Here is a 208,256-nt window from a genome sequence, read left to right as displayed (position 1 = left end):
AAGTGAGACTCTCAGTAATAAGATTCCAGAATTGGAATAGGATGATGAATTTAAGTTTCTCCCTTTCAGGGGATCCCGAAATTCGGGACGAAGGACAGAGGGGTGTTTTTATCCCGGTACAAGAAAAAACAACTAAGGCAAAACTGAGGGCCTCACTTGAAGTGAGACTCTCAGTAATAAGATTCCAGAATTGGAATAGGGTTTAAGAAATTGAAATTCTCCCTTCTTGAGGGGATCCCGAAATTCGGGCCGAAGGACAGAGGGGTGTTTTTATCCCGGTACAAGAAAAAACAACTAAGGCAAAACTTGAGGGCCTCACTTAAAGTGAGACTCTCAGTAATAAGATTCCAGAATTGGAATAGGGTTTAAAAAATTGAAATTCTCCCTTCTTGAAGGGATCCCGAAATTCGGGACGAAGGACAGAGGGGTGTTTTTATCCCGGTACAAGAAAAAACACTAAGGCAAAACTGAGAGTCTCACTTCAAGTGAGACTCTCAGTAATAAGATTCCAGAATTGGAATAGGGTTTAAGAAATTGAAATTCTCCCTTCTTGAGGGACTCCCGAAATTCGGGACGAAGGACAGAGGGGTGTTTTTATCCCGGTACAGAAAAAACAACTAAGGCAAAACTGAGAGCCTCACTTGAAGTGAGACTCTCAGTAATAAGATTCCAGAATTGGAATAGGATGATGAATTTAAGTTTCTCCCTTTCAGGGGATCCCGAAATTCGGGACGAAGGACAGAGGGGTGTTTTTATCCCGGTACAAGAAAAAACACTAAGGTAAAATTGAGGGCTTCACTTTAAGTGAGACTCTCAGTAATATGCAAAGCAAAAACAACAAACAGAACTAAAATAAACAATCATGATCAGCGATTTAAAAGGAACCTTTTCTCAAATCAGCAATAACAACAAACGATCAGCCATTCGTGAGATTTTGAAATTGACACAAAATCCGGAAATTATTTCTTTTGCAGGCGGATTGCCGGCACCGGAATCTTTTCCTGTTGATGCGTTGGACAGCATTGTTTCGAATATGCTGCGTGAAGAAGGAGCCGCCGTATTGCAGTACGATGCTACCGAAGGTGTTACTGAGCTAAGAGAATTGCTTTTAAAGAAATATCAGGATGAAGGCGTAGAATGTTCTTTGGATAATATGATTATTACCACCGGATCGCAGCAAGGACTGGATCTGGTAGGAAAAGTTTTTGTGAACCAAGGCGATGTTGTGATCTGTGGTTTGCCTTCTTACTTGGGCGGGATTGGTGCGTTTCAGGCTTACGGCGCAAAAATGGCAGGTGTGCCAATGGATGAGCACGGCATGAGTGCCGAACTTCTCGAAGCCAAATTGGAAGAACTAAAGCAGCAGGGTATCAAGCCAAAGTTTATTTATGTAATTCCTGATTTCCAAAATCCAACAGGAATTACCATGCCCGAATCGCGCCGTTTGGAGATTATTGCATTGGCTCATCAATACGATGTGCTGATAGTAGAAGATTGTCCGTACCGCGAAGTACGGTTCGAGGGGAAACATCAACGTTTAATGTATGAGTTGGACAATGATGATCATGTATTGACTTTGGGAACATTCTCAAAAATATTTGCACCGGGATTTCGTATTGGATGGGTTTTAGGACCAAAAGATGTGAATGAGAAAATTGTGATTGCCAAGCAATCAGCAGATTTGTGTACACCAACTTTCGTACAGAAAATTGCCATTGGCTACATGAAATCGGGTTTGTTCGAAACCAACCTGCAAAAAACCATCGATCTGTATCATCAGCGCAGGGATGTGATGCTGGAGCAGTTGGAAAAACACATGCCTGAAGGGGTGAAGTGGACGCGTCCGGAAGGTGGCATGTTCCTGTTTATTACTCTTCCTGAGCACATGGAAGCCTTGGATCTGTTTCACAAAGCCATTGAGAAAAAGGTAGCCTTTGTCACCGGAAATGTATTCTATTGCGATGGTGGCGGACACAATACCATGCGCCTAAATTTCTCATACGTGAACAACGAAAAAGCCATTGAAGGTGTAAAACGTTTGGCCGGGATTGTGAAAGCGGAAATGTTGGTTGAGGCCTAATATAATTTGAATGCATTGCTTAGGGACACGACATGTCGTGTCCGTTTTGTTTGTCGATATGATTGGTTTATACGATTGAATTTGAATTAACATGGTCATGACATGTCATGACCCTACGTTTTTCGACAAAATAATAATTGAATTGCCTGAAGGGCATATATAAAATAGCCCGGGGCAACGCCCCGGGATGGTTTTGATAACGGAAATCTGTCGCGACAGATTGGTTGATAAGAGGAAGAATATTGTTCCGCGACGAAAAATATCTGGTTCAATTAGTAGCAATATTTATTTGCATCTGACTCTGTCAGGAGCTTTGCACTCTGACAGGTCTAATTGATACAATGATTTAGTTTTATATTGTATATCTCATTCAAATTTTTTTAAGTAATTTTTCGGCAAATTTAACGATCCACTCTCATGAAGTTAATATCCTCTGCCTGTCCGCGAAATTGTTACAGCACCTGCAGCATAAAAATTCGGGTAGAAAACAATACAGTCACAGACATTGAACCCCATACTGAAAATCGGGCAACACCCGAAGGACCTTGCATTAAAGGTTTGGCTTATGTGGAACGAGCCAATTCCAAAAGCCGGATTTTGTATCCGCAAAAGCGGGTGGCTGAAGGAAAATACGAACGAATTTCCTGGGAGGAAGCTTTGGATACCATTGCTGAAAAACTGACTTATTGCAAAGATAATTTCGGTCCTCATTCCATCCTGTATTTTGCATCAAGCGGTATGTCAGGATTGTTGAATGGGGTTAGTACCAACTTCTGGAAATTATTCGGAGGAGCTACAACCACCTATGGTAATTTGTGCTGGCCTGCGGGACTGGAGGCAACCCGATTGACTATGGGAGCCAACAAACACAATGCTCCCTGGGATCTGGAACATGCCAAGCTGATTGTTTTGTGGGGAAAGAATCCTGCTGAGACGAACATTCAGGAGATGATCCCTATCGAAAAAGCTCAGGAAAAAGGAGCGAAATTCGTAGTTGTTGATCCACGAAGAACACCATCTACCGAACGGGCCAACTCTTTGTTTCAGGTAAAATCGGGAACAGATGCGGCCTTGGCATTGGGATTGGCGCGGGAAATCATCAAAAATGATTGGATCGATCATGAATTTATAGAGAATAATGTATTGGGTTTCGAGCCGTTCAAAAAGCGGGTAGAAGCTTACACCATAGAAAAGGTATCGCAGATTTGCCGGATTTCCGAAGATGCCATTCGCAACTTAGCCAAGCAGATTGGAACGATTAAACCCATGACTCTGATTCCGGGTTATGGCTTGCAGCGATACGAAAACGGTGGCCAGACAACCCGTTGTTTATTGGCCCTTTCGGTGATAACAGGAAACATTGGCAGGAAAGGCGGCTGTTGGCATTATGCCAATTTGCAAAGCTATGTTTTCGATGATCTAAAAGAGCCGGAATCCTACTTTCCGGGTTGTGAACATCCTAGTTTCCGCAGAAAAATATCCGTAGCCAAATTGGGCGAAGACTTACTGAATATCAAGGATCCGGAAGTGAAATTCATTTGGGTGGAGAGAGGGAATCCTCTTTCGCAAAATCCGGATACCAATTCCATTCGCAAGGCTTTTCGCAAAGCGGATTTTCGGGTGGTGGTAGAGCAATTCATGACCGATACGGCTTACGAGGCAGACCTTATTTTACCGGCCAAGAACATGTTCGAACAATCGGATATCATAGGTTCGTATTGGAATCCGTATGTACAGCTGAAACAAAAAGTACTGGAGCCTGCCGGAGAGGTGAAGCCCGAAACAGAAATCTATTACCTGTTGGCCAAGCGTTTGGGAATGGATGAGGCGGCAATCAGCAAAAACATTCCGGAACCAACCGATGAAGCCATTGAAGAATATTTGAATGGATTCTTAACAAATTTTCCGGAATTGAGTTTAGAGGCATTGAAAAAGGGGCCGCAATTGGCCAATTCTTTCGAGGAGATTCCCTTTGCAGATCATCAGTTCCCGACTCCATCGGGTAAAATAGAATTGTACAGCGAACGAGCCAAGGAGCTTTGGGGAATCGATCCACTGCCGGAATATGTACCCTTGCCGGTTCAAAAGGAGTTTCCTTTGCAGTTGATTTCACCCAATTCCAAGAACAGAATTCACTCTCAGTTTGGAAATTTGGAGGTCATCAAACAATTCGAACCGGAAGCTTATTTGTACGTTCATCCGCTGGATGCTGAAGCAAAAGGAATTGCAAACAGGGAGAAGGTTGAGATTTACAATCATCAGGGAAAAGCAGAAGTAAGAGTGCAATTCGATTTGGGTTTGCGACAGGGAAATGTGGTTCTCACCAACGGACATTGGGCCATAAATGGTGCCGCGCCTAACCTATTCACTACGGGGAAAGAAACAGATATTGGGCACGGAACTGCCTTTCACAATACGTGGGTAGATATTAAGAGAATTAAGAATTAGTAATTATGAATCAATTGCGTCCTAAACGTTTTTTGAGAATAAGTATTAATTACTTCTTTTATAAAAATTTACAGCTCGTGATAATCTTAAGGGGTACAATTTAAGTTAGGTATTTGATTGGCATCTTTTTTAAAGAGCTTTCGTTTTAGTTCAAACCTTTAGTAAGACCGGGAAGCTGAGAACTTGTTCGAAGATCGCCCGTACGCACTTAGGTTTGAATTAAATGAGGAAGTTTTTTAAAAAGCAGCCTTGAATTTCTTTGCTTCGTTTCTTGTTTCAAGACAAGAAATGATGTCGGGTTTGGGCGGAAAGCCCAATTGTTAAAATCAATTAGGACAATATTGATTATGAATTAATAAAAAGTTCCTAAAGTTGATAATTGTTTAAAATATCCCAGAGGGATTCAACATGAATAACCATGGGTGAAACCCGTGGTATATAGTAGGTGTAAATCAATCGTCGCAATGGTAAAGCTTAATAATGGATGTGTTGCTGTATGCGACGAAATATAAGGATCTTTTACTATAAAATGGAAGTAAAATAATATGGAAAAGAATGCATTCATATTTAATACGAATAAATGTGTTGGCTGTATGGCTTGTGTTGCCGGTTGCAGTATAGAAAACGGCACCGGTTTACAAGTAAATTGGCGCAAGGTAAACTGCCACAACAATTTGAAGCATCCAAGTCTGCCGGTCTTTCATTTTTCCTTGGCCTGCAATCATTGTGAAGATGCACCCTGCATGAAAAATTGTCCGGCGCTGGCATATACCCGCGATGAAAAAACAGGAGCCATTATTCATCATGTCGAAGCCTGTATTGGCTGTAAATACTGCACCTGGGCTTGTCCGTACGATGCCCCAAAATTTAATGAAAGCACTAAGATTGTTGAGAAATGCAATTTTTGTGTCGATCGAATTTCAGAAGGGAAACGTCCGGCCTGTGTTGAGGCTTGTCCGGTTGGCGCCTTGGAATTCGGACAGAAAGAAATAACTGAAGAAGATTATATCACCCCGGGTTTTGTTAACATTGGTATCAAACCATCCATTCAGATGATTCCCTTGCGCGAAGAGCATACAACACCAGCAATTGAAAATTTAGATGCGGTGGAAATTAGCAGTGAGAAGTTGGAAAGCTATCTGCCAAAAGCGGAATCGAAAGTTTCTCTCGACAAAGAATGGACCTTGGTGCTTTTTACTTTGGCTGTTGCCGGATTGGTAAGTTGGCAGGCGGCTCATTTGTTTGGAAAAGTTGAAATGTCATTGATTCCTTTTGCGATTGTCTCTGTACTGGCAATTGCACTAACATCTCTGCACATTGGTAAAAAGTTACGCATGTGGCGGTTCATTTTAAATCTGAAAGGATCGTGGCTGAGTCGTGAGATATTTTCTTTCTCTGCCTTTTTGGGATTAACAGGATTGCAATTGGTAACAGATAATAGTTATATCGGCTTTGTGGCTTTTGCTTTTGGAATTTTCAGTCTGATCTCGGTAGATATGGTCTACAAATTCATGAAGCGAAGAGATGAATTGGTTTTACATTCGGGAATGGTGAGTTTAACAGCTGTTCTGTTATTCGCTTGGTTACAAGAAGTTTCAATTCTAGTTGAATTAATTATCCTTACAAAAGGAAGTTTATACTTTTGGAGAAAAACTGTATTAAAGAAAAAAGGAATCAAGTATTTTCCGATACTCTCATTGGTGAGAATTCTTTGTTTATTGCTGCCCTATATATTATTGGATCTTGAAATGGTAATGGTTTTACCAATTTCTCTGATCATTATTTTTGCAGGAGAAATAATCGACAGATCGGAATTTTACCACGAATCGGATATTGTAACACCAATGGGTGAGTTAAATGACTTACTTAAGGAGAAAGGAACTGCATAATTGCAATTGTTGAGCGTTCTCCCTTTAAGGGGAGATGTCCGAAGGACAGAGGGGTATTTTAAAGTTTTATTACCCCAAACCCCTACTTTTTGATCTAAGCAAAAAGTAAGAGCCTAACGACTTGAGTGAAAATTTAAATAACATACGTCAAACCACAATACAATGAAGAAAAAAGAAATCAACGCATCGCATACGCCGCTTTACCGCGAAGCTGGCTTTAATCTGCAAAATTCGAAGCGAACCCAAGAAGCTTTTGCCGCTGAATTGAATCATGCGCACGAACCGGATGATTATATCTATTCCCGATATCGTAACCCGACTGTGGTAGCGGTTGAGAAACAGATTATGGAATTGGAAGAATGCAATTGGGCATTGTTGGTGGAAACCGGAATGGCGGCCATTGATGTTGCAGTTTCTGTTTTTCAGAAAGGAGCAGCAACCCGTCCTTGGTTATTTTTTCATGAGATTTACGGCGGAACCAATTCATTTATCGATACGGTGTTGATCAAACGTCGAAATTTGGATGTGCACCGCTTTTATGCAAAAGAGGGTCTGTACGATTTTGTGGAATTGGAGCGCATGCTGGCCGAAATTCAACCAGAGTTTTTGTATTTCGAAGCCGTTTCGAATCCCATGCTGATTGTTGCCGATGTAAAACGTATTATGGAATTGGCGAAGCAATACAGTGCCAAGATAATTGTAGACAATACATTTGGAACGCCTTACTTGTGGAAACCACTTTTAGATGGAGCTGATCTGGTGATTCATTCAGCAACAAAATACCTGAGCGGACATGGAAATATTACCGCCGGGGTTATTTGCGGTAACGATGAGGAGCTGATGAAGGAAGCCATTGAATACCGAAAATGGGCAGGTCATTTCTTAAGTCCGGATGATGCTTACCGGTTGGGAACGCAGGTAAAAAGTTTCGAATTGCGTTTCCGGAAGCATTGCGAAAATGCAATGGAATTGGCTGAATATTTAGAAAATCATCCAAAAATAGGAGAGGTTTTGTATCCAGGACTGGAATCTCATCCAACCCGAAAAGAAGCTGTGGTTTTGTTTGGCGATAAAGGTTTTGGCGGCATGTTAACTTTCGATATCAAAGGAATTTCCGATGAGGACAAAAGAGAGAAATGCAATCGCTTTATCGCAGCTTTGGAAGATACAATTCCATTGGTACCAACATTGGGTGAAGTAGATACTATTTTATTACCTGTAGAACCTGTTTGGGGGGCAAAATATCCCTTGCCTGGCGTTATTCGATTATCGGTAGGAATTGAAAATATCGAAAAGTTAAAAGGCTGGATAGGTGAAGCTTTAGATAATTTATAAGAATCACTATCTTTATCGTACTAAAATTATTTGATGTTTAAATGTAAGAAGGATTTGGTGGGGTAAATAACCTGAGGTTCTCAGCCTGGGGTTATCCTTTTATTTTACTCAGACATAATCATGTCTGAGGTATTTTCATATCTATATAGTAACAAGAGCTTGAAGTTTGGCAAGAGATGTATTATCTTCTTGTCATTACTTTCAGCATAATAAATTTAAACATCATGAGTGACGAAATTAAATCAATTCACGAGTTCGACCTTAATATAATTTGCGAGTATTATTCAGGTTTAGAAAGACAAGGGCCAGGTAGTCCTGAAATTACAACTAAAGCACTAGGTTTTATTGACAATCTTACTGAAGAATCCAATATTGTTGATATTGGTTGCGGAACTGGTGGTCAAACAATGGTTTTGGCTCAGAATGCATCAGGAAATGTAAGAGGAATAGATCTTTTTCCCACTTTTATTGATCTGTTCAATTCGAATGCCAGTAAACTCAATCTTCAGGATCGTGTAAAAGGGATTGTAGCCTCTATGGATGATCTCCCTTTTCAGCAAGAAGAAATGGACTTGATTTGGTCAGAAGGAGCCATTTATAATATCGGTTTTGAACGTGGACTTAGGGAATGGCGTAAATTTTTAAAAAAAGGAGGGTACGTTGCCGTTTCGGAAGCATCATGGTTTACAGATGAACGACCAGCTGAGATAGAAGAATTTTGGGAGGATGCTTATCCTGGAATAGACACCATTCCAAATAAAGTGAAACAAATGCAGGAAGCGGGATATGTTCCAGTAGCTTCATTTATTCTACCTGATGAATGTTGGATCAAACACTTTTACGAATTACAGGACGTAGTTCAGGAAGAGTTCTTGAAAAAGCATGCGGGCAATAAGGCCGCCGAAGGTTTCATCGCAAATCAACGGCATGAAATGCAACTGTATTACAAACACAAAGAATTTTACGGCTATGTATTTTATATAGGAAAGAAAATTTAATTGAATGCGAGGAATGTTCTTTTAGGGGACATTCCTCTTTTAATAACGTCTCTGGAGGAAACAATTCCATTGGGACCAACATTGGGCGAAGTAGATACCATTTTATTACCTGTAGAGCCTGTTTAGGGCGCAAAATATCCCTTGCCGGGAGTTATTCGATTATCAGTGGAAATTGAAAATATCGAAAAATTAAAAGGCTGGATAGGTGAGGCCTTGGGGAAAATGTAATCCGTAGGGACACGCCATGGCGTGTCCCTTTATTTTAGATATCTCTTTAATGGTTTGTGATATGCCAATTTAATTTCAAAAGTATCTTTAAATAAAATAGAATAACATAGCCGGGTTACGTTGCATCTTTTTTTAACGAAGATATAGTTGAAATGAAACATTTTATAAAATCAGTTTTGATGTTAGTTTGGTATTAAATAGTAAGGACTTACAGTTTTTACTATTTAGATCCTAATTGGTATTATTTTGTTTTTATAGTTCCATTTCTATATAAATCTAAAGCGTCATTTAGTAATAATTCAATAAAATTAACAGGCAGGTCTTCATTCGGGTTTACTCTAAAAATTTTCATTCGGGAACGACTTCCTTCTTCTAATTCAGGATGGGTCAAGTGTTTTCCTTCAACCATTAGAATATAAGGCTCATCTGTTTTCTTGTCAGTCCAAAGGTAACAGAACATTCTTTTCTTGTAGCAAAAGCAAGGCATTCCCCATTTCGTTGTCTCTGTAATGTTATCATCTTGTGTAAGAATAATCTTTCTCAAAGCAAGTAAGCAACTTTTGTTCGGTTCTTTCTTGTTTAAATAATAATTATTAGTTTCTCGAATCATATTTTTACAGATGTTATTTTACAGCAATTAAAAAGTCTATTGTTGCGTCATTTGGGTTTTGTGATTTTTCTCCAAACACTTCAAAATCTGCAGTATAAACCCGATCTAAATCCATTCCCCATATTTTTGTCCATTCATTTACAATTAATCCTTTTGTTAAATCTCCTTTGGCTGATATTTTAATATATTTTCCGCCTTCAAATGATTTACCAACCATTCCGTTGGGTATTTTATTTAGATTTTCAACTTTGCAACCTAAAAGTGTTGTGTACGGTCTTGTATGGTCGCTTTCGTATTCTGTATAGATTGAATAAATTGTATTGTCAATTTTGTTCGGTATTTTCTCAAGAATTCCTTCCGTCATAAACTTGTTCCACAACGCTCCAATGTCTGTTGCCGCTTGTTCGTTTTCGTTTGTAGTTCTTACTGAAATACCGATTACTTTAAATGCGTTAACACTTACCTTTTTCATATGATTATAATTTGTTTTTTAATTGTCATATGGAACTTACCGTGCTTAGATAATCATCTCCCTGTGTGTCAAGATTGCTTAGGCATGGACGTTTCATATTCTTATTTTTTATGATTTGTAATGTTACAAAAGTAAATGCAGGCTATGACAAAGGTGTGTCAGGGGGTGTCATGTATTTTTCTCTGCAAATTTCAAAATATTCTTGAAGTGTCATTTTTTGAGGTTCGAAATGCTCATTTTGAACAATTAATTTCTGAATACGGTCAAGTCGAAAAACTCTAAAATCATTTCTTAACTGACAGATAGCAATTAACAGCCAGTTTTCTTGAGTGCTGTATATTGCAAATGGTTCAATTGTTCGTTTTGTAAATTCTCCTTGCAAAGATTTATATTCAATTTTTATAAGATTAGAATTTGTAATTGCTGATTGAATGGTCATTAAATAATCACTTGTTTTCTGACTTTCCGGATTATTCCTGAAAAATATTCTTTCAGATAAAAACTCAATCTTTTCTTTTTGAGAGTATCGTAAAATCGATTTTATTTTAGAAACAGCATTTTGATATTCCTCGGTAAAAGATTTGTCTTTGTTTCTTACTATTAGTTGTTCAGCTGTTATTAAGGCATTTGCTTCTTTTTCTGTAAACATTACAGGGGGAAGATTGAATCCCTGCATTAGGGAATAGCCTTTTCCTTCTTCTGTAATTATTGGGATTCCAGAATTTTCAAGTGTTCTAATATCCCGATATATAGTCCGGATGCTTACGTTATGCTTTTTAGCAATTTCCCGGGCCGTTAAAATCTGTTTTGATTGTAGTTGAGTTAATATAGCAGTTAATCTAGACAGTCTAGGTTTTTCTTCCATTTTGGATGGTTTTTTGCTTGTGTGTGGCACGTTTTATTTTTCTATGTATTTTGTTGCATTTGTTCCCGTTCACAAGAAACAAGAAATGTTAGAGCTATTAAAATTAAAGAAAAATGTAATAGTCCTTTCATGTCTTTTAATTGTTTTATTTATGGGGTGTTTATTACAATCAAACCCCATATTGGGCGAAGCAGATACCATTTTATTACCGGTAGAGCCTGTTTGGGGCGCAAAATATCCACTGCCGGGAGTTATTCGATTATCGGTAGGAATTGAAAATATCGAAAAATTAAAAGGGCAGATAGGTGAGGCCTTGGGGAAAATATAATTTATAGGGTCACGATAGTTGATATTCGGAGTGCTGCAACTGGCTTTGGTATAGTTTGGTAGGTAAAAACGAGAATTTATAATGCCTGTCGGGCAAATTGATATTCCAGATGGATACTTTTATACTCCTGTAGCTCGATTTGAGTCTCCTGTTGGCAAAATGTTGCTCCTGTTGCTCAGTTTAGGTTTCCTGTTGGTAAAAAGACCTTCCTGTTGCAAAACGGGTCAACAGTAATAGGGCGTACAGCATGTTTATCTCTTGTTCATAAATAAAAAAGGGTCACGACCTATCGTGACCCTAGCTAAATATTATTGAAGTTTTTTTATTTCAGCAAAATACCAATTTTAAGACCAGCCGTTATAGTCAGTGGTGTATCCGAATTGGCACCCGAAAAACCATAATGATAGGATTCATCAGAGTTATAGTAATAATCTTCTGCATTACCTTTACTAAATCCATAACCCAAGCCGAAATACATATCCAAAAGGAAGATATCATTAAATACATACTGCTTACCCACAATAATATTTAAGGCAGTAGCCCAATTTGTCGCTCTTTTATTATAGTCGAAATCGTAAGAATACATTGAGAAGGCAATTTCCGGCTTCACATAAGTTCCTTTTAAAACGTGAGCATAACGCATGCCTTTTAAATAGAAATCAGGACTCTTTATAAATTTCATCCCAAACTTCGCAAAAGCACCTCGGGGATTCTCGTCATTATTATCAACGCCTAAACCAATTATTCCCAAACTGACTTCCCAGCTTCTTGAAGGTCGGATTAGTTTTTCATATGATAATGTTGTGTTTCCGGTTAAGGGAGCCAGAAAATCTACTTTAATGGCATGTTTTTTCTGATTTTCATAGGTTTCCTTTCCGTAAAGAGAATGAGAAAAGCTCAGCTCTTTCCCGTTTTCCAATATGATTTTCAGAATGTCGTTTTTATCGATTCCAAACAGAATGTCATTTGAGGTTTCCGGGATGATGTATTTTACCTCATCGGTTAAAACTTCCTTAACCTTACATGCAATGGTATCCTGATTGGTTTTTACAATTCTATCCTGAGCACTAAGCTGAAAAGAAGAAAACAAAAGAATTGGCAAGAGGTATTTTAAATAATTCATACTTGGTTTATTTAGAGTTTAATCTTGGTTCTTAATGCAAAAATTCAAATTTTACGTAAATCAATATGAAAAATAATTTGCGAATTTATCAAAATAAAATTGGATTAATGTTAACAGAAGTTTTTTTTAATATGGATCAATTGCCTATTTGTATTGATTATAATTAGCAGATGAAATAATCCCTGACAGTTCGGATAATCGGTTTTAAGTTTAGCGACACTATACATCCTTCCTGGAACAATAATATTTTGCTGCAAATAAAAAGGTCACGACATGTCGTGACCTTTTTTAGTAATAGGTATGTTTTGTAATTATTCTGCAATTGCTTCCGTATCGTTAATTCTATCGATCAACGATTGAGGCAGTTTCTTTTTTACTTTGGCGCCTAACTCACGAATGTTTTCTGCTCTTCGAATAAGGTTACCACTTCCTTCGGTTAACTTATTCATTGCCGTAGCATAAGTCTTTTTTGAAGTGTCCATTTGTCTGCCTAAATTGATCATATCCTCAACAAAACCAACAAATTTATCGTAAAGCAAACCTCCCTGCTTGGCAATTTCCAATACATTTCGGTTTTGTTGTTCCTGTTTCCAGATCGAAGCAATGGTACGCAAGGTTGCGAGCAATGTCGATGGACTCACAATCACAATTTTGTTGTCCCACGCATAATTAAAAAGCTCCTGATCGTATTGCACCGCCATGGCAAAGGATGATTCAATCGGCATAAACATGAGAACAAAGTCAGGCGAGTTTATTGCTGCAGAGCTTTGGTAATGTTTCTCGGCCAATTCTTTTACATGAGCTTTCATCGAAACAATGTGTTCCTTTTGGAACTTTTCGGCATCCACATCACCAATTGAATTTACATATCGTTCGTAAGCAATCAGCGATACTTTAGAATCAACAATTACGTGTTTCTCTTCCGGCAAATGAATGATCACATCCGGACGAATGGTTTGTCCTTCACTGTTTTGCATCACCACTTCACGGTCGTATTCCTGACCCTTGGTTAAGCCCGACCGCTCTAAAATTCTTTCCAGAACCACTTCACCCCAATTTCCCTGTTTTTTTACATCACCTTTTAAAGCTTTGGTCAGGTTGTTGGCTTCATCACTAATTTTGGAGTTCAGATCGTAAAGCTTTTTCACCTCTTCCTTTAGGCTGATCTTATCACGCAGTTCCCTATCGTAAGTTTCCTCTACTTTTTTCTCAAACGACATCAGTTTTTCCTTAATCGGACTCATGATGTCACTCATGTTTTTTTGATTTGAGGTCGTAAATTCTTTGGTGTTTTCCTTTAGTATTTTTGTGGCAATATTTTCAAATTCGGTAGTGAATTTTTTCTGAAGTTCTTCCAACTCTTGTTTTTGAGTTGTTAAGCGTTCTTCTAAATTTTTTCGCTCGGTGGCAGATATGGAAACAGAGCGGGTGAGGTTCTCATTCTTCTGACGCTCCAGATTCATCGTTTCGTTTACTTCTGTTTTCTCCTTTTGCAGATTATTGGCCCGTTCTTCCAAAACCGACAGTTTGTGCGAAAGTTCACTCTTTTCGTTAATAAAAGCGTTTTCCTGTTTCAGCAATTCTTCCCGATGCAAAGCCGACTGTTGTCCTGCTTTTCTTCGGTAGATAAACCAGGCAATAACCAATCCACAGATTATTCCGATTGCGATGTATACTATTTCCATTTTGTAGTTTTTTGTTTGTAGTAACGCATGCTGCGTTTTTACATTGGTTTTTGAGGTGAAGTGGAGAATGTTATTTTTTTAACCACAAAGTATGTTGTGTTCTTAGTGGTTAATTTTAGGTTTTTCGTATTCCTTAAGCTCCATTTTTTCTCCATCGAATACAGCATAGGTAAAATGAGTTACCCAATCGCCGGTGTTGATGTATCGGCTTTTACCGTTTAAATCGACATTAGATGGCCAGTGCCGGTGTCCAAAAACAAAGTAGTCGAAATGTTCCTTTTTCAGTTCATCTTTGGCAAACAGAATAAGCCATTCTTTATCTATGCCTCTAAAGCTGTCAGCCTCTACTTTTCCATCTCTAAGTCTGCTGTGTCCCGACCATTTGTGGGCCAGCCAAATTGATAAATTGGGATGAATACGGGCAAATGACCATTGCAAAAAACGACTGGTAAATATCTTCTTCAGTAGTTTGTAATTCTTGTCGAAGGGGCCCAATCCATCACCATGTCCAAGGAAAAATTTTTTCCCTTTAATTTCGGTTTTTACAATATCCCGATGTACAATCACACCAATTTCGGTTGGTAAGTAGTCGAACACCCAAATGTCGTGGTTGCCGGTAAAGAAATGTACAGGAATTCCAGAATCAGTAATTTCAGCAATCTTACCCAGTACACGAGTAAAGCCTCTTGGTACGGCGCGTTTGTATTCAAACCAAAAATCAAAAATATCTCCCATCAGATAGATGGTTTCTGCATCATCCTTCACCTGATCGAGCCATCGTACAAACAATTTTTCGCGTTCGCGGTTGTTTCGTAAAGCAGGAGCTCCTAAATGTACATCCGATGCAAAGTATATTTTTTTGTTTTCGATCATTTCTGTCTAAGACAAATGGTTTGTAATTGTCAATTTTTTCTCCCCTTCACCTTTTTTGGAAGGGGTTGGGGAATTAGGTTTTGTGTAAATCTACTTCACGTATTCGGCAATTTTTTCTTCAAGAGCCAAACCAAAAAGATTTTTACCAACAATTTCACCTTTCTGATCCAACAGGTAGTTGGATGGTATTGACTGAATATTGTATAGTCTGGTTGCCATCGCACTTCCGTTTTTTAAATCGCAGACATTAGTCCAGTTTAACTGATCTTCCTGAATGGCTTTGGTCCATAAATTTTTATTCTGATCAACAGAAATCTGATAAATTTCCAATCCTTTTTTGTTGAATTTATTGTATACCTTCTTCAAGGTTGCGTTCTGTTTGCGAGAATTGGCATCTTGAGACGCCCAAAAACTTAAAACAATAAATTTACCTTGTAAAGAGCTAAGGGTAATTTCTTTTCCTTTTGCATTTGGAAGAGTAATATCAGGAAAACTACTTCCTTTTTCTTCAATCAGCTTAGACATTTTAAGGTTGACCATACGTTTTTCAAGATCGGCAAGATTACTTAAAATTGCTTTGGTGTAATCGTGTTCAGGATACAAGGCTTTCATCGATGACGCAACGATTTTAACAAATTTGATGTCGTCGTTCTCGTTTAAGGTAAAAGTCTTGTCATCTAATTTTTGATACAAAGCCATATAGCTCGATAAAGAGGTGGCATTTTTCATGATGAAATTAATTGAAAATTCTCTTTGGCTTTGAAGAGCTTTCACGTAATCTGCCAATAGGTTTTGGGAAATGCTGGAATAGTTCGGATCAGTCTTTTTCTCTTCCAATTCTTTACGAATAGATGCAAGCTGATCCTTTGTCTCATTCAGTTTATCATTTAACTCCTTAACTAATTTAGATCCTTTGGAGCCTTCAACAATGTAATTTTTTCCCATATTTTCACTTTTGCTGTAAACAAGAATGCTCTCGTTGGCTTCAGCTAAAAGGGTAATTAATTTTCCATTCGAAAGGCGCAGCAGATAAAATTCGGGTTGGGTATTTTCTACTTTAAATCTAAACCGACCTTCTTCATCCAGGGTAGTTGAGTCCAAAACTTCAACACCAGTAGTGTTCAGTCTGTCAAAGTACAATACCTTACCTTCGGCATTATCAATTTTACCTTCTACTTTAACTAGGTCTTTTTGACTACAAGCCCAGAATAAAAGGATCGGTAGGGCTAATAATAATTTTTTCATATGATTGGTTTTCTTTGGTTACATTCAACAGTTTTTTCAATTTTTATCCGGATGAATATATGCAGCCGCTTATTTAGTAAGTGATCCTCATAATATTATCACAGAAAAACGAAATGAATTTAATTATTTCATAATTCTATTCGGAAACTAAGCGGGAAATTTACTAATAATTTCCTGTTTAATCATTATTATTCCCTTCCCGGATTTAATTTGTTCCTTGTAAAAAACAGGTCTCATATATGCCTTGCAGACGAATCCTATTATTTCAAACATTCGCATGAAATTTAATTCGCTTACCTTAAGGCTGAGTTTGTTCCTTAAATTTTCATATTTTTGCATCAAGAAATTAAGATGTATTCTCAATTCTATAGCTCGAAAAATCTGGGGAAGTGGAGGAGATGAAAGAGAATTTTTTGATAGAATAATTTTGCCGGCACATGAAAATATATACGGATTTAAAAGATTTTTCCGCAATTAATCCAGTTGTAACTATAGGCACCTTCGATGGGGTGCACCTTGGGCATCGTAAAGTGATTCGTCGCTTGCAGGAATTGGCTCAAAAAGTGAATGGGGAAACTGTAATATTCACTTTTTATCCTCACCCGCGACTTGTTTTAAATACAGAAGACAATGGCTTGCGCTTAATCAATACTTTGGAAGAAAAAAAAGTGTTGCTCGAAGCTGCGGGTATCGATCATTTAGTTGTTTATCCATTTACAAAAGAATTTTCCAAATTAACTTACGTTGAGTTTGTCGAAAAAATTTTGGTAAAGCAATTGGGGATGAAATATCTGGTGGTTGGTTACGATCATCGTTTTGGGCACAACCGGGAAGGGAAATATGAAGATTTAAAGGTTTTTGCCGATCAGTTAAACTTTAAAATAGAGCGTCAGGATGTCTTGAATATGGATGCTATAAATGTTAGCTCTACAAAAATAAGGAATGCCATTGCCGATGGCGATATTCAAATGGCAAATAAATATTTAGGTTATCGGTTTTTTATTAAAGGAGATGTTGTTAACGGGAAAAAATTAGGACATACCATTGGATTTCCAACCGCAAACATTGATCCTCAGGAAAGCTATAAGCTGGTTCCAAAAGACGGCGTTTATGCCGTAAAAGTTGATGTTGACGATAAACGGTATTTGGGAATGCTGAATATTGGTGTTCGCCCAACCGTAAATAATCAGTTAGATAACCGGTCTATCGAAGTTCATATATTGGATTTTAATCAGGATATCTACTTCAAAAATATTACAATTCATTTTTATCAGCGCATTCGTAACGAACAGTTTTTTGCATCGCTTGATGAGTTGAAAGCTCAGTTGGCGAAGGACAAATTGGAAGTGATAAGTTTGTTGGGATAAATAAGTAACACAGCTAAAAAAACAACCCCGAAGAAATTCTCCGGGGTTTTGTATTTCAATGCAATAGCTAGTTACTTGTTTTGCCGGCTACGTCCATTTTTATCTGATTCTGATGATTACTTCCCATTTGTGTTTCCTCATGTTTTGTCTGAGGAGTGGAAGTGTTTACTTCCTTTGCGGGAATTCTCATTCCATAAAATGAACGGTACACAAAGAACAAACCAATTACTAAGAAAACAGCTCCAATGTAAGGGGCGTAATTTATATTTCCTGTTTTATCTGATTGAACAATCAGTTCAATGGCAATTTCGGCTGCCAATAGTCCAAATAAAGTAGAAAACTTGATGATAGGGTTCAAGGCTACCGATGAGGTGTCTTTGTATGGATCACCGACAGTATCACCAATAATTGTTGCATCGTGTAATGGAGTGTTTTTCTCTTTCAAATCAACCTCAACCACTTTTTTAGCATTATCCCACGCACCGCCTGCGTTGGCCATATACATGGCTTGAAACAAACCAAAAATGGCAATGGAAATAAGATAGGCTACAAAGAAGTTCGGACTAAAGAAGGCAAATGCCAGTGTCAGGCATAAAATTACGGCAAAAATGTTCCACATTCCTGTTTGTGCATACTGAGTGCAAATTCTCACAACATTCTTTGAATCTTCAATGTCGGCTTCTGTCTTGTCCAAATCGATATTCCTTTTGATGTATTCAACAGCACGATAAGCTCCGGTAGTAACAGCCTGCATGGATGCACCCGAGAACCAGAAAATTACAGCCCCGCCAGTAATTAAACCAAGAATCACAGATGGATCGGTCAATTGAATTTGCAGCAATGATTCCCCATTCGAGAGAATCGTTCCCTTAAGCAAAAGGATAATTGCAAAAATCATTGTAGTTGCACCAATAACTGCAGTGCCAATTAATACGGGTTTGGCCGTAGCTTTAAAGGTATTTCCGGCAGAGTCATTCTCTTCCAAATTATGTTTGCCACTTACAAAATTAGGTTCAAAACCAAAATCGTTAAGAATTTCCTCTTTAATGTTTGGAATCTTTTCTATCTGAGATAGTTCAAAAACCGATTGAGCATTATCTGTTACCGGACCATAACTGTCAACAGCAATGGTAACGGGTCCCATTCCCAAGAAACCAAAAGCCACCAATCCAAAAGCAAAAATTCCAGGATAATCGCCAAATATGGCAATGTCTTGAACGGTGTAAAATGCAGTTGCCATAAGAGCCATCATTACCATACCTTTCCAAAAAGCAGAGAAATTACCGGCTACCATTCCCGAAAGTATCGTTAAGGATGCACCACCTTCCCGGGAAGCGGTAACCACTTCCTGAACATGACGGGAACCCGAACTGGTAAATGCTTTGGTTAATTCCGGAATAACCGCAGCGGCAAGTGTTCCGCAGGATATTATTGTTGAAAGTTTCCACCACAATCCTTCAGGCAGATCTGATATTAGGATGTCGCTGACGACATAAGTTACAACAATTGAAATAATCGAAGTAATCCAAACCAAAGAAGTCAACGGAGCTTCAAAATTAAAATGATCAGCTTGACTGTATCTTGCTTTTGCAATGGCTTGATTTACCAAATAAGCAAATACTGATGTGAAGATCATCAGGACACGCATAGCGAAAATCCAGACAATAAGAGTTGATGCAAAACCAACGTTTGGCATTAATCCGGTTTCACCAAACATCAAAATAATGAAAGTAATTAATGCAACACCGGTAACACCATAAGTCTCAAACCCATCAGCAGTTGGTCCAACACTATCACCTGCATTATCACCGGTACAATCGGCAATAACTCCAGGATTACGTGGGTCATCTTCACCAATTTTGAATACGATTTTCATTAAATCGGCACCAATGTCGGCAATCTTGGTGAAAATACCACCGGCAATTCGCAGAGCCGAAGCGGCTAATGATTCGCCAATAGCAAAACCCACGAAACAAGCACCGGCACTATCACCAGGTATAAACAGCAAAATAGCGATCATCATAATCAGCTCGATACAAATTAAAAGAAGACCAACACTCATACCTGCCTGCAATGGAATGGACATTACATCGAAGGGCTTTTTCTTAAGCGCTGCAAATGATGTGCGGCTGTTTGCGTAAGTATTTATCCTGATTCCAAACCAGGCAACTCCATACGATCCTAATATTCCCAGTACTGTCCAAAGCAGAATAAGCATAGTTTTTGGAATGGATACGTGAGCTAATCCAATAAAATAATAGGAAATTGCAAAACCAATAATCAGAAAAAGAATAATTAGAAATTTACCTTGCTGCAATAGGTAAGTTTTGCAGGTTTCGTAAATAATATTGGAAACCTTTGCCATTGAATGATGTACAGGAAGATTTTTAATTCTATTAAATTGAATCATTCCGAAGAATAAACCCAAAACGATAACTACAATGCCATAAAATAACAAGTTCCAGCCATTTATGCCACCAAGTCCGCCAAAAACACTCTGTCTTAAATCGGGAACAACCAGGTCTGCTTCGCTGGCAAAACTTGCGAAAGGAGTTAGCAGTACCCCGAACACTAGTAGTAATAATGCTTTTTTCATAGGATAGAGATTAAATTAATTAGGTGAATTTCCTATCAAATTATGCATTATTGTAAAGTGAAACAAGACTTTATGTAATTACTTTTTTAAAAAGTAAACTTTATTATATTTTGATTGTATCCTGAATTTCTTATTTTTAACGTGTGAAAATTAGTTCCTTAGGTTAGGGAACTATTGTTTTGGAATTAATTTAATTGCGGACATTTAATGTGTTTGTACTGGAAGAGTAACTGTTTCGATATTCTTTTAATTTGTGAATCGCAACAGATCCGTTAAAGGGGTAACCATCGCCCAGAATATTAAATTTACTTTTGCAAACAGGACATTTTACAAAAACACCATCAAGTTCGACATGTTCTTCTGAATCCCTATCATTCGTGCAACTTGCGTCAAATACGTCAAATTCATAAGTACTGGTTCTAACTACAATAAATCCATGCCCGTTGTATCCGGTTGATGTGCCTATCTCATCAAAGTAAAGCGCATTGCCAACAGAATTTAACCCGTCATAAAATTCTAAATAAATCTTTCCATTTACATAAACGTATGGGATGATTTCATCAACATTCGTATCTTTACTGCAGGAACAAAAAGTGATGTTTATCAGACAGAAAAGAAAAAAAAGTGGTAAATTTGATTTATTGTGGCTCATTGTAGTTTGTTTTATTCTTTATATAACGTAATGGTTGCCGTTATTAGTGCAGGCATTCGCAAAATTAAGCTTTTAAATTAATTTTAACAGTATCAGTATGGACGATAGTTGGGGGAATATATTATACTATGTTATAGTGGCACTCTTTGTTATTGTTGGTGCTCTCAAAAAAAAGAAGCCGGTAGCTGTTCAGCCTCCCGATGATGAGGAAATTCTTCAACGGTCGGAGCCTGAAATTCAGGGTGGATTCGAATCACTTTTTGAGAGCTTGTTGGGCAACGAAATACCCAAACCTTACGTTCAGCCTGTAGAAAATACAACTTCCGAGCAAAAGGAAACAATGATGGAGGAATATACAAGATTGCAAGAACTGAAGGAAGAGGTTCGCGAAGAGAAAAAAGAACCTGTTTTTGATGATTTAAAATCAATCTATAGTGATAGTAAGCATGAGAATGAGTTAGAAGAAGATCAGGAAGAAGAAATCGATTGGCGCCAAGCCATTATTTACAAAGAGATTTTAGATAGAAGGTACACCTAAAGCAAAAAATAAAGTATACTTTTATTGATTCCTGTTATTTAATGCAGGTAAGGGTTCGTTTATACTAAATTTGTATATTTGCATCCGGAAGAGTTTCGAAAAATCGAAATTCTTTTTGTTTTTTAGATCGTTATCGATCAAATAGATAAGAATTATAAGAATTTAAATAGGAGGGAATTATGTCTGGTTATTCATATGTAACAGCCGAAGGACTAAAAAAACTAAGAGCAGAAGTGGAACATCTAGAGACGATCGAACGTCCTAATATTTCCAAACAAATTGGAGAAGCAATCGATAAAGGAGACTTGTCGGAAAATGCCGAGTACGATGCTGCAAAAGAAGCTCAAGGTTTATTGGAAGCCAAAATTTCACAATTAAGAGGTATTCTGGCTAACAGTCGGGTAATTGATGAGACTAAAATTGATACCTCGAAGGTTCAGATGATGACTAAGGTTACCATTAAGAATCAAAAAAATGGTACTGTAATGGCTTATACTTTAGTGTCGGAAACCGAGGCTGATTTTAAGAAAGGGAAACTATCAATCAATACACCAATTGCCAAAGGTTTAATAGGTAAGGTTATTGGTGATGTTGTTGAAATTCAGGTTCCAAATGGTTTAATTCCATTTGAAATTATTGATATTTCGTTATAATTAAAGCGGGTACAAAATCAGAAACACACGGATATGGCTTCAATTTTCACAAAAATAGTAAATGGCGAAATTCCTTGCCATAAAATAGCTGAAGATGAGAATTTTTTTGCTTTTTTGGATATCAGTCCTTTGGCACTAGGTCACACTTTGGTAATACCAAAGCAGGAGGTTGACTATATTTTTGATTTGGATGATGATGTTTTAACAGGATTAAATCTTTTTGCCAAACGCGTAGCAAAGGCCGTTGAGAAGACCATTGAATGCAAAAGAATTGGAATTGCTGTTATTGGTATAGAGGTTCCGCACACTCACATTCACCTGGTTCCGATAAATAATGTTGGAGATTTAAACTTTGCGAATCCAAAATTGGAAATAGCATCGGATAAGTTGGCCGAAATTGCGGCAAAAATTAGAGAGAATTTTAAATAGAATCAATTCTTCCAATAGAAATATCAGCCACTTTTTAAGTGGCTTTTTTTGTGATCCAATTTAAAATTATTTGACCCTGCCCGGATTCTTTTTTACAAAATCTGCCCAGGATTTTGGTTTACCTGCAGATGCAATGCTATTGGACTGAAAAAAATGACACATTGCGATTGCAATAGCATCCGTTTCATCCGAATTTTGTGGGAATTCCTTCAGATTAAAAAAACGTTGAAGAACGGTTGCCAATTGTTCTTTTGAGGCCAGTCCGGTTCCGGTAATCGCAAGTTTAATTTTTTTTGGTGCGTACTCAAAAATGGGAATATTGCGATGCAATGCTGCTGAAATTGCAACACCCTGAGCCCGTCCTAATTTAAGCATTGATTGAATGTTTTTTCCAAAAAACTGTGACTCAATAGCTAATTCATCGGGTTTGTACTCATCAATTACCTGCAGTGTACGTTGGAAAATTTTCTGAAGTTTAATGTAGGGATCAGAAATCTTTTTGAGATCCAAGACACCGGAAACCAAGATTTGTGGTTTTTTGTCTACAACTCTTATTAGTCCGTAGCCCATTAGATTGGTGCCAGGATCAATTCCCATAATTATTCTGTCGTTACTCAATTGAATTGGTTTTTCGAATAAATTTTTGCAGTACAATACCCAAAATGATAAGTACCAGTCCTGCAAGAGTACTAAGATAGATAGATTCTCCGATAATAAGATGAACAAACAGCAAGGAAACAAACGGACTTAAAAAAACCAGATTGCTTATTTTATCTGTTGAACTTGTCATTTTTAATGCTTTTAACCAGAATACAGCTGCAATTCCACATTCTACGACACCTATATATACAGCAGCTAAAATACTTTTGTTGTCAGGCATGCGAAATTCAGAAAACAGGATGATAGATATCAGTATATAAAGAAAGCCAAAAGCCATGTTCAAAAATAGTTTGCCTTTTTCTTCTCTTAAATCGCGAACATTAAACAACCAGAACAGAGCCCAAAATACAGAGCTGGAAAGAGCTAACAGTACTCCAAAGGTATTTGGGGTTTGAATGGATGTGAATGAACCTTTGTTAGCAATAATCACAACGCCCGAAAAACTTACCAATATGCATGAGATACTCTTCCATCCAATTTTATGTTTTAATAAAGGGATCGAAAGCAGTACCAAGGTAATTGGCCAAATGTAGTTCAGACTCAAAGCAAATTGAGCAGGCAGTATTGAGTAAGCTTTTAAAAGCACCAAATAGTATAGAAATGGATTTAAAAAGCCCAATCCTGCCGATCGAATATAATCCTTTGTGCTTCCTGAAAAAGTTTTTTGTAATTGAGATGTGAATAAAAGTAAACAGCCCAAAAAAAGCACGGCTATTCCCGAAGAGATTAGCAGAAGATGAAGAAAATCCATTCCGTGCAATGCAATTTTAAATGCTGTCGCTACTGTTGACCAGCAAAAGATTGCTGACAGGGCGTAAATGTATGCTTTCTTTTGCGTATCCAAAGTCTTGGAAATTATGCTTCTTCCAGCAAGGATGAAAAACTCATCACCTGGCTTCTGTATTTTGCTTCGAAAACAGCTTTGGCTCTTGGCTCGAAACTACAGTGATACTTAGTGAATAATTCTTTGTTTTTGAACAGAAGTTGAAGTGAATAGGTCAAACCTTCATTTTCTGTAGCAACCATTACTTTGCAAAAATAATTGGCGGAAAAAGTTCCGGTTTCTTTAAGTAAAGGGATAAATTTTGTTTTCATCCATTCACAAAACTCTTTCTCCATAGAATTTTCAATCAAATAGCTGGTATTGTATATAATCATTGATTGCAGTCTTTAGTTTTTGCAAAGGTATTTAAATTTCACTTTCTTAAATCATTTAATTTTTTTCGGGCTTCAACAGAGTATATGCTGTCAGAATATTCAGTCACAATATTTTTGTAGTTCTCCATGGCTTTTTCTGTTTCGTTTAACTTCTGAAGCAGTTCTCCTTGTGTGAACAATGCCTTTGGCGCAAGAGTTTCGTATGGATGTTCTTCTATAATTTTGGACAAGGCCAAAAGTGCTTTTTCTGTTTTATTTGCTTTGATGAAAATTTCATATTTCAGAAAATAAACTTCATCAGTTAGTGAATGTCCCGGATGATTTTTAAGCAATTCATCCAGCTTAAGAAGGGCTAAAGAATCTTTTCGCTGATACATCAGGAATTCTGCTTCAGCATAGATTTTCATAGCTGTGTAGCTTGTATCTAAAGTAGTATTGTCACTAATCAATTGCGATAGGAAAATTGCATCGTTGGCTATTAGTTTCGAAGTACTTCCTTTTAGTGCATCCAGCTGAGCTTTGGCCCATTTTAATTCACCCATAAAGTAAGACACTTTGGCTTTTTTGAATTTTGCTTCGAAGCCTATCGTGTTGTTTTTGTTTGATTTTTCGATTTGTGAATACAGTAGAATTGCATCCCATTTTTCGTTGGTAAATAGCTTGATGTCTGCCAGTTCAAGTTTTAATTCCGATCTGTTTTGTTGGCTAAGTCCTGAACTTGCCAATGCTTTTTCTAATAGTTCGATTGATTCTGCCGATTGATTCAAAAAGAATGAATTGATGTGTGCGTATTGTATTAGAACAGAACTGTTCTGCAATGCAGTATTTTCTTCCGAAAAGAATTTTTTATATCGTCCGGAAAGCTCAATCCAATCAGATTTTGATGTTGAATTTTGTTTTTGAAGCAGAAGATAACGGGTTTCCAAATCACCAACGCGGGCATTTAAATAATTGGGCGATGAAGATCCTTTATCAACAACATGTTGATAACATTCAAGAGCAGTTTTAAAATCATCATTTGTTCTTGCAGTGCTTGCTAAGGATAGCAGACGGGAACCATCCTCTTTTCCAATTAAATCTATCGACCTTGCTTGTGTGAAAGCTGCTTGAAACTGTTTTTTCTGCATAAAATACCATTGTAACAATTCCTTAAAGCTGATGTTTTCAGTTTCAGTTTGTATTTTTTGCAGCAATTGATTTTTTAGAATGGGATCCAAACTTGAATTGATATCCTGAAGGAGTGCGGATTGCAAATGGTTTTCTACAGTTTTTATTTGTGTTGGATCAACTGAAAGTGCCAGCAGGTATTCTGCAACCATCTTTTCAAAATCTCTCTGAGATAGGAAAATAGTTGCCAGTTCCATGTGAAAGAGATGCTCCTGATTCATAATTTTTCTGCCGATATGGTAAGTTTTAACGGCGAATTCATATTCGCGTTTTCTTACGAAAGCGTTAGCAATACTAGTGATTTCACTTCTGACAGGAACCATCTTTTTTAAAACCTGATTGTATTGAGCCAGACTTTGATCACTTTCTCCGGCCATTTGGTAAACGAATCCCAGGTCTATTAAAAAGCTTCGGTCGTCCGGATTTTTTTTAATTTCTTTTTTAATTGATTTCTCTGCTTCCTGATAATCCTCAAGTTGAATTAAGCAATCAATATAGTAGTTGAAATAAGTTCTTGACCGTGTAATTTTATGCAGGTTAAAGAATAGGGAAGATGCCGGTCTGTATTCTTTATCACGAAAGTAGTTAAAAGCCAGTTGACTTTCTGTTTGGATGTTGTTTTGTGAATAGCTGTATTCAGATCCTAAAAAGGAAATCAGAACAAGAAAGCTTACTATGAATTTTTTCAAAACCAGTTTTTTAAAGATGATACTCTAACTCAAAAATATAAAAAAAGCCCGGTTGTTTCGAACCGGGCCATAAAATTAAGTAAATATCTTTTAGTCGATTAGCTCAAATCCAGTGTAAGGAACCAATGCTTTTGGAATTCGGATTCCTTCAGGAGTTTGGTTGTTTTCAAGCAAGGCGGCTACAATTCTGGGCAATGCCAGTGCACTTCCGTTCAAAGTGTGTGCCAGTTCAGGTTTTTTCATATCCTTACCTTTGTATCGTAATTTTAAACGATTCGATTGGTAAGCTTCAAAGTTAGAAACAGAACTTACTTCAAGCCATTTGTCTTGAGCTGCAGAAAATACTTCGAAATCGAAGGTGAGAGCCGCAGTAAAGCTGGTGTCACCACCACATAAGCGAAGCAGGCGGTAAGGAAGTTCCAATTTCAGGATAAGACCCTCAACGTGGGCTACCATTCCTTCAAGGGCTTCGTATGATTTATCAGGATGCTGTAATTGTACAATTTCTACTTTATCGAACTGGTGAAGACGATTTAAGCCACGTACATCTTTTCCGTACGATCCGGCTTCTCTTCTAAAACAAGCAGAATAAGCGGTATTTTTTACCGGGAAATCTTCTTCTTTTAAGATAACATCACGGTAAATATTTGTTACCGGAACTTCAGCTGTAGGTATTAAATACAGGTTATCCTCAGTTACGTGATACATTTGCCCTTCTTTGTCTGGCAATTGTCCGGTTCCGTATCCAGAAGCTTCGTTAACAACTAGCGGAGGAATTACTTCTTCGTAACCGGCTTTGCGGTTTTCGTCCAAAAAGAAATTGATTAAGGCTCTCTGAAGAATTGCACCTTTGCCCCTGTATAAAGGGAAACCAGCACCGGTGATTTTATTTCCCAATTCAAAATCAATAATATTATATTTTTTAGCTAATTCCCAGTGAGGAATTGCATCGGCGTGCAGTTTTGGAATAGTTCCACACGTTTTTTCAACAACATTTTCGTTTTCACCTTTACCTGCAGGAACAGATGAATGCGGTGTATTTGGAATTTGAAGCAACAAATCATTTAATTCCTGAATTGTACTGTTCTGAATCGCAGTTAATTCGGCAATAGAATCCTTCAATTCTCCGGTTTTTTCTTTTGCAGTATTCGCCTCATCAGCTTTTCCACTTTTAAAAAGCATTCCGATTTCTTTCGATAAACCGTTCATTTCTGCCAGTGTAGCATCTAATTTTACTTGGCTTTCTTTTCTTTTTTCGTCAAGAATGATAATTCTTCCGATGATTTCTGTTGCGTCGAAATTCTTGATTTTTAAAGCCTTAATGGCTTCTTCCTTATTTTCCTGTAGGTATTTGAGGCTTAACATCAGTATCTTTTGTTAATGATTATATCTATAACTTTCAGGTTATAAAAATAAAAAAATCTCCTGTCTTTATACGAAATAAAGCAGGAGATTTAAATATTTTAAAGCTAAATAATCTATTCAGCTAAAGGTTCAATAGAAACGTAAGATTTATTATCTCTTTTCTTTTTAAAAACCACTGTTCCAGGAATAAGAGCAAAAAGAGTATGATCTCTGCCAATACCTACATTTTCACCTGGGTTGTGTTTTGTTCCTCTTTGACGAATAAGAATGCTTCCAGCTTTAGCCAATTGCCCGCCAAAAATCTTAACTCCTAATCGCTTACTTTCCGATTCTCTACCGTTTCTAGAACTACCGGCTCCTTTTTTATGTGCCATTTTGTTATATTTTTAAGGATTAAGCAACAATTTCTTCAATTTGAATTTGTGAAAGGTCCTGACGGTGTCCGTTCAGTTTTCTGTATCCTTTTCTTCTTTTCTTTTTGAATACTTTTACCTTGTCACCTCTCATGTGAGATAAAACTTTAGCAGTTACTTTAGCTCCTTCAACAGTTGGAGCACCAACTACTATCTCACCATCGTTATCCACTAAAAGTACTTTAGGGAACTCTACTTGTCCGCCTTCTTCAGCAGATAGTCTGTGAACAAAAATCTTTTGGTCTTTTTCAACTTTAAATTGCTGACCAGCGATTTCTACAATTACGTACATTATTTCTAATTTTACGGTTTGTTCCTGAGGGTGGGTCATTTTAAACATTAAATATACCTCTTGGTGAACCCCCAAAGAATTTTATTTCGGATTGCAAAAATAAAAAAGAATAATTGATAAACAAAGTTTTACTCCTGTAAATGAATCATTTTGATTCTTTTTTTTCGATTTGGATCTAATTTCAATTGATTTCACAAAAATAAAATCAATAAGTTTCCATGGCTGCTTTTGGATTTCTTTGGCTATAATACGTATCTTCATAGATACGATTGAGAAAATCAATATATGGTATATATGTGATTGATGAAAAGGAATTCGAAGTTGCTAATTGATTTTGTAAATAGAAGTAAATCAGCAGGTATTGGTGAAGATGAGAAGTAACCTCAGTTTATTGTTAATAGTCAATTAAAAACAATTCTTATATTTGTTAATTGATTGGTGAAAAAAAGAGGAGTTTTTATGGGGAAGATAAAACTTAACGTTTTAGGATTGTCGTACAGTCAGACTCAAACAGGAGCCTATGCACTTGTTTTGTCTGAAGAAAATGGAGACCGAAGGATTCCTATAATTATAGGTGGTGTAGAGGCTCAGTCAATTGCTATTCAGTTGGAGGAATTAGAGCCTCCACGACCATTAACTCATGATCTTTTTAAAAGTTTTGCTGAAGCCTTTGCGGTGAATGTTGTTGAGGTAAATATTTATCGGCTGGAAGAGGGAATTTTTTACTCAGAGTTAATCTGCGAAAAAGGATTAAGTCGTATTCGGATAGATTCCCGCACATCAGATGCTGTTGCCATTGCTCTGCGTTTTAGGTGTCCAATATTCACAACAGAAGAAATAATTGAGAAAGCAGGAATTGTGTTAAGTCTTGAGGGAGAATCTGAAGATCCGATGATTGCCGGACAAACAGACCCAGAGGTACCTAAGCCTGAGAAGAGGAGTCAATTTACCGAATATTCTATTGCACAGCTTAGAGGGATGCTGGATGATGCAGTTCGTGATGAAGACTACGAACGAGCGTCACTGATTCGTGATGAAATTGATCGTCGGGGAGAATCTGTTTAAAAAAATACAAATTATTATATAATTAAAAACAAAAATGGCAAGTTTTCACTTGCCATTTTTGTTGTATATATTTAGTGGCTAAATTCGGCCAGTTGTTTTGGATCGTGCTTGTGCTTAAACAGAATTGCAAAGAAAATGGCAACAACTAGGGAATAGACTGCAAATGTACTCCAAATCCCTTCCCAATTAAAAAGATCTCCCTCGCCTTTAAAGAATGTATCAATAATGAGACCACTTGACCAACTTCCCAAAATGGCACCAAATCCATTGGTCATCATCATAAATAATCCCTGAGCACTTGCACGCATGCTTGAATCACTCGAGGTTTCAACGAATAGCGAACCTGAAATATTAAAGAAATCAAAAGCCATTCCATATACAATACAAGAAAGAATTATCATCCATAATCCACCTGATGGATCACCAAAAGCAAAGAGTCCGAATCGAAGAACCCATGCGATCATACTTATTAGCATGACTTTTTTTATTCCAAATCTCTTTAGAAAGAAAGGAATGGCAAGAATGAAAAGGGTTTCAGATATCTGAGAAATCGACATGATGATAGCTGGATATTTTACAGCAATTAGTTCTTTGTATGCATCTATTTTTGCAAAATCGTGCAAGAATGTATCTCCGTAGGCATTGGTTAGTTGAAGAGAAGCTCCCAACAGCATCGAGAAAATAAAGAACATTGCCATTTTAGGATTTTTGAATAACCGAAAAGCATTTAGTCCTAACGAATTGACAATGGATTTATCCCGCGGTTCTTTGCAGATATTACACTTTGGTAAAGAAAATGCATAGAAACCAAGACACAGAGAGGCTAGGGCTGCTACGTAGAATTGTAATGCTGAAGTTTCAATTTTAAGCAAACTAACAGTCCACATGGCAATAATAAAACCAACAGTTCCAAAAACTCTTATGGGTGGATATTCCTTAACTACATCCATATTCGATTTGTTTAATGCCGAATAGGCAACTGTAATTGACAAGGAAATAGTTGGCATGTAAAAAAACATATTAATTAGCATCAGCCAAAACATAGACGCAGGAGTGTTTGCTTGGGGTAAAAGAGTAAGTATTATTGCCCCGCAAATGTGGAAGATTCCAAGAAGTTTTTCGGCATTAACCCAACGGTCGGCAATAATTCCCGCAATAGCAGGCATAAACAAGGATGCTATGCCCATTGTTGAGAAAATAGCGCCAAATTCTGTTCCCGACCAGCCTTTGTTTTGAAACCAATAACCACCAATAGTTATTAACCATGCTCCCCAAACAAAAAATTGAAGGAAGTTCATTACTATCAGACGATTTTTTATACCCATAACGATGTTTTTAAAAAATAGGTTAGTATTTGATATGTCTTACTGGTTATTGGTTGTTTTCGTAGTCTTAATTTGAAATTCGCCCGAGGATTCGTTAATAACGATTGGAATCTTTACTCTTTTGAAAATCAGAAGTGTCAAAACTAACTAAAAAAATAGATTCTTAAAACATCGGCATTGTCTTTTTATGACAATTACAAGTGATATGAAAACATTCTAGATAGAGCGGTCTTAATTTTTAGCGAACTAATTTGGTAAATGTATGTGTTGGAGATGACCTATAAATTGATTGAAAAAAGTATTTTTGTACTTCACTCAAGTTGAATATAAATGATTCAGGAAAGTTCAGTTCGTGATAAAACCCTGTCGCCGAAAGCTAAAGTCATTGCAGCTGTCAGGGAATCTATTCCAAAAGCCTATTCTACATCTAAGTGGCTTTTGAGTATCATGATTCCGGTTTCCTTTGGTGTGTTGTTGCTCAACTACACGGGAATATTGGCTTTGGTTTCGGGTTATTTGCAGCCTGTATTCGAGTACATGGGCTTGCCGGGAGAATCGGCATTTGTTTTACTAACCAGTATTTTCACGAATATTTATACGGCGATTGCTGTAATTACCAGTTTGGAGCTGGAGGGTCGGGTGGTTACAATTTTAGCAGCAATGTGTTTGGTGGCACACGGTTTTATAATTGAAACAGCGGTTCTAAAAAAAACAGGATCGTCGATGTTTCGAATGATAATTCTAAGATTGACAGGAAGTTTTGTGCTTGGGTTATTTTTAAATTGGGCTTTGCCGGCAGATTCATTTCATGCTCAGGCTGGCGTTTCTGTACAGCAGGAAACTTTTAATTTAATGTTTGCAGCTTGGTTTTTGTCTTCGTTGGTATTAAGTTTAAAAGTAATAATTCTGATTACCTTGTTGATGATCTTGCAGCGAATTCTGGAAGTTTTTGGTGTTATTAAATGGCTGTCGCGAATGTTGGCTCCTTTTCAGTCAATAATGGGACTGCCCGATTCCACATCCTTTTCATGGATAGTTGCTAATACTTTGGGTTTGGCATATGGTTCAGCCATCATGATAGAACAAGTTGAAAAGGGACAAATGACAAAATCAGAAGCTGATTTATTAAATCATCACATCGCTGTATCCCATTCACAATTAGAAGATCCGCTATTATTTGCAGCTATTGGTGTGCCTTTGGGTTGGTTGATTATTCCTCGTCTATTTTTAGGAATTATTGTGGTGTGGTTATATCGTTTCGAACTATTTATAAGGAAGTCGTTAAATAGTTTTATCTTTAAAAATTAAATTTTGACAATTAGTTATGCAACAATATCTTCACTTATTAGAAAGAGTTCTCGAAGAAGGGAATAAGAAAGAAGACAGAACCGGAACGGGAACCGTAAGTGTTTTTGGTCATCAAATGCGCTTCGATTTATCCAAAGGATTTCCTCTTTTAACTACTAAGAAGCTTCACTTAAAATCAATAATTCACGAATTGCTTTGGTTTTTAGATGGAGACACCAATGTCAAATATCTTCAGGATAATGGTGTTAGAATCTGGAACGAGTGGGCTGATGAAAACGGCGATTTGGGACATGTTTACGGATACCAGTGGAGATCGTGGCCAAAAAGCAATGGAGAATCAATAGATCAGATCACGCAAGTGGTGCATGATATTAAAAATAATCCTGATTCAAGAAGGTTAATTGTAAGTGCATGGAATCCGGCAGATATTGAAAATATGGCTTTGCCTCCCTGTCATGCACTGTTTCAGTTTTATGTAGCCAATGGCAAACTTTCCTGTCAGTTGTACCAGCGCAGTGCTGATATATTTTTGGGTGTTCCGTTTAATATCGCTTCCTATGCTATTTTAACAATGATGATGGCTCAGGTGTGTAATTTGGAACCAGGTGAGTTTATACATACCTTGGGCGATGCGCATATTTACATGAATCATATGGATCAGGTAAAGTTGCAATTGTCGAGAGAACCGAAAGAACTTCCGGTACTTAAAATAAATCCTGAGGTTAAAAGTATATTCGATTTTAAATTTGAGGATTTTAGTTTGGAAAACTACGATCCACATCCTCATATTAAAGGAGCAATTTCCATTTAAAACTAAACATTATGAATGTATCAATTATTGTTGCCGTTTCCCGAAATCAGGTAATCGGAAAAGATAATCAGTTAATCTGGAAGCTGTCTGCCGATTTAAAAAGGTTTAAAGCTTTAACCACAGGTCATACCATTATTATGGGGAGAAAAACTTTCGAATCAATAGGTAAGCCATTGCCAAACAGAACTTCTGTAATTATAACCCGTCAAGCGGATTATGTGGCAGAAGGATGCGTTGTTGTTAATTCGTTAGAGGAGGCTTTGGAAAAATTTTCGGATCAGGAGGAAGTTTTTATTATTGGCGGAGGAACTATTTATCAAGAAGCTTTGGCTAAGGCTAATAAGATATATTACACAAAAGTTCATAAGGATTTTGAAGGAGATACTTTTTTTCCGGTTTTGGATTTAAAAGAATGGAAATCAGTTAACAGAGAGGATTGTTTTCCAGATGAAAAAAACGAAGTTCCTTATTCATTTATCGATTACATTAGAAAATAACAGTATATATGAGGCGTTTTATTTCAGGTTTAGCATTATTTTTTTGCTTTTTATCGGTGAATTCATGTTCAACAGGATCAGATCCTGAAGATATTATTCTTGACGTGTTCTCTGTTCCTGCCGAGCTTACTCTGCAAATAGAAAATGTGTTTAACGATTTAGCCATGGATGTGAATGGTATTGCGATGCATAAATTGGAATTCACAGGTGATTTGATCACAACAAATGTAGCTAAATGCCTGAAGGCTTCAGTTCATCGAAATTCACAGACTTTTGTGCTTGATTCAATTGTATTGGATTATGGAACAGTAACATGTTCTTCGAATGGTGCTGCGTTTAAAGGAAAAGTAATTGTAGATCCTAAAGATGAAGATCTGAAATCTTTTGATATTCGTTTAAAGGATTTCAAATCTTATGGATATTCCATAACCGGAGCAATTGAGTTTCAGATAACCGGAGAAACCGCTGGAAAAGATTTTTCCATGAAAATGGAAAATGCTGAATTTTTAATTAGTGGAACCGGGGAAACGGTTTATACAGTTACTGTAGCAAGTATAAACAATGTTTACACTTTTTTTAAGAGTGAGGAAGGTTTGACTGATTATACTGATGATATTTTTAAATTTACAACGAGTCTTTCGGGGAAAACTCCTGATGGAGCATTGTTTAATTTGGAAAGTAGTAGTGACTTAATCTATGCTTATTCGTGTAAGAATATTATAGGCGGGAAGGCCGATTTCTCATTAAGCGATATTGGTGATGGTATAGTAAATTTTGGAGGAGGAGATCCTGAGTCTGAGTCTGATTGTGATGCTAAGGCCACAGTAAGTGCATTCGGAGCAAATATATCAATAACATTATAAAAAGAAAAAAGCCGGATATTATCCGGCTTTTTCTATGCGACTTTTAAACGCTTGAGGTTTATTTTTTCAAGTTTCTCACTTGCGTACTTTCTGTCAATATCAATTTTCTTCTGACCGCTTGTTGGTAATTCAAACATGGCATCAATCATGATGGCTTCGCAAATGGATCTTAATCCACGGGCTCCAAGTTTAAATTCCAATGCTTTATCTACAATATATTCCAATGCATTGTTTTCAAATGTCAATTCGATATCGTCAATTTTAAATAGCTTGGTGTATTGTTTTAAAATTGCATTTTTAGGCTCTGTCAGAATGTTTCTCAATGCTCTTCTATCCAAAGGTTCTAAGTAGGTAAGAACAGGTAAACGGCCAATAATCTCAGGAATTAAACCAAAAGATTTTAAATCCTGTGGGGCAATATATTGCAATAAATTATCCTGATCAATCTGTTCTTTTTCTTTGTTGGCATTGAATCCAACAATTTGAGTATTTAATCGTTGAGCAATTTTTCTTTGAATACCATCAAATGCACCACCACATATAAATAAAACGTTTTTGGTATTTACCGGTATCATTTTTTGATCAGGATGTTTTCTTCCTCCTTGAGGCGGAACATTAACAACCGATCCTTCCAGTAATTTGAGTAATCCTTGCTGAACACCTTCACCTGACACATCTCGGGTAATGGAAGGATTGTCGCTTTTTCTGGCAATTTTATCTATTTCATCAATAAACACAATTCCTTTTTCAGCAGCAGCAACATCATAATCTGATGCCTGAAGAAGCCTTGTTAAGATCGATTCAATATCCTCACCAACATAACCAGCTTCGGTTAGTACCGTGGCATCAACAATAGTAAACGGCACATGAAGCATCTTGGCAATTGTTCTGGCTAATAAGGTTTTACCTGTTCCAGTTTCTCCAACAAGAATAATATTCGATTTTTCAATCTCAATATCTTCGTCATCTCTTTCCTGCAGTAATCTCTTGTAATGATTATATACCGCAACCGCAAGATATTTTTTTGCATCATCTTGTCCAATTACATACTGGTCAAGAAATGTCTTTATTTCTGTTGGTTTTAATAATTGAATCTCTTTTAGGTTGATATCAGTACGATTCTTCAATTCTTCCTGTACAATAGCATAGGCCTGTTCGATACAGCTATCGCAAATATGACCGCTGATTCCGGCAATTAGAAGATTTGTATCCTTCTTTTCTCTCCCACAAAACGAGCATTTATCCATGTTTCTTATTTGTTATACTAAAAATGCAAAGTTAAGAATTTTATGCTTAACTCTGCATTTTGTTATTCTGATTTCTATTTAGTTAGCTTATTGCTCACGGATAAGCACTTCGTCAATCATCCCGTACTCCTTTGCTTCCGCGGCTGTCATCCAATAATCACGATCAGAGTTTTTCTCAACTTTTTCGTAAGTATTTCCAGAATGATCAGCAATAATAGTATAAAGTTCTTTTTTCAGTTTTAAAATTTCGCGCGCAGTAATTTCGATATCCGAAGCTTGTCCCTGAGCACCACCCATTGGCTGGTGAATCATTACTCTTGAGTGTTTAAGAGCAGACCGTTTTCCTTTTGTTCCTGCAGTTAATAAAACAGCACCCATCGAAGCGGCCATTCCCGTACAGATAGTTGCAACATCACACTTGATGTACTGCATGGTATCGTAAATTCCTAAACCCGCATGCACTGAACCTCCGGGAGTGTTGAAATAGATTTGGATATCCTTTGAAGGCTCTGTTGATTCTAAAAACAGCAATTGTGCCATGATAATATTGGCTACATAATCATCAATTGGAATACCAAGGAAGATAATCCGATCCATCATAAGACGGGAGAACACATCCATTGACGCAACATTTAGCTGTCTTTCCTCAATAATAGTGGGAGAGATGTAGCTGTTGTGGATTGAAGTGTATCTATCTAAGTTTAGGCTGCTTATGCCTATGTGCTTTGTAGCAAATTTATTGAATTCATCTTTTGGTATCATAGCGAAGTGATTTTATATTTCGTAGACCTAAATTAGTTAAATTTTCCCCATTTGAAAAGAATGGCTTAACAAAATCTGTATTTTATAAGACAAAAAGAAAACCACGCTTTTTGAAAGCGTGGTTTAATGTCTTATTAAGGTGTACCGACTTATTCAAACAGCTTGTTGAAATCTTCAGTAGAAATCTCTTTTTCGTCCAGTTTAACGGTTCCTTTGATGTATTCAACAACTTTATCATCAGCTTTACGCTCATAAATTTTTCTTTGCTCGTCTTGATTTTGCATCATTTGCTGAGCGTAGTTGTTTAAGTACTCTTCAGGTACATCCATCATTCCGTATTGCTGAAATTGCATTAATGCTTGTTTTTTAGCAAATTCCATAACTTCTTCATGGCTAACTTTCAGATCATTCTCTTGAATTAATCTGTTTTTGATCAATTGCCATTTGAATTCGTCAGCATAATTTGCAAAATCAGTATCAACCTGCTCTGCGGTCATATCCTTGTTTGTAGAAACAATCCAACGTTTCAAGAATACTTCAGGAAGTTCAATTTTTGCTTTTTTCACCAATTTGGCTTTGGCATCGATCAGGAATTTGTAGTCACTGTCGTTAACCAATTGTTTTTCGATATCTTCTTTAATTTTATTCTTGAATTCTTCCTCTGAAGATACAGTTCCTTCGCCAAATACTTTATCGAATAATTCCTGATTCAATTCAGCATTAACAAATTTGGTGATTTCGGTAATTGTAAATTGGAAATCAGAGTCTAATGTTTCAGCTTCTTCTTTCGAAATGTTTAGCATAGAAGCGATGTCTGATTTGTTTTCAAAAGCTTTAGCAGGATTGAAAACTACTACATCATCTTTTTTAGCTCCAATGAATTTCTTTTTAGCGTCTTCGTCTTTCATGTATTCTAAAGACATGGCAACATTTTCGCTAACAATTCCTTCTTCAATTAGTTTTCCGTCAGCATCAACCTGAGCGTAGTTACCTTTCAAAAGTTCTTTTTCTTCAACAACTTCAGCAGCATTGTTTGATCCGAAACGACGGGAGTGCATATCAACACCGCTCTGAATCATTTTCTCGTCAACAATAATTTTGAAGAAGTCGATTTTATCTTTCTTGCTTAGGTTAAGTGTATATTCAGGAGTTAAAGCAATATCAAAAGAGAATTCGAATTCAGTGTCTTTTTCCCAATTGATTTCCTTTTGTTCAGTTTCATTTGGAAGAGGTTCGCCCATGATATTTAAATCATTTTCACGAATATACTTCATTAGCTCCTCGCTAAGAATTTTGTTAATTTCATCAGCTAAAACAGGAGTTCCGTACATTTTTTTAATCACACCCATAGGTACTTTACCTGCACGGAAACCATTGATATTTGCTTTTTTACGATAGTCTTTCAACACATTGTTTACTCGGGTTTCGTAATCTTCTTGAACAATCTGTAATTTGATTACAGCATTTAAATCATCAATATTGGTTTTTGTAATGTTCATTTTTTAGCTATTATAGATAAAACCTCTTTAATTGAAAAAAAACCGCCTCACGATCGATACATATCAGTATCGGAAGTACGGGCGGTTTAAGGTTATTCTTTTTATTGTGCGGATGAAGGGACTCGAACCCCCACGCCTCTCGGCACTAGATCCTAAGTCTAGCGCGGCTACCAATTACGCCACATCCGCGGGTTAATTGCGGTGCAAATATAGAGCTGTTTTTTATAATTTGCAATACCTGCCAGAAAAAAAAATGAAGTTTTTTTTGAGTAATATAGTAAGTCTGAATTTTGATCGAATACTGAATCAATTCAATTCTCTTGAAAATGAGCTATTTTGCAGCTCTTCGAAGCTCAAAGTTCTTCCCTAAATAAACTCTTCTTACATCTTCATCTGCTGCAAGTTCTTCAGCAGTTCCTGATTTAAGGATATTACCTTCGAATAGAAGATAGGCTCTTTCAGTAATGGAAAGAGTTTCCTGTACGTTGTGATCGGTAATTAGAATTCCAATGTTTTTATCTTTTAAATGTCGGACAATGTCTTGGATATCTTCAACCGCTATTGGGTCGACACCTGCAAACGGCTCATCTAAAAGAATAAACTTTGGTTTGATCGATAAAGCTCTTGCAATTTCGGTTCTTCTTCTTTCGCCACCCGATAGTTGAATACCAAGACTTTTTCTGATTTTCTGCAGACTAAACTCGTTCAGCATTTCTTCCAATCGTTCTTTCTGGTATTCTTTTGAGAAATCAGACATTTCAAGTACAGCTCTGATATTGTCCTCCACACTTAGCTTTCGAAACACAGAGGCTTCCTGAGCTAAATATCCAACACCTAATTGCGCTCTTTTATAAACAGGTTCATTTGTAATTTCGCGGTCGTCTAAAAAGATTCTTCCACCGTTTGGCTGAATCAGCCCAACAATCATGTAAAATGAAGTGGTTTTTCCAGCACCATTAGGTCCAAGTAAGCCAACAATTTCACCTTGTTTAACTTCAACAGAAACACCTTTAACTACAGTTCTGGTCTTGTATCTTTTTATTAAATTTTCAGCTCTTAAAATCATCGTTGTTCAATATATTTAAGGATCGGAATGGTGCAAATATAGAAAAGATCTGTGAGAATTAAACTTTGTATGTAAGTTCAAAGCCGGTCAGTAATTTCTTCTGATTATTAAAAAGTAAATTGGAACATCGCCCGGATACCAAAATTTTCAAAATCCTGATATGGATTGTCTTCCAAATGATTTAACCGCCACATAGCATCAATTCGTATAAACTTAAATATGTTTTCAATTCCTACACTTGCTTCAAAGTAAGGTTTGCTTACATCCGAAAGTCCATTTGGGAAAATCATTTCAGCTTCAGTATTGTTTAATGAGCCATTGTTCTTGTCACTTAAGCTGCCAATTAATCCTTTTCCCGATACAACAGTTCTCCATTTTAATTTCCTGAATAATGGGATTCTGTTTAAAATGAGTCCGTTAAAGTGATGTTCAACAAATAAACTAACGTATTGGTCACTTGTGAATTCGTAATAGTTCATCATGTTAAATGCATACGGATCAAAAGCGTAAGTCTCGTTTCCTTCGTGCAGATGAAGGAGTGGGTAAGGAACTTTTCCGAATAATTTCCCTGCAGTAACTAAATAGTATAGATTTCCCAAGGGAGGTAATTCTATGGTGTGTTCAATGCTTAAATCAATTTTTTGATAATTGTGATCGGCACCCAAAACATCTTTCATGCCCATAGTAAGGTAAAGATTAAATATTGGGAATGGTCCACCCAGATGAACTCTTTCGAATTCACCCATTATTACTCTTTCATTTTTGGTAAATCTGGTTCTTAGCTCAATTTCCGAAGATGTTATTCCAGGAACAGGTATTCCTCCGCTTGCATCAGGAGCATTAAATGGAACATATTGGGTTGGGGTAATGTCACGATAGCGAAATTTTAAAGTGTTCGAAAATCCCTGAAACCATTCTTTCTCGTAATGAGTTTCAAGTTGATTAACCATCGTGAGTTTATTGTTTGGGTTTCGTTTCAAAATAGAGGATAGAATATTCCCTTCGGTAAATGCATTTGGACTTTTTCCTAATTGCTGAATATCATGTTTGTATTGTACTCCGAAAGTTTCTCTTGGGAGCTTATTGATCATGTAAAGAAATCCCAATCCATATTTGAATTTATTGTCTTTATCACCGTAGGCTAAATGACCGTTAAACATTATCTTGGTGCTGAATTGGTTCGAAGTTCTCCCGCCAAACATGAATCTGTTTCCTTCAATTTCGTTGAAGCTGTAAAGTTTATAATACGGGCCGTATTCAAAGTTCCCTTTCACGTAATAGCCTGTAACAAATGTTTGGATAATATCAATTATATTTTTGTATAAGGGTACGTTTTGAATCGAATCAACCATAGCGTAAATGCCCGATTCTCTTTCTGATAATTTATACGGACGGGCATTGTCCCAATACTCTTTGGGTTGTTTTAAGGCGGTTTCTTCAACAATAACATTATTGTCGAGCTTAATTATTTCCTCTTTTATTGGTTCATTTAGTTTAATGTTTTTGTAGGAAATTGATTTTCTTCCAAAAAAGCCCATTTGTTTGGTCGAATCTTTTTCTGTTATCATAAAATCAACAAAAAGATTTTGCTTTTTTAAGAACCAGGTACTGTCGTTTAGTTTCTGAAATTCATTATTGCTAACCAAATCTTTAACCCAGTTAAGGTTCACATCTTTTGCGATACGCATTTGCATGTTTTGTATGGCAAAGGTGGTGTCGGCTACCCAAAAATCTCCTACAAAAGTTGGTTCCTGCTTTCTTTTAGGCTTAAATGACATGTGATAGCACCAGCTGCCTTCCCTGAATGCGCTGTCAGTTAAGTAGTATTTGTAATAGCGAAGACCGCCATCTGCAATAGGACTTACAAAACCCATATTGAAAAGATCAATAAAGTTGTCGTAAATATTCACATTTTGATGAAGCTGTCCTGTAAATTGTGCCAGACTTGCGTTGTCGTTTATGCCAGACATTTGCGACGCTTTTATAATCTCTCTTTCCACTCTTGGCTTTTTCTGAAAATGATAGTCTGAAAGAGATTCGGTAATAAAAACAGGTAAATATGGTTTTCCGGTTATTACAGAGGTGTCAATGTAATCAAAGACAAACTGGAATTGTCGCATGATTTTTTTATTCTTAAAACTATCTTTGATATTGTTCAAATCCATTTCCATTTTGGTGTAGGATTCGTATTGATATGAATCGAACCGGGAAGGATTATTGTCTTCTTTTTTTGCTATAATTTTGCGGAGAAGTACATGTGCAGGATTCTCTCCGGGAGTAACAACAATTTCTGCCAAGTCGAACGTTTCTGATTTTAATTCGATATTGATAGTTTGAAAGCTGGCTTTTTGAATTTCAAATACCTGTTCTTTATAACCTACAAAAGAGATGTACAATAAATCTGATGGTGTTCTTGTTTCAAGAAAATACTGTCCATCAAAATCCGAAGTTGTACCAATGGTAGTTCCCTTGAATGCAATATTTACAAACGGAAGCGGTTCTTTAGTTTCCGAATCAATTATTCGGCCTCTTATTTTTGTAGTTTGTGCAAAACTAGAGCAAATTAAGCCTGAAATAACAAGAATAGTAAAGAGTAAAAATCCTTTTTTTAGAATCTGATTCATAAATATACTATAGTGATAGTCCGGATAAAAAGTAACCCAGACTTTAGTCATGTGAAAATACAAATAAACTGTGTAATTGTTTAACCCAAATTTGCTTGTTGGTTTTTTTGAACCTGCTTCGAGATTTTAATACCTATTTCGTAAAGCAACATCAATGGTAAACAAACCAGTATCTGACTAAAGATATCCGGAGGAGTGATGATTGCTGAAAGAATAAGAATTAAAACCACAGAGTGTTTTCTGTATTTTTTTAAAAACTCAGGGGATACCAAACCTATTTTACTTAAAAAGAAAATAAGAACGGGCAGTTCAAATATCACACCACTTGCCAAAACAATTGAAGTAATAGATGAGATGTAGGATGTTAGGTTTATTTGATTCAGAACCTGATTACTTATACTGTAAGATCCTAGAAAATGGACTGATAGCGGGGTTATAAGGTAGTAGCCAAAAAGAACTCCAAGAGCGAATAAAAATGAAGTGTAAAAAATAGATCCTCTTGCATGCTTCTTTTCATTGTCGTATAAAGCTGGTTTTAAAAAGCTCCAGAATTCGTAAAATATGTATGGGAAACTGGCAATTATGCCGATCACTAAGGAAACACTTATGTGTGTTGCAAATTGCCCGGCCATGTTAATATTTATAACCTGAAACGGATGGATGTTAATTTTCAGAGATTCAACTCCTGTGTATTCGGATAGTTTGAAAAACATTCTGTTTGTAAAGAATTCCGGGTTTTTTGGCGCAAGAATCAATACATTAAATATGAAATCATAAAAGATAAAAGCAGCTATTGCAAAAACCATAACGGCAATAACCGATCTCATTAAGTGCCATCTTAGTTCTTCCAGATGTTCAAGAAAACTCATCTGGTTTTCTTCATTTGTTGCTTCTTTATCCGACATGCGTGTTGATTTACAAATTGCGACAAGTTATACAATTCCTTCTTTTAAGATGTCATGCAGATGAACCATTCCAACATATTTTTCATTTTCGACAACTGCAAGCTGAGTGATGTTGTTGTCTTCCATTAGTTGGAAAGCATTAATTGCAAGTGAATGCGGATCAATAGTCTTCGGTTTTGGAGACATGATATCGCGGGCAGTTAATTTGCTTACATCTTCATTTTGTTCAAGCATTCTACGAAGGTCACCGTCAGTGATTATTCCAACAAGTTTATTCTCTTTATCAACAACGGCAGTAGCTCCCATTCTTTTTGAGGAAATTTCAAGGATAATCGGACGAATATTTTCTTTTTCGGATACTTTGGGAGCCAGATTAATTTTGTAAAGATCACTAACCCGTAAATATAATTTTTTCCCAAGAGCTCCTCCCGGGTGATATTTTGCAAAATCCTGACTGGTGAATTGTCTGCATTCCAATAAGGAAACTGCTAAAGCATCTCCAATAACAAGTTGAGCAGTAGTCGAATTTGTTGGTGCTAAATTGTTCGGATCGGCTTCTTTTTCGACAACGGCTTTTAAAACATAGTCCGATTCTTTTGCAAGAAAAGAATCCAATCCGGAAACCATTGCAATTAATGTATTTCCCATATTTTTGATGAGTGGCACTAAAACTTTGATTTCCGGTGTGCTTCCACTTTTCGAAATACAAATAATAATATCATCAGGAAGGATCATTCCTAAATCCCCATGAATAGCGTCGGCCGCATGCATGAATAAGGCTGGGGTACCTGTTGAATTAAGGGTTGCCACAATTTTGTTGGCAATGTTGGCACTTTTACCAATTCCCGTAATTACAACCCGACCTTTACTTTTTAAGATCAATTCAACAGTATTAACAAAATCTTCGTCAATATACTCTTTTAGTTGACTAACGGTTTTTTCTTCTTCTGCAATTGTTTTTATTGCAATTTGCTTAATATCGTATGTAGGCTTCAAATCTTCTTGTTTTTATTTTATGTACAAAGCTAATTAAACTCAGATAAATGAAACTTTAATAATTAGTTAAAATCTGTTAATTGCAGTTTTTGTTTTGAATTGTACAAGTGTTTATCTAAATTTAAAATACAAAAGTATCGAAATTTGCAATACGGGAATGAATGGTGATGTGAAAATTACCATTTAAAAATTTTAGGTTGCTAAGTAAAATGTTAATTTAGCCAACCGCATATATTTTTGGGAAAAAAGCATATCAATAGGAAACATGGGAAAGAACTTTGAATTATCAACTAATTTAAAGAAGTATTTTGGATTCGAGAATTTTAAGGGAAATCAAGAACCGGTAATTCAAAATATCTTAAGTGGTAACGACACATTTGTGTTGATGCCCACAGGTGGGGGAAAGTCATTGTGTTATCAATTGCCTTCGCTAATGTTGGAGGGTACAGCAATTGTTATATCCCCATTAATCGCTCTGATGAAAAATCAGGTTGATGCAATGAGAAATTTTGGTGAAGATGATGGCGTAGCTCATTTTTTGAATTCCTCTCTCTCCAAATCAGCTACCTTAAAAGTAAAAGAAGATGTTCTGGAAGGCAGAACCAAGCTTTTATATGTAGCTCCGGAATCGTTAACAAAAGAAAGTAATATTGAGTTTCTTAAGCAGGTGAAAATTTCTTTTTACGCTGTTGATGAAGCGCATTGTATTTCTGAATGGGGGCACGATTTCAGGCCTGAATACAGGAAGATTCGTTCAATAGTTAATGAAATTGGTTCGGCTCCGATAATTGCACTTACTGCAACGGCAACACCTAAAGTACAACATGATATTCAAAAGAATTTGGGAATGTTGGATGCATTGGTTTTTAAATCATCATTTAACCGGCCTAATTTATATTATGAAGTTCTTCCAAAAGTAAATGCGACCAAAGAGATCATTAAGTTTATTAGGGCAAATACAGGAAAATCAGGAATTATATATTGTTTGAGCCGAAAAAAGGTTGAGGAATTGGCCGAAACACTTCAGGTTAATGGAATTAAAGCTGTTCCTTATCATGCAGGAATGGATTCGTCAACACGTTCGGGGAATCAGGATAAATTTCTGATGGAGGATGTGGATGTTGTGGTTGCAACAATTGCTTTTGGAATGGGTATTGATAAGCCGGATGTTCGGTTTGTAATTCATTACGATATACCAAAGAGTTTAGAAGGCTATTATCAGGAAACAGGAAGAGCTGGTCGGGATGGCGGAGAAGGGCGATGCCTGACTTTTTACAGCTATAAGGATATTCAAAAGCTTGAGAAGTTCATGCAGGGAAAACCTGTGGCAGAGCAGGAAATTGGCAGACAGCTTTTGTTGGAAACAGTTTCGTTTGCAGAATCGGCTATTTGTCGCCGAACAATTTTACTTCATTATTTTGGGGAGAATTATATTGATGCAAATTGTGGCAATTGTGATAATTGTTTGCATCCTAAGAAAGAATTTCAGGGAGAAGAATTTGTTATTAAAGCATTGAAACTGGTTAAGCTGGTTAAGGAGCGCTTTAAAATCGATCATTTGGTTAATATACTTACCGGGGAAATGAATTCTTCGATTAAATCATATAAGCATGATGAGTTGGAGATGTTTGGTTGCGGTAAGGATAGGGATCAGCATTTTTGGAATATGGTTTTTCGAAGAGCGTTGGTTCATTCTTTAATTGAAAAGGATATTGAGCAGTATGGGGTGATTAAATTTAAACCCGAAGGGCGTAAATTCCTGAAAAATCCGGTGCCTTTTATGCTTACCGATGATCATGATTTTGAAGGTGTTGATTTGGAAGCAACAAAAGCGGCCAGCACGGCAACTGTCGATACTGCTTTGTTGTCAATGTTGAAAGATTTAAGAAGGCAGGTTGCTAAGAAAAAAGAGGTGCCTCCATATGTGGTTTTTCAGGATCCTTCTCTGGAAGAAATGGCCATTCATTATCCAGTAAACATTGAAGAACTGTCTCATATACAAGGGGTAGGGGCTGGTAAGGCAAAACGGTTTGGAAAGGAGTTTGTTAGTTTAATAGGCAAGCATGTTGAGGAGAATGATATCGAAAGACCGCAAGATATGGTTGTTCGCTCTGTAGTTGACAAATCTAAATTTAAGGTTTATATTATTCAGAGCGTAGACCGGAAAATGGATTTGGAAGATATTGCTGAAGCCAAAGGAATGGCATTTTCTGATCTGCTTAGTGAGATGGAGGCTATTGTTTATTCAGGAACGAAACTGAGTCTGAATTATTATGTGGATGAGACGATTGATGAGGATCGTCAGGAGGAAATCTTGGAGTATTTTGACGAAGCCGAGACTGATAGTATTGAAGCAGCTCTTGAAGAGTTGGGAGAAGAAGATTTTTCGGAAGATGATATTCGCTTAATGCGGATATTGTATCATTCCGAAAATGGATTGTAAATTATTTAGGTAAAATACAGCAAAAGCTGCTCAAAGTCGAGCAGCTTTTTTATTTTATAATTACGGACCGTTTAAATTCTTTTGTTTCATCGAACAACTTTCGGTAAGTATAATGAGTTTTGTAGACTTTTGCTCCAATGTGATCCATCAAATGGCTCATTCTTGGATTGAAATCACCTATCCAATTCATTTCCAAATTTAAAAATGGAAAACTTGAATCAAAACCCGATTTGGAGAATTCGTAAATCATTGCGGCCTCGATACCACGCTTTTGAAACTCAGGAACCACTCCGAATATTAGGCCCAATGCATTTTTGTTTTTTTGCAGGTGTTTGTAGTAGATGAAGCGAAGTTTTGCATAAAGGTTCATTTTACCATTTATATGCTGCAGAAGTTCATTTAAGTCCGGAATCATTATGAAAAAGCCAATGGGTTCTTTTTTGTGATAGGCAAACCACATCAATTTTTCATGCATGATTGGTTTTAAGGTCTTGAACAGGTCTTGAGTTTGTTGTTCGGAAATACCTTCAATGCCTGGTATTTCCTTCACCCAGGCTTCGTTGTAGACGTGTACAAAATCCTTTATCAGTTTGTCTGAGTTTTTTTTGTTGAAATGGATTATCTGGTATTCGTTGTTGTTTAGAAGTCTTTTAGCTTTCCATTTTATAATTTCACTCAAGCTTTCGACTGCAAACTTAGTTCGGTAAGTATATTGTTTAAAGTAGACTTGGAATCCGTAAGAGTCGAAAAAATCCTGATAGTATTTAAAATGGTAAGGCATACAATAAACAGGTTTGTGATCTCCGTCAACATGAAGTCCCCACCATTGATGCCTTTCTCCAAAATTAATTGGTCCATCCATGGCTTCAATTTGTTTGTCTTTCAGCCAATTTTTGCAAGTGTCAAATAGAGCGAAGGCTGCGTCTTTATTGTTAATACATTCGAAAAAGCCCAGCCCTCCAGTTGGCTGATCGTTTAGATCTTTTGTTTTATGGTCTATAAAAGCTGCGATTCTGCCTATTGTTTGTTTATTTTGATCCTGAAGAATCCAGCGTATGCATTCTCCATGAGTAAACATTTTGTTTTGTTTCGGATCAAAAACCTTCTCAATGTCCGAATCCAGAGGCCGAATCCAGTTTTTCATTTTCTGATAAAGTCGTACCGGAAGTTCAATGAATTCTCTTTTTGAATTAAGATCGTTAACTTCAATAATGGTAAAATCGATTCTCATCTCAAATTTTGGACTTTATTAATTTCACTTGCTTTCGGTTTGCTATTGGAAGAGCAATTACTGAGGCTGCACCTAGTATGATAATCATAGCTGTTTGTGCACCGTGCACAACAAGAGCAAAGCTTTTCGACATGGTTTCGATGTTGGCAACTTCAGGAAGGTAAATCAGGAGAGTTCCGATCACCATAAAATGCCAGGCACCAATTCCTCCTTGAACGGGAGCAACCATTCCAAAACTACCCATTACAAAAACGGTCAGTCCGGCAATCGCGGGAAGATTTGATGTAAATCCGAAACTGAAGAAACAGATATATGTCATCAAATAATACATAATCCAAATAAAGACAGTATGGAAGACAAACGACCATTTGTTATCGAGTTTCTTAATGGCGCGAAAGCCAGCCATAAAATTGGAAAGAGTTTGATCAATCTTCTTAAAAACAACTGTGTTTTTAAATTTTTTTCTTAAAATCCAGATTAGGATTGATACAGCAACAATTACATATAGAGTATTTGCGGATGCAAATACATTTGATAGCTTGCTGCTGACTTCAGGATTATTTGAGAAGAAATGAGAGATAACCGAAAATTGTGTTGATAATGCTATTAACAGAAAAATGATTAGCATGATTATATCCAGTACTCTTTCAAGAACTACTGTGCCGATCAATTTGGAAAAAGAAATATTTTCATACTTGCTGATTAAACCACATCTTGAAATTTCGCCCATTCTTGGGAGTGCAAGATTCGCAAAGTAACCGACCATAACCGCAAGAAAAGTATTGATTGTTCTGGGTTTTTTTCCTAAGGATTCAATGAGCATATTCCATCGAATGGTTCTGCTGATGTGACTCAGCAGACCAAAAAACAGCGAAAGAAGAATCCAGTAATAATTGACTTCATTTTTTAAAGTGAAAATTAGCTCAGAAGTATTTTGACCTCGGTAAACGTACCAAAATAAGAAACAACTAATTGAAAAGAAGATTAGAAATTTTATGATATGTATGAGATTTTTCTTCAAAATTGATAATTTTAGAGTTAGGATTTTATAGAAAAAACTAACTGAAGTTAAATTTTAAGCAAGTATAAGCTGTGTTTCTATTATTAAGTCCTAAATTTGCCGGGCGATAAATCAGCTACAAAAATAAGTAAATGTTTGAAATCTCCTTTGAAAAGCTGCTGTTTTTAATTTTTGTTAGTTTGAGATGCTGAAATAAAAGGGATTAATTGGATGGATATGGGATACGTTAGGGCAAAAAAGAGTTTAGGGCAGCATTTCTTAAAAGATTTGAATATTGCCAAAAAAATAGTGGCAAGTATGAAGGCTGATAACGTTTCGAAGGTGCTTGAGGTTGGCCCGGGAATGGGAGTGTTAACACAATATTTACTTAAAGAAGAGAGATTTGAAACTCATGTTGTTGAGATAGATAGAGAGTCCGTAGCTTATTTAAATAAAAATTTTCCGGAATTATCAGGAAGAATAATTGGAGAGGATTTTCTGAAATATGATTTATCAAGACTATTTTCGGAGCCTTTTGCTGTAATTGGGAACTTTCCTTACAATATTTCCTCTCAAATATTCTTTAAAGTTTTGGATTATAGAGATCAAATCCCTGAAGTTGTAGGAATGATTCAGAAAGAAGTTGCGGAAAGAATGGCCGCTGTTCCTGGAAATAAAACATATGGTATCTTAAGTGTGCTTATGCAGGCTTTTTATAATATAGAATATTTGTTTACTGTTAGCGAAACGGTATTCGACCCACCTCCAAAAGTTAAATCTGCAGTAATTCGTATGGAAAGGAATACTACCGGCAGATTGGCTTGTGATGAAAAACTATTCTTCCGAGTCGTTAAATCCGGATTCAATCAGCGCCGGAAAACCTTGCGAAATTCTTTAAAATCGGTATTGGGCGATTACAAGCTTGATGATGAACTTATGGCTCAAAGGCCAGAGCAATTATCAGTAGATCAGTTTGTTTATTTGACCAATAAAATTGAAGAATTAATAAACACGGAATTAAGAGAATAAAATCACAACTAAAATACATTGATATGCAATTTGAATTGACTCGCGAGTACATCGATCAGTTAAAAAGAATTATCGAAGAGAAGGATGAGGCCGGGGCAATTGGTATGATGGATGGATTGCATCCTGCTGATATTGCCGAAATATATGATGAGCTAAATACAGAGGAGGCTAAATTTCTGTATTTACTTCTCGATATTGATACGGCTGCAGACGTTTTAGCTGAATTGGAAGAAGATGACCGGGATCGGTTTTTAAAAGTTCTTCCTATTGAAGTTATTGCAAAGCAGTTTATTCACAGGATGGATTCTGATGATGCTGCCGATGTGATTGGTGGTATGTCCGAAGAGCAGCAAGAGGAGATTCTCTCCCATATTGGAGATATTGAACAAGCGGGCGACATTGTAGATTTACTTCATTACGATGAAGATACTGCCGGAGGATTGATGGCGAAAGAGTTGGTGATGGTTAATGAGAATTGGACCGTTCTGACCTGTCTGAGAGAATTAAGCCGCCAAGCTGAAGATATTGATGAGATTTACTATGTGTATGTTGTTGATGATGATGGTATTTTAAAGGGTACTCTTTCCTTAAAGATTATGATTTTGAGTCCGACATCAGCAAAAATCAGTAATATTTATCAGCCGGATGTTATGTCGGTTCATACCGATGAGCCGGATGAGGAAGTGGCCCGAATCATGGAGAAGTATGACCTTGTGGCAATACCGGTTATAGATAGCATCGGACGATTAATGGGACGCATTACCATTGATGATGTTGTAGATGTGATTCGTGATGAGGCCGAGAAAGATTACCAAATGGCATCTGGTCTTACCGAAGATGTTGAGTCAAGTGACTCGGTTTGGATTCAAACAAGAGCGCGTCTTCCTTGGTTGTTAATTGGTTTAATGGGGGGACTTATAAGTGCCTTTGTAATATCAAGGCACGAAGGTGATTTGGGAAACTATACAGCTATGGCATTTTTTATTCCGTTGATTACTGCAATGGGAGGAAATGTTGGTGTTCAATCGGCGGCGATTATTGTTCAGGGGTTGGCAAGTAATTCATTGGGTTTTGAAAGTACAATCAGCCGGTTGTTAAGAGAGCTGATGGGTGCATTCCTAAATGGTATAATTTGTTCGGGCTTGGTTTTTATTGTTAATTTATTTCTGGTTGGGCATTCTTTTAGTTTAACAATAAGTGTGTCGGTTGCATTGTTCTCAGTTATTATTTTTGCATCAATATTTGGTACACTAATTCCATTAACTCTGCATAAAATGAAAATTGACCCTGCTTTGGCAACTGGTCCCTTTGTAACTACCTTGAATGATATCGTGGGTCTTTTTATTTATCTATCAATTGGAGCCTATTTTTTAAGCGTCATTTAGTTCTGCTTTTTGAGAGTAATTTTATTAGAATGGAAATTTCAAGTATAAAAAATAGTTTTTTGTATGAAAAGTTGCTTGATATTTTTTTTCAATGAAAAAGTTCAATAAAAATCTTTTTTAGACCGTGTTTTTTTTAGGTTTTTCTTAACTTTGCGTGAGGTTTTTTGAGGTTAGGTAAGTGTCTATTATTAAAGTATTTACAGTCTTGTCTGAGCCTATTTTATTTTTCGAGAGAAAATAAAGTTTACGCCATTTTATAAAATTATCCAAATAAGAGAATTATGAAGAGAGCGCTGATCAGTGTGTTTGATAAAACAAATGTTGTTGAATTTGCTAGAGAATTAACAGGTTTAGGATGGGAAATCATCTCTACAGGTGGAACTTCTGCTAAATTTAAGGCTGAGGGAATTCCTGTAATGGACATTTCAGATCTTACTAAATTTCCTGAATGTTTTGATGGACGTGTAAAAACGCTGCATCCAAATGTTGAAGGTGGAATTTTAGCAATTCGGGATAATGAAACCCACATCGCTCAAATGAATGAGTTGGGAATTGAGCCTATTGATATCGTTGTTTGTAATTTGTATCCATTCAAAGAAACAATTTTAAATCCTGAGGCTGGTCACGAGGAAATTATTGAAAATATTGATATAGGTGGTCCAACAATGTTGAGAGCTGCTGCCAAAAATTATAAGTTTGTTAGTGTAATTACTGATCCTGAAGATTATTCAAAAGTAATTGATGAATTAAAATCAGGCGAAGACACTAGTTTAGAAACAAAAGAATATTTAGCAGCTAAAGTATTTGAGCATACTGCTCATTACGATGCATTGATTTCCGGGTATTTCAATAAAAAACTAAAAATTACATCTCCAAAAACATTAACTCTCACATACGAAAAGATGCAAGATCTTCGTTACGGAGAGAACCCTCATCAGAATGCGACTTTTTATAGCCAAATTCAAGAAACGGAAGGAACTTTAACAGCGGCTAATAAAATCCATGGTAAAGAACTATCTTACAACAATATTGGAGATACAGATGGAGCTTTGGAAACCTTAAAAGAGTTTGAAGAGCCTACAATTGTTGCTGCTAAGCATGCTAATCCATGTGGAATTGGTAGTGCCAAAACAATTTCAGAAGCTTTTCAAAAAGCTTATGATGCTGATCCGGTTTCAATTTATGGTGGAATAGTGGCTTCAAATCGTGAAATTGATAAGGCAACGGCCGAAATTATGAGTGGAATTTTTCTGGAAGTAATAGTTGCTCCATCATTTAGCAAAGAAGCTTTGGAAGTATTAACAGCGAAGAAGAATTTAAGATTATTGGAATTGCCGGAGATTTTAAAATCGGATTATTCCTCATTTAAAGGGAAAACTGTTTTAGGAGGTTTCTTAATTCAGGAAATGGATAAGGAATTAATTGGTGAAAAATTAGAAGTAGTTACCGAAAGAGAACCATCAGAAAGTGAAATGGAGGATTTGATGTTTGCATGGAAAACAGTGAAACATGCAAAATCAAACGGAATTGCCATAGCAAAAAATAAAACGACATGTGGTGTTGGTCCGGGACAGGTAAGTCGTATTTGGGCCTTGGAAAATGCTATTCGTCAGGGGGAGGATCGAATTGCAGGAAGTGTTTTAGCTTCTGATGCATTTTTCCCATTCTCAGATTGTGTAGAAGCAGCTCATGCAGCAGGAATAACTGCTATTATTCAACCAGGAGGTTCGATAAGAGATAAGGATTCTATTGAGGCAGCTAACAAATTTGGAATTGCTATGATATTTACAGGAATGAGACATTTTAAGCATTAAAATAAGATAACAGAGATTTATACTACCATATGGGATTTTTTTCATTTTTAACTCAGGAGATCGCGATTGACTTAGGGACAGCAAATACGATTATTATCTGTAATGATAAGATTGTAGTTGATGAACCATCAATTGTAGCTATTGATCGTCGCACCGAAAAAATGGTTGCGATTGGCGAAAAGGCTCGCCAGATGCAGGGCAAAACCCACGGAAACCTAAGAACGATTCGTCCGCTTAGAGATGGCGTAATTGCTGACTTTAATGCTGCAGAGCAAATGATTCGTGGGATGATCAAGATGATCAACAAAAAACCTCGTCTGTTTCCACCATCATTACGCATGGTGATTTGTATTCCTTCGGGAAGTACGGAAGTTGAAATGAGAGCGGTGCGTGATTCTTCAGAGCATGCCGGAGGACGTGATGTATACATGATTTATGAGCCAATGGCGGCAGCTATAGGTATCGGTATTGATGTTGAAGCGCCTGAAGGAAATATGGTAGTAGATATAGGAGGAGGAACAACTGAAATAGCAGTGATCTCATTGGGTGGAATTGTAACTAATAAATCGATTCGTATTGCAGGTGATGATTTGACTTCTGATATACAGGAGTATATGCGTCATCAGCACAATATCAAAATTGGTGAAAGAACTGCTGAGGAAATAAAAATTCAGGTTGGATCTGCATTGTCTGAGTTGGAAGAGCCACCAAATGATTTTCGGGTGCAAGGACCAAATCAGATGACAGCACTTCCTATTGAAGTACCTGTATCTTATCAGGAAATTGCTCATTGTCTGGAGAAATCAATCTCGAAAATTGAAATCGCAATTTTAAGTGCATTGGAGCAAACACCTCCGGAATTATACGCTGATATTGTAAATAGAGGAATTTACCTTGCCGGTGGTGGAGCATTGCTTCGCGGATTAGATAAGCGATTAACAGATAAAATAAATATTCCATTTCACATTGCGGAAGATCCATTAAGGGCAGTTGCACGTGGTACTGGAATTGCACTAAAAAATGTAGATAAGTTTTCGTTTCTGATGAGATAATCAGGAACGAAACTTATTTTGGTTTAACAGGGATTTGATTTTTTGAATGAAGAATTTATTACATTTTATCGTAAGATTTCATTTTACGATCATTTTTGTTGTAATTGAAATTTTTTGCATGTTATTGTTAGTCAGCTACAATAACTATCAAAAGACAGAGTACCTGAATTCGAGTAACGCCCTTACCGGAAGTCTTTATGAGAAAGTTTCATCCATGACCGATTATTTGGCTTTGGCTGAAACAAACGAAGAATTAAATAAAGAAAATACCCGATTGAAAAATATTCTGGCTGAATCATACAAGATGTCAGTCGATTCGTCTGTTCTTTATAATGATTCTTTATATCAACAGCAATACCTTTATCGAACCGCCAAAATCATTAATAATTCTGTTAATAAACAACTGAATTATATTACTTTGAATAAAGGCAAGTTAAATGGCATTCAGCCAGAGATGGCTGTAGTTACAGATCATGGTGTTGTTGGTGTTGTAAAAAGTGTTTCAAATAATTTTTCGACCGTAATTTCTTTATTGAATAGCCGAATAAGTGTTTCGGCTAAAATTAAGAAGAACAATTATTTTGGTTCCCTTTCCTGGGATGGAAGAGATTATAAATCAGCACGTTTGTATGAGGTTCCGATACATGTGTTAATTCAGACAGGAGATACAATTGTTACTAGTGGTTATTCATCAATTTTTCCAGAGGGAATATTGCTGGGTACAGTACAGGAAATTTTGCCAAGCTCAGGAGGTAATTTTCATGAATTGAGAATCGCCTTTTCCAATGATTTTAAAAGTCTGTCATACGTGAAAGTTATTGGTGATTTGATGAAAACTGAACGCTTGGAACTTGAAAAGGAGGTGGTCGAATGAATCAGATCGTAAAAAATATAATAAGATTTGTGGTTCTTGTATTTATCCAGGTTGCCATATTAAATAATATTCAAATAAGTGGTTTTTTAAATCCTTATATGTATATCTTATTCATCTTATTACTTCCATTTGAGACTCCGAACTGGCTTTTGTTGGTTTTGTCGTTTTTTTTGGGATTAAGTGTAGATCTTTTCTCCAATACTCTTGGTATGCATGCATCCGCCAGTGTCTTTATGGCGTACTTGCGTCCATACATATTAAATTATTTGTCAGTAAGAGATGGTTATGAACAAGGGACAACGCCGAGTATTCTTCATTATGGATTTGGATGGTTCTTTAAGTATTGCTTGATATTAGTCATTGCTCATCATAGCTTTTTGTTTTTTATAGAAGTATTTTCTTTTTCCAATCTAAGTGAAACCATAACCAGAATCATTCTTAGTACATTCTTTACTTTAAGCTTACTCATTACATCTCAATTCTTACTTTTTAAAAAATAGATCAATTAATAATATAAAATGAATAATTTCTCAAACCGAAAATACATTATTGGCGGAATATTCATTCTGGTTGTTCTAATTTTCATTATCCGTTTATTTAACCTTCAAATAATTGATGACACCTATAAATTATCTGCTGAGAATAATTCTCAAAGGCAGGTAACACAATATCCGGCAAGGGGATTAATTTATGATAGGAATGGAAAATTGTTGGTGTACAATCAGGCAGCTTACGATCTGATGTTGATTCCCAGACAATTGGAAGTTTTTGACACCACAGATTTTTGCCAATTATTGGGAATAGAAAAATTAGAATTAATTGAAGGAATTGCTAAGGCAAAGCATTATTCTTATCGAAAGGCATCTATTTTTTTAAAACAGTTGTCGTCTGAAAGATATGCTGTTTTGCAGGAGAAGTTATATAAATTTCCCGGTTTCTTTGTTCAGACGAGAACATTGCGGAAATATCCATTCAAAAGTGCTGCCCACGCTTTAGGATATCTTAGAGAAGTAACCAATCAGGAGATTAAAAGTGATCCGTATTTTAGACAAGGAGACTATATTGGGAAAAGTGGTATAGAAAGAACATATGAAAAAGAGCTTCGTGGCGAAAAGGGAGTAAAGATTTATTGGGTTGATGTTTTTAATCGAATAAAAGGATCGTTTCGGAATGGGAAATTCGATGAAAAAGCAGTCTCAGGTAAAAATTTACACACGAGTTTAGATATCGATTTACAGCAATACGGTGAGTTGTTGATGCAAAATAAAAAAGGCGGAATTGTTGCGATTGAACCCCACACTGGTGAAATATTAGCAAAAGTATCCAGTCCGGGATATGATCCTGAAATGTTTGTTGGGCGTGCAATGAATAAGAATTATCAGATGATGGTTCAAAATGATTCATTGAAGCCTTTGTTTGATCGAACAATGCAAGCGCTGTATCCTCCAGGGTCAATATTTAAATTAGTAAATGCTTTGGTTGCTCTTCAGGAAAATGTAATCAGCCCTGCTACAAGATTTGAATGTCACAGTGGTTATCATGTTGGTAATTTTACGATGGGATGTCATTCTCATGCATCTCCTTTGGATTTGCGTCATGCAATTCAGCAATCCTGTAATGCTTACTTTGCAAATGTATTTCGTTATGTTTTGGAAAGTCCTAAGTTTGGTTCTGTTCAGGATGGGTATACTGCATGGAGAAAACATGTCACTTCTTTTGGTTTTGGAAGTGAACTTGGCATTGATTTGCCGAATGAAAAAACAGGTTCTATTCCCACAAACGAATATTATCAGACTAAGTATCGTAAGAATTGGAGGGCCTTAAATGCAATCTCCCTTGCAATAGGACAGGGTGAATTGCAGATAACACCAATGCAGATGGCAAATATGATAGCTGCAATTGCCAATAGAGGTTATTATTATATTCCTCATATCGTAAAGGCTGTTGGAGAGGATGGGGCTTTAGGGAAAAAGTATCTGGAAAAACATTATACCAGTGTAGACTCTTCTAATTTTACACCTGTAATTGATGGTATGGAAATGGTAGTTACAGGAGGTGAGGGAAGTACTGGAGCATTGGCAGCGATTAAAGATATTCGTGTGTGTGGTAAAACAGGAACAGTTCAGAATTCCGACGAAGCAGATCATTCTGTTTTTGTTGCATTTGCGCCAAGAGAAAATCCGAAGATTGCTATTGTTGTTTATGTTGAAAATGGAGTGTGGGGAAGTAGATATGCAGCACCGATTTCAGGTTTAATGATCGAAAAATATCTAAAAGGGGAGATTTCTGAAAACAAAAAATGGCTGGAAAAGAGGATGCTTGATGCTGATTTAATTAATCAGGCAGCAGCTCCCAGTGCAGGAGTTGTTGAATAAATAATAACGTTGGGATGACAAGAAAGGTAAGTTTAATAAAGAATCTGGATTGGTGGACAATTTTTATATATGTTCTGCTTGTTTTTCTTGGATGGATAAATATTTACGCCGCAGTATACAATGAAGAACATCAAAGTATTTTTGATATTAGTCAGAGATATGGAAAACAATTAATGTGGATAGGAGCAGCTTTCTTCCTCGCGATGGTTATTCTGATTATAGAAGGTAAATTTTTCTCCGCATTCGCTTATCCCACCTATTTGGTCATGATTTTCCTACTTGTTGCCGTACTAATATTTGGAAGGGAGGTCAACGGTGCCCGATCATGGTTTGAGATTGGAGGAATTCGTTTACAACCTGCAGAGTTTGCTAAATTTGCAACTTGTCTGGCTATTTCACGATACATAAGCCAGTTTAATTTTAAAATACACAAATTTAAGTCTTTGGTTGTAGCAGGAGTTATTTTATTCACTCCGGCTGTTTTAATAATTCTGCAGCGAGACGCTGGATCGGCTTTGGTATATGTGGTTTTCATATTGGTGTTATACAGGGAAGGACTTTCAGGTATTGTTTTATTTGTTGGTTTTTTATCAGCAGTATTATTTATAGTAACACTTCTTTTAGCCAAGTTATATGTGCTTCTGATGATTTTAGGATTTTCTTTTGTATGTCTGAAATTTATGGGGCTTCGGTTCAAACAAATAATAATTGGTCTGTCAGCATTATTTATCGGTTTTGGTTTGGTTTGGGGTGTAGTTAAAGCTTTGCAATTGGATGTTTCCACCTATATGATATTAGTAATATCAGTAAGTTTAAATATTGTACCCTTCTTATATTATATTTATAGAGAACGACTTAAGAATGTCATTTGGGTTTTGTTGATTGCTGTTGGCAGCTTGTTCCTCACATTTTCGGTGAGTTATTTGTTTGAAAATGTTTTGGAATCTCATCAGCAAGAACGTATAAACGATTTGTTAGGAATTGAGTCGGATCCTTCCGGTGCGGGATATAATGTGGCTCAATCAAAAATTGCAATTGGATCCGGAGGATTTTCAGGAAAAGGATTTTTGAATGGAACACAAACGAAATTTAAATTTGTTCCCGAACAAAGTACCGATTTTATTTTCTGTACGGTAGGCGAAGAATGGGGATTTATTGGTTCTACTGCAGTTTTATCCCTTCTATTACTGCTAATAATTCGTTTGTTGTTTTTGGCCGAAAGGCAACGATCTCCTTTTAGTCGGATATATGGATATGGAGTAGCTTGTATATTGTTTTTTCATATGGCAATAAATGTTGGTATGACAATTGGCCTTGCTCCGGTTATAGGAATTCCTTTGCCATTTTTTAGTTATGGAGGATCTTCCTTGTGGGCGTTTACAATTTTGTTATTCGTATTTCTTCGTTTAGATGCCAATCGTATGGAGTTGCTACGATAATTTGATGTTCATTGCTGACATAGCTAATAAGATCACTCATGAAGCAGTCAAATTCAGTTTCAATATCTTCATATTGATCGAGGAGTGTTTTTATTGCATAATCGGTCTGATCGGGCAAACTGGTTCTGCGTGACATGATTTGTAATGCAGTTTGTAAACCGTCAATTGTTGAATAGCTTTCTAATCTTCTGCTTTGAATTAAGAAAGGAAGAAATAGTTTTACTTTCTGAGGAAGAATCAAATAGTTCTTCACTAATATTTCATGTGATTTGTTGACAAAGCTTGAAATGGGCTGAGTATGATATTTATTCCATTTTTTTGCTAAAAAATGGTCATATATCATATCGACAATAACTCCTGAGTATCTTTTATATCCATTTTTAAGTCTGTTTGAGCTTTGTAAAACAATTGGATGATGATCAGTGAAGTGATCAATATTTCGATGCAGGAGAATTCCTTTTTGAATTTCGGGATGATAATCCTTGTATTTATTACCCTTAATGTAATCACCAATAAAGTTTCCAATCTTCACTTTTTCCGAATTACCTGAAAGGTATTGGTGTGCTAAAAAATTCATGTTTCATCAGTCTTGTTTCCCCAAAATAAGCAATAAATAATAATTTCAATTAATTTTTGTATTTTCTTTTTTTAAGGGAAAGTGTTTGGGTATTGACAATATGGAAGTTAAAAAGTTTTATAACAACGGAAAAACTAAATAAGTTATGACAGTTTTGTGACAAAGTCAATTTTTTTGCTCGTGTTAAGCAACAGGCTCAAAATCTACAACTTAAAGTCGTTAAAATTAGAAAAAATCCTTTAAAGTTTTAATTTTAAGTGTTCATACCTAATATTAATTTTAACTTAAGAAACAAAAGTTATGGCTAAAAAGAATGTCATTATTATTGGTGCTGCAGGTCGTGATTTTCACAATTTCAACACTTACTTTAGAGACAACTCGGAGTACAATGTAGTTGCATTTACTGCAGCTCAAATTCCTGATATTGATGGAAGAAAATATCCTGCCGAATTGTCCGGAGAATTGTATCCGGAGGGAATTCCAATTTATGCAGAAGAGGATTTGGTTAAATTAATTAAAGAACATTGTGTAGATGATTGTGTTTTTTCTTATTCGGATGTTCCGTATAAAAAAGTAATGAACGTTAGTGCGATTGTTAATGCGGCAGGATCTAACTTTAAGTTATTAGGACCTGGTGATACAATGATAAAAAGTCATAAGCCTGTTATAGCTGTGGTTGCAACAAGAACCGGTTGTGGTAAATCACAAACATCTAGAAAGGTTATTGAAGAATTAATGAATAAAGGATTAAAGGTGATTGCAATACGTCACCCAATGCCTTATGGGGATTTGGTTGCTCAAAAAGTACAACGTTTTGCAACAGTTGATGACTTGAAAAAACACAATTGTACTGTTGAGGAAATGGAAGAATATGAACCACATGTTACTCGTGGAAATATAATTTACGCTGGGGTTGATTATGAGGCGATTGTTCGTGCGGCAGAGGAAGATCCGGATGGATGTGATGTTATTTTGTGGGATGGAGGTAATAATGATTTCTCTTTTTACAAACCGGATTTAACAATTACAGTTGCGGACCCTCATCGTCCGGGAGCCGAAATGAATTACTATCCGGGAGAAGTTAATCTCCGGTTGGCTGATGTTGTTGTTATTAATAAAATGGATTCAGCCGCGCCGGAAGGAATTCAAACAGTCCGCGAAAATATTGCATTGGCAAATCCAAACGCCATCGTAATTGATGGAGCTTCACCAATCACAGTTGATCATCCTGAGTTGATTCGTGGCAAACGTGTTTTAATAGTAGAAGACGGACCTACTTTAACTCATGGTGAAATGAAGATTGGCGCAGGCACAATTGCGGCACGCAAATTTGGCGCTGCCGAAGAGATAGATGCCCGACCTTTTCTTGCAGGTAAGTTGAAAGAAACCTACGAAATTTATCCAAACATTGGTAATATTTTACCTGCCATGGGGTATTCCGATCAACAGCTTAAGGATTTGGAAACTACAATTAATAGCAGCGATTGCGATTCTGTTATTATTGGTACTCCAATAGACTTAAATCGTATTATCAATATTAAAAAACCTACAACGCGGGTTTATTATGATTTGGAAGAGATTGGGTATCCAAAATTATCTCATGTAATAAATCAGTTTACTGAAAAGCATCATTTGAATAAGGAAATGGCTTGAATAGTGAAGCAATTTTATTTTTTATTGTAAAAGAGTAGATTTAATCTGCTCTTTTTTTTATTATAAAATATGAATGAAAACAAAACTTTATTTAGAAAATGAAGTATACATTTTTTGTAAATAAGAGACAAAACACTCTTATTATAGACTATAACCACAATAGGAAATTACTACTATTTTATTTATGAATAATTCCATGTTTCTAAGCTTAATACAGAATACTGCAATATTGCTGTCATTTAGTATGTTGTATGATTATTTGTGGGTAAGAAGAACTGGTCTTAAATCCATATGGGAACAATTATTAGCAGGTGGAATTGTAGGGGCTATTGGTGTTGTTCTTATGCTTTCTTCCTGGGAAATGGCAACTGGAGTCGTTTTTGATACGCGTTCAGTTATTCTTTCCATTTCCGGGTTATTTTTTGGTGTAATTCCTACTATTATTGCAATTCTAATTACAGGTACTTATCGGTTTATTTTAGGCGGAGAAGGAATGTTTATGGGAATTGCCGTTATAATCAGTTCAGGTGTGATAGGTATTTTATGGAAACAAATATGGACTAAAATCGGTGTTAAATCTTATTGGTTGAAATATTTACTTTTAGGAGTAGCCGTTCATTTTGCGATGATTAGTTGCTCTGTATTTTTGCCTTCAGAAAAAGCCATGCCAACTTTGCTGCAAATTTCCTGGCCCCTGCTAACGATTTATCCACTGGGCAATATGTTGCTGGGATTATTCATGAACCGACAATTACAAAACAGGGCTAATAAAATCGCATTAAGCAGAACAAAGGAAAAGTATTCGCGTTTGTATGAAAGCATGAATGATGCATTTGTTGTTTTGGATATGGATGCTAATGTGATCGAATTTAACACAGCATTCAAAGAAATGCTTGGTTACTCCTCTGACGAGTTGCCGCATATGAATTGTCATGATTTAACCCCTTTAAAATGGCTTGAATTTGATCAGAAAATAATGGAAGAAGAGGTTCTCGTATCCGGAAGTTCCAGAGTATATGAAAAGGAGTGTATAAGAAAAGATGGAAGTTTGATTCCTGTTGAACTGCGTATCTATTTGTTGAAGGACGAAAAAGGTAAGCCCAAAGGATTTTGGGCTATGGTCCGTGATATTTCTTTGCGTAAGAATGCCATGGCGTTGGTTGAAAATGAAAGAGCTCATTTAAAAATACTGATTGAAACTGTTCCTGAAATGATTTGGTTAAAAGATCCAAAGGGAATATATCTGTCTTGTAATAGGAACTTCGAAAAATTTAATGGTTTAAAGGGAAATGCTCTTATTGGCAAATCAGATTATGATTTTTATCCGCGGGAGATTGCTGATTTTTACTGGGAAAAAGATTTGGAGGTTTTAAATAGTGCGAAAAGCGTTCGCTTTACCAATTGGGCTGTTTCAGCTACCAGTGGAAACAGACTTTTAACTGAGACAATTAAAACTCCAATGCACGATGTAGAAGGAAAGCTAATCGGAGTTCTAGGTGTTTCAAGAGATATTACGGATATAAAGCTGGCTGAAAGAGAGCTGTTAAAGGCGAAAGAAAAGGCTGAGGAAAGTGATAAATTGAAATCGATTTTTCTCGCTAATATGAGTCATGAGATACGTACTCCAATGAATGCAATTATGGGGTTTTCAGAATTGCTTGTTGATTCAGAATTGGATGATGCTGAAAAATCTCAGTATATAAATATTATTCAAAATTCAGGGAATAGACTGTTACAGCTTATTGATGATATTGTAGATATCTCTAAATTGGAATTGGATCAGGTGGCGGTACATAGAGTGGAAACCAATTTGCACGAATTATTTGTAAGCAGTATAGAGGTGGTTAAAAGGGGAGTGTTATTAGAAAGCAAACCTAATATCGAGTTGGTTTTGAATTTGCCGGAAGAGTATGAGAGACTTTCTGTTTTTACAGATTCTAATCGGTTTCATCAAATTCTGGATAATTTGCTTAATAATGCGATCAAATTTTCAGAAGTTGGTAAGGTGGAAGTTGGATATAATTTTAAGGAATATTTGTCGCAGACAGTAATCGAAGTATATGTGAAAGATGAAGGCTGCGGAATACCTAAAAACAGACATGATATTATTTTTAAACGTTTCAGACAAGGAGATGAAGAGCAGTTTACTGATGGAACAGGATTGGGTTTAAGCATTTCAAAAGGACTTGTTGAGCTTCTGGGAGGTGAAATCAGGTTTGAATCGATAGTTGGAAAGGGCAGTACTTTTTATTTTACACTACCCTATTCTAAAAATGAAACAATTGGTGCTGATGATTCACAAGTTGTAACGCGGACGAAGTCTATGGGCCGAAAATCGGTATTAATTGCAGAGGAAGATTATAACTCGTTTCTTTATCTGCAAAAATTATTTGATGGTGAAGATGTTACTATTTCTCATGCTTCAAATGAGAATATCATGATAAACATGTTGAATGAATTAATGCCTGATTTGCTTATTCTTGATATGAACATTTATAGTAAATCAACGAAAGATTGTATGGCTTTAATAAAAAACAGGAATCAGGATACAAAAGTGATTGCTCAGGCAGCTTATACTATGAAAGGGGAAGAAGAGCGTTGTATTGAAGCCGGATGTCATGGTTATATTGCAATGCCAATTACTAAAGATAATTTTTTAACTGAGGTAAAAAGGGTTCTGAATTAATTCGATTTCTGTCGAATATCACCAACAAGCTTCCTTCTAGTTTAGAGATGAGTACTGCATAATTTAAAGCATTTTTAATTGGGGCAAATGTAAATATTAGTTTGTTTTTATTAAAGAGATTACGCACCGTTTTATTAGATATTATTAATATATTCGTTTGCATGGAACTAAATTTACTTTTAGCAGCTCTCTCAACTTTTATTTTGAATATACCATTTGGATTTATCAGGCAAGGATTTAAAAAGTTCTCAGTAATGTGGTTTGTCTGTATTCATGCACCCATTCCATTTGTAATCCTGTTTCGGCATTTGTTTGGTTTGGGCTTTCAGTTATACACCTATCCAATTATGGTGAGTGCTTTCTTTTTGGGGCAGTTTGCGGGGAAAAAAACACGGATTCGAAGGGATGCAAAAAAGAGTTTAGCAGAAGAGCTACAAAGTGAGGAAATAAAAAAAGATCAACTCTAAAGTTGATCTTTTTTTATAGTATTGAAACTGAGACTACAATTTCTCTTTGATTTTTTGAGTTTCCTCTTCGAAGCCAGGTTTTTCAAGCAAAGCAAACATGTTGCTTTTGTATGCTTCAACACCGGGTTGATCAAATGGGTTTACATCAAGAATGTAACCACTTACACCACAGGCAATTTCAAAGAAATAAAGCAATTCACCTAAGTAGAATTCATTCAACTGAGGCATTTCAATTCTTAGATTTGGAACACCACCGTCAACGTGAGCCAATTGGGTTCCTAATTCTGCCATTTTATTCACCGCGTCAATGCGTCTTCCAGCCAAAAAGTTCAAACCGTCAAGATTGTCTTTATCTTCAGGAATAATTACAGTATGGTTGGGTTTAGCAATTGAAATAACAGTTTCGAAAATGTTACGTTGTCCTTCCTGAATATATTGTCCCATTGAGTGCAAATCACTTGTGAAATCAACACTGGCTGGAAAAATACCTTTGTTTTCTTTTCCTTCGCTTTCACCGTAAAGTTGCTTCCACCATTCGGCTACATTGTGCAGTTTTGGATTGTAATTGGCTAAAATTTCAATTCCTTTGCCTTTTGCGTAAAGAGCATTTCTGGTAGCTGCGTATAGTAATGCAGGATTTTCTTCGAATGCCGTTGCTATTGAATATTCCTGCATCGATTTAGCGCCTTTTACCAATTCCTTGATGTCGTGACCTGCAACCGCAATAGGAAGCAATCCAACAGGAGTTAAAACCGAAAATCTACCACCAACGTCATCAGGAATTACAAATGTTTTGTAGCCTTCCTGAACAGCAAGAGTTCTAAGAGCTCCTTTTGATGCATCTGTAATAGCGATAATTCTTTCACGAGCTTCCTCTTTGCCAACATTTTCTTCCAAAAGTTCTTTTAACAAACGAAAGGCAATAGCAGGTTCGGTAGTTGTTCCCGATTTAGATATTACACAAATACCAAACTCAAGATCTTTTAAAATGTCCATTAACTCGAACAGATAGTCCTCGCTGATATTTTGTCCGGCATACAATACAAGCGGATTTTCGTTACCGATATTCAGTTGATCGAAACTATGAGCCAAAGCATCGTTAACAGCTTTTGCACCCAGGTACGATCCTCCAATACCAATTACTACCAATACTTCTACTTTATCTTTCAAAGATAAAGCGGTTGCTTCGATATCATTTAGCTCTTCTTCAGTAATCTGAGAAGGTAAATCTACCCAACCAACATAGTCATTTCCCTTACCGGTTCCTTTTTGAAGAGCAGTTAAATGTTTTTGACTTTCTTCTTTAAATTTGAAAATCTCTTCCTTGCTTACGAAGTTTAAAGATTTTTCAAAGCTCAACTTGATGTGTTCCATTATTTTCAAATTAAGTTGTAAAATCCAGATCTGTCAGAACCGATACCCCCTCAGAGCGAAAGACAGAAATGGGTTTAATGTGTATAATTAATTAAATGTATTTCAAACTAAAATAATTGACGAATGCTTTTGCGATCTCTCTTATTCTGCATTCATGCAATGCGTTACTTTTACTTTTGTAAAATGAAAAGTTTTTCAAAATACAAATTTACAATTGAAAAATAACTTTAACGTAAATCTTCTGTTAATAATTTGATTTCCATTGCAGGAGATATTTTTTCGTACAGAATATTATAAACAGCCATGGTAATTGGCATGTGAACCTTGTATTTATCATTAATTTCTTTGATACAACTAACCGCATAATATCCTTCGGCAATCATATGCATTTCTAACTGAGCAAATTTCACAGAATATCCTTTCCCAATCATGGTTCCAAAAGTTCTGTTTCTACTAAATTGAGAATAACAGGTGACCAATAAATCGCCTAAATAAGCTGAGCTTTTAATATCTCTTGTGATGGGATGAACCGTATCTACAAATCGTTTAATTTCCTGAATTGCGTTTGATATCAGCACGGCTTGAAAATTATCACCATAACGAAGTCCGTGACAAATACCGGAAGCGATGGCAATAACATTTTTTAGAACAGCCGAATATTCAGTTCCGTAAATATCATCGGAAATGGTTGTTTTAATATATGCACATTCCATTTTTAGAGCCAAAACTCTTGCTTTTTTTGTATTCTGAGAGGCAATCGTTAAATATGATAATCGTTCCAATGCAACTTCTTCCGCATGGCATGGACCGGATATTATTCCGATGTTGTCAATTGGCACATTGTATTTTTCATTAAAGAATTCACCAATAATCATATTTTCATCGGGAACAATACCTTTAATTGCTGATACAATAAATTTATCTTCAAGGCTTACCGTAAGATTTTTTAGTGCATTCTTCAAGAATGCGGATGGTATTGCAAAAACAATGATGTCAGAATTTGTTACGATTTCATCAATATTATGTGAGAAATTGATTTTGTCGATGTCAAATTCCGCACTGGTAATGTAGCGTGGGTTATGACCTAATTCCTTAAATTGGTCAATGGTATCCGGATTACGCATGTACCAGTTAATTTCTGCTACATTTTCCATAAAGATTTTTGCAATAGCTGTAGCCCAGCTACCACCACCAATTATGGCAATTTTTGATGATTTGTTCATGAATTTATTGATAAGTCTGGTGTTGTTAGAGAATTATTTCTGTAACGATCAGATCTCTAATTTACTAAATATCGGAGGAAGGGAGAAATTCCCGACCTCCGATATGAAAATATTTTAAAGCGGGAATTATTAAGACAACCACTCTGCTACTTCTTCCTGACTTGGGTTTTTTAATCCCATTTTTAGTTTTTTATTCCAGCCGCAAATATCCTGATGAAGTTTTGTTGACTTTTCTTCCTTTAAAGCGCTAACGGTTAAAAAACCCGCTTTACGAATTACAGGCATCCATTCAGGGGCAATCCCCAAAGCAATAAATTTATCATCACTGTCAACAGCCGCTTTCTTCTCAGGTCTCATTTGCGGGAAGAATAATACATCCTGAATTGATTGTGAGTTGGTCATCAACATCGTTAACCGATCAATACCAATTCCCATTCCTGATGTAGGAGGCATACCATATTCAAGAGCACGAACAAAGTCCATATCAATAAACATGGCTTCATCATCACCCTTTTCACTTAATTTGTTTTGTTCCTGAAAACGCTCCAACTGATCAATAGGATCATTTAACTCCGAATATGCATTACAAAGTTCTTTTCCATTCACCATTAGTTCGAAGCGCTCGGTTAATTCCGGATTGTCTCTGTGCTTTTTGCAAAGAGGAGACATTTCAACAGGGTAATCGGTAATGAAAGTTGGCTGAATGTAATTTCCTTCACATTTCTCACCAAAAATTTCATCGATTAATTTTCCTTTTCCCATGGTTTCATCCACTTCTATATTCAGTTTTTTACAAACCTCGCGAAGTTGTACATCATCCATTCCATTGATATCAATTCCGGTGAATTCAAGAATAGAATCAAGCATAGAGATCCGTTTGAAAGGACGTTTGAAATCAATCTCCTTATCGCCAACAGTCAATTTGGTTTTTCCGTGAAGATCCATCGCAATTTTCTCGATCATTTCTTCAGTAAAGTCCATCATCCAGTTGTAATCCTTATAGGCAACATAGATTTCCATTACTGTAAATTCCGGATTGTGAGTACGATCCATTCCTTCGTTACGAAAATCTTTTGCAAACTCATAAACCCCGTCAAATCCACCAACAATTAATCTTTTCAGATAAAGTTCGTTGGCAATACGCATGTAAAGAGGAATATCCAATGCATTGTGATGTGTTTCGAACGGACGGGCAGAAGCACCACCTGGAATAGCCTGTAAGATTGGTGTTTCCACTTCTAAATAATCCTTGCTGTTGAAAAGTTCGCGCATCGAGTTGATGATTTTCGTTCTTTTCAGGAAAACATCCTTAACAGATGGGTTTACTACCAAATCAACATACCGCTGACGGTAACGCATTTCAGGATCGCTGAAAGCATCGTAAACTTTTCCATCTTTTTCCTTAACAATTGGAAGCGGACGAATAGATTTTGAAAGAATTGTCATTTCGGTTGCATGAACCGAAGTTTCACCTACCTGAGTAACAAATACGTAACCCTTAATTCCAATAAAATCACCAATATCAGTCAGTTTTTTGAATACTGTGTTGTAAAGGGTTTTATCCTCGCCCGGGCAGATATCATCTCTTGTAATGTAAACCTGTATTCTTCCCTTCGAATCCTGAAGTTCAAGAAAGGAAGCTTTACCCATAATTCTTCTGCTCATGATTCTACCTGCTATACAAACCTCTTGAAGGTTTTTCTTTTCAGGATCGAAATCTTTCAGAATATCTGAAGAAAAGCTGTTTACATGATATTGTGCCGCAGGAAATGGGTTGATACCCATAGACTGCATTTCTTTAAGGGAATTCCTTCTAATGATTTCTTGTTCACTAAGTTCTAACGCATTCATCTTAATCTCAATAAAGTTTATTCGGGTGCAAAGATAATATAATCTGTCCAAATAATTAATTTCAATAGCTTTACTTATTGGATTTAATGCTGATTGCGCTAATTAAAGTATGAGAATTGATTGTGTCTGCCAGCTTAGGGGGTTTATAAAAGATTTAAAAAGAAAGCTTATTTTCTTTACTGTTGAATTTTTCTATTTCTTAAACGAAAAATGTGTTGTTTCAAATGCCATTGTAAAGCCAAATATAATTGGTAATATTGCATGAAATTAATGGTATTTAGATTGAATAAATATAACGAAACATTCACGAAAGAGGCAAAAATATAAGGTATTTCATGCAAAGTTAAAATGTTTCGAATACCTTTGCGTGGATTTATTTTTATTTAGGAATTAAATTTTGCTGTAGTGTTTGTTGCTGAAAATCAATTGATTATTTGTGGTGTTTTGATCAGTTATAAATTATTGATGAAAAGAGTTTAAAGAGTTTTGAATCATCAGGAAAAATTAAGCAGTAGTAAAATGAAGACAAGAAGAAAACCAGATTGGTTGAAAATACAGTTGCCAAAGGGTGACGATTATGCATACGTGAATGGAATAGTAAAGGAGAATGGATTGCATACTATTTGTTCGAGCGGGAAATGTCCGAATGTTGGAGAATGTTGGGGAAATGGAACTGCTACTTTTATGATTTTAGGAAATATTTGTACGCGTGCCTGCAAATTTTGTAACGTTCCAACAGGAAAGCCACTTGAGGCAGATTGGAAAGAACCCAAAAGATTGGCTCGTTCCATTAAGCTGATGAGCTTAAAACATGCTGTAATAACTTCTGTTGACCGGGATGATTTGGAAGACGGAGGATCTGGAATTTGGGCAGAAACCATAAAATGTATAAAAGAAACTACTCCGGAAACCACACTTGAGGTTTTAATCCCCGATTTTAATGGGAAAGAGGAGGACATTCAAAGAGTGATTGATATGAATCCGGAGGTGATCTCTCATAATCTGGAAACGGTTCGAAGATTAACCCGTGAAGTTCGAAGCAAAGCAAAATACGATTTAAGCTTGAAGGTGTTAAAGCAAATTTCAGATTCGGGGATTGTCGCTAAATCGGGAATAATGCTTGGTTTGGGCGAGAAAGAAGAAGAGATTTATCAAGTAATGGATGATTTGCTTGAGGTGGGAGTCAGAGTCATGACAATTGGTCAGTATTTGCAGCCAACAAAAAATCATTTGGAAGTTCAGGAATACATTACTCCTGAGGTATTCAAAAAATATGAAACTGTTGGTTTGGAAAAAGGTTTTGCATTTGTAGAAAGTACACCTTTGGTGCGTTCCTCATATCATGCAGAACGTCATGTAAATGCGTTAAACTTAAAACGGAGTTTAAAAGATGATTAAGACTGTATTTTGCGATCTTGGATCGATTGATTATAAAGAAGCATGGGATTATCAGGAAAATTTGTTTAATGAAGTTCTGACATCCAAGCTGGCTAATGCTGATCTTCCGGCTGATCAGAAAAAATTATCAAATAATTATTTGTTGTTTTGCGAACATCCACACGTTTATACGCTTGGAAAAAGCGGGAAAGAACAAAATATGCTTCTTGATTTATTGCAGCTTCAGGCAAAAGAGGCAACTTTTCATAAAATTAATCGCGGAGGTGATATTACCTATCATGGGCCGGGACAGATTGTTGGGTATCCAATCTTAAATTTGGAAACCTACGATATGGGAATTAAAAAATACATCGAAACTCTGGAGCAAGCTGTTATTAATTGTATTGCCGATTATGGAATTGTTGGAACGCGGTTGGAAGGTGCAACAGGAGTTTGGTTGGATGTTGGAAAGCCGACTGTTCGCAAAATTTGTGCTATTGGTGTGCGAATCAGCAGATGGGTAAGCATGCATGGTTTTGCTTTTAATGTAAATACCGATTTAAAATATTTTGAGTACATTAATCCGTGTGGATTTGTTGATAAAGGGGTAACATCCTTAAAAAAAGAATTGGGCAAAGAGCTTGATATTGAAGAAGTAAAACATAATTTGAAGAGCCATATCACTAAACTGTTTGATATGACGCTTGAAATTGACTAATTTAGCTAGCCAAATTCTAGAATATGGAAAAGAGATGGGTAATCAATGAGCCGGGAGATGAAGGAACGGTTATAACACTTATGAAATCACTTGGTGTTGACCGTTTAGTCGCTGATTTGCTGGTGCAACGTGGGATTACTACATTCGATATGGCAAAGAAGTTTTTTCGTCCCAGCCTCGATGATCTGCACGATCCTTTTCTAATGAAAGATATGGATAAAGCTGTTGAAAGAATAGAGACAGCAATTCAGAAACAAGAAAGAGTTATGATCTATGGTGATTATGACGTTGATGGAACCACATCTGTTTCTCTTGTTTACACTTATCTTAAAAAACACTTCGATTTTATAGATTATTATATTCCTGATCGGTACTCGGAAGGTTACGGCGTTTCAACAGCAGGGATTGATTACGCCGCGGATAACAATTTTAAATTGATAATTGCATTGGACTGCGGTATTAAGGCCGTTGGTAAAATTGCATACGCGAATGAAAAAGGCATCGATTTTATAGTTTGCGATCATCATACACCAGGCGATATTTTGCCAGAGGCAATTGCAGTTCTCGATCCTAAAAGATTGGATTGCGATTATCCTTGTGATGCGTTATCGGGTTGTGGAGTTGGCTTTAAGTTAATGCAGGGATTGGCTCAGAAAATGGGATGGCCATTTGAGGAGTTGATACCATTGCTTGATTTATTGGCTGTTAGTATAGCTTCGGATATTGTCCCAATTACCGGCGAGAACAGAGTGCTGACCTATTTTGGATTAATACAACTGAATAATTCTCCGAGACTAGGACTGAAAACAATATTAAATTTAGCCGGAGTTGACAAAGATCTGACAGTAAACGATATTGTTTTTAAAGTCGGTCCAAGAATTAATGCTGCCGGAAGAATTCAATCGGGCAACCGGGCAGTTCAATTGCTGATTGCCGATACTGAGGAGTCGGCCATATTAATAGGAGATACAATTGATGTGATGAACGAAGATCGCAAAGAATTGGATCATAGTATTACGGATGAAGCGTTGGAAAGAGTTGCAAAAAGCAGCGCGTTGCTTGCTAAAAAAAGCACTGTTCTTTTTGATCGTAACTGGCACAAAGGAGTGATTGGTATTGTTGCTTCTCGAATGATTGAGAATTATTATAAACCAACAGTAATTCTTACCGAATCGAATGGTTTTGCTACAGGCAGCGCTCGTTCGGTTGACGGTTTTGATTTGTACAATGCAATTTCGGAATGTAGTGATTTACTGGAAAACTTTGGTGGTCACAAGTATGCTGCAGGTTTAACTATGAAAATCGAGAATGTTGGAGAGTTCCAAAAACGTTTCGAAGATTATGTGGTAAATAACATTTCAGAAGATATGTTGGTTCCTCAGGTTAAGATTGATGCAAATATAAAATTATCTGATATTACCCCTAAATTTTTCCGGATTATTAAACAGTTTGAGCCTTTCGGCCCAAAAAACATGACCCCGGTTTTTGTGAGCGAACAAGTTCTCGATTATGGTTATAGTCGTCCGGTAGGAAGAAATAAGGAACATCTTAAACTTTCAGTTGTTGACGATATTCGCGAAGGAGATGTAAAAGCAGGAATTGCTTTTTCAATGGGGAATTTGTATCCTAAAATTTCGAGTGGTGTTCCATTTGATGTCTGTTACTCACTTCAGGAGAATGAGTACATGGGAAAAGTTGAAACTCAGTTAATGGTTCGTGATATCAAGTTCTAAATAATTTTAGATTTATCAGGAATTGATTTGGTTTTTTCCCGCTCATTAATTTTTTTCCATTTTTTTGATTGTTTTATTTCGATAGCCTGAGTGTTTGAAACGCTTGGTTTTGTTGTGTGTTGAGCATGATCATCATAAAGAGAACTTCTTTAAAAACAACTATTCGGATTTGTTCTTCGAGGCATCCTTGCTATATTTGCGCCAATTTGTAAAAAATCTAAACCTATTTTATGATCCTGTCTCAAGAAACCAGCACACCGAACTTTGATAGTCCCGCGAAAAGAATTATTATCGGGATTCAGTTCTTATTTGTTGCCTTTGGCGCAACAGTCCTTGTCCCGTTATTAGTCGGTATTGACCCATCAGTCGCATTATTTACAGCAGGAATCGGAACCTTGATTTTTCATTTAATCACAAAAGGTAAGGTTCCTGTTTTTTTGGGCAGTAGTTTTGCATTTATTGCTCCAATTGTAGCCGCTACGGAATTGTATGGTTTGCCGGGAGCTCTTTCTGGTTTAATTGCCGTTGGTTTGGTGTATGGCGTTGTCTCTGCAATAATCAAAGTTTGGGGCTTAGGCGTAATCGAGAAAATATTTCCTTCTATTGTGGTGGGGCCTGTAATCATGATTATTGGTCTTTCACTGGCTCCTGTTGCTGTAAATATGGCAAAAACGAATTGGATTATTTCTTCTGTTTCCTTATTAACTGCAGTTCTAGTTGTGGTTTACAGCAAAGGAATGATTAAGCTGATTCCTATTTTTGTGGGAATTATTGTTGGTTACATTCTCTCTATAGTATTAGGGAAAGTTGATTTTACGTCAATTAATGATGCTGCATGGTTTGCGTTGCCTGATTTTGTTCGTCCGGAATTAAACTGGGGTGCTGTATTGTATATGCTTCCTGTTGCTTTTGCCCCGATTATAGAACATGTGGGTGATATGTATGCAATTGGAGGAGTGGCGAATAAGAAATTTGTAAAAGATCCAGGTTTGCACAGAACTCTGCTTGGTGATGGTATTGCTACAGCTTTCGCTGGATTTTTTGGCGGACCACCAAATACAACTTATTCTGAGGTAACCGGAGCAATAGCATTAACTAAAGTTACCGATCCGCGAGTATTGAGAATTGCTGCAATTACGGCAGTAGTATTTTCCCTTATCGGAAAAGTAAGTGCATTTCTTAAAACAATTCCACAAGCTGTTTTGGGTGGAATTATGCTGCTGTTGTTCGGTATGATTGCCAGTATCGGAATCAAAACATTAATTGATGCCAAGACAGATTTCTCAAAAACCAGAAATCAGGTGATTATTTCTATTGTGCTAACCGTAGGAATTGGTGGAGCACAAATTTCATATGGAACCTTCTCTTTGGCAGGAATTGGTCTTGCTTCTTTGGTAGGAGTTATATTGAATTTAATTTTACCAGATACTTCCAGGCCAATAAAAGGAAGCAAGGAAAAATAAAGAAGAATCTCAATGATATAAATAAAAAGCCCCAATTTGGGGCTTTTCTTGTCTAATACTAACTAAATTACCATTTATGCATCAAGAAATTTATTGGGTTATTTTTCTAAAAGAATATCTGCCAAATTCAAAATTATTTGTCTTGCCATTTCGGATGTAGTATCCTTTATTATCGCACATCCTATCTCCAAAACTATAAAATACCGATTCATTTTCTATTTGAAATTCAGTTTCGCCGGATAAAATGAATTCGCACGAGCGACTTATTAACAATGGTGTTGATATCTTTGAATGATATTCTCTGTTTTCAGAATTGATTCCATGGCATTCACCGGAAACCAGAAATTGATCATCCCATGGGTTTTCCGGGGTGCTGTATCCGTCAATCCATTCTTTGGTTTTTGTACCTGAAATACTGTATTGTAATCCGTTTGAAGAGGTGAAAACAATATTGTCGTACGAAATAGTAAAGCTTAGCTGATCAAATTCGTTGAATCCATTCGATGTAATTTCAATACGACCTTCTATTTTTAGATCATTAATACAAAATTCTTCAAAATGAATAGATTGAAGAGTCTGATTCGTCATGTATCTCCCTGAAATTTCATTGTGTATTTGTCCACGTTTTAATCTTCCCAGATGATCGGTATGATTACTTGATCCATAGTTGATACTTATTGTTTTTGTGGATGTTGGAGGTTCATTGTCACCGCTTACTTTAATAACTGGAATTGAATCTCTTTTGGTATTGTCTTTTGACTTTGTACCATAATCGGTTGCAATCACATTTTTTTCCACCTCGCAAAGAAGGTCTTCCAAAATGCAGTTCACCATCGCATTTTCTTCAATATTCACAGAATTGGTAATTTGAATCTCCATATTCATATCCTCTTCCGATGTGGAACAGGAAATTATTCCTGGTATAATAAGAAATGCCCAACCTATTAATTTGCTCGCTCTCATATCTTTCCTTATTTATTTCAACACGTATTCTTAAACGGACAAAAAACAATAAAGTTCTGATGAATGAATTCATAATAGTGACTGATGGTTGATATCTGATGATTGAGTGTGGTTTTATTTTTGTGAAGTTGAAAAAGAAAGGATAAAAAAATCCCCCATACATTGTATGAGGGATTGTAAATGTTTTGGGAAGTAATTACTCACCAATATTATAAATGTATTTCAGTACGAATAAAAAGGCAATACAAATCATTGCAATGTTTAGTTCTTTGTAACGGCCTGTTAGTACTTTTAAGATTACATAGGAAAGCATACCGAATGCAATACCTTCTGCGATACTGTATGCAAGAGGCATCATAATCATGGTAAGGAAAGCCGGAATGAATTCTGAGTAATCATCAAAGTTGATTTTTGTGATTGGACTCATCATGAAAATACCGATGATTACAAGAACTGATGAACTGGCAGCCGCAGGAATCATTGTGAAAAGCGGTGTGAAAAATAAGGCAAGAAAGAACATGAATGCCACAACCAATGAGGTCATACCTGTTTTTCCACCTTCGGCTACACCGGCAGCACTTTCAACGTAAGTTGTTACAGTTGATGTTCCCAATACTGCACCTACAGTAGTACCAATAGCATCGGCAAAAAGAGCTTGTTTAACACGGGGTACTCTTCCTTTTTCATCCAAAAGATTTGCTTTTGAAGATACACCTACAAGAGTTCCAACAGTGTCGAACATATCTACAAAAAGGAAAACGAATAGGATAGAAACAAATTTCCATGAAAGAACCTCCTCAAATCCTACAAATTTGAAAAAGATAGGCTCTAATGATGGAGGAAGACTTACAATACCACCATCCTTAGGAAGACTTGTAACGTCTATTCCTGGAATCAATCCAACTGCAGTTACAGCCAGAAGACCAATTAAAATTGCACCTTTTACATTGCGAACCAAAAGCAGGCCAATAATAATGATACCTAAAATACAAAGCAATGCCCCTGCAGAATGAAGATTTCCTAAGTGAACAGGAACTCCTTGTCCTTGTACAATAATTGCAACATCTTTATGTGCCAATCCTATAAAAGCAATAAACAGACCAATACCTACAGAAATAGCATGTTTAATATTGGTAGGAATTGAGTTGATAATGGCTTCGCGAACGTTAAAGAACGTAAGTAAAAGAAAGATGATACCTTCAGCAAATACTGCGGTAAGAGCTAACTGCCAGCTGCATCCCATTACACCACATACGGTGAATGCAAAAAAGGCATTTAGTCCCATCCCCGGAGCTAAAGCAAAAGGAAGTTTAGCAACCAATGCCATAACTAATGTAGCAATCACTGCAGATAATGCAGTTGCAGTCATTACAGCACCATAATCCATTCCTGCAACGGAGAGAAAGTATGGATTTACAGCCAAAATATAGGCCATCGTAGCAAAGGTGGTTAAACCGGCGACAATCTCTGTCTTCATGTTTGAACCTTGCCCGGTGATATTAAAAAATTTATCTAACATGGTTGTTTATAATTAGTTTTCCGATTAGAAATTCCATTTTACAGCTAAAGTAGGACGAACTTTAAAGTCGTCACCAGCAAAATTGTTAGAGATTTCAATTTCTCCACCAAGAGATATATTTTCTGTGGCATTATACCAAAATTGAGGTTCAGCTAAGAAAACCAGTTTGTCTGAAACAATACCTGAGGCAATGGCTTCATTGTCTCCATTTTCTGACCAAAGATCAGCAAAACCAGATAGTGTTACTTTATTTTTAAACAGGTTTGCATACCAGGTTCCTGTTACCTGAAAATTACCTTTGCCGGCATTTTTAAAAGATTTGTAACCTGCATAAGCCGAAAATCCACATTTTGCATTTCCTTTAGAATAGTTCAAACCATAAATCCAGGCATTTGTAATGGTGTATCCGAAGTTTGTGGCATTTCCAACACCACCATTGAATTCAATATGGATACCGACAGGCATTTTTTCTGTTTTTAAGACACGGGCAATCTCAAAATAACCTTGGTTGATTCCGTTTTCTGAATTGTAATCAAAATCTACGAAAGTAAACGTGTTACCCCATTTGTCCATTTTAAACATTTCGAAAGTGGAGGTGAATTGATCTCTGTCGAAATCGCGGTGCAACTGAAAGTTTTGAGCATTCACTGCGAAGGAAGCCAGAACAGCAAAGATTACAAGTAATTTTTTCATCTTAAAATGATTGTTTAGGTTTAAAAATAGTAGTTACTAAAAATGGTTGTTTTAATTCTTTATAATATCGTTAAGGTGATTGACCACAATAGGGCAACCTGTCTCATTTAATTTTTTGATGGATTGATGACCTGCAGCAATTAATATACAATTACAGCCTAATTCCTGAGCAACTTCGTAGTCGTGAGTGGTGTCACCAAACAGGCAAACATCTTTTGGAGTAAGCTGATGACTTTCAATCATTTTAATTCCATTTGCAATTTTCGAACTGGCATAAATATTATCAATGCCGGAAATTTCTGAGAAAAAACTGCCAATATTTTCATTTGCAACCGAAGCGTTCAGCATGTTCTGTTCCATTGCCGACAGGATAAATTGTTTTTTACCTAAGGACGAAAAATGGGAAAGAAGCTGAATAGCTTCAGGAAATATGCTTGATTCAGGTAATAAGGATTTGTAATTGGAGATAAATTCTTTTGCTGTAAGATCCCAATCTTCCTTTTCAAAATTGAATCCAACAGATTCGTAATATTTTTTTACCGGAAAAGTAAAAATGTCTCTATAGCTTTCCGTGCTTAGTATAGGAAGCTCTCTTTTAATCAGCATTTGGTTGATACTCTTAAGTCCTATCGACAGATCATCCAAAAGTGTTCCGTTGTAATCCCAAATAATCGCTTTACTTTTTATCATGTAGTTTGGGATTTTAGGGTGGCTATTGCTCCGGTTGCTGCACCTGATACTTTTAGCAGATCATGTGGATTTAGCTTTAGTTGTTTGCCTCTGATGCCGGCACTGATTAACACGTAGTCAAGCTTAAGAGCACTCATATCCATAAAGATAGGATAATCTTTTTTCATTCCCAGAGGAGAACAGCCACCACGAATATAGCCTGTTAGTTCCTGAATATTTTTCATGGGAACCATTGCACATTTTTTATTGCCGCTAAGAGTTGCGAATGCTTTAAGATCAAGTTCGGAGGCTCCGGGAATGCAAGCGACAATTGTGCCTGTTTTATCTCCGGTAAGGACAAGTGTTTTGAAGATAAATTGAATATGCTGACCTGTTTTTTCAGCTACGCGTTCGGCTCCCAATTCTATTGGATCCACATCGTAATCGATAATTTCGTATTCAATTTTTGCCCGATCTAAAATGCGGGCCGCATTTGTCTTTTTCATCCTTTTGTTTTTTGGCCAGTTAAAAAAACAATTGCTTTTTTACTGGAAACTACCAGTTTCCCAGATGATGCCTTTATAATAAGGCGCAAAAGTAGTAAAATTTTTAAATTTCAAAATTAAAAACTTTTTTGTCTGCCCATTAAAAAGCTGATATTTATCAGAAACAAAGGTTTGCAGGAGGAAATATTATTATTGTTTTAATTTGTTAAGAATTAAAATTACATATTTAAGAGAAAGCAGATTAGATGTTTGAATCGTATTGTTACAGAATTACGACATTTTTTTATCGGGTGTCGATCTAAGGCAAATACTGTCCTGATTTTGTTTTATCTTTCAGGTATAGAAACTTAAACTAAAATATTGTGAAAGTAATCGAAACGCATATTGTTCCAGACGGCATAAGCGATATTCGTTTGCAGGATTATGCTCCTTCTGTTTTTGTTTCAATTTCATCTCATCAGGGGATGAAAAAGGCAATAAAGAAGGGAATGGTACTGGTGAATGGAGTTGTTGCAAAAACTGGTTTGTGGGTAGAATCAGGGCAGCGAATTGACATGTGTGATTTGGAATTACCTCCGGCAAAGGTATTTGAATTGGAACTCGAGGTAATTTATGAAGATGAGCATATTGCCGTGATTAATAAACCTGCCGGTATTTCGGTAAGTGGAAATTTATTTCGTACTATACAGAATACTTTGCCGTTTAATTTAAAGCTGTCAACATGTATTGATGCTTTGACGGTTTTTCGTCCGGTTCATCGTTTGGATAATCCTACTTGTGGATTGTTATTGATAGCAAAAACATCCCATGCAATTAAGTGCTTAGGAGCGCAATTCGAAAATAGAACTGTCAGCAAGCAATATACAGCAGTAGTTATAGGCAGTTTGCCTGATAAAGGTAAGGTTGATATGCCCGTTGAAGGTAAGGATGCTGTAAGTTCATTTCAGGTGATTCAAAGAAATAATTCGATTCGCAATCAAACCTTAAATATGGTTCATTTGTTTCCAAAAACGGGAAGAACTCATCAGTTGAGAATTCATATGGCAGGAATGGGAACTCCAATTTTGGGCGATAAACTATATGGAAGTGAAGGTGAGATTTTGCGCAGGAAAGGATTGTTCCTGTGCGCAACAGGGCTTCAGTTTCATCATCCGGTTACAAACGAGAAGATGGATATATCGATAGATCCACCTTATAAGTTCGGCCGTTTTATGGAGATGGAAGAAAAACGATGGAAGAGATACAATGAAGATCTTAATCTCGTGTAATTTTACTCATAGAATGCTTCGATTCCTGGATATCCAAACTTTTTCTTTGCCATTTCAGGAGGAAATATCATATACTGGATTTCGGCTTCAGAGCAGACTTTTCCATTTTCATCCAATATTTCTGCATGAATGTTCGCAAATTTCTTTTCCTGAGAAATTAATTGAGCCCGCACTGTCAGCAATCCTTTATCTGTAAAAGCAGAGCTTCTGAATTTTGCATTTAAGGCTGTGGTTACTCCACTGGTTTGGCATTTTACAAATACTACCCAGCAAGCAATTTCATCAAGAATAGTAGTCTGAACTCCTCCGTGCAATACATTTTTAAAACCCGACAAATGAGCTTTCGGATTCCAGTGAGAGACAATGAAATCGCCGTCTTCGAAGAATTCCATTTGCAAACCCTGCTCATTTTTTGGGGAGCAGCCAAAGCAGTTTCCATTTTCGGTTTCGATATAAGGATTGATTATTTTTTTCATGCTTATTGAATTTGGGGTTCGAAAGTAAGAAAGGATTCTTGAATTGCGAAATTATTGCCGATGTATAAATGAACAAAGCCAAGGAGTATAATGAACTTGTCGCGAAATTCATTTAGCTATCGGTCGTTAAAAACGAAATTTGAGTAATAATTTAATCTCTGATTTTGTGTCGCCTTTGATTTCTGAGTTGCTGGAGCCTATGCTTGTTTGGTTGGAATATTTTGTTTGAGAATATCTTGCGTATAATTTAAGATGCCTGTTTAATTCCCAGTTAAAATTGATATAAAAACGATTTCCTTTTAGATAGTAGGCAGGCACGGAGTAGGCGTAAAGAATGTCATTTTCGTACGCGTAAATTCTCGAATTAAAAGAATCTGTGTCGAATAAAGCGTAACGAAGATTCAGGGAAATAGGTTTGTTCGTAAAGTGATAAATTAAATCCTGATAAAGGAGATAACCATTTTCATTGATATTTTCTTTTTGGTATTGTGAGATTTCAATTCGGTTTCTAATTTCCCAATTCTCATTCAGTTTTGCCGACAAATGAAGACGGTATTGATTTTTCTTCTGGTCGACCAGACTTTTGATAACACCTGAACTGTCATTTTCTGGTTTGCTCTCCTGCTTGTACCTAAAATAAACCGAAACCGAATTGTTAGGAGTAAATTCAAGCTGTGAGAAATATTCATGTCCTTCACTGGGTGAGTTGGCTGAATATCTCAGCCAGGGAAATTGGAACTGATCGTAATAAGCTTTTAGTGTCCATTTTGGATAAGGATGAAATTCGACGCCCATGTAGAAACCTTCTTCGTTTTGAGTTTTACTTTGTTCTGCAAATGCATTCGAGAATAAGGCATGATAATCCGGATCGTATTTTCGGTAGATCAGCTCGAAGTTAAGCTGTGGGTGAGCCTGAATATTTGCCCCTTGCAAAAGTGCCTTGCCTCCGGATTTGCTTTGAGCTATTTCTCCGTATAAGTGTATCGATCGAAATTGAGTTTCGTAGTAAAGACTAATATTACGGTTTTCACTTCCCTTAAAACCGTGAAAATTGTAAGCAACATCGGTTCCTTTTATTTCAGGTGTATGTTTAGATTGCAGAAATGATATTCCCAGTTCTATCTTTTTCAGATTGGCTGATAAATAGGAGCCAAAAATCATTTCTTCTAATTTGTGTTTTTTATCAAATTCGCTGGAATTTCTATGAAAGCCTGTGTTTACAATGCTGGATATAAAAGGTTTTATGGAATCGGATTGAAGAGTGCCGTCTTTCTTTTTGTAGGAGGTGAACAGTGCAAAATTTACATTTTTAAGAGGTGCTAATAGTAACGATATGCCACGATGGAACTGGTTTTCATCAGTAGATTTATAGCTTTTAATTCCTTGAGATTTGTATGCGTTATGGGTTGTTAAAGAGGATTTTCCACCTCCCAATCCAGACCAAATACTCAGTCCTTGTCCAAATTTGATCTGATAATCACCAAGATTTACTCGTTTTAAAATTCCTTTGGAATTGTATTGAATGTAGGCTGAGTAAAAATCGAAACCATTCTTATTTTCTGCTTCAAAAAACGGTTCTCCTTTGTCTTTTTCAGATGTGAAGCCAAAAGAGACATTTTTTTCAGGAGATGTATATTGGTAGCGCGAATAATATTTCCATGGGTTTCCAAGATATCTTGAGTTTGCATTTTCAGTAGTGTAGCCTTTTTCTTCCTCAATTGTTCTTTCGGATTTTAAAAGCAGAATGTGCTTTGCTTTTTTTCTTTTGCTGAGAGTATCTTGTGCCATTTGTTTTAGACTAACAAAAGGAGCAATGGTTCGAATGATTTCCGATGAAAATCCGGGTATTAGCTGTAATTCATAAAGACTAAAGATTTGTCCGGTACTTTCTCTGTATTTAATGAAATTGGTAATTTGATTTTTGTTGAGAATAAACAGCTTATTAAGATCATTTTCATTCGCACTATTTAAATTTATTGGATCAGTTAAAAGGATGTTTAATTCGTCGAGCAGATTTGAGTAATCCAAATCTTCTTCGCTTTGTTCTGCAATTGATTCAATTAAATTTTCAATCAAATCATTTTGTGATGCTGTATTTTGTGATTTGGTTATTAGTGCGCAACAAAGTAAACAAAAGAGGATTATTAAATGTTTTGAGGTATTCATGCGCACAAACTAAAAGGTTATATTGATATCAGCCGAAGGAGTATAACCCAATACCGGATGCCGGGAAAAGGAAATGTTGGCTTTCACAATTTTAAAAGAAAATCCCATTCCCATGCTAATTGAATTCGGATGATTGTAAACTCCGGCGCGTAGGGATATTTTTTCAGTTATTCCGTATTCAATGCCAAATTTGCTTCTCATGTCATGATCCAAATCCTTTTCAATTTCAGAGGTGATAATCGTTTGATCGGACATCTTCCACGAAAGACCAAATCTTGCAGTACAGGGAATTTTATCTTTATAATCTGCAGTGGTGAAATTTGTTTGACTTGGGTTGAAAATATGAAAGCCTAAGTGAATATCAGGAAATATTTCTGCGAGAATTCCAGCTTCGAATGTGTATTTGCTCTGTGATCCGTAGGATTGATTCAATTCTTGTCGGATTTGATCAAATTGCAATCCTGCCCAAAAGTGTTTCCCTAAAGCACGGGAATAAGCGATACCAATTTTGGTTTCTTTATATAGATTAAAACCAAATTGTGTATAAGTCATACTGAAAGTTCCCAGTTGAGTCGGATAGTTAAAATGAAATGCTTTTGTGCTTAGTTCTTTTACTTCAAACCGATTTTCGTAGTACGCTCCAAAAGATTTTTCATCCAATTTTGCCAGTATTGCCTGATTGTGGAAACCTGCCCAAATATCTAATAATGCAACACTTGAATTTCCCATTGCATGCGAGCGGGCACCAGCTAAATGATTTTCATTTGATGCGAATAAATGAATTGGGAGTAAAAGAAGAAGAAGAAGATATGTTTTTTTCATCCTGAGATTATTGTCCAAGTCATAGAAAGAGTAAATGAACACCTTTCCTCTTATGATTATTATTTATTTCGAGAAAACTTTAATGTATTGATACCCTTGAACCTATGAAAAAATATTATTATTGAAAATAGTAATTGTGTAATCTTATAAGCACTGATTGTTTGTTATAAGTAGGATTACATTGTTTAAATGTTAATCAGAATTATATTGGTGGTAAATATAATAAAAAAAACCACAAAACAGAATTATGTTTTGTGGTTTTGTAGTGGTGGGTTTTATTTTGTTTCCTAGTTGGTCTTGAATTCGTATTTGATAGAAGATAATTCTTCGTTCGCTTTAACGATTTTTTCTTTGAGACTTTCTTTAAACGCGATAACATCTTTTTGCAATTCGCTATTCGCTATGGCAAGCATTTGTCCGGCAAGAATACCTGCATTCATAGCACCGTTAATGCCAACTGTTGCAACAGGAATTCCCGGAGGCATTTGAGCAATACTTAAAAGCGCATCCATACCATCTAAGGATGCATTGATTGGTACTCCAATTACCGGTACTGGTGTCATTGCAGCAATTACACCAGGCAGATGTGCTGCCATTCCTGCTCCGGCAATAATGGCTTTTATTCCACGATCGAATGCTCCTTTGGCAAATTTCTCAACTTCTTCAGGTGTTCGGTGAGCAGATAATGCATGAATCTCGAAAGGGATTTTGAAGTCGTTTAAGACTTTGGCGGCTTTTTCCATAACCGGAAGGTCGGATGTACTTCCCATTATGATACTTACTTTTGCTTTCATATGGTTTTATTCGTGGATTTGGTAAATAAAATGACAAAAAATTGTACTTTTGCAGCTAAAATTAAGGAATTGTTTTAATTCCAATGTTACTTGCATCACTTACTATTTTTTCAAGCGTAAAATTGAAAAAAAAATATGTATGTAACACTGTGGAATTGAAACATTTTTTATTTCTGTTTTTTAAGAGTGAGACATATTTATTTTACGATATTTTAGGGCATTGCCTTAAACGCCCGATATTTCAAGGGAAATCTTGTTGGGGGAAATCGGACAACTAAGACAAAAATTGAATCAATGAAAACTGTAAAACTTCTGGATCGAGAATTTAGAGTGTCTATTCCTTCTGAGGATATTGACAATGTAATTGCCGAAATGGCTGAAAAAATGAATAAGGATCTTGCTGGGACAAATCCGTTATTTATTTGTATTTTAAATGGTTCTTTCATGTTTGCATCGGATTTGATGAAGCAGATTACTGTTGAAAATGCTCAGATTACATTTATGAGATTGTCTTCATACGATGGAATGGGAACAACTGGGAAAGTGAAAAAACTAATGGGTTTTACAGAAGATTTAAAAGACAGAACGGTTGTGTTGTTGGAAGATATTGTTGATACAGGAATTACGATCACAAATACACTGGAACAAATTAAAGATTACGAAGCCAAAGAAGTTTTGATTGCAACCATGTTGTTTAAACCAGATGCTTTGATTCGTGATGTGAAATTAAATTACGTAGGTATGGAAATACCGAATGATTTTATTGTTGGAAGAGGATTGGATTACGATGGAATGGGTAGAAACCTTCCGGATGTGTATACTGTAATTGAAAAGTAAATGTTGAACATTGTTTTGTTTGGACCTCCTGGTTCGGGAAAAGGAACTCAATCTAAGTTGCTTCAGAAAAAATATGGGTTGATTCACCTTTCTACAGGCGATGTGTGCAGAGAAGAAATTAAGCTGGCAACACCCGAAGGATTGGAAGCAAAAAGATTGATTGATGGAGGAAATTTTTTTCCGGATAAATTAGCATATCGAATTGTTGAGAAATTTTTAGACAGCAATATCGAAGCAAAGGGTTTTGTATACGATGGCATGCCGCGTCACGAAGGTCAGATTGATGTGTTTGACGGAATGCTTGCTAAAAGGGACAGTGTTGTTGATATAGTTATCGAATTAAAAGTGGAAGAAGAAGAATTAATTCAACGACTTTTAAAAAGAGGAGAATCTTCCGGTCGGCCGGATGATTCAGGAAGAGAAGTAATTGAAAAACGACTTCGGATTTATGAAGATGTTACTGCTCCGATTGCAAAGCGGTATAAAGAAAAGGGTGTGTATCACTCTCTCGATGCAATAGGATCATTAGATGATGTACTTGAACGAATTAGCTTATTGCTGGAAAAATGTTTAACGGGACAATTAGTTCCTGTTGAAGTACAATAGATTAAAAATATATATTATGGCTGGGTCTAATTTTGTTGATTACGTAAAAATATTTTGTCGTTCGGGTGCAGGAGGTGCCGGGTCAACTCACCTTTTCAGGGATAAGTTGACAATGACCGGTGGACCGGATGGTGGTGATGGTGGCCGGGGAGGACATGTTATCATACGTGCAAATAAGCAACTTTGGACTCTGGTGCATTTAAAATACAGTCGTCACGTCTTTTCTGGTGATGGAGGTGATGGTGGGCAGAGCCGAAGTACGGGTAAAGAAGGAGAGGATAAGGTGATTGAAGTACCATTGGGTACTGTTGCCCGCGATGCTGAAACTGGTGAAGTTATTTTTGATGTAACCGAAGATGGCGAAGAGAAAATCTTAGTGAAAGGTGGTCGTGGAGGTCTGGGAAACTGGAATTTCAGATCTTCAACAAATCAAACACCTCGTTATGCTCAAAGCGGAGAAGAAAGAGTGGAACGACCGGTAATACTAGAATTAAAGGTTCTTGCAGATGTTGGTTTAGTTGGTTTTCCAAGCGTAGGTAAATCTACTTTACTTTCCGTAGTATCTGCGGCAAAACCTAAAATTGCTGATTATCCTTTTACCACATTGGTTCCTAATTTAGGTATCGTGTCTTACCGTGACAATCGCTCATTTGTGATGGCAGATATTCCTGGTATTATTGAAGGTGCGCACGAAGGGCGTGGACTTGGATTGCGGTTTTTACGACACATTGAGCGAAATTCAGTTCTTCTGTTTATGGTAGCTGCCGATAGCGACGACATTCATAATGAATACAAAATTCTGTTGAACGAACTAAAACAGTTTAACCCGGAACTTCTGGACAAACAGCGCTTGCTGGCAATTACAAAATCCGATATGTTGGATCAGGAGTTGATTGATGAGATGAAACAGGATTTACCTGAAATACCGCATGTTTTTATTTCTTCAGTGGCTCAAAAAGGACTTACCGAATTAAAAGATATGCTTTGGAAAGCTATTAATGAGTAAAAGCTTTAAATAGCATTAAAATAACTTAGGGCTTCTTTCTCCAATTACTGATGAGAAAGAAGCTTTTTTACATCAGTAATTTTGCCTTGTTTTCGATTCTTCCAGTGTTTATTTTCTTTATTCCTTTGTCTTTTTCTTGATTTAGCAAAACTAAAAAAAGGCAATAGTCAATACAATTAAGTTTTTTAGATTGAATTTTATTTGTGTTTGTTCTGAATTACTGGGTGTTGCAATATCTTTTTTCGTTGATTTTTAGGGAAATAGGAATGGCTTTATTTCCGGAATATTGCTTTAAGTAAGCGCATTTCAACAGGCTGTTGATAAACTACTTCCTAACGAATGGTTCTTTTAACTATATTTGTAAAAACGCGATTTTTCATGACTGCAAAATATTCTGAAGACTCAATCCGTACATTAGATTGGAAAGAACACATTCGCAAACGCCCTGGTATGTATATCGGGAAACTTGGCGATGGATCTTCTCATGATGACGGTATTTATATTTTATTGAAAGAAGTAATTGATAACTCAATTGATGAGTTTGCTATGGGAGTGGGCAAATCAATCGAAGTTAGTATTACAGACAGGAACGTAACTGTTCGTGATTTTGGCCGTGGTATTCCCCTTGGGAAGTTAATTGATGTAACTTCTAAAATGAATACAGGAGCAAAATACGATTCTGAAGTATTTAAAAAATCCGTAGGTCTTAATGGAGTGGGGATAAAGGCCGTAAATGCCTTGTCCGATCAGTTCATTATTGAATCTTTTCGCGAAGGAGAGGTTAAGAAAGCTGTTTTCTCAAGAGGTGTTCTTGTTGAGGAAAATGAAATTGAGCCTACCGAGGAAAAAAATGGTGTGAGAATCGTTTTTCATCCTGACGAGGAGTTGTTTTTAAATTATAGGTTTATTTCTGAATATATTGAAACGTTGCTTAAAAACTACGTTTATCTAAACGCAGGGCTGTCTATTTACTTTAATGGTCAAAGATTCTTTTCGAAGAACGGATTGCTTGATCTTTTGAATGAGAATATGAATTCGGAGGGATTATATGATATCATTCATTTGAAAGGTGAGGATATCGAAGTTGCTATGACCCATGGCAGACAGTATGGCGAAGAGTACTATTCTTTTGTAAACGGACAGCATACAACGCAAGGGGGAACTCACCTTGCTGCATTTAGAGAGGCCTTGGTGAAAGGGATTCGGGATTTTTTTAAAAAGGATTTTGATACATCAGATATCAGGACTTCTATTATATCAGCAATTAGTATTAAAGTACAGGAGCCGGTTTTTGAATCACAAACCAAAACAAAATTAGGTTCTAAAGATATAGGTCCGGAAGGGCCATCTGTTCGGAATTTCATAATGGATTTCGTGACTTCTAATTTGGATAATTATCTGCATAAAAACCCAAGTGTAGCCGAGGCTATTCTCCAGAAAATTATTGAGTCAGAAAAAGAACGAAAGGCCATTTCCGGCATTAAAAAAATTGCCAAAGAACGAGCAAAAACGGCTAGCTTACACAATAAAAAATTACGTGATTGCCGGGTTCATTTCGATTCCAAACACGAACAAAAATCAGAAGCGTCTCTTTTTATTACTGAGGGAGATTCGGCTAGTGGATCAATCACCAAATCCAGAGATGTAAATACCCAGGCTGTTTTTAGTTTAAAAGGGAAACCTTTAAATACATATGGGTTAACGAAAAAGATTGTTTACGAGAATGAAGAATTCAATCTGTTGCAGGCAGCTTTAAACATCGAGGATGGATTGGAAGGTTTACGCTATAACAATGTGATTATTGCAACCGATGCCGATGTGGATGGAATGCATATTCGCTTGTTGTTGATTACTTTCTTTTTGCAGTTTTTCCCTGATGTTGTTAGAAGCGGACATTTGTATATTTTACAAACACCGCTGTTTCGGGTTCGGAATAAAAAAATAACTCATTATTGTTACTCCGAAGAGGAAAGAGTGAAGGCAATGAAAAGTGTTGGTGCTAACCCTGAAATAACCCGATTTAAAGGTTTAGGTGAAATCTCACCAAGTGAATTTAAACACTTTATTGGTAAAGACATCAGGCTTGATCCTGTTGTGATGAAGAAAGATGATTCTGTTCCGGACATGCTGGAATTCTACATGGGGAAAAATACTCCTTTAAGACAAGAATTTATCATCGGTAATCTTCATATTGAAAGAGATGAGCTTTAAGCAAATTTCATCAATCGATTTTTTAGAACTAAATAAACCCAAATACCTCTATGAGTAACGACGAGACAAATGGTATGGAAATCCCAGAGGAAATGGATAATGATGTGAATGGCGTGCACTCCGAAACAATGAGGAATGTGACATATCTTTCCGGGATGTATCAAAATTGGTTTCTGGATTATGCATCCTATGTGATTTTAGAACGAGCTGTACCCTATGTAAATGATGGGTTAAAGCCTGTTCAGCGAAGAATTTTGCATGCCATGAAGCAATTGGATGATGGGCGATACAATAAGGTAGCCAATATTATTGGTAACACCATGCAGTATCATCCTCATGGCGATGCTTCAATTGGCGATGCGCTGGTTCAGCTGGGACAAAAAGATTTGTTGATTGACATGCAGGGAAACTGGGGGAATATCCTTACCGGTGATTCTGCTGCCGCACCAAGATATATTGAAGCACGTTTATCTAAATTTGCTTTGGAGGTTCTTTTTAATCCAAAAACAACCAATTGGAAACAATCTTACGACGGGCGTAACAAAGAACCAATTACGCTTCCGGTAAAATTTCCATTATTATTGGCGCAAGGGGTAGAAGGTATTGCAGTTGGGCTGGCATCCAAAATTTTACCGCATAATTTCAACGAATTAATTGATGCTTGTGTGTCCTACCTGAGTGGTGAGGAGTTTGAACTTTATCCGGATTTCCCAACAGCTGGATTGGTTGAAGTAAGCCGTTACAATGATGGTTTGCGTGGTGGTGCGGTGAAAGTGAGAGCTAGAATTGAAAAGTTCGATAACCGGACTCTTAAAATAACTGAAATTCCATTTGGAAAAACAACATCAAGCGTAATTGAATCCATTATCAAAGCAAATGATAAAGGGAAAATTAAGATCAAAAAGATTGATGACAATACGGCTGAATTTGTAGAAATCCAGATTCATTTGGCCAATGGTATTTCTTCTGATAATACCATTGATGCTCTTTATGCTTTTACAGATTGTGAAATTTCCATTTCTCCCAATGCATGTATTGTTGAGAATGATAAACCGAAATTTATTGGCGTTGCTGAAATTTTAAGACGCGCTGCCGATAATACGGTTGCTTTACTGAAACTCGAGCTTGAAATACGCAAAAATGAACTCGAAGAGTCGTGGCATTATGCTTCTTTGGAGCGAATTTTTATTGAAAACAGAATCTATCGGGACATTGAGGAGTGTGAAACATGGGAAGAGGTTATTGAAACCATCGATACTGGTTTAAAACCCTTTACGGCAAACTTAATGCGTGCTGTAACCCGTGATGATGTTGTACGGTTGACTGAGATTAAAATTAAAAGAATTTCTAAATTCGATATTAATAAAGCCAAGGATTTTATTCAATCTATTGAAGATGAGATTGCGGAAATCGAAGTTCATCTGGCCAATATTATTCCTTTCACAATCAGGTACTATAAATCCATAAAGAAGAAATATGGAATTGGACGGGAAAGAAAAACTGAAATCAGAAGTTTCGAAAATATTGTAGCAACCAAAGTAGTGGTTGCCAACGAAAAATTATACGTTAACAGAGAGGAAGGCTTTATTGGAACAGGTCTGAAGAAGGATGAGTACATCTGTGATTGTTCTGATATCGATGATATTATTGTGATTAGAAAAGACGGTACTTATTTTGTGACCAAGGTTGCTGATAAGTGTTTTGTTGGAAAGAACCTGTTGCACATAGCAGTGTTCAGAAAGAACGATAAAAGAACTATTTATAATGTAGCTTATCGGGATGGAAAAGCTGGAAACTCTTACGTAAAACGTTTTTCTGTTACCAGTATTACTCGTGACAAGGAGTACGATATCACCAAATCTACAGATGGTTCTCGAATTCTGTATTTTAGTGCGAATCCAAACGGGGAGGCTGAAGTTGTTCGTGTAGTTTTAAAACCAAAACCTCGTTTGAAAAAAACAGTATTTGAATTTGATTTTGCAGAATTGGCTGTCAAAGGACGTGCTTCAATGGGGAATATATTATCCAGAAATGACGTTCATAAGATTACTCTGAAACAAGAAGGGGTTTCTACTTTGGGAGGACGAAAAATATGGTTTGATCCAGATGTTTTACGTATAAATACAGACCAAAGAGGTGATTTTATTGGTGAATTTACAGGAGATGACAAAATTCTTGTTGTAACAAGAGCATCATCATTTCATTTTACAAGCTTCGATTTAAGCAATCACTATCCTGATAATATCAGTATTATTGAAAAATACGACGATGAAAAAATTTGGTCTGCTGTCTTTTTTGATGCTGATCAGGATTATTACTACCTAAAACGCTTTACCATGGAAGGAAATGGCAAAGAGGTAAGTTTCTTAGGTGAAAATCCTGCTAACAGACTGGTTTGCTTAACCGATGAGCAGTATCCAAGATTCGAAATTTCATATGGAGGTAAAAATGAAGACCGGCCTAATGAAATTGTAGATGGAAATGAGTTTATTGGTGTGAAATCATACAAAGCAAGAGGAAAAAGATTATCGGTTTACGAAGTATCTGAAATAAAAGAAATTGAACCTTTACCTCGCGAAGAGGAAGATGAAAATATTGAAGATGTTGAAGGCGTTGAGGTTGATGATAACGCTGAAAATAATCAAGATTAATTTTCTTTTCAGCGAATTCTTATTCCTTGATTTATTTAAAATTTTGCAATGAAGATTTTTTTGATTGGATATATGGGCTGTGGTAAATCACGCTGGGGTAAAATGATTGCGGCTCATTATGGTTTTCGATTTGCTGATCTTGATACTCTGATTGAAAAGAGAGAGAATTTAACGATCCCGGAAATTTTCGAAAAATTCGGAGAATCAGGTTTTCGGCAACGGGAACATGATGCATTGAAGTCAATTTCTGATACAGAAAATCTTATTGTAGCTACCGGAGGCGGAGCTCCATGTTTCAACAACAACATGGAGGAGATGAATCGCTTGGGGGTTACTTTGTTTATCGAATGCAGTCCTTCGTTGCTTCGGGAGCGAATTACGAACTCAGATACCGAGCGTCCTTTAGTGAAAAATTTTTCTCAGGATGAACTTCTGGACTACATAGTAAGCCATTTAAAGACCAGAATGCCTTTTTATGAAAAGGCACAGTATAAAATGGTCTCTGGTAACCTGGAATTAGAAGACTTTATCGTAATTCTGGATCCAATTATAAATCCGTAAGTTGAGGAATTTCAAAATCATTCAAACTACCAAGAACTTTATTTGCGATTATAAACTTGTCAAGATTATAGGCATCTTTCTCAGGAACTGCAATGCATTTCATACCTGCAGCAAGAGCAGAGATTACACCATTTAAAGAATCTTCGAAAACTAAACATTCTGAAGGGTGAATGCCGAGTAATTCCGCTGTTGTTATAAAAACCTGTGGATGTGGTTTTCCATACTTTTCAAATTCGGCCGAATGAATCACTTCGAAATAATCTTGAAGTTGTAGTTTTTCCAAAACAGCTGAGATAATTTTCATTTTCGAGGATGAGGCAAGTCCAATTTTAAAGGAAGCCTGCTGTAAATTCTCCAGAGTTTTATTCACGCCATCCAAACAAGCTCCTTTTTCCAATACCAAACGAATAACATTTTCAACAATATCTTCTGTAACTTTCTCTTTCGAAACATGATTCCAGGGCGTCATTTTATACATCACTTCAACTACCTCGTCTATTCTTTTTCCCATGAACTGTTCAAACATTTTATTGTTAACATCAAGTCCAAGTGAAGAGAATACTTTTGTTTCACTCTCCTGCCAGAATGGTTCGGAATTTATCAAAAGACCATCCATATCAAAAATTACTGCTTTAATCATAGTTACATTTTACATTTAGCTTGCAAAAATACTTATTTTAAGTATACGATAGAGAAGAGCGCAATCACATCTGATTATTTACTGTTAATAATTGTTAAATCGCTAACAGTTCAGTTGGATAGATGGGCTTTTTTCTAAATTTGTTAGATACAATTAGATTTTTCGTATATGGATATTGTTGTTGAACATCTTACCAAAAGATATGGTCCTCAAAAGGCTGTTGATAATGTATCTTTTCGTGTGAAAGCAGGAGAGGTTTTAGGTTTTTTGGGTCCTAACGGAGCAGGAAAAACCACTACCATGAAAGCAATGGCATGTTTTATTAAACCTGAAGAAGGAGACATATTGGTTGGTGGTTACTCTATTCATGATCATCCCGAAATCATAAAGAAAAATATTGGATATCTGGCCGAAAATAATCCATTGTATCAGGAAATGAACATTATCGATTTTCTGGAATTCATTGCGAAAATTCATGGGATACCTAAATATCTTATTCCTGAAAGGATATTGGATATGATTCGGACATGTGGTTTAGAGGGGGAGAAACACAAATTAATTGGTGAGCTGTCAAAAGGTTATCAGCAAAGAGTAGGGTTGGCGCAGGCTTTAATTCATGATCCGGATATCTTAATTCTTGATGAGCCGACAACAGGACTTGATCCAAATCAGATTGTTGAGATTCGGGAGCTTATTAAGCGTATTGGAAAGGAAAAAACGGTTATCTTAAGTTCTCATATTTTAGCTGAGGTTGAAGCCACCTGCGATCGTATTTTAATCATTAATAATGGTAGAATTGTTGTGGACGGAACCGCTGCAGAATTAAGGAAGCAGGCCCAGGGAAATGAAATTCTGAAATTGGGAGTGCAAGGAGGTGATATTGATCACATCTTTGAGTCCTTATTTGAGATTGAAACCATCGATTCTATTGATATTATTGATGTTGATAAACAATTGTTTGAGATCCAGTCTTTGCCCAATACAACATCAGTTAAAGCAATATTTGATACTTGTGTTCGAAATAATTATTACATTACTGAGCTGACCCCTACAGAAAAAAAACTGGAGGATATATTTCGGATATTAACCCTTCATTAGATCTTTATGAAACAGATTTTGCACATTGCCAGCCGAGAGCTAAGCACTTTTTTTGATTCATTAACAGCTTATGTATTGATCGTTATTTTTTTAGGATTTAGTGGTTTTTTTACATGGATTTACGGGGCTGATGTCTTTTTTGTAGGGCAAGCTAATCTCAATACATTTTTTACTGTTGCATACTGGAGTTTGTTTATTTTTATTCCGGCTCTTACTATGCGTTCAATTGCCGGGGAATTAAAGGCAGGAACACTTGAGCTCCTTCTTACTAAACCCGTTAGCGATTGGCAATTAATTTTTGGTAAGTTTTTATCCACTTTACTGTTAATTGCAATAGCACTGGCTCCGACAGTAATTTATTATTTCACTTTATGGGCAATTGGTCCGGTAGATCATTCGGCAATTTTGTTGGGATACGTGGGCTTATTGCTTATGAGTATGGTTTATATTAGTATTGGATTGCTTGCCTCCTGTATTGCTTCCAATCCAATAATTGCATCTTTAGCAGCCTTGTCAATAGGTATTTTTTTTCACATTATTTTTGATGTGTTGGCTTCTAACTTTGTAGGTCTCATTGGGAGTTTCTTTAGTTATTTGAGTCTTTCAACTCATTTCGAATCGATTTCAAGAGGTGTTGTTGATACAAAAGATCTGATTTATTTTTTCTCTCTTGTGTTTTTCTGTCTTTTTACGTCAAAAATGATTTTATCAAATCGTAATCTGTAAATCCTGATTTATGACTAAAAGAAAAAATATAATATATAGCAGCTTAGTTGTAGCAGGGATTTTAATTATCCTGAATTTTATTTCTTCGGTTTTTTTCTTTCGAGCTGATTTTACCGAGGATAAGAGATATACATTGGATCGTTCAACCAAACGCATTTTAAGAGAGGTGGAGACACCTATTATAATAACTTTGTATGTGTCTGATAATCTACCTCCGGACGTTAACAGGACGGTACAGGATCTGAAAAATCTTTTAACAGAATATAATAATTACAGTAAGAAGAAAATTGATTTTGAATTTATCAACCCCAATGCGAATGAGGAGTTGGAGCAAGAGGCCATCGAGGCTGGGATCAATCCGGTGCCGTTGGAAGTTCGGGAAAAGGATCAGATTAAAGTGCAAAGGATCTTTTTGGGAATGTCTATTCAAGTTGGAGATAAGTCAGAAATTATTCCATTAATTAAACCTGGAATAGTTATGGAATATACTTTGTCTACCTTAATTAAAAGACTAACTATTAAGGATAAACCTAAAATTGGCTACATTGTTGGACACGGTGAGCCTGCACTTGGAAAATTGGAACAGGCCATTGCTGAATTATCCGTTTTGTACGATGTTAAGCAGATTCATTTGTTATCTGAGCCTGATCTTTCGGAATACAAGTCTTTGATGTTAATTGGGCCCATGGCAACCATTTCATCAACACAATTATCACGACTGGATAAATATTTAGCTGGCGGAGGGAATCTATTTATAGCTATCGAGCGGGTAAACGGCATGTTGAATGATGGAATTGGTGTTTCGGTGAATACCGGTTTGGAAACATGGTTGCAAACCAAAGGCTTATATGTAGATGATTCTTTTATTGTTGATAAAAAATGTGGAACCGTAACAGTTCAGCAGCAAGGATATTTTTCCTATCCACAGCAAATTAATTTTCCTTTTTTACCTGTGATATCAAAATTTTCAAACCATACTATTACAGATGGTATAGAAACAGTTGTGTTGCAGTTTGCAAGCCCAATTAGTTTCATGGGTGATAGTACGATGAATTATCAGCCACTTGCCTTTACATCCGACATTTCGGGGAAATTAAAAGCACCAATTAGTTTTAATATTGGAAGAATATGGCGTGCGCAGGATTTTCTTTATCCGGATTTAACCGTTGCGGCAACAATAAGAGGAAATATGGGTGGTGAAAAAGAAGCGCGAATTTGTGTTGTAGGTGATGGAAATTTTATTGTAAATGGTTTAGGTGCCAGTAAAATTGCAATTCAGAGAGATAATATTAATTTTTTAGCGAATGCGGTAGATTGGCTAAGTGATGATACCGGATTGATGTCGCTAAGAACAAAAGGCGTTTCTTCACGCCCAATAAAAGAAATTACCGATGCCAGAGTTTTCTTTTTGAAGTATCTTAATTTTTTACTTCCCCTTGTGCTAATAATTGCATATGGTTTGTTCCGTTTTGAAAGAAGACGAAGGAAGAGAACTAAAAGAATGAAACCTGGTTTTATAAAGTAGAACGGGTGTAGGAAGAGTTGTTTTATCCCGGCTTCTGGCAATTCCGGGAAAGAATATACCAGAAGCTTATTAGCATATCAATAAATCGGGATAAATGAATCAGGTTGAGCCTGATTTTATTTATTAATTGCAATTTAATTATATATTCCATTCCGATCAAAATTTTTTGATTAATGTTTGGATTTTTTGTTATAGTAAAAATGTTGTTGGTCTGTAAAATATGGATGTACAGCACTTTTTATTAGTGTTATTTAAAAGGAATTAAAATAAAGACATCTAATCGTTGTTAATAAAACATTTAGTATTGTTAATAATATAGCATAAAAAAAACGAAGCAATTACTTCGTTTTTTTTATATTGTTTTAATTGGATTAATTTTTAGCTTTTGGGTTGAATCTTTAATTTTTGCCCCACCTTAAGACTTCCATCATCTTTTATATTATTAATTTTCATAATGTCGGAGTTGGAAATGCCCGGAAATTTCTTGGCAATAGTCCAGAAGTTGTCACCTCTTTTCACTGTATAGTAAATGTATGATCCGTTACTGTTAGCAGTTGAAGTTGATTTCGCTGTGGTTTGTGTTGTTGATGCAACTGTTTTTCCTAATGTAGCTTGTTTTTGACTGTAACTCATTGTATTGAAGCTATTATAATAGGATTCTTTTCCTTTAGGGACATACAGCACTAGTTTTTGGCCAACTTTAATTAAGTTTCTTCTTACGTTATTCCAATATCTAAGATCCGACGTTCGAACATGAAACCAGGAAGCAATAAGTCCTATAGCATCACCCGATTTTACTTTGTAATACACCTTAGCTTTATTCTTTGGAGTAACATGGGCAAACTTTTGGTAACGGTCATTGGGATTTACCACCTTATCTTTCATGCTAAAATAATACTCCTTTTTGTAAGCAAAAATGGAGTCTTGATTATCGATAAATTTTGCTGTGTATTGCAGTGGTATTTTTAATGCGTAGCCGTTTTTACTTGCAGGAATAATATCTGCTCTGTATTGAGGGTTTAATTCTCTTAATTGTTCTTTTGAAATGTTGATTACATTAGCGACCTGATCAAAGTGAAGTTGTTCATTAATTAGCAGCGTGTCGCATGCAACGGGTAAATTAGATGGCTGCGGGAATAACTGATGCTCTTTGTGATAATTAAAAGTATAAAGAGCGGCTATAAATGCAGGTACATATCCTCTTGTTTCTTTTGGTAAATGAAAATAGATATCCCAATAGTTTTTCTTACCGCCACTTCGTCTGATTGCTTTATTCACATTACCCGGTCCACAGTTGTAAGCAGCAATTACCAAATGCCAATTTCCGTAAACCCGGTACATATCCTTCAAATATTTTACTGCCGCATAACTGGCTTTTACAGGATCTCTTCGCTCATCAATAAAAGTATTAATGTCAAGCTTATACATTCGCCCGGTTCCATACATAAATTGCCATAAACCACTAGCTCCGGCTCTGGATAGTGCTTTTGGATTCAAAGCCGATTCGATGATGGGTAAGTATTTTAATTCCTGAGGCAGGCCTTCTTTGTCCAAAATCTCTTCGATAATCGGGAAGTAGTATTCCGACAATCCCATCATCATTTCTACCTGAGATCTTCTTTTTTGCGAATATAGTTCAATGTAGTTTCGAACGATTTTATTGTAGGATAAATCGATTAAAGAAGGAATTTGTTCCAATCGTTTGATATAAACGGAATCTGGAATTTTTTCTGTTTGAACCGAAATAGAGCCCTGATTGTATTTTTTTGTTTTAAACGTGTTTTTTGCGTACCACGAATAAAGCAGACTGTCTAAGTTGTTTGAGAAAGTTGTATTGATACTGTCATTTAAATCCCAGCGAACATCAACAGGATTAATTTTCAGAAAATCCAAAGAGTCCTTTTCAGTTTCCTCAATTACATTTTCTGCAACTTTCGATAAGGTGTCAATTTCAGAAAGAGTTACTTGTTTAATTTCAGATTCTGTCTTGAGTGTTTGTTCTGGACCTGCCGGTTTGATGGTGCCGCAAGCAAATGCTGTCCCTAAAAAAATAAGGGGTAAAATATATTGTTTTCTTTTCATCATTGTTTTTTAAAAGGTAATTTGGCATCTAAAGCCAATAGAATTGCCCGAAAAAGCAGAATAACTAACTGCAGGTTCTACTTTAATAGTCAAGTCATTGTTCACATTAAAATTGGTAAAATGTGCATCAACCGCAGCATCAACAATATTTAGTACGTAAACTCCGACCAAAATGATATAGCTAAGATCGCGATCGTGCTTATAAGAGTCTTTACCATTTTGTAAAGTGGTTTTAAACCAGGTATCATAGGATGTTGTTGTGGTATCCCAATCATTTTCCAGAATTTTCTGATAGCTGTCTGCAGTAGGTTTTTCGGTCACAAGTTTTTCTTCTGCAGAGAGAGTTTTCCAATCGTAAAATTCAGAAAAATCTTTAAAGCCACTTTTGTATTTTTTATAATTTTTTGTATTCCAGTTAATTGCGTAAATATCCAAGCCAATTCCTAAGTATAGAATAGGTATTTTCCAGTACTTCTTGTTGTAGGCTTGTCCTAAACCAGGAAATATAACAGAGTACATGGTTGCTTTATGCGGAGAATGAACTTTAACAATTGATTCTACCGCTACAGTGTCTGCTTCTACTAATTGCTGAGAAATGGCATTGTTTGACTTGCCAAAAAGCATAAGAAAGATCAGCCCAAGGAGAATTACCAGGCGCAAATTATTCAATGTTTAAATTTTTAAAAGTTTAACTAACTTATGATTTCATTTGATCCAATACAGCAAGGATACGTTCTAAATCATCATCGGATGTAAATGGGATAATGATTTTTCCTTTGCCGTTTTTTGTACGTTTAAGATCAACTTTTGCGCTAAAATGATTGGCTAAATGATCTTTTAAAGATTCATACTCTTTCGGAAGCGCTGTCGCTTTCTCCGGAGCAGGTTTTTCTTCCGTTGCTTGGTTGAAATTACGAACCAATTCTTCAACTTTTCGAACTGAGAAATCATTTTCAACGGTTACTTGAAAAATTTCAAGTTGAGTTCTTGGATCATCAACATTTACCAATGCTCGGGCATGGCCCATAAGTAGTTTTTTCTCGCGAATTCCTTTTTGGATTTCAGCAGGTAGTCTTAGTAATCGTAAATAGTTGGATACTGTAGAGCGTTTTTTGCCTACGCGGTCAGATAAACTCTCTTGTGTCAGTTTACACTCTTCAATTAATCTTTGGTAACTAATGGCTATTTCAATAGAATCAAGGTCTTCACGTTGGATATTTTCAACCAAGGCAAGTTCCAGCATTTTATCATCTTCAGCCAATCGAACGTAAGCTGGAATTTTTGTTAATCCGGCAATTTTAGCTGCCCGATAACGTCTTTCTCCGGCAATAAGCTGGTAGGAGTTATTATGAATTTTTCGAACCGTAATTGGCTGAACAATTCCTAATTCTTTAATAGATTGAGCCAATTCATTCAAAGCTTCCTCATCAAATTTAGTTCTTGGCTGATAGGGATTTGCTTCAATTTTTGAGATCTCGATTTCGTTACTTAGATCTTTTTCAGGTCTTGCCTGAACATCATCGATATCATTAATCAGTGCTCCTAATCCTCTTCCTAATGCGCTCTTTTTTACCATCTTACTATTTCAATATTATTCGCTAATGAGTTTTGCTTTGGTGCTTGTTTTTGTCAGGTTATTATTTTTCAATAATTCACGAGCCAAATTTAAGTAATTAACTGCTCCGGCCGATTCTGCATCATAAAGAATTGCTGGTTTACCGTAACTTGGAGCCTCACCTAGCTTGGTGTTACGTTGAATGATTGTTTCGAAAACCATATCCTGAAAGTGTTTTTTAACTTCACTTACAACTTGATTTGATAATCGTAAACGGCTGTCATACATCGTCAAAAGAAATCCTTCAATTTCCAAATCCTGATTTAAACGGTTCTGAATAATTTTAATTGTATTCAGAAGTTTTCCCAAGCCTTCCAATGCAAAATATTCACACTGAACAGGAATGATTATTGAATTAGCTGCTGTTAGCGCATTCACAGTAATTAAACCAAGTGAAGGCGAACAGTCAATTAGAATAAAATCATAATCAGGACTTAATTTTTCAAGAACTTTCAATAAGATTTGCTCACGATTTGCAAGATTCAACATCTCAATTTCAGCACCTACCAAGTCGATGTGCGAAGGAAGAATATCAAATCCTTCAATCTCACTATGTAGAATGGCTTCTTTGGGTTCAATTCCATCAACAATACATTCGTAAATGCTTTTTTCAATGTTTCGAACATCAAAGCCAATGCCTGAGGTCGAATTCGCCTGTGGATCAGCATCAACAATTAAAACCTTATACTCCAAAACAGCAAGACTTGAAGCAAGGTTTATTGCTGTAGTGGTTTTCCCAACCCCTCCTTTTTGGTTTGCCAGAGCAATTATTTTAGCCATAAACAATTCTGATTACAAGGTTTTATATTATAAAAATGAACTTGTTCCAAAGATACTATTTTAAAGCATATTTAAAATTTTGAAGCGATCTAAAATAGTAACAAATGCAAGAGAATTATCAACATATTATAGTGCTGCAAGACTAAAATCATAAGGAAACAGAACTCCCTGGGGATGAGCGTTTTTCATAATTGAGAAATAACTTGTACGCTTTTCTAAAGCTTGTCGATTATCTTACTGCTTTCAGCTAAAAGTTGATCCTTGTTAATAGGTACAACAACAGGAATTTCACATACAATTCCTCCTGCAAGGTTCGAGATTGCAGCAATCTGCCTTGCATTCATACCGGTGGCCAAACACAAGGCAGCAACGCTGATTACAGTATCGCCGGCTCCTGAAACATCCGCAATTTGTCTAACCACTGCAGGAATGTGTTCGTAGGTTTTTTCATTGCTGATAAAAACGCCTAACTCTGATAACGTAATAAATAGTTTTTTAATGCCCATCTCATTCTGAAACTTCTTGGCTTCGTCAAACAATCCGTGAATATCTCCTTTTTCAAGCAGTAGATTGGAACCTTCCACAAATTCTTTGAAGTTTGGTTTGAAAAGGCTTACATTTTTATAATCGTTGTAATGACGTTTTTTAGGATCTACCGCAACAGGAATTGCTTTGCTGTTAGCAAGATGAACAATTTCATCAATCAGATTTTTAGTGATTACTCCTTTGTCGTAATCTTCAAAAATAATTGCATGAATTTCATGCTTTTCGATTAAGCTTTTGATGTGATCAATAAATTCAGCTTCTATTTCATCCGCTAATTCATGAGTATCTTCTTCATCAACACGAATAAGGTGTTGATTGTTGCTTATGAAGCGCGTTTTTACCGTTGTTCTCCGTTTGTTGCTAACAACTATTCCATATTGCTCTTCTTCAATCTCAGTTAAAAGGTTTAAAAATTCTTTGCCTTTTTCATCCTCACCAATTACTGAACAAAGAATAGGGCTTGCACCTAACGATTTGATATTTAGAGCTACATTGGCGGCTCCCCCTAATCTGCTTTCGCGCTTAACGCAAGAAACAATTGGTACCGGGGCTTCCGGCGATATCCGATCTACTTTACCCCAAACGTAGGCGTCGACCATAACATCGCCGATAACCAACACATTTAATTTAGAGAAGGATTCGAATATTTGTTCTAATTCAATTTTATTCACTATTTCCTGGTTTTTGAATTATGTCAGCAAAGATAAACAAATTCGTGTGTTGGCGAATCTTTAGCACATTCCTTATGTATTTTTAACACATTTAGAAAATTCAATTACAAGTCTTAAATGCTTGTAAACGATGTTGTTTACATCGGATCGACGTCGAAATTAATTTGAATGGATTTAAATTGATCCATGCTTTTTAGATGATTTGCATGTTGATTTAAAATCCATTTGGCTTTAGATGGGGAGCTTTTCTTCTCTATTTTTAAAAGGATGTTAACGATGTATAAGTTTTGAATTCGGTTAATAACAGGCGATTGAGGCCCAAATACACGAATGCCAAAAATTTTCCGTAAAGATTTTGCCAAGGTTTCTGACGCCTGATTCACCAGAGTTTGGTTTTTGTGTTTTAAACAGATGTTGATTAAGCGGTAAAAAGGTGGATAAATAAATTCTTTTCTTTCTGCCAATTGGTCGGAGTACATCGAAATATAATCGTTCCCAATTACATTTTTTATGATTGGGTGTTCAGGAGTATAAGTTTGTATCAGAACTTTGCCTCTTTTCTTTTTTCGGCCGGCACGTCCGGAAACCTGAGCCATCATCTGAAAACTCCGTTCGTAGGCACGAAAATCCGGGTAATTCAGCATTGAGTCAGCATTTAGCACACCAACCAAACTCACATTATCAAAATCGAGTCCCTTCGAAACCATTTGTGTACCCACTAAAATATCGAGTTCCTGATTTTCGAATTTGTAAATGAGTTTTTCATAGGCCATTTTTTTGCGGGTGGTATCCAAATCCATTCTTGCAATTCTTGCATCAGGAAAGAAACCTGTTAATTCCTCTTCAATTTTTTCAGTTCCAAAACCTTTGTCTTCAATTTCGGTTGAACTGCAATGTTCACAGCTGGTTGGTGGATGAATACTGTAAGCACAGTAATGGCAAACCAATTGATTGTTGAATTGGTGGTATGTTAAGCTGACAGCACAGTTTGGGCAATGAGGAACCCACCCGCAGCTTTTGCATTCCAGATAGGGCGAATATCCTCTTCTGTTTTGAAATAAAATGATCTGTTCCTTATTTTCCAGGCAAGTTTCCATCATTTGCATCAACTCAGGAGAGAACATGGATTTCATCCGTTTTTTCCGTTTGGCTTCCTTTACATCAGCAATAATTATTTCGGGCATTTCCAGATTTTGGTGACGCTGAAACAATTCTACCAAACCGTATTTGCCCGTTTTGGCATTATAGTAGGTTTCTATTGCGGGGGTAGCAGTGCCCAATAAAGTTTTTGCCTGATGCAAATGAGCCAGATAAATAGAAGCATCGCGTGCGTGGTATCGCGGAGCCGGATCGAATTGTTTGTATGTGTTTTCGTGTTCTTCATCGACAATAATTAATCCTAAATTTTTGAAAGGCAAAAATATTGATGAACGAACACCTAATATTACCTGATAGGCATTATCAGGATTGTTTTGATTGATATTGTTGTAAATTTCTACCCGTTCGGCATCGTTAAATTTCGAATGATAGATTCCTACTTTATTTCCAAATACAGTTCGCAGCCGATTGATGATCTGAGTTGTTAAAGCAATTTCCGGCAACAGGTAAAGTACCTGTTTCCCAAGTTGTAACTGCTCCTGAATCAGATGGATGTATATTTCTGTTTTTCCACTTGAGGTGACTCCGTGGAGCAGTACACAGTTCTTCTCTTCAAAGTTTTCACGGATCTCAGCAATTGCTTTTTCCTGATATTCATTCAATTCTTTAAGTCCTGAAGTTTCTGTTTGAGACAGATCGATTCGATCCATTTTCTCATGGTAAATTTCAAGAATGTTTTTTTCCACCAAACTTTTTAAAATGCTTTTGGAAGCTGCTGTTGACGTTAGAAGTTCGAGGGCTGAAACTTTTAGAGCATTTTCTTCGAAGTAATGTTTGGAAAGATTAAGATAGGAGAGGAGTATCTCCTGCTGTTTTTTTGCTCTTTTTAAGTCATTAATCAGATTTCCCATTTCCGATTCGCTAAAATCATATACCAATCGAACAAACTCTTTTTTCTTTTCCTTGTAATGGTTAATGATTTGTTCTTCGATGGAAACGGCTCCTTTTTCGAGTAGTGATTTTACTTGAGGAAGCGTATTTTTTAATCCTGTGGCCTGATTTAATGCAAAGATGTTCACGTCTTTTGAATGCTTTAGTACATTCAAAATTTGCGCCTCGGTTTTACTTAGAGTTTCCTGAGTCTGAAAATCTTCGTTTGCAGTTATCTTGGTTTGGCTTTCCAGCTTTAATCCTGAAGGAAGTGCTGCTTTAAAAACATCACCTAAAGCACATTGGTAATATTGTGATATCCAATCCCAAAAATTGAATTGAAAAGAATTGATAATCGGAGATTCATCCAGACAGGTAATAATATCTTTGGTTGAATAATCTTCAGGAGCTGTATTGTGAATGTTTTTCACAATGCCTGTGTAGAATTTTTTACTGCCGAAGGGAACAACTACCCTTTTTCCAATGGCCACATCAGCTTTTAGTTCCTCCGGAATAGAGTAGGTAAAAAGCCGGGCCAATGGAAGTGGCAGTATAATATCTGCGAATTCGGTAGTCTTGTTCATTACTGTGAGCATTTTCCTCAAAGTTATGAGTTCTGATTAGAATCTCATCATTTGGGCATTAAATCCTGATACGAAAACAGGCATGAACAAAAACCACCGTTCTCAAATCATTTAGATAGAAAGAATATCGTTAAGACTCATCAGTGAATCCTTAACTTTCTTCTTGTTTTTAATTGTTTTGTTGAATGAAACATGTGAAACCTCACCGTTAACAATTCCAACCATGATACTCTTTTGATCATCCAGTAAAGCTTCAACAGCAGCAACGCCCAAAGTAGATGCAGTTACGCGGTCGAAAGCCGATGGAGAACCTCCTCTTTGCATGTGTCCCAGAACAGATACACGAATGTCGTATTCAGGATGTTCTTTTCCAATTTCCTTTGCAATTGTGTAAGCACCACCAGATTTGTCACCTTCTGCAACAATTACAATTCCGCTTGATTTGTGTTCTTTGTACCCTTTTTCAAGATATTTTTGCAATTCCTGAGTGTGGGTTTCTTTTTCAGGAATTAAAATAGCTTCAGCTCCTGTTGCAATTCCACTTCGCAAAGCAATAAAACCAGCATCACGGCCCATTACTTCAATAAAGAACAAACGGTTGTGAGCACTCGCAGTATCGCGGATTTTATCAACAGCATCAATTACTGTGTTGATTGCCGTGTCGTAACCAATCGTGTAATCGGTACCAAACAAATCATTGTCGATAGTACCCGGAATTCCCACTACAGGGATATCAAATTCTTGTGTAAAAATACGGGCTCCTGAAAATGTACCGTCACCACCAATAACCACAAGAGCATCTATTTTATTGGCAATCATTTGCTCATGTGCTTTTTTTCTTCCCTCAACAGTTCTGAATTCTTCACTTCTGGCCGAACGAAGAATAGTTCCGCCTTTTTGAATAATGTTGCTTACATCATGAGATTTCATTTTCTTAAAATCACCATGAATTAAGCCTTCGTATCCTTGCAGTACACCTACAACTTCAATTTTGTTATAGATAGCAGCACGAACAACAGCTCTGATAGCTGCATTCATTCCTGGAGCATCGCCTCCTGAAGTTAAAACTCCAATTTTCTTAATTTTAGACATGCTTAAATCGTTTTTATTTTCAAGTTTTATTTTTTCAATTGTATCATTCATCAGCCAGGTGGGAGTGGATGTTGCTCCGCTTACACCAACCGATTTCGCATTCGCAAACCAGTCCATATTCAGTTCATCGGGGCAAGTGATAAAGTGACTGTTCTGATTTGTTCTTTTACAGACATCGAACAGTAATTTTCCGTTCGAACTTTTTTTTCCGCTCACAAAAATGATCACATCGTGTTTGCCTGCAAAATCCTTAATTAAGGGAACACGATTCGATACCTTTCTGCAAATTGTATCATTAATACTAAGGCTGTTTTTGCATTCCTTTTTCAGATATTCTGAAATTTCAGCAAAGCCTGAAATGGTTTTTGTTGTTTGTGAAAACAGAACAACCGGCAAGCTAAAGTTCACCAATTTTAAATCATCTGTATTTTCAACAACAATTGCCTTGCCTTCGGTTTGACCGACTAAACCATTTACCTCGGCATGACCTTTTTTACCGTATATAATTATTTGACCGTTTGACTTCTTAATCTCCTGATATGCTTTTTTTATCTTTTTTTGCAGTTTTAAAACTACCGGGCACGAAGCATCAATAATTTCTATATTTTGCTTTTTTGCTGTTTCGTAAGAGGTTGGAGGTTCTCCATGTGCTCTAAATAAAACTTTTTTTCCTGACAGTTTTGCAAACTGATCGTGATTGATGGCTTGTAACCCTTGAGTATTAAGACGATCAACTTCGATATTGTTGTGAACGATATCACCAATACAGAAGAGTTGATTGTCCTCTTTCAGTATTTCTTCCGCTTTATTTATGGCATTTACAACACCAAAGCAGAATCCGGCGTTAGGATCAATTTCAATATTCATTTTTTATCCTGTCGGTTGATTACTTACAGCTCATTCATGCGATCAACAATCCAATCCAATTGTTCGTCCGGAGTTAAATGGCTGTTGTTAAGTACAATTGCATCATCAGCTTTTCGGAGCGGACTTTCATCACGGTTTTCATCGATATAATCTCTTTTTGAAACGTTTTCTCTGATTTCGTCCAATGAAATGTTTTCTCCTTTATCTTTTAATTCTTTGTAACGGCGAATGGCTCTTATTTCCACATCGGCTGTCATAAATATTTTTAAATCGGCATTTGGGAAAACCACAGTTCCAATATCCCTGCCGTCCATTATAACTCCACCTTCTTTGCTCAATTCACGTTGAAAAGCCACCATTTTCTCACGAACAAATTTGATTTTAGCAATCAAACTTACGTTGTTCGAAACAGCCATTTGGCGAATCTCATCTTCAACCAATTCAGCATTTAAATAAGTCTCGTGACGCTGTTTTTCAGTGTTGTATTTAAAAGAGATGTTTACTTGATCGATCAAATGAGCCAACTTATTTTCATCTACTTTGTCGCTGGAAATTAAGTTGTTTCTCATTGCAAAAAGAGTAACCACCCGATACATTGCGCCACTGTCAATATAAGTGTATTTAATTTTTTTTGCCAAATCCTTGGCAACAGTACTTTTTCCGCACGACGAATGTCCGTCGATTGCTATAATTAGTTTCTTTTCAGGTATATCCATTCTAGTTATTGCTCGGTTTTTTTGTGCAATTGGGTACAAAAGTATAAAGAAAATCGATCAAAATATGAGATTTGGAACTAAAAATAGGAGGTGTGAAAGATTATAGTTTCCTGTAAACGATTGAAATGCGCAATTTGAATTATTTTTTTAGAAATTAAAGTCGCTTAATCGTGTGCTGATTGAGAAATGATTGCTTGCGCCTGCCAAATGATACTTTGCCGAGGCAAAACTCACCTGAAAACGAGATACTTTAACTCCAAATCCCCATGTGAATCCAACAGTCGAAGTTTTTTCATCAACTTTAAGTTCCATTCTTCGCTGAAAGTTGTACCCCAGCCGAATGCTAAAATTCTTCGATGGTAAAAATTCTGTACCTAAAATGAAGTGTTTCAGGGCTTTGTCGGAGAATCCGTCTTTGCTTGATTTTGAGAAGGAATCGTCCGTTTTATTTAATTCTGATTCGTAAGTCAGATCGAATTCTTCCAGATGGCGGTAGGTGATTGCAAAACGAAACGGAGCGTGCTGTAGTTTGGTACTCATTCCAATTAAAATTTCATTCGGAAGATCTTCACGGTGCGATCCGTAGTAGGCTTTTATCTGATAACCAAAATTCCGCGCCACAATTGAAGCTCTGAATAGTTCATCGGAACTGTCGTAGATCAAGGCCAAATCGGTAGCCAAACCAAAAGAGCTGTATTTTTCTAAGGCAGAATAAATTGGTTTAATTGAAGCTCCCACACGAATATTCTTATTCAATTGCCTGCCATAACTAATAATCAGCGCGTAATCGGAAGCTTTAAAATTGCCTGTTATTTCTCCAAATTCGTTTGCTTCTGTAAATTTTCCATAGTTTACGTAATGCATTGCCAATGAAAAGGTGCCGATTTTAGCATAATCTTTAGTGTAGGAAGCATATCCGTAATTGATATCCGTAAGGTAAATTACGTAATTTAATGCCACTTTTTGATCCAAATCGGGATGAAGGGCCGCTGGATTGTAAAAAGAGTAATCTGCATCAACATTGTTCAGTGCAATTTGATCTCCTCCCATGGCAGCAACTCTGGCCGAACTTCCTAAATTCAGGAATTCGTAGATGTTTTCTCCACCACTTTGGCCTTTCAGCGTAAGGCTTGCAAGAAGAGAAATGAGGATGAGAATTGCTGTTTTATTCATGGAATTGATTGCTTAGGCATTCTAAAGATAGAAATCCGAATGAAAAAATTCTTGCTTATAGTTGTTCTTTTTTCTTTTTAAGGCGATCGACTACTTCGTAAACAGCAGGACAGTAATGTGTATTTTTTAATGTGAGATCGAGTATTTGATAAAAGCGTTTGCGGTCGGTATGTGGATATTCACGGCAGGCACGGGGACGATTTTCATAAACCATACAGTAATTGTCAGGCATCAAAAACGGACAAGGGGTTTCCTTAAACACATAATCGTTTTCATTGTCCATATATAAATATTGATTGATGAATTCGGAAGGTTTCATTCTAAACTGTTTTGCCAGGCGTTCAATGTCCTTATCAATAACAATCGGACTAATGCTCTTGCAGCAATTGGCACATTCCAGGCAATCCAGATCTTCGAATACTTCATCATGAAGTGTGTGAACAATAGAATCCAATTGTTTGGGTTTCTTTTTTTTAAATCTGGTGAATAATTCTTTGGTAGCAGTTTCGGTATTTTTTGCATTCTGCTTTAACAACTCTAAATCGATCTTTATTTTGCTCATTACGTAATTCCGGGTTAAAAAACAGTTTGACTCTTTGTGAAATAAACAGTTGTTCTGAATATTACGGACCAAATTTAGTGTCAAAATTCTCATTTTCCATGCATGAGTGCATGGAATTGTGCCGTCAACCGTCAAAAAAAGACTGTTTTTCATTGATCTATAGCTAAAAAACGGACTCGAATTGCAAACTGAATTTCGTGTTTTGGAAAATTGAATGTTGTTGAGGCGTTTGTTGATATTCAATCATAAATTATTGCAAAACAATAATAAATAATTGTAAAACGAGAATTTATTAATTATATTTGTTTCTCTAATATTAACTAATTTTTTAATAAATGAAAAATAGTAACAGAATTATTGGGTTTCTTTACGGACTGTTTAATATTGTGTTTTTTTTGAGTGTTTTGATTGGTGTGGTGGGTGCGATTTCTGGAATTGTATTCCTTATTGTCGGGGACGATATCGGGCTTAGGTTACCATTTTACAGCACAGTAGAGCTGCAGTATTCTTTTTCTTTTCTATGGGGAGAACACATGGAAGGAGTTCGTGAATTTATTGTTAGACCCGAGTCTATTATTTCAAGTAATATTTGGTTTCGAATTGCTGCAGTATTGAATAAGTTAATTCTTATTGGATTCTTTATTTTTAGCGTTAAGCAGCTAAAGGATATTTTTAATACATTAAAAGAAGAAAATCGAGAGAAGAGTTATTTTTGCAAAGAGAATTATATTCGAATCCGAAAATTGGCATTTTTGATTTTAACTTATTCTGTTTATACTTTTGTTATATCTTTTGGTTTTTCTGTGTTTTTAATAGAGGATTTTAAGGTAGCGGGTAATCTTTTACAGCTTATGCCGGATGGTTTAATTCTAGCAGGTGTTTACAAGTCGATGATTCTTTTTGTTGTAGCTGAAGTTTATAAGCTTGGGTTGGATATGAAAAATGATGCTGAATTAACAATTTAAGGGAGAGATTTAGATGCCTATAATAACAAATTTAGATGTGATGCTGGCCAAGCGAAAGATGAGTTCGAAAGAGCTTGCAGATCGAATTGGGATAACGGTAGCCAATTTGTCTATTCTGAAGAGTGGTAAAGCGAAAGCCATTCGTTTTTCAACATTGGAGGCTATTTGCAGGGAACTAGATTGCAAACCAGCTGACATTTTGGATTATATACCGTGTGAAGATAATTCCCCAAATTAATATGGGGTGAAATTTTCATTGATGGAATTGCATGGATGTGATTATTGGTATTTGCAATAGCTCCAATATTCTTATGTCTAAAAAAATATGTCTGCCAGGTTTGCGTCAGTTAAAATTTTTAAGGCCTAAGCGTAGGTGGAGTTGTTTTTTTTTGTTGCCTCGATGTAATTAATAATCCCTTTTAGACTAATATTTTGAATGTGTTGAGTTTTTAAAACACCTGTTTTAGAATTGAATTTAGAGGAAATTGTCTGTGCGAATTATTACTTGGTGGAATTGTTTTTTTTTAATTGTAAATACTCCTCGTGCAGTAAAATGTGTTTCTCCTGTAATTCTACCAATTTGTGTAAGAGGACTGCATTTTCGTTTAAAAGATCGTTTATTTTTTTTGTATTGTGATAGATTACATCTGGTTCTTCTATTTTTATCTGTTTATCTTCTCCTTGCTTAGTGTTGCTGTCCAATATTTTTTTTAGCAAATAATTGGCATCTTTATTACAGGCAATTGAAATCTGTTTTAAGGTCTCAGGTTTCCAATTGTCTTTCTTCATATAGGCATATATTGTTCGCCTGTCAACATTAATTCTTCTTGCAATTTCAGTAATTGGCAACCCCGATTCCGTAATTAATGTTTTTATAATATCGCCTTTTGACATAAGGTGTGAATTATTTAATCAAAAAGTGTCTGTTTAATTTGGACAGTTTTGTGAAATTCGTAATCTTTATTATGAAATAGAATAAGAGTTGTGTGATCTCTAGCGCACAAATTAAGCAATAGTTTTAAAATAGCGGTATTCAATGCAAAAAAAATTTAATATCAATGATCGATTGGGGAATTTAAAAGCTAAGGAAGGAGCTGCTCTCAGAAAAGCAATTGCACTGATGATGGGTAGAACAAGAGAGCATGTTAGCAGGATTCTTAATGCGCCGGAGGGTTCTTCAAAAGATTTTCCTTCTGAAGTAATTATAAGACTTGCTGATTTTTTTGAATGCAATCCTGAAGATTTATATAATACTCCACCCCGACCAATAAATAAAAAAGAGTTGTTTAATGTAGAATATGACTGAGAAATTAAAAATCACACATTTGCTTTTTTTTGTACATTTGTAATGTAAGTATGATTAAGATGAATAATTATGATGTTTTTAGTAAAAGAGCCAAAGTGATTGACAGACTCTTGGTTGTATTATTTTTTGTGATATTATTGTTGGCTGTATATTGGGTTTGGTTATCTTATTCTTGGACTTTATCATTGAATTCCTCAATTTATTACCAATAACAAAAGGGATATAGATGTGTTACGAGAAAATTCCGATGAAATATTATCTTAACAATTATAGCATTTTTCTCATCATTTGTGAATGAGGAAAGTGGCTTGGAAATTACAATTTTTGGATAAATACAAGGTGTAGTATATTTTTTCACAAAGTATTCGCTTGAGTATTCGCTACGTAGTAGGTCTATAATTTTAGCCATAAAAAAATGCGCCGTAAGGCGCATTTTCATTGACTTTTTATCTAGGGTGAAAGACCGGTCTCGAACCGGCGACCTCTGGAACCACAATCCAGCGCTCTAACCAACTGAGCTACAATCACCATTTTTGCTCTAATGCGGTGCAAATATAGAGAAATCTTTAATTATTATCCAAGTGTTTTATGAAAAAAATATAAAAATATATTCTGAAAGGATTATAAACTCTACCTTTGCAGGCAGTTAACTAATTTTAATAAAATGGATTTTTTTATCGATAAAAAAGAAACAGAAGAATTGTTTCAGGAAATTTTCAAGAAAATTCAAATTCTTCGTAATGGTGAGACACATCATGAAATGAAAAAATTTGGATTGAACTACCCAAAAGCATTGGGAGCAACAATTGTAAATTTGCGGGAAATTGGGAAAGATTATCAGAAGGATCATCTTTTAGCACATAAATTGTGGACAAAAGGCTTTCGCGAATCGAAAATCGTGGCAACTCTTCTCGAAGAACCGGAAAAAGTGACAGGAGATCAGTTAGAGCGTTGGTTCGCCGAGATGGATTCAAATGAATTATTGGAGCAGGCAAGTATGAATTTGTTTCAGTATCTGCCTAATATAAAGGAGCTTGTTAAAGAGTGGGTGAAAAGTGAGGATGCCTCAAAACAGGTGTGTGCAGTAATGGTTGTTGGACGCCTGGCAATGGATAAAAAAGAGGAGAATGACAGGCTGTTTATTGATTTTATAGAAATGCTTCCAAAGAAATTCGAGGATGCTTACTTTTTGAATCAGGTAAAAAGAGCCTTGGGAAAAATTGCCCGAAGAGGAGATGTTGTTGTAAATAAGCTTGTTGCTTTGGTTTGCGAATTAAAGAGAGGGGATGAGGACTGGAAAGAGATTTGGGCTGATCTTCAATATGAACTTAATTTGTAAGTGTTTTTTAAGATATTTTATGATGTGATATGGCATTCACATCTAGGAAAAGAAAATTAAACAAAGTAAATTTGAAACAAAATTTTGCAACATCTAAGAATAGATTTTAAAGATTAATAGTTAACACATATGGGATATACAAAAAGTTCAAATCCTGTTCTGAGCGAAAAAATTTTTTACGCTTCAAGAAGTGGATCGTACAGTGAAGCAATGACGGTAAACGGAACCGTAAATAAAGTCGGTTTGTTACTGTTTTTCCTTGTAGCCGCAGCAAGTTACACATGGGGATTATACAATGATTCTATGGATTCATCAGTGGTGATGCCGTGGTTAATAGGTGGAGCTATTGTAGGCTTAATTCTTGCTATTGCGACTGCTTTTAAGCCGGCTTGGTCTCCTTACACAGCTCCTTTTTATGCTTTAGCCGAAGGTTTAATGTTGGGTGGATTGTCGGCGATGATGAATGTCGCTAATCAGGGTATTGTGGTGCAGGCGGTTGGCTTAACATTTGCCACATTGTTCGCAATGCTTTTTGCCTATAAATCAGGATTAATTAAAGCAACAGAAAAATTTAAGTCTGGTGTTATTGCAGCTACAGGAGGTATTTTTATATTTTACATGTTGAACTGGATTTTGAGCATGTTTGGCATTGGCTTAAATATTGCAAATGGTTCTGATTTACTAAGTATTGGGATCAGCCTGTTTATTGTTGTTATAGCTGCACTTAATCTGGTTTTAGATTTCGATTTTATTGAAAAAGGTGCCCAATCCGGAGCTCCAAAATATATGGAGTGGTATGGTGCATTTGGGCTGATGGTAACATTGGTTTGGTTGTATGTTGAATTGTTGAGATTGCTCTCGAAATTGGCCAGACGATAAAATTTACATTGAAACCCCAAATTACAAAACTTAAATAAAAACGAATCGAGTGAGGATAGTTGAAGTTTTAGATCAGACGCATCAAAAAGATTTTTTAGATATTGCCAGAATCCTTTATAAGGATGATTCCAATTATGCGTGTCCGTTGGATGCTGAGATTGAAGGAATATTTGATCCGAAGGAAAATTCATTCTTTAAGCATGGTGAGGCAGGCCGATGGATATTGCAAAACGATAAAGGAAAAGTAATTGGACGCATAGCTGCATTTATCAATACCAATAAAGCTTTTTCTTTTGATCAGCCGACTGGCGGATGTGGTTTTTTTGAATGTGTAAATGACAAAAAGGCAGCTTTTCTTTTGTTTGACACAGCAAAAGAGTGGTTAACTGTGCGTGGTATGGAAGCCATGGATGGTCCGGTGAATTTTGGCGAAAATGATAATCATTGGGGACTTTTGGTTGATGGTTTTATGCCTCAGGGATACGGAATGCCATATCATCAAAAATATTATAAGGCATTTTTCGAGGAGTATGGCTTTAAGGTGTTCTTCGAACAGTATAGCTATCATCTTGATTTAAAAAAGCCTTTCCCTGAACGATTTTGGAAAATTGCAGAGTGGGTTGCTAAAAAGCCTGGATTTACTTTTGAGCATTTTTCATATACAAAATCGGAAAAATACATTCAGGATTTAATTGCAATTTATAATGAAGCATGGAAATTTCATGATAATTTCTCGCCGATAGATCCTGAGGATATCCGTAAAATGGCTCGTGATGGAAAAGGAGTAGTCGAGGAAGAATTTATTTGGTTTGCTTATCATGAAGGAAATCCAATTGCATTTTTTGTGATGATGCCGGATATCAATCAGATCTTGATAAAGATGGATGGTAAATTTAATTTCTGGAGTAAACTGAAATTTTTATATCATTTAAAAAAGAAAACAATTACCCGCGCTCGAATCTCAATAATGGGTGTTGTTCCTAAATATCAAAGGTTTGGAATTGAGTCGGCAATCTTCTGGCACATGGATAAAGTGATGAAGAGAAAACCGCATTATAAAGAAGTGGAACTTTCGTGGGTGGGAGATTTTAATCCGAAAATGATTTCTATTTATGAGTCGGTTGGTGGTGTGAAAATGAAAACACATTATACCTATCGTTTGCTTTTTGACCCAAATAAGCCCTTTAAGCGGACACCTATTATCCCTCTGGAAAACAGGGGAAGTAAGGCAAAAGAGAAAAAAGTAATGGAAAGTGGAGAATAATTTATTTATTCTTTTGCAAAACAGATTACAATATTTACCTTTGCAGCCTATTGGAAGTAGATTATAAGAAACTAAAGGATATTAAAATGAAACAAGGAATACATCCGGAAAATTACCGTCTTGTAGCTTTTAAAGACATGTCAAACGAAACTGTTTTTATTGCTAAGTCGACTGCTAGAACTAAAGAAACTATTGAGTTCGAAGGCATTGAGTACCCAGTTATTAAGCTTGAGATCTCTAATACATCTCACCCTTTCTACACAGGTAAGATGACATTAGTAGATACTGCTGGTCGTGTTGATAAGTTCATGAATCGTTACAAGAAACACATGGACGGTAACAAGAAGTAAGATTAAAAAATCTACCATATTAAGAAAAAGCCTCGATTATTCGAGGCTTTTTTTTATTTTTGATCATACATAAAAATCCTTCGGATTTAAATCACTACTACTATGAATTATATTCTTTTTGATGATGGGACTTGGAATGATCTGCGTCCACTCACATTTACCCGTCCGGTATCAGAGATTCGGGTTGGCATTTTAAGCATTCGCGAAAAATGGGAGAAATATCTTACAGCCAGCTTAAGTCATTTTACGCAGGATTATTTATCTGTAAAATATCCAATCTTTGTTCAGGAACAAAATGTATTGATTAATGGTTCGGTACTTCCGGATGAGAGGTTGAAAGATGCAATTCTGAATTTAAAAGTGGGAGAGTATCTTGCAAAGGATGGAGTTATTCTGGCGGCTAATTTTTTGACTGCTGACCTTGAGTTGGTGAACAAGGAAGGAATTGAAGCAAAAGTTAAAGTTGCGTATAAACAGGCTGTTGATCGAATAGCAATGCCTTACGATATATTTGGAAGTAATGACAAGGCTCTTCGTGCCGATTTTGAATTGCTGACCAAAGGAAGACAATCGCAGAAGATAAGTGATACGGTAAATGTTCTTGGAAAAGAGAATATATTTCTTGAAGAAGGAGCAAAAGTAGAATTTGCATGTCTTAATGCTGTTGACGGACCAATTTACATTGGAAAAGATGCAGTTATTATGGAAGGATGTTTGGTGCGTGGTCCTTTGGCCATGTGCGAACATGCAGAATTAAAAATGGGAGCCAAAGTGTATGGTGCAACTACATTAGGTCCCTACTGCAAATGTGGCGGAGAATTAAATAATGTGGTGTTGTTTGGTTATTCGAGCAAAGCTCATGATGGTTTTTTAGGAAATGCAGTATTGGGCGAATGGTGTAATATTGGTGCTGACACAAATAATTCAAATTTGAAAAACAATTATTCGGAAGTGAAGTTGTGGAACTACTCAAGTGAAAGTTTTGAAAAAACAGGCCTGCAGTTTTGTGGTACTATCATGGGTGATCATTCTAAATGCGGCATTAATACCATGTTGAATACAGGAACTGTTATTGGTGTGAGTGCCAATGTGTTTGGTGCCGGATTTCCCCGTAATTTTATTCCCTCTTTTGCAATGGGCGGCAATCATGGTTTTAAGGAATATCGCTTAAAAGCAACTTTCGAAGTTGCTGATTTGGTAATGCGGCGCAGAGGTTTGGAATTTAATGAGGTGGAGAAAAATATCTTAACAAATGTATTTGAAATGACCAAAGAGTATCGGAAATCATTTTAGCACAAATCCTTATTATATTAATATGAGTTCTTTCTGTTAACTGATAGAACTCATTTTTTATTTTGGCATAGCTATTGCCAAGTAAATAGTGACCTATTAATATTGGTGGAAACAGACATTTTGTCACTTTTTACAGGACATAAGTTTGTTTTCTTTATAGTGAGTAATGAGAACATGACAAGCGAAATAATGAGCAGAAAGATTGAAATCAATATAAGTGATATCGCATTGACGAATATGATTGACGAAGATTCAGATTTTATTCCAATTATAACCGATGAGGATGAAAATGCGCTGGACGAACTAGTTGTTCCTGACAGTTTGCCAATTTTGCCTCTTCGTAACACGGTTTTATTTCCTGGTGTAGTAATCCCTATTTCGGTAGGAAGAGAGAAATCCTTGAAATTAGTTCGTGAAGTATACAGCAAGAAGGGGATGTTGGGAGCCGCCACTCAAATAGATTTGAGCGTTGAAGATCCGCATTTCGATGATATTTATAAAATTGGAACGGTAGCTCAAATTATCAAAATTTTGGAAATGCCTGATGGTTCTACCACAGTTATTTTACAAGGTAAAAAGAGATTTGAGTTGCAGGAAATGATTTCAGAGGAGCCTTACCACATTGCTAAGATTAAAACGCTGAAAGATATTCGTCCTGTTGAGGAAGATAATGAGTTTAAAGCTCTTATATCTTCTGTTAAGGATATGGCAGTTAAGGTGATTAAATTATCGCCGCACATTCCTAATGAGGCTAGTTTTGCAATTAAGAATATCGAAGGATCTTCCTTTTTAATCAACTTTATTTCAAGCAATTCTGAAATTAAGCACAACCAGAAACAGAAGTTGCTGGAGATTGAGGAGATTGCCGGCAGAGCAATGAAGCTTTTGGAGTTATTGGTTCGTGAAGTGCAGGTTTTGGAGCTGAAAGATGATATTCAGACCAAGGTGAAAACCGATATGGATCAGCAGCAAAGAGAATACTTGCTGCACCAGCAAATGAAAACCATTCAGGATGAATTGGGCGGAGGACCAAATGATCAGGATGTAGAGGAGTTGGAAGAAAGGGCACAAACAAAAAAATGGACCGACGAGGTTGCAGCTGTTTTTGAAAAAGAATTGAATAAACTTCAGCGTCTGAATCCTGCTTCTGCAGAATATTCGGTGCAGTTAAATTACCTTGAGGAGCTTCTTGATTTACCATGGAGCGAATGCACCAAGGATAATTTTAACTTGAAAAGAGCTCAAAAAATTCTGGATCAGGATCACTTTGGTTTGGAAAAAGTAAAAGACAGAATTATTGAGCATTTGGCTGTATTAAAACTAAAAGGGGATTTAAAATCACCGATTTTATGTTTGTACGGGCCTCCGGGAGTGGGTAAAACATCTTTAGGAAAATCAATTGCGAGAGCCTTGGATCGAAAATATGCCAGAATGTCTCTAGGCGGTTTGCATGACGAGTCAGAAATTCGTGGTCACAGAAAGACATATATTGGTGCAATGCCGGGAAGAATTATTCAGGGAATGAAAAAAGCCGGTTCATCCAATCCAGTTTTTATTTTGGATGAGATTGATAAAGTAAGTAATGATTTTAGAGGAGATCCATCTTCGGCTTTATTAGAGGTTCTTGATCCTGAGCAGAATAGTGCGTTTCATGATAATTTTTTGGATGTAGACTACGATTTGTCGAATGTGATGTTTGTAGCAACGGCCAATAATATTGGGGCGATTTCAGCTCCTCTTCGCGATCGTATGGAAATGATTGATGTAAGTGGTTACATTCAGGAAGAAAAAGTACAGATTGCCAAGACTCATTTGATTCCAAAGCAAATGGAGAATCATGGTATTACTGCTGATAATATTAAAATCTCGAAGGAGGTAATTGCCGAAATCATCGATAAATATACTCGTGAGTCGGGTGTAAGAGCCTTGGATCAACGAATTGCCAAGCTAATGAGACGTGTTGCCCGTAAGGTTGCAATGGAAGAGGAATATGATATCAATATAAAGATTTTGGATCTTAAAGAACTTTTAGGTGCACCAATCTTTAACCGCGATAAATATCAAGGGAATGAATATGCCGGTGTGGTTACGGGTTTGGCCTGGACTTCGGTTGGTGGTGAAATTTTGTTCATCGAATCAAGTTTGTCGGCTGGTAAAGGGAAATTAACTCTTACCGGGAACTTGGGCGATGTTATGAAAGAATCAGCATTGCTGGCACAAGAATATTTGAGAGCACACTGTGGTGCATTGGGGATTAAAAAGGAAACTTTCGATGAGTGGAATCTTCATGTTCACGTACCCGAAGGAGCAATTCCAAAAGACGGACCTTCAGCTGGAGTTACTATGGTGACTGCCATGGCTTCAATTTTCACACAACGCAAAGTGAAAAAACACTTGGCTATGACTGGTGAAATTACTCTTCGCGGAAAAGTGTTGCCGGTTGGAGGAATTAAGGAAAAAATTCTTGCAGCCAAGAGAGCCGGAATTAAGGAAATTATACTTTGCAATCAGAATAAAAAAGACATTGAGGAAATTAAGGATATTTATTTAAAAGGTCTTAAATTCCACTTTGTTGATGAGATTATGGAAGTTTTGGATATTGCCTTGATGAAACAGAAAGTAGATAATCCCATAAAATTATAATTTGGATTAGATTTAGGAAAGGGCTTTCGAAAGAAAGCCTTTTTTGTTTCGGTTCCTTGAAACCATAAAATTTCTTACTTTTAAACTGTTATACCAATTTAATTTCAAACCTATGAATGAAAAAGGAAAATATTTTATTGTAGCTCTTGGTTTAATCTTGTTAGGGCTATTGTTTTGGTATTTCAGTAACATAGTAACCTACGTTTTAATTTCGGTTGTTCTTTCTTTCATCGGACGTCCGGTTGTCGACTTTTTAAATGGTTTAAAAATTAAGAAATGGCAATTCCCTTCGGTTTTGTCGGCGGGGATAACACTCATTCTTTTGTGGATGGTCATGATCATGTTCTTCCGCACCTTCATTCCAATGATTGCATCGCAGGCCCAGGATCTATCAAATATAGATGTGAATGCGGCAGTTCAAAGTCTTGAAGAACCAATGCAAAAAATAGAAGCATTTGTGGTGAAGTATTCTTCCAATGGCGAGACTTTTGACCTGAAAGCAGTACTGGTTAAAAATATTTCATCATTTGTGAAAATATCTGATGTTTCGGATATTTTTGGTTCGCTGGTTGGTACTTTGGGAAATGCATTTATTGCTTTGTTTTCGATCTCTTTCATTACTTTTTTCTTTTTGAAGGACAGCAGTTTGTTTACCGAGGGGGTTGTGGTTTTGGTTCCGGCCCGCAACGAAGAAGGTGTTCGCCATGTATTGGACTCGATAAAAAAACTGTTAATGCGCTATTTTGTAGGACTGTTTTTTGAGGTGATACTCGTTGGTTTTATGGTAACCATTGGTCTTACCATTGTTGGTTTGCCTTTTAGTACCGCAGTTGTAATTGGGCTGTTTGCTGGAATCATGAATGTGATTCCATATATAGGACCAATTATTGGAGCCTGTTTTGGAATGATTATTGGAATTGCCACCAATTTAGATATTGATTTTTATACGGGAATTGTTCCTCTTTTGGGATATATGGCACTTGTATTTGCCACAGTTCAGATTATCGACAATATTTTGTTTCAACCCTTAATTTATTCCAATAGTGTAAATGCTCATCCTCTCGAGATTTTTATTGTGATTATCATGGCAGGAAGTATGGCAGGTATTTTAGGAATGATGCTGGCAATACCATCTTACACAATTATGCGTGTTATAGCAAAAGAGTTTTTTAACAAATACCGGTTTGTAAAGAAATTAACGGAAAAGATATAAGTGAAATTAATTATTAATGAGTTAATCTAAATTAAGAATGAAATATTACCACATATTTTTAAAAAATATTATACTGATATCCTTTGCTCTGTTTTTTACGAATTGCGATACTGAAAACATGAAAAAAGTATCGGATGATAAGTTTATTGGAATTTGGGAGTTGAAAGGACGATCGATGCTGGATGGAATCAAAGTATCTATAGAGCGTACCGAAAATGGTGGTTTTGTAGGCAAGGTTCTGAATATTAACTCAAATAAATATGTGAACTTATTTTTGGAACCAGGTGATGTTCTTGTAAGTAATATTAAAAGGTCTTCAAACTTTCAGTTTCGACTGACGGAAAAAAAAATTGGAGCCGGATTATTTTCCACTTACGGATTAGATACGAGTAAGGAATTTAAGCTAGAGTTTATTGATGATGATACAATTGGTTTGGCTTCAGGGACTTCAGATCCATTAAAGTCTACGGTATTTTACAAAAGAATAAAATAATGACTCGTGGTAGAAAACAAAAAAAAGCTTGATTCATTCTCGAATCAAGCTTTTTTGTATCTGGCAACAAATAGCTTTTATAGGCTTGAAGCCTCAAAATGTTCTTTAAGTATTTTTAGTTCTTCTTCAAAGCCTAATTTTTCTCCTTCGTACAATTTCATAATTCGCTCATCAACAGTAACCAATTGTTGTGGCAGTTCAAGATGCTGGTTGGTGAAAATCATTTCCATATCCGGATTTTGGGCTTGAATAACTTCCACTATATCCATAATTGATTTGTTGTATTCCACCAGATTATAAACTCCGGAATCTAATTTGCCACCCAAAAGATTGGCTAAGATGCTGCTGGTTTTTTCCAAAGAAATAAACGGACGTTTTTGGTTTCCACTTCCGTGGATGGAAATACGACCCACAAAATGAGAATCGAAAAGTAAACTGTTTAAAATTCCTTTCATATTCATGCTTACACCGTAACCAAAAACATTTCCCAAACGAATAATCTGAGTGTTTATTTTCGACATGATTCGTTCAACATGTTGTTCTCCTCTTAATGTAGAACTTCCCAATGAAGTTGTTGGTTCAGGAATGGAGTAAATGTCGAATTCATTATCAGAATAACCGTAAACAGCGGTTGAACTAACGTATATCAATTGCTTTACCTTGCTTTCTTCTATAGCATAAACCAACTCAGCAGTTCCCCAATTATTAACCTGCTCATGAAGATGATGAAGCTTATCGTTGTCCGAATTTTCAGCCGCAAGATGATAAACTACATCAATATCTTTTATAATTTTATCGAGAGTTCTTGAATCCAAAAGTTCACCTCTAACAAAAGTTAGTTTGCCAGGTTTTATTTGGGAGTGTAAAAACAGATTGAAGTTAGCCTGATGCAGATTATCCAATACAATAATCTCTTTTACATCAGGATTCTGATTCAATTTTATGCATAATTCGGTGCCAATGTAACCGGCACCACCTGTAATTAATACTCTCATTGTATCTGTGTTTTAATTTCGGATTATTAGCTGTAATTATTATTTATCTTTTTTAATTACCAAATCGGTATTTAAACCACATTCGGTTTTTTTCATTCCAAACCATCGTGCCGACCGATCATCGCCCAGAGTCATTTTTCGTGTACAAGGCTCACAGCCAATGCTGTCGTAACCTTTTGCTTCGAGCGGATGACGGGGAAGATTGTGCTCTTTAATGTATTTGTAAATTTCCTGCTTGCTCCAGTCTAACATCGGATGAAACCGGGTGACACCATGAGGAGCATCCTGTTCAATATTCATCGCTTTTCGAACAGCCGACTGATCTGCCCGAACACCATTGATCCAAACATCGTGATCTGCCAAAACACCATCCAGAGGTTGTACTTTATTTAGGAAACAACAGTAATCAGGATCAGAGGTGAAAAGAAAATTTCCTTTCGCATCTTTTTGTTGTGCTTTTGGTATTGAAGATTTTGCATCGATAATTTTCAATCCAAATTCTTCGGCGATTTGATCTTTAAACTGAATGGTTTCAGGGAATAAAAATCCGGTATTGATAAAATAAACAGGTATTGTATTGTCTATTCGGCTGATAATATGAAGTAAAACAAGACTGTGCGATTGAAAAGAGGATGTGGTAAACATCGTCTTTCCTTCGGCTTTGTATTGCTCAAGTTTCTTTTTTATGCTTTCAAAATTCATTGTAAAATCCTTTTGCCTTACTAAATAACAAGGCGTGTAAATGTGTATATAAGGGATGGTAAAGATACTAATAAATATTCCAAATCAGGGAGATTTTAAGCGTAGAGTGGCTTCGGATAACCGGTAAAATCTGAACTAATAAAATAAGTTGCAGTGTAAGGTTTCAATCAATTTTACTAAAAGTAGTAGGGTAAATATTTAATTAGGATTACTGTTTGATGAATATGGAATATTTTAGGTTTAAAATGCACACTAAGATTATTGTTTTGTTAAGTTCTGTGATATATTTGCATCTGCATTATTTTTGGCTTAAATTCACTCATTCAGAATGTTTAGGGCAATCTTTTACGGAGTTTGGTTGCTTTTGAGGATTGGTGTTATATTTAACGGGTATTTTTTAGTCGTTTTTTTTAAGAAGATTTATAGTTGATAATATGATAAAAAATTTCTTTTTTTTCTTTCTTTTCACGATACTAATTACTGAAGCTTATGCTAAGGATGATTATAAGAAAGTCCGGTTTCATGATTTAGATAGCCTGAAAGCAGCCATAAATGAGCTGGTTATGGTTGAAGGGAAAATGAAAAATTCTGATAGTGTAATCGGCCTTGTATCTGATAACCGGAAAATTTTAAAAGATGAATATCCGTCTTATTTGCATCTGCTTTTGAATAAAATTAAAACTGATAAGGATACTACCGGCCTGGCAGAAATATATTATCGGATAGGGGTAAACCATCGATATACACATGGCTACGATTCTGCTAAATATTACTATCAAAAGTCACTGCCCTTTGCTCATAAAATAAAAGATCACTATAAATTAGGCAGAATCTACAATGAGCTGGGGGTTGTCTGTCGAAAAACCGATCGGAATGAAGAGGCTCTTAATTATTTTGTTTCATCAATCAGTACAACAGAATTTACTAACAATTTATATGGCAAGGCAATTGCTGAAAATGGAATTGGAAATATCTATTTGGTGCAAAAAGAATATGAAAAGGCCTTATCCTATTTTCGGGAATCTTTAAAATATGGAGTAAGCAGCGACAATAAATATCATTTAGAGATTAGTTATGGCAATGTTGGAGAAGCCTACCTTGATTTGCAGGAAGCTGATTCGGCCAATTACTATATTAATAAATCGCTGGAGCTGTCAAAATTACGTGGGAATCCTATTGGTGAGGGTATTTGTTATCAGCTTTTGGGACAAGTGAAAATGTTTCAAAATGAATATGAGAAAGCTTATGGGTATTTTGAGCAGGCACTCGCTTTGCAGCGGAAAAAAAATGATAAGCGTTACTTAAGTACGATACTAATTCAGCATGGTAATGTTTGTTCGAAGTTAAAACGATACAAGGAAGCTGAAAAGAATTTGTTGGAAGGACGATTAATTTCAAAAGAAATTCATTCTGTTGATAATCTAATGTTTGCGAATAAGGTTTTGTATGAAGTCTATTATGCAACAGGAAGATATCGGGAGGCAAGTGATGCTCTGTTATTGCATAAAAATTATACCGATTCGTTATACAACAGCGAATCAGTTCGCGTAATGAATGATTTGGAATTTAAATATCAATCGGAAAATAAAACCCATCAGATTGAGCTGTTGAATACCAGAAATCAATTGATTGGAGAATCAAAAAAAATGCAGAGAAATCAGTTTGGAGTTCTGCTTTTGCTCTTTGGAGGATTGGCTGCATTTTTTTATTATTTATACAAGAACAAACAAAAGGTTTCAAGAGAGTTACAGATTGTTAATCAGATGAAATCAAAATTTTTCAGTAGTATCTCCCATGAATTTAGAACACCTTTAACGTTAATTACAGGTCCGGTAGAAAAGCATTTAGCCCGGCCTCATAGTAATGAGGAGCAGGATGAGATGAAACTGATTCTACGTAACACCAACAGATTACTTGCATTAGTCGATCAACTTTTAAACCTTTCTAAAATTGATGCCGGTCATTTTGCTATTGCTGCTCAGGAAGGCGATTTGTCAACATTGCTTAAAGGAATTTCAAATTCGTTTACTTATCAGGCATCTGAGAAAAAGATAAATTATCAATTGGAAATAAATGAATCAGGAGATGTTTGGTTCGATATGAATATTGTCGAAATAATAATTACCAATTTATTATCCAATGCATTTAAGTTTGTTCCCGGAAATGGTAATGTTGAACTGAAGCTTGCTGCGTTTAATGATCATATTAAAATCACCGTAAGTAATTCGGGCTGCACATTAACCAAAGAGCAATTGTCGCATATCTTTGATCGTTTTTATCGTGCAGGCGAAAACGAAACACAAGGAACCGGTATTGGACTCTCTTTGGTGAAGGAACTGTGTGCTCTTTACCGTGCACCCATAAAGGTTAGTTGTTCCAATAGTCAAATCATTCAATTTGAATTGTTGTTGCCAACATCTAAAGATCATTTTAAGGCAAACGAAATATCGTTTTTACCTCTGGCAAAAAAAGAGGAGCAGTTTTATGAAGTAAATTCAGATTTGAACCCGGAAGAAGAAAACGAGGTGAAAATTGAAGATTTGCCCGTATTGTTGCTTGTTGAGGATAATTTAGATATGCGGAAATACATCAAGACTTACTTTATTCATAAATACAAAATTTTAGAAGCTGAAGACGGGGAAATTGGGATTAAGATGGCAATCGAATATATTCCTGATTTGATTATTTCGGATGTAATGATGCCAAAAGTTGGTGGTGTTGAGCTTTGTTCCTGCTTAAAAGCAGATGTGAAAACCAATCACATACCCATTATTTTATTGACTGCCAAAGTTGGTGATGACAATGAATTGGATGGTCTTAAATCCGGTGCAGATGATTACATCGTGAAACCATTTAATGCTCAGGCTTTAATCGTTAAGGTTGAAAGACTAATTGCCACAAGAAAAGAGATGCAGAAAAAGTATCAAAATGAAATAGTTATCAGTCCTTTAAATATTGTGTTTCCATCTGAAGAAGAGAAATTTGCAAGAACATTGCAGAAAGTTCTGGAAGCGAATTTACACAATCCGGATTTTACTGTAGATCAGTTTTGCGAGGAGACTTTAATGAGCCGAACACAACTTCATCGTAAGTTAAAAGCTTTAACCGGACTGTCAGCTACTGCATTCATCAGAACGCAAAGAATAAAAATGGCCTCGGAAATTTTATTGAACCCAGATGTGAATATTAGTGATGTTTGTTTTTCTACCGGATTTAACGATACTTCGTATTTTTCCAAATGCTTTAAAGAGATTCAAGGTTGTACTCCCTCCGAGTATATAAAGGAACATTCCAATTAAAACTTTTTAAGTAGGCTTATTGTGATACATTCTTAAGTAGTATTCCTTACTGTGTACAGGTAAAGTTATTTGTTTTATCTAGGCAATAATTATTTTTAATGTACATCAAACTTTATTTTAATGTACATCAAAGCAAAGTTTGATGTACATTAAAAATTAAAAAGATAAAGAGAACCAAATCGCTTGCTGCTTACCCGATGATTAGGAGGTAGGCAATTTGTTATTTGGTCTCTTGCCAAGTAAACATCAAAATTTAGTTCATTCAATTTTATAGAATCTTTTTTGTTGAGGATATTCGTGTAATACCTTACACGAAATACATACGGGTTATTGTTCCTGTGTTTGTTAATTAACCAACTAATTTTAATTGTTATCGGCTCAAGAATGGTGCTCTCTTAAAACCAGAGCCAATTTATTTTACGATACTTGTTTAAATGGTTAATTGTAATTCTGTACCAATCATCTTAATGCCAGCTGATTGTGTTGTTTTGGAACATTTGTTTTGCTGTTTGGAACATTTGTAATACTCCAATATCTTTCTTTTCTATTTTTCTCTGTCAATCCACAAATATATTAGTAAAAAAATCAGACGGGAAATCTCACTAAAAGTCACATGTCCAGAAGGTAATGATGTTTAAACTGATCGGATTTTACTGCATGATTGTGTCTGATCAGCATCCCATCTGCCTTTCGTTTGCGTGCATGTTATGTAATCACAATTTATACATACAGATAAATAAAATCAACTTAAAGAATTAATATATAGTATTTTAAACATTTGTTTTTGTTTTTGGAACATGCTTCCTATTTGAGGATTGATTAGCAGCATACATTTACATTGTATTCGAAATCAAAAAATAGAGGTCATGAAAAAAGGAATATTTATTACGCTTTTGTTCACATTTTGCTTTGCTCTTGTAAATGGACAAGTAGTGGAGCCGGAAAAAGTAGTAAAGAAACAAGGTACACGTCGTGCTAATAATAAAATAGAACGAGGTGTAGATAAAGGCTTTGATAAACTGGAAGAAGGTATTGGAAGTTTATTCGGTAAAAAGAAGAAGAAAAAGAAAGCTGCGAATGACGAGTCAAAAAATACTTCAGAAAATAATGAAGACTCAAATAGAAATGACGGGAATAATAGTAACGAGAGAGTAGAAAAGCAAGTTGCTAAAAAGCCTGACGTGGTTTGGAATAAATTTGACTTTGTTCCCGGTGATGTTGTAATTTTTGAAGATGGTCCTGCAGTAACAGAGGAGAATGGTGAGTTTCCAAGTCGTTGGGATTTAAAGGATGGAAATATAGAGATTGCTCAAGTAGATGGTGAAAATGTAATTTACTCTATTGAACATGGGACCATTGTTCCTTATTTGAAAAATGCGAAGGAGGATTATTTACCAGAAATTTTCACGATAGAGTTCGATGCCTTTTTTGGTACAGGATATTCAGGAAGATATTTTATCAGTTTTTTTGATGCGAAGAATCAACGATGTAATAATAATGATAGGCTGTATGTATATGTGAATAGCTTAACTCTAGGTTCTAGTTCCACTAATTACCCCGGAAAATCTAACGGGAACTGGGATGCAGTTGGTGGTTGGCGTCATATTTCGATTGCTTTTACCAAAGGGAAGATGAAAGCTTATATGGATGACACCCGCTTGATCAATATTCCACATTATGAAGCTAATCCTACTGGTTTAACCATACAAATGGAAAAATATGCCTCTTCGGATTACGAAAAATACATCAAGAATATTCGCATTGCAAAAGGTGGTGTTAAGTATTACGATCGTGTACTTCAAGATGGTAAGATTATCTGCAACGGTATCCGCTTCGATGTAAACAAGGCCAGTTTAAAGCCCGAGTCGATGGGGCCAATCAATAAAATTTACGAATTACTGCAAAAACAACCTGATTTAAATTTTAGCGTCGAAGGTCATACCGATAGCGATGGTGATGATGCATCAAACAAAAGTTTATCGGAAGCGAGAGCTAAAGTTGTTATGGAGAAATTAATTCAGATGGGAATCTCATCGAACCGATTGAGTTATGCCGGTTTTGGAGAAAGCAAGCCATTGGATAACAACAGCACACCGGAGGGAAAAGCGAATAACCGACGGGTTGAGTTTGTGAAAGTGGAAGGAATTGCAGCATCAGCCAAACCAAATACTTCAGGCAATTCAATTTTTGATTCTTTGGATCGTAAAGCGATCGATACTAAAATGGAAAGCTTGCCAGATGGGAACATTCCGGTTTCCAATCAATCGGGAATTCTTCTGAAAAATGGGACTACCATCATCTATGGATCATCGGATGGAAATTTGGGTAAAATGGAAGTTCTGAATGTTGATGAAAGTGACAATTACAGGTTAACAGTTCGATATGTTACTTATAATGATGATGGTTCCGTTCACAGCAAATCTGATCATTTGGACATTGGAGGAACTTATACCTGCGATTTGGATGAAGGAAGCACCGGGGACATGACGAGGTCGGAAGAAGATTTTTGGTTGGGCAGACCGGACGCTAAAACAACAACAATTGTACAAAGGGAAAATACCGGTTTCTATGTAGTCCCAAACTAATCAACTGGCTAAAAATAAAAATTTTATAATAAACAGATGAAATTCTCATCAATACAAAAAATAGAAAATATGAAAAACACTCTAAAGTACTTTGTAATAGCAGTATTAAGTATCGTTTTATTCTCGTGCGATAAGGACGATGATTTACAGAGTAAGGACATCAAGCGTTATAACGTAGAATCAGGTATTGTGCACTACGAAACTTCAATATCCGGTCCATATGTGAATGGATCAGGCACAGAAGATTTGTATTTCAAAAAATGGGGAGCTCTGGAAATGAGTTTTGAGGATAAATCGGAAACAATTACCATCGTTAATGTTAATGGAATAGAAGAATCGACAACTACGAATGCCCGTAGTTCCTATAAAATTGATAATGAGAAACTTTATTCGGTTGATTATAAAAACAGTATAATTTATACCAAAGAAGATCCTCTAATTGATTACATGCGCCAGAATAATTTAGATGCATTGGAAGCAGCGAAGGAGACAATGGTAAGTATGGGAGGAGTGCAACTGGATAATGAAAAAATTTTGGGTTTCGATTGTGAAGTATGGGATCTTCTTGGCGTTAAGGAGTGGATTTACAAAGGGGTAACCCTTAAAGTAGTTTCTCATATGGCAGGAATTACCGTAATAAAGGAAGCAACAAGTGTCAAATTTGATGTTTCTGTAGCCGACAGCTATTTCGAGTTGCCTAATTTTCCTCACAAGGATATTACTGATCTGTAAATTAATCATTTATAAAAATACAGTCACAGCTTGTATTCATTATCAAAAAAAGAATCATGAAACAAATTTTAGTCATAGTGCTTTGTTTTGTTGCCAATTCGGCCTTGTTGGCTCAGGGGAAAGTGGAAAAAGAAGGAGTAGATGTGATGCTGGAAACCTACATGAAGGCAAACAAAAATATGATTGATTCGACCAAACCCATGATTGATTTTTTCTTAAAGTATGATGAGAAAGATAGCTTAAAGGCGCCCAATCAAAGCGATTTCGATCAGATGTTGAATCAGATGGGAATTATGGATGAGGTGAAAAATGATCAGAGTGGCCTGACGAAAGAGGATGCCTTTCAATTCATTAATGCATACATCAATGCAGATAAGTCCATTGGAAAAGAAGGTGAAAAACCAGACAAACCAGTGCAGGAAAGTCAATTGGATCAGGAACTGAAAAAGGCTGAAAAGCAGTTTGATGAAGCCAAACCCGAACTGGAAGGAATGCTGAAAGAAGCCGAAAAGGAATTTGAAAAGCTCCAAAATCAATCAAATTTTATGTCTTACGAAGATTTCAGAAAACGAGCCAAACAAAGGAAACCTGATTTGAGCGAGAGTGAAATTAGAGATGCTTATAATGAAGTTATGAAAGTGTTAGGTAACCCATTTAAAACCAAATAAAAATGAAAAAAGCAACAATTATTCTTATCGTTTTGCTGTCGCTGATAAAAGTGACAAATGCTCAGGATTCAAAAATAAGTGGAAGCTGGCTGGTTACTAAAATAGTGGTGGGCGATCAAATTGATGAACCATTATTTGTTATCGATTACAGTGCTGATGGATCTATTATAACTCAGGGAATTGAAGTAGGATCGTGGTCGCATAATCAGAAAGAAGAAAAATTGATTATGAGCTCGGATATGGATAAAGACTTTGGAGGAGATTGTGAAATTATAAGTTTGAACCAGAAAGAGCTAAACTTTGAAAAGGGTGATCAGAAATGGTTCCTATCCAGACTAAATATGTCTGAAATAGCTAAGACTAATTCTGAATCAGGTCTTATTGGATCATGGGAGTTTGCCGATGATGCAAATTATGAGGGAACCAAAGTATTGAATTTTGAGGCTCCGGATAGTTTTACTCTGGTAGAGAAACAAGAAGGAATGCAGAGTCAGACGGGTGGAATGTGGATTTTTAATCCAAAAGAACAAAGCCTGCTGTTGATTGGCCGAATAGACCAGATTGGCGGTAAAAATAAAATCCTTACAATCAGTAAAACAAAATTGGTTTTGGAGAATGCAGGATCGGAAACAGCGATGCGGAAATCAGATGATAACTCTCAAAAGATCGAAAGGTTGAATTTTACGGAAGATAATTTTTTCGATGAGAATGGTGATTATAAGTATGATAGTGAGGAAGGAAAATTGCCTTGGACTGATCCTTTCGAAATGCTGATGTCTTTAGTAAATACGAGTCAATTGGAATATAATTTTTCAGCATTAGTAGAGGGGACAAAAGTTTTTGAAACTAAAAAACTGACCGCCGATGTTAAGACCGATAAAGATGAACAAAGTGTAAGTATCGATTTTATTTTTTACGGATACGACAGATACAATTTGCCTGATGAAACGGAATTACCTCCTAATGTTTTGGATTTCAATTATTATAATCGCCTGTATCCATTAAAAGAGAATTCGTTTCGGGTGGCTGGACAAGAGAAACTCACAACACCATCAGGTACTTTTGATTGTACCGTAATTGAGTCTGTTGGCACTTCCGAAGAGAAATATAAATTATGGATGATTAATGATAAACCTGGAATTTATGCCAAGATAATTGAAGACAAAGAAGGCATGTTTGGTCATTACTATATTTATGAATTGAAGAACATAATAACAAACAATTAAACTATGAAAAAGACACTTTGTATTTTATTTTCGATCCTAATTGGTTTCGCTTCGTGCGATAAGGTTAATGACTTGAAGACAAAAGATTTTTATGATCTTAAATTATCGAAAAAAACACTTGTTACCGTAAATTCCGATAAAAGTGCCGCAATTAAGAGCGCAGAGAATCATCCTTTTTCCGAAACAATTAGTCTTGATTTTAACGACTTGAGCGAAGTAAAGGAATACCTGAACAAGTTGGAAGCTGTAGATGTTACTTCTGTGACTTGTAAAATTACAGACCTATCGGCTGGAGAGGTAAATTCATTAAACCTAAGTGTGCCGGATTTGAATTTCGATTTTGATATTCCAACTGTTTCTGAAAATCAGGCTCTTTTTGTGAATTTCACTACAGAGCAATTGGATGCAATTGCAAATGAATTGTTACAAAGCAAAAATCTAAAAATGATAATCTCAGGAACAGTTACTGAAAAGCCGGTTAGTTTCAATATTGAAACAACAGCCTTAGTAGATGTAGAGGTGAAAGTTTTATAATCCTAATTAAATTTTAATAACAAGTAAAAGTAAAAAAATGAAAAACAAGTTAATTTTAGTAATTGCAACCGTGCTTTCTGTATTTTTTAGCCTGACAACCAAAGCACAAGACTCAAAAATTCTGGCCGGAGCTGGTCTTAAGTATGCAACAGATATCAGTACTATGGGTATTGAAGCTAAAGGTGTTTATTTAGCAAGCGATACATGGGAAATTGCTCCTGCATTCACTTACTATTTCAAGAAAAACAATGTGAACTGGTCTACATTAGATTTTGATGCACATTATGTATTTTCTAGTGATGACAAAAGTACTTTTTATGCCATTGGAGGTTTGAATGTGACTTTCTGGAAATTTAAAATGGATGGTGGAAGTGAGCTTGATGATTATTTTGGAGGCTTTGATTTAGATGCTTCTGGAAGTGATGTTGGTGTAAATATTGGTGTTGGTAGTCGCTTTGCAATTTCTGATAAAATGTATTTTAATGCTGATTTGAAATATACCATTGGTAACGCCAACTACTTGTCAGCAGGTGTAGGCGTACTATACCATTTCTAGAAAACTATTTGACTAGTTACATTTAGTTAGTTAGTACTTCCTGTTTGGGCAGTCAACCAATTCACTTTACAACCAAGCAACCATAATAACTTAAGTCCCAAACAGGAAGTCTTTCTAATCAAACCTTTCTCAACCATTCTTAGAGCTTACAAATAAACCAGAACATTTAATTCAAATTCATTAACAGATGAAACGTCCATGCCAAGGTGTTTTGACATACAGCAGGGTGATTATTACAGCATGGTAATCCCGAGCTTTCGGGACCATATGGCATAAAAAACAAATTATAATCATATGAAACGACCATGTAAAAAGTATTACACACAGGTGAATGAGTGTAATTTGGGAGTTCCATCTGACAAAAACTTAAAATTATAAACAGATGAAACAAATTATTCTGATCGTAACCTATTTACTAATTACCTATGTTGCGACGGCTCAGCAAAAGAGTCAGATATATGCCATCAAATCAGGGCATATTGAGTATCAACTCAGCGGAAATACTACTGGCACCAAGTCTGTTTGGTGGGACAACTATGGGAATTCATCTTTTACGGAAACCAAATCGGTAAGCGTAACTAAAATGTTTGGAATTAAGAGTGAAACAAAAACGCATGATATCTCGATTATTAAAGACGGTAAATTTTGGAATGCCAACTTAATTGAAAACAAAGGGCAGAAAGGAACTGTTCCTTTTCAGGATATCACTGATAATATGACCGATGCAGAAAAGAAGAAGATGGGAAAAGATCTGTTGGAAGCTTTTGGCGGCGAGATTGTTGGCAAAGAAGATGTTTTGGGGAATGAGTGCGAAGTTGTAAAATTAATGGGTGCTAAATGTTGGATTTACGAAGGTGTGACATTAAAATCAGAAGCAAAAATATTGGGTATTGAAGCGATCGAAACAGCTGCCGGGTTTGACAAAAATATCTCTGTGTCAAGTTCAAAATTTACACCTCCTTCTGGTATCGATTATGAAGATCAGGATCAGTATCAGCAAGAAATGTTTGGAGGTATGAGTGATGCTTTTAATGATGGTGGTTATGATGATGGCGATGATGAAGCTATGGATTTAGTTCCAGTAAAGTATCCTTATGAAAGGTTCCAGAAAATAGCAAATGGTTTCAGCTTCAATAATTACCGAAAAATGATGGTAATGAATATGGAGGGAACCTATAGCGCCATGTTTATGAAAGGAATGAATGGTAGTTTGGGTGTAGCAGCAACATCACGTAAAAACGGCAATCCTGATCAGGGAGGAAACCTTGAAATTTTCACACACAGCGGGAAAAAGTGTATGTATGGTAAAATGGAAGGAGACGAAGGCATTTCTTTAATCATCGAAATCCCAAATTACGATACATATATTATACTTGTGTCCAGTTCTGTTCAGACTAAACCAGAGATGCTTCAACTAATGGATGCTTTTAATTTTTAAAAAAGATAGACTATGGAAAATAAGCAAAGTTCATCGGCTGCAGCACTGGTTTTTGCTGTAGCATTTATTATTGGAGGTTGGTTTTTTTACAAAAATATCAGCCAGACTATTGTTGAAGAGGCAAATGCCTCAAAGTCGTGGCCTGCTGTAGAGGGCACGGTTACTTTAGCGGATATTAGCACATCGATAAGCGATGGAACGAAAATGTATGCATCCAACATTGTTTACAAATATATTGTTGAGGGTAAGGAGTATTCAGGAACACGAATTTCTACTGTTGATGGAAGCAGCAGCAGTGCATCAAGTGCAAAAAAAGATATTCAGAAATATGCAGCAGGAAGTTCGGTTACTGTTTATTATGATCCGGAATTGCCTGATGCTTCCTTGCTTGAACCCGGACCCAATTTTTTTACTTATTTGATTACTTACGGACCGTTAGTGTTTTGTTTAATTGGATTCCTGATGTTGTGGCAATTTGTTAAGAAAATAGGATTGTTTGTTTTGGCTCTGTTTGTTGGGGCACGAAGTTAAATTAAAATGTTTTGTCAATAACAGTAGTTTGTTGGTGTTTAACTATTAGTAAGTTATATGAATAGAGTGTTTTAGTTAAAATGAGGAAAATAAGCACTTTGTAAATCAAGTTAGTTGCTAAAATCCAACAGACTATTAAAATATAATAACGAATAGTAAATTCAGAAATCATGAAATCACACGAAATAGATTATAAGATTATAGGGCACGATATTCAGTTGGTAGAGATTGAATTGGATCCAAATGAAACAGTTATAGCTGAAGCAGGAGCGATGTTATACATGAAAGAAGGGATAGATTTTCAAGCAAAGATGGGAGATGGCTCAGAGCCAGACAAAGGTCTTTTTGGCAAATTACTCTCGGCTGCATCCAGAAAAATTACCGGAGAGTCAATATTTATAACTCATTTTACACACCGGGGAACAGGAAAAAGCCAGGTTGCTTTTGCTGCACCCTATCCGGGAACAATTGTTCCTATCGATTTAGAGCAATTAGGTGGAACCGTGATTGTGCAGCGTGATGCTTTTTTGTGTGCTGCATTAGGAACAAAAATCAGTATGCATTTTAACCGGAAATTGGGTGCCGGTTTCTTTGGAGGCGAAGGTTTTATTCTTCAGAAACTGCAAGGAGACGGAAATGCTTTTATTCATGCCGGAGGTACACTTATCGAGCATGAGTTGAATGGCGAAACAATAAGAGTGGATACAGGCTGCGTTGTCGGTTTTCAGGAAGGCATTGATTTTAGTATTCAGCAGGCTGGAAATTTAAAATCGATGGTTTTTGGAGGCGAAGGTTTATTTCTGGCAACTCTTCAGGGAACAGGAAAAGTGTGGCTGCAATCCATGCCGATTAGCAAGTTAATCAATCAATTATCAACAGGAGGTTCCAATACCCGAAAAGAAGGTAGTAACGGGATTTTACAGAGTCTGTTAGAATCATAATAAAATCCTTAAATCATGATAAATATTGAATATTTAGTCGACAGAGTAAAGTTAGTTCTTGTTAATCCTAAAGGAGCATGGGCGAAAATTGGTAGTGAACAAATAGATCGTAAAGATTTTTTAATGTCCTATGTACTTCCTTTGGTTCTCATTCCTACTATAGCATCTTTTATTGGTTATGGATTAATTGGCTTGGGAAGTTATTTCAAAGTTTCATCTCTTAGTTGGGGATTTCATCAAGCGATACTTGCTTTTGTAGGCGCGTTCTTAGGTGTTTTTATTAGTGCGTTCTGTATTCATAAGTTAGCAACTAATTTCGGTACTCAGGTAAGCCTTGATAATGCAATTAAATTGGTAGCCTACTCTTATACTCCGGTCTGGGTAGCAGGTGTTCTTACAATACTTCCAAGCCTTTCCATATTCTCATTATTGGCAGGAATTTACAGCTTATACATTTTGTATATAGGTTTTGTACCTGTTACAAATGTAAGTGAAGAAAAAAAGACCAACTACTTTATTGTCAGCCTGATTTTAGTAATAGCAGTTTCAGTGGTTGTATCCCTGGTGCTTGGAGCAATATTGTTAACAGCAGGTTTACGAACATATTAAAAAAAATCCGGAGGTTACAGCCTCCGGAAGAATACAATTAAAAGGAATTAAACATCACGCAAGATCTCTTTAATTCCAAATTATTAATCATTTCAAATTTACAAAAAAAATGAAAACGAGTAAACTTTATTTTTTCGCAGTCGCTTTTATGGCGTTAAGTATTTCGATGGTTTCATGTAGTGGTGATGATGGTGAGGCCGGATTATTGGGTCCTAAAGGTGATAAAGGAGAACAAGGTGCAGCAGGAGAAGTTGGACCAGCTGGAACCGATGGCAGTATTATTTATAGTGGAGAAGGCGAGCCTGCTGCTGCAGTTGGTGCAGTTAGTGATTATTATCTGGACGTTGCAACAGGAATGTTGTATGGTCCTAAAGTAAATGCTGGTAACTGGACCGATACAGACGGATTTTCTTTAAAGGGTACCAATGGTACCAATGGTACCAATGGAACAAACGGTACAAATGGTTCGAAAATATTCTCGGACGAAGGTGTTCCTAGTAATAATTTTGGAAATACAGGTGACTTTTACCTTGACAAAACTAGCTCTATACTTTATGGCCCGGCAGTAACAGATGATGAAGGTGATACAACTTGGGGAGCTGGTTTAGAATTGAAAGGGGCTGACGGAAATGCGAATGTGAAAACATTTAAATATACTGCCAGTGTTTCTAGTTGGGCCGTGTATAATAATGACGGGGATAGTTTTACTAAAACGATTATTGAGGATATTGATTTTCCTGCTCTTAATGAAGATGTATTTGAAAATGGTATTGTATTGGTTTACTGGAAAGATGCAAACGCCATAAAACTTTTACCATTATCTAAACTGACTGGTCAAAACAACTTCCTTTCTCGTGAGGGATATGTATTTAAAAACAGTAGTGATAATAGGTACATACTGCGGTTTAAGAACATTCTTAAAGGAATAGAAAATATGACAGAACTGCTTACTATCGAAGATATTGAGTATCAAATAAAAATAGTGACAGGTCAGGCTGCTGTTCAGTTGGAAGCAAATAAAAGCAATCAACTTGAGTTTGATAGATTAGTTGAGAGTTTGAACTAGAGAAAATATTGAAAATAAAAGGGCATTCTTTTAGGAGGATGCCCTTTTTTCGTTTGAAAAATAGAAATAAGTTCATAAATATTCTGAATTAGACCAATTCTGTTTTTTTTTCAAAATTCATGTACCATTGGTAAACATTAATAAAAAGACATTTAAGTCCGTATCTATTGTTGCTTCCATTTGTATTTCATTATGTGAATGAATATGATTTATTCGTTTAAATTATTATATTTGGTAGAGAGCGAGGAAGTTACGAAGAAAGTGAGCTCAGCTACCTTAAGAAGAATAGTTGGATTGCAGTAGGATTTGGCAGATAAAGGTTTCGTATTTTGATTTGTATTTTCATTATTGGCTATTATATAACCCTAATCTGTACCAAATACCTTATTCTATGAGTAGACCCTACGGATTTTTTTATGCCCTGATTATACTTTTTCTGTTGTTTAGTCCTCCTGCGCTTCTCGCAATTGAAGCCGACAGCACTCATGTTGCTGAAAATGATAATCATCACTTCAACTATTTTCTAAGCTCTGAGAAAAGGGGAGAACGTCTTTTTAAAGGCTTAACCAGAATAAAAACGGATGTAACATCCTGTGTTTCCTGTCACAATATTGAATACATCGATACGCTGAATTGGAATCCTTCTGCGTTGGATATTGCCGGAACATTTGCCGATAAATCAATTGCAGAATTTAAGTCTGTATTGATGAGCTCGTTGGGAAAAAAAATGGAGGAGTCTCACGTAGGATATACTTATTCGGATGAGGAACTGGGATATATAAAATCATATCTCGTTCAATTAAAAGAGGATACTCTCCATGAAGTCAAACCTAAGGTAAATAACCTGATTGTTTTTTTCTTTTTGGGTGCCATACTTACTATGGCCTTAATTGATTTGTTCTTCACAAAAAAAATCAAATATAAATTTATTCCAATACTAATTTTTGTACTTGCCTTTGGTTATCAGATAAACATGTTGGCTGATGGAGCTATGGCCTTAGGTCGCAAACAAAATTACCAACCGGCACAGCCCATTAAGTTTTCTCATAAAGTTCATGCTGCCGGTAATAAAATTGATTGCAGATATTGTCATACCACTGCTGACGAAAGTAAATCTGCAGGAATTCCTCATGTAAACCTTTGTATGAACTGCCATATTATTGTAAGGGAAGGACCTAATTCAGGGAAATTCGAAATTAACAAAATTATCAAGGCAATAGAAAATAATACTTCTGTAGAATGGGTTCGGATTCATCAGTTGCCCGATCATGTTTTTTTCAGTCATGCCCAGCATGCCAATGTGGGAAAAAGAGAATGTCAGGAATGTCATGGCCCTGTTGAAGAGATGGATGTAATTAAGCAAGTTGAAGATTTATCGATGGGCTGGTGTTTGGATTGTCATGATAAAACAGCTGTTGATTTTCAGGCCAATGGATATTATTCCAATGGCTTTAAAAAACTGCACGAAGATTTGGCAGCAGGAGTTATTGACAGTGTAAGAGTTACTGATATTGGAGGACGGGAATGTGCCCGATGCCATTATTAGAATTGTAAAAGCCAATTATTGCCCTGTTGCATTGCATTTTACCTATTGATAACCGTTTATCTATGAAGAAACATTGGAAAAGTATTGCCGAACGTAAAAATGGATCAGAAACTCCCGAAAAGCAGAATTTACCTAAGGGAAATCTGGAACAAATACTCGATATATTTGATAACGGGAATGAAAAATCACAATCGAACCGTCGTGATTTTCTAAAGCTTTGCGGATACAGTCTGGCAATAAGTACCGTGTTGGCCAGTTGCGAGAATTCTGTTCAAAAGGCCATTCCATACCTGATTAAACCTGAAGAAATTACTCCGGGGAAAGCGAATTATTATGCATCATCCTATGTAAATGGCAGTGAATATTGCAGTATTCTGATTAAAACCCGAGAAGGCCGTCCAATAAAAATTGAAGGCAACGATTTGTCGTCGGTTACTTATGGAGGCACCAGTGCCAGGGTTCAGGCTTCCATTTTGGGATTGTACGATACCAGCCGTTATAAAAATCCGCTGAAAGGCGATACCAAAATTTCCTGGGAGGAGTTGGATCATGACATTATTCAGCAATTGAATCAATTGAAAGAAAGTAAAGAGAGAGCAGTTCTTTTGACTCCGACAATATACAGTCCATCTACAAAGTCTGTGATAGAGAATTTCATAAAAATCTACCCTAATGTGAATTGGGTACAATATGATAATCGATCTGCATCAGCATTAATAAAGGCGAACGAAATGTGTTTTGGAAAAGCTGGGGTTTGCGATTACCGTTTCGATTTTGCAGATGTAATTGTGAGTTTCGATGCAGATTTTTTAGGAAATTGGCTGATGCCTGTTGAACACATTCGTCAGTACACCAAAAAACGCAAACTGAGCGATGGAAATACGAATATGTCGCGGCACATTCAGTTTGAATCGCGTTTATCTCTAACAGGAAGTAATGCCGATTATCGGATTCCGGTAAAACCTTCCGAACAAGCTTTGCTTGTTGCTCAATTGTACAATGAGATATTGAAAATTAAAGGTCAGGAATCCTATTCTTTGAATGATACTTCGGAAGATATCCGCGAATTGGCCAAAGAGCTTTGGAAAAATAAAGGGAAATCATTGGTTGTTGCAGGAGAGAATGATTTGAATATTCAGATCTTAATCAATGGGATTAATTACGAGTTGGAAAATTACGGAACAACCTTGCGGATTGATAAACAAATACTGACCAAACAAGCAATTGATCGGGATATGGAACAATTACTTACTGATCTGAATTCGGGTAAGATAAAAGCTTTGTTCTCTTACGGTGTTAATCCGGTATACGATTATTTTAAGGGGGAGGAATTTGCAAAGGCAATAGATAAAGTGCCGTTTTCGGTATCACTGGATATGGCTCCAAGTGAAACCAGTAGTCGGTTTAAATATGTAGCTCCCGATAATCATTTTATAGAAAGCTGGAATGATTTGGAACCTAAAACAAGCCGTTACAGTTTGATGCAGCCGGGAATTCGTCCGTTATTCAATACCCGGCAATTTCAATCTACTTTGCTTGCATGGATTGGTCAGGAAACGGACTATTTAAAATTTATAAAAAATTACTGGGAAGAGAATTTATATCCGTTGCAAACAGTCTATCCAAATTTTACTGTTTTTTGGAACAACAGCTTGCAACAAGGAGTTTTTGAACCTCAAACAAAATCGGTTTTCGACACCAAATTTAAGTTGGATGGCATTGGCGAATTGATTGATAACATAGCAAATGCACCAAAATCTTCTGGTTTTGAGCTTCAGGTATATGAAAGCTCAGCCATGGGTGATGGAAAAATGGCAAACAATCCATGGATTCAGGAACTTCCCGATCCGGTAACGAAAATTTGTTGGGACAATTACCTCACCGTATCGCCAAAACAAGCGGAAGAAATGCTTTTAGAAACAGGTGATGTGGTGGAGTTAAATTCAGGCATAAAGTTACCCGTATATATTTTACCGGGACAAGCATACAATACTGTTGCAGTTGCTTTGGGTTATGGAAGAACAAATTGCGGAGTAGTTGGAAAGAATGTGGGAGTTAATGTTTCCCAATTATCTCAGTTTAAAAATGATTCTCGGGTCGATTTCTCTACAGGAGTTGAAATCAAAAAAACAGAAGAGAAGTATGAATTGGCAACGACTCAAACTCATCACTCCATGGAAGGAAGAGCAATTGTTCGTGAAGCTTCATTAGGCGAATATTTAAAAGATCCGGCAGCAGGAAATGAGTCGCATCAGGAATACGAAAATGCAGGTATTTACAAGAAACCAAATTTTCCAAATCATCATTGGGGATTGGTTGTCGATTTAAATTCCTGTGTGGGTTGCGGTGCATGTTCAATTGCTTGCCAAGCGGAAAATAATGTGCCTGTAGTTGGGAAAAAAGAGGTGATTCGGGCGCACGAAATGTCCTGGATTCGTATCGACAGGTATTTTTCGGGCAGTGAGTTGAATCCGGATGTTTCCTTTCAGCCGGTAATGTGTCAGCATTGCGACAATGCACCTTGCGAGAATGTTTGTCCGGTAGCGGCCACCACTCACAGCAGCGAAGGTTTAAATCAAATGGCTTATAATCGTTGTATTGGGACTCGTTACTGCGGAAACAACTGTCCGTATAAAGTGCGTCGGTTCAATTGGTTTGATTTTACGAAAGCAGATTCGATTCCAGATAATCTGCACGATGTGGCTGACATGACGATCGATTTAAAACGAATGGTTTTGAATCCGGATGTTACCGTGCGGGCCAAAGGAGTGATTGAGAAGTGCTCCCTATGCGTGCAGCGAATTCAGGAAGGAAAATTGAAAGCGAAAATGGATGGAAGAAGGCCTCGGGACGGCGAAATAAAAACAGCTTGTCAGCAAGCCTGTCCTGCCGGAGCAATCATATTCGGAGATTTAAATGATAAGGATAGTCAGGTGGTAAAAGAAACTTCGGGCAAGCGAAATTACCATTTGCTGGAGGAGATTCATACGCTGCCATCGGTAAGTTATCTAACAAAGATTAGAAATAAAGAAACGAACAATTCATAAAACCACGCTTATGTATGTGTCGCCAATTCGTGAACCATTAATCACGGGGAAAAAAACGTATAAAAAGATTACCGACGAAATTTCTGCTCCAATTGAAGGAAAGGCGGGGAAGGCTTGGTATGCTGGAATTGCAATTACTTTATCGGCCTTATTTTTCGGCTTAGCCATGATGGGTTGGACCATTTGGCAGGGAATCGGAACATGGGGATTGAATAAAACCATAGGATGGGGTTGGGGAATTACCAATTTTGTGTGGTGGGTAGGAATCGGTCATGCCGGTACGTTTATTTCGGCCATTCTATTACTGTTTCGTCAAAAATGGAGAACAAGTATCAATCGATCGGCCGAGGCAATGACACTTTTTGCCGTGATGTGTGCAGGTATGTTTCCCTTAATTCACATGGGACGTCCACTACTTGCATTCTTTGTGTTTCCTTATCCAAATACGCGTGGTCTTTGGGTAAATTTCAACTCACCACTGCTGTGGGATGTATTTGCCATCAGTACCTATTTTAGTGTTTCTCTTTTGTTTTGGTATGTTGGTTTAATACCTGATATCGGAACCATTCGCGACAAAGTGAAATCAAAATTTAAAAAAGCAGTTTACGGATTTCTGAGTTTTGGATGGACAGGATCTGCCAGACACTGGAGCAGGCACGAAACCATGAGTTTGGTATTGGCCGGATTGGCTGCACCGCTGGTACTTTCGGTTCACAGTATTGTAAGTGCCGATTTTGCAACTTCGATAATTCCGGGGTGGCACACAACAATTTTCCCGCCCTATTTTGTTTCCGGAGCTATATTTTCTGGTTTTGCAATGGTGCTTACCCTCTTAGTGATTACACGAAAAGTATTGAATCTGGAAAGCTACATTACGGTTGGGCATGTTGAATCGATGAATAAAATTATTATCGCAACTGGCTCTATTGTGGGGATTGCCTACATCACCGAATTGTTTATTGCCTGGTATTCGGGCGTGGAATATGAGCAATATGCATTTCTGAACCGGGCAACCGGACCTTATTGGTGGGCCTACGCAATCATGATGACCTGTAATGTGATTTCGCCGCAACTGCTTTGGTTCAAAAAGCTGAGACGAAATCTTGCATTTACCTTTGTTCTGTCCATTTTCATCAACATTGGAATGTGGTTCGAACGGTTTGTAATTATCGTAACCTCTTTGCACCGCGATTACCTGCCGTCAAGTTGGTCGATGTACAGTCCAACTGTCGTTGAAGTAGGAATATTTATTGGAACATTAGGTTTGTTTTTTACTTGTTTCCTACTGTTTATTCGGGTATTCCCGGTAATTGCCATTGCCGAGGTGAAGACCGTAATGAAAAGTTCCGGAGAGAAATTTACAAATAAGGATAAAAACGAATGATCATGAAACGAGCATGAGAAAAAGTTCTCGCACATGAGAATGACTATACTGGCGAGTTCCATAGGGCAATTGAAAAACAAATTATAGACATATGAAAAGATATATTTCAGCCTATTTTGAAGATGAGGAAAATCTTCTTCGTGCTACCAAGGAATTGCGGGCTCAGGATGTTTCCATTCAGGATGTTTTGACTCCTTTTCCGGTTCATGGCCTGGATACTGCTTTGGGTTACAAACGATCCAATTTGCCAACTGTGGCATTTATTTGCGGAGGTATTGGTTTGGCTGTAGCTTTTGGCTTTCAAACCTGGGCATTTACTGTCGATTATCCATTGTTTATTGGAGGAAAGCCGCATTTTGCGATTCCTTCTTTTATCCCGATCACTTTTGAACTGACGGTTCTGTTTGCCTCTTTTGGAATGGCAATAGCATTCTTTATTCGCTCGAAACTCGGACCCGGAGCCAGGACTGTGATTCACGACGAACGAAGTACCGATGACCGTTTTGTGATTATTGTAGATCTGGATGAGGCAGGAAGTCAGGATGATGTTGTGAAAGGGATTCTTGAAAAAGAAGAGGCTATGAACATACAGGTTAAGGAGATTGAATTGTAAACCGCATAAACCAAATGGTGATGGACAAGAATTATACATTTTCCCAAAAAACACAAATTGCACTGCTCGCTGTAGGGGGATTCGGAATTCTATTGCTTCTGCTTGGGTATTTAATAGAAGCCCCCAACGGTCAGAGGTTTTGGACAAATTTTTTAATTAACAACCTGTTTTTCCTGTTCATTGCTCTGTTTGGAGGCGTATTTCAGGCATTGCATAAAATAGCTTATTCAGGATGGCATACCGCATTGCAGCGCATTCCCGAGGCCTTGATATCATTTCTGCCGGTATCAGCTATTTTGATGTTCCTTTTGTACTTCGGTATGCATGATATCTATCATTGGTCCCATGAGGGATTGCACGATCCGGTATTGGAGGGGAAAGCGGCCTATTTAAATATTCCGTTCTTTTTCATCCGAATGGTGGTTTATTTTGGTGTTTGGATATGGCTGACGCGCTTGCTGCGAAAAAATTCCCTGCAGCAGGATTTATCTACAGATATCAAATACTATAAAAAGGGAAAGTTACTGGGCGCTTTATTCATGGTTTTCTTTGCCGTATCTAGTTCGGCCATGAGCTGGGATTGGTTAATGTCTATTGATGCACATTGGTACAGCACCCTTTACGGATGGTTTATTTTTATTGGTCTTTTTGAGATTGGCATTGCTGCCATTATCCTTTTTATCCGTTTTCTGAAATGGAAAGGCCATTTGGAATTCATCAGCAAAGAACACATTCACGACATGGGAAAATACCTGTTTGCATTCAGTATTTTTTGGATGTATTTGTGGTTCTCTCAGTATCTGTTAATCTGGTACAGTCACATTCCTGAAGAAACGGCCTATTTTGCACCCAGACTGCACGATCATACCATTCTGTTTTTCACCATTTTGGTTCTTAATTTTGTAATTCCATTTCTGGGATTAATGACCCGGAATTCGAAACGAAATTTAAAGTGGTTATCTATTATGGCGGTGATAGTCTTGATTGGTCAATGGTTGAATATTTATTTACTGGTAATTCCCGGAACAATCGGGAAATCGGCGCAAATTGGCTTAACGGAAATTGGCTTTGTGTGCTTGTATCTGGTAGGCTTCTTGTTTGTTGTTTTAAGCTCTTTGGCTAAAGCGCCGCTGTTAAGTAAAAATGATCCTTTACTCGAAGAGAGTTTTCATTACGAAACCTGATTCATGACCCAAAAAGAAATTGTTATGCAAAAATTCGTATCCTATAGTAGTGCTTTATTGCTAGTTGTGGTTTTGTTGGCATCCTGCGATAAAGACCGCAACCATCCGGGTTATTCCTATTTTCCGGATATGGTTGAATCGCGGGCTTTTGAACCTTATTCTGCGAATCCTAATTTCGAAGACGGTTCGAGTTTGCGTTTGCCGGTTGAGGGTACTATTCCCAGAGAAATGATTCCTTACCATTTTGAAAAAACACAGGAAGAACGGATTTGGGCGGGCGAAAATATTTTTAATCCCAACGAAATGACCGCTGACGATGTGCAGAGAGGCAAGAAACTTTTCGGGATTTATTGCATCCACTGTCATGGTGAAAAGGGAGATGGACAAGGATATCTGTTCACGAGCGGAAAATACCCGTTTCAGCCTAGAAGTTTGATTACTGATGTGATGAAAACAACTCCCCGCGGTGAGATTTTTCATGTAATAACCGTTGGCTTTGGGGTTATGGGTGCTCATGGTGCTCAAATTAAACAAGCCGACAGATGGAAAATTATTGAGTACATAAAAGTGGATCTGCAAGCACAAAAGTAGGACGTGCCCTTATGAATAATTGTGAAATTATTTGATGAATAAACCCACTTGGTTTATGCTGAGCCTGCGAAGTATTTGGTGGTGGGAGAAGTTAGGGGGTGAAATTCCCCTGGCTTACTCGACTAGCAGTAGACTAAAGACCTATTTAAAATCATTCAATTTTTATAATACCACCATTAATACCAGCCCACATACTCCCTACTGCATCAAGGAATATACAGTAGAAATCTGATTTACCTTTACCATTTTCAGCATATTTGATTCTGTTATCTTGTATCCGATACTCAATAATTTGAGAATCAGAAACCTTTACTATTCTGTCCGAACATTGAATCCAAATTAAGTTGTTTAAACCAGTTATTATCTGATTCATAGGGTTGTAAATTGGATTCAAAGTCGTTTCTATTGAAGAATATTCAAATATTCTACGCTGTGACTCTTCACAAAGAGAAAAATTATCGAGTTGAAACTTCATGCATTCATATTGAATTGAGTCAGATATTATATTCCAATTAATGCCGTCATAGCTAGAACAACCTGAATAAAAAGAATTAATATATAAATCATTGTTTGGGAGTATCTTAATATCAGTAAAACACGAAGGATTTTCATAATAAGTACAACGTCCATTAATTGTTTTTAATTCAAGCTCATATTGAGTACCTGCATATATTTCAAAAGAGTAGTCAGAAGTACTATCCTTTTTAGCATTTTTTAAATATTCCCTTTTATTGCTAAACTGCAAAGTATCAATAATTCGAATTTTTTTATCAATATTGAAATGTTTTGTCCATTTACTATTTGGTTCGTCATAACTTATAATACAATTTAAAGTAGCAAACCATTTAATATTATTTGAATCTATCGCAATATCATTAATAATATTACAAGTTAAACCTGAATTTTCAGTATTGAATATTTTTATTTTATTCTCTGAGTAACAAGCTAAGCCAGAAGTTGAAAAACTGTAATCATTACTATCAGCCCCATAAGTAAACCAAACCTTATTAGTTTTATCTACTGCTATTTTTGATACGAAATTACTTTTACAAGGGGAGTTGGTCTTATTGAAAAATGTGAATGTAGTATCAAGTTTTATAAGACCAGAACCATCTGTTCCAAACCAATAATTATTTTCATGGTCGTTTGCCATACAGATTATGGCATCAACAGGCATTTGACTATTTAGGCAGGTAAGACTTTCAGAGTTTGAAAAATTTATTTCTTTAGTTAAATGCTTTAGGAAAGTATAATATTTTTCGTCAAAGCCCCTTTCGCAACACATTTTTTCAGTAATAAAATACTTAGATTCATTAAAATACCTATTTGTGAGGAAAGGTCCAATAATGTTGTTGTCTTTTATAGTTCCTTTAAAATCACCATAAAGAAAGGTTCCCTTATTGTATTTTTCAATTAGAATTTTTTCACCCTGATCATCAGAATAGATCCATTTTCCATCACGCACGCCCTCTGAAAAGTTAGCAATCAATTTAGCAGGTATTCCAAAGACAGAAACATCTATTATACATTGACCTGTACCATTTTTAATAGATAAATTATTTAATGTATCTCTAAATTCAATAATATTAAAATATTGTGTAGAAAAGTCAACAGACATCTTAAATTGCCCGTTTTCATAATTATAAACCCATAAACCACTACGTTTATTTTTAGTGAATTGTCCCTTTGCTCTTACATTTCCATTTTCATAATATTCTTCAAAACTACCTTGTTTATTGTAATCATCATAACATCCAGATGAAATAATATTGTTCTTCTTTATTGAATAGTCCTTAAAGGCTCCTTCGTAAAAGAAACCAGTAGCATTCATATCCGCAATTCGATAATAAGCACCTTTTGTTTTACTTGTAATTTCCCAATTTGGATTGAAATATATCGTATCAGAAGAATATCCGTTTAAATTAAAACAAATGGCTATAAATAATAGCAGAAACGTTTTTTTCATATGACTAATTGTTATGATGTTAGATTACTGAATCGAGTATTTAAGAACAGTTTACCGCTAACGGCAGTCTGTCTAAAACTCATTAAACTGCTCAATTAAGTTTTAATAACGGGGTAATGATTGTCTTCTTTTCCAGTCTAATTGAACGCGATACAATCGCGCACTAGCGGGGCAGTTCCTGCCACACGAACGCTTAGTTGTTATAAGTCGTTTTTCCCTTTTAATATCCACTCAATCATTTGGTCATTATCTTTGTATCCAAGTCGAAACTTATCTCTTTTTATATAATCAATAGCGTCTTTTGTCAAATAATTTGTAGTTACAATAAGAGCTTTGGATGCAAATTCATCATTTCGTACTGTAGATAATTCTCTTATTTCATGAAGTTTAACCTTATTATTCAATCCATATTTCTTTGCTTGCCAAACAGATTTTATTAATCCTATATTTTCATCATTTCTAATGGCAATAACATCAACACCTCCATCCCTAGTGGCTTTTGTCAATTCAATATCCCAACCATCTTGTTCTAATAAATATGCAATCAATTTTTCGAAATCCCGCCAATTCATTTGGCTTAATAATTTTCCTTTTCTTATTAAATCTTCAGCTAACAATAAGTAAGAAGGTGAATTTGATAGCCAGTTTGGTTTAATTATACTATCTGGTTTCCATATTAATGATTCTTCTGGTTCTCGATTTGGTATTGTTATTAACCACGGTTCATCTGATGCTAGCCAAGTTTGATTATTACTCCAGTCAACTGTATTTTCTTCAAATTCTTTAAGCCAAGCAGTATCTACTTTTGCTTTTTTAAATTGAAAACCGAGTAATCCAGGGTCTAAAAGTTGCTCCATTAATTCGGGGTCATATAGTACATTACAAACAATAAAATCATCTATTTCATCTTCCGTTGGATTTCCAGTAATCTTAACATATGATTCATTGATTAAACTTTTGGATTCACGATGAAAATCAATAGTCCTTGAAATTATTTTCGCAATAATATCTCTTAATTCGTCTACTGTTATTTCATTCATTTTCTTCTTTTAAATGGCTTATAATGCTTGTGCATTTATATATTTTTTATCGATCTTAAAACATATACTTAATACATCTCATCGGTAAAAACATTACTAAAGTAGTAAATCGAAACAAAGATTCAAGCTGTCAAAGTTGCCAACTTGCAGGCCTGCGGATAATTGACTGAAAAAGGCTTTTTGAACTGGGGGAGGACCAAAAGGAGAGTTGTTTTTTCATCTATTGCAGTTTGGCTTTAGCCAACTGAGATTAAAATATTCCAAAGACTGATTTGTTTTTGTATTTATTGAGTTTTTAAACTATCATTTTATGCTTTGCTACAATTAGCATAGAGCAAAAAATCATTTTTTCAGGCTTTGCTACAATTAGCACGGGGCAAAAAACCAATTTTTCAGACTTTCACTAAATAGGTAAAGAGAGTGTTCACAAAACTGTGTCTCAAGTCCTTAATTCATAGAAAGGAAAAGGAATATGTCCAAAAAGTAATATTTTGTATCGGATTGTCATGTTGAGCGATCCCGATTCATCGGGATCAGAATGACAATAGAACGATACTTTTGGGACAGCTTCTTTGTAATGCAGCTTCGCAGGTTCTTATTTTACTTCTCTACATTGTAACCAATACTCTCAATCTGCTGGGCTATTTCATCCCGATTAACCTTATCCTTTTCCACCTTAATGCTTACTTTATTGTTTGTATGGGAAGCTTCCACTTCAACAACACCATCAATTTGTTTCAACCCATTTTTAATTGTGTTTTCGCATCCGGTGCAGGTCATTCCGGTTACGGTAAATTCCATTGTTTCATAGTCAACCACTTGTGTTGTTTCGTTTTTTTTGCTCTCTGCTTTTTTAGTATTCGACTGGCAAGCGGCCAGGAAAGCAATTGCAAATACTACGATTAGAATTTTTCTCATTTTAACAGGGTTTAGTTGAATTGTAAATATAAAAAGGATTGGTATAAATGTCCAGTTTATTGGTTGTGATAATAATAGAACAGCTCTAAAAGTAAAGTTTATCAATACTAATTAGGATCATGATCATCAGGAAATAAAGATTAAGGCGCAGGAACAATTTTCGCACGCTTATTCGGTCGTAATTTTTTAAAAGAATAAAACTGTTCGGAATAATCCATAAGGATAGAGCCAGTAAAGACCAAATCAGAATTTTTGATGAGAGAACATCAAAGATGGGAAGCAGCAAAGCGACCATTATTGTTGCCAGCATCCATATTAATGTGATATTGTGAATTTGTTTTACGCTAAACACATCAGTCAGTACTTTAAAACCTCCTTTTTTATAATCTTCGCCATAGAGCAGCAACAAGAGCCAAAAGTGAGGGATTTGACCAATAAAGAAGAAAAAGGAAAGGGCTAAAATTGGCCAGTCCAAAAAATTACCGCCTGCTGCCACGTAACCTATCATTGGAGGAAATGCACCGCTTAGTGCTCCTGGAACAACAGCAAATGCCGAAATCTGTTTTAAGGGAGTATATACCAGGTTGTACCAAAAGATAGAAAAAATGGCCAGCCATAAACTTTCGGTAGTTCCGCCTAAGGCTAGTAAACCGCAACCCGAAAGCAGGAAGAAAACACTCCATTTCACTGCTTCCGAAATGCTGATTTTTCCGGCAGGGATTGGCCGGAATTTGGTGCGGTTCATTAACGCATCTTTTTTGTGTTCCTGAATGTGATTTAAGGCTGATGCACCGGCCACAATCAAAAAAATACCTAACACTGCATAAGCCATATCTACAGAGAATTCCGGAGCATACAGTAAATATCCGGTGAAGCAGGAAATGGCTATTGGGACAGCAATTTTAATTTTCCCCAATTCAGAGAGCGTGGATATTTTCGCAGAGATATGCATAGGTAGTAATTATTTAAGCGTCTTCATAAATTCAATTATTTCGCCGATATCATCTTCTGTTAATTCATTTTTATAGGATAGCATCAAGCCTTTGCTGTAACCCTTTACAATATCATCGTTAGGATTGTAAATGGAGTTGATTACATAGGCGGTGTCGACATTTATTTCTCTTGTTTGCCCCTTAGTAATAACGGTTTCTGTTTTGCCGAATAAACCTTTCCAGCTTGGGCCAACCAACTTCGATCCATCAAGCGAGTGACAGGCCAAACAACCATTCTTCTTTACAATGACTAAGCCCAAAGCCCCGGGTTTATCCGAAATAAGTGGAGCGGTTGCAGTTGTGTCAATATACCAGCTGTCGAATTTGTCCTGCGGCATTACAATCACAGATGTTTGCATAGAGGAATGTCTCAAGCCACAATATTCTGTGCAAAACAAATCGAATTCTCCTTCGCGGCCGGGTATGAACCACATCATTTGTTTTTTTCCGGGAACAACATCCTGCTTTAGTCTAAACGAAGGAATGTATAAACTATGTATTACATCCAGAGCCTTCAAATCTAATTTTACTGCACGATTTAAAGGAACATACAGCGTATCTGTTCTTTTGCCGTTTTCATATTCGAATTGCCAGTTCCACATTCTGCCAACACTTTTAATTACAAAAGCATCGTCAGGAACTTCTTTCATTGGTTTGTAGCCCATCCAGCCGTAATAGAACATCACCATCACCAATAGGGTGGGAATAACCGTCCAAAGTATCTCAAGGGAAACACTTCCGTGGATTTGGGTAGCGACCGGATTTCTTTCTTTTCGATATCGAAATACAAAGTATATCATGGTAGCTGTGATGGCGATGAGGAAAAAGAAAATGATTCCCAATATCACCTCGAAAGAAGTATCTACACCTTTCACAAAATTAGAAGCATCGGGTATTGCTTTAGAAGTCATAAGCTATCGGTATAAGTAGTCTAAGAATGTAATAAAAATAACACAGCCCAGCAGTAAAAATACGCTGGCTACCATGATGGCATAGAACTTTTTATCGAATTTAAGATGCATAAAAATCAGTAATACCAATAGGGATTTAATACCAGCCAGCACTAAAGCAGCTGAAACTGTGTACGGACCTAAATTAAGACTGGTTATGGCCACTGATGTAAAGGTCATGAGAAGCAAGGCAATCAAAACAAATACATAGGTTTTGTATTTTACAATGTGGGTATGTTGTTCTTTTTCCATAACAGTACAATTAAGTGATTAGGTAGAATAAGGGGAAAAGGAAAATCCAGATTAAATCGACTAAATGCCAATACAACCCACTGTTTTCGAGTATTGCGAAGTTGTCGTGTTGTACCTCATCTTTAACCACCAGTCTCATTACGTAAGCAATGAATGCTACACCTATAACAATGTGTAATGCGTGAAGTCCCGTCATGGCATAGTACAAACCAAAAAACAGGATTTCTCCCTGACTTGCGTCCATCAGCGTTGGACTCCCAGGGTATATACCATGGGCTATTTTCCCACTCCATTCAAAATATTTATTCACCATAAATGCCACAGCCAGTAAAATGGTAATGCCCATTAATATCAACGTAAGTTTTTTATTCTGAGATTGTATGGCACTTATAGACATGGCAATTGTCATACTGCTTATAAGTAGAATTACAGTATTTGCTGTGCCAATAAAAGTATCCAGTTCTTCGGCGGCCAAATGAAAAGCCGCCGGGTTTAAGTAACGGTATACCGAATAGACAATAAACAATCCGCCAAAAAGCAGCAGCTCAGTAAATATGAAAATCCACATTCCCGTTTTAGCACCTTCATCGTCCCGGTGTTCATCAATGTGTGTGTGATTACTCATAGTCGTATGGCTGTTTGGTTACTACTGGTATTTCCGCAAAATTCTCCAAAGGCGGAGGACTGGCAATTGTCCATTCAAGTGTTTTTCCTTTCCAGGGATCGGCTTCTGCAATTTCTCCTTTTCGGGCCGAGCGAACCAAATTGGTGATGATAATAACCAGGCCGGAAATCATGAGCATGGCTCCAAACGAGGATACAATATTTGGTCCGTGAAATTCTTCAACATAGTCGTAATACCTGCGGGGCATTCCAATCATTCCTAAATAAAACATAGGAAGGTAAAGAGTGTTAAAGCCTGTGAAGAATACTGCCAAACCTATATTTGCCCAGCCTTTGTCGTACATTCTGCCAAACATTTTAGGGTACCAGTAATGCAGAGCTCCAAAAAATGCATATCCGGTACCACCGAAAACAATAAAGTGAAAGTGAGCAACCACAAATGCCGTATCGTGCAAATGAACGTTGGCCGATAAGGCACCCAGTACCATTCCTGATAATCCTCCGATCATGAAAACAAAAAGAAAGCAAAGAGCCCACAAGAAAGGAGTTTGAATATCGATGGAAGCTTTATGAAGGGTAGCTACCCAATTGAATATTTTAATGGCACTGGGAATGGCTACCAAAAATGTAAGAATCGAAAATGTATACAGGGCTGTTCCACTCATTCCTGATGTAAACATGTGATGACCCCAAACAAAGTAGCCTACAAATGCAATTGCTAAAGTAGACACAACAATTGCTTTGTAACCGAAAATGGTTTTTCGCGCGAATGTTGGAATAATCTCTGAGATCACACCCATCGCCGGCAGTATCATGATGTAAACGGCAGGGTGGGAGTAAATCCAGAATAAATGCTGATATAAGATTGGATCGCCGCCCAAAGCAGGATCGAAAAATCCGATTTGCAGGGTGCGTTCCAGTACAATCATTAATAATGTAATTCCTACAATTGGTGTTGCCAGTACTTGAATCCAGCTTGTTCCGTATATAGCCCATGGAAAAAGAGGCATTTTCATCCAAGTCATACCTGGTGCTCTCATTCTGTGAATAGTTACGATAAAGTTGAGTCCGGTTGCTATGGAAGAGAACCCTAAAATAAATGCACCAGTCACGGCCGGCAGCATATTGGTTCCTGTTCTAAAACTGTAGGGAGCGTAAAATGTCCAGCCGGTATCTGGAGGTCCGTCACCAAAAAACTGAGCCGAAAGAGCAATGGTCGCACCTAAAATATAGATCCACCACGACAAAAGGTTGAGCTTGGGAAATGCCACATCTTTCGCTCCAATCATCAGAGGCAGGAAAAAATTTCCAAACACAGCAGGTAAGCCGGGAACTACAATTAAAAAAATCATGGTTATCCCGTGAAGGGTGAAAAAGCTGTTGTAAGTCTGGGCATCCATTATGGTTTTTCCGGGTGCAATCAGCTCTATTTTCATTAACAGACCCAGAATAGCTGCAACACTAAAAAGCACCAGCATACTGTATAAATACAACAAGCCAATTCGTTTGTGATCTGTAGAGAAAATCCATGAAAATATTCCTTTGTACCGTCCTTGATATTCAAGGTAATTTGGTTCATGGTTTTGAATTACGGTATCAGTCATATGTATCGTGTTAATTTTTTATCTTAATTGGAACCAAAGATGTTACAAATTCTGACAGATCGTATTTGTGTTAATCTGAGGATTTGTGGTTTGTATTATTGTTGTTTCCTTTTTGTTTTCACGAACACCAATAATAGAAAAACAATCAGTCCCATTATCAATATAATGGCTCCGGTTATTTTGGTGATATTTAAAACATAGGCTTGTCCTACCGGATCGTAGGAGTAGCAATATTGAAGTATTTTGTTGATAGTTGGTCCTGTCTGGCCTTTAGAAGCTTCCATAATAGCCAGTTTAAACTCAAATGGTAAAAAGTAGGTGCCATTTAAATAGCGGGTTATTTTTCCATCGGGACTTGTTACGATAACTGTAGCTGCGTGTGTGTATTCGTTGCCAACCTTTTTATATCTAAACCCAAATGCTTTTGTTGCCTTAGCAATATTCAGGCTGTCGCCGGTATAGAATTTCCAGCCCTCTTGTGTGTTTTTACCTTTAATTAAGGACTTGTAGTTGTTTTTCTTTTTAACTGCCAAATCATAAGTTTCTTTCGGATCAAAACTAATTGTGATGACTTGATAATCTTTGGCGATTTCCAAATCACTTTTTTGAATGACATCAGCCAAACCGTCCATAAGAGGACTGCAGATTCCCGGGCAACGGAAGTAGACAAATACAATTGCTGTAGGTTTATCAATTTGATCTTTTAAAAAGATCAATTCACCGGCTTCGTTGGTTAATTGTATATCCTGAGGAATGGTGTCGTTAAGATTTTCTATGACTCCAACTTCCATGTCGTAGTACAAATCTTTTACGTCTTGACCAAATGATAAAGAAGTAATCAAGATTAGCAGAAAAGAAACAGTAAGTTTTAATTTCATAAATAGTCCTCCATAGTTTTAGGGGTAAGGAGATAAATGGGGCAATTATTTGGTAATCATTACTCTGATCCTTATAAATATATAAAAATATTTGATGGGTTCTTATGGTTAATTGGCTTTTTTTGCAGTAGTTAGCTATTTAGAATGCGAAATAATTTTGAAAATACATTGTGTGTTTACTATTTTTATTGGATCTAAAAAAGAATAATGAGCATGAATAAATTGAACGTAATATTTTTGATAATTGTGTTTTTTTTAACCTCTTGCGGAGGATCGGATAAGAAAGCGACAAAGAAAGAAGTTGTGAGTGCCGAAATACCAGTATCTGAAATGGAAAATGGTGCTCAATTATATAGAGCCAAGTGCATGAACTGTCATATGAAAACGGGTAGTGGTATTGAAAAATTTTATCCGCCCTTGGCTAATTCCGATTACTTGAAGAAACATACGGAAGATGCCATAAAAATGGTAAAATTCGGAAGCAATAAACCAATTAAAGTAAACGGTATTAAATACAATAGTTTAATGCCTGCATCTGGTTTAACCGATAAGGAATTGGTCGCCGTTTTTAATTATATTCTGAATTCCTGGGGAAACAATTACGGTCAGGTTTCTTTGGAACAGGTTGAGGCTGTAAAGAGATAAATAAGCTTTTGGCTATGGTATTTGGGTTATAGGGAATAGGTGAAGCCATGAGCCAAAAGCGCAGATCGTTTAATGTACATTCGATTTTACACGATAATATTCTTTACGAAGGCGTTTTATACTTAGAACCTTAATTTGTTCTTCACCGGTTGTCTCACTAATTTTTTTAACAGCAATCTTACTTTTCTTCTGATGCTCGGGGTAATGACAAGCTTTGTACTTTTTACCGCTGTTGCAAAAGCATTTGTCATTTCGTTCAATTCTTACATAGTGAAAGGAATCTTTTTCGGTAGTGTTGAAAAAAGTCAACAAATTGTTAAGGATATTTTTCATAGTGTTGGAATATCTTTAGTAAAAGTTAGGTTCCCCTTAATTTACAAGATATCCTGATTGGAAACAATTAAAATAAGTTCTCGTGTGAATTGTTTTGTCAAGAGATAAAATGTCTAATTGCAAAATTTCATTAAGAGGATAAGCAATTTGTAAAGTGCAATAGATTCATTATGATATGAGTGTGTAATGTTAAGTTGTGATTGTGATATGGTCAGCAATAAGTTAAGTTTTAGTATGGATTAGTTAGTTGCCTTTGTTTGTAATCACCTGAAGTTAATGGAATAAAGAAGAATGATTGGTTTGTGGTGAAAGGACTGTTATAATTAATTATGAGTTTTGAATTTGCTAAGTTTAATTAAATAGTATAGCTTTGTTTTTTGTTAATTAAATAAATAAAACAAATGAAGAGATTAATTTTGATTTTGGCATTAGCCTTGGCCGTTGTAGCTCCTTCGCAGGCACAAAAACTAGGTAAATTCGGTGGTTTAACAGAAAAGAAAATTGGACCTAAAACGATTAAAGTACCTTATACAGATGTTGTTTCGTATTTAGGATATGCAGCTAAGGATACTGAAGATGAGGTGATTGATGGAAAGAAGTTTTACTTTATCTATTTATGGGTTCCTGCAGTCGCTCCTGAATTAGGTGTTCGAATGATGTCTCCCGTTGGTAAAACATCTGTAAAAGATGCGATTACTTCGGAAGAGTATACTGCAAATGCAGAATCAGAAGACTATTTTGATACTTATATTACTTTGGAACGTTCTGATATTTTTAGTGCTGATAAAATTTCTGCTGAAGGAGTAAAAAGTGCAAAATGGTTTTCATTAGCAAAAAATGATGATAGCAGTGAAATGCCTAAAACTCCAAGAGGAACAAAATACAATTCGTTGTTGCGATATAAGAGTGAAGTTGGTAATCCTTTGAAAGCCTTAACTGTGGGATTGTATAGAATTGGGTTTACAACATATAAAAAAGGTGAAGTAAAAGGTACTTTTTTAGCACAAGTTGGAGCTCCAGTTAAAATTCCTGGAATTGTAATGGCTAAAACAATTGAAGAGTTAAAAGCTCAAATCAAATAAAAATTCTTTAAAATCGACATTCGACTTTTCGAAGATCAGTAAAGAGGCTAAGTTCAATTGAATTTAGCCTCTTTTTTTATTTTAATGACAACAATCTGGTTTAGGTTTCGACACATCCACTTGTTCGGTTGGAACATGCATAGCTTTTTCGGGTGGACTTAAGAAAGGAATTCCTAAACTCAATCCGCGAAGTACGAACAGAATACCAATAAATACAATGGCATAAGGAATCAATCGGGTAATTTTCTTTCTCAATTCAAGAGTGATTAAATTACCAATTAGTGAAATCGCCAACATCATGGGAAGAGTTCCTAAACCAAAAATGAACATAAAAAGTCCGCCGCCAACAGATGATCCTGTGGCAATTGCTGCCGCGATAGCAACATAAACCAATCCGCACGGAAGTAGTCCATTTAATAATCCGATCAGAAAAAGAGAACCATAACTTCGTTGAGTGAATAGTTTTCCCAAGGAAAGTTTTACTTTTCCTACAAAGGAGAATATCCCTTTTTCAGCGTTAAAGCGATTCTTATAAATGGAAGGAGTGATTACAGATAGAATCATGATAGCACCCATGATAACGGAAACCCATTGCTGAAATCCACTCATCACCAAACCTCTTCCCAGCAAACCAAATATGGCTCCCATTATTGCATAGGTAAGGGCACGTCCGATGTTGTAAATTACACCGCCTGAAATTCTTGCCAGCCATGAAGTTGTTTTTAATGGAATTGCCAGTGCAATAGGACCACACATTCCCACACAGTGAAAACTGCCCATAAGTCCGAGTATTAATGCTGATAGATATACCATGAGTATCAATTTTATATTTGTACACCTCACCCTTAATCCCCTTCTCCTTCAGGAGAGGGAAACTTGTATATATTGTTCTCCCTTCTTCTAAAGGAGAAGGGGATAGGGGATGAGGTCTTATTTATTCAAGTAAACAGCCTCTTCTTTATAATATCCAATGCCATCGTGTTCCCAATCTATTTTGACGGTGTACATGCCTTTTAAAAGTTGATCTGTATTAAGTTCCTGCAATCCGTTTTCGTCAAGATCAATGGCAGTTTTAATATCAGATTCATAATCGGCAGGACGATAAAATATGATTTCGCCTTTTACCAGATCGTGCATATTGGCCGGAAATTGGAATTGTAATTTCCCGTTTTCCTGCGAGATAAGGATCGTCTCATTTAATTTTTTGGCATTATTTAATTTATCAATTTGTTGTTGATATTCCACCTCTTTAGGATAGTAATCTTTTGATACTAAATTGATTTTTTGCGTTGTACTAAATGCAACAAAAGTAAGAATCCCGATAACATATATCGAAGCTCCTATTGCTAGTTTTGTCCCCCAACTCATCTTTTTCATTTTGATCCTCTCTACTTTATCCTTGTTACTTTTACTTTAGTTTGGTCCTACAAAAGTTAGTTTAACTTCTTCTATTAATCGTTTATCGGCATACACACCAATGGTAATTGGAATGTTATCGCTTGTGATTTCTTTTTGTGGTAAAATTGCGAAGAATACACCTTCTTTTATTGAACTTGCTTTGGCTTTTAATTCTTCTCCAATTACTTTAATAACTCCTTCGTGATTCATTATTTTAAAATGAATTGGAACTTCGGCAACCGTTTTGTTAACAACTTTAAAGCTGTACATATTACTAATCCCACCTTCCTGAGGTTGATACATTAAGCCTGGAGTTCGCAGGATAACGGCTTCCAAATCGCTTCGAGAAGCAAATAAAGCAGCAACAATTCCCAGCAGAATGCACAGAACTATGGTGTAAGCAATTTTACGGGCAGGCCATTTTTGTTTTTTGCCTTCGGCGATATTTTTTTCAGAATCGAATCGAATTAAACCTTTCGGTTTACCTATCCACTCCATTACAGAATTGCATTCATCTATGCACGCAGTACAGTTGATGCATTCCAATTGAGTCCCATCACGCACATCAATTCCGGTTGGACAAACATCAACGCACTGATAACAGTCAATACAATCTCCTTTGCCATCTTTTACCCGATCTTCGCCAGCCTCCAGCGGAGCTCTTTCTTCTCCTCGCTTGTAATCGTAAGCAACAACTATCGAATTGGAGTCTAATAGTACACCCTGCAATCTCCCATAAGGGCAAATCATCGAGCATACCTGTTCGCGCAATTTTGTAAAAACAAAGAACATAACGCCCGAGAACAAAACTGCCACAGTAAATCCAACGCTATGTTCGGATATTGGAGCTTTCATTATTTCCAGCAACTGGTCAATTCCAATAATGTAGGATAAAAAGGCGTTTGTAATTAAAAAGCAGATTGCATAAAAAAGAATGATTTTCAAACTCTTTTTCCAGAATTTAGTAAAATTCATTGGTTGGGAATCCAATTTGCGCTGTTGGCTTGGGTTTCCTTCAATTAAGTACTCAATTTTTCTGAAAATAAATTCTAAAAAAACAGTTTGCGGACAGGTCCAACCACACCATATTCGACCATAGCTAACGGTAAATAGCACCACAAATACAAAAAGAGTAATCATGGAATACAGGAAGAGATGAAAATCCTGAGGCCAAAAATGGACGCCAAATAAAATGAATTTTCGCTCTAAAATATTCAACATCAAAAATGGCTCACCATTTAACTTCACAAAAGGAATGGCAAATAACAAAAACAGTAAGGTATAGCTAACAATATTCCGATAGTTATATAATTTCCCTTTTGGTTTTTGTGCGTATACCCATCTGCGTTTTCCTGTCTCATTAAGAGTCGCAAGTTGGTCACGATAGCCGGTATATGGGTTTTTAGGAGCCATGTTTTTCAGTTTATTATTAACCTATGCGGCTAGATATTTTTTTATTCAACCAATTCACCCTGAGCTTCTTTTGCATTAGGAGGATTTGTTCCCTGCAGTCCCATTATATAACTGGCAACCTGCAGCATTTGTTCAGGCGATAGTTGATTTTGCCAGGCTAACATTCCCTTCATAGGTTTTCCTACTTTAATGATTTGATAAACATCTTTAAGACTGCCGCCATTCAACCAATATTTATCGGTAAGGTTAGGCCCAATTGCATTACCTTCTCCCAATGATCCATGACAAGCAATGCAGTTTTTGTCGTAGATGGCTTTTCCATTGTCCAAATCTGCCGACGCTGTCATTAAAACAAGAGCATTCTCATCAAAAGCAGTTTTTGGTTTATTTGCTTCGGCAAGAGCCATTTCCTTATTGTACTCTGCAATTTGTAAATCATCACCAAAAACATGATAACGAAACATGTATACTGCGGCAAAAACAATTGTGATATAGAACAAGTAACGCCACCAAGTTGGCATTGGATTGTTTAATTCTCTAATCCCATCATAATCATGATCGCTGATCAGATGCTCGTTTTCTTCTAAGAATTTATCTTTTTTCTCCATTTTATCTTGATTTTTGGGCCTGTTTATTCTTTTGCTTCCGATGATGGATTTACACCATCCTCTTCAAGAGCATAACTTTCCATTTCCGTAAAGAATTCTTTGTTGCTTTTTTTGAAAGTCCACCAAAGCATTCCTGCGAAGAACAGGAAGAAAATCAGTAATGAGATGCTTGGGAAAAAACCAACATCAGCAATGCCTTGTAAATAATGACTAACTATTTTCATCTGTCAAATTGTTTAAAGTTGTCACATGGAACTTTTTATGAGTAAATAATCATTCTTGTATATGAGTTAATAATTATTTAATCATTGACGTTTCATATTTATTAGTTTTTGGATAAGAGATATGAGAATTGAGACAAAATCATTATTAAAAGTATTTTTCTCATTTCTCACACCTAATATCTGATATCTATTTTTGAACCGAAATATCTCTACCCAAACGCTGCAGGTAAGCTATTACAGCTAATATTTCTTTATCACTAGCTACTTCAATGCCCGATTTTTTAAGATCGGCAGCAATTTCTTCTGCTTGTTTCTTCAAATCGTCATTGGCAATTAGATCGTATCCTTCAGCATATGGCACACCTAAAGTGGTCATCGCCCGAATTTTTGCCGGAGTTGATGAAGTATCCAATACGTCTTTTATCAGCCAGGGATATTTGGGCATAATGGATTGAGCATTCATTTTTTGCGGATCCAGCATATGGTTAAAATGCCAAACATTAGTTTTGTACATTTTTCCACCGGGAACACCTTCGCGGGCCAAATCCGGACCAGTACGTTTCGATCCCCACAAGTGCGGATGATCGTAAACTGATTCGCCGGCTTTTGAATACTCACCATATCGTTCTGTTTCTGAACGGAACGGACGAACCATTTGGGAGTGACAAGTATTACAGCCTTCACGGATATAAATATCTCTACCCTGCAACTCAAGAGGAGTATAAGGTTTTACACTCTCGATAGTCGGGATATTTGATTTGATCAGGTACGTTGGTATGATTTCGAATGCACCGCCAATTAAGATTGCAACTGTAGCCAAAATCATAAACTGAACAGGTTTTCTCTCTAACCAACGGTGTAAACCTTCACTATTGCTGCGTTTTGTATCGGTAACAATAGCAGGTGCCGAAGCTTCTTCATTGTCTATGCATTTACCGGATGCGGCAGTTTTTAGTAGATTATAAACCATTAAGAACAGTCCGGAGAAGTAAAGAAGTCCGCCTAAAACTCTTACGTGATACATTGGCAGAATCTGAGTGACAGTTTCTAAGAAATTAGGATAAGCTAACAATCCGTCCGGAGTGAATTCTTTCCACATTAGGGTTTGAACAATAGCACCCCAATACAATGGAAGCGCATAAAAAATCATACCTAATGTTCCAACCCAGAAGTGTGCATTGGCTAATTTTTCAGAGTACAGTTTGGTGTTCCACATTTTTGGGAACAAGTAGTACAACATTCCAAAAGTAAGGAAGCCATTCCAGCCCATTGCTCCAATGTGAACGTGAGCAATTGTCCAGTCGGTATAGTGTGTCAGTGAATTTACCCATTTAAGAGACATCATCGGGCCTTCAAAGGTCGACATTCCGTAACAAGTTACAGCAACCACCATAAATTTTAGAGTTGCACTGTCGCGGACTTTATCCCAGGCACCGCGAAGTGTAAGCAGTCCGTTAAACATTCCTCCCCACGAAGGAGCAAGTAACATGATTGAGAAAACAACACCTAAAGATTGCGCCCAATCCGGTAACGAGGTATAAAGTAAGTGATGAGGTCCGGCCCAGATATAAAGGAAAACCAATGCCCAAAAGTGAATAATCGAAAGTCGGTAGGAATACACCGGACGATTGGCTGCTTTTGGCAGGAAATAGTACATTAAACCTAAATACGGCGTAGTCAGGAAAAATGCAACTGCATTGTGACCATACCACCACTGCACCAAAGCATCCTGCACACCGGCATAAACAGGATATGACTGAATCCAGCTGTAAGGCAGGGAAATTGAATTACCTATATGAAGAACGGCAACTGTTACAAAAGTTGCGATATAAAACCATATGGCAACATAAAGGTGATCGGCTCTTCTTCTTAGAATGGTACCAAACATGTTCCAGCCAAACACAACCCAAATAATGGTAATGGCAATATCGATCGGCCATTCCAACTCAGCATATTCTTTACTGGTAGTGATTCCTAAAACAAAAGTGACAGCCGCCGAAACAATTATGGCCTGCCATCCCCAGAAATGGATCCAACTAAGTCTGTCATTAAACATTCTGGCTTTCAATAAGCGCTGAAGTGAATAATAAACTGCGGTAAATATTCCATTCCCAACAAATGCAAAAATTACTGCATTGGTGTGAATCGGACGAATTCTACCAAAAGAGGTATAAGCCAGATTGAAATTAAAAATCGGGAATGCCAATTGCAGCGCTGCCAAAAGCCCTACCAACATTCCAACTACTCCCCAAAGAATGGTTGCGTAGGCGAAAAATTTCACGATTTTGTTATCGTACGAAAAATGTTGTGTTTCCATTAAATTAAGATTTATGGTTTTTCTTAGTTGTATCCTTTTCTATTTGTTTTTTTTCTTCTTTTTGCGCTTCATTTTCCTGATCGTCGAATAGAATTCGAACAGATGGAGAATAAGAATCATCATATTGTCCTTTCTTCACGGCCCAAAGGAATCCGACAAGAAATCCTCCTGCTACAAGCATGCTAACACCTATTAAAACGAACAATACACTCATTTACTATTTAATTTAGTTGAACCGATTTTTTTAGAAAAACAGATGTTTTTGCTTCTTTATTATTCGATTTGGTTTTATTATTTGTCTCTTTCGATTTAGCAATGTAATTGGTTGTAAAAGTTGCAAAAGCCACCACCGAAATGGAACTGATTGGCATTAGCAGAGCTGCAACAATAGGCGATAAGATTCCTTGTACTGCGAAATACAATCCAAATAAATTGTAAAGAAAAGAGAGTATGAAACTTAGTTTTACTATCCAAACACTTTTTGCTGATATTTTTAGGAAGTACTTTAATTCTTGAAATTTTGAAGCTTCCAAAATAGCATCGCACGCAGGCGAAAAATGGTAAATGTCATCGGCAATTGAAATACCAACATCGCTTGTTTTTAAGGCTCCGGCATCATTTAATCCATCGCCAATCATTAAAACGTATTTGTTTTGTTTCTTTAAATTGTTGATGTATTCCAATTTATCATTTGGCGACTGATTGAAGCGGATAATTGATGTTGCTGGAAATATCTGTTTCAGATTTTCCATTTCCGAATCATTATCACCCGATAAAATGTGCAAATCGTATTTAGGAGCCAGTCCGTTTATTAATTCTGACAAACCGGTTCTGTATTGATTACTCAAAGAGAAATGTCCCTTTATTTTTCCATCTGCCGAAAGGTAAACTTCAGTGTTTAAAGAACTGGTTTCTGTTTTTCCTTCGTAAATAAATTTTGCAGAGCCCAGCTTAATTTTCCGGCCATTAACTGTACCCGAAATTCCCATTGATGGCAATTCAGTATAGTCAACAACTGTTTCGGGAGGAATGCTCTTGTAATACTCATACAAAGTAGAACTTAGAACATGAGTAGAATGTCTGGTTAATGATTTTACTGCGATTTTGTCATCATCACTTAATGCATCTCCATGAAATTTAACCTTTACCTCATCGGCTTGTGTTATCGTTCCTGTTTTATCAAAAACGATGGTGGTGATTGAATTTAATTTTTCGACCACTGCCGAGCTTTTTAGATAGATTCCCATTCTTCCCATCAATCGCATGGTGTTTCCCATAGCGAAAGGAGCAGAGAGAGCCAGTGCGCACGGACAAGCAACAATCAGAACCGAAGTAAAGGCAAAAACAGCTTTGCTTGAATCATTTAGCAGCCAGTAGATTCCTGCAAACAGTCCAATTGCAATAATTACAATGGTGAAATATTTGCTGATCTGATCGATTAATGAGTTTAGTTTGGTATTTGAAGAATCCTCGCCTTCAAATTGATTCCACAATTGGGTCAAACGACTTTGAATTACATCTTTTTCGATGGTCAGTTCAATGGCACTTCCCATCTGTTTTCCTCCTGCAAAAACAGCGTCGCCGCTTTCTTTAAATACAGGTTTCGATTCACCGGTAACAAAACTGTAATCAATCTGAGCTTCTCCTTTCATTAAAATACCATCGGCAGGAATCAATTCCTGATTACGGATTAATATGATGTCGCCTTTCTCCAGCTTTTCAATAGGAGTACTTATCTCAATTCCGTTTTCCATTTTACTTACGGCAACCGGAAAGTAAGATCGATAATCCCGTTCGAACGAGAGTGCCTGATAGGTTCTGTTTTGATACCACTTTCCTATTAAGAGAAAGAAAATTAATCCGGTAAGGGAATCCATATAACCAGCTCCCGAACCGCTGAAAATCTCAATACTACTTTGAATAAAGAGCATCAGTATTCCCATCGAAATAGGAACATCTATATTAATGAATTTGTGTTTTATTGCCTTTCCGGCAGATAGCAGATAATCACTTCCGCTGTAAAAGAAAACAGGTAAAACAAGGAAGAAATTCATCATCCCAAAAAATTCTTTGAAATGAGTTTCCAAATACTCATGACCCGGAACGTATTCGGGCAAGCTCAAAAGCATGATGTTTCCAAAACAAAATCCGGCAATACCGATTTTGTAAAGAAGACTCTTGTTTACTTCTTCATTTTGTTTTAATTGTAATTTATCAAGAGTAATCTCAGGGATATAATGAATGGAAGAAAGTAATTCAGCCAATTCTCTAATTGAGATTTCATCGGAATTAAATGTAACGGCCACTTCTTTCTTAACGAAATTGACCATCGACTTAATAACTCCCTGATTTAAAATATTGAGATGTTCCAACAACCAAATACAAGAACTACAATGTATGCTTGGGATATAAAGAGTTATTTTTCTGATATTTCCTTCTGCGAATTCATAAAGTTGCTCTGCAATTTCGTTGTCATCTAAAAAAGCAAATTTCTCTTTGTATTTTCCGGCTTCAATTTTAATTCCAGGGTTTGATTCAAAATCGTAGTAGGTACAAAGTTCATTTTCGTGCAAAATCTGATACACAGTAGAACAACCATTGCAGCAAAATGGCTTCTCATCCCAAATTACGGGATGTGAACCACAGTCGTCGCCACAGTGTACACAAATGTGTTTTTTTGTTTCTTCCTGCATTTTCACCAACTTGCAGACCTTACAGTCTTAGATTATTTGATATGAAATCTGATTCAACTCTTGTTTACATTATAGCTGGAATTACAGCTCTTCACTTTTTAGTGGGGATGGGATACCTCTTGTATAAATTAGGTGCACCATCAAAAAAGAAGAAAGAGAATGATTCCGAGTAGTTTTTATTCTTTGTTTTTTGCGAGTTTAGGCAGTTGAATTAGTTGAAATAGTACCAGAAAGATAACTCCCCAAATGCAGATGACTCCACCAACATAGCTGAAAATAATCCATATAGGAGCATTTGCCCGGGTTCCCCACATAGCTCTTTCATCCAAAGGATTTACCGGGTTGGTGGGTATGCCAAGGCTGGCAATTCTATCAACAATCACTTCTCCATAGTAGGCATCGTCGGTAACTTTAACTAAAAGATTCACATGTCCTTCACGATCGCCGGGTAAATCTTCCGGAAATTGAACATTAACTTCCCCTTTTTCGTTTGTGTATGCATCGTCGCCCGAGATATCTAAATAGCCAAAGTTTCTTTTCACCTTTACGCTTAGTTCAATACCTTGCAAGGCAACACGATCACCTTTTGCAGTAACACCCGTTAGGTTAGCTAATATTCTTTTGTTCTCATTATTGATGTCTAAAAGAAGTTTCACATCAGTTACTTCAGGATTTTTCACTTCCACAATTTTCTTGCTTTCCTTTTTATTCTGATCGAAAGAGCGCAGATAGGTAATAACCATCCACTTGTCCTCGTCACTTAAAGTTTTTTCGAAAGTGGGCATTGCGCCATTGCCTTTGTTAACCTTGTAATAGATTTCTCCATCTGTTTGGATCAAAAATGCCTGCGATCCTAAATCGGAAGGAGCAACTGGTTGAAGAGGTAACATGTTTCCCATGGTAGCATCACCATGACAGGACTTGCAATTAATATTGTAAATCTTTTTACCAGAACTAATATTTCTTGTGCTGGCCTCGTAAGGATTTTGTTTCTTTTTCGACAATACTGGTGCCTGCCATTTTTGGGCATTTACAACAGAGGCGGTGAATACAAAAAGTAGAAACAAACTGGCAATTATTTTGATAGCATTTTTCATTGTTTGCATGTTTTTAAGCTTCAATTTTCACTTCGATTCCTTTTTGTTCGGCAATTTCACATATGGGAACTACCGGGAATATTTTTGATAAAACGGTGATGATTAAGAGTGCTAAAGCAAAACTTAAAACGGTTACAGAAATTTCTATCGCACTAGGATAGTAGTGTACAAAGTTTTGTGGTACATTCTGAATGGGTAAATGAGGATGAAGTAATGTTGGGATAACAATTACATATCTTTTGATCCAGGCTCCTGCTAAAATAAATAATGAAATAATCATGATAGGAAAAGGCTTTCTGAATTTTTTGGTAACCAATAGCATAATTGGAATCACATTACCCAGCAATTGAGACGACCAGAACATGATTGCCCAATGTCCGGCGAATAATTCCGTTAAATGAACATCATCTCCGGTTTTCATTTTGTACCCGGGAACCAAGAACTCATTTAAATTGAAATATAAATATACCAAACATACAGCCACCATCAGTTTTCCCATATTATCGAACTGAACATCGGTAATGTAATCCTTCAGTTTATAACTAACGCGGAAAAAATACATAGCTACGATTAATCCTGCCGAACCTGCTACAAATGCTCCTGCAACGAAGTAGGGGCCAAAAATTGTAGTATCCCAACCATTTCGCAAGGTTGCAGCAAACAACCACGAGGTTACGGTATGAATTGCCAAACCTACCGGAACAATAAGAACCATTAATGTCCGGATCATTTTGTGTAAGTGCTTGTATTGCCCAGGAGTGTTGATATAACCAAATGAAAGAATATTGTACAGTTTTTTCAATAAAGGAGATGCTTTTTTTAATTCATTTTTGCAGATCGCCAAATCTGGAATCATTGGTAAAATCAGTAACAGAAGACTTATTGTCAGATAGGTGGTTACTACAGTTATATCCCAAAGAATTGGAGATTGAAAACGACCATGGATAAGCACATTAACTACTCTGTCGGGACGTCCCATATCCATAATAATTACCAGACCGGCAACGGCAACAAAGGCAACTGCTATTATCTCAGCAATTCTCGATATTGGTGTTATCCAATCGATTCGGAGCAAACCCAGAATCGACGAAATAAGCATTCCAACCAAACTCACGGCAACAAAAAATACAAAGTTGGCAATGTACAGTCCCCAGGATACGTAATCGCGCATGCCGGTAACTCCCAATCCGTCACGTAATTGTACGTAGTAGGCCCAGGCACAAACACTTATTACTGTTATTAGAAACGCAATCCAAAGTTCCAGACCTTTGTGGTTTTGCATCGGACGAAGAATGTCTTTTTTTATTTTCTCAAACGAAAGAGTCGTTTCTTTCTGTTCTTGTAAGTCATTCATAAGATTAAATTATTTAGGGCAAATAAAATCTGTTTATTATTCTTTTATTGATGATTGAAACAATGCTTTAATGAAGATTTTCTTCGTTTAAAAGATCACCATTAAACTCAAAAGCTCTGTTTTTTGGAGGCAGGTAATAAACGCGGGGTTTCGTTCCTAACTCAGGCATCAGCGTATATCCCGCATTTTCTTTTATTAATTGAGAAAAACGAACTGTTTCGTGAGTTGTACCGTTGGTAACAGCATCTTCATTTTGATCTCCAAAATAGTAAACACCATTCGGGCAGGAAGAAACGCAGGAAGGAAGTTTGTTTTCGCGAAGTCTGTCGGCACTAAATAAACATTTACTTACTGTACCTTTCTTTTGAGGAACGTTAGCTTCGATATTGTAGGTGAGATTTTTATATTTTTCCGCATCCTTAGGTTCTGTCCATTGGAAAATACGCGCAGAGTAAGGACAGGCTGCTATACAAAACCGACAACCAATACATCGTTCATTATCGATTAGTACAATTCCATCCTGACGTTTGAAAGTAGCATCTACCGGACAAACTTTGGTACACGGAGGATTGTCGCAATGCTGACAAGGTTTGGGCATAAAATAAGGAGCTGTATGTTCAGCATCCTGCATTTGAAGAACATTAATATGGTGTTGATCCGGTCTTAATTGGTGATGATTTTGACATGCAGCCATACATTTTCGGGCATTTCTACATTTACTAAGATCAATAACCATTACAAACGACTTTCCGGCAATACCTTCACGTCCTCTTTTCTGCAATTCGGTAAGTGGTCCTGTTACTGTTGGGCGCAATTGATTTTTATCAACTTGAACGAGTTGTCCATCTTGTGTTAACAGATTTACTGTTTCTCCAGGTTCTTGTGCTGCAGCTTTAGCTGCACCAAGAAGAGAAAATCCACTAACAACACCTGCTGCGCCAACGGTAATCCCAACACTTTTAAGGAACTTTCGTCTGCTGTTGTTTGATGTTTCTTCTTTCATTATGCAATTGGGTTAGTTTTTTATTTAAGTACGTCCATTTTATCAAATGGGAGTAATTGAAATAAGAGCTGAAAATACTTTTTTGAAACAATTCTAAATAAGAAGGTAAATTCCTTATTAATAGGGCTTTTATCCTATGTTTGTTTAATTGTATTATGCTTTACAAACGATTACGAACTAACTCAAATATAAATAAATATTTTCATTTGTAATGACCTGTCAAATAGAGAAGCTAATAAACAGATCTCAATGTGTTTTTATCATTCTTGTGAGTTATTGAAGGGTAATGGCTTGATAATATGAATTTTAATTCTTTCTTTTTAAGTTTCTAATGTTTTGTGAGATAAAACACTGGAATTTATTACAAGAGGCAGTAAATTATCGGATACCTTTAAAATCAGTGTGTTTGAAGGTGTTTAGTTTGGTGGTTGGTGTTTCAACTAATTGCAAATTAAATATTTATTGATTTTCTATATGACCATATAAAATCTATCTATGGTAAATTTGACTTCTGTTTCTTAAATAATTTTACATTTGTTATGTATTTTGATAAGCAAAATCGGACTTGGATGTCTTTTATTTTATCAAGATAAAGTATGTGGAATAAAATATAGTAGTTCTTTAATACAATGAATAATACACTCAACAGATTATTAAAATTGCCAAAAACTATTTGGACATTCTATTACGAAGGTTTTCGAAATCAAAGTAAATGGAGTCGTCAGCTTTGGCTTATTATTTTGATAAAGCTATTTGTTATGTTCTTTATTTTAAAGTTGTTATTCTTTCCAAATTTCTTAAAAACAAAATATGACAGCGATCAGGAGCGTAGTGATTATGTGATTGATCAATTAACTAATCCTAAAAATCAATAAAATGATCGAAAATTTAGATCTTTCTTTAGTGGATTGGTCCAGGGCGCAGTTTGCACTTACTGCGATGTATCACTGGATTTTTGTCCCTTTAACGTTAGGTATGGCTTTCATTATTGCTATCATGGAAACCATTTATGTGAAAACCAATGATCCGGCATGGAAAAAGACCACCAAGTTTTGGATGACTCTTTTTGGAATTAATTTTGCGATTGGTGTTGCAACAGGAATTATTCTTGAATTTGAGTTTGGTACCAACTGGTCGAATTATTCATGGTTCGTAGGTGATATATTTGGAGCACCTCTTGCTATTGAAGGAATTATGGCCTTTTTTATGGAATCTACATTTATTGCAGTGATGTTTTTTGGCTGGAATAAAGTAAGTAAAAAGTTCCATTTAATTTCTACATGGTTAGTTGCAATTGGTTCCAATCTATCTGCTTTGTGGATTTTAGTTGCCAATGGCTGGATGCAGAATCCTGTTGGAATGAAATTTAATCCGGACACGGCACGCAACGAAATGGATAACTTTTGGGATGTCCTGTTTTCACCAACTGCGGTTAATAAATTTTTACATACAATTTCTTCAGCTTATATTCTTGCAGCAGTTTTCGTAATAGGTGTAAGTGCCTGGTATATTTTGAAAAAAACGAATGTGGTTTTTGCAAAGAGAAGTATTGTTGTGGCTGCTGTTTTTGGATTGCTTACCTCTTTATTTACGGTTATGACCGGCGATAATTCTGCGAGAGAAATTGTTCGCGATCAACCAATGAAATTTGCTGCCTTCGAGGGTTTATATAATGGATCGAAAGGAGCTGGTTTGGTTGCATTGGGAATTATGTCAACAAGTGAAGGAGATGGTACCAATGAGAATATGAAGGATTTTCATTTTAAAATTGAAATTCCAAACATGCTTTCTTATATGGCTTATTTGGATGGAAATGCTTTTGTTCCCGGAGTGAACGATATCATTAACGGATATACCGATAACGATGGTGAAATTCATCCGCCTGTAACTGAGAAGATGGAAATGGGGCGCAAAGCCATTGCTGCGTTAAAAGCGTATAAAGCGGCTAAGAAAACTGATGATACAGTTGGTGCAAAAGAAGCTGAAAAAGAGCTGAAAGCTAATTTTAAATATTTTGGTTACGGTTATTTTTCTGATCCATATGAAGTGGTTCCTTCGGTTTCAATATCCTTTTACAGTTTCCATATTATGGTTGGACTGGGAATGTATTTTATTTTGTTGTTTGTATTGTGTTTGGTATATATCTATAAAGGAAGCGTAGTTAATAAAAAGTGGTTTTTACGTATGGCGATTTGGAGTATCCCGTTGGCATATCTGGCTTCTGAGTGTGGGTGGATTCTGGCCGAAATGGGACGCCAGCCATGGGTGATTCAGGATTTGATGCCTACAATGGCTGCAGTTTCAAGTATTGATAGTATGTCTGTGATAATTACATTCTTCCTTTTCCTGATTGTATTTACCGGACTATTGATTGCAGAAATCAAAATCATGTTAAAGCAAATTAAAATCGGACCTAATCACGGAGGAAACTAATCATGTTTGAAAATTTATCGCATTTAGCATTGCAGCAGTATTGGTGGATTATTGATTCATTACTAGGTAGTTTACTGGTATTTCTGATGTTTGTTCAGGGAGGACAGACGCTAATCTATCGAATAGGAAAATCAGAATTGGAAAGAACCATGGTAGTTAATGCACTGGGGCGGAAATGGGAATTCACTTTCACAACTTTGGTAACTTTTGGTGGTGCCATGTTTGCATCTTTTCCTCTGTTTTATTCTACTTCATTTGGAGGTGCCTATTGGGTTTGGATGGCAATTCTTTTTTGTTTTATCATTCAGGCCGTAGCTTACGAATTTAGAAGTAAACCCAATAATGTTTGGGGAGCTAAAACTTTCGAGGCTTTTTTGTTTATCAACGGATTATTGGGAACCATACTTATTGGAACAGCCGTAGGAACCTTTTTTAATGGAGCGGAGTTTACAGTAAATGATTTTAATCAATCCAAATGGGCAACACCTTACGGTGGATTGGAGGCAGTTCTTAATTTTCACAATGTAGCCTTGGGATTAACAGTCTTTTTTCTGGCAAGAGTATTGGGAAGCCTCTATTTCATGAACAGCATAGAGAGTGATCAAATATTTGCCCGGTCAAAAAAGCAACTGCTGGTTTCAGGAATTCCATTTCTGGTATTTTTTCTGTTTTTCGCTGTTCGTTTGTTGATAATGGATGGATTTGCAGTCGATGCACAAACAAGTATCGTAAGTATGGAATCCTTTAAATATCTTCATAATCTTATCGCTATGCCTGTTGTGGCTGTTTTATTTTTAGCAGGTGTAGTAGGAGTATTGTTTGGATTGGTAAAATCATATTTGCTTGAAAAATACACAAAAGGAATCTGGTTTGCCGGCGGAGGAACAGTTTTGGTTGTTTTCTCTTTATTTCTTTTAGCAGGATTAAATAACACTTCATTTTATCCTTCATTGGCTGATTTACAATCCTCTTTAACCATTCAGAATGCATCATCGTCGCACTATACATTAACAGCGATGAGTTACGTTTCTCTTATGGTGCCTTTTGTTATAGCCTATATTGTTTGGGCATGGAGAGCTATGAATAGTAAAAAGATTGATGCTCAGGAAATCAGTTCGGAAGATCATTTGTATTAATTTAAATCGTAAGACATGTATACATCATCTATAATATGGCTGTTAACCTGGCCGCTTTTGATTTTTATTTGTTACAAAGCCATTAGGTTTGCACTTAAGAAACTGAAAACTCAAATAGAAAAAGAATAATAATTATTTGATTGGCATCCCAAAACAGGATGCCAATTCTAATTGCACATATTTCCCGATGTCATTTAAAAGTGTATTTTTGTGCGACTAATATCAGTTTTGATATTAGACAGTCTTAAAATGAAGATATGAGCGGATTGGAGAATTGTAAACCAATGAATACTTGGTTTAAGAAGTTGGATACAAGACCAATAGTGATAAGCGGTCCTTCGATAGTAGAGTCGGAGGAACAATTATTGAATACTGCCAGAGAATTAAAAAAAGTAGAACAGGTAAAGATTTTTAAAGCCGGAGCATGGAAACCACAGACGACTGCTAAGTCTTTTGGTGACCGTGGTTTGGATATTTTGCAATGGCTGAATCAGGTTAAGCAGGAAACCGGACTGTTAACAATGGTTGAGGTGGCCTCTCCTAAACATGTTGAAATGTGCTTACGGCATAATGTTGATATATTGTGGATCGGCGCCAGAACTACATCCAACCCATTTTCGGTTCAGGAATTAGCAAGTGCTCTGCAAGGAATGAGTGTTCCCGTTATGGTAAAGAATCCAATAAATCCGGACGTTAATTTATGGATTGAGGCTTTGGAAACGATTAATAAAGCAGGCATTTCCAGATTGGCAGCAATTCACAGAGGATTTTACCCTTTCGAGAAAACAAGGCTTCATAACATTCCCAAATGGGAAATTCCAATCGAATTAAAATCACGATTTCATAACCTTCCTATTATTTGCGATCCAAGTCATATTGCCGGAGCAAATAAATATGTGCAGGAAATGGCGCAAAAGGCAATGGATCTGAATATGGATGGATTGATGTTTGAAAGCCATTTTGATGCAGTTGAAGGGATAAGTGATCAGGAGCGACAATTAACTCCTGCAGATTTAAATCAAGTTTTAAGAAAATTGGTTTGCCGATTGTCTTCTGTTGAAGATATTGAAGAGAACCGGCTTGAAAAGTATCGGGACCAAATAGATTCGGTAGATTCGCAATTGATAGAATTACTTGCACAGCGGATGAATATTGTTGAGGGGATTGGGGAATACAAAGCAGAGAAGAATATGACAATTCTTCAGCTTCAACGATGGGAAAAGGTGCGTGAAAAAGGAATAGAATTAGGGAAATCTTTAGGTTTATCTGAGCCATTCGTTGCGCAATTACTGAGAATGATTCATAAGGAAGCCATTTTGAAACAGAATGAGGTAATGAATCGAAAATAGTACCAATCAAAAAATAAGAAAAGGCTAAGAATGTGATAAACATCTTAGCCTTTTTTGTTGGAGATGAGCATGCTATTCTTTAAAATAAATCTATATAAGTGATATCAATATGCAAAATTGAATGAAAATGGAAACTTTAAATTACGATATAAATATATTTTGTTAATTTGAAGCACCTAATTCAAAGTTTATGAAATATATAAAACAATTCTTATTACTCATCATATTTATTTTGAGTGTTGTTAGTAATTCAAACGCAAAGGGAATTAAGTTTGGAAAAGTATCTAAAGATGAGTTTGCCTTAAAAGAGTGTCCTTATGAAAAGGATGCGTCTGCAGTTATTCTTAGCAGAACATGCTCTGTTGATTTGAGTTATTCGATAATTCGTTATTTTTATCATGTACGGATAAAAATATTGAAGGAGGAGGGAATTGACCAAGCCAATATTAAATTGTCATACTATAGAAATAATAATATAGAAAATATTTCCGGTGTAAAAGGACAAACCATAAATTTGAATGAACTGGGCAAACAAGAAGTCTCAGAGATTGCAAACAATTTAATTTTTGATGTGGATGTTGATGAAAATTATGGTGAAGTTCGGTTTACTATGCCTGATGTGAAGGTTGGATCCATAATTGAATACAAATACACAACGAATTCGCACTTCTACTCTTATTTGGATACCTGGTATTTTCAGGATGAAATACCTACCTTAAACAGTTCGTTAAAGGTGAATATGCCCGAATCATTTCGATACAATATTGTAATGTTTGGGAGTCAGGTACAAGCAAAGTATCCCGAATCAAATAACAGCCAATGGACTCTGACCAATATGCCTTCCATAAAAGAGGAATCTCATATTAATAATTATCATGATTTTGTGGAACAACTGCGCTTTCAGTTAGCCGGCTATTTTACACGGGATGAATCTACCTTAAGCGCTTCTCCGATATTTGTAAATTCCATGACCACTTATGAAGAATTGGCAAAAGAGTATAGTGAAAAAGTGAATTTTTTAGGACGAACAAATTTTGCGAAAAAGCAATTGGAAACAATTCTGGATGGAAACGAAAACAACTGGGAGAAATTACAGAAGATTTATGATTTTGTAAGATCCCATGTGAAATGGAATGGAAAATATAGAATATATCCGGAAAATTCGCCTCCCAATGTATTGGATGAGAAAGCTGGGACTAATTCCGAGATAAATTATTTACTTGTTTTACTCTTGCGGGAAGCAGGTTTCGATTGCAATCCTGCCTTAGCCAGATCCAATAACAGGGGATTAATTCAAAAGGCTTATCCATTGCTAAGTCAGTTCGATCAGGTTCTTGCTTTTGTTGAGTTGTATGGTAAAAGAATTTTTCTTAATGCAACATCCCCTTATCGTCCTTTTGATCTGATTGCAGAAAAAGATTTGAATTATTATGCATTCGTATTGAAGAAAGGAAACCCTTTTTGGGCCAAAATAGAACCAAACGAAAAGAATCATCAGGATGTATTAATAACCTATGATTATTCAAATTCAGAGAATCCTGTTTGTAAGCTTAGAGTAAGGGAAAACGGATATTTTGCTGCCGAAAGCCGAAAGGAATTGACTGAAGTTGGTTCTGAGTCCTGGATGACAAATTTATTCGATTTGGAGAAGTGTGATTTTCAGAAAGATTCTCTCCATTTTACGAATGAGGAGAATGTTAATCTCTCATTAAAAATGGAGTGCGATCTTAAATTGGAGAATAGTTTGGATCAGGAAAGTGATTACATATACGTTAATTTATTTAATAAAAAGGATTTGAAAAATCCATTTTTAAAAGAATCGAGACAATACAGAGTCGACTATAATTATCCAAGATCCCGATCGTATATGGTGAAGATTATTCTACCTGAAGGTTATCAGTTTGAAGATTTCCCAAAAAGAAAGAAAATTATTTTGTCTGGAGAAACAGGGAAATATACTCTCAATTCGCAAATCACTGGGAAAGAACTTTGCATACGAACATCATTTTCTATAAATGCAACATCGTTTTCAAAAGAATACTATGGCGATTTACGAGAGTTTTACAGTCAGATGAGTAAAACGATGGGATCGAAGGTGGTCATAAAAAGGAGTAACTAAATATCTAAAGAATGAATCAAATCAAAACAGAAACTGAAGTAGACGAAGGGCAGTTTGAACCCGAAATGGCTTATCCAACAATTAAACAAGGCTGGGGAATTATTGGTTTATTTATTTTAGTTGCAATTTGTTATGGTATTCCCATGGGAGTGCTTCAGATAATGGAAGTTGATATTTACGGTGATTTATTATCCTTATTAAATTATTTACTTCCCATTGTAATTTTAATCCTGATTACCAGATCGTGGTGGCGGAAAAATCCCCGAAATAAGGGGATTTTAACTCTAAATACATTCCCGATTGTAATTTTGCCTGTTGTAGTAATAATGACACTGGCATTTTTGCTTGTAAATATTGAAATAACCAGTTGGGTTCCTATGCCGGAATGGTTACTTGAGATGTTTAAAGATGCTGTAAAACCTAATATTTGGGGATTCTTAACAGTTGCAGTTGCGGCTCCAATTTTCGAAGAGATATTGATGCGGGGAATTGTACTTGATGGTTTGTTAAGAAATTACAAGCCTTGGAAAGCAATTTTATGGTCTTCCGTATTTTTTGGTGTTTTACACTTAAATCCATGGCAATTTGTTGTTGGATTACTTATGGGCTGTGCTCTTGGATATTTGTATTGGAAAACAAAATCGCTCTACCTGTGTATTTTTATCCATTTTGTAAATAACAGCATTGGTTTTTATTTGATGATGTACTATCCTGATATGTCAAATATCTCTGATTTATATGAAGTAGGAGTAATGGCTCGAATATTTATTTTTGCTCTTGCAGTATTGGTAATTTGGCAATCGTATCGATTCTTCGAAGTTTATTTTAACAAGCAAGCAAGTGAGGAAATTTAATTTATTAGTACAACTAATAAAAAATAGGCTAAGATGTGCGATTGCAGTCTTAGCCTATTTTTGATTTACAAATAAAGAGTAAACTCTTATTTTTTATTTAGGATATTATCGAGTAAGGAAAATCCGATATAAACAAACAGAATCATTGGAATCACCAGCCATTTTAAAAGAATAGCAAGAACAAGTAAGGTAATCAGAAATAGGTAGCGGATTTTATTTTCTTTCCATGCTAAACTTTTCACTTTTAAAGCAAACATTGGAATTTCAGTTACCAATAAGTATGAGGTAATAAGAATAGCCGCAATTAATAGTATTGGGTTGGCCAAACTTATTTCTATTTGTGGATAATTACCATAGTGTAAAACTAGTGGTAAAGATGCCCAAAACATTGCATTGGCCGGAGTTGGCACACCAATAAATGAGGAGGTTTGCCGGGTATCAATATTAAATTTGGCCAATCGAAGGGCTGAAAATATTGGGATAATAAATGCCGATAACAAGAGCGCAATTTGCGAATAACTTAATTCTGCGGGCACAAAATCGGCAGAAGGACTACCTAAAACAGCATTTTTTAAATAAGCCAAAGCAATAACCCCCGGAGCAAAACCAAAACTAACCATATCGGCAAGAGAATCGAGTTCTTTGCCCATAGGAGAATAAGCTTTTAGCACCCGGGCAGCTAAACCGTCAAAAAAGTCGAATACAGCAGCTAAAAGAATCAGGAAAGCTGCATTTACTAAATAGCCTTCCATCGCCATAAGGCTCGCAGTGCATCCTGATAGTAAGTTTAAACAAGTAATTGAATTTGGAATGTGTTTGATAATCCCTTTTGCTTCTGACATGAATTTTGATTTTGTATAGTACGCCACAAAAATAATGGATTTTTTCGAAACTTATGATTTCTTTTGCTTCGATGCATAAGTTTAAAAAAAGCATAGTATTTTTACCTGTCAAAGAAAATCAACTATATGTCCAGAATTATTGCATTTTTTATTTGCTTGTTTCTTACGGGTGCAGTGCTCGGCCAGACTTCAGCTCCAACATATAGTAATGAATTCCTGGCTATTGGAGTAGGTGCAAGATCTTTTGGAATGGGAAATGCTGCCATTGCTTCTCAAAATGATGTTGAATCGTCTTATTGGAATCCGGCTAATTTAGTGGAGTTAAGAACAAAGTTTGATGTTTCGGCGATGCATGCTGAATATTTCGGAGGCTTATCAGCATACGATTATTTGGGTTTTGGCATGAAAATAAATGAGAAAAGTGCGGTTGGTTTAAGTTTGCTGCGTTACGGTGTTGATGATATTCCGAATACACTGGAATTAATTGACAAAGATGGAAACATCCGCTACGATTTGGTAACGACCTTCTCGGCGGCCGATTATGCATTTCTTTTTTCATATTCCAGAAAAACCGGAATTGAAGGGTTGAGCATAGGTGGAAATGTGAAACTGATTTACAGGCACACAGGTGATTTTGCCTCGGCTTACGGCTTTGGATTTGACATTGCAGGAACATACCGAAAAGGGAAATGGCGGATGGGTGCTGTTCTTAGAGATGCCACAAGCACTTTTAATGCATGGGTGTTTAAAACCGGAGATCTGGAAAAAGTGTTTGAACTAACAGGTAACGAAATACCAGAAAATTCCACTGAAATTACTTTACCAAGATTGATTCTTGCTGTAAGCCGGGAATTTACCATTTCAGACAAATTTTCATTGTTAACGGAGCTCGATATGGATATGACTTTCGACGGACAGAGAAATGTTTTGATTCAGGGAGATCCAATCAGTATCGATCCTCACCTTGGTTTGGAAGCTTCCTACAAACAGTTTATATTTCTTCGTGCCGGACTAAGTAATTTTCAGGAAGAAACCGATTTTGATCAGACCAAATCGTGGACTTTTCAACCCAATTTAGGTTTGGGGATTCGTTATAAAAATTTCAGATTGGATTATGCCTTAACGGATATTGGAGATCGATCCATTGCAAAATATTCCAATGTATTTTCCTTGTCTTATGCTTTTGATTAGATAAGACTTACAATCATTTTAATAGAATTACAATAACGCATGGCAAATGTTATTATCCAAATTCATGGTTTAGGCAACAAACCACCTAAGGACTTATTGGAACGTTGGTGGGAACGAGCCATGATTGAAGGCTTAAAAAACAACAATTACAAAACTGATTTACCCAAACATGAAATGGTTTATTGGGCCGATATTCTTCACGATAAACCATTAAATCAGTTCGAAAAAGATAAGGAAAGTCCTTATTATCTGGATGAAATTTATGTGAAACCAAGCAAGAAACTCTTGCCGGAGAATCATGATACAAGAAAAAAGATTGTTGGATTTTTGAACCGGCAACTAAACCGGATTTTTCTAAATGAAGACTTCTCTTTAAATTATTCTTTTATAACGGATCGTATTTTAAGTAATTACTTTACAGATCTGGAGACTTACTACAAAGAAGAAACTACTGTAGAAGCAGCATCCACCACCAAAATAAAAGATCTGATAAGAGAGAGATTATTAAAAGTACTCGAAAAATATCAGAAGGATAATATCATGTTGATCGCTCATTCAATGGGATCGATAGTGGCTTTTGATGTTCTGACTTTTTTAGCTGATCAAATTAAGATTCATACTTTAATTACCATTGGTTCTCCTCTGGGCTTACCCATAGTTGTTAGTAAAATTGCCGCAGAACAAAGGCAAAAATTAAACGGACAAAGTTTCATGATTACACCTGAAGGTGTTAACAGTTGGTACAACTTTTCTGATATTTTGGATAAAGTAGCTTTAAACTATGAATTGGCTGATGATTTTTCTGAGAATAAATCTGGCATAAAGCCTGTCGATTTTTTAGTTGTAAATAACTATGAAATAAATGGTGTTGCTAATCCTCATAAATCCTATGGTTATTTGCGTACGCCCGAATTTTCCAAAATACTGAATGGGTTCATTCTCTCCGAACGCTTAACATTCAAAGAAAAATTAGTTGGAAGAACAAATAAATACTTTAAAATAACCAAACTGAAACTTTCTATTCAGAAAAGGAAAGTTCGATCGTGGTTTCGCAGAAAGAGATAAGAAAAATTTTACTGACTACATTGTATGATGCTGATTTTACCTGACCTAACATGCAACACACACTGTCAATTTTGCAGGAATGAGTAAGAATTGCAGCTGTGGGGCATGTGATTGTAGTCTTCGGGAGCGAAAATGTAAGTCAAAACACTTCCAATGTTGCTTCCGGGAATTTGAATGTTGATAAAGGGATCGTAAATGTTTCTTTTGGGAATCTGAATGTAGACCAAGGATATTAAAATGTAAGTGTTGGAATTCTATATGCTGTTTGCGGGAATATAGCAGTACCTCGCTTTTTAACAAAATGCCCTATGCTTGTAAGTAATTCCTAAAATTATTTTGAAATATGAGTTTGTATTTTTTTACCGTTTAATAGTTGAAATAATGCAACAGAAAAACAGAATTCTTCAGATTTCCCTGCTGGGGATAAATATAACGGTTTCCTTGGAATATTGTTTCATTCTAAATTAAATGTATGTCACCATAATTTGAAATATTATAAGTGCATATAAGGATTTAATTGATTAGATTCATGTAGTTAATAATTTGGTTGTATCAGTAAATTAGTAAGCCTCATGAAAAATTTAATTGTAAGCATTCTGTTTTTAATTGGCAGTATTTCTGTATTTGCCCAAAAACAAATCGTAATTCTTCATCCGATTGTGGGGGATACCATTGATCTGGCCGAGAAACAAACTTATCTGTTGTTTGCTGATGTTGATGACTCTACTTATGACTATGGTCAGGTGATGAAAGAAGGAGACAACTATTTTTTGAATGTACATTCTCAATCCGGTGAAAAGTTAATAGAAGTAGATCAGTTGAAATTGGAAGAATATCATACTAACATTCAAAAATTACTTGCCTACTATTCTTATTTGGAGAATCCCGATCAATTAAAAGAGGCTCCACTTGTGGTCTTAAATCAAAAAGATACTTGCGCATCGGAGATGGATATTGAATATTTAAGTCCAAAAATGAAGAAAAAGTTGAGGAAGGATTCAGATCGATATCAATATTTGAAATCAGATGCAGAACGGAAAGGTTATTGGGGTGAAGATCAGGAAAATTATATTAAAACAGCGAGTCATTTTGTGATTTACGTATCTGATAAGAAAAAAAATAATTAAAACATAAACTTGTGCTATGAAGGATTTAAAGGTGGTGTTTCTCAATACATTTATTCTTTTTGGTACTCTTTCAGTTTTCGCTCAGAAAGAAGTGATAATTCTTCATCCGGTCGTGGGAGATACCATAGATCTAGCCGAGAAACAAACTTATCTGTTGTTTGCTGATGTTGATGACTCTGCTTATGACTATGGTCAGGTGATGAAAGAAGGAGACAACTATTTTTTGAATGTACATTCTCAATCCGGCGAGAAGTTAATAGAAGTAGATCAGTTGAAATTGGAAGAATATCATACCAACATTCAAAAATTACTTGCCTACTATTCTTATTTGGAAAATCCCGATCAATTAAAAGAGGCTCCACTTGTGGTCTTAAATCAAAAAGATACCTGTGTATTGGAAATGGACATTGAATATTTAAGTCCGAAAATGCGAAAGAAATTAAAATATGATTCGTCCCGATATCAGACAATAAAGTCAACAGCCGAGGAAATGGAGTTTTGGGTGACAGATAAGAGTAATTACATCCATACTTCCGGATATTTTGAGATTTTGGAATCCAGTGGGAAATAAGAGGATTGGCACATTGTAAAGTGAATCATACACAATTTTACGTGTGATTTTAGTTCGTAGTGGTTAAGGTAATGCAGTAAATAAATTTTCCCCGTAGGGGATATGGAAATAACATACGAAGGAAAAAGTAATAACCCCAAAGAATTCAATTCATTGGGAGTTGTTATTTATCCGTGTATTCCTAAAATCTGCCCGCCATCAACACTAATGGTTTGGCCGGTAATATAGCCTGAGGAAGGAGAGAGCAGCCAAGTGGCCAGCTGACCCAAGTCTTCAGGATTTCCCATCCGTTTCATTCTGATGCCCGAGGCAATTTTATCTTTAGCTTTCTGGGAAGTGATATTTTCCTGTTCAGCTTTTTTCTCTAATAATCTATTAATGGCAGGAGTTTCATGATATCCCGGGCCAACAATGTTTAGTGTTACTCCCGATTCGGCAATTTCCTGCGAAAGGGTTTTTACAAAACCAACAACCGAAAGACGCAGCGAGGTACTCAACACCAAATTATCAATGGGTTGTTTTACCGATGAACTTTCCAAAAAAACCATTCTTCCGTAACTTTCTTTTATCATCAAAGGAACAAGAGTCTGGGTCAATTCTACTTTCCAACGCAATAGCTGATGGTAGGCATTGTCCCAATCGTCAAGTTTTGTTTCCAGGGTTTTCATTGCCGGTGGTCCTCCAGCATTTACAAAAGCACCAGAGAGCTTTCTACTGCCTATTTTTTCCGATAACAGATGGATGGTTTCCGATTGAGTGATATCACCGCAAAAGCTTTCTATTTGATCTGGATTGGAATTTTGCAACTCATCCAGTTTCTCTTGTCCGCGGGCAATGGCAATCACTTTAGCACCATCAGCGACTAAATTTTTTAATACGGCACTCCCAAATCCCGATGTGGCACCGCAAACCACAAAGAGTTGATTTTTAATGTGTAAATCCATAAAATTATTTTTTTAACTGATAGGCAATTACCCTATTGTTATGAAATGTAGGAACTAAAATTATTTTTTGTTCGGGAATATAGCCTAAATCGGCTGCGTTTATTTGCTGCTCGGCAGAGCTTAGCAGTTTTTTAGCTTTCCCCGATTTTATCATCTGTATGTTGCCAACCCAATCAGATATTATCCAAGTGTTGTCATCAAGATTTATCAATCCATCTATGCTTCCTGTGTTATCAGCAAGAGTTTTAATCGATTTAGTGTCTGTCTCAATTTTAATAATTTTGTTGAGAACACCGGCACAAAGATAATCATTCTTAAAGGTTAAGCCGTTTACATGATCCAGTTGATCGTCTTTTAACCAGACAGTAAAATTTCCATTTTTCAGACGGTGAATACTCCCTGTCATATTATCTGAAACATAAACAGTCCCGGTTTTAGGATTTACTGCAACATCATTTAGAAAAATAGCTGTAGGGGCAGGATATTTTTTACAGATTTCTCCTTTGAGGATATCAATCACAATCAAATCATTAATATCACTAACAAAAAGGAAATTGCCGTATTTGGCCATTCCTTTTGGAGCATCAAGTCCGGTAATCCACTTGTGAGTAGTAATTTCCCCTTTTAGGTTAAGCTTGGAAATGTACCCATTACCATCCTGATTGCTGGGCGTTCCTTTTATATTTGAAACATATATGCAGGAGTTGTCAGCATCGAAAAAAACTGATTCAGGAACTTCAAGAGTGTTTTCACTTTCCCAAAGAAATTCAAGCTCTGAGCTGAGAAATGCGGGAACATCTGTTTGTTGTCCAAAACTTGCAGAGCTTTGTATGCAAATTAGGGCAATAGCTATAAATCGAATAATCTTTGTCATGATATATTGGTTAAAAGTTCGCAAACGTGAAGTTACGACTTTTTACAGATCAGACCTGAAAAATTATTCGCAATAAGGATGTGTTACTGTTAATTTAATCGGAGAAACGGCCAATGATAGTTTGAGAACCAGTTACTTTCTGGTTTAATTTCACATCAATTTTTGTTCCTAAGGGAAGGTAAAGATCAACTCTTGAACCAAATTTAATGAATCCTTCCTGCTGACATTGCTCCACTTTTTCGCCTTCTACAGAGTAAGACACGATTCTACGCGCAACAGCACCGGCAATTTGTCTCATTAAAATTGTGATGTTCTCGTCTTTCTCGATTACGATTGTAGTTCTTTCGTTTTCGGAAGAAGATTTAGGCAACCACGCTTTTAAAAATAAGCCGCTGTGGTGTCTGAAATATTTTATCAATCCTTGTACAGGATACCAGTTGATATGAACGTTTAAGGGTGACATAAATATGGAAACCTGAAGTCTTCTATCTTTAAAATATTCCGATTCTTCTGTTTCTTCTATCACAACCACTTTTCCATCTGCAGGAGCAATAATCAAGTTGTCTCCAACAACAGGAGTACGTTTAGGAACCCTGAAAAAAGATACAACCAACAAGAAAAATGTGATGCTTACCGCGAAGAAGATATCGAATAAAAGTCCGGAACCAATGGTGAAAAACAGTATTGCATCTATAACTGCAATAGCGATAAAAAATACTGCAATAATTCCGAATCCTTCCTTGTGAATTGTCATACTTTGAATTTAAATTTTGGCAAATTTAATGAAAAAATTCTTTGATTGTTTGCAAGAATACAAAAACCATAGGAGATACTAACAAAATGGCATCAAAGCGATCAAGAATGCCACCGTGTCCTGGCAGGATATTTCCTGAATCTTTAATGTTAATACTTCGCTTGAAAAGAGATTCAACTAAATCACCAATTGATCCGAAAACAACAACAATTACTCCGGTTACCAACCATTGAACCTGAGTTAAATCGTCTGAGTAATTGGAGTATAACCAAGCAACTACTAATGTTATAATTGAACCTCCAATGCTTCCTTCCCATGATTTTTTAGGCGAAATCCGCTCAAAAAGTCTGTGCTTTCCAAAATTAACACCAACTAAATAGGCTCCAGTATCATTCGCCCAAATCATCACAAAAACCCCCAGAATTATTTCGTAATGGAATTGTTGATCATTAAATGGGAAAACCATATAATTTAATAATGAGAAGGGAAGTGCCACATATAGTAAGCCCAATAACGTGAATGCAATATTCGCAAATGGGTTTTCTTTTTTTCGGTACAATTCTATAATGGGCAGCATAACAATGGTTACCACTAACAGAAGAAAAATACTTGTAATATTAAGGTGCAAATCAGCAAAGCAGGCTAAGAATAAAAATCCTGCAGCAAGCATACCAGTTACAAATTGCGGCGAACTATTGGCTTTCTTCGCTAACTTGTAAAATTCAAAAGTACCTAACAGGGTGATTCCAAGAAAAACGGCTAAAAAGCCAATTGGGTGCAGGGTAATTCCCGCTATTAAAACAATTGCAAAAATGGCAGCTGATAATGTTCTCTTGATAAAGTTCCCCACTTGATATATTTTATATAGTTGAATCTGATCCTAACCTGCAGATTTTGCTTTTGTAATTATTCGATCCCAAAAATAGTGTTTTTTCAGCACTTATTACAATCGGATATTTTAAGCGAATCTTTTAGGAGTGGATAAGAAAAAAGAGGTTAAAAAAAAGCTAAATTATTGAGTTTCCTCAATAATTTAGCAATTTAATTTATGATGGTAAGGACTGATTAAACAGTCTGATTTTCACTGTCATTAGTTGTGTTTTTACTTTCAGGTATTGGAATGATTTTCTTTTCACCCAAACCTTGAGGCTCGCCAAATTTTCGTTTGCCAAAAATTGCTTCTAAATCTTCACTGAAGATAACTTCACGTTCCAAAAGTAATTCTGCAAGTTTTTTGTGTTTCGACATATTGTCTAAAAGAACTTGTTTGGCTCTTTTGTAGCTTTCTTCAATTAATATTTTAATCTCAGAATCAATTAGTTCAGCAGTTTTCTCACTATATGGTTTTGAAAACCCATAATCTGATTGTCCTGAAGAATCGTAATAACTCACATTTCCTACTTTCTCACTCATACCAAAAATTGAAACCATCGCCATTGCTTGCTTGGTTACCTTTTCCAGGTCATTTTGAGCACCAGTTGATATTTTTGCAAAAGTAATTTCTTCCGCAGCACGTCCACCCAATGTAGAACACATTTCGTCCAGCATTTGTTCTTTGGTTGTAATGCTTCTTTCTTCAGGTAAATACCAAGCTGCACCCAAGGCTTTTCCACGTGGCACAATTGTTACTTTCACTAAAGGATGAGCATGTTCCAGTATCCATGAAATAGTAGCATGACCTGCTTCGTGATAAGCAATGGTCTTTTTTTCCTGAAGTGATATGATTTTATTTTTCTTTTCCAATCCACCAATAATACGGTCAATTGCATCTAAGAAATCTTGTTTCTCAATAATTTCTTTCTTCTTTCTTGCCGCAATCAAAGCTGATTCATTACACACATTTGCAATATCAGCACCCGAGAATCCCGGAGTTTGCTTCGCCAAAAATTCTTTATCAAGATTTGGATCTAATTTTAGAGGACGTAAGTGAACGCCAAAAATTTCTCTGCGTTCATTTAAATCAGGCAGCTCAACATGAATCTGACGATCGAAACGACCGGCACGCATCAAGGCACGGTCCAAAATATCAGCGCGGTTGGTTGCGGCTAAAATTATTACACCTGAATTGGTGTCAAAACCATCCATTTCAGTTAGCAGCTGATTCAATGTATTTTCACGCTCGTCGTTCGAACCCATGTTAGGATTTTTACCACGTGCTCTACCAATTGCATCAATCTCATCGATAAATACAATACAAGGCGATTTTTCTTTTGCCTGCTTAAACAAATCACGAACACGACTCGCTCCAACACCAACAAACATCTCCACAAAATCGGAACCCGACATGCTAAAGAAAGGAACATTTGCTTCACCTGCAACGGCTTTTGCTAATAAGGTTTTTCCAGTTCCAGGAGGTCCTACAAGTAGAGCTCCTTTAGGGATTTTACCTCCCAATTTGGTGTATCTTTGCGGATGTTTAAGAAATTCAACAATTTCTTCCACTTCCTGTTTTGCTTCTGCCAAGCCTGCAACATCTTTAAAATTGATGCTAATGTTAGATTCCTTATCGAATACTTTGGCTTTCGATTTACCAACATTAAAGATGTTACCACCTCCGCCACCACCACCGGCACCTTTACTCATCCGGCGGAATACATAAAACCAGATACCAATAATTAATGCAAAAGGAAGTATCCATCCAATAAAATCACCGAAATAATTTTCTTGAGTTGTATACTCAGGTTCAATCCGGTTTAAATCAGAAACCCCTTCCTGAGCACTTTCTAATTGATCTGCAAATTGCTCAATAGAACCAATTGGGAAAGTATAATGCGGACCTGCTTTTGAAGGAGAATCAAAACTACTTTCGAAAAGAGCTGGATATTTGTCCAGGCTTTCCTGTTTAAGATAAACATTCACAGCAAGAAGATTACGGATTACAACAATTCGTTCAACATCAGAGTTGCGAATCATATCATTTTTCACCTTTTGCCAGCTGGTTTCCTGTGGTTTTTGGCCAATGTTTAGAAGATTAAGAGCAATAAATGCTACGGCAATTAATCCGTAAACCCAGTATGCGTTAAATTTTGGGGGTTTAAGCATACTGTTGCCATTCTTTCCTTTTTGGTAAGGAGATTTATTTTGATCATTATTTTCTGTCATTCTTTTTAGTTAAAGGTTATTGTATTGGCTAAGCATTCTGAATTTTAGTTACAGCAGCATCTGCCCATAAACTTTCAAGTCGATAAAAATCTCTGTATTCTTTTTGAAAAATATGAACTACTACATCAGCATAATCCAATAAAATCCATTGGGAATTTTGATATCCTTCTATTCGCCATAATTTTTCATTGATTTTTTCTCTCACATATTCTTCTGCCGATGCGGCGATTCCGTTTACGTGAGTGGATGATGTTCCATGGCAAATAAGGAAATACTTGCAAACCGAACTATCAATATTTCTTAGGTCAATCTTAACAATTTCTACTGCTTTATTTTTTTGCAATCCCTCAATTAAGGACTCAACGAGTTCTTCTGTTGTATTTCCTTGTTTTTCTGCCATTCTTAATATTTTATTTACAAAGATAATTTTTTTTCAAATGAATAAAATTTGTTTTTCAATTTGATTTAAATAAGCTTTTAAAATCTTTAATGTACATGTAATTGCATGTAAACCAATCACTTGTTCTTGTTGCTTTTGCTTTTTATTTCGTTTTAACCGATTGCAATGTCTATTAATGATTCTTGTATCCTTAGTTTTCAAGAGTGATTAAGCGAATTCAAAGTTTTACATTTGTCTTTCATTATGCAAGGTAATGATTAATTTCACCAAAGATTACCAAAATATCAATTGTTAACAGAACAGTATTGTCTCGTTGAAACTAATAATTTTCATTCATGAACAGATGTTTATTTTCTCCCCATTTATTAATCCGCAAAAACGAAATGCATTCAACAAATGATTTTGCTTTGGAGTTGATAAAAACTCAAAAACCGTCAGCTGGAACTGTCGTTTTGACATTAAGTCAGACAAAAGGCCGAGGACAGCGTGCAAATATTTGGGAAAGTGAAGAAGGCAAAAACCTTACCATAAGTATCATTCTTACACCGGAATTTCTACCAATACCACATCAATTCCAAATTTCTATGGTTATTTCTTTGGGGGTTTACGATTATTTGAGTGGATATTTAAAGAATGTTTCTATAAAATGGCCTAATGATATTTATGTTGGAAATGAGAAGATTGCCGGCATATTAATAGAACATTCCATTATGGGATCAGCCTTAAGTCACAGTATTTGTGGTTTAGGTTTAAATATTAATCAGTTAGAATTTGTATCCGATGCGCCAAATCCTACTTCACTGGCAATTTGTACCAATAAAGAGTACAATTTGGACGAAGAACTGACAAAATTGTTAGCCTGCATTGAAAATCGATATTTTCAGTTGGTGGATCAAAAGTCAGACCTGTTGGAAAAGGATTATCTGAAATCGATGTATTGGATGAATGAAAAGCACCGGTTTTCGGATGAAAATGGCACGTTTGAGGGCCAAATTGTTGGCATCACAGAGTACGGGCAGCTGCGAATTAAGGCTAATAGTATAGAGCGAATTTATAATTTTAAAGAGGTGAGCTTTATTCATTAGCTCACCTCTTATTTTTATTTTAAAAATGAACAGTAAATTTTACACTGGCATTTCTTCCTGGATTATAGAAGTTTAATGGTTTTAAGCTTGATAAATGATCTATGTAAACCTCGTTGAAAATATTGTTTACACTAAATAGTAAACTTGTTTGGTATTTGCCTAATTTAATATCCGTACCTGTTTGAATGGCGATTAAATCATAAGCAGATGTTTTGCTTTCGAATTTAGCCGGATGTTTTTGATCGAAAGCATGTTTCCAGCTTAAGCTGATAAAAGGAGCATCGAAAACTTGATTTCCTTTGGCAAATAATCGAACAGAAGTATTTAGCTTGTGCTGAGGAATAAATGGTAAGCGTTCTCCATTATCTTGTTTTGCAATTACCATGGCATAGTCGGTATGAAATTTCATAAAGGAAACTGGAGCTAAATTTATTGCAAGTTCTCCACCATATAATTTGGCATCCTGTTGTGAATAAGAATATACAAAGCCTGTTCCTTCAGGAGCAGGTTCATCGGTCGGTGCCAAATACATATAATCATAAATCTTGTTATAAAAAGCAGAAAAATCGATATTGCTATTACGAGTATGGTAATGAATTCCCAAATCGGATTCCAAACTTTTTTGTGGATCAAGATTTGCATTTCCTTCTTCAAATCGGTTTCCGTGTAAGCCATGTTGGGTTAGTTCTGCTAAATTTGGTACCCGATAACCGGTTGCAAAGTTTGTTCGCATAAGTAATTTTTCTGACAGATGAAATGTTGCGCCAACTGATGCATTTAAATTGTCGAATTGTCGGTTGATATGAACTGTTTCTTCTTCATGGTCATCATGCACTCCTGGTTCAGCATGCGAATGCCCGCCGGCTTCTTGTTCAGGAACATATAATGACCGATGATCATACCTTAGTCCTAATTGAATTCCTACAGTATTAATCTCCTTCTTTAAAAGAGCAAATGTCGAGAAATCATCAATTTGAGCGTTTGGAATGATATGATTTGGTGCTTCGTGATTGGTATTGGATTGATGCATTCCTTGAATTCCGATAAGGAATTCGGTTGTTTCAGAGCTTGGGAAATATAATTTACTATCATATGTGAAGGTATTTAAATCCATATCTACCAATCGGAAAACAGTTGATTCAGGGTTTCCGTTCAATCTTCGTTGGTTGAATTGATAAGCGGCATTCAATTCTAATTTATAGTTTCCCAAAAACAATTTGTTTCTCGATGAAATTAAATGTTGAGTCAGGTTTTGGTACCAACGATTATTTTTTCGGTTTCCTGCATTCACTAAATTTATTGATTCCTCATTGGTCATGCCAAGTTTGGGCTGCAGGTAATCGTAGTAAATTTTAAAACTTCCAAAATCTTTAACCATTCCCATGCCTAACTGCAATCCATCTGAGTTGAAGCGGGTATTGGGAACGTATTCCCCATTGCCATCTTTGTAATCCTTGTGAGATTGTTTGTTGGCGCGCAGCATCCAGAACCAATCTTTCTGAGAAGCTTTTACTCCAACAGTTGTTGCCAATCCCTGAGTTACGCTGTAGTATTCACTTGAGATATCTGCCTTTAAACTATTGGCAGGTGCAGGTTTCTCCCGTACGATATTTATTACACCTCCCATGGCATCCGATCCGTAAAGTAAAGATGCAGGACCTTTAATTACTTCGATATGATCAGCTCCCTCTTCGTTAATTAAAAATGGATGATCAGTTGAGAACTGAAAGTTTTCCAAACGCACTCCATTGTTTAGAAAAAGAATATTATTTAAGGAAAGACCACGAATTACTGGAGTGCTGACTCCTGGACTCCTTGAAATCACATCTACACCTGGTATAGTCGCTAATTTCTCACCTAAGGAAGGTGTCGACAGCCTTTTCAGATCTTCTTTTGCAAGCACCGAAATTTTAATTGCATTTTCGTGTTGCGCAGAAGGAAAACCTCCCGAAACAACAATGTCCTGAGTAGTGACCGAAGTGAACTGCATGCTAATGTTTAGTTCTGTATTTTCTTTTGTTATTGATATGGTATTGATTGAACTTTCGTAACCGACAAATGAAAATTGCACTTTAATTTTACCATTGGGCAAGTTTTCTAAGGCATAGTTTCCATCAGAATCACTAACAGTTCCTTTTTGAAGTTCAGGAATGAAAATACTTACACCGGGAAGAGCAGTTCCACTATCAAAGTCGGTGATTTTTCCAGAAATTTTATTGTTTTTTATTTCACCTAAGGCATAGGTGTATTGTGGCAATAGTAATAGTATTGCCAGGATATATCGTATCATGATAACTCGGAGTTATATTAATTTATGTAGTAAAATTTGAAACACATAGATATAATCGATAAGTTTCTGGGAACCTATCAACATTATACCTTCTGATCTATTCGTAATCAGATCAGCAAATTGAACATACTGTAAATGGGGGAGCCCTTAGGCAATAAGGAAGTTTGGATTTTTTATAAGATTTTTTAGTTGATTCTACAATTGGGACTTCAAATTTGAAAATCGCAATGGTTGGAATACTTGTAATATTTGCCGGAGTAAAGTAGAAATAGTCGAATCCCTGAATCTCACAAATATCTTCTATACTTGATGTGCTATGGTCGCACGAATATTTGTGATGTTCGTGATTGGGGAACATCATGTGTTCTGCCTTAATTAAAATTGGCAGAACAAAGGCTATGGATAATAGCCATGCAAGAATTCTATGATTTTTATTTAGAATCATTAAAGACAAAGCTATCTAAAAAAACGAAATGTACAAAAAAGCTGTTGAGATTTTCAACAGCTTTCATTAGATTGATTAATCCCTATTCAATACTTTGAAGCATATTGTAAGGAATTTGGGTCAGACCTTCGGCCAACTGATCAATTCCTTTTTCCAATTTCTTTTTCAGCATCATTTTCATCATGGCATTCAATTCTGCATGAACGGTTAATCTTATCCGTGTGTCATATGCATCTTTTTCAACCAGTTGAATCCAAATGTAGAATTCGAAAGGACTTCTGCCATATCCTGTCATTTTCAACACTTTGTTTTCTTCTTTTTCCACAAATTCCAAACCAGCTTCGCCAAAACCTTTTATCACGAAAGTGCAGTTGTTTTCGGTAGCTTCCCAATGCTCAATGTATTCTTTAAAATTTACTTTTTTCTTGGCTTGAGCTTCAATTTGTTCCTGAATCTGAGGATTGTTGGCAGCCAATTCGAATACCTTGGCAATTTTTCTGAAATCAGAAAAGAAACCATACACATCACTTACAGTATGTGGAATCTTTTTTACTTCACTAATAATTTTTGTTGTCGACATTTGTCTGTTCCTCCTTTAGAATGCAAAAGAGGGTATTCGCATTGGAATACTCTCTTTCGACTATTATTTTTTATAAAAAATGCGGCGCTTATTTTCTCCAGTTAGCCGGATCTTTTCTCCATTCTTTTAACTGATCAACATCTTCAGCTTTCACGTATCCAATTTCCTGAGCACGATCAATCATTACGTTGTAATTGCTTAATGTGTCTAATTTACAGTTTGCATTTGTGAAATTGTCAGCTGCAGTTTGAAAACCGTAAGTGAAGATTGCTAACATTCCCAGCACTTCGCAATTTGCTTCGCGCAATGCTTCAACAGCTTTTAAACTACTGCCGCCTGTCGAAATTAAATCCTCAATAACTACAACTTTTTGTCCGGCTTTAATTTCACCTTCAATTAGGTTTGTCATTCCATGGGCTTTCGCCGATGAACGGATATAAACCATTGGTAAATTCATTTCTTCGGCCACCAAAGCACCTAATGCAATTGCTCCTGTCGCTACGCCGGCAATTACTTCCACCTCAGGATATTTTGCCAATACTGCCTCAGCAAAAGCTTTTTTAATGTAAGTTCTAACTTCCGGATACGAAAGTGTTTTACGATTATCACAATAAATTGGCGATTTCCATCCCGAAGCCCAAGTAAATGGGTTTGTTGGTTCTAGTTTAATTGCTTTTATTTGCAACAAATATTCAGCGACTTGTTTAGCAGTATCTTGCATTCTTTCAATGGATTTATGGATTGTTAAATGAATTCAAAAAGCGGAAATTCAGTTGATTATATTTTTCCGAAGCATTTTAAAATTCTACCGCAAATGTATAAAGTATTTTTTAAAGATCGAATCATTTTTTTAGGAGATAAAAGTGAGAGTGTAAATTTCGAAGGAATGGTTTATGCCTGGGTCGAAGGCGAGTCTTTAGAAGGTCTTATTCTTCAGTTTGATGAAGATGAAAGTAAGGAGGCAATTTTTATTGTTGCTGAAGATTTAGAACAGCTTTTCGAACACTTTGAATCTTGTTTTAAATACATCGAAGCGGCGGGCGGAAAAGTATTCAATTCCAAACAGCAAATTCTGGCAATTTACCGACTTGGGAAATGGGATTTGCCCAAAGGCAAGGTAGAAAAGGGGGAGTTGGTTCATGAGGCCGCAGTTCGTGAAGTAGAGGAAGAATGTGGTATTACTGATTTGAAAATTGAAAAGGAATTGAATTCAACTTACCACACTTATTGGATGAAAGGCAAACACATGCTGAAACGAACCTATTGGTACAAAATGAGTTACTCAGGCTCAGAAAGTTTGGTTCCTCAAACCGAAGAAGATATACAGGAAGCTAAGTGGCTTTCGTCTGATAATCTGGGCGAATTCAAGGCAAATACTTATGCTTCTATTTTAGAGGTAATGAATGAGGCTTAATAGTGTTTTAGACCTATTTCCTATAAGCCTTTCTTGCTGCATCTCTGGCAATCTTAATAAATTCCAATTGAATATTTTCCTTTGGCCCCTGAGCAGGAGCTTTAACGATTTTACCTTCGGGATTAATAAGAATGTAAGTTGGAAAGGCTTTTACATTGTACTCCCCAAGCAGATGCTGTTGATCACCAATATGGATCATTGGCCAGTCAAGAGTCTTTTTTGATGTGAAATCAAGATATTTACTTACGTCCCAATCGCAGGCAATACTTAAAAATTCAATGTGTTCACCAAATTGTTTTTTCAGTTTCGCCATTTCTTTAAAATCCTGAAGGCAAGGATAACTTTCAGTGTTACAGAAATTCAGATATAAGAATTTCCCCTTGTAATTTGCTAATTGGTATTTTCCAATGGAGAAATCAGGAGCAGGGTAATTGGTATGCAAATGGGTAATTTTTCTGATGAAATTTTCACACAAATCCTGATTGTATTGGTTCGTGCTGTGATTTTTTAATTGTGACAGTATTTCAACCGTTTTGTTTCTGCTGTAGAATTTTCGGGAATAGGCATCAAATACCGATGTTGCAATAATCAATTCTCTGAATTGGATATTTTTATAAGCTGCATAATTCCGCATTAATTCATAAATATCACGGTAAGTGTTTTCTGATTTTAGAGCATTGGAAAGTTCCGAACTTTCTAACTGACTAAAATATCCGGTCAGGAAATTGCCGTACTGTTTTTTGTAAAGACTGGTGTAAGCAGAATTGTTTAGCTTGATTTCCTGATTTTCGAAATACTTTTCCTCAATTTTTACAAACGAAGCCGGGTAGGCCAGGTATTCAATAAATCCCAAACGATAGGTCAAATAATCTTGAAAAAAGGGATTGCTAATATCCCTATATTCCAGTTTTAGTTCTTCCGAGAATTTAATGCCTGGTGAATTCTCTTTTTTCCTGTAAATTTTATTAAAGTTTTGATTAACAAAAGGATCAATCTTGTCGTCCAGCTTACGAATTAATATATTAATATCATTTTGGCCGACATTCGCCACGCCAATAAGAAGTTCTTCCTGTTCAAAAAACGGATTCAATTTTTGTACAGGCGATAAATCTTTTTTAGGGGGTAATTTGATTTCGTACTCTTTGCCAGGTTCTAAATAGAGGAATCCTTTGTAAATACCAAGAGGTAGAAATACTAAGGTAACTTCATCGAGATCTAAATTGACAGAAAAGGAACCGTCAGCCGGAACAGTGAATTCTGTTATTGTTTTTTCTGAGTAGGTAAATACATCAGTATGATACTTGATCTCAATTTTTGATCCGGCATAACTTGTATTTGTACCATGAATGCGCACTGTATCTGCCAAAGAGACAGAAATTGAGACAAGCGACAAAAACAATAATAAAAGAATTCTCATTGGGGCAAATGCTTTGTGATGATTTTACTTGATTATTTTCATGGCAATGTCAACATACTTTGGAATATCTAAAGTGATCTGACCTTGCTTAATCTTGTCCTTTTGCTTTCCTAAACGAACAACAACAGCATTTTTTTCAGCAATGCTGTAAATATACTGACCGAGATGTCCTCTCATATAGGGAATATTCATCCTTGAATAAGGAAGAATCCAATACTGAAATCCGTAGAAATTTAACGGCTCCGTTTCTTCTTCATTTAAGAGATATGAAGCCGCTTTAGTTGCTTCCGTAATATATTCTTCCGATACCAATGGTACTCCATTCCATTTTCCTTTATTCAAAACCAGTTGTCCGAAACGGGCAGCATCTCTGGCGTTTGTATTGAAGCAGCAAAATGCTTTTTCATCTCCTTCTTTTTTATCCAAACTCCATAAAGCAGGTTGTGTTGCCTGCATTGGTTTCCAAAGCTTGCGTTCGGCATATTTTGCAATTGTTTCGCCTGTAGCTTCCTCTATAATGAACGATAAAAGTTGGGTGTTTCCACTTTGATATCTGAAACGAACCCCTGGTTTTTCAACCAGATGCTGATTGGTGGAAACTTCTCTTAATTTTTTGCCATAGTAAGCTTTTGTGGTAATTGATGTTGGACTGCTGTATGCTTCGTCCCAATCCAATCCAGAGCTCATGGTAAGTAGATTCTTAATGGTTATGTTGCCACGTTCATCTTCCGAAAACTCTTTAAGATATTTACCAACAGGATCATTTATAGAATTAATTTTCCCTTGATCAATAGCAATACCAATTAGTAAACTAACGATACTTTTTGTTGCGGAAAATAAATTGGAAAGTGATTCTGTTCCGTAATCTTCCCAATATTCTTCATATAAAACCTTACCATCCTGAATAACTAAATAAGCCACAGTTTCATTGTTTTCAAGATAAGCCCGATCAATAGAATCAAGCGTAAATTTATTATAGTTTGAATCTTCCGGCCAATCTTTACCATTTTCTACTGATACTTCCTTGTTTTCAAAAATGGTATAGTCATCAATGTTGGCATACCAATAAATAAGACTTGTTCTAAGGTAATTTGGAGCAATAAGCATCCATGCACCAGCTAGAATCAAAATAATGACAAGTATCTTTACGAGCTTAGACATAAGGTTATTGTTTGTATTTATAGGCTTCAGGATCTTTCACTTTGGGTAAAAACTGCAAGGCATTTCCACCGTGGCGGATGATATCCCTTACAATGGTGGAAGTAATAGGTGTATGCTCAGGAGTGGTTAACAGAAATATGGATTCCAATTCGAAAACCATTTTTTTATTGATTTGAGCGATGGCTCTTTCATATTCAAAATCAGCAGCCGTTCTAAGCCCTCGCAGTATAAATTTCGCATTTTTAGATTGGCAATATTCAACAGTTAATCCGCTGAATGTTTCTACCTCAATCTTTGGATTGTTCGCAAATGCCTCTTTTATCCACTGTATCCGCTTCTCAATTGGGAAAAACTGTTTTTTTTCTGAATTGTATCCAATACATATGATGATTTTATCAAATAAAGGTAGTGCTCTGGTCACAATTGATTCGTGTCCTACGGTAAAAGGGTCAAATGAACCCGGGAATATTGCAATGCGTTCCATTAAGTAGATTTTAAATACTAAACAAAAATAGTAAGAATTATTGTAACGATTTTTGCTTTGGTCAAGAGTTTATTTTTTGAATTAAATCCTTAAAATACTTTCCTGCTTTAAGCAGATGAGATTCAAACCAGGAAAACATTTCACCATCAACCAGTTCAATTTTTGTATTTGGCAATAGGTTCTGGATTTCCGGTATATGTTTTTGAGTAAAAGGAAATGGCTCCGATGATAAAAAGATTAGATCAGGATTAAGTGTCTGAATTTCTTCATCAGTTAGTTGTGGATACCTTGAATCGTTATCTTCAATTACATTTTTAAAACCGCATTTATCAATCATCGAATTAATAAATGTATCTTTTCCTGCTGCCATATATGGATTTTTCCAAATCAGATAAAGCACACTTAGCGAATTTTGCATGATTGGCAACTGCGAAAAACCGGCATGAATATGATTGGCAATTTCGAACGCTTTGGTTTCAGCTCCAACAATTTTACCGGTATTCAGAATGTTTTGGAGAGCTTCGTCATAATTGCGGACTTTGCATACATAAACTGTGAATTTGTCCATTAAGGCTTCAATCTGATTCTTACTGTTTTCTTCTTCGTTGGCAAATATTATATCCGGATCGAGTAAGTTAATCTTATCAAAGTATAAATCTTTTGGGCCTCCTATATTTGGGAGTTTGGCGATTTTGTCTTTGGGATATTTGCAAAATTTTGTTTTGGAAATAACACGGTCTCCCAATCCTAAATCAAATAGAAATTCGGTTGTGGATGGAACCGTAGAAATAATTCTTTTGGGAGGAAAAGGGATATTAATTTTCCTTCCCAAATCATCAGTGACTTTAATGAAATTTTCCATTCTTTACTATTTATTTCTTTGTACAAACAAAGAGAATATTTCCCATGTTTTTGAAGCCCGTAAATAATTTAAATCCTTCCTCTTCACATCTTCATGACTGAATTAATCCGAACAGTTTTTTTTCGGACTATCTGTTCTAATTCAGTATTATAATAGGGAGATATTTATCCTTCTTTCCAATTTCAGTAAATTATCGGGTATCGTATCCATATTTATTTTTGTTAGCAAGCAGATAAATATAGTTAATCAGAATTAGAATAAACTTCTTTAAGGTTTTGAAACAAACTTAGTCAGTTCCGATATCAGTAAGTTAGTATCAAAAATATTCTGATGATAAATAATTTTACCTTCTCGATTGACTAAAAATGCATGAAATTGTCGATCCAGATACTTAATAAGGTCAACACTGTTGTCTATGCTCTCTATTTCGATATATTCATGCGAGGAGTCAATAACGGGCCGCCACTGTTTCCATTCTTTTGTCCCTTGAACAGGAAGCAGGTTGTAGGATGAATTTCGAATAAGGCTTACCAGTTCAATCCCATTTTCTTTGCAGTTGGTCTGTAATTTATTTAAAGCTTGATAATTAGGCTCGTTTTTATCCGGAGTCCAGGCTCTCCAGATATAAAATAAGTAATACTGGGCTTTTCGGTCTGCAAAATTGTATTCTTGCCCTTTAAGTGTAATGGAGCTAAAGTCAGGGAATTCGTTTCTGGTGAAAATTTGTTCAATTGTTTCAACACGTTTGTTTAAATTCTGCACATAAATTCCGTTTGGGTTGGCTGTATTAAGAGTTTTCAAGTAGATTTTTACATCGTCTAAACTGCATTTGGCGCCAAAATATTCCTGAAAAATTAAATAAGACACAACTGGAGAAGATGCATAATTGTGAAAATATTCTTTCTTAAATTTATTCAGTCTTTTGTACTCAGCAAGCAGCATTTTCTTCTTAATTGAATCGGAATTTACTTCCGGTAATTCAAGATCATTGGCTATTTTTAATTTTTGCTGATTATTTTTCTGCAGTTTATCTTGAAAATCTTCGTATCGGTTTTGAGCTTCGGATCCCGTGAGTTTCTTGATCAGGAAATTGTGTTTAAACTCATCTTTATGAACCAATAGATTCATTTTGGATGGCGATATGAAAATTTTTGCCCGTCTGTTTTTAGATAATCCAAGTTGTGCAGCGAATGCATGATCTGTTTTTCCTGTAAACTGAAATTCACCGTTTTTTGTAACTACAGAGTCAAGAAGAATTACATTTTCCCCTGTTTCCTGATAAAGAAACAGAGTTTCGTTCTGAATTCCTCCTATCATTCCTTCCAGAATGAATTTTGTGTTTTGTGAATAAGATTTGAAAACGATACCTGAGATGAAAATGAAGATAACTACTGCTTTTTTCATATGCCTAAATTTGTTTTTTATTGCCACATGGAACTCGCCAACTCAGCCATCCTCGTGTGTGAGAAAAGTCTTCTCATGGCTCGTTTTATATGCTTATTATTTTACGCGGTCAATAGATCGTGTTCTTAATTGAATATTGATACTAAAGATAAGGATTCTTGATTTTAATTCTAATCATAAATTATACTACTAGTATGAAACTGATGAATTATTTTTTATTTGCTTCTTAAGTATTTGTAAATTAATGTGATTAATAATTATTTAGAGAGCAGCATGCGGAGAATAAAGTTTTCATTTTGTCATTGAAGCTATTATATCTGGATTTTTGTCTAATCCAGAACATGTGTCATGAATCAAAATAATATTATCCCGTAAATCATGAAAAAAATAACTGTATTGGGAGCTGGTTTGGTTGGTAAAGCTATCGCCATTGATCTAAGTGATTCATATGAGGTTACTTCTGTTGATCAGAATACGAATGCCTTGGAAAAGCTGGCTCGTTATCCAAAAATAAAAAAGAAAATTGCAGACTTAAGAGGGGAGGGAGTAATTCGGCGAATAGTTGCTGATTCGGATTTGGTAATTGGAGCTGTTCCGGGATTTATGGGATATTTCACCGTTGGGGAAGTTATAAAGGCAGGAAAAAATATGGTGGATATTTCCTTTTTTCCTGAAGATCCGTTTGCTCTGGATAATCTGGCAAAGAACAATGGAGTGTGTATTGTAACCGACTGTGGTGTGGCACCAGGTATGGGTAATATTATTCTTGGTTACCACAATGAAAAGATGAAGGTAGAGCGATTTAGATGCTTGGTTGGCGGATTACCAATGGAAAGAGAGTGGCCTTGGGAATACCGCGCTGTTTTTTCGCCTGCTGATGTAATTGAGGAGTATATCAGGCCAGCCCGGTATGTTCAATCTGGAGAGCTTGTAATTCGTGAGGCTTTGTCTGATCCTGAATTGGTTTATTTTGACAAGATTGGAACATTGGAAGCATGGAATTCGGATGGTTTGCGAAGCTTGATTAAGACCATAAAGGTTCCCAATATGATAGAGAAAACATTGCGTTACCCCGGAACAATTGAATATTTAAGAGTGTTGAGGGATACAGGGTATTTTTCCAGAGAGGAAATTGAGGTTTCGGGAAAGAAGGTGAGACCCATTGACTTGACTTCAAAATTATTATTCCCGAAATGGAAGTTGAAGCCTGGTGAACGTGAATTTACAGTAATGAGAGTGGAGGTTGAAGGAATTGAAAATGGATTGAATAAAAGATTTACTTACGATTTGTATGATGAATTTGATGTAAAAACAGGAATTACTTCCATGGCCAGAACCACTGGTTATACCTGTACAGCCGTTGCCAATATCTTATTGAAAGGGAAATTTCTGCGTAAAGGAATGAATCCACCGGAATATATTGGCAGGAATGAGGAGTGTTTCCAATTTATTTTTAATTATTTAAAGGATAGAGGGGTGACCTATTCTGTAAAATAATCGGTTACAAATAATCGATGGAAGAGTTTTCTGTTTTAGCAAATGGAGCAACTGCACGATTGTAAATTCCTTGAACATAGGCGATTGCCATTCCGTAATTTGTGACAGGTATTCCTGCATCTATGGCGGGTTGCAGACGATTGCCCAATTGTTTTGGGGTAATCATACAGCCGCCACATTGAATCAAAAGAGCATAATCCGTTATTTTTCCCGGAATTTCATCTAAACCGGCAATTACCACGAATTCCAGTTTTTTACCGGTAAAGTTGGAAATCCAGCGAGGAATTTTCACTCTTCCAATATCGTCACAAGAACTGTGATGAGTACAGCTTTCCAAGAGTATAATCTTATCACCATCAACTAGTTCCGAAATTTTTGGCGTTCCTTTTAAGTAAGCACTAAAATTTCCTTTGAAATGTGCCAGCATGATGCTGAAACTTGTTAATGGAATATCAGAAGGAATGGAAGCTCCGGCTTTTAAAAATACCTGACTATCGGTGACAACCAGCTTTGGTTTAATTCTGGTTTTACGTAAAAATGCATCAACTTCCCTTTCTTTTAAAACAATACACACAGCATCATTATCTAAAATATCTCTTATTGCCTGAACTTGCGGCAAAATCAATCTGCCTTCAGGAGCTTCAATATCAATTGGAGTTATTAAAAGAATTATATCGCCGTATGAGATCAAATCTCCCAAAAGTGAAGGAGTAGTATAGGCCGATTCGGGAATTGTTATTTTAATACTTTTAACAATAGGTTCGATATTGGCTTTGCAATTGGAAAAGTGAAGAATGTCTTTAGATCCGTACAGTTTCAGTAAATCAGTTGTTTGCTGATTCAAAATCTCAATGTCTTCTTTGTTGTGTATTGTAATGAAAGGAATATTTTGTTTGTTGAAATTATCAATCAGTCCCAATTCAAAATCACCAAAAGTATTTTGAGCGATTACAAGAACAGCAAGATCTATGATTTTTATGATCTGATTGGTTTTTGTGATCCGCTTTTTCCCCAACTCACCGGTATCATCAATTCCCGCCGTATCAATTAGAATAACCGGGCCAAATCCGGTAATTTCAAAAGACTTTTTTACCGGATCAGTTGTTGTGCCTGCAACATCCGAAACAATTGCAATATCTTGTCCGGCCAAAAAATTAATGAGAGTACTTTTCCCATTGTTTCTTCTTCCAAAAATTCCAATATGAGGACGTCTTTCTCTTCCCATTGTTTTCAGTTATCAGTTATCTATTCAGAGTTTCACCAATACGAAATCCCATTTTTAGCAATTCTTCCGGCTGAATTAGTTTGTTAAGTAATTCAGCCGTAACTAAATTTAGTTTGGCATTTGCTTCTCTAATTGATATTTGGTTGGTTTTCATTTCTTTGGCGAGATTGGATGCCTGATGATAGCCAATGTATGGTGATAAAGCTGTTGCAACAGATGGATTTTTTAGAATACTTTCTTCGAGAGGATTGGTTTTTATTTCCAATTCCCGAAATAAATTCCTGATCAAACTGTTGTTGGCTGCAATCAGTAGTTTTATGCTGTCAATTAAAGCATGACCGATTGAAGGTAAATAAGCATTTAACTCCAGACAGCCCTGTCCTGAAAGATTGCTAATCATCAGATCGTTAGCGTAAACTTTATGAGCAACACTGATCACAAATTCAGGAATTACCGGATTTATTTTTCCGGGCATAATGGAGCTGCCTACTTGTTTTTGAGGCAAATATACTTCGCGGTTCACAAATAAATCAGATCCCAGTAAACGGAGATCGGAAACCATTTTCTCCAAATTCACAGCATGAGCTTTTAGAGTCGCATGAACTTCTACAAAAGAATCCTGGTTCGCAGTTGCATCCGATAAATTCTCTGATCGGGTTATAGGCAAACCGGTTAATTTTTGAAGATTCGGAACCACTTCCATAATAAAAAACCGGGGAATTGACAGGCCTGTTCCAATGGCTCCGCCGCCTAAATTCACTTCTTTAATTCGTTCGAAGCATTTCGAAATTCTCCACCAATCTCTCGAAAGAGCATTGTTGTACGTACTAAATAATTTATCGTAAGAGGAAGGAACTGCAGCCTGCATTTGAGTATAAGCCTGGCGCAATACATTCCTGTATTTACTTTCTGTTTTTTCCACTTCCATACGAAGCGTGTTGATCGATTCTTCCAATTCCTGTAAGAGACGAATGCATGTTACTTTTAGAGAAGTGGGAATAACATCATTTGTGGATTGAAATACGTTGGCGTGTTCGAAAGGGTCGATGTCATGATATGAACCTGCAGGTTTTCCAATATTTTGAAGAGCCCGGTTGGAAATTATTTCGTTTACATTCATGTTGATGCTTGTGCCGGCACCGCCTTGAATTGCAGGAATTATAAAATGCTCAAAGTGTTTTCCTGCATTAATTTCAATCGAGACTTTTTCCAATTCTTCAATTAAATTGGATTCGATTAATTGAAAAGGAAATTCTTCATTCGGAAATTTGTCTTGAATCGCTTTTAAAAAGCTTGAATAAGTTTGGTAACAGGCTTGTTTCACAATACCAATGGCCATAAACCACTCTTTATGAAAGGTTGTTTGGTCTGGGAAATTTTCTTTGGCCCGAAGAGAATGAATTCCCCAAAGAGCATCTTTTGGAATTTCCCTTTGTCCTATAAAATCAGATTCGGTTCTCATGATCAGCTTGAAGATTTGGTATAGGATTTTACATCCTCTGCTGAAATTTTTTCCTGGCCCAGAATGATCAATCGCTCAATTATATTTCTGAATTCACGTATGTTCCCTGTGTAGTTGATTTTTTGCAATTCTTTGATTGCTTCTTCATCAATACTTTTTTGTGGTACTCCCATTTCTCCGCAAATTGTCTCAATAAAATGATTCGCCAACAGTGGAATATCTTCGGTTCTGTCGTTTAAAGGAGGAACAGATATCAAGATAACGCTCAGTCGATGGTATAAATCTTCCCGGAAATTATTGTTTTCAATTTCTTCGGCTAAATTTTTATTTGTCGCAGCAATAACCCTAACGTTTACATTTATTTCTTTATCTCCACCAACGCGGGTAATTCTGTTTTCCTGTAATGCGCGTAAAACTTTTGCTTGCGCAGATAAGCTCATATCACCAATTTCATCTAAAAAAAGAGTACCGCCGTCGGCCAATTCGAATTTCCCTTTGCGTTGCTTAATTGCCGAAGTAAATGATCCTTTTTCGTGACCGAAAAGTTCACTTTCTATTAATTCTGAAGGTATTGCGGCACAGTTTACTTCAACAAACGGACATTTTGAACGGTTACTTTGTTCGTGAATACGATGAGCGACCAATTCTTTACCCGTTCCATTTGGACCGGTAATCAGAACTCTTGCATCGGTTGGAGCCACTTTGTCAATCATGCTGTTAACTGATTCCAGAACTCCTGAAGCTCCAATCATTTCATATTTCTTGCTGACTTTTCGTTTTAGAACCTTAGTTTCTGTAATCAATTTTGATTTGTCCATGGCATTTCGAATTGTGATCAAAATGCGATTCAAATCCAAGGGTTTCTCAAGAAAATCAAAAGCTCCTTTTTTAATGGATTCTACTGCAGTATCAATATTTCCATGTCCCGAAATCATGATAACAGGAGTATCTAATCCAAGTTCTTGAATTTTTTCAAGAACTTCAATTCCATCCATTTGCGGCATTTTAATATCGCACAAAACAACATCAAATTCATCTGATTTGGCCAATTCAATTCCTTCAAGGCCATTTTCGGCAAGACTTATTTCATAATCTTCGTAACTCAAAATTTCTTTTAGAGTGTTTCGAATACTCTTCTCGTCGTCGATAATCAGAATTTTTGACATGCTTATTTTTTTGTTTCTATAGTTTTGTCTCTGTCTGCAGTATTGGTATTTTTCTGGATATACTCAAAAAGAGCACCCTCTTTTAGAGCAAAAGAAGATTGGAACAATTTACTAATTCCGGATTCTTTAACCAGATAATTAATGAAGATACTGGCTATAACGATCAGATCAACACGAACAGGATCCATTCCCGGCATTTGTTCTCTTTCTTCAAGACTCGAAGCCAAAAATAATTGGTGTAATTTGAAAAAATCTTTTAGCTTAATCTCAAAATGTGTTGTTGGAAAGCCATTCAGTTCAGGGCTGTTTGCCACTAATACTTGTTTGAATGTGTCGAATGATCCGGAGGAACCGATTAATGTTTTTACAGAGTGGATGTCCAAAGCTTCAAATAAATCGGTCATCTGAGATTTAAGATACTCTTCAATATCCTTTATCATATTTTTATTAATAGGATCAGTAGGATTGAATTTCTCCAATAAACGAGTCATTCCTAAAGGGTAACTGTTTTTCCAAAATATCTTTTCGTTATTGGCAATTATTATCTCGTTACTGCCACCACCAATATCAAGAATTGCTACAACTTCATGATTTAATTCAATCGCTTTTTTTGTCCCTGAAAAAATCAAATCGGCTTCTCTGTCTCCCGAAATTATTTCGATATTGACATGGTACTTTTCTTCAATTAATTTTACAAATTCACTGCCATTCTCGGCAGATCTGATTGCAGAGGTGGCAAATGCAAGGGTTTTTGATACTTCAAATTGATTCGATATTTCTGTTATCGTATCAAAGGCATTTTTAGCTCTTTCAATTGCTTCATCAGTAATTATATTATTGTTGATGCCGCCTTTCCCTATTTTTGTTGCGTATTTTGAACGGTTCAGAATTTTTGGGATTCCGGTTTCATCCCATTCTGCAACAAGCAAATTAAATGTATTCGTTCCTAAATCTATTACAGAAATTCGCATGAATTACTATTTGGTTGAGTTAATTGTCTGATTTATTAGTGTTTCCTGAAATAGCTATTTAACTTTTCAAGATTCAATTTAAAACCGAAGATAGTAAAAACTTTGTTCTCGGCTTGTAATTTTTGACGGGCTTATTACGATGAATAAGTTTTTTTAACGTTTAAGGATTCTCCAAAAATCATGCCTGTTATCTATTTGTGAAAAATGCCTCATAAAATGAGGCATTTACAAAGGTCATTATCTGTTTCTTTCTAATTATGATAGCGAAGCCATTTCCAAATTTCTTTGTAGGAAACTTTCTTTCCATACATTAAAATTCCGGTTCTGTATATTTTTGCTGCAATCCAGGTAACAAAAAGGAAAGTTCCTATAAGTGTTACCATAGAGAGTAATAATTCCCATACCGGAACTCCATATGGAATTCTAACAAGCATCACTATTGGAGAGGTTAATGGGATAATTGATCCCCAAAAGGCAAGACTGCCTTCAGGATTTTTCGCAACAGCAAAACCAATATACATGGCCAATATCAGAGGAATCGTTATTGGAAGCATAAATTGCTGTGTTTCAGTTTCATTATCAACGGCACTGCCAACAGCGGCAAAAAGTGCAGAATATAATAAATAGCCGCCAAGGAAAAAGAAGATAAATGCACCAAGAATTCCGGCAACATATCCAAAGTCAAAAGTACCCAATAAATCCTGAGCCATTTTTAACTGGTCAGCATTTAATGAAGCAGCACCCTGAGGCAATTCCGAAAGAGTTTTGGCTTGCTGTAACGAATCCATATCAACACCTGGCAATACTACTGCAGTGCCAATAGAGATAATTATGCCGGAAAGAATTACCCACATAATAAATTGAGTTAAGCCAACCATGGCAACACCAACGATTTTCCCCATCATCAGTTGAAATGGTTTTACCGATGAAATTATCACCTCAACAATTCGATTGCTTTTTTCTTCGATCACCCCTCGCATTACCTGCACACCATACAGAAAGATGAACATGTAAATGATGAAGCTGGATATAAATCCAATGGCCATTGCTATTTCCGTAGAGCTTTGTTTTACTTCTCCGCCTTCGCCAAATTTGATGGTTTTCATGGAAATAGGAGTTCTGGTTGCAGCCAGTTTCTCTTCTAAATCGGGCATTTTAGCCTGAGCGATAATTTTTGATCGTTTAAGTTGCTCAATATGATCTCGAAGTTGGGAACCGGCTTCCGATTTTACTTCCATTGTTACCTGTTTGTAAGAGAACAATTCTGCCGTTTTGCTCTCCAAAATATTTTCAGGAATTAACAGAATGGCATAGTAGTCTTTCTCTTCCATTTGAGCTTTAGCATCTTCAAAACTAGTATCATTTATGTATTTGAAGGTGGTGAAGTCCTTGGATTGTACCGGCTCAACTAATTGCGATTCATTAATCACAGCAATAGTTCTGCTCTCAGTATCGTCTTTAAGCATCATCCAAATCATGAATGCATAAATACCGGCAATTAAAACAGGAGTTAAAAAGGTTAAAATGAGGAATGATCTTTTCTTTACTCTGGAAAGATATTCTCTTTTTATAATGATGAAAATTTTATTCATTTTTAAAGGTGTTTCGGGTTAGATTTTTTTGTTTTCATTCACAACTCGAATGAAGATGTCATTCATACTGGGAATGATTTCGCTAAAGGAAACGATGTTTAAATAGGGGAGTAATTGTGCCAATAACTCATTGGATGTAGAACCATTATTTAATTTTATGGTAAGAGTGTTGTGCTCAAGTCCTTTTTGTTGTTCAACAATTTCAAAATCCGGATTCAGAACTTGCTCCAGTTTGTCAAATTCACCAGTATAAGTTAGTTCATAGGTATTGGTTCGATACTTCTTTTTGATCTGATCAACCGGTCCGTCCAGTATTTTTTCCGATTTGTTGATCAGTGCAATGTGATCACAAATTTCTTCAACAGATCCCATATTGTGTGTCGAGAAAATGATGGTTGCCCCTTTGTCGCGAAGCTCCAGAATTTCTTTTTTAAGCAGATTGGCGTTGATCGGATCGAAACCACTAAATGGTTCGTCGAAGATCAGTAATTCTGGTTCATGCAGAATAGTAACAATAAACTGTATTTTTTGCTGCATTCCTTTCGAAAGCTCTTCTACTTTTTTGTCCCACCATTGAAGAATATCAAACTTGTCGAACCAGACTTTCAGCTTTTTTGTCGCTTCCTTTTGGTTCATTCCTTTAAGCTGAGCCAGATAAACAGCCTGTTCTCCAACCTTCATTTTTTTATACAAACCTCTTTCTTCAGGAAGGTATCCAATTCGGGTGATATCATTGGGGACTAAAGGGTTGCCATTAAATAAAACCACTCCTGAGTCAGGGCCGGTTATTTGGTTTATAATTCGGATTAAGGTTGTTTTTCCTGCACCATTTGGTCCCAGCAGACCGAAAATACTTCCTTTTGGAACGGAGATACTTACTTTGTTTAAAGCTTTGTGCCCTGCGTACTGTTTAACAATGTCTTTTGCTTCGAAAAATGCCATGTATATTTGGGTTTGGTGACACTAAAATTTCAATTGAAAACTAAAGTAATCAATTTAGAGAAATCCAACATATAAAATCGATGTAAAGAAGATTGGACAGGTTTTTAATTTGGTTTTGTACGATGTAATTTGCAGTGGATTGTTTTGATCAAAATCAGATAAATATTCGGATTAATCTGGGCTGATTTTGTTTAACTCATAATTTCCTCTCTTCGGATAGGCAATTTTCCTGTTGATTAAGGATGCTTCCCACTTGCAGAGGGAAATTTCCCCTTTAACACAGCAACTTGCCTATGGCGAAAGGAATATTCCCACAATGAGAGGGAATCATGCTGCTGATTCGGAGAAACTTGCCTGTTTGGGAGGAAAGCTTGCCTCTCCAGATAGAAAGCATGCCTTATCATATAGAATGATTGCAGAGGAAAGAGTGGCGCTGAACTCTCGAAACAGGATACCCGCAACCTGAAGCAGGAAGTTTGCTGTTTTGTTCATCAATTTGCTCTTCGGGTTTGCAATTTGGGCAGATGAAAAAAGAGATCACCTTTTATTAGATGATCTCTTTCTTTATGGATTCTATATCTTAATTCTTAATCGAAAAAGTTCTTTACTTTTTTGAAAAAGCTTTTTTCATGAGCGGTGGGCTTAGGAGTAAAGCTTTCAGAGATTTGCAGTTTTTCTAAAATTTTCTTTTCGTCTTTGGAAATGGAGTTCGGTATCCAAACATTAATTTTAACCAATAAATCTCCTCGTCCGTAACCATTAATATCAGGCAGACCTTTACCTCTTAAGCGAAGTATTTTCCCAGGTTGAGTACCTGCATCAATTTTCACTTTCACCTTGTTTTCAATCGTAGGAATCTCAACGGCAGTGCCTAAAATTGAATCAGGAATGCTAATAAACAGATTGTATAAAAGATCGTTTTCATCACGAATTAATTCCGGATGCTCCTCTTCATGAACAAGAATTAATAAATCACCATTTACTCCACCCCGGCGAGCTGCATTTCCTCTTCCGCTAACCGACAGCTGCATTCCTTCTGCAACTCCGGCAGGAATATTAATTGTGATTACTTCTTCGTCCTGAACAATTCCTTCTCCGGCACAACTGGTACATTTATTTGTGATAATTTTTCCTTCACCACCACAAGTCGGACAAGTGGAAGATGTTTGCATTTGCCCAAGTATTGTATTCTGGATACGTGTAACCTGACCAGAACCGTGACAGGTAGAACAAGTAGAAAATGAAGATCCGTCTTTTGCTCCTGATCCACTACAGGATTTACATTCAACCTGTTTTTTAACCTTTATCTTCTTTTCAACACCTTCAGCAATTTCTTTCAATGTCAGCTTAACCTTAACTCTTAGGTTGCTGCCACGGTTTACTCTTCTTGAGCTGCGGCCTCCGCCGCCAAATCCACCGCCAAAGAAAGATCCGCCACCGCCGCCAAATATGTCGCCAAAGTGAGAGAAAATATCTTCCATGTTCATTCCACCACCACCGAAACCACCTCCGGCTGAACCGCTCATTCCCGAATGGCCAAATTGATCGTATCGCTGACGTTTTTCAGGATTACTTAAAACTTCATAAGCTTCTGCAGCCTCTTTAAAGTTTTCTTCAGCTTGCTTGTCATCCGGATTTTTATCGGGGTGAAACTGAATGGCTTTTTTACGGTATGCTTTTTTTAATTCGGCTTCCGAGGCTGACTTGGAAACTCCCAACACTTCATAATAATCTCTTTTCGACATCTTTTTCTCAGCTTAGATTTTGAACTTCCTTATTCTCCTACAACAACTTTGGCAAAACGAATTACTTTGTCATGAAGGAAATATCCTTTTTCAACACAGTCAACAACTTTTCCTTTCAACTCCTTGGTTGGAGCAGGGATTTTAGTAATTGCCTCGTGGATGTCGGTATCAAAAGCCTGATTTACAGCTTCAATTTCTTTTATTCCATTTTGAGTAACAAATTCTTTGAAATTGCCATAAATCAAATGAACACCATCTTTTATCGCATCAATGTCTTTTGCTGCATCAATAGATTGTAAGGCGCGTTCGAAGTTATCCATAACAGGAAGAATATTGATAAGAATCTTTTCTCCGCCCGATTTGGTCAGTTCCATCTTCTCTTTTAAAGTTCTTTTGCGATAGTTGTCAAATTCAGCTGACAAACGTACATACTTGTCACTAATTTCCTGAAGTTGGATTGTTAATTCGGCAAGCTCGTCTGCTTTTTTTTCTTTCGAAGATTTCTTGGTTTTCTTCGTATCCTTATTTTCTTCAATCTTTGATTCTTCCTTTTTACAGGTCTCTTCTACTGTTTGGTTTTCAGTAGTTTCTATATCTTTATCTTTCAATTCTTCTTTATTTGATTTGCTTTTATCTTTTGTCATTTTTCAATGATTTTTATCGTTTTAGTTTTTGTTACCCGGCAGTAAATACAAATAGTCTGCCAATGTGCTGTCTTCCGACAAATTGGCACAAAGATAGAATTTGTAATTATAAGTTGTTCATTTTTATTTTTTTTGCAAAATGAGGGTGCCTTATTGTATGTTGTGATTATTAATCGATAAGCCTATGTTGAGAGTTTTGTGTCCTATTACTCCAAAATGTAGCATTATTCAAATAAATTGTTCGAAATTCTTTCGGAAATCTTATATTTAGGTTTTAGGCTGTTAAATAAGAGTGCGATAATAACCGAAAATTTGCCAGGATGAAAATTGTAATTGATAATGATGATTTTTGTATTCGAGTATATTCTAATGTAGCGTATCTA

The 208,256-nt window shown here is 36.2% G+C and carries 186 protein-coding genes and 2 tRNA genes (1 of these 188 cut by a window edge); 89 read left to right on the top strand and 99 right to left on the bottom strand.

Annotated features, from left to right (window positions below):
• The 6 genes from GQR60_RS20085 to GQR60_RS09110 form a co-directional block, all read left to right on the top strand.
• Window positions 1–206, top strand: a 206-nt coding sequence (locus GQR60_RS20085) for a hypothetical protein (protein WP_225441374.1), incomplete at its 5' end; no start/stop codon positions are given.
• 656 nt (window positions 207–862) lie between these two features.
• A complete protein-coding gene (locus GQR60_RS09130) occupies window positions 863–2,080 on the top strand; it encodes an aminotransferase-like domain-containing protein (protein WP_124992618.1) in 1,218 nt (405 codons plus the stop codon).
• Between the two features lie 417 nt (window positions 2,081–2,497).
• The gene (locus GQR60_RS09125) at window positions 2,498–4,528 is read left to right on the top strand and encodes a molybdopterin-containing oxidoreductase family protein (protein WP_124992617.1); all 2,031 of its coding nucleotides are present in this window, start codon (window positions 2,498–2,500) and stop codon (window positions 4,526–4,528) included.
• Window positions 4,529–5,073: 545 nt separating this feature from the next.
• Window positions 5,074–6,417: a 4Fe-4S dicluster domain-containing protein gene (locus GQR60_RS09120; RefSeq protein WP_124992616.1), complete on the top strand. Its 1,344-nt coding sequence runs from the start codon at window positions 5,074–5,076 to the stop codon at window positions 6,415–6,417.
• A gap of 162 nt (window positions 6,418–6,579) precedes the next feature.
• Window positions 6,580–7,752 (top strand): trans-sulfuration enzyme family protein, encoded by a 1,173-nt coding sequence (locus tag GQR60_RS09115; protein WP_124992615.1) that lies wholly within the window; start codon window positions 6,580–6,582, stop codon window positions 7,750–7,752.
• 224 nt (window positions 7,753–7,976) lie between these two features.
• Window positions 7,977–8,750 (top strand): class I SAM-dependent methyltransferase, encoded by a 774-nt coding sequence (locus GQR60_RS09110; protein ID WP_124992614.1) that lies wholly within the window; start codon window positions 7,977–7,979, stop codon window positions 8,748–8,750.
• A 469-nt stretch (window positions 8,751–9,219) separates the two neighbouring features.
• Here the strand turns inward: GQR60_RS09110 and GQR60_RS09105 are convergent, their stop codons facing one another.
• The 3 genes from GQR60_RS09105 to GQR60_RS09095 all read right to left on the bottom strand — a co-directional run bounded on the left by GQR60_RS09105 (window position 9,220) and on the right by GQR60_RS09095 (window position 10,925).
• Window positions 9,220–9,588 carry a DUF1801 domain-containing protein gene (locus tag GQR60_RS09105; RefSeq protein ID WP_156197273.1) on the bottom strand — a complete coding sequence of 123 codons (369 nt, stop codon included), beginning with the start codon at window positions 9,586–9,588 and terminating at the stop codon, window positions 9,220–9,222.
• A 13-nt stretch (window positions 9,589–9,601) separates the two neighbouring features.
• Window positions 9,602–10,060, bottom strand: coding sequence for a GyrI-like domain-containing protein (locus tag GQR60_RS09100; RefSeq protein WP_124992613.1), 459 nt, complete (start codon window positions 10,058–10,060; stop codon window positions 9,602–9,604).
• Between the two features lie 142 nt (window positions 10,061–10,202).
• On the bottom strand, window positions 10,203–10,925 hold the full coding sequence (locus tag GQR60_RS09095) for a helix-turn-helix transcriptional regulator (RefSeq protein WP_124992612.1): 723 nt from the start codon (window positions 10,923–10,925) through the stop codon (window positions 10,203–10,205).
• 151 nt (window positions 10,926–11,076) lie between these two features.
• On the opposite strand from GQR60_RS09095, the gene GQR60_RS09090 reads away from it, so the two are divergent.
• Window positions 11,077–11,253 carry a hypothetical protein gene (locus tag GQR60_RS09090; RefSeq protein ID WP_154675803.1) on the top strand — a complete coding sequence of 59 codons (177 nt, stop codon included), beginning with the start codon at window positions 11,077–11,079 and terminating at the stop codon, window positions 11,251–11,253.
• Between the two features lie 322 nt (window positions 11,254–11,575).
• Here the strand turns inward: GQR60_RS09090 and GQR60_RS09085 are convergent, their stop codons facing one another.
• From GQR60_RS09085 to GQR60_RS09070, 4 genes are all read right to left on the bottom strand, one after another.
• Complete coding sequence (locus GQR60_RS09085) at window positions 11,576–12,376, bottom strand: hypothetical protein (RefSeq protein WP_124992611.1); 801 nt, start codon at window positions 12,374–12,376, stop codon at window positions 11,576–11,578.
• Between the two features lie 311 nt (window positions 12,377–12,687).
• Window positions 12,688–14,061, bottom strand: coding sequence for a DNA recombination protein RmuC (gene rmuC / locus GQR60_RS09080; protein ID WP_124992610.1), 1,374 nt, complete (start codon window positions 14,059–14,061; stop codon window positions 12,688–12,690).
• 102 nt (window positions 14,062–14,163) lie between these two features.
• Window positions 14,164–14,934, bottom strand: coding sequence for a UDP-2,3-diacylglucosamine diphosphatase (locus GQR60_RS09075; RefSeq protein WP_124992609.1), 771 nt, complete (start codon window positions 14,932–14,934; stop codon window positions 14,164–14,166).
• A gap of 90 nt (window positions 14,935–15,024) precedes the next feature.
• A complete protein-coding gene (locus GQR60_RS09070; protein ID WP_124992608.1) occupies window positions 15,025–16,179 on the bottom strand; it encodes a TlpA disulfide reductase family protein in 1,155 nt (384 codons plus the stop codon).
• A gap of 437 nt (window positions 16,180–16,616) precedes the next feature.
• Between GQR60_RS09070 and GQR60_RS09065 the strand changes: the two genes are divergently transcribed.
• Window positions 16,617–17,546: a bifunctional riboflavin kinase/FAD synthetase gene (locus tag GQR60_RS09065; RefSeq protein WP_124992607.1), complete on the top strand. Its 930-nt coding sequence runs from the start codon at window positions 16,617–16,619 to the stop codon at window positions 17,544–17,546.
• 67 nt (window positions 17,547–17,613) lie between these two features.
• Here GQR60_RS09065 and GQR60_RS09060 read toward each other — a convergent pair whose 3' ends face one another.
• The gene (locus tag GQR60_RS09060) at window positions 17,614–20,142 is read right to left on the bottom strand and encodes a sodium-translocating pyrophosphatase (RefSeq protein ID WP_124992606.1); all 2,529 of its coding nucleotides are present in this window, start codon (window positions 20,140–20,142) and stop codon (window positions 17,614–17,616) included.
• A gap of 190 nt (window positions 20,143–20,332) precedes the next feature.
• Window positions 20,333–20,794 carry a hypothetical protein gene (locus GQR60_RS09055; protein WP_124992605.1) on the bottom strand — a complete coding sequence of 154 codons (462 nt, stop codon included), beginning with the start codon at window positions 20,792–20,794 and terminating at the stop codon, window positions 20,333–20,335.
• Between the two features lie 97 nt (window positions 20,795–20,891).
• Here GQR60_RS09055 and GQR60_RS09050 point away from each other — a divergent pair, with 97 nt between their 5' ends.
• The 3 genes from GQR60_RS09050 (at window position 20,892) to GQR60_RS09040 (ending at window position 22,414) form a co-directional block, all read left to right on the top strand.
• The gene (locus GQR60_RS09050) at window positions 20,892–21,332 is read left to right on the top strand and encodes a hypothetical protein (RefSeq protein ID WP_124992604.1); all 441 of its coding nucleotides are present in this window, start codon (window positions 20,892–20,894) and stop codon (window positions 21,330–21,332) included.
• A gap of 179 nt (window positions 21,333–21,511) precedes the next feature.
• Window positions 21,512–21,985, top strand: coding sequence for a transcription elongation factor GreA (greA, locus tag GQR60_RS09045; RefSeq protein ID WP_124992603.1), 474 nt, complete (start codon window positions 21,512–21,514; stop codon window positions 21,983–21,985).
• Between the two features lie 33 nt (window positions 21,986–22,018).
• The gene (locus GQR60_RS09040) at window positions 22,019–22,414 is read left to right on the top strand and encodes an HIT family protein (RefSeq protein ID WP_124992602.1); all 396 of its coding nucleotides are present in this window, start codon (window positions 22,019–22,021) and stop codon (window positions 22,412–22,414) included.
• Window positions 22,415–22,480: 66 nt separating this feature from the next.
• Here GQR60_RS09040 and ruvC read toward each other — a convergent pair whose 3' ends face one another.
• From ruvC to rplU, 7 genes are all read right to left on the bottom strand, one after another.
• A complete protein-coding gene (ruvC, locus tag GQR60_RS09035) occupies window positions 22,481–23,032 on the bottom strand; it encodes a crossover junction endodeoxyribonuclease RuvC (protein WP_124992601.1) in 552 nt (183 codons plus the stop codon).
• Window positions 23,025–23,918 carry a DMT family transporter gene (locus tag GQR60_RS09030; RefSeq protein WP_124992600.1) on the bottom strand — a complete coding sequence of 298 codons (894 nt, stop codon included), beginning with the start codon at window positions 23,916–23,918 and terminating at the stop codon, window positions 23,025–23,027. Before GQR60_RS09030 ends, ruvC begins: the two co-directional genes overlap by 8 nt.
• An 11-nt stretch (window positions 23,919–23,929) precedes the next feature.
• Window positions 23,930–24,232, bottom strand: a complete 303-nt coding sequence (locus tag GQR60_RS09025) for a DUF4286 family protein (protein ID WP_124992599.1) — start codon at window positions 24,230–24,232, stop codon at window positions 23,930–23,932.
• A gap of 38 nt (window positions 24,233–24,270) precedes the next feature.
• The gene (locus GQR60_RS09020; protein ID WP_124992598.1) at window positions 24,271–26,088 is read right to left on the bottom strand and encodes a tetratricopeptide repeat protein; all 1,818 of its coding nucleotides are present in this window, start codon (window positions 26,086–26,088) and stop codon (window positions 24,271–24,273) included.
• Window positions 26,089–26,178: 90 nt separating this feature from the next.
• Complete coding sequence (gene serS, locus GQR60_RS09015; RefSeq protein WP_124992597.1) at window positions 26,179–27,453, bottom strand: serine--tRNA ligase; 1,275 nt, start codon at window positions 27,451–27,453, stop codon at window positions 26,179–26,181.
• 113 nt (window positions 27,454–27,566) lie between these two features.
• A complete protein-coding gene (gene rpmA / locus GQR60_RS09010) occupies window positions 27,567–27,827 on the bottom strand; it encodes a 50S ribosomal protein L27 (protein WP_101310759.1) in 261 nt (86 codons plus the stop codon).
• Window positions 27,828–27,846: 19 nt separating this feature from the next.
• Window positions 27,847–28,158, bottom strand: a complete 312-nt coding sequence (rplU, locus tag GQR60_RS09005; RefSeq protein ID WP_101310776.1) for a 50S ribosomal protein L21 — start codon at window positions 28,156–28,158, stop codon at window positions 27,847–27,849.
• Window positions 28,159–28,617: 459 nt separating this feature from the next.
• Between rplU and GQR60_RS09000 the strand changes: the two genes are divergently transcribed.
• Window positions 28,618–29,223: a bifunctional nuclease family protein gene (locus GQR60_RS09000; RefSeq protein ID WP_124992596.1), complete on the top strand. Its 606-nt coding sequence runs from the start codon at window positions 28,618–28,620 to the stop codon at window positions 29,221–29,223.
• 71 nt (window positions 29,224–29,294) lie between these two features.
• Here the strand turns inward: GQR60_RS09000 and GQR60_RS08995 are convergent, their stop codons facing one another.
• Window positions 29,295–30,548, bottom strand: a complete 1,254-nt coding sequence (locus GQR60_RS08995; protein ID WP_124992595.1) for a nucleoside permease — start codon at window positions 30,546–30,548, stop codon at window positions 29,295–29,297.
• Window positions 30,549–30,878: 330 nt separating this feature from the next.
• Here GQR60_RS08995 and GQR60_RS08990 point away from each other — a divergent pair, with 330 nt between their 5' ends.
• The 4 genes from GQR60_RS08990 to GQR60_RS08975 are packed head-to-tail and all read left to right on the top strand — an operon-like array spanning window position 30,879 to window position 34,027.
• The gene (locus GQR60_RS08990; RefSeq protein WP_124992594.1) at window positions 30,879–31,856 is read left to right on the top strand and encodes a nucleoside recognition domain-containing protein; all 978 of its coding nucleotides are present in this window, start codon (window positions 30,879–30,881) and stop codon (window positions 31,854–31,856) included.
• Window positions 31,857–31,872: 16 nt separating this feature from the next.
• Window positions 31,873–32,667: a thymidylate synthase gene (locus tag GQR60_RS08985; protein ID WP_124992593.1), complete on the top strand. Its 795-nt coding sequence runs from the start codon at window positions 31,873–31,875 to the stop codon at window positions 32,665–32,667.
• 11 nt (window positions 32,668–32,678) lie between these two features.
• Complete coding sequence (locus GQR60_RS08980) at window positions 32,679–33,164, top strand: dihydrofolate reductase (protein WP_124992592.1); 486 nt, start codon at window positions 32,679–32,681, stop codon at window positions 33,162–33,164.
• A gap of 8 nt (window positions 33,165–33,172) precedes the next feature.
• Complete coding sequence (locus GQR60_RS08975) at window positions 33,173–34,027, top strand: hypothetical protein (protein ID WP_124992591.1); 855 nt, start codon at window positions 33,173–33,175, stop codon at window positions 34,025–34,027.
• Window positions 34,028–34,059: 32 nt separating this feature from the next.
• Here the strand turns inward: GQR60_RS08975 and clpX are convergent, their stop codons facing one another.
• The 8 genes from clpX to GQR60_RS08935 all read right to left on the bottom strand — a co-directional run bounded on the left by clpX (window position 34,060) and on the right by GQR60_RS08935 (window position 43,126).
• Window positions 34,060–35,274 carry an ATP-dependent Clp protease ATP-binding subunit ClpX gene (clpX, locus tag GQR60_RS08970; RefSeq protein ID WP_124992590.1) on the bottom strand — a complete coding sequence of 405 codons (1,215 nt, stop codon included), beginning with the start codon at window positions 35,272–35,274 and terminating at the stop codon, window positions 34,060–34,062.
• An 87-nt stretch (window positions 35,275–35,361) separates the two neighbouring features.
• A complete protein-coding gene (gene clpP / locus GQR60_RS08965; protein ID WP_124992589.1) occupies window positions 35,362–36,036 on the bottom strand; it encodes an ATP-dependent Clp endopeptidase proteolytic subunit ClpP in 675 nt (224 codons plus the stop codon).
• Between the two features lie 149 nt (window positions 36,037–36,185).
• The gene (gene tig, locus GQR60_RS08960; protein ID WP_124992588.1) at window positions 36,186–37,535 is read right to left on the bottom strand and encodes a trigger factor; all 1,350 of its coding nucleotides are present in this window, start codon (window positions 37,533–37,535) and stop codon (window positions 36,186–36,188) included.
• Window positions 37,536–37,642: 107 nt separating this feature from the next.
• Window positions 37,643–37,724 (bottom strand) — tRNA-Leu (locus GQR60_RS08955).
• Between the two features lie 142 nt (window positions 37,725–37,866).
• Window positions 37,867–38,601, bottom strand: a complete 735-nt coding sequence (lptB, locus tag GQR60_RS08950; RefSeq protein WP_124992587.1) for an LPS export ABC transporter ATP-binding protein — start codon at window positions 38,599–38,601, stop codon at window positions 37,867–37,869.
• Window positions 38,602–38,708: 107 nt separating this feature from the next.
• Entirely contained in the window at window positions 38,709–41,225 is a 2,517-nt protein-coding gene (locus GQR60_RS08945; RefSeq protein WP_160463447.1) for a DUF5686 and carboxypeptidase-like regulatory domain-containing protein, read from the bottom strand.
• Window positions 41,226–41,305: 80 nt separating this feature from the next.
• Window positions 41,306–42,130 (bottom strand): twin-arginine translocase subunit TatC, encoded by an 825-nt coding sequence (gene tatC, locus GQR60_RS08940; RefSeq protein ID WP_124992585.1) that lies wholly within the window; start codon window positions 42,128–42,130, stop codon window positions 41,306–41,308.
• 27 nt (window positions 42,131–42,157) lie between these two features.
• The gene (locus tag GQR60_RS08935; RefSeq protein WP_124992584.1) at window positions 42,158–43,126 is read right to left on the bottom strand and encodes a KpsF/GutQ family sugar-phosphate isomerase; all 969 of its coding nucleotides are present in this window, start codon (window positions 43,124–43,126) and stop codon (window positions 42,158–42,160) included.
• A gap of 265 nt (window positions 43,127–43,391) precedes the next feature.
• On the opposite strand from GQR60_RS08935, the gene recQ reads away from it, so the two are divergent.
• Window positions 43,392–45,569: a DNA helicase RecQ gene (recQ, locus tag GQR60_RS08930; RefSeq protein WP_124992583.1), complete on the top strand. Its 2,178-nt coding sequence runs from the start codon at window positions 43,392–43,394 to the stop codon at window positions 45,567–45,569.
• A gap of 49 nt (window positions 45,570–45,618) precedes the next feature.
• Here the strand turns inward: recQ and GQR60_RS08925 are convergent, their stop codons facing one another.
• Both GQR60_RS08925 and GQR60_RS08920 read right to left on the bottom strand, forming a co-directional pair.
• Window positions 45,619–46,800: a hypothetical protein gene (locus tag GQR60_RS08925; RefSeq protein ID WP_124992582.1), complete on the bottom strand. Its 1,182-nt coding sequence runs from the start codon at window positions 46,798–46,800 to the stop codon at window positions 45,619–45,621.
• A gap of 1 nt (window position 46,801) precedes the next feature.
• Entirely contained in the window at window positions 46,802–47,821 is a 1,020-nt protein-coding gene (locus tag GQR60_RS08920) for a lysylphosphatidylglycerol synthase transmembrane domain-containing protein (protein ID WP_191991605.1), read from the bottom strand.
• A 216-nt stretch (window positions 47,822–48,037) separates the two neighbouring features.
• Between GQR60_RS08920 and rsmA the strand changes: the two genes are divergently transcribed.
• The 8 genes from rsmA (at window position 48,038) to rodA (ending at window position 57,768) form a co-directional block, all read left to right on the top strand.
• A complete protein-coding gene (gene rsmA / locus GQR60_RS08915) occupies window positions 48,038–48,829 on the top strand; it encodes a 16S rRNA (adenine(1518)-N(6)/adenine(1519)-N(6))-dimethyltransferase RsmA (RefSeq protein ID WP_124992580.1) in 792 nt (263 codons plus the stop codon).
• Between the two features lie 23 nt (window positions 48,830–48,852).
• Window positions 48,853–50,214, top strand: coding sequence for a magnesium transporter (gene mgtE / locus GQR60_RS08910; RefSeq protein WP_124992579.1), 1,362 nt, complete (start codon window positions 48,853–48,855; stop codon window positions 50,212–50,214).
• Between the two features lie 281 nt (window positions 50,215–50,495).
• Window positions 50,496–52,028 (top strand): bifunctional phosphoribosylaminoimidazolecarboxamide formyltransferase/IMP cyclohydrolase, encoded by a 1,533-nt coding sequence (gene purH / locus GQR60_RS08905; protein ID WP_156195653.1) that lies wholly within the window; start codon window positions 50,496–50,498, stop codon window positions 52,026–52,028.
• 29 nt (window positions 52,029–52,057) lie between these two features.
• Complete coding sequence (locus GQR60_RS08900; protein ID WP_124992577.1) at window positions 52,058–53,080, top strand: rod shape-determining protein; 1,023 nt, start codon at window positions 52,058–52,060, stop codon at window positions 53,078–53,080.
• 46 nt (window positions 53,081–53,126) lie between these two features.
• Window positions 53,127–53,954 carry a rod shape-determining protein MreC gene (mreC, locus tag GQR60_RS08895; protein ID WP_124992576.1) on the top strand — a complete coding sequence of 276 codons (828 nt, stop codon included), beginning with the start codon at window positions 53,127–53,129 and terminating at the stop codon, window positions 53,952–53,954.
• Entirely contained in the window at window positions 53,951–54,454 is a 504-nt protein-coding gene (gene mreD / locus GQR60_RS08890) for a rod shape-determining protein MreD (RefSeq protein ID WP_124992575.1), read from the top strand. The genes mreC and mreD overlap by 4 nt, the downstream gene beginning before the upstream one ends.
• Window positions 54,455–54,472: 18 nt before the next feature.
• On the top strand, window positions 54,473–56,329 hold the full coding sequence (gene mrdA / locus GQR60_RS08885) for a penicillin-binding protein 2 (protein ID WP_124992574.1): 1,857 nt from the start codon (window positions 54,473–54,475) through the stop codon (window positions 56,327–56,329).
• A gap of 14 nt (window positions 56,330–56,343) precedes the next feature.
• A complete protein-coding gene (rodA, locus tag GQR60_RS08880) occupies window positions 56,344–57,768 on the top strand; it encodes a rod shape-determining protein RodA (protein ID WP_124992573.1) in 1,425 nt (474 codons plus the stop codon).
• On the opposite strand, the gene GQR60_RS08875 is transcribed toward rodA, so the two are convergent.
• Window positions 57,707–58,345, bottom strand: a complete 639-nt coding sequence (locus tag GQR60_RS08875) for an acyl carrier protein phosphodiesterase (protein WP_124992572.1) — start codon at window positions 58,343–58,345, stop codon at window positions 57,707–57,709. The two genes, rodA and GQR60_RS08875, sit on opposite strands and share 62 nt — an antisense overlap.
• Before the next feature lie 300 nt (window positions 58,346–58,645).
• Between GQR60_RS08875 and GQR60_RS08870 the strand changes: the two genes are divergently transcribed.
• The 3 genes from GQR60_RS08870 (at window position 58,646) to GQR60_RS08860 (ending at window position 63,151) form a co-directional block, all read left to right on the top strand.
• Window positions 58,646–59,998, top strand: coding sequence for a cyclic 2,3-diphosphoglycerate synthase (locus GQR60_RS08870; protein ID WP_124992571.1), 1,353 nt, complete (start codon window positions 58,646–58,648; stop codon window positions 59,996–59,998).
• Window positions 59,999–60,182: 184 nt separating this feature from the next.
• A complete protein-coding gene (locus GQR60_RS08865) occupies window positions 60,183–62,684 on the top strand; it encodes a PAS domain S-box protein (protein WP_124992570.1) in 2,502 nt (833 codons plus the stop codon).
• Between the two features lie 161 nt (window positions 62,685–62,845).
• Complete coding sequence (locus tag GQR60_RS08860; protein WP_191991604.1) at window positions 62,846–63,151, top strand: hypothetical protein; 306 nt, start codon at window positions 62,846–62,848, stop codon at window positions 63,149–63,151.
• A gap of 33 nt (window positions 63,152–63,184) precedes the next feature.
• Here the strand turns inward: GQR60_RS08860 and GQR60_RS08855 are convergent, their stop codons facing one another.
• From GQR60_RS08855 to lysS, 3 genes are all read right to left on the bottom strand, one after another.
• Window positions 63,185–64,525 (bottom strand): glucose-6-phosphate isomerase, encoded by a 1,341-nt coding sequence (locus tag GQR60_RS08855; RefSeq protein ID WP_124992569.1) that lies wholly within the window; start codon window positions 64,523–64,525, stop codon window positions 63,185–63,187.
• 227 nt (window positions 64,526–64,752) lie between these two features.
• The gene (locus GQR60_RS08850; RefSeq protein WP_124992568.1) at window positions 64,753–65,748 is read right to left on the bottom strand and encodes an NAD(P)H-dependent glycerol-3-phosphate dehydrogenase; all 996 of its coding nucleotides are present in this window, start codon (window positions 65,746–65,748) and stop codon (window positions 64,753–64,755) included.
• Between the two features lie 129 nt (window positions 65,749–65,877).
• On the bottom strand, window positions 65,878–67,599 hold the full coding sequence (lysS, locus tag GQR60_RS08845; RefSeq protein WP_124992567.1) for a lysine--tRNA ligase: 1,722 nt from the start codon (window positions 67,597–67,599) through the stop codon (window positions 65,878–65,880).
• Between the two features lie 486 nt (window positions 67,600–68,085).
• Here lysS and lipA point away from each other — a divergent pair, with 486 nt between their 5' ends.
• The 4 genes from lipA (at window position 68,086) to GQR60_RS08825 (ending at window position 72,890) form a co-directional block, all read left to right on the top strand.
• On the top strand, window positions 68,086–68,997 hold the full coding sequence (gene lipA / locus GQR60_RS08840; protein ID WP_225441373.1) for a lipoyl synthase: 912 nt from the start codon (window positions 68,086–68,088) through the stop codon (window positions 68,995–68,997).
• On the top strand, window positions 68,990–69,694 hold the full coding sequence (lipB, locus tag GQR60_RS08835) for a lipoyl(octanoyl) transferase LipB (protein ID WP_124992565.1): 705 nt from the start codon (window positions 68,990–68,992) through the stop codon (window positions 69,692–69,694). Before lipA ends, lipB begins: the two co-directional genes overlap by 8 nt.
• A gap of 23 nt (window positions 69,695–69,717) precedes the next feature.
• On the top strand, window positions 69,718–71,427 hold the full coding sequence (recJ, locus tag GQR60_RS08830; protein WP_124992564.1) for a single-stranded-DNA-specific exonuclease RecJ: 1,710 nt from the start codon (window positions 69,718–69,720) through the stop codon (window positions 71,425–71,427).
• Window positions 71,428–71,657: 230 nt separating this feature from the next.
• Entirely contained in the window at window positions 71,658–72,890 is a 1,233-nt protein-coding gene (locus GQR60_RS08825) for a uracil-xanthine permease family protein (RefSeq protein ID WP_124992563.1), read from the top strand.
• 90 nt (window positions 72,891–72,980) lie between these two features.
• Here GQR60_RS08825 and GQR60_RS08820 read toward each other — a convergent pair whose 3' ends face one another.
• The 5 genes from GQR60_RS08820 to ybaK form a co-directional block, all read right to left on the bottom strand.
• Window positions 72,981–73,853, bottom strand: a complete 873-nt coding sequence (locus GQR60_RS08820; protein ID WP_124992562.1) for a hypothetical protein — start codon at window positions 73,851–73,853, stop codon at window positions 72,981–72,983.
• A gap of 196 nt (window positions 73,854–74,049) precedes the next feature.
• Window positions 74,050–75,372 (bottom strand): NCS2 family permease, encoded by a 1,323-nt coding sequence (locus GQR60_RS08815; RefSeq protein ID WP_124992561.1) that lies wholly within the window; start codon window positions 75,370–75,372, stop codon window positions 74,050–74,052.
• Between the two features lie 24 nt (window positions 75,373–75,396).
• Window positions 75,397–76,065, bottom strand: coding sequence for a DUF5020 family protein (locus GQR60_RS08810; protein WP_124992560.1), 669 nt, complete (start codon window positions 76,063–76,065; stop codon window positions 75,397–75,399).
• A 51-nt stretch (window positions 76,066–76,116) separates the two neighbouring features.
• On the bottom strand, window positions 76,117–76,755 hold the full coding sequence (locus GQR60_RS08805; RefSeq protein WP_124992559.1) for an HAD family hydrolase: 639 nt from the start codon (window positions 76,753–76,755) through the stop codon (window positions 76,117–76,119).
• Window positions 76,752–77,240, bottom strand: coding sequence for a Cys-tRNA(Pro) deacylase (ybaK, locus tag GQR60_RS08800; protein ID WP_124992558.1), 489 nt, complete (start codon window positions 77,238–77,240; stop codon window positions 76,752–76,754). Before ybaK ends, GQR60_RS08805 begins: the two co-directional genes overlap by 4 nt.
• 362 nt (window positions 77,241–77,602) lie before the next feature.
• Between ybaK and GQR60_RS08795 the strand changes: the two genes are divergently transcribed.
• Window positions 77,603–78,508 carry an RluA family pseudouridine synthase gene (locus GQR60_RS08795; protein WP_124992557.1) on the top strand — a complete coding sequence of 302 codons (906 nt, stop codon included), beginning with the start codon at window positions 77,603–77,605 and terminating at the stop codon, window positions 78,506–78,508.
• 2 nt (window positions 78,509–78,510) lie between these two features.
• On the opposite strand, the gene GQR60_RS08790 is transcribed toward GQR60_RS08795, so the two are convergent.
• From GQR60_RS08790 to purE, 4 genes are all read right to left on the bottom strand, one after another.
• Window positions 78,511–78,984, bottom strand: coding sequence for a PaaI family thioesterase (locus GQR60_RS08790; protein ID WP_124992556.1), 474 nt, complete (start codon window positions 78,982–78,984; stop codon window positions 78,511–78,513).
• A gap of 126 nt (window positions 78,985–79,110) precedes the next feature.
• Complete coding sequence (locus GQR60_RS08785; RefSeq protein WP_160463446.1) at window positions 79,111–81,060, bottom strand: helix-hairpin-helix domain-containing protein; 1,950 nt, start codon at window positions 81,058–81,060, stop codon at window positions 79,111–79,113.
• A 99-nt stretch (window positions 81,061–81,159) separates the two neighbouring features.
• Window positions 81,160–81,972 carry a PorV/PorQ family protein gene (locus tag GQR60_RS08780; protein WP_124992554.1) on the bottom strand — a complete coding sequence of 271 codons (813 nt, stop codon included), beginning with the start codon at window positions 81,970–81,972 and terminating at the stop codon, window positions 81,160–81,162.
• 287 nt (window positions 81,973–82,259) lie between these two features.
• Entirely contained in the window at window positions 82,260–82,766 is a 507-nt protein-coding gene (gene purE, locus GQR60_RS08775; RefSeq protein ID WP_124992553.1) for a 5-(carboxyamino)imidazole ribonucleotide mutase, read from the bottom strand.
• Between the two features lie 294 nt (window positions 82,767–83,060).
• On the opposite strand from purE, the gene hpt reads away from it, so the two are divergent.
• From hpt to GQR60_RS08745, 6 genes are all read left to right on the top strand, one after another.
• The gene (hpt, locus tag GQR60_RS08770; RefSeq protein WP_101308041.1) at window positions 83,061–83,603 is read left to right on the top strand and encodes a hypoxanthine phosphoribosyltransferase; all 543 of its coding nucleotides are present in this window, start codon (window positions 83,061–83,063) and stop codon (window positions 83,601–83,603) included.
• The gene (locus GQR60_RS08765; protein WP_124992552.1) at window positions 83,604–84,209 is read left to right on the top strand and encodes an adenylate kinase; all 606 of its coding nucleotides are present in this window, start codon (window positions 83,604–83,606) and stop codon (window positions 84,207–84,209) included.
• Between the two features lie 16 nt (window positions 84,210–84,225).
• Window positions 84,226–85,215 (top strand): GTPase ObgE, encoded by a 990-nt coding sequence (gene obgE, locus GQR60_RS08760; RefSeq protein ID WP_101308043.1) that lies wholly within the window; start codon window positions 84,226–84,228, stop codon window positions 85,213–85,215.
• Window positions 85,216–85,593: 378 nt separating this feature from the next.
• Window positions 85,594–87,426: a DNA topoisomerase IV subunit B gene (locus tag GQR60_RS08755; RefSeq protein ID WP_124992551.1), complete on the top strand. Its 1,833-nt coding sequence runs from the start codon at window positions 85,594–85,596 to the stop codon at window positions 87,424–87,426.
• A gap of 50 nt (window positions 87,427–87,476) precedes the next feature.
• A complete protein-coding gene (locus tag GQR60_RS08750) occupies window positions 87,477–90,077 on the top strand; it encodes a DNA gyrase/topoisomerase IV subunit A (RefSeq protein ID WP_124992550.1) in 2,601 nt (866 codons plus the stop codon).
• Between the two features lie 48 nt (window positions 90,078–90,125).
• Window positions 90,126–90,638 (top strand): shikimate kinase, encoded by a 513-nt coding sequence (locus GQR60_RS08745; RefSeq protein WP_124992549.1) that lies wholly within the window; start codon window positions 90,126–90,128, stop codon window positions 90,636–90,638.
• On the opposite strand, the gene hxpB is transcribed toward GQR60_RS08745, so the two are convergent.
• Window positions 90,625–91,278, bottom strand: coding sequence for a hexitol phosphatase HxpB (hxpB, locus tag GQR60_RS08740; RefSeq protein WP_124992548.1), 654 nt, complete (start codon window positions 91,276–91,278; stop codon window positions 90,625–90,627). The two genes, GQR60_RS08745 and hxpB, sit on opposite strands and share 14 nt — an antisense overlap.
• Window positions 91,279–91,446: 168 nt before the next feature.
• Here hxpB and GQR60_RS08735 point away from each other — a divergent pair, with 168 nt between their 5' ends.
• Genes GQR60_RS08735 through GQR60_RS08725 form a run of 3 tightly spaced genes read left to right on the top strand, consistent with a single transcriptional unit; the run spans window position 91,447 to window position 94,627 of the window.
• A complete protein-coding gene (locus tag GQR60_RS08735) occupies window positions 91,447–92,376 on the top strand; it encodes an ABC transporter ATP-binding protein (RefSeq protein ID WP_101308048.1) in 930 nt (309 codons plus the stop codon).
• A gap of 6 nt (window positions 92,377–92,382) precedes the next feature.
• Window positions 92,383–93,102, top strand: coding sequence for an ABC transporter permease subunit (locus GQR60_RS08730; RefSeq protein ID WP_124992547.1), 720 nt, complete (start codon window positions 92,383–92,385; stop codon window positions 93,100–93,102).
• Between the two features lie 10 nt (window positions 93,103–93,112).
• Window positions 93,113–94,627: a GldG family protein gene (locus GQR60_RS08725; protein WP_124992546.1), complete on the top strand. Its 1,515-nt coding sequence runs from the start codon at window positions 93,113–93,115 to the stop codon at window positions 94,625–94,627.
• Window positions 94,628–95,005: 378 nt separating this feature from the next.
• On the opposite strand, the gene GQR60_RS08720 is transcribed toward GQR60_RS08725, so the two are convergent.
• The 10 genes from GQR60_RS08720 to GQR60_RS08675 all read right to left on the bottom strand — a co-directional run bounded on the left by GQR60_RS08720 (window position 95,006) and on the right by GQR60_RS08675 (window position 107,343).
• Complete coding sequence (locus GQR60_RS08720) at window positions 95,006–96,709, bottom strand: lytic transglycosylase domain-containing protein (protein WP_124992545.1); 1,704 nt, start codon at window positions 96,707–96,709, stop codon at window positions 95,006–95,008.
• Between the two features lie 9 nt (window positions 96,710–96,718).
• On the bottom strand, window positions 96,719–97,378 hold the full coding sequence (locus tag GQR60_RS08715; protein ID WP_124992544.1) for a DUF5683 domain-containing protein: 660 nt from the start codon (window positions 97,376–97,378) through the stop codon (window positions 96,719–96,721).
• Window positions 97,379–97,406: 28 nt separating this feature from the next.
• The gene (locus GQR60_RS08710; RefSeq protein WP_124992543.1) at window positions 97,407–98,285 is read right to left on the bottom strand and encodes a ParB/RepB/Spo0J family partition protein; all 879 of its coding nucleotides are present in this window, start codon (window positions 98,283–98,285) and stop codon (window positions 97,407–97,409) included.
• A 15-nt stretch (window positions 98,286–98,300) separates the two neighbouring features.
• Window positions 98,301–99,104, bottom strand: a complete 804-nt coding sequence (locus GQR60_RS08705; RefSeq protein WP_124992542.1) for a ParA family protein — start codon at window positions 99,102–99,104, stop codon at window positions 98,301–98,303.
• A 215-nt stretch (window positions 99,105–99,319) separates the two neighbouring features.
• Complete coding sequence (locus GQR60_RS08700; RefSeq protein WP_197092715.1) at window positions 99,320–100,321, bottom strand: bifunctional heptose 7-phosphate kinase/heptose 1-phosphate adenyltransferase; 1,002 nt, start codon at window positions 100,319–100,321, stop codon at window positions 99,320–99,322.
• 137 nt (window positions 100,322–100,458) lie between these two features.
• A complete protein-coding gene (priA, locus tag GQR60_RS08695) occupies window positions 100,459–102,933 on the bottom strand; it encodes a replication restart helicase PriA (RefSeq protein ID WP_124992541.1) in 2,475 nt (824 codons plus the stop codon).
• A gap of 111 nt (window positions 102,934–103,044) precedes the next feature.
• The gene (gene pfkA / locus GQR60_RS20200; RefSeq protein WP_124992540.1) at window positions 103,045–104,892 is read right to left on the bottom strand and encodes a 6-phosphofructokinase; all 1,848 of its coding nucleotides are present in this window, start codon (window positions 104,890–104,892) and stop codon (window positions 103,045–103,047) included.
• A gap of 23 nt (window positions 104,893–104,915) precedes the next feature.
• Window positions 104,916–105,608, bottom strand: coding sequence for a (d)CMP kinase (cmk, locus tag GQR60_RS08685; protein ID WP_124992539.1), 693 nt, complete (start codon window positions 105,606–105,608; stop codon window positions 104,916–104,918).
• A 147-nt stretch (window positions 105,609–105,755) separates the two neighbouring features.
• Window positions 105,756–106,781, bottom strand: coding sequence for a type IX secretion system protein PorQ (gene porQ / locus GQR60_RS08680; protein ID WP_124992538.1), 1,026 nt, complete (start codon window positions 106,779–106,781; stop codon window positions 105,756–105,758).
• 55 nt (window positions 106,782–106,836) lie between these two features.
• Entirely contained in the window at window positions 106,837–107,343 is a 507-nt protein-coding gene (locus tag GQR60_RS08675; RefSeq protein ID WP_124992537.1) for a YkgJ family cysteine cluster protein, read from the bottom strand.
• Between the two features lie 335 nt (window positions 107,344–107,678).
• Between GQR60_RS08675 and GQR60_RS08670 the strand changes: the two genes are divergently transcribed.
• Window positions 107,679–108,308: a DUF2975 domain-containing protein gene (locus GQR60_RS08670; RefSeq protein WP_124992536.1), complete on the top strand. Its 630-nt coding sequence runs from the start codon at window positions 107,679–107,681 to the stop codon at window positions 108,306–108,308.
• Between the two features lie 13 nt (window positions 108,309–108,321).
• The gene (locus GQR60_RS08665; RefSeq protein WP_124992535.1) at window positions 108,322–108,546 is read left to right on the top strand and encodes a helix-turn-helix domain-containing protein; all 225 of its coding nucleotides are present in this window, start codon (window positions 108,322–108,324) and stop codon (window positions 108,544–108,546) included.
• Between the two features lie 263 nt (window positions 108,547–108,809).
• Here the strand turns inward: GQR60_RS08665 and GQR60_RS08660 are convergent, their stop codons facing one another.
• Entirely contained in the window at window positions 108,810–109,202 is a 393-nt protein-coding gene (locus GQR60_RS08660) for a terminase gpP N-terminus-related DNA-binding protein (protein WP_124992534.1), read from the bottom strand.
• Window positions 109,203–109,344: 142 nt separating this feature from the next.
• Between GQR60_RS08660 and GQR60_RS08655 the strand changes: the two genes are divergently transcribed.
• Complete coding sequence (locus GQR60_RS08655; protein WP_124992533.1) at window positions 109,345–109,614, top strand: hypothetical protein; 270 nt, start codon at window positions 109,345–109,347, stop codon at window positions 109,612–109,614.
• A 453-nt stretch (window positions 109,615–110,067) separates the two neighbouring features.
• Here the strand turns inward: GQR60_RS08655 and GQR60_RS08650 are convergent.
• Window positions 110,068–110,143 (bottom strand) — tRNA-His (locus GQR60_RS08650).
• Between the two features lie 135 nt (window positions 110,144–110,278).
• On the opposite strand from GQR60_RS08650, the gene GQR60_RS08645 reads away from it, so the two are divergent.
• The 8 genes from GQR60_RS08645 (at window position 110,279) to GQR60_RS08610 (ending at window position 119,088) form a co-directional block, all read left to right on the top strand.
• Window positions 110,279–110,953, top strand: a complete 675-nt coding sequence (locus tag GQR60_RS08645; protein ID WP_124992532.1) for a DNA alkylation repair protein — start codon at window positions 110,279–110,281, stop codon at window positions 110,951–110,953.
• A 129-nt stretch (window positions 110,954–111,082) separates the two neighbouring features.
• Window positions 111,083–111,832 (top strand): Bax inhibitor-1/YccA family protein, encoded by a 750-nt coding sequence (locus tag GQR60_RS08640; protein ID WP_124992531.1) that lies wholly within the window; start codon window positions 111,083–111,085, stop codon window positions 111,830–111,832.
• Window positions 111,833–111,881: 49 nt separating this feature from the next.
• Window positions 111,882–113,096, top strand: a complete 1,215-nt coding sequence (locus GQR60_RS08635) for an N-acetyltransferase (protein WP_191991603.1) — start codon at window positions 111,882–111,884, stop codon at window positions 113,094–113,096.
• Between the two features lie 86 nt (window positions 113,097–113,182).
• Window positions 113,183–113,446, top strand: a complete 264-nt coding sequence (locus GQR60_RS08630) for a type B 50S ribosomal protein L31 (protein WP_101308277.1) — start codon at window positions 113,183–113,185, stop codon at window positions 113,444–113,446.
• Between the two features lie 102 nt (window positions 113,447–113,548).
• On the top strand, window positions 113,549–114,739 hold the full coding sequence (locus tag GQR60_RS08625) for a GlmU family protein (RefSeq protein WP_124992530.1): 1,191 nt from the start codon (window positions 113,549–113,551) through the stop codon (window positions 114,737–114,739).
• Window positions 114,740–114,928: 189 nt separating this feature from the next.
• Complete coding sequence (gene lon, locus GQR60_RS08620) at window positions 114,929–117,382, top strand: endopeptidase La (RefSeq protein WP_124992529.1); 2,454 nt, start codon at window positions 114,929–114,931, stop codon at window positions 117,380–117,382.
• A gap of 112 nt (window positions 117,383–117,494) precedes the next feature.
• Window positions 117,495–118,595 (top strand): AI-2E family transporter, encoded by a 1,101-nt coding sequence (locus GQR60_RS08615; protein ID WP_124992528.1) that lies wholly within the window; start codon window positions 117,495–117,497, stop codon window positions 118,593–118,595.
• A gap of 118 nt (window positions 118,596–118,713) precedes the next feature.
• Entirely contained in the window at window positions 118,714–119,088 is a 375-nt protein-coding gene (locus GQR60_RS08610) for a hypothetical protein (protein WP_124992527.1), read from the top strand.
• A 77-nt stretch (window positions 119,089–119,165) separates the two neighbouring features.
• On the opposite strand, the gene GQR60_RS08605 is transcribed toward GQR60_RS08610, so the two are convergent.
• Complete coding sequence (locus tag GQR60_RS08605) at window positions 119,166–120,083, bottom strand: NAD-dependent epimerase/dehydratase family protein (protein WP_124992526.1); 918 nt, start codon at window positions 120,081–120,083, stop codon at window positions 119,166–119,168.
• 39 nt (window positions 120,084–120,122) lie between these two features.
• On the bottom strand, window positions 120,123–120,785 hold the full coding sequence (locus GQR60_RS08600) for a phosphoadenylyl-sulfate reductase (RefSeq protein WP_124992525.1): 663 nt from the start codon (window positions 120,783–120,785) through the stop codon (window positions 120,123–120,125).
• Between the two features lie 434 nt (window positions 120,786–121,219).
• On the opposite strand from GQR60_RS08600, the gene GQR60_RS08595 reads away from it, so the two are divergent.
• From GQR60_RS08595 to GQR60_RS08510, 18 genes are all read left to right on the top strand, one after another.
• Window positions 121,220–124,084, top strand: coding sequence for a tetratricopeptide repeat protein (locus tag GQR60_RS08595; protein WP_124992524.1), 2,865 nt, complete (start codon window positions 121,220–121,222; stop codon window positions 124,082–124,084).
• An 866-nt stretch (window positions 124,085–124,950) separates the two neighbouring features.
• Window positions 124,951–126,669, top strand: a complete 1,719-nt coding sequence (locus GQR60_RS08590) for an OmpA family protein (protein ID WP_124992523.1) — start codon at window positions 124,951–124,953, stop codon at window positions 126,667–126,669.
• A gap of 69 nt (window positions 126,670–126,738) precedes the next feature.
• Window positions 126,739–127,401: a hypothetical protein gene (locus GQR60_RS08585; RefSeq protein ID WP_124992522.1), complete on the top strand. Its 663-nt coding sequence runs from the start codon at window positions 126,739–126,741 to the stop codon at window positions 127,399–127,401.
• A gap of 56 nt (window positions 127,402–127,457) precedes the next feature.
• Complete coding sequence (locus tag GQR60_RS08580) at window positions 127,458–128,069, top strand: hypothetical protein (RefSeq protein ID WP_124992521.1); 612 nt, start codon at window positions 127,458–127,460, stop codon at window positions 128,067–128,069.
• Between the two features lie 2 nt (window positions 128,070–128,071).
• Window positions 128,072–129,295: a hypothetical protein gene (locus GQR60_RS08575; protein WP_124992520.1), complete on the top strand. Its 1,224-nt coding sequence runs from the start codon at window positions 128,072–128,074 to the stop codon at window positions 129,293–129,295.
• A gap of 3 nt (window positions 129,296–129,298) precedes the next feature.
• Window positions 129,299–129,829, top strand: a complete 531-nt coding sequence (locus GQR60_RS08570) for a hypothetical protein (RefSeq protein WP_124992519.1) — start codon at window positions 129,299–129,301, stop codon at window positions 129,827–129,829.
• A gap of 37 nt (window positions 129,830–129,866) precedes the next feature.
• A complete protein-coding gene (locus GQR60_RS08565; protein WP_124992518.1) occupies window positions 129,867–130,385 on the top strand; it encodes an outer membrane beta-barrel protein in 519 nt (172 codons plus the stop codon).
• Between the two features lie 382 nt (window positions 130,386–130,767).
• Entirely contained in the window at window positions 130,768–131,823 is a 1,056-nt protein-coding gene (locus GQR60_RS08560) for a hypothetical protein (RefSeq protein ID WP_124992517.1), read from the top strand.
• A gap of 12 nt (window positions 131,824–131,835) precedes the next feature.
• Window positions 131,836–132,354 (top strand): DUF3592 domain-containing protein, encoded by a 519-nt coding sequence (locus GQR60_RS08555; RefSeq protein WP_124992516.1) that lies wholly within the window; start codon window positions 131,836–131,838, stop codon window positions 132,352–132,354.
• Between the two features lie 170 nt (window positions 132,355–132,524).
• Window positions 132,525–133,295: a TIGR00266 family protein gene (locus GQR60_RS08550; RefSeq protein WP_191991602.1), complete on the top strand. Its 771-nt coding sequence runs from the start codon at window positions 132,525–132,527 to the stop codon at window positions 133,293–133,295.
• Between the two features lie 15 nt (window positions 133,296–133,310).
• Window positions 133,311–133,904, top strand: a complete 594-nt coding sequence (locus tag GQR60_RS08545; protein WP_124992514.1) for a Yip1 family protein — start codon at window positions 133,311–133,313, stop codon at window positions 133,902–133,904.
• A 109-nt stretch (window positions 133,905–134,013) separates the two neighbouring features.
• Entirely contained in the window at window positions 134,014–134,970 is a 957-nt protein-coding gene (locus tag GQR60_RS08540) for a collagen-like triple helix repeat-containing protein (protein WP_124992513.1), read from the top strand.
• Window positions 134,971–135,361: 391 nt separating this feature from the next.
• The gene (locus GQR60_RS08535; protein ID WP_124992512.1) at window positions 135,362–136,516 is read left to right on the top strand and encodes a cytochrome c3 family protein; all 1,155 of its coding nucleotides are present in this window, start codon (window positions 135,362–135,364) and stop codon (window positions 136,514–136,516) included.
• A gap of 62 nt (window positions 136,517–136,578) precedes the next feature.
• Window positions 136,579–139,563 (top strand): Fe-S-cluster-containing hydrogenase, encoded by a 2,985-nt coding sequence (locus GQR60_RS08530; RefSeq protein ID WP_124992511.1) that lies wholly within the window; start codon window positions 136,579–136,581, stop codon window positions 139,561–139,563.
• Between the two features lie 10 nt (window positions 139,564–139,573).
• Complete coding sequence (nrfD, locus tag GQR60_RS08525; RefSeq protein WP_124992510.1) at window positions 139,574–140,947, top strand: NrfD/PsrC family molybdoenzyme membrane anchor subunit; 1,374 nt, start codon at window positions 139,574–139,576, stop codon at window positions 140,945–140,947.
• Window positions 140,948–141,038: 91 nt separating this feature from the next.
• On the top strand, window positions 141,039–141,560 hold the full coding sequence (locus tag GQR60_RS08520) for a DUF3341 domain-containing protein (protein ID WP_124992509.1): 522 nt from the start codon (window positions 141,039–141,041) through the stop codon (window positions 141,558–141,560).
• 20 nt (window positions 141,561–141,580) lie between these two features.
• A complete protein-coding gene (locus GQR60_RS08515) occupies window positions 141,581–142,744 on the top strand; it encodes a quinol:cytochrome C oxidoreductase (protein ID WP_124992508.1) in 1,164 nt (387 codons plus the stop codon).
• Window positions 142,745–142,768: 24 nt separating this feature from the next.
• The gene (locus GQR60_RS08510; protein WP_160463445.1) at window positions 142,769–143,335 is read left to right on the top strand and encodes a c-type cytochrome; all 567 of its coding nucleotides are present in this window, start codon (window positions 142,769–142,771) and stop codon (window positions 143,333–143,335) included.
• Window positions 143,336–143,486: 151 nt separating this feature from the next.
• Here the strand turns inward: GQR60_RS08510 and GQR60_RS08505 are convergent, their stop codons facing one another.
• The 9 genes from GQR60_RS08505 to GQR60_RS08465 all read right to left on the bottom strand — a co-directional run bounded on the left by GQR60_RS08505 (window position 143,487) and on the right by GQR60_RS08465 (window position 152,559).
• Window positions 143,487–145,301 carry a toxin-antitoxin system YwqK family antitoxin gene (locus GQR60_RS08505; RefSeq protein ID WP_124992506.1) on the bottom strand — a complete coding sequence of 605 codons (1,815 nt, stop codon included), beginning with the start codon at window positions 145,299–145,301 and terminating at the stop codon, window positions 143,487–143,489.
• A 200-nt stretch (window positions 145,302–145,501) separates the two neighbouring features.
• Window positions 145,502–146,341 carry a restriction endonuclease gene (locus GQR60_RS08500; RefSeq protein ID WP_124992505.1) on the bottom strand — a complete coding sequence of 280 codons (840 nt, stop codon included), beginning with the start codon at window positions 146,339–146,341 and terminating at the stop codon, window positions 145,502–145,504.
• A 600-nt stretch (window positions 146,342–146,941) separates the two neighbouring features.
• Entirely contained in the window at window positions 146,942–147,259 is a 318-nt protein-coding gene (locus tag GQR60_RS08495; protein ID WP_124992504.1) for a cation transporter, read from the bottom strand.
• 85 nt (window positions 147,260–147,344) lie between these two features.
• A complete protein-coding gene (locus GQR60_RS08490; protein ID WP_124992503.1) occupies window positions 147,345–148,211 on the bottom strand; it encodes a protoheme IX farnesyltransferase in 867 nt (288 codons plus the stop codon).
• A gap of 9 nt (window positions 148,212–148,220) precedes the next feature.
• On the bottom strand, window positions 148,221–149,162 hold the full coding sequence (gene coxB, locus GQR60_RS08485; protein ID WP_124992502.1) for a cytochrome c oxidase subunit II: 942 nt from the start codon (window positions 149,160–149,162) through the stop codon (window positions 148,221–148,223).
• Between the two features lie 3 nt (window positions 149,163–149,165).
• A complete protein-coding gene (locus GQR60_RS08480; RefSeq protein ID WP_124992501.1) occupies window positions 149,166–149,453 on the bottom strand; it encodes a cytochrome C oxidase subunit IV family protein in 288 nt (95 codons plus the stop codon).
• A gap of 10 nt (window positions 149,454–149,463) precedes the next feature.
• Entirely contained in the window at window positions 149,464–150,078 is a 615-nt protein-coding gene (locus GQR60_RS08475; RefSeq protein ID WP_124992500.1) for a cytochrome c oxidase subunit 3 family protein, read from the bottom strand.
• Window positions 150,071–151,681 (bottom strand): cytochrome c oxidase subunit I, encoded by a 1,611-nt coding sequence (locus GQR60_RS08470; RefSeq protein ID WP_124992499.1) that lies wholly within the window; start codon window positions 151,679–151,681, stop codon window positions 150,071–150,073. The genes GQR60_RS08475 and GQR60_RS08470 overlap by 8 nt, the downstream gene beginning before the upstream one ends.
• Before the next feature lie 95 nt (window positions 151,682–151,776).
• Window positions 151,777–152,559 carry an SCO family protein gene (locus GQR60_RS08465; protein ID WP_124992498.1) on the bottom strand — a complete coding sequence of 261 codons (783 nt, stop codon included), beginning with the start codon at window positions 152,557–152,559 and terminating at the stop codon, window positions 151,777–151,779.
• A gap of 213 nt (window positions 152,560–152,772) precedes the next feature.
• Between GQR60_RS08465 and GQR60_RS08460 the strand changes: the two genes are divergently transcribed.
• A complete protein-coding gene (locus tag GQR60_RS08460; RefSeq protein WP_160463444.1) occupies window positions 152,773–153,204 on the top strand; it encodes a c-type cytochrome in 432 nt (143 codons plus the stop codon).
• A gap of 69 nt (window positions 153,205–153,273) precedes the next feature.
• Here the strand turns inward: GQR60_RS08460 and GQR60_RS08455 are convergent, their stop codons facing one another.
• Window positions 153,274–153,537 carry an SEC-C metal-binding domain-containing protein gene (locus GQR60_RS08455; RefSeq protein ID WP_124992496.1) on the bottom strand — a complete coding sequence of 88 codons (264 nt, stop codon included), beginning with the start codon at window positions 153,535–153,537 and terminating at the stop codon, window positions 153,274–153,276.
• Window positions 153,538–153,938: 401 nt separating this feature from the next.
• Between GQR60_RS08455 and GQR60_RS08450 the strand changes: the two genes are divergently transcribed.
• Complete coding sequence (locus tag GQR60_RS08450; RefSeq protein ID WP_124992495.1) at window positions 153,939–154,619, top strand: Lipl32 family lipoprotein; 681 nt, start codon at window positions 153,939–153,941, stop codon at window positions 154,617–154,619.
• Window positions 154,620–154,700: 81 nt separating this feature from the next.
• Here GQR60_RS08450 and GQR60_RS08445 read toward each other — a convergent pair whose 3' ends face one another.
• From GQR60_RS08445 to GQR60_RS08410, 8 genes are all read right to left on the bottom strand, one after another.
• Window positions 154,701–155,432, bottom strand: a complete 732-nt coding sequence (locus tag GQR60_RS08445; RefSeq protein WP_124992494.1) for a sulfite exporter TauE/SafE family protein — start codon at window positions 155,430–155,432, stop codon at window positions 154,701–154,703.
• A 117-nt stretch (window positions 155,433–155,549) separates the two neighbouring features.
• Window positions 155,550–155,987 (bottom strand): FixH family protein, encoded by a 438-nt coding sequence (locus GQR60_RS08440; protein WP_160463443.1) that lies wholly within the window; start codon window positions 155,985–155,987, stop codon window positions 155,550–155,552.
• Between the two features lie 45 nt (window positions 155,988–156,032).
• Complete coding sequence (ccoG, locus tag GQR60_RS08435; protein WP_124992492.1) at window positions 156,033–157,430, bottom strand: cytochrome c oxidase accessory protein CcoG; 1,398 nt, start codon at window positions 157,428–157,430, stop codon at window positions 156,033–156,035.
• 41 nt (window positions 157,431–157,471) lie between these two features.
• Window positions 157,472–158,038 (bottom strand): cbb3-type cytochrome c oxidase N-terminal domain-containing protein, encoded by a 567-nt coding sequence (locus tag GQR60_RS08430; protein WP_124992491.1) that lies wholly within the window; start codon window positions 158,036–158,038, stop codon window positions 157,472–157,474.
• Window positions 158,039–158,061: 23 nt separating this feature from the next.
• On the bottom strand, window positions 158,062–158,262 hold the full coding sequence (locus GQR60_RS08425; protein ID WP_124992490.1) for a cbb3-type cytochrome oxidase subunit 3: 201 nt from the start codon (window positions 158,260–158,262) through the stop codon (window positions 158,062–158,064).
• Between the two features lie 187 nt (window positions 158,263–158,449).
• Complete coding sequence (gene ccoN, locus GQR60_RS08420; RefSeq protein WP_124992489.1) at window positions 158,450–160,579, bottom strand: cytochrome-c oxidase, cbb3-type subunit I; 2,130 nt, start codon at window positions 160,577–160,579, stop codon at window positions 158,450–158,452.
• Window positions 160,580–160,583: 4 nt separating this feature from the next.
• Window positions 160,584–160,793 (bottom strand): cbb3-type cytochrome oxidase assembly protein CcoS, encoded by a 210-nt coding sequence (ccoS, locus tag GQR60_RS08415; RefSeq protein ID WP_101308110.1) that lies wholly within the window; start codon window positions 160,791–160,793, stop codon window positions 160,584–160,586.
• A gap of 7 nt (window positions 160,794–160,800) precedes the next feature.
• Window positions 160,801–163,272: a heavy metal translocating P-type ATPase gene (locus GQR60_RS08410; protein ID WP_124992488.1), complete on the bottom strand. Its 2,472-nt coding sequence runs from the start codon at window positions 163,270–163,272 to the stop codon at window positions 160,801–160,803.
• 41 nt (window positions 163,273–163,313) lie between these two features.
• On the opposite strand from GQR60_RS08410, the gene GQR60_RS20195 reads away from it, so the two are divergent.
• Window positions 163,314–163,445, top strand: coding sequence for a hypothetical protein (locus GQR60_RS20195; RefSeq protein ID WP_262885054.1), 132 nt, complete (start codon window positions 163,314–163,316; stop codon window positions 163,443–163,445).
• A gap of 3 nt (window positions 163,446–163,448) precedes the next feature.
• Here GQR60_RS20195 and GQR60_RS08405 read toward each other — a convergent pair whose 3' ends face one another.
• From GQR60_RS08405 to GQR60_RS08395, 3 genes are all read right to left on the bottom strand, one after another.
• A complete protein-coding gene (locus GQR60_RS08405) occupies window positions 163,449–164,369 on the bottom strand; it encodes a c-type cytochrome (RefSeq protein ID WP_160463442.1) in 921 nt (306 codons plus the stop codon).
• Window positions 164,370–164,382: 13 nt separating this feature from the next.
• Complete coding sequence (gene nrfD, locus GQR60_RS08400; protein WP_124992486.1) at window positions 164,383–165,723, bottom strand: NrfD/PsrC family molybdoenzyme membrane anchor subunit; 1,341 nt, start codon at window positions 165,721–165,723, stop codon at window positions 164,383–164,385.
• 67 nt (window positions 165,724–165,790) lie between these two features.
• Window positions 165,791–166,726 carry a 4Fe-4S dicluster domain-containing protein gene (locus GQR60_RS08395; RefSeq protein WP_124992485.1) on the bottom strand — a complete coding sequence of 312 codons (936 nt, stop codon included), beginning with the start codon at window positions 166,724–166,726 and terminating at the stop codon, window positions 165,791–165,793.
• 629 nt (window positions 166,727–167,355) lie between these two features.
• Between GQR60_RS08395 and GQR60_RS08390 the strand changes: the two genes are divergently transcribed.
• The 6 genes from GQR60_RS08390 to GQR60_RS08365 all read left to right on the top strand — a co-directional run bounded on the left by GQR60_RS08390 (window position 167,356) and on the right by GQR60_RS08365 (window position 174,617).
• Window positions 167,356–167,601: a DUF4492 domain-containing protein gene (locus GQR60_RS08390; protein WP_124992484.1), complete on the top strand. Its 246-nt coding sequence runs from the start codon at window positions 167,356–167,358 to the stop codon at window positions 167,599–167,601.
• 1 nt (window position 167,602) lies between these two features.
• Window positions 167,603–169,159 (top strand): cytochrome ubiquinol oxidase subunit I, encoded by a 1,557-nt coding sequence (locus GQR60_RS08385; RefSeq protein ID WP_124992483.1) that lies wholly within the window; start codon window positions 167,603–167,605, stop codon window positions 169,157–169,159.
• Window positions 169,160–169,161: 2 nt separating this feature from the next.
• The gene (gene cydB / locus GQR60_RS08380) at window positions 169,162–170,295 is read left to right on the top strand and encodes a cytochrome d ubiquinol oxidase subunit II (protein WP_124992482.1); all 1,134 of its coding nucleotides are present in this window, start codon (window positions 169,162–169,164) and stop codon (window positions 170,293–170,295) included.
• 257 nt (window positions 170,296–170,552) lie between these two features.
• Complete coding sequence (locus GQR60_RS08375; RefSeq protein WP_124992481.1) at window positions 170,553–171,644, top strand: chorismate mutase; 1,092 nt, start codon at window positions 170,553–170,555, stop codon at window positions 171,642–171,644.
• A gap of 190 nt (window positions 171,645–171,834) precedes the next feature.
• Window positions 171,835–173,763: a DUF3857 and transglutaminase domain-containing protein gene (locus GQR60_RS08370; protein WP_124992480.1), complete on the top strand. Its 1,929-nt coding sequence runs from the start codon at window positions 171,835–171,837 to the stop codon at window positions 173,761–173,763.
• An 11-nt stretch (window positions 173,764–173,774) separates the two neighbouring features.
• Entirely contained in the window at window positions 173,775–174,617 is an 843-nt protein-coding gene (locus tag GQR60_RS08365; RefSeq protein ID WP_124992479.1) for a CPBP family intramembrane glutamic endopeptidase, read from the top strand.
• Between the two features lie 86 nt (window positions 174,618–174,703).
• Here the strand turns inward: GQR60_RS08365 and pssA are convergent, their stop codons facing one another.
• Window positions 174,704–175,459, bottom strand: a complete 756-nt coding sequence (pssA, locus tag GQR60_RS08360; RefSeq protein WP_124992478.1) for a CDP-diacylglycerol--serine O-phosphatidyltransferase — start codon at window positions 175,457–175,459, stop codon at window positions 174,704–174,706.
• A gap of 126 nt (window positions 175,460–175,585) precedes the next feature.
• Here pssA and GQR60_RS08355 point away from each other — a divergent pair, with 126 nt between their 5' ends.
• From GQR60_RS08355 to GQR60_RS08340, 4 genes are all read left to right on the top strand, one after another.
• Window positions 175,586–176,650 (top strand): putative type IX sorting system protein PorV2, encoded by a 1,065-nt coding sequence (locus GQR60_RS08355; protein WP_124992477.1) that lies wholly within the window; start codon window positions 175,586–175,588, stop codon window positions 176,648–176,650.
• 39 nt (window positions 176,651–176,689) lie between these two features.
• Window positions 176,690–177,715 (top strand): PGAP1-like alpha/beta domain-containing protein, encoded by a 1,026-nt coding sequence (locus GQR60_RS08350; RefSeq protein ID WP_124992476.1) that lies wholly within the window; start codon window positions 176,690–176,692, stop codon window positions 177,713–177,715.
• Between the two features lie 572 nt (window positions 177,716–178,287).
• On the top strand, window positions 178,288–178,842 hold the full coding sequence (locus GQR60_RS08345; RefSeq protein WP_124992475.1) for a hypothetical protein: 555 nt from the start codon (window positions 178,288–178,290) through the stop codon (window positions 178,840–178,842).
• A 16-nt stretch (window positions 178,843–178,858) separates the two neighbouring features.
• The gene (locus GQR60_RS08340; protein ID WP_124992474.1) at window positions 178,859–179,413 is read left to right on the top strand and encodes a hypothetical protein; all 555 of its coding nucleotides are present in this window, start codon (window positions 178,859–178,861) and stop codon (window positions 179,411–179,413) included.
• 167 nt (window positions 179,414–179,580) lie between these two features.
• On the opposite strand, the gene GQR60_RS08335 is transcribed toward GQR60_RS08340, so the two are convergent.
• The 6 genes from GQR60_RS08335 to rsfS all read right to left on the bottom strand — a co-directional run bounded on the left by GQR60_RS08335 (window position 179,581) and on the right by rsfS (window position 185,487).
• On the bottom strand, window positions 179,581–180,357 hold the full coding sequence (locus tag GQR60_RS08335; protein ID WP_124992473.1) for an SDR family oxidoreductase: 777 nt from the start codon (window positions 180,355–180,357) through the stop codon (window positions 179,581–179,583).
• 4 nt (window positions 180,358–180,361) lie between these two features.
• Entirely contained in the window at window positions 180,362–181,231 is an 870-nt protein-coding gene (locus tag GQR60_RS08330) for a hypothetical protein (protein WP_124992472.1), read from the bottom strand.
• A gap of 94 nt (window positions 181,232–181,325) precedes the next feature.
• Window positions 181,326–181,985 (bottom strand): phosphatidylserine decarboxylase family protein, encoded by a 660-nt coding sequence (locus GQR60_RS08325; protein WP_124992471.1) that lies wholly within the window; start codon window positions 181,983–181,985, stop codon window positions 181,326–181,328.
• A 25-nt stretch (window positions 181,986–182,010) separates the two neighbouring features.
• Window positions 182,011–182,835, bottom strand: coding sequence for a phosphatidate cytidylyltransferase (locus tag GQR60_RS08320; protein WP_160463441.1), 825 nt, complete (start codon window positions 182,833–182,835; stop codon window positions 182,011–182,013).
• Window positions 182,836–183,050: 215 nt separating this feature from the next.
• The gene (ftsH, locus tag GQR60_RS08315) at window positions 183,051–185,087 is read right to left on the bottom strand and encodes an ATP-dependent zinc metalloprotease FtsH (protein ID WP_124992469.1); all 2,037 of its coding nucleotides are present in this window, start codon (window positions 185,085–185,087) and stop codon (window positions 183,051–183,053) included.
• Window positions 185,088–185,115: 28 nt separating this feature from the next.
• Window positions 185,116–185,487: a ribosome silencing factor gene (rsfS, locus tag GQR60_RS08310; protein ID WP_101308127.1), complete on the bottom strand. Its 372-nt coding sequence runs from the start codon at window positions 185,485–185,487 to the stop codon at window positions 185,116–185,118.
• Window positions 185,488–185,822: 335 nt separating this feature from the next.
• Between rsfS and GQR60_RS08305 the strand changes: the two genes are divergently transcribed.
• The gene (locus GQR60_RS08305; RefSeq protein ID WP_124992468.1) at window positions 185,823–186,572 is read left to right on the top strand and encodes a biotin--[acetyl-CoA-carboxylase] ligase; all 750 of its coding nucleotides are present in this window, start codon (window positions 185,823–185,825) and stop codon (window positions 186,570–186,572) included.
• Window positions 186,573–186,591: 19 nt separating this feature from the next.
• Here GQR60_RS08305 and GQR60_RS08300 read toward each other — a convergent pair whose 3' ends face one another.
• The 3 genes from GQR60_RS08300 to pyrE all read right to left on the bottom strand — a co-directional run bounded on the left by GQR60_RS08300 (window position 186,592) and on the right by pyrE (window position 190,608).
• Window positions 186,592–188,862, bottom strand: coding sequence for a TonB-dependent receptor (locus GQR60_RS08300; RefSeq protein WP_124992467.1), 2,271 nt, complete (start codon window positions 188,860–188,862; stop codon window positions 186,592–186,594).
• Window positions 188,863–189,389: 527 nt separating this feature from the next.
• Window positions 189,390–189,887: a hypothetical protein gene (locus GQR60_RS08295; RefSeq protein ID WP_124992466.1), complete on the bottom strand. Its 498-nt coding sequence runs from the start codon at window positions 189,885–189,887 to the stop codon at window positions 189,390–189,392.
• A gap of 88 nt (window positions 189,888–189,975) precedes the next feature.
• A complete protein-coding gene (gene pyrE / locus GQR60_RS08290) occupies window positions 189,976–190,608 on the bottom strand; it encodes an orotate phosphoribosyltransferase (RefSeq protein WP_124992465.1) in 633 nt (210 codons plus the stop codon).
• A 93-nt stretch (window positions 190,609–190,701) separates the two neighbouring features.
• Between pyrE and GQR60_RS08285 the strand changes: the two genes are divergently transcribed.
• Complete coding sequence (locus GQR60_RS08285) at window positions 190,702–191,301, top strand: NUDIX domain-containing protein (protein ID WP_160463440.1); 600 nt, start codon at window positions 190,702–190,704, stop codon at window positions 191,299–191,301.
• Window positions 191,302–191,314: 13 nt separating this feature from the next.
• Here the strand turns inward: GQR60_RS08285 and GQR60_RS08280 are convergent, their stop codons facing one another.
• From GQR60_RS08280 to GQR60_RS08260, 5 genes are all read right to left on the bottom strand, one after another.
• A complete protein-coding gene (locus GQR60_RS08280; RefSeq protein WP_124992463.1) occupies window positions 191,315–192,718 on the bottom strand; it encodes a TlpA family protein disulfide reductase in 1,404 nt (467 codons plus the stop codon).
• Window positions 192,719–192,742: 24 nt separating this feature from the next.
• Entirely contained in the window at window positions 192,743–193,879 is a 1,137-nt protein-coding gene (locus GQR60_RS08275; protein WP_124992462.1) for a serine hydrolase domain-containing protein, read from the bottom strand.
• A 4-nt stretch (window positions 193,880–193,883) separates the two neighbouring features.
• Window positions 193,884–194,363 (bottom strand): pantetheine-phosphate adenylyltransferase, encoded by a 480-nt coding sequence (gene coaD, locus GQR60_RS08270; RefSeq protein WP_124992461.1) that lies wholly within the window; start codon window positions 194,361–194,363, stop codon window positions 193,884–193,886.
• 61 nt (window positions 194,364–194,424) lie between these two features.
• The gene (locus GQR60_RS08265; protein ID WP_124992460.1) at window positions 194,425–195,225 is read right to left on the bottom strand and encodes an ABC transporter substrate-binding protein; all 801 of its coding nucleotides are present in this window, start codon (window positions 195,223–195,225) and stop codon (window positions 194,425–194,427) included.
• A 267-nt stretch (window positions 195,226–195,492) separates the two neighbouring features.
• Window positions 195,493–196,629: a DUF4369 domain-containing protein gene (locus tag GQR60_RS08260; protein ID WP_124992459.1), complete on the bottom strand. Its 1,137-nt coding sequence runs from the start codon at window positions 196,627–196,629 to the stop codon at window positions 195,493–195,495.
• 378 nt (window positions 196,630–197,007) lie between these two features.
• On the opposite strand from GQR60_RS08260, the gene GQR60_RS08255 reads away from it, so the two are divergent.
• The gene (locus GQR60_RS08255) at window positions 197,008–198,126 is read left to right on the top strand and encodes a saccharopine dehydrogenase family protein (protein ID WP_124992458.1); all 1,119 of its coding nucleotides are present in this window, start codon (window positions 197,008–197,010) and stop codon (window positions 198,124–198,126) included.
• Between the two features lie 4 nt (window positions 198,127–198,130).
• On the opposite strand, the gene hydF is transcribed toward GQR60_RS08255, so the two are convergent.
• The 6 genes from hydF to GQR60_RS08225 form a co-directional block, all read right to left on the bottom strand.
• A complete protein-coding gene (gene hydF, locus GQR60_RS08250) occupies window positions 198,131–199,351 on the bottom strand; it encodes a [FeFe] hydrogenase H-cluster maturation GTPase HydF (RefSeq protein ID WP_124992457.1) in 1,221 nt (406 codons plus the stop codon).
• A gap of 16 nt (window positions 199,352–199,367) precedes the next feature.
• On the bottom strand, window positions 199,368–200,813 hold the full coding sequence (locus GQR60_RS08245) for a lyase family protein (RefSeq protein WP_124992456.1): 1,446 nt from the start codon (window positions 200,811–200,813) through the stop codon (window positions 199,368–199,370).
• Window positions 200,814–200,815: 2 nt separating this feature from the next.
• Window positions 200,816–201,979, bottom strand: coding sequence for a sigma-54-dependent transcriptional regulator (locus tag GQR60_RS08240; RefSeq protein ID WP_124992455.1), 1,164 nt, complete (start codon window positions 201,977–201,979; stop codon window positions 200,816–200,818).
• A 2-nt stretch (window positions 201,980–201,981) separates the two neighbouring features.
• On the bottom strand, window positions 201,982–202,950 hold the full coding sequence (locus GQR60_RS08235) for a Ppx/GppA phosphatase family protein (protein WP_124992454.1): 969 nt from the start codon (window positions 202,948–202,950) through the stop codon (window positions 201,982–201,984).
• Between the two features lie 251 nt (window positions 202,951–203,201).
• Window positions 203,202–204,542, bottom strand: a complete 1,341-nt coding sequence (locus GQR60_RS08230; RefSeq protein ID WP_124992453.1) for an ABC transporter permease — start codon at window positions 204,540–204,542, stop codon at window positions 203,202–203,204.
• A gap of 18 nt (window positions 204,543–204,560) precedes the next feature.
• Window positions 204,561–205,484: an ABC transporter ATP-binding protein gene (locus GQR60_RS08225; protein ID WP_124992452.1), complete on the bottom strand. Its 924-nt coding sequence runs from the start codon at window positions 205,482–205,484 to the stop codon at window positions 204,561–204,563.
• Between the two features lie 316 nt (window positions 205,485–205,800).
• Between GQR60_RS08225 and GQR60_RS08220 the strand changes: the two genes are divergently transcribed.
• Entirely contained in the window at window positions 205,801–205,950 is a 150-nt protein-coding gene (locus GQR60_RS08220) for a hypothetical protein (protein ID WP_154675802.1), read from the top strand.
• 121 nt (window positions 205,951–206,071) lie between these two features.
• Here GQR60_RS08220 and dnaJ read toward each other — a convergent pair whose 3' ends face one another.
• Both dnaJ and GQR60_RS08210 read right to left on the bottom strand, forming a co-directional pair.
• Complete coding sequence (dnaJ, locus tag GQR60_RS08215; RefSeq protein ID WP_124992451.1) at window positions 206,072–207,229, bottom strand: molecular chaperone DnaJ; 1,158 nt, start codon at window positions 207,227–207,229, stop codon at window positions 206,072–206,074.
• Between the two features lie 29 nt (window positions 207,230–207,258).
• A complete protein-coding gene (locus tag GQR60_RS08210; protein WP_124992450.1) occupies window positions 207,259–207,873 on the bottom strand; it encodes a nucleotide exchange factor GrpE in 615 nt (204 codons plus the stop codon).
• A 320-nt stretch (window positions 207,874–208,193) separates the two neighbouring features.
• Here GQR60_RS08210 and GQR60_RS08205 point away from each other — a divergent pair, with 320 nt between their 5' ends.
• On the top strand, window positions 208,194–208,256 hold the 5' portion of the coding sequence (locus GQR60_RS08205; RefSeq protein WP_124992449.1) for a hypothetical protein. The gene runs 381 nt beyond the window's last position; the window shows 63 of its 444 coding nt (coding positions 1–63); the start codon lies at window positions 208,194–208,196; the stop codon falls past the right edge of the window.

Source organism: Labilibaculum euxinicum, from assembly GCF_009795715.1.
GTDB lineage: Bacteria > Bacteroidota > Bacteroidia > Bacteroidales > Marinifilaceae > Labilibaculum > Labilibaculum euxinus.
Note: the sequence above shows the minus strand (reverse complement) of the source record. Positions and strands in the feature narration are given on the sequence as shown.

Coding starts and splice junctions, on each gene's coding strand:
- GQR60_RS09130 (WP_124992618.1), top strand. CDS start 863: ATGATCAGCGATTTAAAAGGAACCTTTTCTCAAATCAGCAATAACAAC.
- GQR60_RS09125 (WP_124992617.1), top strand. CDS start 2,498: ATGAAGTTAATATCCTCTGCCTGTCCGCGAAATTGTTACAGCACCTGC.
- GQR60_RS09120 (WP_124992616.1), top strand. CDS start 5,074: ATGGAAAAGAATGCATTCATATTTAATACGAATAAATGTGTTGGCTGT.
- GQR60_RS09115 (WP_124992615.1), top strand. CDS start 6,580: ATGAAGAAAAAAGAAATCAACGCATCGCATACGCCGCTTTACCGCGAA.
- GQR60_RS09110 (WP_124992614.1), top strand. CDS start 7,977: ATGAGTGACGAAATTAAATCAATTCACGAGTTCGACCTTAATATAATT.
- GQR60_RS09105 (WP_156197273.1), bottom strand. CDS start 9,588: ATGATTCGAGAAACTAATAATTATTATTTAAACAAGAAAGAACCGAAC.
- GQR60_RS09100 (WP_124992613.1), bottom strand. CDS start 10,060: ATGAAAAAGGTAAGTGTTAACGCATTTAAAGTAATCGGTATTTCAGTA.
- GQR60_RS09095 (WP_124992612.1), bottom strand. CDS start 10,925: ATGGAAGAAAAACCTAGACTGTCTAGATTAACTGCTATATTAACTCAA.
- GQR60_RS09090 (WP_154675803.1), top strand. CDS start 11,077: ATGGGGTGTTTATTACAATCAAACCCCATATTGGGCGAAGCAGATACC.
- GQR60_RS09085 (WP_124992611.1), bottom strand. CDS start 12,376: ATGAATTATTTAAAATACCTCTTGCCAATTCTTTTGTTTTCTTCTTTT.
- rmuC (WP_124992610.1), bottom strand. CDS start 14,061: ATGGAAATAGTATACATCGCAATCGGAATAATCTGTGGATTGGTTATT.
- GQR60_RS09075 (WP_124992609.1), bottom strand. CDS start 14,934: ATGATCGAAAACAAAAAAATATACTTTGCATCGGATGTACATTTAGGA.
- GQR60_RS09070 (WP_124992608.1), bottom strand. CDS start 16,179: ATGAAAAAATTATTATTAGCCCTACCGATCCTTTTATTCTGGGCTTGT.
- GQR60_RS09065 (WP_124992607.1), top strand. CDS start 16,617: ATGAAAATATATACGGATTTAAAAGATTTTTCCGCAATTAATCCAGTT.
- GQR60_RS09060 (WP_124992606.1), bottom strand. CDS start 20,142: ATGAAAAAAGCATTATTACTACTAGTGTTCGGGGTACTGCTAACTCCT.
- GQR60_RS09055 (WP_124992605.1), bottom strand. CDS start 20,794: ATGAGCCACAATAAATCAAATTTACCACTTTTTTTTCTTTTCTGTCTG.
- GQR60_RS09050 (WP_124992604.1), top strand. CDS start 20,892: ATGGACGATAGTTGGGGGAATATATTATACTATGTTATAGTGGCACTC.
- greA (WP_124992603.1), top strand. CDS start 21,512: ATGTCTGGTTATTCATATGTAACAGCCGAAGGACTAAAAAAACTAAGA.
- GQR60_RS09040 (WP_124992602.1), top strand. CDS start 22,019: ATGGCTTCAATTTTCACAAAAATAGTAAATGGCGAAATTCCTTGCCAT.
- GQR60_RS09025 (WP_124992599.1), bottom strand. CDS start 24,232: ATGATTATATACAATACCAGCTATTTGATTGAAAATTCTATGGAGAAA.
- serS (WP_124992597.1), bottom strand. CDS start 27,453: ATGTTAAGCCTCAAATACCTACAGGAAAATAAGGAAGAAGCCATTAAG.
- rpmA (WP_101310759.1), bottom strand. CDS start 27,827: ATGGCACATAAAAAAGGAGCCGGTAGTTCTAGAAACGGTAGAGAATCG.
- rplU (WP_101310776.1), bottom strand. CDS start 28,158: ATGTACGTAATTGTAGAAATCGCTGGTCAGCAATTTAAAGTTGAAAAA.
- GQR60_RS09000 (WP_124992596.1), top strand. CDS start 28,618: ATGGGGAAGATAAAACTTAACGTTTTAGGATTGTCGTACAGTCAGACT.
- GQR60_RS08995 (WP_124992595.1), bottom strand. CDS start 30,548: ATGGGTATAAAAAATCGTCTGATAGTAATGAACTTCCTTCAATTTTTT.
- GQR60_RS08990 (WP_124992594.1), top strand. CDS start 30,879: ATGATTCAGGAAAGTTCAGTTCGTGATAAAACCCTGTCGCCGAAAGCT.
- GQR60_RS08985 (WP_124992593.1), top strand. CDS start 31,873: ATGCAACAATATCTTCACTTATTAGAAAGAGTTCTCGAAGAAGGGAAT.
- GQR60_RS08980 (WP_124992592.1), top strand. CDS start 32,679: ATGAATGTATCAATTATTGTTGCCGTTTCCCGAAATCAGGTAATCGGA.
- GQR60_RS08975 (WP_124992591.1), top strand. CDS start 33,173: ATGAGGCGTTTTATTTCAGGTTTAGCATTATTTTTTTGCTTTTTATCG.
- clpX (WP_124992590.1), bottom strand. CDS start 35,274: ATGGATAAATGCTCGTTTTGTGGGAGAGAAAAGAAGGATACAAATCTT.
- clpP (WP_124992589.1), bottom strand. CDS start 36,036: ATGATACCAAAAGATGAATTCAATAAATTTGCTACAAAGCACATAGGC.
- tig (WP_124992588.1), bottom strand. CDS start 37,535: ATGAACATTACAAAAACCAATATTGATGATTTAAATGCTGTAATCAAA.
- lptB (WP_124992587.1), bottom strand. CDS start 38,601: ATGATTTTAAGAGCTGAAAATTTAATAAAAAGATACAAGACCAGAACT.
- GQR60_RS08945 (WP_160463447.1), bottom strand. CDS start 41,225: ATGAATCAGATTCTAAAAAAAGGATTTTTACTCTTTACTATTCTTGTT.
- tatC (WP_124992585.1), bottom strand. CDS start 42,130: ATGTCGGATAAAGAAGCAACAAATGAAGAAAACCAGATGAGTTTTCTT.
- recQ (WP_124992583.1), top strand. CDS start 43,392: ATGGGAAAGAACTTTGAATTATCAACTAATTTAAAGAAGTATTTTGGA.
- GQR60_RS08925 (WP_124992582.1), bottom strand. CDS start 46,800: ATGAGAATCGATTTTACCATTATTGAAGTTAACGATCTTAATTCAAAA.
- rsmA (WP_124992580.1), top strand. CDS start 48,038: ATGGGATACGTTAGGGCAAAAAAGAGTTTAGGGCAGCATTTCTTAAAA.
- mgtE (WP_124992579.1), top strand. CDS start 48,853: ATGCAATTTGAATTGACTCGCGAGTACATCGATCAGTTAAAAAGAATT.
- purH (WP_156195653.1), top strand. CDS start 50,496: ATGAAGAGAGCGCTGATCAGTGTGTTTGATAAAACAAATGTTGTTGAA.
- GQR60_RS08900 (WP_124992577.1), top strand. CDS start 52,058: ATGGGATTTTTTTCATTTTTAACTCAGGAGATCGCGATTGACTTAGGG.
- mreC (WP_124992576.1), top strand. CDS start 53,127: ATGAAGAATTTATTACATTTTATCGTAAGATTTCATTTTACGATCATT.
- mreD (WP_124992575.1), top strand. CDS start 53,951: ATGAATCAGATCGTAAAAAATATAATAAGATTTGTGGTTCTTGTATTT.
- mrdA (WP_124992574.1), top strand. CDS start 54,473: ATGAATAATTTCTCAAACCGAAAATACATTATTGGCGGAATATTCATT.
- rodA (WP_124992573.1), top strand. CDS start 56,344: ATGACAAGAAAGGTAAGTTTAATAAAGAATCTGGATTGGTGGACAATT.
- GQR60_RS08875 (WP_124992572.1), bottom strand. CDS start 58,345: ATGAATTTTTTAGCACACCAATACCTTTCAGGTAATTCGGAAAAAGTG.
- GQR60_RS08870 (WP_124992571.1), top strand. CDS start 58,646: ATGGCTAAAAAGAATGTCATTATTATTGGTGCTGCAGGTCGTGATTTT.
- GQR60_RS08865 (WP_124992570.1), top strand. CDS start 60,183: ATGAATAATTCCATGTTTCTAAGCTTAATACAGAATACTGCAATATTG.
- GQR60_RS08860 (WP_191991604.1), top strand. CDS start 62,846: ATGGAACTAAATTTACTTTTAGCAGCTCTCTCAACTTTTATTTTGAAT.
- GQR60_RS08855 (WP_124992569.1), bottom strand. CDS start 64,525: ATGGAACACATCAAGTTGAGCTTTGAAAAATCTTTAAACTTCGTAAGC.
- GQR60_RS08850 (WP_124992568.1), bottom strand. CDS start 65,748: ATGAACAAATCATCAAAAATTGCCATAATTGGTGGTGGTAGCTGGGCT.
- lysS (WP_124992567.1), bottom strand. CDS start 67,599: ATGAATGCGTTAGAACTTAGTGAACAAGAAATCATTAGAAGGAATTCC.
- lipB (WP_124992565.1), top strand. CDS start 68,990: ATGATTAAGACTGTATTTTGCGATCTTGGATCGATTGATTATAAAGAA.
- recJ (WP_124992564.1), top strand. CDS start 69,718: ATGGAAAAGAGATGGGTAATCAATGAGCCGGGAGATGAAGGAACGGTT.
- GQR60_RS08825 (WP_124992563.1), top strand. CDS start 71,658: ATGATCCTGTCTCAAGAAACCAGCACACCGAACTTTGATAGTCCCGCG.
- GQR60_RS08820 (WP_124992562.1), bottom strand. CDS start 73,853: ATGAGAGCGAGCAAATTAATAGGTTGGGCATTTCTTATTATACCAGGA.
- GQR60_RS08815 (WP_124992561.1), bottom strand. CDS start 75,372: ATGTTAGATAAATTTTTTAATATCACCGGGCAAGGTTCAAACATGAAG.
- GQR60_RS08810 (WP_124992560.1), bottom strand. CDS start 76,065: ATGAAAAAATTACTTGTAATCTTTGCTGTTCTGGCTTCCTTCGCAGTG.
- GQR60_RS08805 (WP_124992559.1), bottom strand. CDS start 76,755: ATGATAAAAAGTAAAGCGATTATTTGGGATTACAACGGAACACTTTTG.
- ybaK (WP_124992558.1), bottom strand. CDS start 77,240: ATGAAAAAGACAAATGCGGCCCGCATTTTAGATCGGGCAAAAATTGAA.
- GQR60_RS08790 (WP_124992556.1), bottom strand. CDS start 78,984: ATGAAAAAAATAATCAATCCTTATATCGAAACCGAAAATGGAAACTGC.
- GQR60_RS08780 (WP_124992554.1), bottom strand. CDS start 81,972: ATGAAAAAAACATATCTTCTTCTTCTTCTTTTACTCCCAATTCATTTA.
- purE (WP_124992553.1), bottom strand. CDS start 82,766: ATGAAAGCAAAAGTAAGTATCATAATGGGAAGTACATCCGACCTTCCG.
- hpt (WP_101308041.1), top strand. CDS start 83,061: ATGAAAACTGTAAAACTTCTGGATCGAGAATTTAGAGTGTCTATTCCT.
- GQR60_RS08765 (WP_124992552.1), top strand. CDS start 83,604: ATGTTGAACATTGTTTTGTTTGGACCTCCTGGTTCGGGAAAAGGAACT.
- obgE (WP_101308043.1), top strand. CDS start 84,226: ATGGCTGGGTCTAATTTTGTTGATTACGTAAAAATATTTTGTCGTTCG.
- GQR60_RS08755 (WP_124992551.1), top strand. CDS start 85,594: ATGACTGCAAAATATTCTGAAGACTCAATCCGTACATTAGATTGGAAA.
- GQR60_RS08750 (WP_124992550.1), top strand. CDS start 87,477: ATGAGTAACGACGAGACAAATGGTATGGAAATCCCAGAGGAAATGGAT.
- GQR60_RS08745 (WP_124992549.1), top strand. CDS start 90,126: ATGAAGATTTTTTTGATTGGATATATGGGCTGTGGTAAATCACGCTGG.
- hxpB (WP_124992548.1), bottom strand. CDS start 91,278: ATGATTAAAGCAGTAATTTTTGATATGGATGGTCTTTTGATAAATTCC.
- GQR60_RS08735 (WP_101308048.1), top strand. CDS start 91,447: ATGGATATTGTTGTTGAACATCTTACCAAAAGATATGGTCCTCAAAAG.
- GQR60_RS08730 (WP_124992547.1), top strand. CDS start 92,383: ATGAAACAGATTTTGCACATTGCCAGCCGAGAGCTAAGCACTTTTTTT.
- GQR60_RS08725 (WP_124992546.1), top strand. CDS start 93,113: ATGACTAAAAGAAAAAATATAATATATAGCAGCTTAGTTGTAGCAGGG.
- GQR60_RS08720 (WP_124992545.1), bottom strand. CDS start 96,709: ATGAAAAGAAAACAATATATTTTACCCCTTATTTTTTTAGGGACAGCA.
- GQR60_RS08710 (WP_124992543.1), bottom strand. CDS start 98,285: ATGGTAAAAAAGAGCGCATTAGGAAGAGGATTAGGAGCACTGATTAAT.
- GQR60_RS08705 (WP_124992542.1), bottom strand. CDS start 99,104: ATGGCTAAAATAATTGCTCTGGCAAACCAAAAAGGAGGGGTTGGGAAA.
- priA (WP_124992541.1), bottom strand. CDS start 102,933: ATGAACAAGACTACCGAATTCGCAGATATTATACTGCCACTTCCATTG.
- pfkA (WP_124992540.1), bottom strand. CDS start 104,892: ATGAATATTGAAATTGATCCTAACGCCGGATTCTGCTTTGGTGTTGTA.
- cmk (WP_124992539.1), bottom strand. CDS start 105,608: ATGGATATACCTGAAAAGAAACTAATTATAGCAATCGACGGACATTCG.
- porQ (WP_124992538.1), bottom strand. CDS start 106,781: ATGAATAAAACAGCAATTCTCATCCTCATTTCTCTTCTTGCAAGCCTT.
- GQR60_RS08675 (WP_124992537.1), bottom strand. CDS start 107,343: ATGAGCAAAATAAAGATCGATTTAGAGTTGTTAAAGCAGAATGCAAAA.
- GQR60_RS08670 (WP_124992536.1), top strand. CDS start 107,679: ATGAAAAATAGTAACAGAATTATTGGGTTTCTTTACGGACTGTTTAAT.
- GQR60_RS08665 (WP_124992535.1), top strand. CDS start 108,322: ATGCCTATAATAACAAATTTAGATGTGATGCTGGCCAAGCGAAAGATG.
- GQR60_RS08660 (WP_124992534.1), bottom strand. CDS start 109,202: ATGTCAAAAGGCGATATTATAAAAACATTAATTACGGAATCGGGGTTG.
- GQR60_RS08655 (WP_124992533.1), top strand. CDS start 109,345: ATGCAAAAAAAATTTAATATCAATGATCGATTGGGGAATTTAAAAGCT.
- GQR60_RS08645 (WP_124992532.1), top strand. CDS start 110,279: ATGGATTTTTTTATCGATAAAAAAGAAACAGAAGAATTGTTTCAGGAA.
- GQR60_RS08640 (WP_124992531.1), top strand. CDS start 111,083: ATGGGATATACAAAAAGTTCAAATCCTGTTCTGAGCGAAAAAATTTTT.
- GQR60_RS08630 (WP_101308277.1), top strand. CDS start 113,183: ATGAAACAAGGAATACATCCGGAAAATTACCGTCTTGTAGCTTTTAAA.
- GQR60_RS08625 (WP_124992530.1), top strand. CDS start 113,549: ATGAATTATATTCTTTTTGATGATGGGACTTGGAATGATCTGCGTCCA.
- lon (WP_124992529.1), top strand. CDS start 114,929: ATGAGCAGAAAGATTGAAATCAATATAAGTGATATCGCATTGACGAAT.
- GQR60_RS08615 (WP_124992528.1), top strand. CDS start 117,495: ATGAATGAAAAAGGAAAATATTTTATTGTAGCTCTTGGTTTAATCTTG.
- GQR60_RS08610 (WP_124992527.1), top strand. CDS start 118,714: ATGAAAAAAGTATCGGATGATAAGTTTATTGGAATTTGGGAGTTGAAA.
- GQR60_RS08605 (WP_124992526.1), bottom strand. CDS start 120,083: ATGAGAGTATTAATTACAGGTGGTGCCGGTTACATTGGCACCGAATTA.
- GQR60_RS08600 (WP_124992525.1), bottom strand. CDS start 120,785: ATGAATTTTGAAAGCATAAAAAAGAAACTTGAGCAATACAAAGCCGAA.
- GQR60_RS08595 (WP_124992524.1), top strand. CDS start 121,220: ATGATAAAAAATTTCTTTTTTTTCTTTCTTTTCACGATACTAATTACT.
- GQR60_RS08590 (WP_124992523.1), top strand. CDS start 124,951: ATGAAAAAAGGAATATTTATTACGCTTTTGTTCACATTTTGCTTTGCT.
- GQR60_RS08585 (WP_124992522.1), top strand. CDS start 126,739: ATGAAAAACACTCTAAAGTACTTTGTAATAGCAGTATTAAGTATCGTT.
- GQR60_RS08580 (WP_124992521.1), top strand. CDS start 127,458: ATGAAACAAATTTTAGTCATAGTGCTTTGTTTTGTTGCCAATTCGGCC.
- GQR60_RS08575 (WP_124992520.1), top strand. CDS start 128,072: ATGAAAAAAGCAACAATTATTCTTATCGTTTTGCTGTCGCTGATAAAA.
- GQR60_RS08570 (WP_124992519.1), top strand. CDS start 129,299: ATGAAAAAGACACTTTGTATTTTATTTTCGATCCTAATTGGTTTCGCT.
- GQR60_RS08565 (WP_124992518.1), top strand. CDS start 129,867: ATGAAAAACAAGTTAATTTTAGTAATTGCAACCGTGCTTTCTGTATTT.
- GQR60_RS08560 (WP_124992517.1), top strand. CDS start 130,768: ATGAAACAAATTATTCTGATCGTAACCTATTTACTAATTACCTATGTT.
- GQR60_RS08555 (WP_124992516.1), top strand. CDS start 131,836: ATGGAAAATAAGCAAAGTTCATCGGCTGCAGCACTGGTTTTTGCTGTA.
- GQR60_RS08550 (WP_191991602.1), top strand. CDS start 132,525: ATGAAATCACACGAAATAGATTATAAGATTATAGGGCACGATATTCAG.
- GQR60_RS08545 (WP_124992514.1), top strand. CDS start 133,311: ATGATAAATATTGAATATTTAGTCGACAGAGTAAAGTTAGTTCTTGTT.
- GQR60_RS08540 (WP_124992513.1), top strand. CDS start 134,014: ATGAAAACGAGTAAACTTTATTTTTTCGCAGTCGCTTTTATGGCGTTA.
- GQR60_RS08535 (WP_124992512.1), top strand. CDS start 135,362: ATGAGTAGACCCTACGGATTTTTTTATGCCCTGATTATACTTTTTCTG.
- GQR60_RS08530 (WP_124992511.1), top strand. CDS start 136,579: ATGAAGAAACATTGGAAAAGTATTGCCGAACGTAAAAATGGATCAGAA.
- nrfD (WP_124992510.1), top strand. CDS start 139,574: ATGTATGTGTCGCCAATTCGTGAACCATTAATCACGGGGAAAAAAACG.
- GQR60_RS08520 (WP_124992509.1), top strand. CDS start 141,039: ATGAAAAGATATATTTCAGCCTATTTTGAAGATGAGGAAAATCTTCTT.
- GQR60_RS08515 (WP_124992508.1), top strand. CDS start 141,581: ATGGACAAGAATTATACATTTTCCCAAAAAACACAAATTGCACTGCTC.
- GQR60_RS08510 (WP_160463445.1), top strand. CDS start 142,769: ATGCAAAAATTCGTATCCTATAGTAGTGCTTTATTGCTAGTTGTGGTT.
- GQR60_RS08505 (WP_124992506.1), bottom strand. CDS start 145,301: ATGAAAAAAACGTTTCTGCTATTATTTATAGCCATTTGTTTTAATTTA.
- GQR60_RS08500 (WP_124992505.1), bottom strand. CDS start 146,341: ATGAATGAAATAACAGTAGACGAATTAAGAGATATTATTGCGAAAATA.
- GQR60_RS08495 (WP_124992504.1), bottom strand. CDS start 147,259: ATGAGAAAAATTCTAATCGTAGTATTTGCAATTGCTTTCCTGGCCGCT.
- GQR60_RS08490 (WP_124992503.1), bottom strand. CDS start 148,211: ATGCATATCTCTGCGAAAATATCCACGCTCTCTGAATTGGGGAAAATT.
- coxB (WP_124992502.1), bottom strand. CDS start 149,162: ATGACTTCTAAAGCAATACCCGATGCTTCTAATTTTGTGAAAGGTGTA.
- GQR60_RS08480 (WP_124992501.1), bottom strand. CDS start 149,453: ATGGAAAAAGAACAACATACCCACATTGTAAAATACAAAACCTATGTA.
- GQR60_RS08475 (WP_124992500.1), bottom strand. CDS start 150,078: ATGAGTAATCACACACACATTGATGAACACCGGGACGATGAAGGTGCT.
- GQR60_RS08470 (WP_124992499.1), bottom strand. CDS start 151,681: ATGACTGATACCGTAATTCAAAACCATGAACCAAATTACCTTGAATAT.
- GQR60_RS08465 (WP_124992498.1), bottom strand. CDS start 152,559: ATGAAATTAAAACTTACTGTTTCTTTTCTGCTAATCTTGATTACTTCT.
- GQR60_RS08460 (WP_160463444.1), top strand. CDS start 152,773: ATGAATAAATTGAACGTAATATTTTTGATAATTGTGTTTTTTTTAACC.
- GQR60_RS08455 (WP_124992496.1), bottom strand. CDS start 153,537: ATGAAAAATATCCTTAACAATTTGTTGACTTTTTTCAACACTACCGAA.
- GQR60_RS08450 (WP_124992495.1), top strand. CDS start 153,939: ATGAAGAGATTAATTTTGATTTTGGCATTAGCCTTGGCCGTTGTAGCT.
- GQR60_RS08445 (WP_124992494.1), bottom strand. CDS start 155,432: ATGGTATATCTATCAGCATTAATACTCGGACTTATGGGCAGTTTTCAC.
- GQR60_RS08440 (WP_160463443.1), bottom strand. CDS start 155,987: ATGAGTTGGGGGACAAAACTAGCAATAGGAGCTTCGATATATGTTATC.
- ccoG (WP_124992492.1), bottom strand. CDS start 157,430: ATGGCTCCTAAAAACCCATATACCGGCTATCGTGACCAACTTGCGACT.
- GQR60_RS08430 (WP_124992491.1), bottom strand. CDS start 158,038: ATGGAGAAAAAAGATAAATTCTTAGAAGAAAACGAGCATCTGATCAGC.
- GQR60_RS08425 (WP_124992490.1), bottom strand. CDS start 158,262: ATGAAAATAGTTAGTCATTATTTACAAGGCATTGCTGATGTTGGTTTT.
- ccoN (WP_124992489.1), bottom strand. CDS start 160,579: ATGGAAACACAACATTTTTCGTACGATAACAAAATCGTGAAATTTTTC.
- ccoS (WP_101308110.1), bottom strand. CDS start 160,793: ATGAGTGTATTGTTCGTTTTAATAGGTGTTAGCATGCTTGTAGCAGGA.
- GQR60_RS08410 (WP_124992488.1), bottom strand. CDS start 163,272: ATGCAGGAAGAAACAAAAAAACACATTTGTGTACACTGTGGCGACGAC.
- GQR60_RS20195 (WP_262885054.1), top strand. CDS start 163,314: ATGAAATCTGATTCAACTCTTGTTTACATTATAGCTGGAATTACAGCT.
- GQR60_RS08405 (WP_160463442.1), bottom strand. CDS start 164,369: ATGAAAAATGCTATCAAAATAATTGCCAGTTTGTTTCTACTTTTTGTA.
- nrfD (WP_124992486.1), bottom strand. CDS start 165,723: ATGAATGACTTACAAGAACAGAAAGAAACGACTCTTTCGTTTGAGAAA.
- GQR60_RS08395 (WP_124992485.1), bottom strand. CDS start 166,726: ATGAAAGAAGAAACATCAAACAACAGCAGACGAAAGTTCCTTAAAAGT.
- GQR60_RS08390 (WP_124992484.1), top strand. CDS start 167,356: ATGAATAATACACTCAACAGATTATTAAAATTGCCAAAAACTATTTGG.
- GQR60_RS08385 (WP_124992483.1), top strand. CDS start 167,603: ATGATCGAAAATTTAGATCTTTCTTTAGTGGATTGGTCCAGGGCGCAG.
- cydB (WP_124992482.1), top strand. CDS start 169,162: ATGTTTGAAAATTTATCGCATTTAGCATTGCAGCAGTATTGGTGGATT.
- GQR60_RS08375 (WP_124992481.1), top strand. CDS start 170,553: ATGAGCGGATTGGAGAATTGTAAACCAATGAATACTTGGTTTAAGAAG.
- GQR60_RS08370 (WP_124992480.1), top strand. CDS start 171,835: ATGAAATATATAAAACAATTCTTATTACTCATCATATTTATTTTGAGT.
- GQR60_RS08365 (WP_124992479.1), top strand. CDS start 173,775: ATGAATCAAATCAAAACAGAAACTGAAGTAGACGAAGGGCAGTTTGAA.
- pssA (WP_124992478.1), bottom strand. CDS start 175,459: ATGTCAGAAGCAAAAGGGATTATCAAACACATTCCAAATTCAATTACT.
- GQR60_RS08355 (WP_124992477.1), top strand. CDS start 175,586: ATGTCCAGAATTATTGCATTTTTTATTTGCTTGTTTCTTACGGGTGCA.
- GQR60_RS08350 (WP_124992476.1), top strand. CDS start 176,690: ATGGCAAATGTTATTATCCAAATTCATGGTTTAGGCAACAAACCACCT.
- GQR60_RS08345 (WP_124992475.1), top strand. CDS start 178,288: ATGAAAAATTTAATTGTAAGCATTCTGTTTTTAATTGGCAGTATTTCT.
- GQR60_RS08340 (WP_124992474.1), top strand. CDS start 178,859: ATGAAGGATTTAAAGGTGGTGTTTCTCAATACATTTATTCTTTTTGGT.
- GQR60_RS08335 (WP_124992473.1), bottom strand. CDS start 180,357: ATGGATTTACACATTAAAAATCAACTCTTTGTGGTTTGCGGTGCCACA.
- GQR60_RS08330 (WP_124992472.1), bottom strand. CDS start 181,231: ATGACAAAGATTATTCGATTTATAGCTATTGCCCTAATTTGCATACAA.
- GQR60_RS08325 (WP_124992471.1), bottom strand. CDS start 181,985: ATGACAATTCACAAGGAAGGATTCGGAATTATTGCAGTATTTTTTATC.
- ftsH (WP_124992469.1), bottom strand. CDS start 185,087: ATGACAGAAAATAATGATCAAAATAAATCTCCTTACCAAAAAGGAAAG.
- rsfS (WP_101308127.1), bottom strand. CDS start 185,487: ATGGCAGAAAAACAAGGAAATACAACAGAAGAACTCGTTGAGTCCTTA.
- GQR60_RS08305 (WP_124992468.1), top strand. CDS start 185,823: ATGAACAGATGTTTATTTTCTCCCCATTTATTAATCCGCAAAAACGAA.
- GQR60_RS08300 (WP_124992467.1), bottom strand. CDS start 188,862: ATGATACGATATATCCTGGCAATACTATTACTATTGCCACAATACACC.
- GQR60_RS08295 (WP_124992466.1), bottom strand. CDS start 189,887: ATGTCGACAACAAAAATTATTAGTGAAGTAAAAAAGATTCCACATACT.
- pyrE (WP_124992465.1), bottom strand. CDS start 190,608: ATGCAAGATACTGCTAAACAAGTCGCTGAATATTTGTTGCAAATAAAA.
- GQR60_RS08285 (WP_160463440.1), top strand. CDS start 190,702: ATGTATAAAGTATTTTTTAAAGATCGAATCATTTTTTTAGGAGATAAA.
- GQR60_RS08280 (WP_124992463.1), bottom strand. CDS start 192,718: ATGAGAATTCTTTTATTATTGTTTTTGTCGCTTGTCTCAATTTCTGTC.
- GQR60_RS08275 (WP_124992462.1), bottom strand. CDS start 193,879: ATGTCTAAGCTCGTAAAGATACTTGTCATTATTTTGATTCTAGCTGGT.
- coaD (WP_124992461.1), bottom strand. CDS start 194,363: ATGGAACGCATTGCAATATTCCCGGGTTCATTTGACCCTTTTACCGTA.
- GQR60_RS08265 (WP_124992460.1), bottom strand. CDS start 195,225: ATGGAAAATTTCATTAAAGTCACTGATGATTTGGGAAGGAAAATTAAT.
- GQR60_RS08260 (WP_124992459.1), bottom strand. CDS start 196,629: ATGAAAAAAGCAGTAGTTATCTTCATTTTCATCTCAGGTATCGTTTTC.
- GQR60_RS08255 (WP_124992458.1), top strand. CDS start 197,008: ATGAAAAAAATAACTGTATTGGGAGCTGGTTTGGTTGGTAAAGCTATC.
- hydF (WP_124992457.1), bottom strand. CDS start 199,351: ATGGGAAGAGAAAGACGTCCTCATATTGGAATTTTTGGAAGAAGAAAC.
- GQR60_RS08245 (WP_124992456.1), bottom strand. CDS start 200,813: ATGAGAACCGAATCTGATTTTATAGGACAAAGGGAAATTCCAAAAGAT.
- GQR60_RS08240 (WP_124992455.1), bottom strand. CDS start 201,979: ATGTCAAAAATTCTGATTATCGACGACGAGAAGAGTATTCGAAACACT.
- GQR60_RS08235 (WP_124992454.1), bottom strand. CDS start 202,950: ATGCGAATTTCTGTAATAGATTTAGGAACGAATACATTTAATTTGCTT.
- GQR60_RS08230 (WP_124992453.1), bottom strand. CDS start 204,542: ATGAATAAAATTTTCATCATTATAAAAAGAGAATATCTTTCCAGAGTA.
- GQR60_RS08225 (WP_124992452.1), bottom strand. CDS start 205,484: ATGGCATTTTTCGAAGCAAAAGACATTGTTAAACAGTACGCAGGGCAC.
- GQR60_RS08220 (WP_154675802.1), top strand. CDS start 205,801: ATGAGAGGGAATCATGCTGCTGATTCGGAGAAACTTGCCTGTTTGGGA.
- dnaJ (WP_124992451.1), bottom strand. CDS start 207,229: ATGTCGAAAAGAGATTATTATGAAGTGTTGGGAGTTTCCAAGTCAGCC.
- GQR60_RS08210 (WP_124992450.1), bottom strand. CDS start 207,873: ATGACAAAAGATAAAAGCAAATCAAATAAAGAAGAATTGAAAGATAAA.